This window comes from Streptomyces sp. NPDC028308, assembly GCF_055565855.1.
Window position 1 is genome coordinate 56,492 of the sequence record NZ_JBVHTO010000012.1, and the last position, 226,966, is coordinate 283,457.

At 72.9% G+C, this 226,966-nt stretch carries 191 protein-coding genes, 1 tRNA gene and 4 pseudogenes (1 of these 196 only partly in view); 111 read left to right on the top strand and 85 right to left on the bottom strand.

The genetic code is table 11. The annotated features are described in order from the left end of the window. Positions 1–91 precede the first annotated feature (91 nt). From ACZ4VA_RS27340 to ACZ4VA_RS27360, 5 genes are all read left to right on the top strand, one after another. The gene (locus ACZ4VA_RS27340; protein ID WP_468082809.1) at positions 92–1,084 is read left to right on the top strand and encodes an alpha/beta fold hydrolase; all 993 of its coding nucleotides are present in this window, start codon (positions 92–94) and stop codon (positions 1,082–1,084) included. A 146-nt stretch (positions 1,085–1,230) separates the two neighbouring features. Continuing rightward, positions 1,231–2,076 carry an RNA polymerase sigma factor SigF gene (locus ACZ4VA_RS27345; RefSeq protein ID WP_355786778.1) on the top strand — a complete coding sequence of 282 codons (846 nt, stop codon included), beginning with the start codon at positions 1,231–1,233 and terminating at the stop codon, positions 2,074–2,076. A 143-nt stretch (positions 2,077–2,219) separates the two neighbouring features. After that, positions 2,220–2,594, top strand: coding sequence for a hypothetical protein (locus ACZ4VA_RS27350; RefSeq protein WP_356176073.1), 375 nt, complete (start codon positions 2,220–2,222; stop codon positions 2,592–2,594). A gap of 246 nt (positions 2,595–2,840) precedes the next feature. Then, on the top strand, positions 2,841–3,833 hold the full coding sequence (locus tag ACZ4VA_RS27355; RefSeq protein ID WP_356176070.1) for an ArsR/SmtB family transcription factor: 993 nt from the start codon (positions 2,841–2,843) through the stop codon (positions 3,831–3,833). A 178-nt stretch (positions 3,834–4,011) separates the two neighbouring features. After that, positions 4,012–4,467, top strand: coding sequence for an RICIN domain-containing protein (locus tag ACZ4VA_RS27360; RefSeq protein ID WP_355786772.1), 456 nt, complete (start codon positions 4,012–4,014; stop codon positions 4,465–4,467). 134 nt (positions 4,468–4,601) lie between these two features. Here ACZ4VA_RS27360 and ACZ4VA_RS27365 read toward each other — a convergent pair whose 3' ends face one another. After that, on the bottom strand, positions 4,602–5,471 hold the full coding sequence (locus ACZ4VA_RS27365) for a LysR substrate-binding domain-containing protein (protein WP_356176067.1): 870 nt from the start codon (positions 5,469–5,471) through the stop codon (positions 4,602–4,604). A gap of 161 nt (positions 5,472–5,632) precedes the next feature. Here ACZ4VA_RS27365 and ACZ4VA_RS27370 point away from each other — a divergent pair, with 161 nt between their 5' ends. Further along, complete coding sequence (locus tag ACZ4VA_RS27370) at positions 5,633–6,685, top strand: bile acid:sodium symporter family protein (protein ID WP_468083003.1); 1,053 nt, start codon at positions 5,633–5,635, stop codon at positions 6,683–6,685. Here ACZ4VA_RS27370 and ACZ4VA_RS27375 read toward each other — a convergent pair. Beyond that, positions 6,579–7,814 carry a hypothetical protein gene (locus tag ACZ4VA_RS27375; protein ID WP_356176064.1) on the bottom strand — a complete coding sequence of 412 codons (1,236 nt, stop codon included), beginning with the start codon at positions 7,812–7,814 and terminating at the stop codon, positions 6,579–6,581. The two genes, ACZ4VA_RS27370 and ACZ4VA_RS27375, sit on opposite strands and share 107 nt — an antisense overlap. Positions 7,815–7,824: 10 nt before the next feature. Further along, positions 7,825–9,702, bottom strand: a complete 1,878-nt coding sequence (locus tag ACZ4VA_RS27380) for an exo-alpha-sialidase (RefSeq protein ID WP_468082812.1) — start codon at positions 9,700–9,702, stop codon at positions 7,825–7,827. Between the two features lie 292 nt (positions 9,703–9,994). Here ACZ4VA_RS27380 and ACZ4VA_RS27385 point away from each other — a divergent pair, with 292 nt between their 5' ends. Then, the gene (locus ACZ4VA_RS27385; protein WP_355782754.1) at positions 9,995–10,537 is read left to right on the top strand and encodes an isochorismatase family protein; all 543 of its coding nucleotides are present in this window, start codon (positions 9,995–9,997) and stop codon (positions 10,535–10,537) included. A gap of 115 nt (positions 10,538–10,652) precedes the next feature. Here ACZ4VA_RS27385 and fdhD read toward each other — a convergent pair whose 3' ends face one another. Together fdhD and ACZ4VA_RS27395 are read right to left on the bottom strand one after the other, a co-directional pair. Then, positions 10,653–11,501: a formate dehydrogenase accessory sulfurtransferase FdhD gene (gene fdhD / locus ACZ4VA_RS27390; protein WP_468082814.1), complete on the bottom strand. Its 849-nt coding sequence runs from the start codon at positions 11,499–11,501 to the stop codon at positions 10,653–10,655. Between the two features lie 155 nt (positions 11,502–11,656). After that, a complete protein-coding gene (locus ACZ4VA_RS27395; RefSeq protein WP_355782758.1) occupies positions 11,657–12,628 on the bottom strand; it encodes a 2-dehydropantoate 2-reductase in 972 nt (323 codons plus the stop codon). Positions 12,629–12,935: 307 nt separating this feature from the next. Here ACZ4VA_RS27395 and ACZ4VA_RS27400 point away from each other — a divergent pair, with 307 nt between their 5' ends. The 22 genes and pseudogenes from ACZ4VA_RS27400 (at position 12,936) to ACZ4VA_RS27505 (ending at position 38,402) form a co-directional block, all read left to right on the top strand. Further along, positions 12,936–14,267, top strand: coding sequence for an OFA family MFS transporter (locus ACZ4VA_RS27400; RefSeq protein WP_355782761.1), 1,332 nt, complete (start codon positions 12,936–12,938; stop codon positions 14,265–14,267). After that, on the top strand, positions 14,236–14,370 hold the full coding sequence (locus tag ACZ4VA_RS27405) for an MFS transporter small subunit (RefSeq protein WP_356176056.1): 135 nt from the start codon (positions 14,236–14,238) through the stop codon (positions 14,368–14,370). The genes ACZ4VA_RS27400 and ACZ4VA_RS27405 overlap by 32 nt, the downstream gene beginning before the upstream one ends. 158 nt (positions 14,371–14,528) lie before the next feature. Next, positions 14,529–15,467: a beta-ketoacyl-ACP synthase III gene (locus tag ACZ4VA_RS27410; RefSeq protein ID WP_356176053.1), complete on the top strand. Its 939-nt coding sequence runs from the start codon at positions 14,529–14,531 to the stop codon at positions 15,465–15,467. A gap of 398 nt (positions 15,468–15,865) precedes the next feature. Next, positions 15,866–16,540, top strand: coding sequence for a GntR family transcriptional regulator (locus ACZ4VA_RS27415; RefSeq protein ID WP_355794400.1), 675 nt, complete (start codon positions 15,866–15,868; stop codon positions 16,538–16,540). Between the two features lie 258 nt (positions 16,541–16,798). Continuing rightward, on the top strand, positions 16,799–17,980 hold the full coding sequence (locus ACZ4VA_RS27420; protein WP_356171385.1) for an ROK family transcriptional regulator: 1,182 nt from the start codon (positions 16,799–16,801) through the stop codon (positions 17,978–17,980). 158 nt (positions 17,981–18,138) lie between these two features. Continuing rightward, the gene (locus ACZ4VA_RS27425) at positions 18,139–19,677 is read left to right on the top strand and encodes a sugar ABC transporter ATP-binding protein (RefSeq protein ID WP_355783728.1); all 1,539 of its coding nucleotides are present in this window, start codon (positions 18,139–18,141) and stop codon (positions 19,675–19,677) included. Then, entirely contained in the window at positions 19,674–20,693 is a 1,020-nt protein-coding gene (locus ACZ4VA_RS27430; protein ID WP_355783719.1) for an ABC transporter permease, read from the top strand. The genes ACZ4VA_RS27425 and ACZ4VA_RS27430 overlap by 4 nt, the downstream gene beginning before the upstream one ends. 28 nt (positions 20,694–20,721) lie before the next feature. Then, a complete protein-coding gene (locus ACZ4VA_RS27435; RefSeq protein WP_355783716.1) occupies positions 20,722–21,771 on the top strand; it encodes a substrate-binding domain-containing protein in 1,050 nt (349 codons plus the stop codon). Positions 21,772–21,847: 76 nt separating this feature from the next. Further along, positions 21,848–23,086: a Gfo/Idh/MocA family protein gene (locus tag ACZ4VA_RS27440; protein WP_388902901.1), complete on the top strand. Its 1,239-nt coding sequence runs from the start codon at positions 21,848–21,850 to the stop codon at positions 23,084–23,086. A 31-nt stretch (positions 23,087–23,117) separates the two neighbouring features. Further along, positions 23,118–24,125 (top strand): sugar phosphate isomerase/epimerase family protein, encoded by a 1,008-nt coding sequence (locus ACZ4VA_RS27445; RefSeq protein ID WP_356171394.1) that lies wholly within the window; start codon positions 23,118–23,120, stop codon positions 24,123–24,125. A 128-nt stretch (positions 24,126–24,253) separates the two neighbouring features. Further along, entirely contained in the window at positions 24,254–26,758 is a 2,505-nt protein-coding gene (locus ACZ4VA_RS27450) for a PQQ-dependent sugar dehydrogenase (RefSeq protein WP_468082818.1), read from the top strand. A 16-nt stretch (positions 26,759–26,774) separates the two neighbouring features. Continuing rightward, entirely contained in the window at positions 26,775–28,211 is a 1,437-nt protein-coding gene (locus ACZ4VA_RS27455) for a ThuA domain-containing protein (protein WP_452923379.1), read from the top strand. A gap of 331 nt (positions 28,212–28,542) precedes the next feature. Next, positions 28,543–29,742, top strand: a complete 1,200-nt coding sequence (locus tag ACZ4VA_RS27460; RefSeq protein ID WP_355793976.1) for an inositol-3-phosphate synthase — start codon at positions 28,543–28,545, stop codon at positions 29,740–29,742. Then, complete coding sequence (locus ACZ4VA_RS27465; protein ID WP_468082821.1) at positions 29,739–31,061, top strand: SCO3242 family prenyltransferase; 1,323 nt, start codon at positions 29,739–29,741, stop codon at positions 31,059–31,061. Before ACZ4VA_RS27460 ends, ACZ4VA_RS27465 begins: the two co-directional genes overlap by 4 nt. Then, a complete protein-coding gene (locus ACZ4VA_RS27470) occupies positions 31,058–31,981 on the top strand; it encodes a sugar phosphate isomerase/epimerase family protein (RefSeq protein ID WP_356171412.1) in 924 nt (307 codons plus the stop codon). The genes ACZ4VA_RS27465 and ACZ4VA_RS27470 overlap by 4 nt, the downstream gene beginning before the upstream one ends. A gap of 17 nt (positions 31,982–31,998) precedes the next feature. Continuing rightward, a complete protein-coding gene (locus ACZ4VA_RS27475; protein WP_388903376.1) occupies positions 31,999–32,778 on the top strand; it encodes an EboA domain-containing protein in 780 nt (259 codons plus the stop codon). After that, complete coding sequence (locus ACZ4VA_RS27480; RefSeq protein WP_356171415.1) at positions 32,778–33,677, top strand: TatD family hydrolase; 900 nt, start codon at positions 32,778–32,780, stop codon at positions 33,675–33,677. The genes ACZ4VA_RS27475 and ACZ4VA_RS27480 overlap by 1 nt, the downstream gene beginning before the upstream one ends. 3 nt (positions 33,678–33,680) lie before the next feature. Further along, positions 33,681–34,553, top strand: a pseudogene (gene eboE / locus ACZ4VA_RS27485) (metabolite traffic protein EboE); the annotation flags it as partial. Positions 34,554–34,730: 177 nt separating this feature from the next. After that, a pseudogene (locus ACZ4VA_RS27490) lies at positions 34,731–35,027 on the top strand (metabolite traffic protein EboE); the annotation flags it as partial. Beyond that, positions 35,024–36,433, top strand: coding sequence for an alkaline phosphatase family protein (locus ACZ4VA_RS27495; RefSeq protein ID WP_452923389.1), 1,410 nt, complete (start codon positions 35,024–35,026; stop codon positions 36,431–36,433). The pseudogene ACZ4VA_RS27490 and the gene ACZ4VA_RS27495, both read left to right, overlap by 4 nt. A gap of 171 nt (positions 36,434–36,604) precedes the next feature. Then, positions 36,605–37,768, top strand: coding sequence for a sugar phosphate isomerase/epimerase family protein (locus tag ACZ4VA_RS27500; protein ID WP_468082824.1), 1,164 nt, complete (start codon positions 36,605–36,607; stop codon positions 37,766–37,768). Positions 37,769–37,949: 181 nt separating this feature from the next. Further along, positions 37,950–38,402 (top strand): iron chaperone, encoded by a 453-nt coding sequence (locus ACZ4VA_RS27505; RefSeq protein ID WP_355789768.1) that lies wholly within the window; start codon positions 37,950–37,952, stop codon positions 38,400–38,402. A gap of 96 nt (positions 38,403–38,498) precedes the next feature. Here the strand turns inward: ACZ4VA_RS27505 and ACZ4VA_RS27510 are convergent, their stop codons facing one another. From ACZ4VA_RS27510 to frc (ACZ4VA_RS27525), 4 genes are all read right to left on the bottom strand, one after another. Beyond that, positions 38,499–39,905, bottom strand: a complete 1,407-nt coding sequence (locus tag ACZ4VA_RS27510) for an OFA family MFS transporter (RefSeq protein WP_356171428.1) — start codon at positions 39,903–39,905, stop codon at positions 38,499–38,501. Continuing rightward, the gene (locus tag ACZ4VA_RS27515; protein ID WP_356237876.1) at positions 39,902–41,293 is read right to left on the bottom strand and encodes an OFA family MFS transporter; all 1,392 of its coding nucleotides are present in this window, start codon (positions 41,291–41,293) and stop codon (positions 39,902–39,904) included. Before ACZ4VA_RS27515 ends, ACZ4VA_RS27510 begins: the two co-directional genes overlap by 4 nt. 118 nt (positions 41,294–41,411) lie before the next feature. Next, on the bottom strand, positions 41,412–43,565 hold the full coding sequence (locus ACZ4VA_RS27520; protein WP_468082826.1) for an acetate--CoA ligase family protein: 2,154 nt from the start codon (positions 43,563–43,565) through the stop codon (positions 41,412–41,414). A 1-nt stretch (position 43,566) separates the two neighbouring features. Further along, positions 43,567–44,796 carry a formyl-CoA transferase gene (frc, locus tag ACZ4VA_RS27525; protein WP_355789277.1) on the bottom strand — a complete coding sequence of 410 codons (1,230 nt, stop codon included), beginning with the start codon at positions 44,794–44,796 and terminating at the stop codon, positions 43,567–43,569. Positions 44,797–45,054: 258 nt separating this feature from the next. On the opposite strand from frc (ACZ4VA_RS27525), the gene sucC reads away from it, so the two are divergent. The 3 genes from sucC to ACZ4VA_RS27540 all read left to right on the top strand — a co-directional run bounded on the left by sucC (position 45,055) and on the right by ACZ4VA_RS27540 (position 49,260). Further along, positions 45,055–46,185, top strand: coding sequence for an ADP-forming succinate--CoA ligase subunit beta (gene sucC / locus ACZ4VA_RS27530; protein WP_468082828.1), 1,131 nt, complete (start codon positions 45,055–45,057; stop codon positions 46,183–46,185). A gap of 11 nt (positions 46,186–46,196) precedes the next feature. Further along, on the top strand, positions 46,197–47,129 hold the full coding sequence (gene sucD, locus ACZ4VA_RS27535) for a succinate--CoA ligase subunit alpha (protein WP_355789283.1): 933 nt from the start codon (positions 46,197–46,199) through the stop codon (positions 47,127–47,129). Between the two features lie 568 nt (positions 47,130–47,697). Beyond that, on the top strand, positions 47,698–49,260 hold the full coding sequence (locus ACZ4VA_RS27540; protein ID WP_356171442.1) for an aldehyde dehydrogenase family protein: 1,563 nt from the start codon (positions 47,698–47,700) through the stop codon (positions 49,258–49,260). A 140-nt stretch (positions 49,261–49,400) separates the two neighbouring features. On the opposite strand, the gene ACZ4VA_RS27545 is transcribed toward ACZ4VA_RS27540, so the two are convergent. Further along, on the bottom strand, positions 49,401–50,750 hold the full coding sequence (locus ACZ4VA_RS27545) for a DUF2254 domain-containing protein (protein ID WP_356171445.1): 1,350 nt from the start codon (positions 50,748–50,750) through the stop codon (positions 49,401–49,403). A 144-nt stretch (positions 50,751–50,894) separates the two neighbouring features. Between ACZ4VA_RS27545 and ACZ4VA_RS27550 the strand changes: the two genes are divergently transcribed. Together ACZ4VA_RS27550 and ACZ4VA_RS27555 are read left to right on the top strand one after the other, a co-directional pair. Continuing rightward, positions 50,895–50,979 (top strand) — tRNA-Leu (locus tag ACZ4VA_RS27550). Between the two features lie 294 nt (positions 50,980–51,273). Beyond that, positions 51,274–53,928, top strand: coding sequence for a SpoIIE family protein phosphatase (locus ACZ4VA_RS27555; protein WP_468082831.1), 2,655 nt, complete (start codon positions 51,274–51,276; stop codon positions 53,926–53,928). Between the two features lie 54 nt (positions 53,929–53,982). On the opposite strand, the gene ACZ4VA_RS27560 is transcribed toward ACZ4VA_RS27555, so the two are convergent. The 5 genes from ACZ4VA_RS27560 to ACZ4VA_RS27580 form a co-directional block, all read right to left on the bottom strand. Next, on the bottom strand, positions 53,983–54,861 hold the full coding sequence (locus tag ACZ4VA_RS27560) for an ABC transporter substrate-binding protein (RefSeq protein WP_355790078.1): 879 nt from the start codon (positions 54,859–54,861) through the stop codon (positions 53,983–53,985). 139 nt (positions 54,862–55,000) lie between these two features. Beyond that, entirely contained in the window at positions 55,001–56,929 is a 1,929-nt protein-coding gene (locus tag ACZ4VA_RS27565; RefSeq protein ID WP_468082833.1) for an amylo-alpha-1,6-glucosidase, read from the bottom strand. Continuing rightward, entirely contained in the window at positions 56,926–58,302 is a 1,377-nt protein-coding gene (locus ACZ4VA_RS27570) for an MGH1-like glycoside hydrolase domain-containing protein (RefSeq protein WP_468082835.1), read from the bottom strand. Before ACZ4VA_RS27570 ends, ACZ4VA_RS27565 begins: the two co-directional genes overlap by 4 nt. Next, positions 58,299–59,099: a sugar phosphate isomerase/epimerase family protein gene (locus ACZ4VA_RS27575; protein ID WP_355795777.1), complete on the bottom strand. Its 801-nt coding sequence runs from the start codon at positions 59,097–59,099 to the stop codon at positions 58,299–58,301. The genes ACZ4VA_RS27570 and ACZ4VA_RS27575 overlap by 4 nt, the downstream gene beginning before the upstream one ends. 11 nt (positions 59,100–59,110) lie before the next feature. Then, positions 59,111–60,157: a zinc-dependent alcohol dehydrogenase gene (locus tag ACZ4VA_RS27580; RefSeq protein WP_356171455.1), complete on the bottom strand. Its 1,047-nt coding sequence runs from the start codon at positions 60,155–60,157 to the stop codon at positions 59,111–59,113. A 127-nt stretch (positions 60,158–60,284) separates the two neighbouring features. On the opposite strand from ACZ4VA_RS27580, the gene ACZ4VA_RS27585 reads away from it, so the two are divergent. Genes ACZ4VA_RS27585 through ACZ4VA_RS27605 form a run of 5 tightly spaced genes read left to right on the top strand, consistent with a single transcriptional unit; the run spans position 60,285 to position 65,769 of the window. Next, positions 60,285–61,688 (top strand): ABC transporter substrate-binding protein, encoded by a 1,404-nt coding sequence (locus tag ACZ4VA_RS27585; protein WP_355787161.1) that lies wholly within the window; start codon positions 60,285–60,287, stop codon positions 61,686–61,688. Positions 61,689–61,719: 31 nt separating this feature from the next. Continuing rightward, positions 61,720–62,745 (top strand): carbohydrate ABC transporter permease, encoded by a 1,026-nt coding sequence (locus ACZ4VA_RS27590; protein WP_355787158.1) that lies wholly within the window; start codon positions 61,720–61,722, stop codon positions 62,743–62,745. Further along, the gene (locus ACZ4VA_RS27595; RefSeq protein WP_355787155.1) at positions 62,742–63,626 is read left to right on the top strand and encodes a carbohydrate ABC transporter permease; all 885 of its coding nucleotides are present in this window, start codon (positions 62,742–62,744) and stop codon (positions 63,624–63,626) included. The genes ACZ4VA_RS27590 and ACZ4VA_RS27595 overlap by 4 nt, the downstream gene beginning before the upstream one ends. Before the next feature lie 3 nt (positions 63,627–63,629). Next, positions 63,630–64,844, top strand: coding sequence for an ROK family transcriptional regulator (locus ACZ4VA_RS27600; protein ID WP_388902873.1), 1,215 nt, complete (start codon positions 63,630–63,632; stop codon positions 64,842–64,844). 28 nt (positions 64,845–64,872) lie between these two features. Further along, positions 64,873–65,769 (top strand): Gfo/Idh/MocA family protein, encoded by an 897-nt coding sequence (locus tag ACZ4VA_RS27605; RefSeq protein ID WP_468082838.1) that lies wholly within the window; start codon positions 64,873–64,875, stop codon positions 65,767–65,769. A gap of 104 nt (positions 65,770–65,873) precedes the next feature. On the opposite strand, the gene ACZ4VA_RS27610 is transcribed toward ACZ4VA_RS27605, so the two are convergent. Together ACZ4VA_RS27610 and ACZ4VA_RS27615 are read right to left on the bottom strand one after the other, a co-directional pair. After that, on the bottom strand, positions 65,874–68,252 hold the full coding sequence (locus ACZ4VA_RS27610; RefSeq protein WP_356171460.1) for an FtsX-like permease family protein: 2,379 nt from the start codon (positions 68,250–68,252) through the stop codon (positions 65,874–65,876). Continuing rightward, positions 68,249–68,941, bottom strand: a complete 693-nt coding sequence (locus tag ACZ4VA_RS27615; RefSeq protein ID WP_389391652.1) for an ABC transporter ATP-binding protein — start codon at positions 68,939–68,941, stop codon at positions 68,249–68,251. Before ACZ4VA_RS27615 ends, ACZ4VA_RS27610 begins: the two co-directional genes overlap by 4 nt. A 222-nt stretch (positions 68,942–69,163) precedes the next feature. Here ACZ4VA_RS27615 and ACZ4VA_RS27620 point away from each other — a divergent pair, with 222 nt between their 5' ends. Beyond that, complete coding sequence (locus tag ACZ4VA_RS27620; protein ID WP_468082841.1) at positions 69,164–70,480, top strand: sensor histidine kinase; 1,317 nt, start codon at positions 69,164–69,166, stop codon at positions 70,478–70,480. Further along, entirely contained in the window at positions 70,465–71,166 is a 702-nt protein-coding gene (locus ACZ4VA_RS27625) for a response regulator transcription factor (RefSeq protein WP_356171466.1), read from the top strand. Before ACZ4VA_RS27620 ends, ACZ4VA_RS27625 begins: the two co-directional genes overlap by 16 nt. Positions 71,167–71,184: 18 nt before the next feature. On the opposite strand, the gene ACZ4VA_RS27630 is transcribed toward ACZ4VA_RS27625, so the two are convergent. Both ACZ4VA_RS27630 and ACZ4VA_RS27635 read right to left on the bottom strand, forming a co-directional pair. After that, positions 71,185–72,711, bottom strand: coding sequence for a DEAD/DEAH box helicase (locus tag ACZ4VA_RS27630; protein ID WP_388902862.1), 1,527 nt, complete (start codon positions 72,709–72,711; stop codon positions 71,185–71,187). A gap of 305 nt (positions 72,712–73,016) precedes the next feature. Further along, a complete protein-coding gene (locus ACZ4VA_RS27635) occupies positions 73,017–73,220 on the bottom strand; it encodes a cold-shock protein (RefSeq protein WP_100580096.1) in 204 nt (67 codons plus the stop codon). Positions 73,221–73,668: 448 nt separating this feature from the next. Here ACZ4VA_RS27635 and ACZ4VA_RS27640 point away from each other — a divergent pair, with 448 nt between their 5' ends. From ACZ4VA_RS27640 to ACZ4VA_RS27650, 3 genes are all read left to right on the top strand, one after another. Next, the gene (locus ACZ4VA_RS27640; RefSeq protein WP_356171473.1) at positions 73,669–74,208 is read left to right on the top strand and encodes an EF-hand domain-containing protein; all 540 of its coding nucleotides are present in this window, start codon (positions 73,669–73,671) and stop codon (positions 74,206–74,208) included. A 259-nt stretch (positions 74,209–74,467) separates the two neighbouring features. Then, the gene (locus ACZ4VA_RS27645; RefSeq protein WP_388902859.1) at positions 74,468–75,019 is read left to right on the top strand and encodes a beta-class carbonic anhydrase; all 552 of its coding nucleotides are present in this window, start codon (positions 74,468–74,470) and stop codon (positions 75,017–75,019) included. Between the two features lie 65 nt (positions 75,020–75,084). Then, positions 75,085–75,861, top strand: coding sequence for an acyl-CoA dehydrogenase family protein (locus tag ACZ4VA_RS27650; protein ID WP_468082844.1), 777 nt, complete (start codon positions 75,085–75,087; stop codon positions 75,859–75,861). 10 nt (positions 75,862–75,871) lie between these two features. Here ACZ4VA_RS27650 and ACZ4VA_RS27655 read toward each other — a convergent pair whose 3' ends face one another. Next, positions 75,872–76,561: a GntR family transcriptional regulator gene (locus ACZ4VA_RS27655; protein WP_356171481.1), complete on the bottom strand. Its 690-nt coding sequence runs from the start codon at positions 76,559–76,561 to the stop codon at positions 75,872–75,874. Positions 76,562–76,879: 318 nt separating this feature from the next. Here ACZ4VA_RS27655 and ACZ4VA_RS27660 point away from each other — a divergent pair, with 318 nt between their 5' ends. From ACZ4VA_RS27660 to ACZ4VA_RS27680, 5 genes are all read left to right on the top strand, one after another. After that, positions 76,880–77,359 (top strand): formate dehydrogenase subunit gamma, encoded by a 480-nt coding sequence (locus tag ACZ4VA_RS27660; RefSeq protein WP_355785017.1) that lies wholly within the window; start codon positions 76,880–76,882, stop codon positions 77,357–77,359. Next, the gene (locus tag ACZ4VA_RS27665) at positions 77,356–79,032 is read left to right on the top strand and encodes a formate dehydrogenase beta subunit (RefSeq protein ID WP_356237887.1); all 1,677 of its coding nucleotides are present in this window, start codon (positions 77,356–77,358) and stop codon (positions 79,030–79,032) included. Before ACZ4VA_RS27660 ends, ACZ4VA_RS27665 begins: the two co-directional genes overlap by 4 nt. Continuing rightward, positions 79,029–81,839, top strand: coding sequence for a formate dehydrogenase subunit alpha (gene fdhF, locus ACZ4VA_RS27670; protein WP_389391648.1), 2,811 nt, complete (start codon positions 79,029–79,031; stop codon positions 81,837–81,839). Before ACZ4VA_RS27665 ends, fdhF begins: the two co-directional genes overlap by 4 nt. Before the next feature lie 26 nt (positions 81,840–81,865). Next, a complete protein-coding gene (locus tag ACZ4VA_RS27675) occupies positions 81,866–82,051 on the top strand; it encodes a formate dehydrogenase subunit delta (RefSeq protein ID WP_356171491.1) in 186 nt (61 codons plus the stop codon). 88 nt (positions 82,052–82,139) lie between these two features. Further along, positions 82,140–83,072, top strand: a complete 933-nt coding sequence (locus ACZ4VA_RS27680; protein ID WP_355794333.1) for a LysR family transcriptional regulator — start codon at positions 82,140–82,142, stop codon at positions 83,070–83,072. 10 nt (positions 83,073–83,082) lie between these two features. On the opposite strand, the gene ACZ4VA_RS27685 is transcribed toward ACZ4VA_RS27680, so the two are convergent. Next, entirely contained in the window at positions 83,083–84,675 is a 1,593-nt protein-coding gene (locus ACZ4VA_RS27685) for a FadD7 family fatty acid--CoA ligase (protein ID WP_468082848.1), read from the bottom strand. A gap of 262 nt (positions 84,676–84,937) precedes the next feature. Between ACZ4VA_RS27685 and oxc the strand changes: the two genes are divergently transcribed. Further along, positions 84,938–86,689, top strand: a complete 1,752-nt coding sequence (gene oxc, locus ACZ4VA_RS27690) for an oxalyl-CoA decarboxylase (RefSeq protein WP_356171497.1) — start codon at positions 84,938–84,940, stop codon at positions 86,687–86,689. Positions 86,690–86,761: 72 nt separating this feature from the next. Further along, positions 86,762–88,018, top strand: a complete 1,257-nt coding sequence (gene frc, locus ACZ4VA_RS27695) for a formyl-CoA transferase (protein WP_356171500.1) — start codon at positions 86,762–86,764, stop codon at positions 88,016–88,018. A gap of 111 nt (positions 88,019–88,129) precedes the next feature. Here frc (ACZ4VA_RS27695) and ACZ4VA_RS27700 read toward each other — a convergent pair whose 3' ends face one another. The 5 genes from ACZ4VA_RS27700 to ACZ4VA_RS27720 all read right to left on the bottom strand — a co-directional run bounded on the left by ACZ4VA_RS27700 (position 88,130) and on the right by ACZ4VA_RS27720 (position 91,788). After that, a complete protein-coding gene (locus ACZ4VA_RS27700; RefSeq protein ID WP_356171502.1) occupies positions 88,130–88,573 on the bottom strand; it encodes a PAS domain-containing protein in 444 nt (147 codons plus the stop codon). A gap of 108 nt (positions 88,574–88,681) precedes the next feature. After that, positions 88,682–89,647 (bottom strand): alpha/beta fold hydrolase, encoded by a 966-nt coding sequence (locus ACZ4VA_RS27705; protein ID WP_468082851.1) that lies wholly within the window; start codon positions 89,645–89,647, stop codon positions 88,682–88,684. After that, positions 89,647–89,880, bottom strand: coding sequence for an acyl carrier protein (locus ACZ4VA_RS27710; RefSeq protein WP_355794346.1), 234 nt, complete (start codon positions 89,878–89,880; stop codon positions 89,647–89,649). The genes ACZ4VA_RS27705 and ACZ4VA_RS27710 overlap by 1 nt, the downstream gene beginning before the upstream one ends. 35 nt (positions 89,881–89,915) lie before the next feature. After that, entirely contained in the window at positions 89,916–90,956 is a 1,041-nt protein-coding gene (locus ACZ4VA_RS27715; protein WP_468082853.1) for a beta-ketoacyl-ACP synthase III, read from the bottom strand. 253 nt (positions 90,957–91,209) lie between these two features. After that, positions 91,210–91,788 carry a TetR/AcrR family transcriptional regulator gene (locus ACZ4VA_RS27720; protein WP_356171511.1) on the bottom strand — a complete coding sequence of 193 codons (579 nt, stop codon included), beginning with the start codon at positions 91,786–91,788 and terminating at the stop codon, positions 91,210–91,212. Between the two features lie 386 nt (positions 91,789–92,174). Here ACZ4VA_RS27720 and ACZ4VA_RS27725 point away from each other — a divergent pair, with 386 nt between their 5' ends. Next, on the top strand, positions 92,175–93,620 hold the full coding sequence (locus ACZ4VA_RS27725) for an MFS transporter (protein ID WP_356237891.1): 1,446 nt from the start codon (positions 92,175–92,177) through the stop codon (positions 93,618–93,620). Between the two features lie 89 nt (positions 93,621–93,709). On the opposite strand, the gene ACZ4VA_RS27730 is transcribed toward ACZ4VA_RS27725, so the two are convergent. The 7 genes from ACZ4VA_RS27730 to ACZ4VA_RS27760 form a co-directional block, all read right to left on the bottom strand. Further along, positions 93,710–94,474: a metallophosphoesterase family protein gene (locus ACZ4VA_RS27730; RefSeq protein ID WP_356171517.1), complete on the bottom strand. Its 765-nt coding sequence runs from the start codon at positions 94,472–94,474 to the stop codon at positions 93,710–93,712. Continuing rightward, positions 94,471–94,773, bottom strand: a complete 303-nt coding sequence (locus ACZ4VA_RS27735) for a BON domain-containing protein (protein ID WP_356171519.1) — start codon at positions 94,771–94,773, stop codon at positions 94,471–94,473. Before ACZ4VA_RS27735 ends, ACZ4VA_RS27730 begins: the two co-directional genes overlap by 4 nt. Further along, on the bottom strand, positions 94,770–95,459 hold the full coding sequence (locus tag ACZ4VA_RS27740) for a hypothetical protein (RefSeq protein ID WP_356237892.1): 690 nt from the start codon (positions 95,457–95,459) through the stop codon (positions 94,770–94,772). Before ACZ4VA_RS27740 ends, ACZ4VA_RS27735 begins: the two co-directional genes overlap by 4 nt. Positions 95,460–95,584: 125 nt before the next feature. Next, positions 95,585–96,448, bottom strand: a complete 864-nt coding sequence (locus ACZ4VA_RS27745) for a glycosyltransferase family 2 protein (protein ID WP_356237893.1) — start codon at positions 96,446–96,448, stop codon at positions 95,585–95,587. Then, positions 96,436–97,449 carry a glycosyltransferase gene (locus ACZ4VA_RS27750; RefSeq protein WP_468082856.1) on the bottom strand — a complete coding sequence of 338 codons (1,014 nt, stop codon included), beginning with the start codon at positions 97,447–97,449 and terminating at the stop codon, positions 96,436–96,438. The genes ACZ4VA_RS27745 and ACZ4VA_RS27750 overlap by 13 nt, the downstream gene beginning before the upstream one ends. Beyond that, on the bottom strand, positions 97,446–98,519 hold the full coding sequence (locus ACZ4VA_RS27755; protein ID WP_468082858.1) for a glycosyltransferase family 4 protein: 1,074 nt from the start codon (positions 98,517–98,519) through the stop codon (positions 97,446–97,448). Before ACZ4VA_RS27755 ends, ACZ4VA_RS27750 begins: the two co-directional genes overlap by 4 nt. After that, positions 98,516–99,628, bottom strand: coding sequence for a glycosyltransferase (locus ACZ4VA_RS27760; protein WP_468082860.1), 1,113 nt, complete (start codon positions 99,626–99,628; stop codon positions 98,516–98,518). Before ACZ4VA_RS27760 ends, ACZ4VA_RS27755 begins: the two co-directional genes overlap by 4 nt. Positions 99,629–99,916: 288 nt before the next feature. Between ACZ4VA_RS27760 and ACZ4VA_RS27765 the strand changes: the two genes are divergently transcribed. After that, entirely contained in the window at positions 99,917–100,675 is a 759-nt protein-coding gene (locus ACZ4VA_RS27765; RefSeq protein WP_356237897.1) for an alpha/beta hydrolase, read from the top strand. On the opposite strand, the gene ACZ4VA_RS27770 is transcribed toward ACZ4VA_RS27765, so the two are convergent. Then, positions 100,647–101,447 (bottom strand): CDP-alcohol phosphatidyltransferase family protein, encoded by an 801-nt coding sequence (locus ACZ4VA_RS27770; protein ID WP_355792186.1) that lies wholly within the window; start codon positions 101,445–101,447, stop codon positions 100,647–100,649. The two genes, ACZ4VA_RS27765 and ACZ4VA_RS27770, sit on opposite strands and share 29 nt — an antisense overlap. Positions 101,448–101,555: 108 nt before the next feature. On the opposite strand from ACZ4VA_RS27770, the gene ACZ4VA_RS27775 reads away from it, so the two are divergent. From ACZ4VA_RS27775 to ACZ4VA_RS27795, 5 genes and pseudogenes are all read left to right on the top strand, one after another. Next, a complete protein-coding gene (locus tag ACZ4VA_RS27775) occupies positions 101,556–102,536 on the top strand; it encodes a zinc-dependent alcohol dehydrogenase (RefSeq protein ID WP_356171542.1) in 981 nt (326 codons plus the stop codon). Positions 102,537–102,688: 152 nt separating this feature from the next. Beyond that, the gene (locus tag ACZ4VA_RS27780; protein WP_356171545.1) at positions 102,689–103,087 is read left to right on the top strand and encodes a 6-pyruvoyl trahydropterin synthase family protein; all 399 of its coding nucleotides are present in this window, start codon (positions 102,689–102,691) and stop codon (positions 103,085–103,087) included. After that, on the top strand, positions 103,084–104,274 hold the full coding sequence (locus ACZ4VA_RS27785) for a glycosyltransferase family 4 protein (protein ID WP_356237898.1): 1,191 nt from the start codon (positions 103,084–103,086) through the stop codon (positions 104,272–104,274). The genes ACZ4VA_RS27780 and ACZ4VA_RS27785 overlap by 4 nt, the downstream gene beginning before the upstream one ends. Beyond that, on the top strand, positions 104,271–105,197 hold the full coding sequence (locus ACZ4VA_RS27790) for a class I SAM-dependent methyltransferase (protein ID WP_468082863.1): 927 nt from the start codon (positions 104,271–104,273) through the stop codon (positions 105,195–105,197). Before ACZ4VA_RS27785 ends, ACZ4VA_RS27790 begins: the two co-directional genes overlap by 4 nt. Before the next feature lie 317 nt (positions 105,198–105,514). Continuing rightward, a pseudogene (locus ACZ4VA_RS27795) lies at positions 105,515–106,282 on the top strand (lysylphosphatidylglycerol synthase domain-containing protein); the annotation flags it as partial. Between the two features lie 581 nt (positions 106,283–106,863). On the opposite strand, the gene ACZ4VA_RS27800 reads toward ACZ4VA_RS27795, so the two are convergent. Next, positions 106,864–107,805 carry a creatininase family protein gene (locus ACZ4VA_RS27800; RefSeq protein ID WP_356237900.1) on the bottom strand — a complete coding sequence of 314 codons (942 nt, stop codon included), beginning with the start codon at positions 107,803–107,805 and terminating at the stop codon, positions 106,864–106,866. On the opposite strand from ACZ4VA_RS27800, the gene ribA reads away from it, so the two are divergent. Further along, positions 107,804–108,499 (top strand): GTP cyclohydrolase II, encoded by a 696-nt coding sequence (ribA, locus tag ACZ4VA_RS27805; protein WP_355794089.1) that lies wholly within the window; start codon positions 107,804–107,806, stop codon positions 108,497–108,499. The genes ACZ4VA_RS27800 and ribA overlap by 2 nt on opposite strands. 50 nt (positions 108,500–108,549) lie before the next feature. On the opposite strand, the gene ACZ4VA_RS27810 is transcribed toward ribA, so the two are convergent. The 3 genes from ACZ4VA_RS27810 to ACZ4VA_RS27820 all read right to left on the bottom strand — a co-directional run bounded on the left by ACZ4VA_RS27810 (position 108,550) and on the right by ACZ4VA_RS27820 (position 111,873). Then, complete coding sequence (locus ACZ4VA_RS27810) at positions 108,550–109,776, bottom strand: serine hydrolase domain-containing protein (protein ID WP_356237901.1); 1,227 nt, start codon at positions 109,774–109,776, stop codon at positions 108,550–108,552. Positions 109,777–109,846: 70 nt separating this feature from the next. Continuing rightward, a complete protein-coding gene (locus tag ACZ4VA_RS27815) occupies positions 109,847–111,298 on the bottom strand; it encodes an MFS transporter (RefSeq protein ID WP_468082866.1) in 1,452 nt (483 codons plus the stop codon). Then, positions 111,295–111,873 (bottom strand): TetR/AcrR family transcriptional regulator, encoded by a 579-nt coding sequence (locus ACZ4VA_RS27820; protein ID WP_355793455.1) that lies wholly within the window; start codon positions 111,871–111,873, stop codon positions 111,295–111,297. Before ACZ4VA_RS27820 ends, ACZ4VA_RS27815 begins: the two co-directional genes overlap by 4 nt. 208 nt (positions 111,874–112,081) lie before the next feature. On the opposite strand from ACZ4VA_RS27820, the gene ACZ4VA_RS27825 reads away from it, so the two are divergent. Beyond that, a complete protein-coding gene (locus ACZ4VA_RS27825; protein WP_468082868.1) occupies positions 112,082–112,585 on the top strand; it encodes a TIGR03618 family F420-dependent PPOX class oxidoreductase in 504 nt (167 codons plus the stop codon). On the opposite strand, the gene ACZ4VA_RS27830 is transcribed toward ACZ4VA_RS27825, so the two are convergent. Then, positions 112,538–113,500, bottom strand: a complete 963-nt coding sequence (locus tag ACZ4VA_RS27830) for an NAD(P)-dependent oxidoreductase (protein ID WP_355793459.1) — start codon at positions 113,498–113,500, stop codon at positions 112,538–112,540. The genes ACZ4VA_RS27825 and ACZ4VA_RS27830 overlap by 48 nt on opposite strands. A gap of 199 nt (positions 113,501–113,699) precedes the next feature. Between ACZ4VA_RS27830 and ACZ4VA_RS27835 the strand changes: the two genes are divergently transcribed. Then, entirely contained in the window at positions 113,700–114,296 is a 597-nt protein-coding gene (locus tag ACZ4VA_RS27835) for a TetR/AcrR family transcriptional regulator (protein ID WP_468082871.1), read from the top strand. A 421-nt stretch (positions 114,297–114,717) separates the two neighbouring features. On the opposite strand, the gene ACZ4VA_RS27840 is transcribed toward ACZ4VA_RS27835, so the two are convergent. Together ACZ4VA_RS27840 and ACZ4VA_RS27845 are read right to left on the bottom strand one after the other, a co-directional pair. Then, on the bottom strand, positions 114,718–116,010 hold the full coding sequence (locus ACZ4VA_RS27840) for an MFS transporter (RefSeq protein WP_468083005.1): 1,293 nt from the start codon (positions 116,008–116,010) through the stop codon (positions 114,718–114,720). 367 nt (positions 116,011–116,377) lie between these two features. Further along, positions 116,378–117,043, bottom strand: coding sequence for a TetR/AcrR family transcriptional regulator (locus tag ACZ4VA_RS27845; protein ID WP_355794116.1), 666 nt, complete (start codon positions 117,041–117,043; stop codon positions 116,378–116,380). A 278-nt stretch (positions 117,044–117,321) separates the two neighbouring features. On the opposite strand from ACZ4VA_RS27845, the gene ACZ4VA_RS27850 reads away from it, so the two are divergent. Both ACZ4VA_RS27850 and ACZ4VA_RS27855 read left to right on the top strand, forming a co-directional pair. Beyond that, entirely contained in the window at positions 117,322–118,197 is an 876-nt protein-coding gene (locus ACZ4VA_RS27850) for a shikimate dehydrogenase (protein ID WP_356171569.1), read from the top strand. A gap of 84 nt (positions 118,198–118,281) precedes the next feature. Continuing rightward, positions 118,282–120,099, top strand: a complete 1,818-nt coding sequence (locus ACZ4VA_RS27855) for a bifunctional sugar phosphate isomerase/epimerase/4-hydroxyphenylpyruvate dioxygenase family protein (protein WP_388902816.1) — start codon at positions 118,282–118,284, stop codon at positions 120,097–120,099. Between the two features lie 133 nt (positions 120,100–120,232). On the opposite strand, the gene ACZ4VA_RS27860 is transcribed toward ACZ4VA_RS27855, so the two are convergent. The 8 genes from ACZ4VA_RS27860 to tkt all read right to left on the bottom strand — a co-directional run bounded on the left by ACZ4VA_RS27860 (position 120,233) and on the right by tkt (position 129,819). Further along, a complete protein-coding gene (locus ACZ4VA_RS27860; RefSeq protein WP_355795345.1) occupies positions 120,233–120,688 on the bottom strand; it encodes a tellurite resistance TerB family protein in 456 nt (151 codons plus the stop codon). 81 nt (positions 120,689–120,769) lie between these two features. After that, a complete protein-coding gene (locus ACZ4VA_RS27865; protein ID WP_468082874.1) occupies positions 120,770–121,375 on the bottom strand; it encodes a histidine phosphatase family protein in 606 nt (201 codons plus the stop codon). Positions 121,376–121,380: 5 nt separating this feature from the next. Then, positions 121,381–122,259 (bottom strand): phosphogluconate dehydrogenase (NAD(+)-dependent, decarboxylating), encoded by an 879-nt coding sequence (gene gnd, locus ACZ4VA_RS27870; RefSeq protein WP_356171585.1) that lies wholly within the window; start codon positions 122,257–122,259, stop codon positions 121,381–121,383. A 15-nt stretch (positions 122,260–122,274) separates the two neighbouring features. Then, a complete protein-coding gene (gene pgi, locus ACZ4VA_RS27875; RefSeq protein WP_356237905.1) occupies positions 122,275–123,924 on the bottom strand; it encodes a glucose-6-phosphate isomerase in 1,650 nt (549 codons plus the stop codon). Next, a complete protein-coding gene (gene opcA, locus ACZ4VA_RS27880; protein ID WP_355788698.1) occupies positions 123,917–124,852 on the bottom strand; it encodes a glucose-6-phosphate dehydrogenase assembly protein OpcA in 936 nt (311 codons plus the stop codon). The genes pgi and opcA overlap by 8 nt, the downstream gene beginning before the upstream one ends. After that, positions 124,849–126,582, bottom strand: coding sequence for a glucose-6-phosphate dehydrogenase (gene zwf, locus ACZ4VA_RS27885; protein ID WP_355788695.1), 1,734 nt, complete (start codon positions 126,580–126,582; stop codon positions 124,849–124,851). The genes opcA and zwf overlap by 4 nt, the downstream gene beginning before the upstream one ends. Next, entirely contained in the window at positions 126,579–127,724 is a 1,146-nt protein-coding gene (gene tal, locus ACZ4VA_RS27890) for a transaldolase (RefSeq protein ID WP_468082876.1), read from the bottom strand. The genes zwf and tal overlap by 4 nt, the downstream gene beginning before the upstream one ends. A gap of 19 nt (positions 127,725–127,743) precedes the next feature. After that, positions 127,744–129,819, bottom strand: coding sequence for a transketolase (gene tkt, locus ACZ4VA_RS27895; RefSeq protein WP_468082878.1), 2,076 nt, complete (start codon positions 129,817–129,819; stop codon positions 127,744–127,746). 146 nt (positions 129,820–129,965) lie between these two features. On the opposite strand from tkt, the gene ACZ4VA_RS27900 reads away from it, so the two are divergent. Further along, positions 129,966–130,865, top strand: coding sequence for a helix-turn-helix transcriptional regulator (locus ACZ4VA_RS27900; RefSeq protein ID WP_355794181.1), 900 nt, complete (start codon positions 129,966–129,968; stop codon positions 130,863–130,865). A gap of 51 nt (positions 130,866–130,916) precedes the next feature. Here ACZ4VA_RS27900 and ACZ4VA_RS27905 read toward each other — a convergent pair whose 3' ends face one another. The 3 genes from ACZ4VA_RS27905 to ACZ4VA_RS27915 all read right to left on the bottom strand — a co-directional run bounded on the left by ACZ4VA_RS27905 (position 130,917) and on the right by ACZ4VA_RS27915 (position 135,404). Next, positions 130,917–132,320 (bottom strand): glycoside hydrolase family 16 protein, encoded by a 1,404-nt coding sequence (locus ACZ4VA_RS27905; RefSeq protein ID WP_468082880.1) that lies wholly within the window; start codon positions 132,318–132,320, stop codon positions 130,917–130,919. A 341-nt stretch (positions 132,321–132,661) separates the two neighbouring features. Next, on the bottom strand, positions 132,662–134,482 hold the full coding sequence (locus ACZ4VA_RS27910) for an AMP-dependent synthetase/ligase (RefSeq protein ID WP_468082882.1): 1,821 nt from the start codon (positions 134,480–134,482) through the stop codon (positions 132,662–132,664). A gap of 148 nt (positions 134,483–134,630) precedes the next feature. Continuing rightward, entirely contained in the window at positions 134,631–135,404 is a 774-nt protein-coding gene (locus tag ACZ4VA_RS27915) for an IclR family transcriptional regulator (RefSeq protein ID WP_356166345.1), read from the bottom strand. A gap of 275 nt (positions 135,405–135,679) precedes the next feature. Between ACZ4VA_RS27915 and ACZ4VA_RS27920 the strand changes: the two genes are divergently transcribed. Further along, positions 135,680–135,805: a hypothetical protein gene (locus ACZ4VA_RS27920; protein WP_355784189.1), complete on the top strand. Its 126-nt coding sequence runs from the start codon at positions 135,680–135,682 to the stop codon at positions 135,803–135,805. Positions 135,806–135,839: 34 nt separating this feature from the next. Next, a complete protein-coding gene (locus tag ACZ4VA_RS27925; RefSeq protein WP_468082884.1) occupies positions 135,840–137,177 on the top strand; it encodes a 6-phospho-beta-glucosidase in 1,338 nt (445 codons plus the stop codon). Between the two features lie 106 nt (positions 137,178–137,283). On the opposite strand, the gene ACZ4VA_RS27930 is transcribed toward ACZ4VA_RS27925, so the two are convergent. Together ACZ4VA_RS27930 and ACZ4VA_RS27935 are read right to left on the bottom strand one after the other, a co-directional pair. Then, positions 137,284–138,972 (bottom strand): carbohydrate binding domain-containing protein, encoded by a 1,689-nt coding sequence (locus tag ACZ4VA_RS27930; RefSeq protein ID WP_356166313.1) that lies wholly within the window; start codon positions 138,970–138,972, stop codon positions 137,284–137,286. Positions 138,973–139,173: 201 nt separating this feature from the next. Next, positions 139,174–140,322: an ATP-grasp domain-containing protein gene (locus tag ACZ4VA_RS27935; protein ID WP_356166310.1), complete on the bottom strand. Its 1,149-nt coding sequence runs from the start codon at positions 140,320–140,322 to the stop codon at positions 139,174–139,176. Between the two features lie 285 nt (positions 140,323–140,607). Here ACZ4VA_RS27935 and ACZ4VA_RS27940 point away from each other — a divergent pair, with 285 nt between their 5' ends. Further along, positions 140,608–141,516 carry a metallophosphoesterase family protein gene (locus ACZ4VA_RS27940; RefSeq protein ID WP_355780076.1) on the top strand — a complete coding sequence of 303 codons (909 nt, stop codon included), beginning with the start codon at positions 140,608–140,610 and terminating at the stop codon, positions 141,514–141,516. After that, positions 141,464–142,156, top strand: coding sequence for a 4'-phosphopantetheinyl transferase family protein (locus ACZ4VA_RS27945; RefSeq protein WP_452921953.1), 693 nt, complete (start codon positions 141,464–141,466; stop codon positions 142,154–142,156). The genes ACZ4VA_RS27940 and ACZ4VA_RS27945 overlap by 53 nt, the downstream gene beginning before the upstream one ends. Positions 142,157–142,201: 45 nt before the next feature. Here ACZ4VA_RS27945 and ACZ4VA_RS27950 read toward each other — a convergent pair whose 3' ends face one another. Then, entirely contained in the window at positions 142,202–142,432 is a 231-nt protein-coding gene (locus tag ACZ4VA_RS27950; protein ID WP_356166304.1) for a hypothetical protein, read from the bottom strand. Positions 142,433–142,640: 208 nt separating this feature from the next. Between ACZ4VA_RS27950 and ACZ4VA_RS27955 the strand changes: the two genes are divergently transcribed. Continuing rightward, entirely contained in the window at positions 142,641–143,684 is a 1,044-nt protein-coding gene (locus ACZ4VA_RS27955) for an alpha/beta fold hydrolase (protein WP_468082887.1), read from the top strand. A 36-nt stretch (positions 143,685–143,720) separates the two neighbouring features. On the opposite strand, the gene ACZ4VA_RS27960 is transcribed toward ACZ4VA_RS27955, so the two are convergent. Genes ACZ4VA_RS27960 through ACZ4VA_RS27970 form a run of 3 tightly spaced genes read right to left on the bottom strand, consistent with a single transcriptional unit; the run spans position 143,721 to position 146,167 of the window. Beyond that, entirely contained in the window at positions 143,721–144,923 is a 1,203-nt protein-coding gene (locus tag ACZ4VA_RS27960) for an MAB_1171c family putative transporter (RefSeq protein ID WP_356166298.1), read from the bottom strand. 24 nt (positions 144,924–144,947) lie between these two features. After that, positions 144,948–145,478, bottom strand: a complete 531-nt coding sequence (locus ACZ4VA_RS27965; protein WP_355792809.1) for a toxin-antitoxin system, toxin component — start codon at positions 145,476–145,478, stop codon at positions 144,948–144,950. A gap of 32 nt (positions 145,479–145,510) precedes the next feature. Next, positions 145,511–146,167 carry a helix-turn-helix domain-containing protein gene (locus tag ACZ4VA_RS27970; RefSeq protein ID WP_355792812.1) on the bottom strand — a complete coding sequence of 219 codons (657 nt, stop codon included), beginning with the start codon at positions 146,165–146,167 and terminating at the stop codon, positions 145,511–145,513. 221 nt (positions 146,168–146,388) lie between these two features. Between ACZ4VA_RS27970 and ACZ4VA_RS27975 the strand changes: the two genes are divergently transcribed. The 13 genes from ACZ4VA_RS27975 to ACZ4VA_RS28035 all read left to right on the top strand — a co-directional run bounded on the left by ACZ4VA_RS27975 (position 146,389) and on the right by ACZ4VA_RS28035 (position 162,182). Further along, on the top strand, positions 146,389–147,045 hold the full coding sequence (locus ACZ4VA_RS27975) for an MmyB family transcriptional regulator (RefSeq protein WP_355792815.1): 657 nt from the start codon (positions 146,389–146,391) through the stop codon (positions 147,043–147,045). A gap of 255 nt (positions 147,046–147,300) precedes the next feature. After that, positions 147,301–148,452, top strand: a complete 1,152-nt coding sequence (locus ACZ4VA_RS27980) for an NAD(P)/FAD-dependent oxidoreductase (protein ID WP_356237911.1) — start codon at positions 147,301–147,303, stop codon at positions 148,450–148,452. Then, positions 148,449–148,748: a (2Fe-2S)-binding protein gene (locus ACZ4VA_RS27985; RefSeq protein ID WP_355795876.1), complete on the top strand. Its 300-nt coding sequence runs from the start codon at positions 148,449–148,451 to the stop codon at positions 148,746–148,748. The genes ACZ4VA_RS27980 and ACZ4VA_RS27985 overlap by 4 nt, the downstream gene beginning before the upstream one ends. After that, complete coding sequence (locus ACZ4VA_RS27990) at positions 148,741–150,189, top strand: FAD/NAD(P)-dependent oxidoreductase (protein WP_389391627.1); 1,449 nt, start codon at positions 148,741–148,743, stop codon at positions 150,187–150,189. Before ACZ4VA_RS27985 ends, ACZ4VA_RS27990 begins: the two co-directional genes overlap by 8 nt. Before the next feature lie 77 nt (positions 150,190–150,266). Continuing rightward, the gene (locus ACZ4VA_RS27995; RefSeq protein ID WP_389391626.1) at positions 150,267–151,181 is read left to right on the top strand and encodes a dihydrodipicolinate synthase family protein; all 915 of its coding nucleotides are present in this window, start codon (positions 150,267–150,269) and stop codon (positions 151,179–151,181) included. 54 nt (positions 151,182–151,235) lie between these two features. Next, a complete protein-coding gene (locus ACZ4VA_RS28000) occupies positions 151,236–152,237 on the top strand; it encodes a proline racemase family protein (RefSeq protein ID WP_452921958.1) in 1,002 nt (333 codons plus the stop codon). A 291-nt stretch (positions 152,238–152,528) separates the two neighbouring features. Continuing rightward, positions 152,529–153,251, top strand: a complete 723-nt coding sequence (locus tag ACZ4VA_RS28005) for a GntR family transcriptional regulator (protein ID WP_356166282.1) — start codon at positions 152,529–152,531, stop codon at positions 153,249–153,251. A 147-nt stretch (positions 153,252–153,398) separates the two neighbouring features. Then, a complete protein-coding gene (locus tag ACZ4VA_RS28010; RefSeq protein ID WP_355787902.1) occupies positions 153,399–154,397 on the top strand; it encodes a LacI family DNA-binding transcriptional regulator in 999 nt (332 codons plus the stop codon). Positions 154,398–155,096: 699 nt separating this feature from the next. Then, complete coding sequence (locus ACZ4VA_RS28015; protein WP_355788972.1) at positions 155,097–156,449, top strand: ABC transporter substrate-binding protein; 1,353 nt, start codon at positions 155,097–155,099, stop codon at positions 156,447–156,449. An 8-nt stretch (positions 156,450–156,457) separates the two neighbouring features. Beyond that, positions 156,458–157,426, top strand: a complete 969-nt coding sequence (locus tag ACZ4VA_RS28020) for a carbohydrate ABC transporter permease (RefSeq protein WP_355788969.1) — start codon at positions 156,458–156,460, stop codon at positions 157,424–157,426. Then, positions 157,423–158,298, top strand: a complete 876-nt coding sequence (locus ACZ4VA_RS28025; protein WP_355788966.1) for a carbohydrate ABC transporter permease — start codon at positions 157,423–157,425, stop codon at positions 158,296–158,298. Before ACZ4VA_RS28020 ends, ACZ4VA_RS28025 begins: the two co-directional genes overlap by 4 nt. Before the next feature lie 39 nt (positions 158,299–158,337). After that, entirely contained in the window at positions 158,338–159,948 is a 1,611-nt protein-coding gene (locus ACZ4VA_RS28030; RefSeq protein ID WP_355788963.1) for a glycoside hydrolase family 13 protein, read from the top strand. Positions 159,949–160,013: 65 nt separating this feature from the next. After that, entirely contained in the window at positions 160,014–162,182 is a 2,169-nt protein-coding gene (locus ACZ4VA_RS28035) for a discoidin domain-containing protein (RefSeq protein WP_468082892.1), read from the top strand. A gap of 146 nt (positions 162,183–162,328) precedes the next feature. Here the strand turns inward: ACZ4VA_RS28035 and ACZ4VA_RS28040 are convergent, their stop codons facing one another. Genes ACZ4VA_RS28040 through ACZ4VA_RS28050 form a run of 3 tightly spaced genes read right to left on the bottom strand, consistent with a single transcriptional unit; the run spans position 162,329 to position 164,495 of the window. Then, a complete protein-coding gene (locus ACZ4VA_RS28040) occupies positions 162,329–163,267 on the bottom strand; it encodes a PDR/VanB family oxidoreductase (RefSeq protein WP_356166273.1) in 939 nt (312 codons plus the stop codon). Continuing rightward, on the bottom strand, positions 163,264–163,434 hold the full coding sequence (locus tag ACZ4VA_RS28045) for a hypothetical protein (RefSeq protein WP_468082894.1): 171 nt from the start codon (positions 163,432–163,434) through the stop codon (positions 163,264–163,266). Before ACZ4VA_RS28045 ends, ACZ4VA_RS28040 begins: the two co-directional genes overlap by 4 nt. Then, the gene (locus tag ACZ4VA_RS28050; RefSeq protein ID WP_356166269.1) at positions 163,431–164,495 is read right to left on the bottom strand and encodes an aromatic ring-hydroxylating dioxygenase subunit alpha; all 1,065 of its coding nucleotides are present in this window, start codon (positions 164,493–164,495) and stop codon (positions 163,431–163,433) included. Before ACZ4VA_RS28050 ends, ACZ4VA_RS28045 begins: the two co-directional genes overlap by 4 nt. Before the next feature lie 272 nt (positions 164,496–164,767). Between ACZ4VA_RS28050 and ACZ4VA_RS28055 the strand changes: the two genes are divergently transcribed. From ACZ4VA_RS28055 to ACZ4VA_RS28070, 4 genes are all read left to right on the top strand, one after another. Then, positions 164,768–165,685, top strand: a complete 918-nt coding sequence (locus ACZ4VA_RS28055; RefSeq protein WP_468082896.1) for a DUF6891 domain-containing protein — start codon at positions 164,768–164,770, stop codon at positions 165,683–165,685. Between the two features lie 508 nt (positions 165,686–166,193). After that, entirely contained in the window at positions 166,194–167,177 is a 984-nt protein-coding gene (locus tag ACZ4VA_RS28060) for a pyridoxal-phosphate dependent enzyme (RefSeq protein WP_468082898.1), read from the top strand. A 666-nt stretch (positions 167,178–167,843) separates the two neighbouring features. Beyond that, positions 167,844–169,895, top strand: a complete 2,052-nt coding sequence (locus ACZ4VA_RS28065; RefSeq protein WP_452921973.1) for a phosphocholine-specific phospholipase C — start codon at positions 167,844–167,846, stop codon at positions 169,893–169,895. 52 nt (positions 169,896–169,947) lie between these two features. Further along, positions 169,948–170,883 (top strand): LURP-one-related family protein, encoded by a 936-nt coding sequence (locus ACZ4VA_RS28070; RefSeq protein ID WP_356166261.1) that lies wholly within the window; start codon positions 169,948–169,950, stop codon positions 170,881–170,883. A gap of 132 nt (positions 170,884–171,015) precedes the next feature. Here the strand turns inward: ACZ4VA_RS28070 and ACZ4VA_RS28075 are convergent, their stop codons facing one another. After that, positions 171,016–171,960: a DMT family protein gene (locus tag ACZ4VA_RS28075; RefSeq protein ID WP_356166258.1), complete on the bottom strand. Its 945-nt coding sequence runs from the start codon at positions 171,958–171,960 to the stop codon at positions 171,016–171,018. Continuing rightward, entirely contained in the window at positions 171,957–172,829 is an 873-nt protein-coding gene (locus ACZ4VA_RS28080; RefSeq protein WP_468082900.1) for a phosphatase PAP2 family protein, read from the bottom strand. The genes ACZ4VA_RS28075 and ACZ4VA_RS28080 overlap by 4 nt, the downstream gene beginning before the upstream one ends. A 231-nt stretch (positions 172,830–173,060) precedes the next feature. Here ACZ4VA_RS28080 and ACZ4VA_RS28085 point away from each other — a divergent pair, with 231 nt between their 5' ends. Further along, positions 173,061–173,672: a TetR/AcrR family transcriptional regulator gene (locus ACZ4VA_RS28085; RefSeq protein WP_355785378.1), complete on the top strand. Its 612-nt coding sequence runs from the start codon at positions 173,061–173,063 to the stop codon at positions 173,670–173,672. Positions 173,673–173,828: 156 nt separating this feature from the next. Here the strand turns inward: ACZ4VA_RS28085 and ACZ4VA_RS28090 are convergent, their stop codons facing one another. The 3 genes from ACZ4VA_RS28090 to ACZ4VA_RS28100 form a co-directional block, all read right to left on the bottom strand. Then, positions 173,829–174,773: a DUF2510 domain-containing protein gene (locus ACZ4VA_RS28090; RefSeq protein ID WP_389391616.1), complete on the bottom strand. Its 945-nt coding sequence runs from the start codon at positions 174,771–174,773 to the stop codon at positions 173,829–173,831. A 102-nt stretch (positions 174,774–174,875) separates the two neighbouring features. Then, a complete protein-coding gene (locus tag ACZ4VA_RS28095; RefSeq protein WP_388902707.1) occupies positions 174,876–176,030 on the bottom strand; it encodes an anhydro-N-acetylmuramic acid kinase in 1,155 nt (384 codons plus the stop codon). Between the two features lie 4 nt (positions 176,031–176,034). Beyond that, a complete protein-coding gene (locus ACZ4VA_RS28100) occupies positions 176,035–177,327 on the bottom strand; it encodes an MFS transporter (RefSeq protein ID WP_468082903.1) in 1,293 nt (430 codons plus the stop codon). 260 nt (positions 177,328–177,587) lie between these two features. On the opposite strand from ACZ4VA_RS28100, the gene ACZ4VA_RS28105 reads away from it, so the two are divergent. Then, positions 177,588–180,257, top strand: a complete 2,670-nt coding sequence (locus ACZ4VA_RS28105; protein ID WP_468082905.1) for an ATP-binding protein — start codon at positions 177,588–177,590, stop codon at positions 180,255–180,257. Positions 180,258–180,324: 67 nt separating this feature from the next. Here ACZ4VA_RS28105 and pcaDC read toward each other — a convergent pair whose 3' ends face one another. From pcaDC to ACZ4VA_RS28140, 7 genes are read right to left on the bottom strand one after another with little or no spacing between them, the layout of a single operon-like run. Further along, positions 180,325–181,473: a bifunctional 3-oxoadipate enol-lactonase/4-carboxymuconolactone decarboxylase PcaDC gene (pcaDC, locus tag ACZ4VA_RS28110; protein WP_356166242.1), complete on the bottom strand. Its 1,149-nt coding sequence runs from the start codon at positions 181,471–181,473 to the stop codon at positions 180,325–180,327. Then, the gene (gene pcaB, locus ACZ4VA_RS28115; RefSeq protein ID WP_468082907.1) at positions 181,470–182,843 is read right to left on the bottom strand and encodes a 3-carboxy-cis,cis-muconate cycloisomerase; all 1,374 of its coding nucleotides are present in this window, start codon (positions 182,841–182,843) and stop codon (positions 181,470–181,472) included. The genes pcaDC and pcaB overlap by 4 nt, the downstream gene beginning before the upstream one ends. Then, the gene (gene pcaG / locus ACZ4VA_RS28120; protein WP_355795637.1) at positions 182,840–183,403 is read right to left on the bottom strand and encodes a protocatechuate 3,4-dioxygenase subunit alpha; all 564 of its coding nucleotides are present in this window, start codon (positions 183,401–183,403) and stop codon (positions 182,840–182,842) included. Before pcaG ends, pcaB begins: the two co-directional genes overlap by 4 nt. Positions 183,404–183,408: 5 nt before the next feature. Further along, positions 183,409–184,179: a protocatechuate 3,4-dioxygenase subunit beta gene (gene pcaH, locus ACZ4VA_RS28125; protein ID WP_388902699.1), complete on the bottom strand. Its 771-nt coding sequence runs from the start codon at positions 184,177–184,179 to the stop codon at positions 183,409–183,411. Positions 184,180–184,187: 8 nt separating this feature from the next. Then, a complete protein-coding gene (locus ACZ4VA_RS28130; protein WP_452921980.1) occupies positions 184,188–185,390 on the bottom strand; it encodes a thiolase family protein in 1,203 nt (400 codons plus the stop codon). Then, on the bottom strand, positions 185,387–186,031 hold the full coding sequence (locus tag ACZ4VA_RS28135; protein ID WP_355785671.1) for a CoA transferase subunit B: 645 nt from the start codon (positions 186,029–186,031) through the stop codon (positions 185,387–185,389). The genes ACZ4VA_RS28130 and ACZ4VA_RS28135 overlap by 4 nt, the downstream gene beginning before the upstream one ends. Beyond that, positions 186,031–186,804 (bottom strand): CoA transferase subunit A, encoded by a 774-nt coding sequence (locus ACZ4VA_RS28140; protein WP_355785674.1) that lies wholly within the window; start codon positions 186,802–186,804, stop codon positions 186,031–186,033. Before ACZ4VA_RS28140 ends, ACZ4VA_RS28135 begins: the two co-directional genes overlap by 1 nt. Positions 186,805–187,049: 245 nt before the next feature. On the opposite strand from ACZ4VA_RS28140, the gene ACZ4VA_RS28145 reads away from it, so the two are divergent. Then, entirely contained in the window at positions 187,050–187,517 is a 468-nt protein-coding gene (locus ACZ4VA_RS28145; RefSeq protein ID WP_355785676.1) for a MarR family winged helix-turn-helix transcriptional regulator, read from the top strand. A 30-nt stretch (positions 187,518–187,547) separates the two neighbouring features. On the opposite strand, the gene ACZ4VA_RS28150 is transcribed toward ACZ4VA_RS28145, so the two are convergent. Further along, a complete protein-coding gene (locus tag ACZ4VA_RS28150; protein ID WP_388902691.1) occupies positions 187,548–188,570 on the bottom strand; it encodes a DUF3048 domain-containing protein in 1,023 nt (340 codons plus the stop codon). 106 nt (positions 188,571–188,676) lie between these two features. Continuing rightward, entirely contained in the window at positions 188,677–189,747 is a 1,071-nt protein-coding gene (locus tag ACZ4VA_RS28155) for an ATP-dependent DNA ligase (RefSeq protein ID WP_355785681.1), read from the bottom strand. Positions 189,748–189,821: 74 nt separating this feature from the next. Here ACZ4VA_RS28155 and ligD point away from each other — a divergent pair, with 74 nt between their 5' ends. Together ligD and ACZ4VA_RS28165 are read left to right on the top strand one after the other, a co-directional pair. Beyond that, a complete protein-coding gene (gene ligD, locus ACZ4VA_RS28160) occupies positions 189,822–190,835 on the top strand; it encodes a non-homologous end-joining DNA ligase (RefSeq protein WP_468082911.1) in 1,014 nt (337 codons plus the stop codon). 281 nt (positions 190,836–191,116) lie between these two features. Continuing rightward, a complete protein-coding gene (locus ACZ4VA_RS28165) occupies positions 191,117–192,169 on the top strand; it encodes a LacI family DNA-binding transcriptional regulator (RefSeq protein ID WP_356166225.1) in 1,053 nt (350 codons plus the stop codon). 58 nt (positions 192,170–192,227) lie between these two features. Here ACZ4VA_RS28165 and ACZ4VA_RS28170 read toward each other — a convergent pair whose 3' ends face one another. Beyond that, on the bottom strand, positions 192,228–193,022 hold the full coding sequence (locus tag ACZ4VA_RS28170; RefSeq protein ID WP_468082913.1) for a VOC family protein: 795 nt from the start codon (positions 193,020–193,022) through the stop codon (positions 192,228–192,230). A 289-nt stretch (positions 193,023–193,311) separates the two neighbouring features. On the opposite strand from ACZ4VA_RS28170, the gene ACZ4VA_RS28175 reads away from it, so the two are divergent. Then, on the top strand, positions 193,312–193,557 hold the full coding sequence (locus ACZ4VA_RS28175; protein WP_355787592.1) for a WhiB family transcriptional regulator: 246 nt from the start codon (positions 193,312–193,314) through the stop codon (positions 193,555–193,557). Positions 193,558–193,677: 120 nt separating this feature from the next. Here the strand turns inward: ACZ4VA_RS28175 and ACZ4VA_RS28180 are convergent, their stop codons facing one another. The 3 genes from ACZ4VA_RS28180 to ACZ4VA_RS28190 all read right to left on the bottom strand — a co-directional run bounded on the left by ACZ4VA_RS28180 (position 193,678) and on the right by ACZ4VA_RS28190 (position 197,388). Continuing rightward, a complete protein-coding gene (locus ACZ4VA_RS28180; RefSeq protein WP_356166219.1) occupies positions 193,678–194,655 on the bottom strand; it encodes an acyl-ACP desaturase in 978 nt (325 codons plus the stop codon). A gap of 188 nt (positions 194,656–194,843) precedes the next feature. After that, the gene (ddaH, locus tag ACZ4VA_RS28185) at positions 194,844–195,620 is read right to left on the bottom strand and encodes a dimethylargininase (protein ID WP_468082915.1); all 777 of its coding nucleotides are present in this window, start codon (positions 195,618–195,620) and stop codon (positions 194,844–194,846) included. A 133-nt stretch (positions 195,621–195,753) separates the two neighbouring features. Then, positions 195,754–197,388 (bottom strand): ABC-F family ATP-binding cassette domain-containing protein, encoded by a 1,635-nt coding sequence (locus ACZ4VA_RS28190; protein WP_468082917.1) that lies wholly within the window; start codon positions 197,386–197,388, stop codon positions 195,754–195,756. Positions 197,389–197,741: 353 nt separating this feature from the next. On the opposite strand from ACZ4VA_RS28190, the gene ACZ4VA_RS28195 reads away from it, so the two are divergent. Together ACZ4VA_RS28195 and ACZ4VA_RS28200 are read left to right on the top strand one after the other, a co-directional pair. Next, positions 197,742–198,422, top strand: coding sequence for a GOLPH3/VPS74 family protein (locus ACZ4VA_RS28195; protein WP_355787603.1), 681 nt, complete (start codon positions 197,742–197,744; stop codon positions 198,420–198,422). 132 nt (positions 198,423–198,554) lie between these two features. Further along, positions 198,555–199,397, top strand: a complete 843-nt coding sequence (locus ACZ4VA_RS28200; protein ID WP_356166209.1) for an isocitrate lyase/PEP mutase family protein — start codon at positions 198,555–198,557, stop codon at positions 199,395–199,397. Between the two features lie 79 nt (positions 199,398–199,476). Here ACZ4VA_RS28200 and ssgD read toward each other — a convergent pair whose 3' ends face one another. Beyond that, complete coding sequence (gene ssgD, locus ACZ4VA_RS28205; protein WP_355795810.1) at positions 199,477–199,893, bottom strand: spore wall synthesis regulator SsgD; 417 nt, start codon at positions 199,891–199,893, stop codon at positions 199,477–199,479. Positions 199,894–200,158: 265 nt separating this feature from the next. Between ssgD and ACZ4VA_RS28210 the strand changes: the two genes are divergently transcribed. From ACZ4VA_RS28210 to mmpA, 4 genes are all read left to right on the top strand, one after another. Next, the gene (locus ACZ4VA_RS28210; protein ID WP_356166206.1) at positions 200,159–201,265 is read left to right on the top strand and encodes a WD40/YVTN/BNR-like repeat-containing protein; all 1,107 of its coding nucleotides are present in this window, start codon (positions 200,159–200,161) and stop codon (positions 201,263–201,265) included. 110 nt (positions 201,266–201,375) lie between these two features. Further along, a complete protein-coding gene (locus tag ACZ4VA_RS28215; RefSeq protein WP_356166203.1) occupies positions 201,376–201,699 on the top strand; it encodes a plasmid stabilization protein in 324 nt (107 codons plus the stop codon). 371 nt (positions 201,700–202,070) lie between these two features. After that, positions 202,071–202,769: an endonuclease V gene (locus ACZ4VA_RS28220; protein ID WP_468082921.1), complete on the top strand. Its 699-nt coding sequence runs from the start codon at positions 202,071–202,073 to the stop codon at positions 202,767–202,769. A gap of 129 nt (positions 202,770–202,898) precedes the next feature. Beyond that, positions 202,899–203,054, top strand: coding sequence for a morphogenic membrane protein MmpA (gene mmpA / locus ACZ4VA_RS28225; RefSeq protein WP_355792189.1), 156 nt, complete (start codon positions 202,899–202,901; stop codon positions 203,052–203,054). 102 nt (positions 203,055–203,156) lie between these two features. Here mmpA and ACZ4VA_RS28230 read toward each other — a convergent pair whose 3' ends face one another. Then, positions 203,157–204,335: a saccharopine dehydrogenase family protein gene (locus ACZ4VA_RS28230; protein ID WP_388902676.1), complete on the bottom strand. Its 1,179-nt coding sequence runs from the start codon at positions 204,333–204,335 to the stop codon at positions 203,157–203,159. A gap of 193 nt (positions 204,336–204,528) precedes the next feature. On the opposite strand from ACZ4VA_RS28230, the gene ACZ4VA_RS28235 reads away from it, so the two are divergent. From ACZ4VA_RS28235 to ACZ4VA_RS28260, 6 genes are all read left to right on the top strand, one after another. Next, the gene (locus ACZ4VA_RS28235) at positions 204,529–205,725 is read left to right on the top strand and encodes a CaiB/BaiF CoA transferase family protein (RefSeq protein WP_468082923.1); all 1,197 of its coding nucleotides are present in this window, start codon (positions 204,529–204,531) and stop codon (positions 205,723–205,725) included. After that, positions 205,725–206,738 carry an LLM class F420-dependent oxidoreductase gene (locus ACZ4VA_RS28240; protein WP_389391604.1) on the top strand — a complete coding sequence of 338 codons (1,014 nt, stop codon included), beginning with the start codon at positions 205,725–205,727 and terminating at the stop codon, positions 206,736–206,738. Before ACZ4VA_RS28235 ends, ACZ4VA_RS28240 begins: the two co-directional genes overlap by 1 nt. Before the next feature lie 12 nt (positions 206,739–206,750). Further along, the gene (locus tag ACZ4VA_RS28245) at positions 206,751–207,893 is read left to right on the top strand and encodes an acyl-CoA dehydrogenase family protein (RefSeq protein WP_468082925.1); all 1,143 of its coding nucleotides are present in this window, start codon (positions 206,751–206,753) and stop codon (positions 207,891–207,893) included. Between the two features lie 29 nt (positions 207,894–207,922). Continuing rightward, a complete protein-coding gene (locus ACZ4VA_RS28250) occupies positions 207,923–209,137 on the top strand; it encodes an acetyl-CoA C-acetyltransferase (protein WP_468082926.1) in 1,215 nt (404 codons plus the stop codon). A gap of 41 nt (positions 209,138–209,178) precedes the next feature. Continuing rightward, on the top strand, positions 209,179–211,353 hold the full coding sequence (locus ACZ4VA_RS28255; RefSeq protein WP_388902666.1) for a 3-hydroxyacyl-CoA dehydrogenase NAD-binding domain-containing protein: 2,175 nt from the start codon (positions 209,179–209,181) through the stop codon (positions 211,351–211,353). A 158-nt stretch (positions 211,354–211,511) separates the two neighbouring features. Next, positions 211,512–212,201, top strand: a complete 690-nt coding sequence (locus ACZ4VA_RS28260; protein ID WP_468082929.1) for an SDR family NAD(P)-dependent oxidoreductase — start codon at positions 211,512–211,514, stop codon at positions 212,199–212,201. Positions 212,202–212,210: 9 nt separating this feature from the next. On the opposite strand, the pseudogene ACZ4VA_RS28265 reads toward ACZ4VA_RS28260, so the two are convergent. Continuing rightward, positions 212,211–212,943, bottom strand: a pseudogene (locus ACZ4VA_RS28265) (MerR family transcriptional regulator). A 262-nt stretch (positions 212,944–213,205) separates the two neighbouring features. Between ACZ4VA_RS28265 and ACZ4VA_RS28270 the strand changes: the two are divergent. Together ACZ4VA_RS28270 and ACZ4VA_RS28275 are read left to right on the top strand one after the other, a co-directional pair. Beyond that, positions 213,206–214,678: an amino acid permease gene (locus ACZ4VA_RS28270; RefSeq protein ID WP_468082931.1), complete on the top strand. Its 1,473-nt coding sequence runs from the start codon at positions 213,206–213,208 to the stop codon at positions 214,676–214,678. Between the two features lie 95 nt (positions 214,679–214,773). After that, on the top strand, positions 214,774–215,250 hold the full coding sequence (locus tag ACZ4VA_RS28275) for an ATP synthase F0 subunit B (RefSeq protein ID WP_356166186.1): 477 nt from the start codon (positions 214,774–214,776) through the stop codon (positions 215,248–215,250). A gap of 73 nt (positions 215,251–215,323) precedes the next feature. On the opposite strand, the gene ACZ4VA_RS28280 is transcribed toward ACZ4VA_RS28275, so the two are convergent. Further along, positions 215,324–216,823 carry a M1 family metallopeptidase gene (locus tag ACZ4VA_RS28280; protein WP_468082933.1) on the bottom strand — a complete coding sequence of 500 codons (1,500 nt, stop codon included), beginning with the start codon at positions 216,821–216,823 and terminating at the stop codon, positions 215,324–215,326. 180 nt (positions 216,824–217,003) lie between these two features. Here ACZ4VA_RS28280 and ACZ4VA_RS28285 point away from each other — a divergent pair, with 180 nt between their 5' ends. The 3 genes from ACZ4VA_RS28285 to ACZ4VA_RS28295 all read left to right on the top strand — a co-directional run bounded on the left by ACZ4VA_RS28285 (position 217,004) and on the right by ACZ4VA_RS28295 (position 222,043). Continuing rightward, positions 217,004–218,968: a Xaa-Pro dipeptidyl-peptidase gene (locus ACZ4VA_RS28285; RefSeq protein WP_356237929.1), complete on the top strand. Its 1,965-nt coding sequence runs from the start codon at positions 217,004–217,006 to the stop codon at positions 218,966–218,968. Next, on the top strand, positions 218,965–220,245 hold the full coding sequence (locus ACZ4VA_RS28290) for a M14 family metallopeptidase (RefSeq protein WP_356237930.1): 1,281 nt from the start codon (positions 218,965–218,967) through the stop codon (positions 220,243–220,245). Before ACZ4VA_RS28285 ends, ACZ4VA_RS28290 begins: the two co-directional genes overlap by 4 nt. Before the next feature lie 88 nt (positions 220,246–220,333). After that, on the top strand, positions 220,334–222,043 hold the full coding sequence (locus tag ACZ4VA_RS28295; protein WP_355794331.1) for a BCCT family transporter: 1,710 nt from the start codon (positions 220,334–220,336) through the stop codon (positions 222,041–222,043). 3 nt (positions 222,044–222,046) lie between these two features. On the opposite strand, the gene ACZ4VA_RS28300 is transcribed toward ACZ4VA_RS28295, so the two are convergent. Further along, the gene (locus tag ACZ4VA_RS28300; protein WP_356166172.1) at positions 222,047–222,997 is read right to left on the bottom strand and encodes an FAD-dependent oxidoreductase; all 951 of its coding nucleotides are present in this window, start codon (positions 222,995–222,997) and stop codon (positions 222,047–222,049) included. 66 nt (positions 222,998–223,063) lie between these two features. Between ACZ4VA_RS28300 and ACZ4VA_RS28305 the strand changes: the two genes are divergently transcribed. Beyond that, positions 223,064–224,083, top strand: coding sequence for an oxidoreductase (locus tag ACZ4VA_RS28305; RefSeq protein WP_355792259.1), 1,020 nt, complete (start codon positions 223,064–223,066; stop codon positions 224,081–224,083). A gap of 87 nt (positions 224,084–224,170) precedes the next feature. Then, positions 224,171–225,811: an ABC-F family ATP-binding cassette domain-containing protein gene (locus ACZ4VA_RS28310; RefSeq protein ID WP_468082936.1), complete on the top strand. Its 1,641-nt coding sequence runs from the start codon at positions 224,171–224,173 to the stop codon at positions 225,809–225,811. 90 nt (positions 225,812–225,901) lie between these two features. Here the strand turns inward: ACZ4VA_RS28310 and ACZ4VA_RS28315 are convergent, their stop codons facing one another. Continuing rightward, positions 225,902–226,966, bottom strand: partial view of a Tex family protein gene (locus ACZ4VA_RS28315; protein WP_468082938.1) — the 3' portion only. It continues 1,347 nt past the right edge of the window; the window shows 1,065 of its 2,412 coding nt (coding positions 1,348–2,412); its start codon lies off the right edge, out of view; it ends in the stop codon at positions 225,902–225,904.

The following is a 226,966-nucleotide window of genomic DNA, read 5'->3' on the forward strand; positions in this document are numbered from 1 at the left end:
TTGCCAATCTGACAAGGGTAGTCGCCCTCCCCGGGCGGCGCGACGCATGATCGGTGCGGGGCCGAGGCCACCGCCAGTGCGAGGAGAGAATATGAACGAGCGCCAGCCGTCCGCGACGCCGCGCCACCGCACCATCGAGACATCCGGCGTACGACTGCACCTGGTCGAACAGGGCGCGGGGCCACTGGTCCTGCTCGTCCACGGATTCCCCGGGTCCTGGTACACCTGGCGTCACCAGCTCCCGGCGCTCGCGGCGGCGGGATATCGCGCCGTGGCCCTCGACGTGCGCGGCTACGGCCGCTCCTCCACGCCGTCCGCGACCGATGAGTACCGGATGCGGGCCCTCGTCCAGGACAACGTGGGCCTGGTCCACGCCCTGGGTGAGGAGACGGCCGTGATCGTCGGGCACGACTGGGGCTCGAACATCGCGGCGACCTCGGCCCTGCTCCACCCCGAGGTCTTCCGCGCGGTGGGCCTCATGAGCGTCCCCTACGCCCCGCCCGGAGGCCCCCGGCCCAGTGACGTCTTCGCGGGCATGGGAGGGGACCAGGAGTTCTACGTCTCGTACTTCCAGGAGCCGGGCCGGGCCGAGGCCGAGATCGAACCCGACGTCCGCGGCTGGCTCGCCGGCTTCTACGCGGCCCTGTCCGCCGACACCATGCCGGGGCCGCACGAACCCGACCCGCACTTCGTCGCCGACGGAGGCACGCTGCGCGAACGGTTCCCCCAGGGGCGCCTGCCGTCCTGGCTCACCGAGGCCGATCTCGACTTCTACGCCGGGGAGTTCGAACGTACCGGCATGACCGGAGCGATCAACCGCTACCGCGCCATGGACCGCGACTGGGAGGACCTCAGGCGACTCGACGGCTCGCCGGTCACGCAACCGGCCCTGTTCATCGGCGGAACGCTCGACGCCTCCACGACCTGGATGGCGGACGCCATCGAGGCGTACCCGGTGACGCTGCCCGGCCTGGTCTCCTCCCACCTGCTCGACGGCTGCGGCCACTGGCTCCCCGAGGAGCGCCCCGACGAGGTCAACCGCCTGCTCCTCACCTGGCTCGAAACGGTCTCGGAGGTCGTGTGACCCCGGGCGGCGGCCGCGTGCACGTCACCGACCTCGGGGACGTCGAGGAGATGGCAGGCATGCACGGGGGATGCCGGGGTAGGCGACCTGTCGTCGGCGGCTTCACAGAGGACGGAAGCGGTCGATCGGCTACTGGAGGGAACATCATGGCACTCACGGGCACGGTGACGGCGGACACGCACATAGCCGAGCTACCGGAGGTCGCGGATCCCTGCAAGGTCGCTCCGCGGGACGCCCGCGAGCTGTCCCGCCTCTTCTTCGACCAGCTGGCGCGTCTGGAGGAGGGGACACCCGAGTACAGCTACGCGCGCAACACGCTGATCGAGATGAACATGTCCATGGTCCGTTTCGCGGCGGGACGCTTCCGCAGCCGCGGGCCGCAGGAGATGGAGGACATCGTCCAGGTCGGCATGATCGGGCTGATCAAGGCGATCGACCGGTTCGAGCTGTCCCGCGAAGTGGAGTTCACCACCTTCGCGATTCCCTACATCGTGGGCGAGATGAAGCGGTTCTTCCGCGACACCTCGTGGGCCGTGCACGTGCCGCGGCGGCTGCAGGAGGCCCGGGTCCACCTGGCCCGCGCCACCGAGGAGCTCCGCGGACGCCTGGACCGGGCGCCCACCGTGAAGGAACTCGCCGAGCTGATGTGCCTGACCGAGGAAGAGGTCATCGAGGCGCGGCTCGCGTCGAACGGCTACAACTCCGCCTCTCTCGACGCCGCGATCTCGGGCAGCGAGGACGGCGAGAGCGCGCTGTCGGACTTCATCGGCGCCGACGACGCCGCTCTGGAGCTGGTGGAGGACTTCCACGCGCTGGCGCCGCTGATCGCCGAACTGGGCGAGCGGGACCGGCAGATCATCCACATGCGGTTCGTCGAGGAGCTGACCCAGTCGCAGATCGGTGAACGCCTGGGCGTCTCGCAGATGCACGTCTCCCGGCTGCTGACCCGCACGCTGGCGCGACTGCGCGAGGGCATGCTCACCACCCGCTGACCCCTCGGACGCCGGCGTCGACACGTCCGCCCGGAGCGCAACCGACGCGGGCGCCCCGGCTTCCGGGGCGGGCGGCGGTGGGCGCGGCAGCTGTTGGCACCATGGTGGTGGCAACCGCTCCGGTCCGCAGACGACGAGGTGTCATGGCCAGCCCCGCCCGCCCAGCCGTATGGACGTTCACCCTGGACGAGGACGACGACTGGGTCGCGGCCAGGGAACCCGCCGAAGACGAGAACCTGCGACTCGCGGTGGAGACCCTGGTCATGGGGATCGCCTCGGCCGGAGCCGCGGAGGCGTACCTGGCGGCGTGGTGCGCGGACTCGCGGCGGTGGGGGTCGGGATTCTCCCTGTCGACCATGTCGGCCGGGGTCGAACGCGTCAGCGCCGGGACCGTCGGACTGGTCGACCTCCACGGGCAGTTCGAGGACTGCGAACTCGCGGCCGAGGAGTTCGAGGCGATGCTGCGGGACTACGTGGCGACGGCGCGAGCGGCCGAGGGCAAGACCCCGGGTCCGTGACGTGACCCCCGGGGCCGCGAGGTGTCGGGAGCGGCGGACCGCCCCCCTTCGGACGGGTACGGCATCCTGACCGGCCAGGCACCGAGGGGCTCCCCGGAACCGTGGACGCCCCCCCGTGGCGAAGGTCCGGAAAACGCGTTGTCCGTTGCGCTCGTCCCGGACGACGATGTGTCGGTCGCCACGGGGGCGGCAGCCGGGACCGACCCCGCAGCCGAGGGTGTCCCCGCTCCGTGACGGGGGTGTGTGGTGCTGCGCATTCATTTCACCGCGGAGGATCTCGCCCGCACCCGCGTCGCCGGCACCGTCGGGGCCGCCGCGGAGACGTACTACGGCCTGGAGATGCTGCGCGGGCGTTCCCTCCCGGGACCCTTCCGGCGGTGGCGGGCCTCTGTGGCCGGCCGGCTCGGCGAGGACGCCGGGCCGCTCCTCGCCCTGCTGCCGAGCCGGGGCCCCGGCCTCGATCTGCTGGCGCTCGCCGGCGACTCGCCCGACATCGACCACGCCGTGGAGGCCCTGCTGCGGGCACCGCGCACCCTGCTACGCCGCGAGCTGGAGCCCGTCGGCGTCAGCCCTGCCCACATGCCGTGGGCGAGATGCGTGGCCGACGGGGGCGCCGACGCCCGGCGAGCCCTCGCGGCCGGCCTCGTGGCGTGCCACCGGGTGGCCGTCGCCCCGTACTGGACGGCGCTGCGGTCTCAACTGGACGTCGTCCGCGGGCAGTACGCGAGCACGGTGATGGAGGGCGGCGTCGAAGCCCTGCTGGCCGGACTGAGCCCTCAGCTGGTGTGCTGGCGGCCGCCCGTGCTGGAGCTGCGCCACCCCCGCCCGGTCGAGGTCCACCTGGGCGGCAGAGGGCTGATCCTCGTGCCGACCGTGTTCTCCTGGCGCCGGTTCAGCCTGCTGTACGACCCGTACGACGACGAGGCGGTGCCGCGGCTGACCGTGCCCGCCGTGACCGACCCGGCCGTCGGCGCGGCGCTGTGGCACACCGGCGGCGCGGTCACCGACGATCCCCTGGGCGCCCTGCTCGGACGTACCAGGGCCGCCGCCCTGCGGGTCGCCGCCGGCGGGTGCAGCACCACCGAGCTGGCCGCGCGGCTCGGCGTCTCCGCGCCGGCGGTCAGCCAGCACACCAAGGCGCTGCGCGACGCGCGTCTCATCACCACCAGCCGGCGCGGGAGTTCCGTGCTGCACATGGCCACCGCCCTGGGCCGCGAGCTGCTCGACGGGAACCGGTAGCGCCACCCGGGCACGGCAGTGGCCCCTTAAGCCGTGACTTAAGGGCGTGGCCGCCCGTGTCGGCAGCCCGGAGCATTCATGGCGTCCGGCGCGTCGGGGGAGGCGCCGGACTCCGGACCGCACGGCGATCGTGCCGGGTGCGCCCGTCGAAGAGCCACTGACGAGAAGGAGACCGTTGATGATCAAACGTGCCCTGTCCCGGGCGACAGCACTGGCCGGGGGGACCGCGGCGACCCTCGCCGTGACCGCCCTGCTCGCCGCACCGGCCCAGGCGACGACGACCGTCTGGAACACCTGGGACAACCTGGCGTACGCCAATCAGTGTCTCGACGGGAGTGCGTCCCAAGGGGTCCGGCTCAACACCTGCAACGGGAGCACCTACCAGAAGTGGGACTACTTCTGGGACGCCTCCGCCCAGATCAGGCACTACCAGTCCGGCCGGTGCCTCGACGGGAGCGTCACCCAGGGCGTCCGTCTCGTCGCCTGCAACGGAAGCAGCTATCAGAAGTGGCGTCCCACCGGAACCACCGGTGAGATCAGGCACGTTCAGTCCGGCCGGTGCCTGGACGGGAGCGCCACCCAGGGGGTCCGTCTCGTCGCCTGCAACGGCGGCATCTACCAGCAATGGGTCTAGTCCCGCGGACGTGAACCGCCGGGCGGGAGCGGTCCGGCGCGGACCGTAGGGCGGAGACCCCGGCAAGTCACGGGGGTGGGGGAGTCGTGCCGGGCGGTGTGTCCACGCACCGTCCGGCCGGCCCCGTCGGCCCGCTATCCGCGCCCCCGCTGCAGCCGGTCGCCGCCGCTCAGGATCGCCGCCGCCAGTGCGTCCGCCGCGTCCTGGGCCGCGGGACGGCGCCGGCCGTGGACCAGGACGAAGTCGACCTCGCCCAGCTCGGGCAGTCCCGCCCGCTCCGGCATCCGGACCAGACCCGGCGGGACCAGGCCCCGCGAGTGGGCCATCACGCCGAGTCCGGCGCGGGCCGCGGCGATGAGGCCGTTGAGGCTGCCGCTCGTGCAGACGACGCGCCACGGGCGGCCCTGTCGCTCCAGCGCCTCGAAGGCGAGGGCGCGCGTGATGCCCGGCGGCGGGTACACGATGAGCGGGACCGGGCGGTCCGGCTCCAGCCGCAGCCGCTCGGCGCCGACCCAGACCAGCTCGTCGTGCCAGACCAGCTCGCCGCGCGGGTCCTCGGGACGGCGCTTCGCCAGCACCAGGTCGAGCTTCCCCCCGGCCAGCCGCTCGTGGAGGGTGCCCGACAGCTCCACCGTCAGTTCCAGGTCGACCTCGGGATGGTCATGACGGAAACCTTCGAGGATCTCCGGCAGCCGGGTGAGCACGAAGTCCTCCGACGCGCCGAAGCGCAGCCGGCCGCGCAGCCGCGTCCCGGCGAAGAACGCGCTCGCCTGCTCGTGCACCTCCAGGATCCGCCGCGCGAAGCCGAGCATCGCCTCGCCGTCCTCCGTCAGCTCCACGGAGTGGGTGTCCCGCGTGAAGAGCCTGCGGCCCGCGGCGTCCTCCAGGCGGCGTACGTGCTGGCTCACGGTGGACTGGCGCAGCCCGAGCCTGCGGGCGGCCTGGGTGAAACTCAGTGTCTGAGCCACGGCCAGGAAGGTACGCAGATGAGAGGGGTCGTACACGCCCCCACGCTATCGCGGTACGCGATGACAGTAAGAGCGGTATGACGGATTCCCGATCATGGCCGGGAGAGGACGATGGAGAGGGCACGCCCCGTCCGAGACGAACGACGCACCGAACGAAGCAGTGGAGCACCGTGAAACGCCTGCAGTGGCCGAGCTGGATGCCGATCGACCCGTACATCCTGCTGTTGCTCGGGACGGTGGGCCTGGCGGCCCTCTTCCCGGCGCGGGGTACGGGGGCCGACGTGGCGTCGGGCGCGTCCACGGTCGCGATCGCCTTCCTCTTCTTCCTCTACGGAGCGCGGCTGTCGACCCGCGAGGCGATGGACGGACTGCGCCACTGGCGGCTCCACGTCACCGTCCTGGTCTGCACGTTCGTGGTGTTCCCGCTGCTCGGCCTGGCCGCCCGCGGACTCGTGCCGGTCTTCCTGACCGACCCGCTGTACCAGGGCCTGCTGTTCCTGACACTCGTACCGTCGACCATCCAGTCGTCGATCGCCTTCACCTCCATCGCGCGCGGCAACGTGCCCGCCGCGATCTGCGCGGGCTCCTTCTCCTCCCTCGCCGGCATCGTGCTCACCCCGCTGCTCGCGGCGGCGCTGCTCGGCAACAGCGGCGGCGGCTTCTCCGCCGACTCGCTGGTGAAGATCGTGCTTCAGCTGCTCGTCCCGTTCCTCGCCGGGCAGCTGCTCCGCCGCTGGATCGGCGGGTTCGTCACCCGTCACAAGAAGGTCCTCGGGTACGTCGACCGCGGCTCGATCCTGCTGGTCGTCTACACCGCGTTCAGCGAGGGCATGGTGCAGGGCATCTGGCACCAGGTCAGTGCCGCGCGGCTGGCCGGACTGCTGGTCGTCGAGGCCGTCCTGCTCGCCGTGATGCTGGCACTCACCTGGTACGGCACCAAGGCGCTGCGCTTCGACCGCGAGGACCGCATCGCGATCCAGTTCGCCGGTTCCAAGAAGTCCCTCGCCTCGGGGCTGCCCATGGCCAGCGTCCTGTTCGGCGCCCACGCCTCGCTCGCGGTGCTGCCGCTGATGCTCTTCCACCAGATGCAGCTGATGGTGTGCGCGGTGATCGCCAAGCGCCGCTCCCGCGACCCGCTGCCGGTCAGCGAGGCGGCCCCAGCCGCAGCGTCACGAATCGCGGTCGGTACAGGGACACGTTCCGGCTCAGGTTCGCCTGCGCGGAAACCCCCGTCGGATCCAGCCAGTTGACGTCGTAGCTGAGGACCAGGCGGCCGTCGGCACCGAGCGCCGGATGCGCCTGCGGGTTGTACGCGGCCACCTCGCCGGCGGGCAGCGGGGGGCTGAAACCCCGTGCGGGCCCGCGCCACGGGCCGGTCGGCGAGCACGCCCAGTACGACGTGACCGTGGTCAGGCCCCGGGTGCCGGCGGCCATCGTGAACAGGACGTACGTGCCGCCGTCGCGCACCACCGTGAACGCGCTGCCCACGCCGCGGCGGCGGCCGTCGCCGAGCACCGGGGCCGGGCGGGCCCGCGCCGCCCACTGCGAGCCGTCCCAGTACTCCCAGGCGCCCGGCTCGCCGAGCCGGCCGCGCGGTGCGCGTGCCACGTACGCCGTGGAGGTGGGACGCGCCGTCGCCTGCGCGTCGGTGCCGCCGAAGACGTACGTCCAGTCGCCCTCGTCCAGCGTCGTGGTGCCGAACAGCACGCGCCGGGAGGCGTCCGCGACGGAGCGCTGGTCGAGGACCGTCCGGACGCCTTCGAGCCGCAGTCCGGGCAGTGAGAGGGTGGCCACCTCGGTGGCCGTGGGCACGCCGTAGATCCACGGGGCCGCTCCCGCCGCGCGGGTCCACAGCAGTACGCGGACCACCCGGTCCGGGGAGCCGGGGGAGCGGGGCTCGACCCGGGCCGCCACCGGCCAGCGCCACTGCCCGGCCCCGGGATCGGGGAACAGCGGCGCGGGCAGCGTGCGCTCCAGGCGGCCCGACCGGGACATCAGCACCGCCGAGTTGCGCACGAGCGGTGCGGTCGTGTCGCGCCAGGCGTAGGACTCGCCGACCGGGTTGGGCGGCCCGTGCACCCGGCCGAGGTAGGTGTCGGAGAACAGCCACAGGACCCGGCCGTCCGGCAGCCGCAGCGAGTGGGTGCCGTCGCCGCCGGTCCAGTCGTCGGTGCGCGCCGGGTCGTCGCCGTACCGGGCGAACTCGTCCGTCAGCCTCCCCTCGGTCTTCCAGGACGTGAACGTGCGGGCCGCGCACGCCCCGCCGCCCTCCCGGTCGTGGTCCGGGAGGGCGGTGAGCAGCACGGCCGCGCAGACCAGGGCCAGCAGGACACCGAGGCCGGTTCCCGTCCGTCGTCGTGCTCGTGGGTCGTCGGGCACGGACGGGACGTTAGTGGCCCGCGGTCACCCGGTCCATGGGCAGCCACAGGACGGTGTCCCGGGTCCCGGCGGGCTCGCCCGAGCGGACGGCGGCCAGTTCCTCGTCGCTCAGCGCCCGGTCGTAGACCCTGACCTCGTCGACCGCGCCGGTGAAGTGGGCGCGGCCGTCCATGCGTTGCCCGACGTGCACCCCGAACGGCGAGTTGCGGCTCACCGACCCCGGGACGTCCGCCGTGCCGAGCGCAGCGCCGTCGACGAGGAGGGTGAGCCGTCCGCCGCCGCGGCGCAGCGCGAGATGGTGCCACTCGCCGTCGTTGTACGCGTCGGCGGTGCGCACCGAGGCGGTGGCCGGGGGCGCCGCGCCGTTCCTCGCGGTGATCAGCCCGGTGATCCGGTGGGACGCGGGCTCGCCGCGCAGCCACACCTGCGGCTGGGAGGTGCCGATGCCGCCCATCCACAGCAGCGGCTGCTCGCCGGCGGTGGCGGTGTAGCGGAACCACAGGGAGGCCGTGAAGTCCTTGGTCCCGAGCGGCAGCCGCTCGCTGTACGGCAGCCGTACGGCGTCGTCGGTGCCGTCGAACAGGAGGGCGTTCCCGCTCACGCCCGCCGTGGTGCCGGCGCCGCCGAGGACCAGGGCGCGCCGGGCGTGGGGAGCGCGGTCGGCCGTGGTCGGGTCCGGGCCGCGACGGGGGGCGAGCCAGTCCTCGGTGAACCGGGCGAAGCGGATCTCGTCGCGGGCGTCGACCGCGCCGCCCTCGTACAGCAGCCCCACGCGTTCGCCGTCGACCCGCACCAGGTCGGAGTAGCCGGACCAGTCGGTGGTGACGACCGTCCCGCGGTCCACGCTCTCCCAGGTGCGCCCGCCGTCGTAGGAGGAGCGGATCATCATGGTGCGCCGGCGGTCCGGGTCGCCGGGGCAGGCCAGCAGCAGCCGGCCGCCGAGGCGCAGCACGGAGCCCTGGACCTGGGGGGTGTAGAGGTCGGGGATGTCGCGGAAGGGCGTCACGAAGCTGTCGCCGCCGTCATGGCTGAGGGTCTGGGTGCGGTGGCCGAGGTCGGTGCCGTCCTGTTCGCGGCCGCTGACCAGGAGGGCCCCGTCGGCGCGTTCGGTGAGGGTCATCTCGGAGGGCTTCTGGCGGAAGGTGCCGTCGTCGGCGACCGGCCACGAGTCCGTCGCGCCGATGTCCCAGTGGTCGCCGCCGTCGTCGCTGGTGATCAGCGCGGCGTGGTTGGCGGTGACACGGCTGCCGTTCCAGGTCTCGGTGTTGACGGTGAGGACCAGCCGTCCGGCGTGCTTGCCGCGGGTGAGCTGGACGCCGTGCACGGGACCGGTGGCGTACCAGGAGTTCCAGTGGGCGGGCAGTATCTCGTCGCTCAGGTCACGGGCCCGCGACCAGGTCAGGCCGTCGTCGTCGCTGTACTGCAGGTGCGGGGTCCGGTCGCAGGGCACCGAGCAGCTGCCGCTGTCGGTGCGGCCCGTGTTGTAGGTCTCGGCCAGCAGGATGCGGCCGGTGCGGCGGTCCACGACGGGGGCCGGGTTGCCGTGCGTGTCGCCGCCGCCCTCGTTCACGACCCGCAGCGGGCCCCAGGTGCGTCCGCCGTCCGTGGAGCGCTTGACCACGATGTCTATGTCGGCGGAGTCGCCGCAGTTGAGGACGCGGCCCTCGGCGAAGGCCAGCAGGGTGCCCTCGGTGGTCCGGACGACGGCGGGGATGCGGAAGCAGGCGTAGCCGGGGTCCTGGGAGGCGCGGAAGAGGACCTGCTGCTCGAACTCGCCTGCCGCGGGCGCCTGTTCGGCGCTCGCGGGGCCGGGTAACGCCAGCAGCGCGGCGGTCGTGAGGACGGCGGTGAGAGTGGATCTCAGACGGGTGCGGAGACTCGACGGCATGGTGCGGCCCTGCCCTTCAGGCGTCTGGACATTCTGGACATCCCACGTCCAACGTTCGCGGCACAGACGCTACTTGGGCCTTCCGGGCCCCACAAGAACCGTGCGGCCGGGGATCGGCGCGGCGGCGTCCGGCCCGCGCCCCGATCGCCTGCGGCACGCCGGAAGCACCCTCGCGCGCGATGCCGGGACCGCACCCGGATGGCCCCGCCCCCGGCCGCCGAACGGGAGCAGTTCACACAGCCGTCGATCCGGATTTCCGGTACGGACGGCGGGCGCGGGCTAACGTTCCGTCATGACCGCACCTGAAGCCGAGCCCCGTCTCGCCCTCGACCCCGCACGCTCCGCACTGGTCCTCGTCGACCTGATGGACCGCATCGTCGGGCTGCCCCTGGAGCCGCGGAAGGGTCCCGAAGTCCTCGCGGCCGCCGAGCGGCTGGCCGACGCCTTCCGGGCCGTCGGGGCGCCGGTGGTACTCGTCCGGGTCGAACGGCAGGGCGTCGCCGAACAGCCGCCCGGCAGCGGTCTGGTCGCCGGGCTCGCGGCGGACGGTGACATCGAGATCGTGAAGCGGACGATCGGCGCCTTCCAGGGCACCGGTCTCGACGAGCGCCTGCGCGAGCGCGGGGTCACCACCGTGGTGTTCGGCGGTGTCGCCACCAACCTCGGGGTCGAGTCGAGCGCCCGCGCCGCCGGTGACCTCGGCTACGACCTGGTGTTCGTCGAGGACGCGATGGCCGCGCTGACCGCCCCCGAGCACGAGGCCTCCGTCGGCCTGGACTTCCCGCGCCTCGGTACGGTCGTGCACTCCTCGGAGGTCCGCTTCACCACCGGCTGAGGTCGGGGAAACGGGCCGGCGGGACGGGTACGGGACGGATACGGGCGGGGCCCCGCCGGCGCAGGGGGCGCTCCCCGCCGGTCGGGGCCCCGCCGCCGTGTCGCGGGGGAGCCGGTCAGCCCTGTGCGGCCGCGGCCCGCAGGGCGATGCGGTGCTCACCCGCGTACACGTTCATGGAGGCGCCGCGCAGGAAGCCGACCAGCGTCAGTCCCGTCTCGGCGGCCAGGTCCACCGCCAGCGACGAGGGGGCCGACACCGCCGCCAGCACGGGGATTCCCGCCATCACCGCCTTCTGCGCCAGCTCGAAGGAGGCCCGGCCCGAGACCAGCAGCACCGCCCGCGACAGCGGCAGCGCGCCGCTCTGAAGCGCCCGGCCGACGAGTTTGTCGACGGCGTTGTGCCGGCCCACGTCCTCCCGGATGTCGAGCAGTTCGCCGTCCTCGTCGAACAGGGCCGCCGCGTGCAGGCCCCCGGTCCGGTCGAAGACCCGCTGCGCCTCGCGGAGCCGGTCGGGGAGACCCGCGAGGAGCGCCGGCTCCAGCCGCACCGGGGGAGTGTCGTCGATCGTCCAGCGGGCCGTCGTGCGGACCGCGTCCAGGCTCGCCTTCCCGCACAGACCGCAGGACGAGGTCGTGTACACGTTGCGTTCCAGTGTGATGTCCGGGACGACCACGCCGGGAGCGGTCCGCACGTCGACGATGTTGTACGTGTTCGAGCCGTCCACGGTCGCGCCGGCGCAGTACGCGATGTTCTGCAGCTCGTCCGCCGCGCCGAGCACCCCCTCGCTGACCAGGAAGCCCGCCGCCAGCGCGAAGTCGTCGCCCGGCGTGCGCATGGTGATGGCGAGCGGCTTGCCGTTGAGCCGGATCTCCAGCGGTTCCTCGGCCACCAGCGTGTCGGGGCGGGTGCTCACCACGCCGTCCCGGACGCGGATCACCTTGCGTCGTTCCGTGACTCGTCCCATGTCCTGATCAGCCCCGGTTCTGTACGTGCTGGTGGCCGAGAGCGGCCCTTGCTGCGGAGGTGGCCCGCGGGTCACCGGCCGTCGTGCGGCGAGGTGACCCCCGGCGTCCCATTGTCCCGCACCGGCGGAACGCGGCGGCGGTCCGCCCGGCGCGCTCAGGCGGCAGTCCGCAGCGCGAGCAGGTCCGAGATGGCGTGGACGGTGCGCAGGGTGGGCACCGGGACGCCGGTGATCTCGGCCAGTTCGACGACGGCGGCCAGCAGCACGTCGAGTTCGAGCGGCTTGCCGCGCTCCAGGTCCTGGAGCGTGGAGGTGCGGTGGTCGCCGACGCGCTCGGCGCCCGCGAGCCGCCGCTCGATGGACACCCCGACCTCGCAGCCGAGGGCCTCGGCGACGGCGAGCGTCTCGGTCATCATGATCTCGATGACCTTGCGGGTTCCGCCGTGCAGGCACATCTGCCGCATCGTCGCGCGGGCCAGCGCGCTGATGGGGTTGAAGGAGATGTTGCCGAGGAGCTTGAGCCAGATGTCGTTGCGCAGGTCGGGTTCGACCGGGCACTTGAGGCCGCCCGCCTGCATGGCCTCGCTGAACGCGGTGCAGCGCGGCGACACCGAGCGGTCGGGTTCGCCGACGGAGAAGCGGGTGCCTTCGAGATGGCGGACGACGCCCGGTCCCGCCAGCTCGGTCGCGGCGTACACCACGCAGCCGATCGCCCGTTCCGGCGCGAGCACCGCACTGACCGCGCCGCCGGGGTCCACGCTCTCGACGCGGTGGCCGTCGTGGGGTCCGCCGTGCCGGTGGAAGTACCACCAGGGGATGCCGTTCTGGGCGGCGACGACCGCCGTGGTGTCGTGGAGCAGGGGCTCGATCAGCGGCCCGCACGCCGCGTACGAGTTGGCCTTGAGGCCGAGGAACACGAAGTCGACCGGGCCGATGTCGGCCGGGTCGTCGGTGGCGTGGGCGCGCGCGGTGAAATCACCGCGCGGGCTGAGCACGCGGACGCCGTGCTGCCTCATGGCCGCGAGATGCGGTCCACGGGCGACGAGATGCACGTCGGCGCCCGCACGGTGCAGCGCCGCACCGACGTAGGCGCCGATCGCACCGGCGCCGAGAACTGCGACTTTCACTTGGTGAGCTCCGTCCGGTCGAGGGTACCGAGGAACTGTCGCACTGTGTCGACGAAATATTGTCTACAGGATGGAATGAGAGGCGGCAATACTTCGCGCAGCACGGGCAAACCGCCCCTCCCCGGCCGGCAGGGGACCGAGGCCGCCGCGGGAGGCCGCCGGCCGGACCCGCGGGGGCCATCCGGAAGCCGTTCGTCCGGTCGCACCGACCGTTCGTCGCGCCAGAGGGACCGCTCGTCGCAGACCGCCCGGCCGTCGACGCCGAGCGGGTTCCCAACGGAGCAACCGCTTCCTATCGTTCGGGATCATGAGCCCCCCTGTCGCACCGCCGGGCTGGAGCCGCTGGCTCGTCCCGCCGGCCGCCCTCTCGGTCCACCTCGCCATCGGCCAGGCCTACGCCTGGAGCGTCTTCAAGCCCCCGCTGGAGTCCGCGCTCGGCCTGAGCGGCACCCAGAGCGCCCTGCCCTTCCAGCTCGGCATCGTCATGCTCGGCCTGTCCGCCGCCTTCGGCGGCACGCTCGTGGAGCGCAACGGGCCGCGCTGGGCCATGACGGTCGCCCTCGTCTGCTTCTCCTCCGGATTCCTCATCGCCTCGCTGGGCGCCGCCACCGAGCAGTACTGGCTGATCGTCCTCGGCTACGGCTTCGTCGGCGGGATAGGCCTCGGCATCGGCTACATCTCCCCGGTGTCGACCCTGATCAAGTGGTTCCCCGACCGGCCCGGCATGGCCACCGGAATCGCGATCATGGGGTTCGGCGGCGGCGCGCTCATCGCCTCGCCCTGGTCGGCGCGGATGCTGGAGTCCTACGGCTCCGACTCCACCGGCATCGCCCTCGCCTTCCTGGTGCACGGACTGACGTACGCCGTCTTCATGTCCCTCGGCGTGCTGCTGGTGCGGGTGCCGCGCGGTGAGCGGCCGGTCGCGGCCGGGCCGAGCGCTGTCGATGGCGTCCAGGTGACGGCGAAGAGCGCTGTGCGCACACCCCAGTTCTGGTGCCTGTGGGTCGTGCTCTGCACGAACGTGACCGCGGGCATCGGCATCCTGGAGAAGGCCGCGCCGATGATCACCGACTTCTTCGCCGACAGCTCGACACCGGTGTCCGTCTCCGCCGCCGCCGGGTTCGTCGCGCTGCTCTCGGCGGCCAACATGGCCGGCCGCATCGGCTGGTCCTCGACCTCCGACCTCATCGGCCGCAAGAACGTCTACCGCGTCTACCTCGGCGTGGGCGCCCTGATGTACGCGCTCATCGCCTGGTTCGGGGACTCCTCCAAACCACTGTTCATCGTCTGCGCGCTGGTGATCCTCTCCTTCTACGGCGGCGGCTTCGCGACGATCCCCGCCTATCTGAAGGACCTCTTCGGCACCCACCAGGTCGGCGCGATCCACGGCAGGCTGCTCACCGCCTGGTCCACGGCGGGCGTCCTCGGTCCGCTGATCGTCAACTGGATCGCGGACCGGCAGGAGGACGCCGGCAAGCACGGGGCGTCGCTCTACGGCCTGTCGTTCCTCATCATGATCGGCCTGCTGCTCGTCGGCCTCGTCGCCAACGAGTTCGTACGCCCCGTCCACACCCGTCACCACATCCCCGCGCCGAGGGAGGCCGCCGATGCCGAGCGAGAGCAGTCCGAGTCAGCCTGACCGCCGGTGGCTCGTGGCGCTCGCCTGGGTCTGGGTGGGGGCGCCGCTGTGCTACGGGCTCTACGAGCTCGTACTGAAGGCCAAGCAGCTGTTCACCGGGTGAGGGCGGGCACGCGTACGTAAGGTGTGCCGGCGTCCGACGGCCTGACAGAAGCCGACAAGCATGGCGCCGCAATCCTGTGGCATCACCTGCCGTCGTACCCGCGAGTCACTGATCAGACTGGTGGATCCCGCTACCCAAGGCAACGAGGGGACCCACCCATGAACGGCTCACGGATCGCCGCCGTCGGTCACTACCAGCCCGCCAAGGTGCTCACCAACGAGGACCTGGCGGGCCTGGTCGACACCAGCGACGAGTGGATCAGGAGCCGCGTCGGCATCCGCACCCGCCACGTCGCCGGGCCCGACGAACCGGTGGACGAGCTGGCCGGGCACGCCGCCGCCAAGGCGCTCGCCGCCGCCGGCCTCGGCCCGCGCGACATCGACCTGGTGCTCGTCGCCACCTCCACGGCGATCGACCGCTCACCGAACATGGCGGCCCGGGTCGCCGCCCGCCTCGGCGTCCCCTCCCCGGCCGCGCTCGACGTCAACGTCGTCTGCGCCGGGTTCACCCACGCCCTCGCCCTCGCCGACCACTCGCTGCGGGCCGGGGCGGCGACCCGGGCGCTGGTGATCGGCGCCGACAAGATGACCGAGGTGACCGACTGGACCGACCGCACGACGTGCGTCCTGGTCGGCGACGGCGCGGGGGCCGCCGTGGTCGAGGCGTCGGACGAGCCGGGGATCGGCCCGGTGCTGTGGGGCTCGGTCCCGGAGATGGGCCACGCCGTGCGCATCGAGGGCACCCCGCCCCGGTTCGCGCAGGAGGGCCAGAGCGTCTACCGGTGGGCCACCACCAAGCTGCCCGCCATCGCCCGCCAGGCCTGCGAACGCGCCGGACTCGCCCCCGAGGACCTCGCCGCGGTCGTCCTGCACCAGGCGAACCTGCGCATCATCGAGCCGCTCGCCGGGAAGATCGGCGCCGTGAACGCGGTGGTGGCACGCGACGTGGTCGACTCCGGGAACACCTCCGCGGCCAGCATCCCGCTCGCCCTGTCCAAGCTCGTGGAGCGCGGGGAGATCACTTCGGGCGACCCCGTCCTGCTGTTCGGCTTCGGCGGGAACCTGTCGTACGCGGGACAGGTCGTCCGCTGCCCCTAGGGCCTGTCGTTTGGATCAGGTCGGCCGTGACGGACGGTTCGTCCCGGCCGACCCGAGCGGGGTCTGGTGCGTGCAGCTGCAAGGCGGAGGAGGGAGTCGAAGCGATGGGGGTCCCCCCGCTCGAGCGGAGCCGAGAGTGGGGGAGTCGGCGACCGACGACAACGCCGCAGATGTGCGTGCCAGACCCCGCGACACCGGCCTGATCCAAACGACAGGCCCTAGGTCCCGGAGTCCGAGGGAGTGCCCTCGTCGGGGGCGGTGTGACGAGCGCGACCCCCGCCCGGTCTGGTCATTGTGCGCCGTAGACTGTAGACGAAAGGCAATTCATACTGACTTCACGGAGCCGCGCCGTGACCACTGGTCGCCCGGTGCCGCCGCTGCCCAGAGGGGAGACCGCGATGTTGTCCACCGGACTGCCGCAGGGGGCGGTGCCCAGGCTCGAACGTCCCGGCCCGCTGCGCGACCGCGTCTACGAGGCCCTGCTCGAACTCATCATCACCCGCGCCCTGTTGCCGGGGCAGCACCTGGTGGAGAGCGAGCTCGCCGGACACCTCGGCGTCTCCCGCCAGCCCGTACGCGAGGCACTCCAGCGGCTCAACACCGAGGGCTGGGTCGATCTCCGGCCCGCCCAGGGCGCGTTCGTGCACGAGCCGACCGAGCAGGAGGCCGACCAGCTCCTCACGGTCCGTACGCTCCTGGAGGCCGAGGCGGCCAGGCTCGCCGCCACCTCGGCGGACGACGCGGGCATCGCCGTCCTGGAGGAGCTGTGCGCCGAGGGCGAGCGCGCGGTCGCCGCCGACGACGTGGACACCGCGGTAGCCCTGAACGCCCGCTTCCACACCAAGGTGATGGAACTCGCGGGCAACACGGTCCTCGCGGAACTCGCCGCGCAGGTCGAGCGGCGCGTCCGCTGGTACTACACCCCCGTCGCCCGCCAGCGCGGCCACCGGTCCTGGGAGGAGCACCGCGAGCTGATCGCCGCGATCGCCGACCACGACGAGGAGCGGGCCACGGCGGTGTCCCGCGCCCACACGGAGCACACCCGCAAGACGTACCACGAGCGCGAGCGGTAAGGCCGGCCCGCAGGGCGGGAGCTATTGGCAGGGCGGTGGCCACGACGGCCGCCGCCCTTTTGCGTGCCCCTCAAGAGCCCATCGGGCAAGGGCTGTTGGCCCCGGGGGCCCTCTCCTCGCCCGTCTTTGTCCTGTGAGTGGAGAAAGTCTGCGGCAATTCGTGCGCGACTTCTTCCCACTCCCGGCAGCCGCTGCTACGTTCACCTCGAAAGCCCGACGGAGACGGCCGATTGAGGCGGGGAGGGGCACGTGAGACGCATGACGGCTCGACCCGCGAACGCCCACCAGGCGCGGCTGCTGCGCCTGTTGCGGGACGGCGGCCCCAACTCCCGTGCCCAGCTGGGTGACCAGATCGACCTCTCCCGGTCGAAGCTGGCCGTCGAGGTGGAACGGCTCCTGGAGACCGGCCTCGTGGTCGCCGACGGACTCGCCGCCTCCCGCGGTGGCCGCCGCTCCCACAACATCCGGCTGGCCCCCGCACTGCGCTTCCTCGGCGTCGACATCGGGGCGACCTCGATCGACGTGGCCGTCACCAACGCCGAGCTGGAGGTCCTCGGACACATCAACCAGCCCATGGACGTGCGCGAAGGACCCGTCGCGGTCTTCGAGCAGGTCCTGGCGATGGCGGCGAAACTGAGGGCGTCCGGGCTCGCGGAGGGTTTCGACGGCGCCGGCATCGGCGTCCCGGGGCCGGTCCGCTTCCCCGAGGGCGTCCCGGTCGCGCCGCCGATCATGCCCGGCTGGGACGGCTTCCCGGTCCGCGAGGCCCTCAGCCAGGACCTCGGCTGCCCGGTGATGGTCGACAACGACGTGAACCTGATGGCCATGGGGGAGCAGCACGCGGGCGTAGCGCGCTCCGTGGGCGACTTCCTCTGCGTCAAGATCGGTACCGGCATCGGCTGCGGGATCGTCGTCGGCGGTGAGGTGTACCGCGGTACGACGGGCAGCGCGGGCGACATCGGACACATCCAGGCGGTGCCCGACGGCCGACCCTGCGCCTGCGGGAACCGCGGCTGCCTGGAGGCCCACTTCAGCGGGGCCGCGCTCGCCCGCGACGCGACCGAGGCCGCGCAGCACGGACTCTCGCAGGAACTCGCGGCACGGCTGGAGGCGGTGGGCGCGCTCACCGCCGTCGACGTCGCCGCCGCGGCGGCCGCGGGGGACGCGACCGCCCTCGACCTGATCCGCGAGGGCGGCAACCGGACCGGCCAGGTCCTCGCCGCGCTCGTCAGCTTCTTCAACCCCGGCCTGGTGGTGATCGGCGGTGGGGTGACGGGTCTCGGCCACACCCTGCTCGCCGCGATCCGCACCCAGGTCTACCGCCAGTCGCTCCCCCTGGCGACCGGCAACCTCCCCATCGTCCTGGGCGAGTTGGGCCCCACCGCCGGAGTCATCGGCGCGGCCCGGCTCATCAGCGACCACCTGTTCTCACCCGCGTAGCACCCGCGGCCGACAGGCCCCGGCACATCTCACCCGCACGCCCCGCTGCTTCGCCCTGCCCTGAACACGCCTGTCCCGAACACGCCTGCCCCGAAACCGACTTCGCCGCAAGCGCCCTGCCCTGCAACCGGCCCGCACGCCCGCCGAGGGGAACCGTCATGGCACCCGAACCACCGCTGCTCACCATGTCCGGCATCACCAAGTCGTTCCCCGGAGTCCGCGCCCTGGACGGCGTCGACCTGGAGGTCCAGGCCGGTGAAGTGCACTGCCTCCTCGGCCAGAACGGCGCCGGCAAGTCCACCCTCATCAAGGTCCTGGCCGGCGCCCACCAGCCCGACGACGGCACGATCGGCTGGCGCGGCGAGCCCGTCACGCTCCGGTCCCCGATCGCCGCCATGCGCCTCGGCATCGCCACCATCTACCAGGAACTCGACCTGGTGGAGGGCCTGTCGGTGGCCGAGAACGTCCACCTCGGGCACGAACCCACCACCGCCGGCTTCGTCGTACGGGGCAAGACGGCCCGGGACTCCACCGGCGCGCTGCTCGCACGGCTCGGGCACCCCGAGATCGACCCTGGACGACTGGTCGGAGACCTCTCGGCGGCCCAGCAGCAGATCGTCTCCATGGCCCGGGCGCTCTCCCACGACGTACGCCTCATCGTCATGGACGAACCGTCCGCGGCACTCGACCCCGACGAGGTCGACAACCTCTTCCGCATCGTCGGCGACCTCACCGCGGACGGCGTCGCCGTCGTCTACATCTCCCACCGGCTGGAGGAGATCCGCCGCATCGGGGACCGCGTGACCGTCCTCAAGGACGGGCGCGCCGTGGCGGTCGGGCTGCCTGCGAAGTCCACCCCGACCCGCGAGGTGGTCGCCCTGATGACGGGCCGCAACGTCGAGTACGTGTTCCCGGACCGGCCGGACCGCGAACCCACGTCGGAGCCGGTCCTGGAAGTCCGGGGACTCACCAGGCAGGGGGAGTTCGAACCGCTCGACCTGGAACTGCGCCCCGGCGAGATCGTGGGCCTCGCGGGACTGGTCGGCTCCGGCCGCTCCGAGATCCTGGAGACGATCTACGGCGCGCGCAAGGCGACCGCAGGGCAGGTCGTCGTCGGCGGCACCCCGCTGCGGCCCGGCAGCGTCCGCGCCGCCGTCCGCGCGGGACTGGGACTCGCCCCCGAGGAACGCAAGGCCCAGGGCCTGCTGATGCTGGAGTCCGTCACCCGCAACGTGTCCGTCTCCTCCATGTCCCGCTTCTCGCGCGGCGGTTGGGTGGACCGGCGGGCCGAGCTCGGCGCGGCGCGCGCGGCGACCCGGGAGTTGTCGCTGCGGCCCGACAACCCCTCCGCGCCGGTGCGCACCCTCTCCGGCGGCAACCAGCAGAAGGCCGTCCTCGCGCGCTGGCTGCTGCGCGGCTGCCGGGTGCTGCTGCTCGACGAACCCACGCGCGGCGTCGACGTCGGCGCCCGCGCCGAGCTGTACGCGGTCATCCGCCGGCTCGCCGACGAGGGCCTCGCCGTCCTGCTGGTCTCCAGCGAAGTGCCCGAGGTGCTCGGGCTCGCCGACCGCGTACTCGTACTGCGCGAAGGCCGGGTCGTCCACACGGCGCCCGCCCGCGAACTCGACGAACACCGTGTGCTCGACCTCGTCATGGAAGGCGGCCCGGTGGCCAGTGAAGGGAGCCCGGCGTCATGACGCAGCCCGTATCCCCGCCCAGGGATGACACCCGCAAGGCGGCACCGACCAAGGACCGCACACCGTGGCAGACGCTCGGGGTCCGCGCCGACGTCCGCACCCTTTCCCTCCTCGGCGTGCTCGCCGTCCTGATCCTCATCGGAGGCATCACCAAGCCCGACGAGTTCCTCGACACCCGCAACCTCCAACTCGTCCTCACCCAGGCGTCGGTGATCGGCGTCGTCACCGTCGGCATGACCTTCGTCATCATCTCGGGCGGCATCGACCTGTCCGTCGGCGCCATCGTCGCGCTCGCCTCGGTCTGGGCCACGACGGTCGCCACCCAGGAGTACGGCTTCGCCGGCATCCTCTTCACCGCGGTGATCGTCGGCGTGGGCTGCGGCCTGGTCAACGGCCTCCTCATCGCGTACGGGGCGCTGGTCCCGTTCATCGCGACGCTCGCCATGCTGGCCTCCGCCCGCGGACTCGCCCTCCAGCTCACCGACGGCAAGACGCAGATCGTCACCGTGGACGGGGTCCTGAAGCTCGGCGAGCGCGACTCCTACGTGCTGGGCATCCCGCCGCTGGTCCTCGTCTTCGCCGTCGTCACCGTCATCGGCTGGCTGGTCCTCAACCGCACCACCTTCGGGCGGCGCACGGTCGCCGTCGGCGGCAACGCCGAGGCGGCCCGGCTCGCGGGCATCGACGTACGCAGGCAGCGGCTCTACCTGTACCTGCTCTCCGGACTGTGCTGCGGCATCGCCGCGTTCCTGCTGATCATCCTGTCCGGCTCGGGCCAGAACACCAACGGCAACCTGTACGAACTCGACGCCATCGCGGCCGCCATCATCGGCGGCACGCTCCTCAGCGGAGGCCGCGGCACCATCACCGGGTCCGTGCTCGGCGTCCTGATCTTCACGACGATCACGAACCTCTTCGCGCTCAACAACCTGCAGAGCGACGTCCAGCAGATCGCCAAGGGCGCGATCATCGTCGCCGCCATGCTCGCCCAGCGCCGCACCGCCCACACCACCTGAGCCGCACCGTACGGAAAGGTCCACCGCCATGCCAGAACGCACGAGCCGCACGAGCCGCAGAGGACTGCTCTTCGGGACCGCCGCAGTCTCGGCCGGAGCCTTCCTCACCGCCTGCACCAGCAACGACCCCAAGGAAGACAAGACGGCCGCGAACGACCAGCCGGCCGCCGACGACAAGCCCGGCAAGCAGGTCACCATCGGCTTCGCGGGACCGCAGGCCGACCACGGCTGGCTCAACGCGATCAACGACAACGCGAAGAACCGCGCCAAGAAGTACTCGGACGTCACCCTGGAGATCACCGAGGGCTCCAACGACACCGCCGCGCAGATCGGCCAGATCGAGACGCTGATCAACAAGAAGGTCGACGTCCTCGTGGTGCTGCCCGCCGACGGCAAGGCGCTCACCCAGGTCGGCCTCAAGGCCATGCGGGCCGGCATCCCCGTCATCAACCTGGACCGCATCTTCAACTCCCCGCAGGCGTACCGCTGCTGGATCGGCGGCGACAACTACGGCATGGGTCTCAGCGCCGGCCACTACATCGGCGAGAAGCTCAAGGACAAGAAGAACGCCCGCGTCATCGAACTCGCGGGGCTGGACAACCTGGAACTCACCAAGCAGCGCACCGAGGGCTTCGACGCGGCCCTGAAGAACTACCCGAACATCAAGAAGGTGGCCCGCCAGGCCGCCGAGTTCACCGTCGAGTCCGGCCAGGCGAAGATGTCCCAACTCCTCCAGGCGCAGTCGAAGTTCGACGCCCTGTGGAACCACGACGACGACCAGGGCGTGGGCGCGCTGCGCGCGATCAAGCAGGCCGGACGCGACGACTTCCTGATGGTCGGCGGCGCCGGCGCGCTCTCCGCCTTCCAGGCCATCGAGGCCGACGACAGTGTGCTCAAGGCCACCGTCCTCTACCCGCCGACCATGGCGGCGTCCGCGATCGACCTCGCCCGCGCCCTCGGCCAGAGCAAGGGGGTGGGGGGCCTCGCCGAGTTCGAGATCCCGGCCTCGCTCACGCTCTACTCGGCCGTCGTCGACAAGGAGAACGTCGACCGTTACATGCCCACCGGCTTCAAGTGACGGGACCCGCCCGGCCCCGCTCAGCCGGGCCGGGCCCCACCCCCCACCGCGCCACGACGACGAGGAGGACATCGGCATGGGACAGCCGCACCAGCGCGAGGAAGCCGGGGCCGAGGCCGCGAAGCCGCCCCTGGGCGTGGGCCTGATCGGCTACGCGTTCATGGGCGCCGCCCACTCCCAGGGCTGGCGCACCGTGGGCCACGTCTTCGACCTGCCCCGCCGGCCGGTCCTCGCCGCCGTCTGCGGCCGCGACGCCCAGGCCGTACGGGAGATGGCCGACCGGCACGGCTGGGCCGCGACCGAGACCGACTGGCGTGCCCTCATCGCCCGTGACGACGTCGACCTGGTCGACATCTGCACCCCCGGCGACAGCCACGCCGAGATCGCCGTCGCCGCGCTGGCCGCGGGCAAGCACGTGCTGTGCGAGAAGCCCCTGGCCAACTCGGTCGAGGAGGCGGAGGCGATGACCCGGGCCGCCGAGGAGGCCGCACGACGCGGCCAGCTGGCCATGGTCGGCTTCAACTACCGGCGGGTGCCCGCCACTTCGCTCGCCCGGTCGATGGTCGCCGAGGGCCGCCTCGGAGCCCTGCGGCACGTGCGGGTGACGTACCTCCAGGACTGGCTGGTGGACCGCGACTTCCCGCTGACCTGGCGGCTGCGCAAGGAGCTGGCCGGGTCGGGCGCGCTCGGCGACCTCGGCGCGCACATCGTGGACCTGGCGCAGTACCTGGCGGGGGAGCCGGTCGTCGGCGTCTCGGCGCTCACCGAGACCTTCGTGCGGGAGCGGCCGCTGCCCGCCGGCGCCTCCAGCGGCCTGTCGGCGGCCGGAATCCAGGCCGGGGCCGACGACCCGGCGACCGCGCTCGGCACGGTCACCGTCGACGACGCGGCCCTGTTCACCGGCCGCTTCGCCTCCGGAGCCCTCGCCTCCTTCGAGGCCACCCGCTTCGCGACCGGACGCAAGAACGCCCTGCGCATCGAACTCAACGGCGAACTCGGCTCGCTCGCCTTCGACCTGGAGCGGCTCAACGAGCTCTCCTTCCACGACCACACCGAGCCGGGCACCTACGCGGGCTTCCGCCGCATCCTCGTCACCGAGCCCGACCACCCCTACCTCGACGCCTGGTGGCCGCCGGGCCACGGCCTCGGCTACGAGCACACCTTCACCCACCAGGCCCGCGACCTCGTACGCGCGATCGCCGCGGACCGGGCGCCCGTGCCGTCCTTCGCCGACGGGCTGCAGGTGCAGCGCGTGCTGGCCGCCGTCGAGGAGAGCGCCGCGAAGAACTCCGTCTACACGACCGTCCCGGCCTGACCGTCCCGGCGCCCCGAGGAGGCACCCGAGCATGCCCCGCACCTTCACCCTCTTCACCGGCCAGTGGGCCGACCTGCCGCTCGAGGAGGTCTGCCGGCTCGCCCGCGACTTCGGCTACGACGGACTCGAACTCGCCTGCTGGGGCGACCACTTCGAGGTCGACAAGGCCCTCGCCGACCCCTCGTACGTCGCGTCCCGCCACGAACTCCTCGACAAGTACGGCCTCAAGTGCTGGGCGATCTCCAACCACCTGGTCGGCCAGGCCGTCTGCGACGCGATCATCGACGAACGCCACCAGGCGATCCTGCCCGCCCGGATCTGGGGCGACGGCGAACCCGAGGGCGTACGCCGCCGGGCCGCCGCCGAGATCGCCGACACCGCGCGCGCCGCGAACGCCCTCGGCGTCGACACCGTCATCGGCTTCACCGGCTCCGCGATCTGGCACCTGGTGGCCATGTTCCCGCCCGTCCCCGAGGCGATGATCGAACGCGGCTACGAGGACTTCGCCACCCGCTGGCACCCGATCCTGGACGTCTTCGACGCACAGGGCGTGCGGTTCGCGCACGAGGTCCACCCCAGCGAGATCGCCTACGACTACTGGACGACCCGGCGCGCCCTTGAGGCCGTCGACCACCGTCCCGCCTTCGGCCTCAACTTCGACCCCAGCCACTTCGTCTGGCAGGACCTCGACCCCGTCGGGTTCCTCTACGACTTCCGCGACCGCATCTACCACGTCGACTGCAAAGAGGCCCGCAAGCGGCTCGACGGCCGCAACGGCCGCCTCGGCTCCCACCTGCCCTGGGGCGACCCGCGGCGCGGCTGGGACTTCGTCTCCGCGGGCCACGGCGACGTCCCCTGGGAGGACGTCTTCCGGATGCTGCGCTCCATCGACTACGCCGGTCCGGTGTCCGTCGAATGGGAGGACGCCGGCATGGACCGGCTCCAGGGCGCCCCGGAGGCCCTGGCCCGCCTCAAGGCGTACGACTTCGAACCGCCTTCGGCCTCCTTCGACGCGGCCTTCGGCGGCAACGACCAGTGAGCGCCCGCGGCCAGGGCAGGGCCCGGCCGCGGGACCCCGCAGAGCCACCCACCACACCTCCGGGGTGACGGCGCACCCCGGCGACACCGCACCCGCCCGTACGACCAGCCCCTTCATGGAGGCATTTCGTGCACCCGAACGGCAGGAACAGGAACACCGACAGCCACACCGGACGCCCGAGACTCCGCAGAGCACTCGCCCTGCTGAGCGGCGCGCTGCTCGCGGCCGCGTCCCTCTCCCTGACCGCACCGGCGGCCGGCGCCGCCGTCGCCGACCCCGGTGACGCCCCGGCCGTCGCCGCGGAGGACTTCCAGCAGGTCACCCTCGCCAAGGGCGAGCCCGAGGTCGGCGAGCCCATGTCGCTCGCCGTCCTGCCCGACCGCTCCGTCCTGCACACCTCCCGCGACGGCGAACTCCGCCTGACCGACGCCGCGGGCAACACCAGGATCGCCGGCAAGCTCGACGTGTACACGCACGACGAGGAAGGCCTGCAGGGCGTCGGAGTCGACCCGGACTTCGCCGACAACCGCTTCATCTACCTCTACTACGCGCCGCCCCTCGACACCCCCGCCGGCGACGCCCCCGAGACCGGGACCGCCGCCGACTTCGCCCCCTTCGACGGCGTCAACCGGCTCTCGCGGTTCGTCCTGAAGACCGACGGCACCCTCGACGCGGCGAGCGAGAAGAAGATCCTCGACGTGCGGACGTCCCGCGGTATCTGCTGCCACGTCGGCGGCGACATCGACTTCGACGCGGACGGCAACCTCTACCTGTCGACCGGGGACGACTCCAACCCCTTCCAGTCGGACGGCTTCACCCCCATCGACGAGCGCACCGACCGCAACCCCGCCTTCGACGCCCAGCGGACCTCCGGCAACACCAACGACCTGCGCGGCAAGATCCTGCGCGTCAAGGTGAACGCGGACGGCTCGTACTCGATACCCGAGGGCAACCTCTTCGCCCCGGGCACCGACAAGACCCGGCCCGAGATCTACGCCATGGGCTTCCGCAACCCGTTCCGCTTCAGTGTCGACAAGAAGACCGGCATCCTCTACGTCGGCGACTACGGCCCGGACGCCGGCGCCGCCGACCCCGCGCGCGGCCCCGCCGGCCAGGTCGAGTTCGCCCGCGTCACCCGCCCGGGCAACTTCGGGTGGCCCTACTGCACCGGTGACAACGATGCCTACGTCGACTACGACTTCGGCACCAAGACCTCCGGGTCCGCCTTCGACTGCGCGGCACCGAGGAACGACTCACCGCACAACACCGGACTCACCGACCTGCCCCCGGCGCAGGCCGCCTGGATCCCGTACGACGGCGGTTCCGTCCCCGAGTTCGGCACCGGCTCGGAGTCCCCGATGGGCGGCCCGGTCTACCACTACGACGCCTCGCTCGACTCCCCGGTGAAGTTCCCCGAGGCGTACGACGGGGACTTCTTCGCGGGCGAGTTCGGCCGCCGCTGGATCAAGCGGATCACCTCGGACGACAACGGCACCGTGCAGTCCATCGACGACGTGCCCTGGACCGGCACCCAGGTCATGGACATGGCCTTCGGACCGGACGGGGCGCTGTACGTCCTCGACTACGGCACCGCCTGGTTCGGCGGGGACGAGCACTCGGGCCTGTACCGCATCGAGAACGCCACCGACGGGCACTCACCCGTCGCCCAGGCCGCCGCGAACCGGACCTCGGGACAGGCCCCGCTGCGGGTACGGTTCTCCTCCGCCGGCACGAGCGACGCCGACGGTGACGCCCTCACCTACAGCTGGGACTTCGGCGACGGCGGCACCTCCACGGCCGCGAACCCCACCCACAGGTACCGCACGAACGGCACGTACACCGCGACGCTGACGGCCAAGGACGCGACCGGCCGCACCGGAAGCGCGAGCGTGCAGATCGTCGTCGGCAACACCGCGCCCGAGGTGGTCCTCGAACTCCCCAAGGACGGGCAGCTGTTCAGCTTCGGCGACGCCATACCGTTCAAGGTGCGGGTCACCGACCCGGAGGACGGCGACGCGGTCGACTGCGCCAAGGTGAAGGTCACCTTCGTCCTCGGGCACGACAGCCACGGCCACCCCGTCACCTCGGCCAACGGCTGCTCCGGCACCATCCAGACCAGCGCCGACGGCGGCCACGACGACGACGCCAACATCTTCGGGGTCTTCGACGCCGAGTACACCGACGGCGGGGGCGGCGGCCAGGACCCGCTGACCTCCCACGACCAGAACGTCGTCCAGCCCAAGCACCGCCAGGCCGAGCACTACGGCAAGCAGTCCGGCGTCACGGTCCAGAACAAGGACACCGCGCACGGCGGCAAGACGGTCGGCGACATCCACAACGGGGACTGGATCTCCTTCACGCCCTACGTCCTGAGCAACGCCAGGACGCTTACCGCGCGGGTCTCCTCCGGCGGGGCGGGCGGCACGCTCGAAGTCCGCGCGGGCTCGCCGGCCGGACGGCTGCTGGGCAGCGCGAAGGTCCCGGTGACCGGCGGCTGGGACACCTTCCAGGACGTCAGTGCCCCACTGTCCAAGGCACCCTCGGGCACGACCACGCTCTACCTGGTCTTCAAGGGCGGCGGCACCGGTGCGCTGTACGACGTGGACGACTTCACGTTCACGACGACGGGCTGACAGGAGAGTGGGTGTCATGCGCGCATCGGCGCGAGTGATGACGGCCGCCGCGGCCGCGGCCCTGCTCATCGGCTGCGTGTCGGGCCCGGCCGCCTCCAAGGGGTCCGACGGGACACGGGTGCTGGTCTTCTCCAAGACCGCCGGCTTCCGCCACGACTCGATTCCCGAGGGAGTCGCGGCCGTGCGTGAACTGGGCGCCGAGAACGGTTTCGCGGTGGACGCCACCGAGGACGCGACGGCCTTCACCCCCGCGAACCTCGCGCGGTACGAGGCCGTGGTGTTCCTGTCCACCACGGGCGACGTCCTGGACCCGGCCCAGCAGTCCGCCTTCGAGCGGTACATCGGACGCGGCGGCGGATACGTCGGCGTGCACGCCGCCGCCGACACCGAGTACGACTGGCCCTTCTACGGCGGCCTCGTCGGCGCCTACTTCCGGTCCCACCCGGCGATCCAGCCCGCGAGGGTCCTCGTCGAGGACCGGGGCAACCCGGCGACCTCGCACCTGGAGGCGACCTGGGACCGTACCGACGAGTGGTACGACTACCGCTCGAACCCCCGGGACCGGGTGCACGTCCTGGCCTCGCTCGACGAGTCGTCGTACACCGGCGGTTCGATGGGCGGCGACCATCCGATCGCCTGGTGCCAGACCTACCGGGGCGGCCGCGCCTTCTACACCGGGGGCGGTCACACCAAGGAGTCGTACACCGACCCCGCCTTCCGGCGGCACCTGTCCGGCGGCATCCGGTACGCCGTCGGCGACGCACAGGCGGACTGCCGCCCGGAGAACGGCTACCGGCCGCTCTTCGACGGCACCGCCGCATCGCTGACGGGGTGGAAGCAGGCGGGACCGGGCTCCTTCTCGCTGGACGACGACGGGTCGCTGACGTCGTCGGGCGGGCTGGGCATGCTCTGGTACGCGGGCACGGAAGCCGGCGCGCACTCCGGTTCCGCTTCGGACTCCGGTTCCGGTCCCGGTTCTGGTCCCGGGTCCGGGTCCGGGTCCGGGTCCGGCGGGAGCTTCGGCTCGTACTCGCTGAAGCTGGACTGGCGGACGGCCGGGGACGACAACTCCGGTGTCTTCGTGGGCTTCCCGGCCTCCGACGACCCCTGGTCCGCCGTGGACAACGGCTACGAGATCCAGATCGACGCGACCGACGCCCCCGACCGCACCACCGGGGCCGTGTACAGCTTCCAGTCCGCCGACCTCAAGAAGCGCGACCGCGCGCTGAACCCGCCGGGGGAGTGGAACACGTACGAGATCCGCGTGGAGGGCGAACGGCTCCGCGTCTGGCTCAACGGCGTGAAGATCAACGATTTCACCAACACCGATCCGGCCCGGAGCCTGCGGGACGGCCACGTCGGCATCCAGAACCACGGCCCCGACGACCAGGTGTCCTTCCGGGACATCCGGATCAAGGAACTGCCCGCGCGCCCCGCCGCGCCGGGCGACTGAGCGACGGCGGGCGGGAGACGCCGGACTCCCGCCCGTCGTCCCACCCCTGACCACACCCCCGACTCCGCCCCTGGGACCCGCGTGGCCGGCCGCCGCCGAAGCGCACCGCACCGGCCGCACCGGCCACGCAGGTCCCCGCGCCGCGCCGGCCGTCCGCACCGGGCCGGTCACCGCACCGACCGGCCGGGCACACGCACGTCGGTCACCAGCGCCACACGTCTCACCAGCGCTACGTGCGCCACCTGCGCCACCAGAGTCATCCGCGTCACCGCGTCACCGCGTCACCGCGTCGCGTACGGAAAGTACGGCAAGTACGACAAGGAGGCTGCCCATGTCCGCGTCCCTCTCTGACCCCCGGGTGGGGGTGTGGCTGATCGGGGCCCGCGGCTCCGTCGCCACCACCGTCGTCGCGGGCTGCGCCGCGACGACCGCCGGTCTGCATCCACCGACGGGGATGGTGACGGAGACGGACCTCTTCTCCGGCAGCGGCCTGCCCGCCCTGTCCTCCCTCGTCTTCGGCGGCCACGAGACGGACGACTGTCCCCTCCCCAAGCGGGCGGAGGCGCTGGCCGCCGGGGGAGTGCTGCCACCCGGACTGCCCTCCGCCGTCGGGGCCGAACTCCTCGACGCCGACCGGGAGATCAGGCCGGGCGGTCCTGTCGCGGGGGACACCAGGAGCCCCGGTGAACTGATCGACACCTTCGCCGCCGACATCCGCGACTTCGTACGGCGCAGAGGGCTCGCCCGAGCCGTGGTGGTGAACGTGGCGTCGACGGAGCCCGAACCACCGGGCGCGGCCCCCGGCCCGGCCCAGGCGGTCACGGCTTCGAGCGGCGCCGAGGAGCACGCGGGGAGCGGACGGCCGCTCCCCGCCAGTTCCCTCTACGCGGCGGCGGCCCTGCGCGCGGGCTGCGCCTACGTGAACTTCACCCCGTCGGCGGGCCTGCACCATCCGGCGCTCGCCGCGATGGCCGAGACCTCCCCGCTGCCCTACGCGGGCCGTGACGGCAAGACCGGCCAGACCCTGCTGCGGTCGGTGCTGGGTCCGATGTTCGCGCAACGGGCGCTGCGGGTCCGTGCCTGGTCCGGCACCAACCTCCTCGGCGGCGGCGACGGCGCCTCCCTGGCCGACCCGGCCGCCGCCGCGGCGAAGAACGCGGGCAAGGAACGAGTGCTCGCGGACACCCTGGGCTCGGTGCCGCAGGGCGAGGTGCACATCGACGACGTCCCCGCCCTCGGCGACTGGAAGACCGCCTGGGACCACATCGCGTTCGACGGTTTCCTCGGCACCCGCATGGTCCTGCAGACCACCTGGCAGGGTTGCGACTCCGCGCTCGCCGCACCCCTCGTCCTCGACCTGGCCCGGCTGGCCGCCCGCGCCCACGAGGCGGGCCTCGCCGGTCCGCTCGGTGAACTCGGCTTCTACTTCAAGGACCCCGTGGGCGACGGACCCGCGTCCCTGGGCGAGCAGTACGCGGCCCTCGCGGAGTTCGCCGCACGACTGCGCGCGCTTCCCCGGGCGGCCGGATGAGGCCCCGGCTCGGTACGCGCGCCCGGGCGACGGCACGGGCCTGGGCCGAACTGCTGCGCCTGCCCGCCCTGTTCACCGTCCCCGGCGACGCGCTCACGGGCGCCGCCGCGGCCGGCGCGCGCCCGGGACCGCGCACCCTGCTGGCCATCGGCTCCTCGGTCTGCCTGTACGAGGCGGGCATGGCCCTGAACGACTGGGCCGACCGCGCCGAGGACGCCGTCGAACGCCCGCACCGCCCGCTGCCCTCTGGCCGCGTCCGTCCCGCATCCGCCCTGCTGGCGGCCGGCCTGCTCACGGCGGCGGGGCTCGCCCTGGCCGCCCGTGCGGGCCGCTCCGCCCTGGCGGTCGCGGTGCCCCTCGCGGCCACGGTGTGGGCGTACGACCTCACCCTCAAGCACACCCCCGCCGGTCCGGCGGCCATGGGCGCCGCCCGCGGCCTGGACCTGCTGCTCGGCGCGGCGGCCACCACGGGCGGCACCCGGGGCGCCCTGCCCTCCGCCCTCGCACTGGGCACGCACACCTTCGCGGTGACCACCGTCTCCCGCGGCGAGACCCGAGGCGGCTCGCACCTCGCCCCCCTGGCCGCCCTCGCCACGACAGCCGCGCTCACCTGGGACCTGACGAGATCCCGAGCCGGCGTCCACACGCCCCCGGCCACCCCGGCGGACGCCGCTCGCCAGGGCCCGGCTACCGGTCCTCACGTGTCCGCTGCTGGTGAGGGCAAGCCTGACGGTCCTCACCTGACTGCTGCTCGCCAGGGCCGAACTTCCGTTCCGGGCCCGGGTGTTGCTCGCCGTGGTCGAACTGCCGCTTCCGGAAAGGGCGTTGCTCGCCGGGGGCGAACTGCCGCTCGCGGAGAAGGCGTTGCTGGCAAGGGCGCGGCTCCCGGTCCCGACCCGAGCGTTGCTCTCAAGGGCGGGCCTGCCGCTCCTCACCCGGGCGCCGCTCGCAACGGCGAGCCCGCCGGCCTCGCCCTGACCGTTGCCCGTACGGGCCCGTTCGCCGGTTCCGGTCCGGTGGGCGTCGCTCTTCAAGCGTGGCGTCCGAGACCCGGGCGTTCGCCGTACCCGAGTGCGCACGACGCTTTGCGGGCCGCCCTCACCGTCGGCTACGCCGCGACCGCCGCGCGCCCTCTCCTGCACGCCGCGCTCAATCCGTCACCCCCGCTCACCCAGCGGGCCGTCGGCGGCGGCATCCGCGCGCTCATCCCGCTCCAGGCCGCGCTGACCGCCCGCGCGGGCGCCCCCGCCGTCGCGTTCCTGACGGCGGCGCTGGCCCCGGCGGCACGCACGTTCGCGAGGAAGGTGAGTGTCACATGAGCACCGGCCAGGGCCCGGCCGCGTACGCGCGTCCCGACGCCGCGCCCCACCCGCTCCGCTTCGGCTACGGGACGAACGGACTCACCGACCTCCGGCTGGACGACGCGCTCGGACTGCTCGCCGACCTCGGGTACGACGGCGTGGGCCTGACCCTCGACCACATGCACCTCGATCCGCTGGCCCCCGACCTCGCCGACCGCACCAGGCAGGTGGCCCGGCGCCTCGACGCGCTCGGTCTGGACGTCACCGTCGAGACCGGCGCCCGGTATGTGCTCGACCCGCGCCGCAAGCACGGGCCGTCGCTCCTCGACCCTGACCCCGAGGGCCGCGCGCGCCGCGTGGACCTGCTCGTCCGGGCCGTACGGGTGGCCGCCGACCTGGGAGCCCACGCCCTGCACTGCTTCAGCGGGACCACCCCGCCCGGTACGGACGAGGACACCGCCTGGAGGCGGCTGGCCGAGGCGCTCACCCCGGTCGTGGAGGCCGCGACCGAGGCGGGCGTCCCCCTCGCCGTCGAACCCGAGCCCGGCCACCTGCTCGCCACGCTCGCCGACTTCCACCGGCTGCGCGAGACGCTCGGCGACCCCGGCGTCCTCGGCCTCACCCTGGACATCGGCCACTGCCAGTGCCTCGAACCGCTGCCGCCCGCCGACTGCGTGCGCGCCGCCGCACCCTGGCTGCGCCACGTCCAGATCGAGGACATGCGCAGAGGCGTCCACGAGCACCTCCCGTTCGGGGACGGGGAGATCGACTTCCCGCCCGTACTCGACGCCCTGGCCGCGACCGGCTACCAGGCGCTCACCGTCGTCGAACTGCCCCGCCACTCCCACGCGGGCCCCCACTTCGCCGGCCGATCCCTTCCGTTCCTCCACCGCGCGGCCCGGGCGACCCCCGAGGGCCCCGAAGGGAGAACCCCGTGAACCACACGCACCGCACCCTGCACACCAGGGCGGACGACACCGCCGTCGCCGCCCTGCGCGCCCGCCTGGACGCCCGCCTCGGCGGCGCCGCCCGCGCCTGGCTCGACCAGGCCCTCGACGAGGCCGCCGACCATCCGGGGACCCACGGGCCCATCTCCGTCTGGGAGCTGCGGATCGCCGAGGCGGGCCGCCGGTGCGGGCCCGAGCACGCCGACGCCGTCCGCGTCCTGCTCCTGCACGCGGCCCGGGCCGACACCGGCGCCCTCACCCGCGTCTACCGGCAGGGCACCGCCGCCGAACGCCGGGCCGTCCTCCAGGCCCTCCCGCACCTCGTGCCCGGCCCGGACGCGCTGCCCCTGGTCGAGGACGCGCTGCGCACCAACGACACCCGGCTCGTCGCCGCGGCCGTCGGCCCGTACGCCGCCCGCCACCTCGACGCCCACAACTGGCGTCACGCCGTCCTGAAATGCCTGTTCACCGGCGTCCCGGTCGACGAGGTGAGCGACCTGCCCCGGCGCGCCCACGGCGACCGCGAACTGGCCCGCATGCTCGGCGCCTACGCCGAGGAACGCCTCGCCGCGGGCCGTCCCGTGCCCGAGGACCTGCGCCGCGTCCTGGCGCTGACCGAGTCCCGCGGCCCGGCGGCGGCCCCGCCAGGCACACCCCGTACGGCCGGGGCGTCCGGCAGCCCCGACGACCATCCCGGTCCCGGCGCGCCCGCCCAGCCGGGCGTGCGTCCCCCGTCCGGTACCTCCCCCACGCCCGGCCGCCGCGGCCGGTCCGGCAAGGAGTCCTGATGCGCATCTTCGACCCCCACATCCACATGACGTCACGGACCACCGACGACTACGAGGCGATGTACGCGGCCGGTGTCCGCGCCGTCGTCGAACCGGCCTTCTGGCTGGGCCAGCCCCGCACCTCGCCCGCCTCCTTCCTCGACTACTTCGACTCCCTCCTCGGCTGGGAACCCTTCCGCGCCGCCCAGTACGGCATCGCCCACCACTGCACCCTCGCGCTGAACCCCAAGGAGGCCAACGACCCCCGCTGCCTCCCCGTCCTCGACGAACTCCCGCGGTATCTCCTCAAGGACCAGGTCGTCGCCGTGGGCGAGATCGGGTACGACTCGATGACCCCCGCCGAGGACGCCGCCCTCGCCGCACAGCTGCAGCTCGCCGCCGACCACGGCCTGCCCGCGCTCGTGCACACCCCGCACCGCGACAAGCTCGCCGGGCTCCGCCGCACCGTCGACGCCGTCCGCGCCTCCGCGCTGGCACCGGAACGGGTCCTGCTCGACCACCTCAACGAGACGACCGTCAAGGAGGCCAAGGACAGCGGCAGCTGGCTCGGCTTCTCCGTCTATCCCGACACCAAGATGGACGAGGAGCGCATGGTCGCCGTCCTGAAGGAGTTCGGACCGGAGAAGGTGCTCGTCAACTCCGCGGCGGACTGGGGCAGGAGCGACCCGCTGAAGACCCGCAAGGTCGGTGACGCGATGCTCGCGGCCGGGTTCACCGAGGACGACGTCGAGCGGGTGCTGTGGCACAACCCCGTCGCCTTCTACGGACTCAGCGGACGCCTGGACCTCGACGTCGCCGGCACGGCCGCCACCCACGAGGGCAACTCCATCCTGCGCGGCGCTCCCGGGCCCGGGAGCCCCGAGGAGGCGCCCGACGGCACACCCGCGACGGGGGCGTGAGCGATGCGCTTCCGCCACCCCGACGGCTCCACCGTCCACCTCGCCTACTGCACCAACGTGCACCCGGCCGAGACCCTCGACGGCGTCCTCGCCCAGCTCCGCGACCACTGCGAACCGGTCCGCCGGCGCCTGGGCCGCGACCGCCTCGGCATCGGCCTGTGGCTCGCCAGGGACGCCGCCCGCGCCCTCGTCACCGACCCCGCCGCCCTGCGCGGCCTGCGCACCGAGCTCGAACGCCGCGGCCTGGAGGTCGTCACCCTCAACGGCTTCCCCTACGAGGGCTTCGGCGCCGAGGAGGTCAAGTACCGCGTGTACCGGCCGGACTGGGCCGACCCCGAACGGCTGGACCACACCACCGCCCTGGCCCGCGTCCTCGCCCAGCTCCTCCCCGACGACGTCACCGAGGGCAGCATCTCCACCCTGCCCCTCGCCTGGCGCACCGCCTGTGACGACGGCCGGGCCGCCACCGCACGCGCCGCGCTGACGACGCTCGCCGAACGCCTCGACGCCCTCGCGGAGACGACCGGCCGCTCCATCCGGATCGGCCTCGAACCCGAACCCGGCTGCGTCATCGAGACCACCCACGACGCCCTCGCCCCCCTCACCGCGGTCGGCCACCCCCGCATCGGCGTCTGCGTCGACACCTGCCACCTCGCCACCTCCTTCGAGGACCCGGACACCGCCCTGGACGCACTCGCCCGCGCCGGTGTCCCCGTCGTCAAGTCCCAGCTCTCCGCCGCCCTGCACGCCGAACACCCCCACCTGCCCGAGGTCCGCACGGCCCTCGCCGCCTTCGACGAACCCCGCTTCCTGCACCAGACCCGCACCCGCACCTCCGCCGGCCTGCGCGGCACCGACGACCTGGGGGAGGCCCTCGGTCGCGTCCGCACAGTCCCTCCTGCCCCGCGACGCCTGGCACGCCCTCTCGCCGCACCGGGCACAGCCCCGAGTACGCCCAGTACGAGGGACTGCGCCCGGCACGCCGAGAGCACGCACCAGACGCCGCAGGGCCCGCCCTCCGGGCGTACGAAGGGACTGTGCGGACACGACCCAGGCGGCGACGTCCTGCCCGACGGCTCACCCTGGCGCGCCCACTTCCACGTCCCACTGCACGCGGCCCCCGCCGCGCCCCTCACCTCCACCCTCCCCGTGCTCAAGGCCGCACTGGCCCGGCTCGTCGGCGGCCCCCGGCCCCTCACCCGCCATCTGGAGGTCGAGACCTACACCTGGCAGGCGCTCCCGCCCGAACTGCGCCCCCGCGCCCGCGCCCAGCTCGCGGACGGCATCGCCGCCGAACTCACCCTCGCCCGTGACCTGCTGACGGACCTCGGCCTCAAGGAGCTGCCGTGACCCAGGCCCCACCCGGACACCCCCGGCCCACCCCTCTCCTCGTCCTGGACGTCGTCGGCCTGACCCCCCGCCTCCTCGACCACATGCCCCGCCTCAAGACGCTCGGCCAGGCCGGCTCCCGTGCCCCCCTCGGCACCGTGCTGCCCGCCGTCACCTGCGCCGCGCAGTCCACCTTCCTCACCGGCACCCACCCCGGCGAGCACGGCATCGTCGGCAACGGCTGGTACTTCCGCGAGCTGGGCGACGTACTCCTGTGGCGCCAGCACAACGGCCTGGTGGCCGGCGACAAGCTGTGGGACGCGGCCCGGCGCGCGCACCCCGGCTACACCGTCGCCAACATCTGCTGGTGGTACGCCATGGGCGCCGACACCGACATCACCGTCACACCCCGTCCGGTCTACTACGCCGACGGCCGCAAAGAACCCGACTGCTACACCCGTCCTCCGGCCCTGCACGACGAACTCACCGACAAACTCGGCACGTTCCCCCTCTTCCACTTCTGGGGGCCCGGCGCCGACCTGGTCTCCAGCCAGTGGATCATCGACGCGACCCGGCACGTCAACCGCACCCGCGGACCCGACCTGACGCTCTGCTACCTCCCCCACCTCGACTACGACCTGCAGCGCTTCGGCCCCGACGACCCCCGCTCCCACCAGGCCGCCGCGGACCTCGACGCGGCCCTGGCACCCCTCCTCGACGACGCCGGGGCCGAGGGGCGCACCGTCGTCGCGCTCTCCGAGTACGGCATCACCCGCGCGGACCGCCCCGTCGACATCAACCGCGCGCTGCGCCGCGCGGGCTTCCTCGACGTGCACACGCAGGACGGCATGGAGTACCTCGACCCGATGGCCTCGCGCGCCTTCGCCGTCGCCGACCACCAGATCGCCCATGTCTACGTGCGCCGCCCCGAGGACCTCTCGGCGGTGCGGGCGGTGCTCGCCGAACTGCCCGGCGTCGGGCAACTCCTCGACGACGAGGGCAAGAAGGCCCATCACCTCGACCACCCGCGCTCCGGCGAACTCGTGGCCGTCGCGGAGCCCGACGCCTGGTTCACGTACTACTACTGGCTCGACGACGCGCGCGCTCCCGACTTCGCGCAGCTCGTCGAGATCCACCGCAAACCCGGCTACGACCCGGCCGAACTCTTCATGGACCCCCTCGACCCCTACGTCAAGGTCAAGGCGGCCGGCGCCCTCGCCCGCAAGAAACTCGGCATGCGGTACCGGATGGCGGTCGTGCCGCTCGATCCCTCACCCGTCAGCGGCAGCCACGGCCGCCTCCCCGCGAGCGACGACGAAGGTCCGCTCATCATCTGCTCCACCCCCCACGCCTTCCCCGGCCGCGTCGCGGCCACCGAAGTGAAATCGCTCCTGCTCGCCCTCGCCGGCCTGCCTGACACGGCGTGACGAGCGACTACGGAAAGTGAAACACGCGCCACTGACAACGCGCCCCGCACGCACCCAGGCAGCAGCCCCACCGGCACGCACCCAGGCCGCCACGGCCGTGTCCGCCACACGCCGCTCCATGGCCGCGTCCGCACCCGTCCGAGCCGTACACCGACCCGAAAGAGAGACACCGTGACCGCGTTCAACGACGAATCCGGAGCCGGCGAGGCCCTGCGCCGCACCCTCGGCGTCAACCGCCGCCGTTTCCTGAGCACCTGCACCGCCGCCGCGACCGCGGCGATCGCCGCGCCCGTCCTCGGCGCCTCGCCGGCCCTGGCCCAGGACCGGAGCAGAGGCCACGGACACGGCGGCGACGTCCTGGTCCCCGCGGCCCGGCGCGGCATCATCCTCTACACCGTCCGTGACGCCGTGGGCCGCGACCCGCTCTCCACCGACCTGCCCTCCGGTTTCCGCGAGGTCTTCAAGCAGCTCTCGCGGTACGGGTACCGCCAGGTGGAGTTCGCGGGCTACGGACAGCACGCCAACGCGCCGGGCGGCGCGAACCTCGAATCCGTCGAGGGCGCCCGGCTGCTGCGTTCCTGGCTCGACGACCACGGCCTGCGCGCCCAGGGCAACCACGGCTTCATACCGGGTTCCTGGCCGCTGACGACCCCCGACCTCGACACCTTCAAGAAGCACCTGGAGATCGCCAACATCCTCGGCATGGACCACATGGGCACCGGTGGCGACCCCACCGGCAGCGCCTACCGGGCCGACTGGGACGTGGCCGCGGACAAGTGGAACGCGCTCGGCGCCATCGCCCGCCGCGAGGGCATCAAGCTCTACACCCACAACCACGACGCGGCCTACGGCTTCCTGCTCGACGGAGGTCCGCTCGACGCCGAGGGCCGCCCGACGCGCAGCTCCGGCATCCGCAAGCTGGAGTACTTCCTCCAGGTCACCGACCCGAAGGCGGTGTGGCTGGAGATGGACATCTTCTGGGCCCACGTGGCCCGGTACAAGTTCCACACCTACACCGCCCACGACGGCTCGGTGCGGGAGAAGATCTTCGACCCGGCCGGGCTGGTCGCCTGTCACAACAAGCGCTACCCGCTGTTCCACGCCAAGGACGGCGTCGTCAACACCACCAACGGCATGGGGTACGACATGGTGCCGTTCGGCACCGGTGTCATCGACTACACGACGTTCTTCTCCCGCGTCGGCGACAGGAACTACCACAACCCGATGGTCGAGCAGGACAACGCCCCGAGCGCAACCGATCCCGGCCAGTCGCTGCGCCACGCGAAGACGGGCTACGACAACCTCGCGGCGCTGCGGCGCAGGCACGGCCGGTGAGCACCGCCCTGACGGGCTGAACGGCCCGGTTCGTGCGGCGGTGGTGCGGCGGCGGCCGGACCACCGCCGCACCACCGCGCGGACGCCCTCCGCGCATGGGCCGCCCGCGGTGTCGGTGGCCCGGGATAAAGTCCCTCCCCACGACAGCAGTACCCGGACGCGCACAGGGGGGAGACCTGGCATGAGCGGCGGAGAGAGCGGCACGCACGAGGGGTTCACGGCCGAGGAACGGGCCGCGATGAAGGACCACGCCAAGGAGCTGAAGACCGCGGCCCGCCGTGGTTCGCGCGCGGACAAGGCGGCGGAGGCGGAGCGGGAGGTCCTGGCGAAGATCGCCGAGATGGGGGACTCGGACCGGGTGATGGCCGAGCGCGTCCACGCGGTCGTCAGGGCCGCGGCCCCGTCCCTCGCGCCGAAGCTCTGGTACGGCATGCCCGCCTACGCGCTGGACGGCAAGGTCGTCTGCTTCTTCCAGAGCGCGGCGAAGTTCAAGGCGCGTTACGCGACCCTCGGGTTCAGCGACCTGGCGAAGCTGGACGACGGCCCGATGTGGGCGGCCGGTTTCGCCCTGACCGAGGTCACGCCCGACGTCGAGGCGCGGATCGGCGCGTTGGTGAAGCAGGCGGTGGGCTGAGTCCCGTCGCGCGCCGCGGCGGCCCTCTCCCCGACGTGCGTCGCGGAGAGGGCCGCCCGGTGCGGTGCGGTGCGGTGCGGTGTGCCGGCCGTCCGGTCAGCCCGCGGGCTGCGGGCCCGGAGCCCCGCCGGCCTTCGCGGTGCGTCCCGGCTGCCTGAGCAGCAGGGCGACGGCCGCCGCGGCCATCGAGACACCTCCGGCCAGCGCATAGGCGCCGTCGTAGCCCCAGGCGGCCACCACCATCGAGCCGAGTCCGCCGCCGAAGAGGCCGCTGATCAGCTTGCCGCTGTAGACCAGCCCGTAGTTGGTGGCGTTGTAGTTCTCGCCGAAGTAGTCCGGCGTCAGGGCCGCGAACATCGGGTAGAACGCCCCGCCGCCGAACCCGGAGAGGAAGGCGAAGAACAGGAACAGCCACTCGCTGTGGACGTCACCCGCCCAGATCACGCCGAACTGCGCGAGACCGAGGACGACGATGACGAACACCAGGGTCTCCTTGCGCCCCCAGAGGTCGGAGAGCCAGCCGACCACCCCGCGGCCGACGCCGTTGACGACGGCCATGACCCCCATCGACGACGCCGCCACCAGCGGCCCGAACCCCACCTCCTTGGCGAAGTCGACCTGGAAGGAGATCCCGAAGATCGACACGCCCGCGGACATGACCAGGGCGATCCACATCAGGGGCAGCATCCCCGTCCTGACCGCCTCCTTCGGCGTGTACTGCTTCACCGCCGGAGGGTTCTTGGCCAGGGACGCCGCGCCCTTCTCCGTGCCGCCGTACGTCAGCGGGTCGATGTCCGCCGGCCACCAGTTCTTCGGCGGGTCCTTGAAGAAGAACGCCGAGGACAGCACCACGATCATCACGTAGCAGCCGATGAGGTCCAGGACGCGGTGGTAATTGGCGGTGTCGAAGCCGTAGTTGAAGATGAAGATGAACGGCAGCGAGCCGTACGCGAACCCGCCGTTGACGAACCCGGTCCTGGCCCCCCGGCGTTCGGGGAACCACTTGCCGACCATGTTGATGCAGGTCGCGTAGACCAGCCCGGACCCGATGCCCCCGATGACGCCGAAGCCGAGGATCGCCAGGACCACATCGCTCAGGTGCGAGAGGGCGAGGAACCCGACCAGGCACATGCCCGAGCCGAGGTACATGGCCCGACGGGCGGTCAGCACGCCCCTCTCCCGCAGCCAGCCCGCGGGAAAGGCGATGCCGGCCTGGAAGAAGACCCACACGCTCAGGATCCAGAACGTGTTGCTCTGCGTCCATCCGTGCGCGTGGGACAGCGTGTCCTCGGCCGAACCGTACGCGTACTCGAAGACGCTGATGGCCATCATGGCGATCCACGGCAGATACACCATGAGCTTGCGCGAGTGGCCCAGGATGTCGCGGTCCGTCTCGCCCACGCGGTAGACGCGGCCCCTGGGATCGGTGACTTCACGGTACGAGCGGTGCGCGGCGCCGGGTTCCTCCGGCGCGTCGTTCGCGGCGACGGGTTCCGCCGTCATGCAGCCGCCTCCTCGCCTGTCGGGTGCGGGTTGGGGACGATCTGCCGGGCCTGCGGCCTGCCCGGCGCTTTCAGGAAGAGCGCGAGCACGGCCGACGCCAGCCCGATGGAGCCCGCGATGACGAAGGCGCCCTCGTAGTCCCAGGCGCCGACCACGACGGCGCCCATGCCGGAGCCCACGAGCCCGGAGATGAGCTTCGAGCTGTAGACCATGCCGTAGTTGGAGGCGTTGTGGTTCTCACCGAAGTAGTCCGCCGTCATGGCCGCGAACAGCGGGAAGATCGCGCCGCCGCCGAAGCCGGAGACCATGGAGCAGAACAGGAAGAACGGCATGCTGCCCATCTGGCCGGAGACCAGCACACCGAACTGCGCGGTGCCCAGCACCAGACACACGATGATCAGCGTGTGACGGCGCCCGGCGCGGTCGGATATCCAGCCGATGACACCGCGCCCCGTGCCGTTGACGATGGCCTTCAGGGACATCGCCGTGGCCACGATCCCGCCCGCGAACCCCATGTCCTTGCCGAACGGCACCTGGAAGGCGATGCCGAAGATGTTGATCCCCGCCGTGCACAGCAGGCAGAACCACATCATCCACAGGACGGGCGTGCGGGCGGCCTCCCTCGGGGTGTACTGCTTCACCGCGGGCGGGTTCTTCTCCAGCGCGCGGCGGACCCTCGGGTCGTCGGACACCTTCAGCGGGTCCGCGTGCGCCGGCCACCAGCCCTTCGGCGGGTCCTTGAAGAACCAGCCCGCGAAGGCCACCACGGAGCAGCAGACGAGTCCGACGGCGACCAGGACGGTCTCGTAGTTGCTCAGGTCCATGTACGACGTGAACAGGAAGACGAAGGGCACGGAGCCGTACGCGAAACCGCCGTTGACCAGGCCGGTCTTTCCGCCCTTGCGCTCCGGGTACCACTTGCCCACCATGTTGACGCAGGTGGCGTAGACGAGTCCGGCCCCGATGCCGCTGAACATCCCGAACCCGAGGTACGCGACGATCACGTGCGGCGCGAACGCCAGGGACAGATAGCCCAGGATGGTGCCGAGCGCGCCGAGCATCATGGCGTAGCGCGCGGGCAGCTTCCCGCTCTCCCGCAGCTGCCCGGCCGGGAAGGCGACGGCGGCCTGGAAGAACACCCAGACACCCATCAGCCAGAAGATGTGCCCACTGCTCCACAGGTGGGCATCGTGCAGTGTGTCCTCGGCCGACGTGAACGCGTACTCCGAGGAACTGATGCCCAGCATCCCCATCCAGGGGAAGAGCACCATCGTCCAGCGTGGTCGGCCCATGATGTCCCGATCGGTCTCACCGATGCGGTACAGGCGGCCGTTGACGTCCGTCACCTCTCTGTAGGGGACGGGCGTCGAGAAATCGGTGGTAGTCATCGTGCTCAAGCACCCCTTGCGTCGAAAGATCTGGTCAGCGCCCCCTGCCAAATGCCTTTCGTGCGCCCACGGGTCCCGGGGGCGGCCGACGCGCACCGTCGGCCGCCCCCGTGTGCACTCAGGTCATGGACCCGCCCCCCAACAGCCCTGCCGCACGGGCCCAGCGGTACTTGGCGCCGAGCACGGCCACCGGCAGCTCGGTCGTGTACGGGTACGCCACGACGCCCCGCTCGAAGAGGTACCGGCAGGCCTCCTCGACCTCGACGTCGCCCGCGAGCGACGCGACCACGGGCTTCTCGATCCCGCGCGCGCGGAACTCGGCCACCACGCGCGCGGTGAGCTCGGCGAAGACCATGGGAGGCGTCACGAGGGTGTGCCAGTAGCCGAGGACGAGCGCGTGGACGCGCGGGTCGCTCAGGCCCAGCCGGATCGTCGCCTCGTACGTCGACGGCGGCTCGCCTCCGGTGATGTCCACCGGGTTGCCGGCGGCGCCGAAGGGCGGGATGAACGCCCGGAACGACGCGTCCAGGTCCGGCGGGATCTCCATCAGGGACAGGCCGTTGTCGGTCACCGCGTCGGACAGCAGCACCCCGCTCCCGCCGGCACCGGTGATGATCACGACGTTGTCGCCCCGGGGAGCCGGGAGCACCGGCAACGCGCGCGCGTACTCCAGCATGTCGCCGAGGCCCGGCGCCCGGACGACACCGGCCTGCCGGAGGATGTCGTCGTACACGGCGTCGTCTCCGGCGAGCGCGCCCGTGTGCGAGCCGGCCGCCTTCGCGCCGGCCGCGGTGCGCCCCGCCTTGAGGACCACCACCGGCTTCTTCGGCACCGTCGCGCGGGCCGCCGCCACGAAGGCGCGGCCGTCCTTGAGGTCCTCCAGGTGCATCGCGATGCACTCGGTGCGGGGGTCCTCACCGAACCAGGTGAGCAGGTCGTCCTCGTCCAGGTCCGACTTGTTGCCGAGCCCGACGATCGCGGAGACGCCCGTCCTGGTGGTCCGCGCGAAACCCAGGATGGCCATCCCGATACCGCCGGACTGCGACGTCAGCGCCACCCCGCCCTTGACGTCGTACGGCGTGCAGAAGGTGGCGCACAGGTTCTGCCACGTCGCGTAGTAGCCGTAGATGTTCGGTCCGAGCAGCCGCACGCCGTAGCGCTCGCCGATCGCCACGACCTCGTCCTGCAGGGCGTGTTCACCGGTCTCGGCGAAGCCGGAGGGGATGAGCACGGCGTTGGGGATCCCCTTGCGGCCCACTTCCTCCAGGACGGAGGCGACGGCTTTGGCGGGCACAGCGAAGACCGCCACATCCACCTCACCGGGAACGTTCGTGACACTCTTGTACGCCTTGCGGCCCGCGATGTCACCGCCCTTGGGGTTCACCGGGTGGATCTCCCCGGCGAATCCGCCGTCGACGAGGTTGCGCATGACCGAATTGCCGATCTTGCCCGCCTCGTTGGACGCGCCGATCACCGCCACCGAGGACGGCCGCATCAGCCGGCGCATCGAGGTGAGGATCTCCTCGCGGGTGTAGGTGCGGCGCTCCTTCGGGGCCTCCTCGGCGAGGATCACGCGGATGTCGGCCGCGACCGCGCCCTCCGGGGTGGCGATCACGGGGTTGAGGTCCACCTCCGCGATCTCCGGGAAGTCCGTGACGAGCCGGGAGACCCGGCGGATCTGCTCGGCGAGGGCGGACCGGTCCACGGCGGGCGCGCCGCGCACTCCGCGCAGGACCTCGGCCGCCCGGATCGAGTCCAGCATCGACAGGGCCTCGCCGCCGTCGACGGGGGCGAGCCGGAAGGTGACGTCCTTGAGGACCTCGACGAGGACACCGCCGAGGCCGAAGGCCACGACCTTCCCGAAGGTCGGGTCGGTCACCGCGCCGACGATGACCTCCTGCCCCGAGGGCAGCAACTCCTGTACCTGGACGCCCTCTACGCGCGCCTCGGGATCGTAGGACCCGGCGTTGGCGACGATCTCCGCGAACGCGGCACGCACGTCGCTCTCGCCCTCGACGCCGACGATCACGCCGCCCGCGTCGGTCTTGTGGGTGATGTCGGGGGAGACGATCTTCATCACGACGGGCCCGCCGAAGCGTGCCGCGTGCGCCACCGCCTCGTCGGCGTCCGCCGCCAGCGCCTCGTCCGGTACGGCGATCCCGTACGCGTCGGCGATCACCTTTCCCTCGGGCGCGGTGAGCGTGGTCCGCCCCTCGGCGCGCACGGCGTCGAGCAGCGCGCGCACCCTCGACGCCGGGTCCCGGTCCGTCACGTCAGATCACCCCGCTCGACCTGAGCAGGCGCAGTTCCCCGTCGCCGAGGCCCAGTTCGCCGACGTACACCTCTTCGTTGTGCTCGCCGAGCAGCGGCGAGGTGGTCACGTCCACGGGGGAGTCGGAGAGCTTGAGGGGACTGCCGACGGTCACGAACTCGCCCCGCTCGGGATGCGGCACCTTCACGACCATCTCGTTGGCCGCCAGCGACGCGTCCTCGATGATCTCCCGGGTGGACAGGATCGGGCCGCACGGGATGTTGTGGGCGTTGAGCTTCTCCAGCACCTGCCACTTGGGGAGCGTGCCGGTCCACTCCTCGATCAGCTGGAACATCTTCGTCAGCTTCGGCAGCCGGGCCTCGGGAGTGGCCCACTCCGGGTCCTCGGCGAGCTCGGGCCGGCCGATGAGCTCGGCGACGGGCTTCCAGCCGACGGGCTGCACGATCACGTACACGTAGTCGTTCGGGCCGCCCGGCGCGCACCTGACCGCCCACCCGGGCTGCCCGCCGCCGGACGCGTTCCCGGACCGGGGGACCTCGTCGGCGAAGTCCTCGTTGGGATACTCCGCCAACGGTCCGTGTGCCAGGCGCTGTTGGTCCCGCAGCTTCACCCGGCAGAGGTTGAGCACGGCGTGCTGCATGGCCACGTTGACCCGCTGCCCGCGCCCGGTGTTCTCCCGCTGGAACAGCGCCGCGAGGATGCCCGCCACGGCGTGGATGCCCGTGCCCGAGTCGCCGATCTGCGCCCCGGTGGCCAGCGGCGGCCCGTCCTCGAAGCCGGTGGTCGACATGGAGCCGCCCATGGCCTGCGCGACGACCTCGTACGCCTTGAAGTCGGTGTATGGGCCCTCGCCGAACCCCTTGATGGAGGCGTAGACGATACGGGGGTTGATCTCCCGTATGCGGTCCCAGGTGAAGCCCATCCGGTCCACCGCGCCCGGCCCGAAGTTCTCGACCATCACGTCGGAACGCCGGATCAGCTCGGTGAGGATCTCCTTGCCGCGCTCCGTCTTGGTGTTGAGGGTGATGCTGCGCTTGTTGCAGTTGAGCATCGTGAAGTAGAGGGAGTCGACGTCCGGGAGGTCGCGCAGCTGCCTGCGTGTGATGTCTCCGCTCGGCGCCTCCAGTTTGACGACGTCCGCGCCGAGCCAGGCGAGGAGCTGCGTCGCGGAAGGACCGGACTGTACGTGCGTCATGTCGAGGACGCGGATGCCTTCGAGGGCTTTGGTCATGCCGGGTCACCTCACTGGTGCATCGTCAGGTTCGGGGTTCCGGTGGCCTGTGCGTCCGGTCCGCCCCGGACGGTGATGGCGCCGGTCAGCCGCCTTCACGGGTTCGGAGAAGGGGAGTCGAGAAGTCCCTCCCGTGCTGCCTGGAAGCGGCCGTTGGCACATTGCATACAGTCGACGAATACTGTATGAAGATTGTTATCCCGCATCCGATGGGTGATGTCCAGGGGGCGTGCGCCACTTTCAAGACAGGAGCCGAAGATGGACCTGTACGAACATCAGGCGAGGGCACTCTTCGAGGAACACGGCATCGTCGTGCCCAGGGCCGAGGTCGCCGACTCCCCGCTGAAGGCACGTGAGTCGGCCCGCCGGCTCGGGGGGCGCGTCGTCGTCAAGGCCCAGGTGAAGACCGGCGGACGCGGCAAGGCCGGCGGGGTGCGCCTCGCCGAGGACCCGGCCGCCGCCGAACTGACGGCACGACAGATCCTCGGCATGGACATCAAGGGCCACACGGTCCGCGAGGTGATGCTGGCCCAACCGGTCGACATCGAGAGCGAGTTCTACGTCGGCTACGTCCTCGACCGGGCCGCCGGACGCTTCCTGGCGATCGCCTCCGCAGAGGGCGGCACGGAGATCGAGGAGGTCGCCGCGAGCCGCCCCGAGGCCGTGGCGCGCGTCCACATCGACCCGGCCCGCGGAGTCACCTCGGCGAAGGCGGCCGAGATCGCCGAGGCGGCGGGACTGCCCCCGCAGGCCGTCGACGTCCTGGTGCGGCTGTGGGAGGTGCTGACCCGTGAGGACGCCGTCCTCGTCGAGGTGAACCCCCTGGTCCGCACCGTCCAGGGACAACTCGTCGCCCTGGACGGCAAGGTCACCCTGGACGACAACGCCCGCTTCCGGCAGGCACGTTGGGGCGAGCAGGGGTCCGCCCACGACGACCCGCTGGAGGCGGCCGCCGCCGCCAAGGGCCTCAACTACGTGAAGCTCGACGGCGAGGTCGGCATCATCGGCAACGGCGCGGGACTGGTCATGTCGACCCTCGACGTCGTCGCCGGCTGCGGAGCCCGCCCCGCCAACTTCCTCGACATCGGCGGCGGCGCCTCCGCCCAGATCATGGCCGACGGACTCTCGGTCGTCCTCTCCGACCCCGACGTCAGGTCCGTCCTCGTCAACGTCTTCGGCGGCATCACCGCCTGCGACACGGTCGCCGAGGGGATCGTGCGGGCCCTGGACACCGTCCGGCCGACCAAGCCCCTCGTCGTGCGCCTGGACGGCAACAACGCCGCGCGCGGCCGCGCGGTCCTCGACGCCCACGCGCACCCGATGGTGCGGCAGGCCACCACCATGGACGGCGCCGCACGCCGTGCCGCCGAACTCGCCAACTCCACCTGAAGGAGCGGGACATGGCTGTCTTCCTCACCAAGGACTCCAAGGTCCTCGTCCAGGGCATGACCGGCGCCGAGGGCATGAAGCACACCCGGCGGATGCTCGCGTCCGGCACCGACGTGGTCGGCGGGGTCAACCCGCGCAAGGCCGGCCGCAGCGTCGAGTTCGACCTGGCCGCCGGTCCCGGGGGCCTGACCGGCGCCTCCGTGACCGTGCCCGTCTTCGGCTCGGTACGCGAGGGCGTCGAGGCCACCGGAGCCGACGTCAGCGTGGTCTTCGTGCCGCCCGCCTTCACCAGGGCGGCCGTCATGGAGGCCGCGGACGCCGGGATCGGCCTCGCCGTCGTGATCACCGAGGGCGTCCCCGTCCACGACACCGTCGCCTTCCAGGCGTACGCCGCGCGGCGCGGCACCCGGGTCGTCGGCCCCAACTGCCCGGGACTGATCAGCCCCGGCCGGTCCAACGCCGGCATCATCCCCGCCGACATCACCGGACAGGGCCCGATCGGCCTGGTCTCCAAGTCCGGCACGCTCACCTACCAGCTCATGCACGAGCTGCGCGACATCGGCTTCTCCACCTGCGTGGGCATCGGCGGCGATCCCGTCGTCGGCACCACCCACATCGACTGCCTCGCGGCCTTCGAGGCCGACCCGGAGACCGAACTCGTCGTGCTCATCGGCGAGATCGGCGGCGACGCGGAGGAGCGGGCCGCCGCGTACATCCGCGACCACGTCACCAAGCCCGTCATCGGGTACATCGCCGGGTTCACCGCGCCCGAGGGCAGGACCATGGGCCACGCGGGCGCGATCGTCTCCGGCTCCTCGGGCACCGCGCAGGCGAAGAAGCGGGCCCTGGAGGCGGCCGGGGTACGGGTGGGCGGCACCCCGACCGAGACGGCACGGCTGGTGCTGGACCGCCTGGAGGCGGAGCGTGACGTGGCTCATGGTTGACCCGCGCCGACTGTCGCGGACCGGCCCGCCTCACTACCGTCGTCCGTACGTGCGCGCCGACTTGGGCGCACGGACCGGCGTACGACCACCCTGCGCCACGACCGCGGTCCCGGGCCACCGCCCGCACGGCCGCGCCCACCGCACCCACCCGAGCCGTACGTGCCCACGGCGCGCCCGGCCCGCCGTACCCGACAGCCGCCGAGCGCCGAGCGCGGAACGCCTACGCGACCGGCCCGACCCCCGTCCCCGGACGACCACTGTCCCGGGACGACCAACCGCCGTACCCGACCACCGTCGGGGCGGACAGCCGTACCTGGTCACCGAGCCGGGACGGACAGCCGTACCTGGTCACCGAGTCAGGACGGACAGCCGTACCTGGTCACCGAAGCCGGGACGGACAGCCGTACCCGGTCACCGAGCCGGGACGGACAGCCGTACCCGGGCTCACCGAGCCGGGACGGAGCGCCGTACCGGCCACGGAGCCGGGACGGATAGCCGAGCGATCCGGCTCGGCAGCCGAGCCACGCACCCCCGCCCCCGACTGTGCACCGAGAGCGGAGACATCCGAATGGCAACAACCCCCGACGAGAGTCGCCCCACCCTCACCCTGAAGAAGGGGACGTCCTGGACCGACGCCTGGCAGCGCTGCCTGGCCGTCGCCCCCGAGGCGTTCCGCGACGACCGGGTCCTCAACCTCTGGGGCTCCGAGTGGCGGGCCGACGGCCGCGCGCTGCCCGCCACCAGCCCCGTCGACGCCGGCCCCATCGCGGGCCCGCCGCGCCTGGACGCGGCCACCGCCCAGCAGGCCGTACGCGCCTCGCTCGACCAGCACCGCGCCTGGCGCCACGTCCCCCTCGCCGAGCGCCGGGCCCGCGTGGCGGCGACCCTCGACGCGCTGACCCGGCACCGTGAACTGCTCGCCCTGCTGCTCGTCTGGGAGATCGGCAAGCCCTGGCGCCTCGCGCAGGCCGACGTCGACCGGGCGATCGACGGCGTGCGCTGGTACGTCGACGGCATCGAGCCCATGGTCGAGGGGCGGACGCCGCTCGAAGGACCGGTGTCCAACATCGCCAGCTGGAACTACCCGATGAGCGTGTTGGTCCACGCCATGCTGGTGCAGGCGCTGGCGGGCAACGCGGTCATCGCCAAGACCCCGACCGACGGCGGCGTCGCCTGTCTCACCCTGGCCTGCGCGCTCGCCGCCCGCGAGGGCATCCCCGTCACCCTCGTCAGCGGCAGCGGGGGACAGCTGTCCGAGGCGCTCGTGCGGGCACCGGAGATCGGCTGCGTCTCCTTCGTCGGCGGCCGTGACACCGGCGCCGCGGTGGCCACGGCCGTCGCCGACCTCGGCAAGCGGCACGTCCTGGAACAGGAGGGCCTGAACACCTGGGGCATCTGGAACCACACGGACTGGGACGCGCTGACCGCCGTCATCCCGAAGCTGTTCGACTACGGCAAGCAGCGCTGCACCGCCTATCCGCGCTTCGTCGTCCAGCGCACGCTGTTCGACGAATTCCTCGCCGCGTACCTGCCGGCCGTCCGCACCCTGCGGGTCGGCCACCCCCTCGCGGTCGAGCACCCCGACGACCCCTGTCCGCAACTGGACTTCGGGCCCGTCATCAACGCGGCCAAGGCGAAGGAACTGCACGACCAGGTCGCCGAGGCCATCGACCGCGGCGCCGTCCCGCTGCACCGCGGCAAGCTGTCGGACGCGCGCTTCCTGCCCGGACAGGACACCTCGGCGTATGTCCAGCCGGTCACGATCCTGAACCCGCCGCCGTCCTCACCCCTGCACCACGCGGAGCCCTTCGGTCCGGTCGACACCATCGTCCTGGTCGACACCGAGGCCGAGCTGCTCGCCGCGATGAACGCGTCCAACGGCGCCCTGGTCGCGACGCTGTCCACGGACGACCGGGCCACGTACGACCGGCTGGCGCCGCAGATCCGCGCGTTCAAGGTCGGGCACGGGACGCCGCGTTCCCGCGGTGACCGCGACGAGCTCTTCGGCGGTTTCGGCGCCTCCTGGAGCGGTGCCTTCGTCGGCGGCGAACTGCTGGTCCGCGCGGTGACGCACGGCCCGGCGGGGGAGCGGCTGCCGGGCAACTTCCCGGAGTACCACCTGATGCCGTGAGGTGAGGGCGGCCGGCGTCACCGGGCGCACGCCGCCCGGTGAGGTCCGGTGAAGCGAGCCGTGGTGCGTGGGCCAGCGTCCCGGAGCGCGGCGCCGCTCCTCGTACCGCCCGGCAGGCGGACCACGGGGTGCGGCCCTGGTCACCCGATGCCCTGCCGGTCGGGCGTCAGGGCGAACGCCCGGTCGGCGGCCTCCGGCACCGCGCGCTCCACGGCCTGCGCCAGCAGTTCACGGTGCCGTACGAGGGGCGCGCGCCGTCCGGCCGGCGTGATCCGCAGCAGGTCGTCGAGCCCGGCCGTCATCCGCCGCGTGACCTGGGGGGTGCCGACGGCGCACCCCCGGATCTCGGTGAACGCGAGATCGACCAGCTCCGTCCAGCCCGGCACCGGCTGGACCAGCCGCACCTCTCCCCGCCGGTCGCGGTGCAGCGAGGTGTCGAGCGGCCGCCCCGCCACGGCCGCCAGGAACTGCACGATGCGGTCCAGCGCCTGTACGGCGGTGGTCGGGTCGTTCACGGCGGCGGACAGCGCGCGCAACGCGATGTCGGACAGCTGCCGCAGTCCGAACGAGAGGTCCTGGTGGAAGGTGCGCTCCACCCCCACGGAGACGGTGCCGCGCAGCCGGCGCGGGGCGGGAGCGGCGCCTCCGTGCACCGCCAGTACGGGCGTGCCCGGCACGACGAAGTCACCGATGCGCGGGATCAGCCGCAGTACGACACCCTGCCGCCGGGCGGCGCGGACCAGCCGGGAGACATGCACGTCCCGCAGCACCCCTGCCCTCCCGTGATGGATCACCTGCGCGGTCACGGGCCCGAGCGCGACAGGACCGGCGTCCGGCGCCGGATCACGCCCGGACGCCGGGGCGGTGGTGCGGGCGATGACGCGGAACGCCTCCCGGGTGATCCGGTCGATGACGTGCCCGACCCGCATGAGCCGCAGCATCGCGTTCACGTACATCACGAACAGCAGCAGGCTGAGCCCCACCATCAAGAGCGTCAGGAGCGACTGCACCAGGGGCACGGACACGACGAGCCGGGGGTCGCGCTCCCCGTCGAAGCCGGTCAGCACGAGCAGCGACAGCACGAACGTCGCGAGGAAGACGGCGAAGGTCGCCTTGCTGATCCGGCTCCGTACGAAGATCCGCACCACGCGGGGACTGAACTGGCCGCTCGCCATCTGCAGGGCGACCAGCGAGATGCTGAACACCACGCCGATGAAGGTCATCATCGCGGCGCTGACCGTGGTCACCACGACCCGGGCGTCGTCGGCGAACTTCAGAAGCTCCTTGAGCGACTCGTAGTCGCCGGACTCCCGGAGCGCATCCACGATCCGGGCGTCGGCCTCGGCGGCCGCCGCCCACACGAGGAGGACCAGCAGCATGGCCGCGGTCGGCGCGAACCAGAAGGTGTCGCGCACGTGCTCGCGCAAGGGCGACAGCGCCCGCGGGCGACGCCCCTTCCAGCCGTCCGCCGTAGTCGTCCAGTCACCCATGGTGAGACTGTAGGCGCACCCCCGCGGGGCCCCGCGGCACCGCTCCGGCGGCCCGGAAACGCAGGTGAAAGGCACTCTGAAAGCTTGGTATTGTTGTGCATGTCGCCGCGCGGGGAACACCCCCGCCCTGGCGGCAGACACCTGGTCCGGGTGGCGGAATGGCAGACGCGCTAGCTTGAGGTGCTAGTGCCCTTTATCGGGCGTGGGGGTTCAAGTCCCCCCTCGGACACACAGAAACACAGGAGACGTTCAGGCGATCGTCCCCGTCATGTTCACGAGAAGCCGGTGATTCGGATGAATCACCGGCTTTCGTCGTTCCTGCCGCCCGGGTGGGCCCCGGCGGGACCGGACCGGGCCCTCCGGAGCCGCGCCCGGCGGGCAGGTCACTGATACTGAGAAAATGGGCAAAGTTGGGCAATCCGGGACGGCGATCCTTCGGGGCGACCGCGTGCCGCCGGAGGCCGGGCCGCCGGAAAGGGGCCCGGAGGCCCGTCACCGTGCGGCCGGCCGGCGGGTGCGGGCGTTGCTGAAGCCGCGCAGCGTCGCCGGTCAGGTCTTCCTGCTGCAACTGGTGGTCGTCCTGCTGCTCATCGCCACGGCCGTGGTGGTGCTCGTGCTCCAGGACCGCAACCGTGCGATCCAGGAGGCCGGCGACCGGTCCCTGGTGGCCGCCGAGTCGTTCGCCAACGCCCCCGGCACCGCCTCGGCGATGAAGAGCCGGGACCCCACGGCCGCGCTCCAGCCGCACGCCGAGGCGGTGCGCAAGAAGACCGGCGTCGACTACGTCGTGGCGCTGAGCCCCTACGGCTTCCGGTGGACCCACCCGGACCCGAAGCAGATCGGCAAGCACGTCTCCACCTCCTACGGCGAGGCGCTCGAAGGCGAACCCCACCAGACCACGTTCGACAGCAGCCTGGGGAAGGCGGTCGACTCGACGGTGGCCGTGTTCGACGAGCAGGGCACCGCCGTCGGGCTCATCACCGTGGGGGTCACGGTGGACAAGGTGTCCGGTGTGGTCGACGACCAGCTGCCGGTGATCTTCGCCGCCGGCGGAGTCGCGCTGCTGCTCGCCGCGGGCGGGTCGGCGCTGGTCAGCGGGCGTCTGCGGCGCCAGACCCGGGGCCTTGGCCCGGTGGAGATGACCCGCATGTACGAACACCACGAGGCGGTGCTGCACGCGGTCCGCGAAGGCGTGATCATCCTGGACGGCGACGGACGGCTCCTGCTCGCCAACGACGAGGCACGCCGGCTGCTCGCCCTGCCGCCCGAGGCCGAGGGCAGGGCGGTCGGCGAACTCGGGCTGACCCCGCCCCTGGCCGAGCTGCTGGCGTCGGGCCGGGCCGTCACGGACAAGGTCTTCCCGGCCGGGGACATCCTGCTCGGGGTCAACGTGCGCCCGGTGGGCGCGAAGGGCGGCAGCGTGGCCACCCTGCGGGACACCACGGAACTGCGCGCCCTCGCGGGCCGTGCGGACGTGGCGGCCGTGCGGCTCCAGCTGCTCTACGAGGCCAGCACGCGGATCGGCACCACCCTCGACGTACAGCGCACCGCCGAGGAGCTGACCGAGGTGGCGGTCCCGCGCTTCGCCGACTTCGCCACCATCGAGCTGCTGGAGCCCGTGCTGCGGGGTGGTGAACCGACCGGGGCGAGTACGGAGATGTACCGCGTCGCGTCCCAGGGCATCCGGGACGACGTGCCCCTCTACCCGGTGGGAAGGCGGATGCGTTACGCGCCCGGCAACCCCGTGGCCACCGGTATGGCGACCGGCCGACCGGTCCTGGTGACCGACCTCGCCCTGGCCGAGGGGTGGCGGGTCCAGAACCCGGAGCGGGCCCGGCGGGTCATCGAATACGGTGTCCACTCCATGATCTCGGTGCCGCTGCGGGCCCGGGGCCAGTTGCTCGGGGTCGTGGAGTTCTGGCGCTCGGATCAGGACCCGTTCGAGCCGGACGACGTCTCCCCGGCCGAGGAGCTCGCCGCCCGGGCGGCCGTGTGCATCGACAACGCGCGCCGCTACACCCGCGAGCACATCACCGCCGTCACCCTCCAGCGCAGCCTGCTGCCCGGCGCGCTGCCCGAGCTCTCGGCGCTGGAGGTCGGGCACCGGTACCTGCCCGCCCAGGCGGGGGTGGGCGGCGACTGGTACGACGTCATCCCGCTGCCGGGTGCCCGGGTCGCCCTGGTGGTCGGCGACGTCGTCGGACACGGTCTGCACGCCGCCGCGACGATGGGCCGCCTGAGGACCGCCGTGCACAACTTCGCCGCCCTGGACCTGCCCCCGGACGAGCTCCTCGCGCACCTGGACGAACTGGTCACCCGGCTCGACCAGGGCACCGAGGCCGAGGGCGACACCGAGTCCGTCACCGGCGCCACCTGCCTGTACGCGGTCTACGACCCGGTCTCCGGGCGGTGCGTCGTCGCCCGGGCCGGTCACCCCGGGCCCGCGCTGGTCTCGCCCGACGGCTCCGTGACCTTCCCCGACGTCCCCGTCGCTCCGCCACTCGGCGTGGGAGGGGGCCTGCCGGTCGAGACCGCCGAACTCCGGCTGGCCGCCGACAGCCGGCTGGTCCTCTACACCGACGGTCTCGTCGAGGCCCGCGGCCGTGACATCGACGTCGGGCTCGGCATGCTGAGGGAGGCGCTCGCCGACACGGCCGACGCCACCCCGGACGAGACCTGCCGGGCGGTGCTCGACGTGATGCTGCCCACCGGCTCGGTCGACGACGTGGCCCTGCTCGTCGCACGCACCCGGCTGCTCGACCCGGAGCAGGTCGCGGAGTGGGAGGTGCCGGACGACCCGGCGGCCGTCTCCCGGATCCGGGCCGAGGCCACCCGCAGACTGGAAGCCTGGGGGCTCGGCGAGGCCGCCTTCACGACCGAGCTGATCCTCAGCGAACTGGTGACGAACGCCATCCGGTACGGCGGGAGCCCCATCGGTCTGCGGCTGCTGCGCGACGGCGACAGCCTGATCTGCGAGGTCGCCGACGGCACCAGCACCTCCCCGCACCTCCGCCGGGCGGCCTTCACCGACGAGGGGGGCCGCGGTCTGTTCCTCGTCGCGCAGATGTCCCGCCGCTGGGGGACCCGGTACACCGACCGCGGCAAGATCATCTGGGCTGAGCAGGCGCTCGACGCCGGCCCCGCCTGGGACCTGGGCGATCTCCTGGCCGACCTGTGACGCAGGACGGACTCCGGACCGCCGCGCACCCCGGGGGTGAGGCGTCCGGAGCGCTCAGGAGCCGGCGGCGACCGTGAAGTACGGGATCTTGGCCGGGTCCTGGCCGAACGCGGCCCCCAGGTAGACGACCGACAGTTTGGCGAGCGTCCCGTCGTCGATCAGCTGCTCGATGATCCGGTCCAGTTCGCGCCGGTCGGGTGACCCCTTCGGGTACAGGGCGCCGTAACCCTGGTCGGTGCGGTACTGGCCCACGAGCCGCACCCTGCCCTCCCGCTTCTGGGGATACGCCAGCAGGATGGTCGTGTCGTGGACGACCGCGTCGATCCGGCCCTCCTCCAGCGCCGTCACCATCTCCGGGTCGTTGGCGAAGGCGGTGACGGGTTTGGTCGGCTTGAGCCGGTCCTCGACGAACGCGTCGCCCGTGGTGCCCTCCGCCACTCCGATGCGCACGTCGCGGATGTTGTCCGCGCCGACGTTCTCGTCGTCCCTGATCAGTACTCCCAGGGTCGAGGAGAGGTAGGGCGGGGAGAAGTCGGCGACCCTGCGTCGTTCCGGAGTGATCGTGATCTGCGCCAGGGCGAGGTCGAAGTCGTCGGTCCTGCCGGACACGACCTCCGGGAAGGGGGCGTTCTCCACCTTCACCCGGTCGAGTCCGGACCGGTAGGCGATGTTGGCGGCCATGCAGTACTCGTAGCCGCTCTTGACGGAGTCCGCCGCGTCGCCGTTCCACCAGCCGGGTGCGGGCAGGGTCGTCTTGACCGTGAGCGCGCCCGCCGTCTCGGGCGACAGGTGGAACTCCCCGTACCGCCCCGAGACCTCGCAGTCGCCGTAGTGGGCCTCCGACGCCTCGGACCCGTCCTGGTCGCAAGCCGCTGTCGCGACGACGAGCGCTCCGCTGAGGGCCAGAGAGACGATCGCTGCCGCGGCGCGCATCATTGCACCTCCGGTAGGGGCATTCTCCTTGAGTCACCATAAAACACCCCGAACCTTACGACCGCCGCAGCGACCTGCGAGGACACCGGGGCGCGGGTCGCGGCGTTCGCCGTCCGGCGGTGCCCCACGGAGTCCCCGGTCAGGACGAGCCGGAACCGGCGTCCAGCGCCGTCCGCAGCGCCAGTGGCGTCGCCGCGGCCCACGCCTGGGGCGAGCACGAGTGCGGATAGGGGACCGGGCCCGTGGCGCGGGTGCGGTCGTAGCCCGCCATCACCTCGGGGAGGCGGTGGCCGTGGTGGGCCGCCGCCGAGGTCAGTCCCTCCGCCACCGTGCGCACCTCGTCGTGGAGGCCCGCCCGGGCCAGGCCCAGCGCGATGACCGCGTTGTCGTGCGGCCACGCGCTGCCCCGGTGGTAGGAGAGCGGGTGGTAGGGGCGCTGGCCGGCGGCGAGGGTGCGGATCGCCCAGCCGGAGAAGAAGTCGGGGGCGAGGAGTCTGCGGCCCACCCGGCGGGCGTGCTCCTCGTCCAGGATGCCGGACCACAGCAGGTGCCCGGCGTCCGAGGCCAGGGCGTCCACCTGACGGCCCTCGCCGTCCAGGGCCAGGGCGGGGAAGCCGGCGTCCGGCATCCAGAAGTCCCGGGTGAACCGGGCGCGCAGCCGGTCCGCGTGCCGGTCCAGCTCCTCGGCGTAGGCGTCGTCGTGCCACACCTCCCGGGCCAGGCGGGCGGTGCGCAGCAGGGCGTCGTACGCGTAGCCCTGCGCCTCCGACACGGCGATGGGGCCCTTGGCCTGGGTGCCGTCGGTGAAGCAGATCGCGCCCGCCGAGTCCTTCCAGTTCTGGTTGACCAGGCCGCCCGGGTCGGGGGTGTAGACGAGGTAGCCGTGGCGGGTCAGGCCGCCGTCGTCCAGCATCCAGTCGACCGCGGCGCGGGCGTGCTGTTCGAGGCGGACGGCGAGGGCGGGGTCCTCGGTCGTCTCGTGGTGCGCGTGCAGCAGCACCAGGAAGAGCGGGGTCGCGTCGACCGCCCCGTAGTAGCGGCCGTAGGGGATCTGCCGGAAGTGGGCGAGTTCGCCGTGCCGGATCTCGTGGACGATGCGGCCGGGCTGCTCGCCGCTGAACGGGTCGTGGCGGCGGCCCTGGGTGGCGGCGAGGGCGCTGAGGGTCCCGGCGGCGGCCGAGGGCCGGTAGGGGAGCAGGAAGAAGGACGTCAGCAGGGAGTCCCGGCCGAACAGGGTGAGGAACCACGGGATGCCGGCCGCGGGTACGGCGACGGGTTCGCCGTCGACCCCGGTCGCCGTGACGGTGAGCAGGTCGAGGTCGGCCAGGCCCTGGCGGCACGCCCGGTCCAGGTCGTCGTCTTCGCCCGGCGGCAGGTCGGCGACCGGGCCGGGCGCGGGCGCGACGGGAGTGGCGTCCGGGACCCCGTGCGGGCGGGCCTCGACCGTCAGCCGGAGTTCCGCCTCGCCGTGGGGCGGCAGGGGCAGGTTCCACAGCAGCCGGTGTGCCGTCCCGTCGGCGTCCGCCGGGTCGGCGTGTACGGCGTCGGGGCGCGGGCTGCCCGTGACGGTGGTCCGCGCGTGCCAGTCCGCCCGCCGGTAGTCGAAGTGCGCGCCGTCCGCGGTGGGGTGCGCCTGTCGGACGGAGTCGGGCTTGGGGTAGTGGCGGTCGTCGGCGCGCAGTTCGAACAGGTCGGCGAAGTCGGCGTCGACGGTGACCTCGACCCGCGCGGTCACCGGATCGGGCCGGTTGCTGACCAGCCGCAGGTGCTCGGTGAGCCGGCCCGCGGTGACCTCCTGGCGGCGGAAGACCGTGTACGCGGCCGGTTCGTCGCGGGTGCCGGCCGGGGTCAGGACGCACTCGGCGGTGCCGTCCGGGCGGGCGGCCGAGGGCAGCAGGACGCCGGGGGAGTCCCCGTCGACGGTGAGCCGCCAGCGGCTGAGGTGCCGGGCGTCGCGCAGGAAGAGACCGTCCGGAGCGGCGCCGCGGGAGCCGTTGACGCTCCCGTCGTCGCCGAGGACGGCGAAGGTGGCGTCCCGTACGAGCTGGACGCGGGCGGTGCCGGTCATGACACGGGCTCCTTGTCACCGGCGCCCGGCAGGTCGAGGCCGTCGGCGCGCAGCAGGTCGAGGGTGAGGGCGGCGGTCCAGGAGAAGTCGCGGGTGCCGCGGCCCTCGCCGGTGGCGGAGTCGACGTACTCGGCGAACCGCGAGGCGCCCGCCGTGTCGAGGAAGGCGGCGCGCAGGCGGTCGGCGCGTGCCGTGCGGCCGTGGACGCGCAGCCCGCGCTCGATGAGCCAGGCGGTGTTGAACCAGGCGGGGCCGCGCCAGTACCTGGTGCTGCTGAAGGCGTGGCCCGTCAGGTCGTAGCTGGGCACGAGCGCGCCGGGTCCGGTGTGGAAGTGCGGGCCGTCCAGGGTGCCGGCCAGCCGCTCTACGACGTGGTCCGGCAGCCCGGGGACGAGGAGGGGGACCAGTCCCGACACGCTGCGTTCCGGGACGAGCCGGTCGTCGGCGAGGTCGCGGGCTAGGAACAGCCCGCTCTCCTCGTCCCACAGGCGGCTCACCAGGGCCCGGGTGAGGTCGTCGGCGCGGGTCTCGTGCGGGACGGGGTCGGCGCCGACCTCGCGGGCGATCCGGGCGAGCGCGAGTTCGCTGACGGCCAGCAGCGCGTTGAAGCAGGGGTCCTCGACGGCGAACGTGTGCGGATCCGCGTCGTCGTACCCGGACGCGCGGTAGTCGGCGGCCAGTTGGACGTAGCGGCCGTAGTCGAGGTCCGTGGGCCGGTCGGCGGGATGGCCGTGGTCGAGGTCGGCCCTGCGGTACGTGCCGGGCGCCGCCGGGACGACGCGGGCCAACGGCCGGTCCCAGCAAGGGCTGTTGTCCATGCCCGGCTCCCACGGGTGGACGACCGCCGCGAGGCCGCCGCCCGCCAGATCGCGCCGGGTGAGCAAGTAGTCGTGCCAGGCGGCCAGTTGGGGATACAGGCGGGTGAGGAACTCGCGGCGCCCGGACTCCGCGGGGTCGGCCCGGTGGACGAGCCAGGCCGCTAGGGCGTGGACGGGCGGCTGCACGATGCCCGAGGTCTCCGTCGCCACGGGTGCCCCGGCGTCGCGGCCGGCGCGGGAGGACTGCCAGAAGTCCGGGCTCGGGAAGTACGCGTCGAAGGGCAGGGCCGGGTTGAACACGATGTGCGGGATGCGGCCGTCCGCCCACTGGGCCGCGAGCAGCGCTTCGAGTTCGCGCTGGGCGCGGCGCACGGACAGGTGCCGCAGGCCGATCGCGATGAACGCGGAGTCCCAGCTCCACTGGTGCGGGTAGAGCGTCCGGGAGGGGACGGTCGAGGTGCCGGTCCAGTTGTTGATGAGGACCCGCGCCGCACCGCGCCCCAGGGTCAGGTCTGCGGCGGCGGTGGGCGCGGGCCGGTCGAGAACTCCCCTCACGCGCCGGACCTCTTGAGGAAGGCGGGAACGGAGCGGACGGCGTCGACGGGGTCGCCCGTCAGCCGGCATTCGGCGGCCAGGTAGCCGTCGTAGCCGATGGTGTGCAGGGCGCCCAGCCAGGCGGGCCAGTCGAGGTGTCCGGCGCCCGGCTGGAAGCGGTTGGAGTCCGAGACCTGGGCGTGCCCGATGAACTCGGCGTGGGCCAGGATCGCGGCGGCGGGGTCGCTCTCCTCGATGTTCATGTGGTAGCTGTCGATGCCGATCCTGACCGAGTCCAGGCCCGTCTCGCGGATCAGGTCGGCCGCCTGCTCCAGGCGGTTGACCATGTGGTCCTCGTAGCGGTTGAGCGGTTCGAGGAAGAGGGTGACGCCCTCGGAGCGGGCGTGCTCGCCGAGTTCGGACAGCCCGGCCAGCAGCACCTCGCGGTCCTGCTCCTCGGTGCGGGGCGGCTCGAAGGGGGGCAGTCGGCGGGAGAACATGCCGTAGGAGGCGGGCGTCTGGGCGCCCAGGCCGCCGATCTCCGCGATCACGGTGAGCTGCGACTTCATCTGTACGAGGGCGTCGCGGCGCAGGTCGTCGTCGAAGGCGCCGAAGAAGTGCAGCATGTCGACGCAGACGGTCGGCATGACGACGCCGTCCTTGCGGGCCTGCCTGAGCTCGGGCAGGCGGGAGGCGAAGTGGAGGTCGCCCCGGGCGCGCAGCTCGATGGCGTCGTAGCCGGCGTCCTGCGCGAACTCCCACTTCTCCTGGAGGGTCTCGCCCGGCAGGAGCTGTTCTTGTGCGGCGGTCTTGAGCATCGGGGGGCCTCTCAGAATTCCAGGACGACCTGGAGGGCGTCGGCGGGGCGTTCGTCCAGCAGCACGTACGCGTCGGCCGCGTCGGCGGCCGGTACGACATGGCTGACCAGGGACGCGACGTCGACCTGGCCCTCCGCCACCAGCCGCAGGAAGGTCTGCTGGAGCCGCTCGACCGTCCAGCGTCCGGACAACTGCGGGGGCACGCCGCCGATCTGGGAGCAGATGAGCTGGACGCGGTTGTGGTGGAACTCGTCGCCCAGGCGCAGGCCGATGCCGTCGCCCTGGTAGAAGCCGGACGCCACCACCCGGCCGCCGACGGCGACCGAGCGCAGGGCCTCGTGCAGGGCCGGGTAGGCGCCGCTGATCTCGATGGCGAGGTCGGCCCCCGCGCCGCCGGTGGCCTCGCGGACGCGCTCGGCGACGGAGTCGGCGCGGGCGTTGAGGGTCCGGTGGGCGCCGTACCGCTTCGCCGTCTCCAGCCGTCCGTCGAGGGCGTCGACGGCGGTGACGCGGGCGCCGTTGAGCTGGGCGAGGCGGGTGGTCAGCAGGCCGATGACGCCCTGGCCGAACACGGCGACGTCCTCACCGACGTGGATGTCGCCCGCGAGCACCGCGTTGTAGGCGATGGCGCCGACGCGGGCGAAGGCTCCGGCCAGCGGGTCCAGTCCGGCCGGCAGGGTGTGGCCGATCATGCGCTCGGCGGGGACGACGCCCTCGCTGCGGTGCCCCCAGATGCCCCAGACCAGGTCGCCCGGGGCCGGCAGACCGGGCGTGCCGGACAGCTCGGGGGAGACCTCGGTGACCTCGCCGACCTCGGAGTAGCCCCAGCCCGCGACGGGATAGGCGATGCCGGCCGAGCCGTCGCGGAACAGCCGTGCCCCGGCGTCCCAGGTGCGCGTCAGATAGGGGTTCGTGCCGCGGTACGCCGTGAGTTCGGTGCCGGCGGAGATACCCGAGTAGCGGGTACGCACGCGCAGATGGCCGGGGGGAAGCTCGGCACGGGGGTGCTCGGCCACCTCCACCTGGCGTGGGGCAGTGAATTGGACGACGCGTTCCACGGACGGCTCCGGAAGGGTTGCGGGCTTCGGTTGCGTCGAGAATATCTCGCACTTATGTCTTGTCAACCAGCAAAAGTAGTGCTGAGATGCGTGCTCAGTAGACGTAAGTCGGCGATGAGGACATGCAATGCGCACGAGGACCCGGCGGTCGAGGACGACCGCGGCCGGTGTCACGGCAGCCCTGGCATTCGGACTGCTCACCAGCTGTGCCAACAGCACAGGACCCGGTAGACCGGACCGGGAGATCACCGTCTGGTCCCAGGAGAACCTCCCCGACAGGGTGGCCGCGACCCAGAAGATCGTCGACGGCTTCGAGAAGAAGACCGGGATCAAGGTCCACCTGGTGGGCGTCGACGAAGGCCAGATGCCCCAGCTGATCATGTCCGCCGCGGCCGCCGGGGACCTGCCCGACGTCATCGGCGCGGCCCCCATGGGCCAGACCTGGCAGATGTACACCAACGGGCTGCTCAACACCGACATCCCACGGGAGATCATCGGGGAACTGGGCCGCGGCACCTTCAACGCCAACGCCCTGGACCTGACCTCCGACGGCGGCAAGAGCCTCGGAGTCCCCTCCGACGCCTGGCTCCAGCTGCTGGTCTACCGCAAGGACCAGCTCGACAAGGCCGGCCTCGGCGCCCCCGACACCTACGCGAGCGTCCTGAAGGCGGCGAAGGAGCTCACCACCAAGGGCCACGACGGGATGTCCGCCGCCACGGACCCCAGTGACGTCTTCACCTCGCAGAGCTTCGAGAGCCTCGCCCTCGCCAACGGCTGCCAACTCGTGGACGACCGGCACGAGGTCGCCCTCGACTCACCGCGCTGCGAGGCCGCCTTCGACACCTACGACAAACTCGCCCGCGACTACGGGGCACCCGGCACCCAGACCGTCGACTCCACCCGCGCCACCTACTTCGCGGGCCGCTCCTCGATGGTCATCTGGTCCTCCTTCCTGCTGGACGAGCTGGCGGGACTGCGCAAGGACGCGCTGCCGAGCTGCCCCGAGTGCAAGAAGGACCCCCGCTACCTCTCGGACAACAGCGGGATCGTCACCGCGCTCAAGGGCCCGGGCGCGGCCCGGCCGGCGCAGTTCGGCGAGATCACCTCCTGGGTGACCACCAAGACCGCCGAGACGGCGGCCTCCCGCGAGTTCATCGAGTACATGATGGGCGCCGGCTACGAGTCCTGGTTCGGCATGGCCCCCGAGGGCAAGATCCCCGTCCGCCGTGGCACCGCCGCCCAGCCGGAGAAGTACCTGGACGCCTGGCGCCACAGCGACCTCGGCGTCGACACCCGCAAGCCCCTGGACCAGGTCTACTCCGACCGGCTCCTCACCCAACTCGCCGACGGGGTCACGAACATGCGCCGCTGGGGCATCACCCAGGGCGAAGGAGCCCTCGTCGGGGCCACCAACGGCGAACTGCCCGTCCCCAAGGTCATCGGCGCCATGACCGGCGGCCAGCTCACCCCCACCGAAGCGGCCCGCGAGGCCGACGACGAAGTCGCCGCCCTGAAGAAGTCCCTGCAGTAGCCGTTCGCCGCACGTCACCAGAGGTCTCGTCATGACAACAGCCCCATCGGGCGCGAAGCAGCGCCCCCAGCCCCCGGGTCCGTCCGACAGGAAGCCCGACACCCCCGCGGCTCCCCGCCGGCCGATGACCGCGAGCCGGCGCGCGAACCGCGCGGGACTCGCCTTCGTCTCACCCACCTTCCTCGTCGTGCTCGTCGTGGTGGTCCTGCCCATCCTGTGGACGGTGCTGCTCGCCTTCCAGGACGCCAAGCTCGTCGACATCCAGGGCATGGGCCTGTTCGGCAACTGGTCCCTGGACAACTTCAGCCAGGTCTTCGGCTCCGAGGGTTTCTGGTCGAGCCTGTCCACGACCCTCGTCTACACCGTCGGCGCCACCGGCGGTTCCGTACTGCTCGGACTGATCGCGGCGCTCGCCCTGCGCAAGCCCTTCCGCGGCCGGGGCCTGCTGCGCGCCGCGATGCTCCTGCCCTACGTCGCGCCGGTCGTGGCCGTCGCGTTCGTCTGGGAGGTCGCCCTCAGCCCGCAGTACGGCGTGGTCAACGACTGGGGCCGGCGCCTGTTCGGCTGGGACGACCCCATCGCCTTCCTCTCCACCCGCGAGTACGAAGTCCACCTGCTGGGCCTGCACTTCGACATCCCGCTGGCCCTGCTGACCGTCATCGCCTTCGAGACCTGGCGCTACTTCCCGTTCGCCTTCCTCTTCATCCTGGCCCGGCTCCAGGCGGTGCCCGACGGCCTGGAGGAGGCCGCGCTGGTCGACGGCGCCACCCCCAGCCAGCGCTTCCGGCACATCCTGCTCCCGCAGCTGATGCCCGTGATCGCCCTGCTGTGCGTGCTGCGCTTCATCCTGACGTTCAACAAGTTCGACGACGTCTACCTGCTCACCGGAGGCGGCGCGGGCACCGACGTCGCCGCCGTGCGCGTCTACGACTTCCTCACCGCCCGCTACGACGTGGGAGCGGCGGCGGCCCAGGCCCTCGTCCTGGCCGGCTGCCTGGTGATCCTGCTGGGCCTCTACTTCAAGTTCTTCGGCAACAAGGTCCAGGAGGAAGCGTGACCCGCAAGGCGGCCCTGACCCGGGCCCGATTCGAGGAGCGGTTCTTCGGCGTCCTGCGCTGGTTCGTCATCGCGTTCCTCGTGGTGATCACCGTCCTGCCCTTCTACTACATGGTGCTGCTGTCGCTGAAGCCCATCGACGCGCTCCTGCTCGACCCCGGCTCCCTGTGGGTGTCGGGCAAGGACTTCACCCTCTCCACCTACCAGGACGTCCTGCGCTCCGCCGACGACGGCGGCCAGGGATTCCTGAACTTCCTGCTCAACTCCGCGCTTGTGTCGCTCGGCACCGTGATCCTGACCCTCGTCGCCGCCGTGCCCGGCGCCTACGCCGTCAGCCGGCTGAAGTTCTTCGGCCACCGCCAGATCAGCGCGTTCTTCCTCGCCGTGTACCTGTTCCCGACGACGCTGCTGGCCGTCCCGCTCTTCGTCATCTTCGCCAGGATCGGCCTGTCCTCCAGCCTGGTCGGCCTCGCGATCGTCTACGTCGCCCAGACCGTGCCCGTGACGATCTACATGCTGAAGAACTACCTCGTCACCATCCCCTACTCCATCGAGGAGGCGGCGGCCCTCGACGGAGCCTCCCGGCTCCAGACCATGCGCAAGGTGATCCTGCCGCTCGCCCTGCCGTCCCTGATGGCGACCGGGCTGTACGTCTTCATGATCGCCTGGAACGAGTTCCTGTTCGCCCTGCTGTTCCTCGCCGCCGACCCGGACAAGTGGACCGTGTCCCTCGGCCTCGCCCAGCTGTCCAACGGCATCGAGGTGCCCAAGACGGTCCTCATGGCCGGATCCGTGGTGCTCACCATCCCCGTGGTACTTCTGTTCTTCGCCGCCGAACGCCTGCTCACCGAGGGCCTCACCAGCGGCGCCGACAAGAGCTGAACAATGGGGGAGCACATGATGACGCCGAACCAGGCCAGTCCGGGCGAACTGCTCGACCTGATCCGCAGTGGCCGGGCCAACACCCGGGCCGACCTGCAACGCGTCACGGGCCTGTCCCGCTCCACCGTGGGACAGCGCCTGGACCTCCTGAACCGCGCGGGCTGGCTCCGCCACGCCGAAGGCACCTCCACCGGCGGGCGTCCCTCCCACCGGCTGGTCTTCGACCCGACGCACGCCTCGGTCATCGCCATCGACCTGGAGACCCGCCACGCCCGCGCGGCCGTGCTCGACCTGGCCGGCACGATCCTCGCCGAGCACACCGCCCCGCTGCACATCAGCGACGGCCCCGACCAAGTCCTCGACCGGCTCGCCGGCTGGTTTCCCGACCTGATCGCCGCCGCCGGGACCGACCCCGCGCACATCTGCGGGATCGGGCTGTCCGTCCCCGGCCCGGTCGAGTGGGAGACCGGCCGGGTCGTCCAGCCGCCGATCATGCCGGGCTGGGACCAGTACCCCATCCGCGAGCGCATGCAGGAGGCGTACACCCAGCACGTGGGACGCAGCCTGGAGGACGGGCCCGTGCCCGTCTTCGTCGACAACGACGCCAACCTGATGGCGCTCGCCGAGTACCAGGCGAGCCACCGGGAGTGCTCCGCCTTCGTCCTGGTGAAGGTCTCCACCGGCATCGGCGCCGGAGTCGTCGTCAACGGCGAGGTGTACCGCGGTGTCGACGGCGGCGCCGGCGACATCGGGCACATCCGCCTGCACGACCGCCCGGACGCCCTGTGCATGTGCGGCTCCCACGGCTGCCTGGCCGCCGTGGCCAGCGGGCGCGCACTCGCCCGTGAACTGTCCGAGCTCGGCCTCGACACCGCCTCGGGGTCGGACGTCAGACGGCTGCTCGCCGACGGGCACCCCGACGCCATCCGGCTGGCCCGGGAGGCCGGACGGCGCGCCGGGGAGGTCCTGGTGACCGTCGTGACCCTGCTCAACCCCGGAGTCCTCATGCTCGCCGGCGACCTCTCCGGGGTCCCCTTCATGACCGGCGTCCGCGAACTGCTCTACCAGCGCGCCATGCCGCGCACCACCGCCAATCTCCAGATCGTCACCTCCCGACTCGGCGACCACGCCGGCCTCATCGGGGCCGCCGCCATGGTCGTCGAGTTCCTCTACTCTCCCGAACGCGCCGACGTCCGCCTCACCGCGCACACCGGCTGACGGCGCCCGCACAGACAGGACACCCCCCGTGACCGCCGCACCAGCAGCCTGGACCGACCGCCCGGTCGAGGTCGGCCTCGTCGGAGCCGGGCCGTGGGCCCGCGCCATGCACGCCCGCACGCTCGCCACCGGCCCCGAGACCCGCCTCGCCGCGGTCTGGGCGCGCCGCCCGGACGCCGCACGCGAGACCGCCGCACCGTACGGCGCCCGTGCCGTCGCCACGTTCGAGGAACTGCTCGACAGCTGCGAGGCCGTCGCCTTCGCGGTGCCGCCCGCCGTCCAGGCCGAACTCGCCCCGCGCGCGGCCAAGGCGGGCAAGGCCCTGCTCCTGGAGAAGCCCCTCGGCCCGGACCTCTCCTCCGCCGAGCGGCTGGCCGACGCGGTGGACGAGGCCGGCGTCGTCTCCCAGCTCGTGCTGACCAAGCGGTACCACCCGGTCACCCGTGCCTTCGTCGACGCCGCCCGGCGACTCGACGTCGCCGGGGCACGCTCCTGCTACCTCCACGGCGCCTTCCTGGGCGGCGACTTCGCCACGACCTGGCGCCTTGAGCACGGCGCCCTGCTCGACCTCGGCCCGCACCTCCTGGACCTGCTGGACGCCGCCGTCGGACCCATCGCCCACGTCCGCGGGACGGGGGACCCGCGCCGCTGGATCGAGCTGACCTGCGAACACGTCAACGGCGCGATCAGCCAGGCCTCCCTGTCCGGCTCGGTGAACCTCCCGCACGCCGTCACCCGCGTCGAACTCTTCGGCCCGCACCCCGAACTCGTCTACGACACCGCCGAACTGGACCACGAGGAGTGCTGGCCCGTGCTGCGCCGCGACTTCGCCGTGGCCGTGCGCACCGGCAGGAGCCCGGAACTCGACGCCCGGCGCGGCCTGCACCTCCAGCGGCTCATCGCCCAGGCCACCCCGGCCGCCTGACCCGGGTGCCGAGTGCGACGGCCAAATCTCTGAGCTCGACGGGTAGTTGACGTCGGCACGGACCGGGCGGCACCGCACCGGGCCCCGGCGACCACCGCCCACGCCTACTCCGTGCGCAGTGCCGTCGCCGTACGGGTCCGGGCCGCCCAGCCCGCCGGGAGCAGCGCGCCGAGGAGGGCGATCGCGAGACCGGCCAGGCCCAGCAGGGCCAGGTGCCAGGGCGCGTAGACGTCGAGGACCGACGGCGGGAGTCCGGTGCCCGCGGCGCGTCCCATCACCGGCAGGACATGGCCGTGCAGCGCGAGTCCGGCCGGTACGCCGAGCAGGGCGCCCAGCACGCCGATCACGCCCACCGAGGCGAGGACGAGCCCCACGGTCTGCCGCGGCGACATGCCGAGCGCCTTGCAGACACCGAGGTCGTGGACGCGTTCCCGGGTGTCGATGACGACGGAGTTGAGCACCCCGAGGCCGGCCACCGAGACCAGCATGAGGGTGAGCAGGCCCGCCATCGCCTCCAGGAGCAGGATCATGTTCTCCCGCTCCGAGGGGGTGCCGGCGATCGCGTCGCCGCCCAGCGGACGTACCACCGCGGCCAGCTTCGCGGCGTACTCGGCGGGGACGACGCCCGGCTTCACGTCGACCTGGTACACCTGGGGCTCGGCGCCGGCGAAGTCGGCCATCCGCGCGTGGACGCGCAGACCGCCGTCCGACGTGTCGAAGACCTCGCCGACGATCCGCAGCGCCCGCGTCCGCCCGGCGTACGTCACCCGCACCGAGTCACCGACTGCGGTCGCGGTCTTCTCCAGGAAACGCGTGGGCACGACGATCTGCCCGGCGCGCTCGATCCAGTGCCCGGAGATCATCTCGTAGCCCGCGTCCCCGGAGTCGCCCTCGTAGAGGGTGGCCCGCGTCGGGCCGGCGAGACCGGTCGCGCTCACGTCCACCTCGCTCGTGCCGTACGCGGAGGCCGTGCCGGGCTGCGCCTCGACGGCGGCACGTACCCGCGCCGGGTCCGCGGCCGGCCCCGGCGTCCCGTCCTTCTCCCTGCGGACGGGCCCACTCCCGTCGCGGGGCGCGCCGCCGCCGGTGATCACGGTGACCGCGACCCGGTCCTCGGGGTCCTGCGCGTCGCCGACCGCGTTGAGCGACGCGGTGAGTCCGACCGCGAACGTCGCGGCGACCGTCCCGAAGGACACCGCCAGCAGCAGCGCCGCCGCGCGGACCGGGTGCGTGAAGGGGGCGGCGAGACCGTAGGTCACGGCCCGCGGCAACGGGAGCCGCCCCGCCGCCCGGTGGGCCCACCGGCCGCGTCCGGTCCTGGGCGCCCGGCCGACCGCGATGGCCTCGACCGTCCGCAGCCGCCCGGCCCGCAGCGCCGGCACCAGCGCCGCGAGCGCGACGACCAGCAGCGCCGCCGCCGGAACCACGACGTCCACCCACCACGCCACCGACAGCGAGGCGCCGCCGTACGCCTGCTCGGTGTCCTGAAGCAGCGGCACGGCCAGCAGGTTGCCCAGCACCACCCCGAGGGCGATACCCGCGCTCGCCGGGATCAGCGCCTGCGCGACATAGGCGCGCACCACCTCGCGCGGTGTGAAACCGATCGCCTTGAGGATGCCGATCCTGCGCAGGCCGGTGCCGACGGCGCCGCCGATGACACTGCCGACGATGATCACCGACATGACGATGCCGAGTACACCGAAGGCGACGAGGAAGGGGATGGTCGGCGCCGCGCCCCGGTCGCTCTCCCGCTTGGTGTCCAGGTAGGACTGGCTGCCCAGCAGCGCCCCGGACGGCACGGCGGCGGCGATCCGCTTCAGCCCGGCGGTGAGGTCCGCGCTCGTGCCCGCGGAGTCCAGCCGGTAGAGCATCTGACGGGTGAGCGGGTTGTCCGCCGAGGCAAGTGCCTCGACCTGAGCGGGAGTTGCCCAGGCGTCGGCGGTCCTGCTCGTCGACACGGCAAGGCCGACGACGGTCAGCGCCCTGCCGTCCGCCGCGTCCGAGGCGCGCAGCACGGTGCCGAGTCTGAAGGCGGGGCCGGCGAAGGACGCGGAGAGCACGATCTCGCCGGGCCCGGCCGCCCAGCGGCCCGACGTCAGGTCCAGATCGTCCACGTCGGCGTGCGGCGCGGACCGCCCGACCAGGGTGAGGCGCGGCAGATGACCGCCGCCCTCGTCCACCGGGCTGACCGTCGTGGCGGGGTACGGTCCCGCGCTCGCGCCGACGCCCTCCTGCCGTGCGGTGGCCGCTACCCGGTCCGCGCTCGCCTTCCCCGGGTCGAAATGCGCGGTCAGGTGTGCGCCGTGCTGTCGGGCGAAGGCCCGGTCGAAGGGCGCGTGGGCGGCGACCATGAGCGAGCCGGCGACCACGGCCGAGGCCACCGCCATCATCGTGGCGACCGCGACGACCACCGTCTGCACGCGCCGCCGGCCCACGCCGGACCGTACGACGCGGCCGAGCGCGCCGGTGCCGAGGGGGCTCAACGGACCGCCTCCGCCCGCGAGTCGAGGGCGAGGTGCCCGTCGACCAGGTGGATCGTGCGGCTCGCGCAGGCCTCGGCGAGCGCGAGGTCGTGCGTGACCAGGACGACGGTCTGGCCGCCTCGGTGCAGGTCCACCAGCAGGTCCCGTACGTCCTGTCCCGAGGCGGTGTCCAGCGCGCCGGTCGGCTCGTCGGCGAGGAGCAGCGCGGGCCGGTTCACCAGTGCCCGGGCCACCGCGACCCGCTGGCGCTCGCCGCCGGAGAGCCGTCCCGGGTAGGCGCGGGCGTGCTGGTGGATGTGGAGCAGCTCCATGAGTTCCGCGGCCCGGGCCGCCGCCGTCCGCCGGGAGGTTCCGGTGAGCTGGGCGGGAAGCTGGATGTTGTCGGCGACGGTGAGGTCGTCGAGGAGGTTGAAGAACTGGAAGACCATGCCGACGTGTTCGCGCCGGAAGCGGGCCAGCGCGTGCTCGCCGAGCCCGTCGATCCGCCGCCCGGCCACGGTCACCGTGCCCGCGGTCGGCTGGTCCAGGCCCGCGACGAGGTTCAGCAGCGTGGACTTGCCGCTGCCGGAGGGGCCGGTCACGGCGAGTGCCTCGCCCCGGTCCACGGAGAGCGTGAGCGGGCCGAGCACGGGTGCGCCGGCGCTGTCGTAGCGCTTGGCGGCGCCCTCCAGCTGGATCACCTGGGTCATGGGAGTGGTCCGTCCTTCGGATCGGTCGGTTCGGGACGTGCGGTGCCGGCCAGGCGAACGTAGGGGCCGGACGGCCGGGGGCGCGTCGGCCGCGGCACCGACATCCGGCCCTCCCCGCGGAGGACCCGGCGCGGGGTCCTCCCTGCGGCGTACTCCCCGGGTACGGAGGTCCGGTCGCACAGGCGGACGCGGCGCCGGGGGAGCGGGCTCCACAATGACCGGATGGAGACGGACGGCCGGCGGGCGTGGCGGCGACGACTGCGGGACGCGCTCGCACCGGAGGGGCAGCCGCCCCCGCCGCCGAGGCGCGCCGTCTACGCGGACGTGGCGCTGGCGGTCGTACTGACCGTCATCGCCCTGTACGTGGCGGCGCGTTACCCCGGCGACGGACCGGTACGGGTCGGGCCTGGCGGCGCTTACGGCCCGATGCCTCCGGTCCCTCCTGAGCCGGCCCTGCCCCCGGCCCCCGGAGGGCCGCTGCTGGAGGAGCGGCCCCCCACCGCGCACTGGGCGCTGGTCGTGCTGTCGGCGCTGCCGCTGGCGGCGATGCGCCGCCGTCCGCTGGCCGTGTTCGCGGTGGTGCTCGGCGCCGCGCTGGTCATCGGGGACGACGCCTCCTGGATCAACGTGCTGACCTGCGTCATCGCGGCCTACGGCGCGGTCGTCCACAGCCGCCACCGGGCGCGCGCGACGGTCGGGCTGATCGTGGCCGCCGTCCTCGCGGCCTTCGCGTTCCGGGAGACGGAACCCATGCTTCCGGGATGGTCGAGCCCCGCGGTCGTGCTGCTGGTCGCGGGGGTGCTGGCCGGTCTGGTCCGCTTCTGGCAGAGCCGGCTCGCCGCCAGCCGGGAACGCTTCACCGCGTTGCAGCAGGGACAGGAGGAGGCCATGCGCCGGGCGGTGGAGGAGGAACGCGCCCGGATCGCCGCCGAACTCCACGACGTCGTCACCCACAATGTGAGCGTGATGGTCATTCAGGCGGGCGCGGCCCGTACGGTGATGGACGCCGCGCCGGAGCGCTCGAAGGAGGCGCTGCTGGCGGTCGAGGCCGGCGGCCGGGCCGCCATGGCGGAACTGCGGCACGTGATGGGCCTGCTCGCCGGACCCGACGCGGGCCGCGCCGAGACCCCCGCCGACGGCCTCGAACCGCAGCCCGGTCTGGCCCGGCTCGACGCCCTGGTCGTGCGGGTCCGCGCGGCCGGGACACCGGTCGGCGTCGCGGTCTCGCTGCCCCCGGACCCCCTGCCGCCCGGCGTGGACCTCACGGCGTACCGGGTGGTGCAGGAGGCGCTGACGAACACGCTCAAGCACGCGGCGGGCGCCGAGGCGTCGGTCGTGATCGGCTACACCGACGACCGCCTGGAGATCGAGGTCGTCGACACCGGCGGGGCACACGACCGTCCGCCGGTGGACGGCAACGGCCGCGGGCTGATCGGACTGCGTGAGCGCCTGGCGGTCTACGGCGGCGACCTCACCGCCGGCCCGACCCTCGCCGGCGGCTACCGGATCAAGGCCCGGGTGCCGTGGCGGACCGCGTGAACGAGCCGGCGCTGCGCGCGGTCATCGCGGACGACCAGGCCCTGGTCCGCACGGGCTTCGGGATGATCCTGGCCGCCGACGGCATCGAGGTGACGGCCGAGGCGGCGGACGGGGCCGAGGCCGTCGCCGCCGTCCGCCGCACCCGGCCCGACGTCGTCCTCATGGACATCCGGATGCCGAACATGGACGGCATCGAGGCCACCCGGCACATCCTGGGCGACGCGGGCCTGGCGGGGACCCGGGTCGTCATCCTCACCACGTACGACCTGGACCACTACGTCTACGCGGCGCTGACCGCGGGCGCGAGCGGGTTCCTGCTCAAGGACGTCACCCCGGAGCATCTGGTGGCCGCCGTACGCCTGGTGCGGTCCGGGGACGCCCTGCTCGCGCCCGCCATCACCCGCCGGCTCATCGAACGCTTCGCCCACCGGGAGGAGGCGCCGACGCCCGGCGTCCACAGCGACCTGTCCGAACTGACCCCGCGCGAACTGGAGGTGCTGCGCCTGCTGGCGACGGGGCTGAGCAACGCGGAGCTCGCGGAGCGGCTGTTCCTCAGCCCGACGACGGTCAAGACACACGTGGGCCGCATCCTGTCCAAGCTCGGCCTCCGCGACCGCGTCCAGGCCGTCGTCCTCGCCTACGAGACGGGGCTGATCTCCCCGGGCGGTCCCGCGGGGCCCGCCTGACGCGCCACCCCGCGGCGGCTAGACGCCCCGGCGGATCCGGGCGGCCTTGCGGGCCTCGGCGGTCTGGCGGGCCTCGGTGGCCCGGCGGGACTCGCCGCCGACGCGGCCCGGGCGGGTGCCCATGCCGCGGAACGGGGTGCCGCCCCGCTTCGGACGCTCGATGACCGGGGCGCCGCCGACCGGCACCCCGGACGGCGTCTGCGCCCCGGTGATCCGGCTCAACTCGGCCTCGCCTGACCGCACTTGGGTGACCTGCGGCCGGATGCCCGCCACGGACATCAGGCGGCTCATGTCACGGCGCTGGTTGGGCGTCACCAGCGTGACGACGCTGCCGGACTCCCCGGCGCGGGCGGTACGGCCGCCGCGGTGCAGGTAGTCCTTGTGGTCGGCCGGCGGGTCCACGTTCACCACGAGGTCGAGGTCGTCGACGTGGATGCCGCGCGCCGCGACGTTGGTCGCGACCAGCACCGAGACGCCACCGGACTTGAACTGGGCGAGCGTACGGGTGCGTTGGGGCTGCGACTTGCCGCCGTGCAGCGCCGCGGCCTTCACCCCGCTGCTCAGCAGGTGCCGGGTGAACTGGTCGACCGCGTGCTTGGTGTCGAGGAACATGAGGACGCGCCCGTCACGGGCGGCGATCTCGGTGGCCGTGGCGTACTTGTCGGTGCCGTGCACGTGCAGCACGTGGTGCTCCATCGTGGTGACCGCGCCCGCCGACGGGTCGACCGAGTGGACGACCGGGTCGTTCAGGTAGCGACGGACCAGCAGGTCGATGTTGCGGTCCAGCGTCGCGGAGAACAGCATGCGCTGGCCGTCCGGGCGGACCTGGTCGAGCAGCTCGGTGACCTGCGGCATGAAGCCCATGTCGGCCATCTGGTCCGCCTCGTCCAGGACGGTGATGCTCACCCGGTCCAGACGGCAGTCCTTGCGCTCGATGAGGTCGGTGAGGCGGCCGGGGGTCGCGACGACGACCTCGGCGCCCGAGCGCAGCGCACTGGCCTGGCGTCCGATCGACATCCCGCCGACGACGGTGGTGAGCCGCAGCTTCAGCAGCCGGGCGAAGGGCGTGAGCGCGTCGGTGACCTGCTGGGCCAGCTCGCGCGTGGGGACGAGCACGAGGGCCAGCGGCTTGCGGGCCTCGGCGCGCTGACCGGCCGTACGGGCGAGGAGGGCGAGGCCGAACGCGAGCGTCTTGCCGGACCCGGTGCGCCCGCGGCCGAGCACGTCACGGCCCGCGAGGGAGTTCGGCAGCGTGGCGGCCTGGATGGGGAACGGCTCGTGCATGCCCAGCTCGGTGAGCTTCCCGAGCAGCTCGGCGGGAAGATCGAGTTCCCCGAACGCCGTGACGGCGGGGAGAGCGGGCGTGACGGTTACCGGCGGCGCGAACTCACCCTGCGGTGCGGAGGGGCGGCGCCCGGAGCCGTCCGGACGGGTGACGGGACGCCCCTGGCCCTGCGGGCGGAAGCGGGCACCCCGGTCGGAACCGGCGAAGCCGTCTTTACGCTTTCCGGAGTAACGGTCGTTCGTGCGAGCTGAACGGTTCATGGAGAACCTTCCTCGATATGGCACGTATCGAGGAATTCTCGGCAGCCGTGGGCCGAACGAATTGCAAGAACGAGCCGAATGCAAATAAAACCCGGCCGGTCGCCCGGCGCGGGAAGACGGAGGGGCCGGCGGAAGAGGGCCGGAAATCCACTGGAATGGACGACCGGCCCGCGTCCGCGGCCCCGTGCCCGGGGCCCGGAGGTACGCGGTTCACCCTGCGTACATCGGCGGGACACCCGGGAAAGCGACAAGCTGGGGCCCGCACCGCGAGGTGCGGGCCCCAGCTGTCTAGTGCGCTGTCAGCGTCAGGCGGGAGTGATGTTCTCCGCCTGGGGGCCCTTCTGGCCCTGCGTGACGTCGAAGTTCACCTTCTGGCCTTCCTGGAGCTCGCGGAAGCCCTGGGCGGCGATGTTCGAGTAGTGGGCGAAGACGTCCGGGCCGCCACCCTCCTGCTCGATGAAGCCGAAGCCCTTTTCCGCGTTGAACCACTTAACGGTGCCAGTAGCCATGTCTAATTCTCCTTCGGGGCTGTGCCCAGGGGCCCGCACTGTGTGGACCCCGGCGTCGCCGTAATGAACCCCGTCCGGAAAAACAGCACCGGAAATACAAAAGTGCCCGACGACGATATGTCGTCCAAGGCACTTGAAGTTTACGGGAACCACAACTGCAACTGAGATTGAGCCTAGCATGATGTGCGCTTGGGGGCGCGGCAAGTACGACTTTCGGAGCGTCGTGTCGTGCCCTGGGGCCGTATTTCTCACTTCGGCGGCGCATATTTCCTGCGCTGCCGGTGCGGCGGGCGCGATGGATCTCCGCGACGGGCAGGCCGAGGTGACCTTTCGCGCAGATGTGCCCGAGGTGGCCGAGGCGCGCTGTGGGGGCGGCTGGGGAAGGCACACGGCGGCGGCCGCGGCAGGCGGATCCGCCGTCCGGTCCGGTGTCGAGGGGAGGCCGCTCATGGCCAGTACGTTCCAGGAGCGCAAGTTGCGGGGGATGTTCGCGGCGTTCGACGCGGACGGTGACGGCTTTCTGCGCGAGGGCGATTTCACGGAGCTGGTCGCCCGCTGGAGCCGACTGCCGGGGGTGGAGCCCGGCACGCAGCTGCGCGGCCGGGTGGAGACGCTGCTCATGGGCTGGTGGGCGGCGCTCCTGATGGCCGGGGACGCCAACGGGGACGGCTCCGTCGATCTCGGCGAGATGCTCGCCCTCGTCGACCGGCTGCCGGCCATGGCCGACGCCGTCACGGCGACCGCCGACACCCTCTTCGATGTCGTGGACGCCGACGGTGACGGCCGTATCTCCCCCCAGGAGCACCGCGCGCTGGTCGAGACCTGGACGGGGCGGCCCATGGACCTGACCGGCGTCTTCGACCTGCTCGATCCGCAGGGCGAGGGCCACCTCGGCCGCGAGCGGTTCGCGTCGCTGTGGCGCCAGTACTGGATCAGCGACGAGCCGACGGAACCCGGCAACTATCTCTGCGGCCGGTTCCCCGCCTAGGGAGTACTCGTCGCCCCGTCGGCGTCGTCCGCCGGAAGGCCGCCCGCGCCGGGCGGCCTTCCGGTCTGTGCGGGGGCTGAAGCGCCCTCGGGGCGCCCGCGTCGCACCGCCCGCTCGCCCGCGCCCGCGGAAACCGCGGCGGACCTCTGGACAACACCGCCCACCCGCTCCAGAATACTGACTACTCCATACTGTATGCAGTTTGCTCTCCGTTCGACGGTGACGCGGTTCCGATCCGACCCGAGTGAGGTAACCCACCATGTCGACTTCAGCGCACCGCCCCACGCGAACCGCCGGGACCGCCGTCGACGACGTGCCGGTCACGGAGCGGCTCGTGGAGGCCAACAGGGTCTACGCCGCGAGCTTCGCCGACCCCGGCATGGGCGCCCGGCCGGTGCTGGGCGTGGCCGTGGTGGCCTGCATGGACGCCCGCCTCGACCTGCACGCCGCGCTCGGCCTGGAACTGGGCGACTGCCACACGATCCGCAACGCGGGCGGAGTGGTCACCGACGACGTGATCCGCTCCCTCACGATCAGCCAGCGCGCCCTCGGCACCCGGGCGGTCGTCCTCATCCACCACACGGGCTGCGGTCTGGAGTCCCTCACCGAGGGCTTCCGGCACGACCTGGAGCTGGAGGTCGGCCAGCGCCCCGCCTGGGCGGTGGAGGCCTTCGCCGACGTCGAGCAGGACGTACGGCAGTCCATGCAGCGCGTGCGCACCTCACCGTTCCTGCCGCACACCGAGGACGTACGCGGCTTCGTCTTCGACGTCAGGACGGGCCTGCTGAAAGAGGTCGACCCTCGGGTCTGACGCCTCGCCCGACCGGGCCGCCGTCCGACGGCGGACCCGCACACCACTCCCGAGGGGGTCGCCCCGTGTCGTACCGCACCACGCTCACCCACGTCCTCAGCACCGTCATAGCGCCCGGTGCCGCCCGGACCGGAGCCGAGGGGAGGTTCCCCCGCGGCGCCGTGACGGAACTGGGGCGGGCCGGGCTGCTCGGCCTCACCGTCTCCGCCGAGTCGGGCGGCGGCGGGCGCGGGCTGCCGGAGGCCGCCGAGGTGGTGGCCGAGGTCGCGCGCGTCTGCCCGGCGACCGCCGCCGTGCTGCGGTCCCACTACGCGGCCGTCGCGGTCGTCGAGGCGTACGGCAGCCCGTGGCTCCGCCGTGAGATCGCCGCCGGACGCCACCTCAGCAGCCTCGCCCTGGCCGAGGTCGGGGACGAACAGCCGACTGCGCGGGGCGAGTCGCGGTCCGGTGGCTCCACGGCCGTCCGCACCGGCGAGGTCGTCGCCCTGCGCGCGCACAAGCGGCGGGTGGTCGCGGCGGGCGAGGCCGACAGCTACGTGTGGTCGTCCCTGCCGCTGGCCGCGCCGGACGGCCTGACCCTGTGGACCGTCCCGGCCCACGCCCCCGACCTGTTCGTCCCCGCCCGGCCCGGCGGGCCGGGGCCCCGCGGCAGCGCGACCTCGACCGTGTGCGCCGATCCGGTCCTCGTCCCCGCCGACGCGATGCTCGGGCCGGACGGCGGTGGGCTGGACATCGTGGTGCGCACGGTCACGCCCTGGCTGCTCGAACTGCGCACCGCCGCCGACGACCACGCGGTGGCCGACACCCGCACTCCGGCCGTCGGCACTCTCGCGCCGTCCTGAGGACGCGCGGTCAGTCCTGCTCCGGGCCGGCGGCGATCTGCTTGCGGTAGAAGTCGGTGGTGCGCTGGGTGTGCCTGCGCATGATCTCGCTAGCCCGGTCCGCGTCACCCTTGGCGATGGCCTTGATGAGCTGGGCGTGCTCGTTCCACGCCTCCTTGCCGCGGGGCCGCGCGATGGGCGTGTAGTACCAGCGCACCTTCTGGCCCACCTGGGAGATCAGGTCGGCCAGTACGGCGTTGTCGGCGACCGCGGTGAGGCAGGCGTGCAGCGCGGTGTTGGCGGCGACCAGCCGGTCGACGTCCCCGGCGGCGAGCGCGTCGACGCCCTCCTGGTGGAGCTCCCACAGGCGCTCGACGTCCTCGGGCTTCGCGTTCTCGGCGGCGAGCTGGGCCGAGTACGTCTCCAGCACGGCGCGTACGCCGAGGAGTTGGGCCGCCTCCTCCTCGGTGGGGGAGTGCACGAAGGCGCCCTGGGAGGGGCGCAGATCGACCCAGCCGTTGGTCTGGAGGCGTTGCAGCGCCTCGCGCACCGGCTGGCGGCTGACGCCGAGGTGCTCGGCCAGCTCGGCCTCGACCAGGTGCTGGCCGGGCTTGAGGGAGCCGTTGACGATCAGCTCGGTCAGGGCGTCGTAGACGGCCTGACGCAGCGGTGCCGGGCGGGCGACGCGGCGGGACGCCGCAGCCGACAGGGCCTCGCGCATGGTTCCCCGTTCCGCCGACGGCCGGTGGGCCGGCGGCTCTGCCAGAGGTGGCCGCCCGTGCGCTCACGGTCGGCGGGCAGGGCGAGCATACAGGTTTTCGTATGCAAGATGGCGAGTGCCTTGAGCGGCGCTCAAGGCCGGGGAGTGGAGCCACATCGGCCCCTGGAGGCTCTGGGTGAACCTTCTTCGTCGGGCTTCTGTATACAGAAGTCTGTATGGGGTATGGTCGCGATGTCCCGCCAGCATCGCTGGGAAGAGCGGCTCTGTTCGTCGGTCACGGACCCCGCGGATCCGCAGGAGACGGAAGGCGAAGCGATCATGACGACCAGCGGGAGTGATGTGACGGTCGAGAGCGTGGTCCGCAGACTCGTGGCCGGTCACCGGGATCAGCGCGGTTCGCTGCTGCCCGTACTGCACGCCGTACAGGCCGAGTTGGGGCATGTGCCGCAGGAGGCGGTCCCCGTCCTCGCCGAGGAACTCAACCTCTCCCGGGCGGACGTCCACGGGGTGGTGACCTTCTACCACGACTTCCGCCGCGAGCCGGCGGGCCGCACGACGGTCCGCATCTGCCGCGCCGAGGCGTGCCAGGCCCTGGGCGCCGACCGCCTGGTGGGCTACGTCCGCGAGGCCGGACTGGCCCTGGGGGAGACGGCCGCGGACGGCTCGGTCACCGTCGAGCAGGTCTTCTGCCTCGGCAACTGCGCGCTGGGGCCCGCCGTGGAGGTCGACGGACGGCTGCACGGCCGCGTGGGCACGGCCCGGCTCGGCTCGATCCTCAAGGGGGCGGTCTCATCATGAAGGACTCGACGGGCGGCGGGACGACGGGCTCCACGGACCCTGTCACCCAGGACACCGCCACGCGCGGCGAACGGCGCCCGGCCGTGACGGTCTACGTCCCCCGCGACTCGGCGGCCAGGTCCGTCGGCGCGGACGAGGTCGCCGACGCCCTGCGGCAGGCCGCCCCGGACGGCGGGCCGGACATCGACGTCGTACGCAACGGATCACGCGGCATGCTCTGGCTGGAGCCCCTCGTCGAGGTGGCGACCCCGGACGGCCGGGTCGGCTACGGGCCGGTGGCCCCCGAGGACGTGGCGGACCTGCTCGCCGCCGGTCTGCTGGACGGCGCGGACCACCCGCTGCGGCTCGGCGTCGTGGACGAACTGCCCTGGCTGGCCCGCCAGACACGGGTCACCTTCGCCCGGGTCGGCGTGACCGACCCGCTGTCCACGCGCGACTACCTGGACCACGGCGGCCTCGCCGGACTGCGCGCGGCGCTGGCACTCGCCCCCGCCGACGTCGTCGCCGAGGTGACCCGCTCCGGACTGCGCGGCCGGGGCGGCGCCGGCTTCCCGGCCGGGATCAAGTGGAAGACCGTGCTGGAGTGCGCCGACGAGCTGAAGTTCGTCTGCTGCAACGCCGACGAAGGGGACAGCGGCACCTTCGCCGACCGCATGGTCATGGAGGGCGACCCCTTCATGCTCATCGAGGGCATGACGATCGCCGCCCACGCGGTCGGCGCGAGCGAGGGCTACCTCTACATCCGCTCCGAGTATCCCGACGCCGTGGCCACGATGCGCGCCGCGATCGGTATCGCGCGCGAGCACGGCTGGCTCGGGCGAGGCATCCTCGGCTCCGCGCTTGACTTCGACCTGCACGTCCGCGTCGGCGCCGGCGCGTACATCTGCGGCGAGGAGACCTCCATGCTGGAGAGCCTGGAGGGCAAGCGCGGCACCGTCCGCGCGAAACCCCCGATCCCGGCCGTCGAGGGGCTGTTCGGGAAACCGACCGTGGTGAACAACGTGCTCACCCTCGCCACCGTGCCCGTCGTCCTCGCCGAGGGCGCCGACGCCTACCAGGACCTCGGCGTGGAACGCTCGCGCGGCACCCAGGTCTTCCAGCTCGGCGGCAACGTCGCGCACGGCGGCATCGTCGAGACGGCGTTCGGCGTCACCCTGCGCGAACTCGTCGAGGACTACGGCGGCGGCACCTTCTCCGGGCGCCCCGTGCGCACCGTGCAGGTCGGCGGGCCGCTCGGCGCGTACCTGCCGACGTCGATGTTCGACCTCCCGATGGACTACGAGGCGTTCGCCGCCGCCGGGGCCATGGTCGGCCACGGCGGCATCGTGGTCTTCGACGACTCCGTCGACATGGCGGCCCAGGCGCGGTTCGCGATGGAGTTCTGCGCCGAGGAGTCGTGCGGCAAGTGCACGCCCTGCCGCGTCGGTTCGGTCCGCGGCGTCGAGGTGATCGACAGGATCGTGGCCGGGCAGCACCGGGAGGAGAACCTGGCGCTGCTGGAGGACCTCTGCGACCTGATGACCGAGGGCTCGCTGTGCGCCATGGGCGGACTGACGCCGATGCCCGTGCGCAGCGCCCTCGCGCACTTCCCCGACGATTTCCTCGCTCGCCGCCGAGTCCTGGAGATCCGACCCGTACACACGACCGGCGCCAGGACGGAGGGCACGGCATGACACTGCTCAAGGAACCCGACTTCGGCACCCCGGAGAAGCCCGGGGCGGCCACGGTCTCGGTGGAGGTGGACGGCCTGCCCGTCACCGTCCCCGAGGGCACCTCGGTGATGCGCGCCGCCGCGCTCGCCGGCATCGACATACCCAAGCTGTGCGCCACCGACAGCCTGGAGCCGTTCGGTTCCTGCCGGCTGTGCGTGGTGGAGATCGACGGCCGGCGCGGCACCCCGGCGTCCTGCACCACGCCGGTCGCGGACGGGATGCGGGTCAGCACGCAGACGCCCAAGGTGGAGAAGCTGCGCCAGGGCGTCATGGAGCTGTACATCTCCGACCATCCGCTGGACTGCCTCACCTGCCCCGCCAACGGCGACTGCGAACTGCAGGACATGGCGGGCGTGGTGGGACTGCGGCAGGTCAGGTACGGCTACGAGGGCGAGAACCACCTCGACGCCGAGAAGGACACGTCCAACCCCTACTTCGACTTCGACCCGGCCAAGTGCATCGCGTGCTCCCGCTGCGTACGCGCCTGCGGCGAGGTGCAGGGCACGTTCGCGCTGACCATCGAGGGGCGCGGCTTCGAGTCCAAGGTGGCGGCGGGCGCCGGCGAGAGCTTCATGGACTCCGAGTGCGTCTCCTGCGGGGCCTGCGTCCAGGCCTGCCCGACGTCCACCCTCCAGGAGAAGTCGGTCGTCGAACTCGGCATGCCGACCCGGTCCGTGGTGACCACCTGCGCCTACTGCGGGGTCGGCTGCTCCTTCAAGGCCGAGCTGCGCGGCGACGAACTCGTGCGCATGGTGCCGCACAAGGACGGCGGCGCCAACGAGGGCCACTCCTGTGTGAAGGGCCGCTTCGCGTTCGGCTACGCCACGCACCCCGACCGGGTGCTCAAGCCCATGGTGCGGGAGCGCATCACCGACCCCTGGCGCGAGGTCGAGTGGGACGAGGCGATCGGCACGGTCGCCCGCAGGATGCGCGAGCTCCAGGCGGCGTACGGGCCGAACTCGGTCGGCGCCATCACCTCCTCGCGGTGCACCAACGAGGAGGTCTACGTCGTCCAGAAGATGGTCCGCGCGGCCTTCGGCAACAACAACGTGGACACCTGCGCCCGGGTATGCCACTCCCCGACGGGCTACGGGCTCAAGCAGACCTTCGGCGAGTCCGCCGGCACCCAGGACTTCCGTTCCGTGGCCCAGGCCGACGTCATCATGGTGATCGGGGCCAACCCCACCGACGGGCACCCGGTGTTCGCCTCGCGGATGAAGCGGCGCCTGCGCGACGGGGCGGAACTCGTCGTCGTCGACCCCCGCCGGATCGACCTGGTGCGCTCGCCGCACATCGAGGCGCGCCACCACCTCCAGCTGCGGCCGAGCACCAATGTCGCCGTGGTGAACGCCATGGCGCACGTCGTGGTCACCGAGGGGCTGGTCGACCGGGACTTCGTGGACCGCCGCTGCGAAGGCTTCGACGAGTGGGCCGAGTTCATCGCGCTGCCGGAGAACAGCCCCGAGGCCGTGGAGCCGGTCACCGGCGTCCCGGCCGGTGAACTGCGGGCCGCCGCCCGGCTGTACGCCCAGGCGCCCAACGGGGCGATCTACTACGGCCTCGGTGTCACCGAGCACAGCCAGGGCTCCACCATGGTCATGGGAATGGCCAACCTCGCGATGGCGTGCGGCAACATCGGCCGCGACGGCGTCGGCGTGAACCCGCTGCGCGGCCAGAACAACGTGCAGGGCTCGTGCGACATGGGCTCCTTCCCGCACGAACTGCCCGGCTACCGACACGTCTCCGACGACGCCGTACGCACCGTCTTCGAGAACCTGTGGGGTGGCACGATCCTGGCCGAACCGGGGCTGCGCATCCCCAACATGTTCGACGCCGCGATCGACGGGACGTTCCGGGGGCTCTTCGTCCACGGCGAGGACATCGCCCAGTCCGACCCGAACCTCAAGCACGTCACCGCCGCGTTGCGGGCGATGGAACTGGTCGTCGTCCAGGATCTGTTCCTCAACGAGACGGCCAAGTTCGCGCACGTCTTCCTGCCCGGCGCCTCCTTCCTGGAGAAGGACGGCACGTTCACCAACGCCGAGCGCCGGATCAACCGGGTGCGCGCGGTGATGAAGCCGAAGACCGGCAAGCACGAGTGGCAGATCGTCAGCGAGATCGCCACGGCGATGGGCCACCCCATGTCCTACGACCACCCGGGCCGGATCATGGACGAGATCGCCTCGGTCACGCCCACCTTCACCGGCGTCTCCTTCGAGGTGCTCGACAAGCTCGGCAGCGTGCAGTGGCCGTGCAACGAGTCGGCGCCCGAGGGGACTCCCGTCATGCACGTGGACGAGTTCGTGCGCGGCAAGGGCAGGTTCGTCGTCACCTCCTTCGTCCCGACGAACGAGCGCAGCACCCGGCGCTTCCCGCTGGTCCTGACCACGGGCCGCATCCTCAGCCAGTACAACGTCGGCGCCCAGACCCGCCGGACCGCGAACGTCGCCTGGCATCCCGAGGACGTACTCGAACTGCACCCGCACGACGCGGAGGTGCGGGGCATCAACGACGGCGACATGGTGACGCTCGCCAGCCGCGTCGGACGGACGACGCTGCGCGCGGAGATCTCCGACCGGATGCCCACCGGCGTCGTCTACACCACGTTCCACCACCCCGTGACCGGGGCCAACGTGGTGACCACCGAGAACTCCGACTGGGCGACCAACTGCCCGGAGTACAAGGTGACCGCGGTGCAGGTGGGCCTCGCGCCGCGCGGCGCGGAGCCCGCCGGGGACGGCGTGCCTGCCGCGGCGGTGGACCGGTGACCGCCGGCGTCCCGCCGGAGCGCCGGATGGCCAACGACATCGCGGCGAACCTCCGGCACCTGCCGGGGGAGGAGGCCGCGAGGGCGGTCGCCGGGCACATCGACCGGTTCTGGGACCCGCGCATGCGCAGCCGGCTCCACGCGTTCGTCGACGCCGGGGCGGACGGCCTCGACCCCCTCGTCGTCGCGGCGGTGGGGCTCCTGCGCCCCTGACGCCAGGCCCCCGGCCCGCGGTACTCGCGCGGGCCGGGGGCGGCGCGCGCTGGGTAGGCTGGGCCGGCCCCGGTGAGAGGAGTCGTGCATGCTGTTCCGCCAGCTGGAGTACTTCGTGGCGGTGGCCAGGGAGAGGCACTTCGCCCGGGCGGCGGAGGCCTGCTACGTGTCGCAGCCCGCGCTCTCGGCGGCGATCGCCAAGCTGGAGCGGGAACTGAACGTCACGCTGATCAACCGCGGCCACAACTACCAGGGCCTCACTCCCGAGGGCGAGCGGCTCGTCGTGTGGGCCAAGCGGATCCTCGCCGAACAGGACGCGTTCAAGGCCGAGGTGGCCGCCGTCCAGTCCGGGATCACCGGGACACTGCGGCTGGGCACCGACCCCACCGCCTCCACGACCCTCGCGCTGCCCGTCGCCGCGTTCTGCGCCGCCCACCCGCTGGCCAAGGTGCAGGTCCGCTCGCGGCTGTCCACCAAGGAGCTGCACCGCCAGCTGCGCGACTACGAACTGGACGTGGCCATCGCCCAGTTCGATCCCGGCGACCAGGAGGGCCTCCAGGTCGTCCCGCTGTACGAGGAGAGGTACACGCTGCTGGTCTCCGGCGACCAGCTGACCTCCCAGGCCTCGGTGATGACATGGGCGGAGGCCGCGCAGCTGCCGCTGGCGCTGCTGACCCCCGACATGCGTATCCGGCAGATCATCGACTCGGTCTTCGCGGCCCAGGGGTTCGTGGTGACCCCGCAGGTCGAGACGGACTCGATCGCCTCCCTCTACGCGCACGTCGGCGTCGGCGACTGGGCGAGCATCGTGCCCCACACCTGGCTGCGGGCGATGCCGGTGGTCGGCAGGACGCGGGCGCTGCGGCTGGTCGAACCGGCCGCGGGCGCCCAGGTCTCGGTGGCCATCCACGCGGCGACCCCCGGTTCGGTCGCCGCCCGCGCCTTCGTCAACGCGGCGACAAGCCTGTCGCTGGACGACTTCTTCGACCAGCCGCTGCCGCCGGAGCACCGCGTACGGTGACCGCCCGGGCTCACCCCGCGTACCGGGCCGCCACCGCGCCCCGGTCCAGGGCGCCCTTGGCGGTGTGCGGCAGCGTGGCGACGACGTGCAGCCGCTCGGGCACCTCGAAGGACGCCAGCCGGCCGCGCGCGTACTCCAGGATGTGCGCGGACTCCAGGCACTCGCCCTCGCGTACGACCACGGCGGCGCCCACCCGCTGCCCGTACCTGGCGTCGGGCACCGCGAACACCGCCGCCTCCACGACCCCCGGGCATCCGGCGAGGACGTCCTCCACGTACTCGGGGGAGATCTTCTCGCCCCCGCGCACGATGAGGTTCTTGATGCGCCCGGTCAGGGTCAGGCAGCCGTCCTCGTCCAGCAGCCCCAGGTCGCCCGTGTGGAACCAGCCGTCGGTGAAGCACCGCGCGGTCTCCGCCGGGTCGCCGAGATAGCCGCGGGCGACGGTCGGTCCCCGCACCCACACCTCACCCTCCGTGCCGGCCCGCCGGGTCCGCCCGTCGGGGGCGACGACCCGGACGTCCACGCCGGTCGGCCGGCCCACCGTGCCCTGCCGCAACGACCCGTGCTGGGGCAGGGATTCGCTCGTCGCCTGGTGCGTGGACTCCGTCATCCCGTACGCGGACAGCAGCGGCACCCCGAGCGTTCGCTCCAGCGCCCGCTGCGTCGCGGCGTTCAGGGGCGCGCTGCAACTGCGGACGAACCGCATGGGCGGCGCCTGCGGGACCGGGAACCCGTCCGCCGACCGGTCCAGGAGGATCTCGTGGACCGTCGGGACCGCGGTGAACCAGGTGGCGCCCGCCGCCCGTACGTCGTCCCAGAACGTCCGGGCCGAGAACCGGCCCCGCTCCGGCAGCAGCACGCAGCCCCCGGCGGCCAGCGACGACACGAGCGCGGCGAACAGCCCGTGCCCGTGGAAGAACGGCATCACCGCGACCGTCGCGTCGGCGGGCCCCAGCGCGTAGGCCTCGCAGATGTTGCGCACCGACGCCGCCACGTTCGCGTGGGTCAGCGGGACCATCCTGGCCCGGTCGGTGGTGCCCGCGGTGAACAGGACCAGGGCGTCCCCGTCCGTCAGCTCGTGCGCCGCGCCCCCGGCGTGGGGCAGCGGGCGCGCGCCGGTGTCGAGCGCGACCGTGGCCGCCCCGCCCGGGGCGACGTCCACCCGCAGCGGCCAGACCGGGACACCGGCCCGCGCCACCGCCGGCGCGCCCGACGCGGGCGGTCCCACCAGGGCGGCCCGCGCGCCCATGGCCTCCAGACGGGCCGACAGCCGCGGTCCGGGCAGCGCGGGGTCGACCGGCGCGGCCACGAGACCGGCCCGCGCCGCGCCCAGCAGCGCGACGACGAACTCCGCCGTGTCGGCGCAGACCAGGCCGACCGCGTCGCCGCGCCGCAGCCGCGTGCCGCCGAGCCGCGCCGCCACCTCGTCGGCGAGCGCGTCCAGGGTCCGGTACGACAGCCGCACCCGCTCCCCGGTGACGATCAGCGCCCCGGCGTGCGGACGCTCGCGCACATGCCGGTCTAGGAGGTCGGTGAGCCCGGTGACGGAGGGCGGCCGGTACCGGTCGGCGCCGCGCTCGAAAGCCGCTGCCGGAACGGCCATGACCCCATCTCCCCGCGCTCGGTGAAGCAGTCCTCTGCGAGCCTGCGGCGGTGCGCGGCGCGCGTCCAATACCCACTGGCGAACGGCCGATAGCGGCCGTCTATCAAGGGAGTTGCGGGGCCTGGCGGCGGCGCGCCACCTGCCGTCGATAGACGCTGTTTATCGGCTGGTCGCCGATGGGTCTTGGACGCGGACGCGCGCGCTGCCGAAGGTGAGAGCAGTAGCCGCACCGGCAGGACCTGCCCAAGGAGGACCTCCGATCATGACCGCCCCCTCGTCCATGGAGACCGCGGCAGCAGCCGACGTTCCGACCGAGCTCACCGACGGGTACCACCTGGTCGTCGACGCGCTCAAGATGAACGACGTCGACACCGTCTACGGGGTGGTCGGCATCCCGATCACCGACCTGGCCCGCCTCGCCCAGGCCCAGGGCATCCGCTACCTCGGCTTCCGCCACGAGAGCAACGCGGGACACGCGGCGGCGGCCGCCGGCTTCCTCACCAAGAAGCCCGGGGTGGCCCTGACGGTGTCCGCGCCGGGCTTCCTCAACGGCCTCGTCGCGCTGGCCAACGCCACCACCAACTGCTTCCCGATGGTGCAGATCTCGGGCTCCAGCGAACGGCACCTAGTGGACCTCAGGCAGGGCGACTACGAGGAGATGGACCAGCTCGCCGCCGCGCAGCCGTTCGTCAAGGCCGCGTACCGGATCAGCCGCGTGGAGGACATCGGCCGCGGGATCGCCCGTGCGCTGCGCACCGCGATATCGGGCCGCCCCGGCGGCGTCTACCTGGACATCCCGGCCGCGGTGCTCGGCTCGGTCATGGACGCGCGGGAGGGCGCGAGGACGCTGAGCCGGCTCGTCGACCCCGCGCCCCGCCAGCTGCCCGCGCCCGAGGCGGTGGACCGCGCGATCGAGCTGCTCGCCGGCGCCGAGCGGCCGCTGGTGGTGCTCGGCAAGGGCGCCGCGTACGCCAGGGCGGACGAGCGGATCCGCGAGTTCGTCGAGTCCACGGGCGTGCCCTACGTACCGATGTCGATGGCCAAGGGGCTGCTGCCCGACGACCACCCGCAGTCGGCGGCCACCGCCCGCTCGCTGGCGCTGAAGAAGGCCGACGTCGTGATGCTCGTCGGCGCCCGCCTCAACTGGCTGCTCGGTCACGGCGAGGCACCGCAGTGGAACCCGGACGCCCGGTTCATCCAGGTGGACATCGAGCCCCGGGAGATGGACAGCAACCAGCCCATCGCCGCCCCGCTCGTCGGCGACATCGAGTCGGTCTTCGACGCGCTCGCCGAACGCACCAAGCCCGGCCGGATCGCGGCCCCGGCGGCCTGGCGGGAGGAGCTGGCGGCCCGCTCGGCGCAGAACGTCGCCAAGATGGCGAAGCGCCTGGCGGCCGACCCCAGCCCGATGCAGTTCATGGGCGCGCTGAAGGCGGTCCGCGACGTCCTCCGCGAGCGCCCTGAGACCTACCTCGTCAACGAGGGCGCCAACGCGCTGGACATCGCGCGCAACGTGATCGACATGCACGTACCGCGGCACCGCCTCGACAGCGGCACCTGGGGCGTCATGGGCATCGGCATGGGCTATGCGATCGCCGCCGCCGTCGAGAGCGGCGCGCCGGTCGTGGCCGTGGAGGGCGACAGCGCCCTCGGCTTCAGCGGCATGGAGCTGGAGACCGTCTGCCGCTACGGACTCCCCGTCGTGACGGTCGTCATGAACAACGGCGGCGTCTACCGCGGCGACGACGTGAACCCCCTCGGTGACGCCCCCTCTCCCACGACCCTGATGGCCGCGGCACGCCACGACCTGATGATCGAGGCGTTCGGCGGCAAGGGCTACCGCGCCACCACGCCCGCCGAGGTCACCGCGGCCCTCACCGAGGCGCTGGCCTCGGGCGGCCCCGCCCTCATCGACTGTGTCATCGACCCCTCGGCCGGCACCGAGAGCGGGCACATCTCGCACCTCAACCCGAAGGGCATCACCGTCGGCAACATCACGCCGCCGAAGAAGTGAGCGCCCCGGACCCTCGCAGCCCTTCCCGCACCGCACGCCCTCGCACGAGACCTCCACGAGAAGGAAGCCACGATGAGTGAAAAGCCGCTCGCCGGAATCAAGGTGATCGACTTCACCGGGGTCCAGGCCGGTCCCGCATGCACCCAGATGCTCGCCTGGTTCGGCGCCGACGTCATCAAGGTCGAGCGCATCGACGGCGGCGACGTGACGCGCCGTCAGCTGCGTGACATCCCCGACCTGGACGCCCTCTACTTCACCATGCTGAACAGCAACAAGCGCTCGCTGGCCATCAACACCAAGTCCCCCGAGGGCAAGGAGGTCATGGAGAAGCTGATCCGCGAGGCGGACATCCTGGTGGAGAACTTCGCGCCGGGTGCCATGGACCGCATGGGGCTCGGCTGGGACCGCCTCCACGAGCTGAACCCGCGGCTCATCTTCGGCTCCGTCAAGGGCTTCAACGACGACTCCAAGTGGAACGACCTCAAGGTCTACGAGAACGTCGCCCAGGCCGCCGGCGGCGCCGCGTCCACCACCGGCTTCTGGGACGGTCCGCCCACCATCAGCGGCTCGGCCCTCGGCGACAGCAACAGCGGTATGCACCTGATGATCGGGCTGCTGACCGCGATCATCCAGCGCGAGGCGACCGGCCTCGGCCAGAAGGTCTCCGTGTCCATGCAGGACGCCGTCCTCAACCTGACCCGGGTCAAGCTGCGCGACCAGCAGCGCCTGGAGAAGGTCGGCTACCTGGAGGAGTACCCGCAGTACCCGAACGGCGAGTTCGGCGACGCGGTGCCGCGCGGCGGCAACGCGGGCGGCGGCGGGCAGCCGGGCTGGATCCTGAAGTGCAAGGGCTGGGAGACCGACCCCAACGCCTACATCTACTTCACCGTCCAGGAGCAGAACTGGGCGCGCACCTGCGAGGCCATCGGCAGGCCCGAGTGGGCCGAGGACCCGGAGTACAGCACCGCCCTGGCGCGCCAGCCGCACATCATGGACATCTTCGGCGAGATCGAGAAGTGGCTGGCCGACAAGACCAAGTACGAGGCGGTGGACATCCTGCGCACGTTCGAGGTGCCCTGCGCCCCTGTGCTCAGCATGAAGGAACTCGCCGAGGACCCCGACATGCGCAAGAGCGGCACGATCGTCGAGGTCGAGCAGAAGGAGCGCGGCACCTACCTGACGGTGGGCAGCCCGATCAAGTTCTCGGACTTCAAGCCCGAGATCCTCGGGGCGCCGCTGCTGGGCGAGCACACGGACGAGGTGCTGGCGGACCTCGGCTACGACGCGGACGACATCCGCAAGCTGCACGCCGGCAGGGTCGTCGCCTGACCCGTACCGCTCCGATGCCCCGCGCGCGTGCCGTGCGCGGGGCATCGGCGTGCGCACACGACTCGGCCGGCGCCTCCCGTGAGGAGTGCGCCGGCCGAGTCGTGCGCGCCGTCAGACCGGGGTGCTGTCCGCCGCCCGCTCCTGGCGCCGGCGCATCGCCTCCCGCTCGCGGGCCCGCCGCGCGGTCACATCCCGGACGACCGCCCCCACGTGGCCGGGGCCGCCGCCGGGATCGGCCAGCAGCACCACGCTGAACTCGATGGAGAGGGTCTTGCCGTCCGCGTCCACGGCGGGCACCGACAGCAGGTCGCTCTCCCCGTACTTGGTGGCGCCCTCGGCCATGGCCGTGTGGAAGCCGTCCCAGTGCCGCTGCCGGTGCCGCTCGGGGATGATGACGTCCAGGCTGCGGCCCGCGACGTCGGCCGCCGGGAACCCGAAGATGCGCTCTGCGCCCCGGTTCCAGTACCGGATCAGTCCTTCATGGTCGATGATCACTATGCCGTCGGGTGCGTGGGCCGCCATGCCCAGCACCACCTCGGGACTCAGATCTTCCATGGTTCCTCCGCGCAGGGGCTCGCCGGACTGAGGTCGTATACAGAATACAGTCTTCCGGCGTCCGGGGAAGGTGTGCGGAGGGGGATCGGGACGGGGGGAGCGGGCGCGTCAGTCCGCGGGGTCCGGCGCTCCCGGGTGCTCCGGCGCCGTGCCGTAGGGCAGGCCGTCGAGGGGACGGTCCGTCAGGAAACGGAGCAGCAGATCCGCGTACTCCGCCTCCCGTTCGAGATGCACCATGTGGTCGGCGTCCCGTACGAGGAGGAAGGTCGACCCGGTGATCGAGGCCGCCACGGCACGGTTCTCCTCGGGCGTACTGGTGTGGTCGTGCTCGCCGGTGAACACCAGTGCCGGGACGGAGTCGATGCGCTCGCTCGGGATGGGGTCCGCCGCGACCAGCCGCTCGTGGCAGACGGCGTGACGCCGCGCCTCGGCCGGGGTGATCCCCGCGAACTGCCGCCGCAGCAGCCGGGCCACGGCCGGCGCCTGCGCCACCCGGTCGGCGCGGGCCGTGTTGAGCAGCCCCGCGACGGCTCGTTCCACCGCGGCCTCCGCGTCGGCGTCCTCCCGGCCGAGGACGGCGCCGACACCCCGCATGTCCTCGCACAGCGCCCGCAGCCGGGGGTTCATCCCGCGGGCCGCGCCGACCAGCACGAGCCGGGCCACGCGGTCGGGCCGGCGCAGCGCCGCGCGGTAGGCGATCGGTGCGCCGTAGGAGGCGCCGAGGAGGTTGACGCGGTCGTGGCCGAGGCGGTCCGCGAGGTGCAGGGCGGCGTCGGCGAGGACGTCGAAGCCCTCCTCGGCGGGCAGGTCGTCCGCGGTGCCGGTGCCGGGCAGGTCGACCAGCACCAGCGAGGTGTGCCCGGTGAGCCTGCGCTCCAGCCGGGGCCAGGCGTACATGTCCTGCAGCGCGCCGCCGAGCAGCACCAGGGGCTCGGTGACCGGGGCCGCGTCGGAGGTGACGACGCGGCAGGTGTAGCGCAGACCGCGCCAGTTCAGCCGTACGACCTCTTCGCGCGTGTGTTCCGGAGGGATCCAGGGCGGTGCGGTCCAGGGGGCGGTGGTGGTGGGGGACATCACGAGGTCTCCGCGGCCCGCCCGGCGATGAGGTCCGCCAGGGCGCTGACCGTGGGGACCCCGGCGAGTTCCTTCTCCGGGATCACCAGTCCCATCCGGTCCTCCAGATGCATGGACAGCACGGTCACCGCCATGGAGTCGATGCCCGCGCGGGCCAGCGTCGCGTCCGGGGTGATCGGGCCGGCGGGCAGGCCCGCCTGGGTGGTCAGGATTCCCTTGAGTTCTTCCAGCAACGTGTGCGTCTCCTTGTGTACCGAGCGGACGGGTCTCACAGCTCCGCGGTGATCCCCGGGGGCCAGACCAGCGTCGTGGCGGCCCAGGCCAGACCGCTGCCGAAGGCGACCACCAGCACGCGGTGCCCCGGCTTCAGCCGGCCCTCGTCCGCGGCGTGGGCGAGCAGCAGGGGCACCGACGCGGCCGCGGTGTTGCCGACCCGGTCGATGTTGGACGGGGTGCGCTCGGCGGGGATGCCGAGCGCGTCGGCGACGCAGGCGCCGATGCGCCCGTTGGCCTGGTGGACGACGAGCCGGTCCACCTCGTCGAGGGTCCAGCCGGCCGCCGCGACCGCGTCCCGGGCCGCCTGGGTCATCCGGCGCACGGCGTGCCGGAAGACCTCGTTCCCGCGCATGTGAACGAAGAAGTCGGCCGGGGGAGCGGAGTGACGCCGGTGCCGCTCGCGGGCGCCGCCGGCCGGGATCTCGATGGCGTCGCCGAGCGAACCGTCGCTGCCCCAGGCGAACGGGCCGAGGGTGCCGTCGCCGCCGGGGGTGCCGGCCTCCAGGACCACGGCTCCCGCCCCGTCGCCGAAGAGGGGGGCCGTCGCGCGGTCGTCGGGGTCGATGATGGCGGACATCGTCTCGGCGCCCACGACGAGGACCCGGCGGGCGCTGCCGGCCGCGATCAGCCCGGCGGCGACGGCCGCGGCGTGCACGAACCCGGCACAGCCCGCGGTGATGTCGAAGGCGACCGCGCCGGACAGACCGAGCCGGTGCGCCACGGCAGGCGCGGTGGCGGGGCAGTGGTGGTCGGGGGTGGTGGTGGCGAGGACCACGGCGTCGACGGTGTCCACCCCGGCCGAGCGCATCGCCCGGCGCCCGGCCTCCACCGACATGTCGCCGGTGGACACGGCCTCGTCCGCCCGACGGCGCTCGTGGATGCCGATCCGCTCCCGGATCCACTGGTCGCTGCTGTCCAGCCGCGTGCACAGCTCCTCGTTCGTGACCCGGCGGGGCGGGAGCCAGGAGCCCACGCCGGTCAGGACCGCGGCGGCGCCAGGACCGGGGGCAGGCGGTGTAGTTGGGGCACTCATATACGCAACGTACATGAGCGGCAACGGAAAGTTGTCAACGGGCTGATCGCGGGGCCGCGCACGCGGTGCGGGGCCGGCACTCGTGGAGCGGATGGTCCGGCCGGGCCACCGGCGTCCGGCGCGGGTCGCGCAACTGCCGGTCGGTGTGCGGCCGTTCCGGTGACCGGGGGCGCCCGGGTGCGGTCGGCCACCGGCGGCTCCGGTGCTCGCGTGCCGGTCCCGCCGGCCCCTCGGGGCCGCGCCGGCGGGCGGGTCAGTGGTGGGTGCGGACGCCGTCGAGGGCGACGGCGAGCACGCGGTCGCGCTGGGCGTCGTCGAGGAAGTTCGTCGCGGTGATCCCGGCGACCATCCGCAGCAGGTCGTCGAAGTCGATGTCCGCGCGCGCCTCGCCGGCCTGCTGGGCGCGCGTGAAGAGCGGGCCGCCCGCCTGGTACATCGAGTCGCGGCAGGCGAGGGAGACGTCCGACTCGCTGCTGAGGGCCTCGCGGACGGCGCGCTTGGTCACGGTGTAGTCCACGAACCGGCGCAGCCAGGCCGCCAGCGCCTGCCACGGCTCCAGCGCGGCGACGTCCAGTGCCGTGCGGCACAGCTCGTTCACCTCGTCGGCGTAGACGCTCTCGAAGAGGTGGCGGCGGGTCGGGAAGTTCCGGTACAGCGTGCCGATGCCCACGCCCGCGCGGCGGGCGATGTCCTCCAGCGAGGCCTCCGCGCCGTTCTCGGCGAACGCCTCGCGGGCGGCGGCCAGCAGGGCGTCGTAGTTGCGGGCCGCGTCCTTGCGGTGCGGGCGCTGCGACGCGACGATCTCGCCGACCGGGAACCGCTGAGCCGTCACTGCTGCCTCCAAGCCGGGAAGGTGGTTGAAGCGGAGGGGTGCCTCCGCTACAGTGGAGGCGTACCTCCACTTTAACAGTCGGGGCGGTTCTCCGACGCTGCGTACGGCCGTACGCACCGCCGGCCCCGCTCGTACGACGGCCCGTCGACAGCCGCGTACCGAGCGCCCCGCCCCCTCCACGCCTCCCTCGCGACCGCACCCGTGGCCGCACATCCCTCGACGGCCCGCACCGACGTGGCCGTACCCCTGCACCCCCGACCCCGGCGCCCCGTACAACCGCCCCGCGCGGTCCCCGGCGCCGCTCCCCGGGCTGCCCGCAGCCCGTCCGGTCCGTACGACCGCGGCCGGCCTTCTTCCGGCCGCACCCTGTTCGGAGAGGCTCCTCCATGCCCCGCAAGTCCACCCGCCTCACCTTCGCGGTCCTCGCGACCGGTGCGGGCGTCTTCTCCATGCTCCAGTCGCTGATCGCGCCGGCCCTGCCGACCGTCCAGCACGCCCTGCACACCTCGCAGTCCACCGCGACCTGGGTGATGACGGCCTATCTGCTGTCCGCCTCGGTCTTCACCCCGATCCTCGGCCGCGTCGGCGACCTCGTCGGCAGGAAACGCACCCTCGTCGCCGTCCTGGTGACCGTCACCGCCGGCTGTCTGCTGGCCGCGCTCGCCCCGACCATCGGTGTCCTGATCGTCGCCCGCGTCGTCCAGGGCATCGGCGGCGCGCTGTTCCCGCTGTCCTTCGGCATCATCCGGGACGAGTTCGCCGCCGCCGAGGTGAGCCCCGCCATCAGCAACCTGTCCGCCGTGATCGCCGCGGGCGGCGGCGTGGGCATCGTGGCCGCCGGCCCCATCGTGACCGCGCTCGACTACCGCTGGCTGTTCTGGCTCCCCGTCGGCGTCGTCGCGCTCACCACCCTGATCGCCCTGCGCTACGTCCCGGAGTCGCCCGGCCGGGCCGAGGGGCGCGTCAACTGGCTCGGCGCGGTCCTGCTGTCCGGATGGCTGGTGGCGCTGCTGCTGCCGCTCAGCCAGGCGACCCGCTGGGGCTGGGGATCGGCCCGCGTCGTCGCCCTCTTCGCCGCCGCCGTCGTCCTCTTCGCCCTGTGGCTCCTCGCCGAGGCCCGCTCGCGCAGCCCGCTGATCGACCTGCGCGTCATGCGGCTGCCCGCCGTGTGGACCACCAACACCGCCGCCCTTCTCTTCGGCGCGGGCATGTACGCGATCTGGTCCTTCCTGCCCGCCTTCGTGCAGACCCCGCGCTCCGCGGGATACGGCTTCGGCGCGAGCGTCACCACGGCCGGACTGCTCATGCTGCCGATGCTGGTCGCCATGTTCTGCTCCGGCGTGCTCAGCGGACGCCTGGAGCCCGTGCTCGGCGCCAAGAAACTGCTGGTCGCCGGGGCCGCGCTCGGTGCGGTCGCCTGCGCCTTCCTCGCCCTGTGGCACGACCGGCCGTGGCAGGCCGCGTTCGCCGCGGGCGTGTTCGGCCTCGGCATCGGACTGGCCTTCGCCTCGATGGCCAACCTCATCGTCGGCAGCGTCCCGGCCGCCCAGACCGGTGCCGCGACCGGCATGAACGCCAACATCAGGACCATCGGCGGATCGATCGGCGCGGCGGTCACCAGCGTGCTGGTGACCGGCCGGCTCCAGCCCTCCGGCCTGCCCTACGCCTCCGGCTACACCCACGCGTTCGCCCTGCTCGCCCTGCTCTGCCTCGGCGCGGCCCTCGCCGCGCTGCTCGTCCCGGTCCAGCGCGCCCGCCGCGTCACCGGCACGCCCCGGGCCGGCGCCCCGGCGGGCACCGCGGCGGCCCCGGCACCGGCCGTACGCGGCTGAACCGCGCCCGGCACGACAGCGTCCGCCGCCGGGACCCTCGTGACAGAGGGCCCGGCGGCGGACGCGGTGGTACGCGCGGGAGCCGGGGCTCAGACGGACGTCCCGGTCGGGACACCCTCCCCGGCCCGGCGGTGGGCGTGGAGCTCGTACACGCTGAAGGCGCGCCGGATGACCGGCTGCGCCACGTTGCGCACCCGGACCCCGCCGCTGGTCATCCCGTGCTCGGTGCCCGCGTGCGCGTGCCCGTGCACGGCGAGGTCCGCGCCGGCCGTGTCGACGGCCTCGGCGAGGAGGTAGCTGCCGAGGAAGGGGTAGATCTCCAGCGGCTCGCCCGCCAGCGTGTCCGGCACGGGGGAGAAGTGCGTCAGCGCGATCCGCACGTCGCAGTCCTCCCGGGCCAGTGACTCCAGCGAGGTCCGCAGACCGTCCGCGCAGCGCCGGCTGTAGCGGACGAACTCCTTCATCAGCGGCTCGCCGAACTCCCCGGCGTTGCGGCCGACGAAGCCGCCGCCGAACCCCTTGGTGCCGGCGACACCGACGCGCCCGGAGCCGGTCTCCACGACGCTCGCTTCGCCCTCCAGCACCTCGACACCCGCGTCCTTGAGGATCGCGGTGACCTCCTCCGGCCGTTCGTCGTGGTGGTCGTGGTTGCCCAGGACGGCCACCACGGGCACGCCGAGCCCCCGGACCTCGTCGGCCACCACGCGCGCCTCCTCGGGCGTGCCGTGCCGGGTGAGGTCACCCGCCAGCAGCAGGATGTCCGCGCATTCGGGCAGGGTGTCGAAAGCCGGCCGGAGCAGGCCCCGACTGTCGTGCCCCATGTGGATGTCCCCGACGGCTGCGACCCGGATCATGCCAGTTCCTCCGTGTGGTCGGGGGCGTTGGTCTCGGCCACCACGATGTCGCAGTGCACCGTCAGACCCGCCAGCTCGTCCTGTGCGATCCGCAGGATCTCGTCCCGGCAGTGCGAGGAGGGGACGGTGCCCGTGAGCATGACCGCCCCGGACCGCACCTCGGCCCGGACGCCCAGTTCCCCCAGGTCGTCGGCCGCCAGCCGGTCGCGCAGGTGCGCCACCCGGTACTCGACGTTCTGCCCGGCGCCGCCCGGGGCGGCCGGGTCCCGGCTCGCGTGGTCCGCTGTGTGCTCGCTCATCGTCCATCCTTCTGCGGTGCGATGACTTCCAGGCGTTCCAGCAGGTAGAGGAACGCGTCCGGCATCGGCGCGTTCCCGCAGGTCTCGCGCACCTGCCCCCAGTCGACCTTCTCGCGCAGCGCCCGCGCGATGGGCAGCACCGCGCCGAAGTCGCAGTGGTGCTCGGAGAAGGCGGACAGCAGACTCCGCATCAGGTCGGTCGGTGCCAGGACCGGCATCTGCACCGAGTCGACGGACAGGGTGTCCGCCCGGTGCAGCAGGTCGCTGTCCACCGGCTGGTGCGCCAGTTCGAAGATCAGGTCGATGTCCTGCCCGAGGCACTTGGCCTTCAGCAGCCAGTCCTCCGGGGGCGCGAACACCTCGAGACCGGACGCGCGCAGGGTGTCCGCGACCGGCCCCGCGTCCTCGGGTTTGATGCAGAAGTCCGCGTCGTGCTGGAGGTTCCCGGTGCCGCCGTGCGCGTACACGGCGACGCTGCCGGCCAGGGCGAACTCGTATTCGTTCCGCTTCAGGATCGCGCCGACCTGCTTGGCCGCCTCCAGGATCGCCTGATTGCGGTCGCGGGGCAGATCCAGCTCGTGCGGGTCGAGCAGCCGGCCGGCCTCCTTGGGGCGTACCGCCGCCAGTCGCAGTTCAGGAGAGATCTGCCGCTGGTCGAGAGCGGCGTCGTCCGCGTTCTGCGTCATTGCTGCTCCGTTTCCGTGTCCCGAGACCGGTTTGGACACTTGGGTACCCGTTCCGGTACCCGGCTCGCCCGTTTCGACACGGCGGCCTCCCCCGGCCCCCGGACCCCACCGGACCGGGTACGGGCTCAGGGCATGCCCGCCGGGTCCGCCCGCCGTGGCGCGGCCGCCGTCCTGACCCAGCCGTCGCTGCGCGGGTCGTGCCGGACGAGACCCAGCCGGGCGAAGTCCTCCAGCCATCCCCGCATCGGCCAGTGGCCCCATCGCCGGTTGAACAGGGCGCCGTTGCGCAGGATGTCGTCCAGGTGTTCGACGGGCGGACGGCTCACGGCGTGATGCTGGTGGTAGGCCGGGGCGCCGCCGAGCCACGCGACGCCGACGCCCGCCTCCGCGGCCAGCAGCGCGAAGTCCGTGTCCTCGCCGCCGTACCCGGTGTACTCCTCGCAGAAGCCGCCGATGCGCTCCCAGGCCGTCGCCGTCGTGGCGAAGGACAGCGACCAGAAGAGGGCCGGGTCCGCCTCGGGGACGATCTCGCCCGGGCCGGGTACGGGCCGGGCGGGGTGCGGCTCGGCCATGGCGGGCAGGTCGTCGAGCCGGTAGCCGCCGGGCGGCGGCGGGGGCAGGTAGCTGACCGTGCCGCACAGGATGCCGTCGTCGCGGGCGAGTTCGGCGTAGCGGGCGATCGTCTCCGGGCCGGGCACGCAGTCCACGTCGAGGAAGACGAGACAGTCGGCGCCTCGCTCCAGTGCCCGCCGGGCCCCGGCGTTGCGGGCCGCGGCGAGCGGCAGTCCGGGCGCGTCCGGGCGCCGCTCCACGGCGACGGCGTCCCCGGGGGGTTCCCGGCGGGCCACCAGCTCTCCCGCGACCGGGTCGTCCATGGTCACCACGACGTAGTGGTCCGGGCGACGGCTGCCGACGGCCAGCGCCCGCTGCTGGAGCAGCAGGTGCTCGTGCCGCCCGGACACCGGGGTGATCACGGCTACGCGACGCACGACGCCTCCTCCAGGGCCGGACCGGCCAGGCGGTCCAGGAACGAGGCGGCGCGCCGGGCGCCGTCGCCGTGGGACCAGCGGGCCCAGCCGGCGCCGCCGAGCCGGACCGCCTCGGACAGGACCCCGGGCCACAGCGGACCGGCGGGCCAGTCCGGCCGGACCAACGCGACACCGCCCTCGGCCAGCGCGCGGCCGGTGGCCCGCTGCTCGCCGAAGGGCCGGTCCTGCGGGATCACGACGGCCGGCCGGCGCGCCGCCGCGCACTCGGCCAGGGTGTTCTGGCCGGCGTGGGTGACGACGACGTCCGCGGCGCAGAGCAGCGGCCATGGGTCCGCGGACCAGCCGGCGCTCCCGCCGAGGACGGTCCACTCCCAGTCCGGTGCCGAGCGCCGGGCCTCCGCCAGCCGGGCCTCGTCGACGTCGTCGCCCCCGGCGCCCAGCATCACCAGCACCCGGCGCCGTCCGTCGGAGCGGGGCGCTCCGGTGAGCCGCGGCCGGTCGTCGTGGCGGGAGAAGGCCCCGGCGTGCAGGGTCTTGGCGTACCAGTGCTCGGGCCAGCCCGGTTCCGGCAGGGCGGCGGGCCAGGGGGCGAGCAGTCCGAGGGCGAGGTCGTACGCGAGGACGTGGGCGGGGTCCAGGCGCTCGCCGCGCATCGCGGCGACGACGACGGGCACGCCCATCAGCCTGCCGAGCCCGGCGATCTCCACGGACACGTCGCTGACCAGCAGCGAGGGCCGCTCGCGCGTGATCCACTCGGCGACCATGCCCATCCGGTTCCGGTAGCCGTCGTGGCCCACGGGCGCCCAGTGCAGCCGGCCGCCCGCCTCGACGTCACGCGGGGTGCCGCCGGTGTCGAGGGGCAGCCGCACCCAGGGCCCCCGCCAGTCCGCCGGGCGGGGCAGGCTGGACAGTCCGGTCACCGGCTGCGCGGTGTGCCGGGCGACGCAGCCGGCCCGGTGCAGATGACCGCGCCCCTGGTGGTGGACGTAGTAGCCGATCATGCCGCCATCAGCTCCTCGTACAGCAGCTCGTACCGGTCGGTCATGGCCTCCAGCGAGCAGTGCCGTACGGCGCGCTCCCGGCAGGCCGCCCGGTCGAGCGTCAGCGTCTCCCCGATCGCCTCGGCCAGCGCCGACGTGTCCGGCCAGGGGACGAGCCGGCCGCACTCGGGGGTGAGGATCTCCCGCAGCGCGCCCCGGTCGAAGCCGCACACCGGGGTGCCGCAGGCCAGGGCCTCCGCCACCACCAGTCCGTACGGCTCGTCCCAGCAGGGCGTGGCCAGGGCCGCCCCGGCACGGCCGACCAGGGCGATCAGCTCGTCCCGGGTGAGGTGCCCCTCGTAGGAGACGCCGTCGCCCAGCCGGGGGGCGATCCGGCGGTCGAAGTAGGCGCGGTCCGGTGTCGGGCCGGCCAACCGCAGCGGCAGTCCGGCCTCGCGCGCCGCCTCGATCGCCAGGTGCGGGCCCTTCTCGGGCACGAGCCGCCCGAACCAGACCAGGTCCGTGCCGCCGGGGCCCGGACGCCAGTGCCGGGTGTCGACGCCGTTGTGGATCACGCGCGCGGAGGGGATGAGCGGCGCCCAGGCCCGTGCCGTGTGGCCGCTCACCGCCGTGAAGTTCCCGCGGTACCCGGGGCTCGTCTGGACGGCCGACTCCAGCCACGGCGTGGGCGGGGTGTGCAGCGTGGTCACCACCGGCGTGCGCAGGGCCGGCGCCATGGCCACCGGCAGATAGTGGAGGCTGTTGTTGTGGATGACGTCGTAGGGCGAGCCGCCGTCCTGGCACAGGTCGACCATCAGCCGCAGGTAGGCGTGGTGCTCGGCGAGCGACGAGGGGTCCGTCATGGACAGGTCCGCCCGCGCCGCGTCGCTGAACACGGCACGGTGGACCGGCAGTTCGTGGACGCCGAGGGCCGGATCGGAGCCCGCTCCGGCGAAGAGGGTGACATGGTGCCCGCGTTCGCCGAGTTCCCGGGCCAGCGACCATGTGTGGGCCTCCAGACCGCCGGCGAACGGCTCGCGGATGGGATGGCGCGCGGACGCGATGAGCGCGATCTTGAGGCGGGCGCTCATCGCAGCAGGTCCTCGTAGAGCGCCCGGTGCGCGGCGGCCACGGCACGCCGTTCCGCCCCGCGGGCGGCGGGGTCGGCCCGGGGCGCGGGACGCCCCCGGTAGGCGGCCTCGACGGCGGCGCGCAGCGAGACGGGGTCGGGCCCCTCGTCGGTCATGCGGTACGTGTGGCAGGGGCGCTGCTCGGCGTAGTGGCCGCGGTCGGAGACCGCGACGGCCGTCCCCAGGTCGTGGCAGGCCTCCAGCCACCCCGAGTGCGTGCCGAACGCGTACGGCAGGACCGACAGGTCCAGGGAGCGCAGATAGCGCCACAGCTCGGCGTCGTCGAAGTAGTCGTGGACGTGCAGGTCGACGCGGCCGGCGTCGGCCAGGGAACGCAGGGCGGTCAGGGTCTCGGGCGCGTAGGCGTGGGCGCCGGGGTCGGCGGTCTCCTTGTGGATGTCGACCCGCAGTCTCGCCCCGGGCAGGTCCGCCACCAGGTCGGCGAGGGCGCGGATCACCGGCAGCGGGCGCATGTTCGGGCGGATGCTCTTGGCGTGCACGCCGATCACGAAGCCGGGGTGCGAGGGGCGCGGCGCCGACAGCTCCGGCTCCTCCACCACGTGCGGGTGGGGGAGCACCCGGGCCGTGCGCCCCCAGTGCCGTTCGATCTGGTCGGCCGCGCCCTGGGTGAGCGTGATCAGCCGGTCGGCCGCCGGGATCAGCACGTCGAGCGCGGCCCGGTGCGGGCGCGGGTCGGGCTGGTGCGGGTTGCGCAGGTCGTGCACCGTCTGCACGAACGGCTTGCCGTGCCGGCGCAGCGCCGCCACCAGCGCCCGCAGCTCGTCCGGCGACTGCGCGTCGAAGCCGAAGTGCAGGTGGTAGACGTCGAAGTCCCCGTGGTGCGCCTCGACCCAGCCCGGGTCGAGCATGACGGGCGGCCACCAGCGCTGGGAGGTGCTGGGGGCACCGTTGGGGCGCGGATCGGCCAGCAGGTCCACCACACCGTTCCCGTCGGGTGACAGGAGGTGCGCCACGTACACGTGCCCGGCCGGTACGGACGCGACGCGGACCCGGCGCTCGGGCCGTGCCGTCCGCGGCGTCGCCGGCGTGGGGTCCACGAGGGTCTTCACGGATGTCTCCCTGTGGGTCGGCCGCTACGGAGCGGCGTGATGTGAGTGGCACCGGAGTACCCACGCCCACAAAAGGGATGTACGTGACGGGAAACAAAAAATGTGATCAGTGGGAAAGTCGTGGCGGAAGTGACAGGCGCCCGGAGGGGCGCACGACGGCTGTGCGCCCCTCCGGGCGCCCCCTCGCACGACAGGGCCGCCCCCTTCGCGGCGGCGGGCCCGTCCATTCCGTTGACGCGGTCCCGCCCGGCCGTTAGCTTGCGGCGAGTTTCCTGCGGGGGGAGAGACATGAAGCGACCGGTCCTGGCCGCCGTCACGGCGGTCTGCGCGGCGGCGCTCGCGCTGTCGGGCTGCGACGACGGGGGCGGGGGCACCGACGACCGCACCGGCCGCGAACCGGCGACGGCGACTTCGACGGCCGAGGACGCGGCCGACGACTTCGGGTGCCTGACCGGCAAGCAGCTCAAGAGATCGGTGACGTTCGAGGACACCGAGGGCAACGAGGTCGGCGGCTACGCCACGGGCAGCGGTGCCGCCGGCGTCGTCCTGTCCCACCAGTCGAACAACAACGTCTGTTCCTGGGTCCCGGCCGCCGACGAGCTGGCCGGGGACGGGTACCGCGTGCTCGCCGTCGACAGCAGCGGGTCGGAGGTGCCGGAACTCGTGGCCGCCGCCGCCCGGCTGCGGCACGAGGGGGCCGAGAAGATCATCCTGATGGGGGCCTCCAAGGGCGGTACCGCCTCGCTGGTCGCCGCCGCGGAGATCGAGCCCGAGGTGGCCGCGGTCGTCTCGCTCTCCGGCCCCGGCTTCTACCACGGCCTCGACGCCACGGAGGCGGTGCCCGGGCTGACCATGCCCCTCTACCTGGTGGCGGCGCGCGGCGACGGGACGTTCGGCGAGGACGCCGAGGAACTGCACGGGCTGGCGAAGAGGTCGCGGGGCGGGAGACTCCGGCTGGTGCCGGGAGCCGCCCACGGGAACGACATCCTCACCCAGCAGCCGGACGTGTGGAAGCAGGTCAAGACCTTCCTCGCCCGGCAGCGCTGACCTCGGCCGCGCGAACCGGCGACGGCACCGCGGCCCCGTACCCGGCACTCCCGGCCCGGCGGGCCGCCGTCCGCCACAGCCACGCGATGTCCCTCCCGAAGGACCAGCTCAGCAGGGCCAGCGCCAGCAGGACCAGCGCGAACGTCAGCGGGCGGGCCAGCACGCCCGCCGCCGCGACCAGCAGCACGACACCCTGGAGCGCCGCCACGGTCTTGCGCGCCATGCTCGGCGGCAGCGCGCCGTTCAGCCACGGCAGGACCCGCGCCGCCGCCACGAACACGTACCGCATCGTGCCGATCAGCAGCACCCACGGCCCCAGCGCCATGGCGACGTACACGCTCAGCACGAGGATCAGGAACGCGTCGACCTCCATGTCGAAGCGGGCGCCCAGCGCGGACGAGGTGCCGGTCCGGCGGGCCACCTTGCCGTCCACACCGTCCAGGATGAGCGCCACCGCCGTCAGACCGACGAACAGCGTCAGCGGCGGCGAACTCTCGAAGGAGTCGGCGACCAGCGCGGTCACACCACCGACCAGGATCGCCCGGCCGAGGGTGACGCGGTTCGCCGGCCCGAAGGGCAGCGGCTGCGAACGGCGCAGGGCCCGGTTCAGGACGGCCCAGGTCGCGATCCCGAAGGCCAGGCCCGTGAGCCAGCCCGCGGGTCCCAGCCCGATCGCCGCCCCCAGGAACGCGAGGAGCAGCAGCTGCGCGCCGGCTCCCACCGCCGTCTCCTGCTGCGCGAGCCTCGCGTCGTACGTGTTGTTCAGGGCCACCGCTCACCCTCCGGCCGAGTGACAGATTCGATCAACGCCGCGTACGTTGTCCGCGACTTCTCACAGCTGCGTACGTGGGGAGTCGGCCGATCGTTCAGGAGGACGCACATGCAACCCACGGCCCGCGCCTTCTGGCTCAGGTCCCCGGGACACGGCGAGATCAGGGAGTCGGCCCTGTCCGCGCCCACCGGCGAGGAGGTCCTGGTGCGGTCGCTGTACTCCGGGGTCAGCCGGGGCACGGAGACCCTCGTCTTCCGCGGCGGGGTGCCGGAGAGCCAGTACGGCGCCATGCGGGCGCCGTTCCAGGAAGGCGACTTCCCCGGCCCGGTGAAATACGGCTACCTGAGCGTCGGGGAGGTGGAGGAGGGCCCGGCCGACCTGCTCGGCAGGACCGTCTTCTGCCTCGCTCCGCACCAGACCCGCTACGTCGTCCCCGCGAGCTCCGTCACCGTCGTCCCCGACGACGTCCCGGCCGGCCGGGCGATCCTCGCCGGGACCGTCGAGACCGCCGTGAACGCCCTCTGGGACGCGGCCCCCCTCATCGGCGACCGCATCGCCGTGGTCGGCGGCGGCATGGTCGGCTCCTCGGTCGCGGCGCTGCTCGCGCGGTTCCCCGGCGTACGCGTCCAGCTCGTCGACGCGAACCCCGCGCGCGCGGAGGTCGCCCGGGCGATCGGTGCCGACTTCGCCCTGCCCGAGGACGCGGCGGGCGACCGCGACCTCGTCGTCCACGCCAGCGCCACCGACGCCGGCCTCGCCCGGTCGCTCGAACTCGCCGTCACCGAGGGGACCGTGCTCGAACTGAGCTGGTACGGCGACCGCAGGGTCGGGGTGCCGCTCGGCGAGGCGTTCCACTCCCGCCGGCTCGTCCTGCGCAGCAGCCAGGTCGGCTCCGTCTCCCCGGCCCGGCGCGGCAGCCGCGGCTACGCCGACCGGCTCGCCCTCGCCCTCGAACTGCTCGCCGATCCCGCCTTCGACGCGCTGATCACCGGCGAGTGCGCCTTCGAGGAGCTGCCCGACGTCCTGCCCCGGCTCGCCTCCGGTGAGATCCCGGGGCTGTGCCACCGAGTCCGTTACCGAGCCGGCTGATTCCCCGCACGGCCGCCTGACCTCATGGGAAACCCCGCGAGGGCCCCGGAAAGAAGGAGAACGGGCGGCTGAACAACGCGAACGGGCCAGCCGTACTACACGGCATGGCCCCCGGCAGGGGATCAGACGCACCGCACCTGGAGGGTCGTCCGTTGTTCAGTATCACCGTCCGCGATCACCTCATGATCGCCCACAGCTTCCAGGGCGAGGTCTTCGGACCCGCCCAGCGCCTGCACGGTGCGACGTTCCTCGTGGACGCCACCTTCCGGCGCGCCGAGCTGGACGACGACAACATCGTCGTCGACATCGGACTGGCCACACAGGAGCTCGGCGCCGTGGTGAGCGAGCTGAACTACCGCAACCTCGACAACGAGCCCGACTTCGCCGGTACCAACACCTCGACGGAGTTCCTCGCCAAGGTGATCGCCGACCGCCTCGCCGACCGCGTGCACGCCGGGGCGCTCGGCGAGGGCGCCCGCGGCCTCGCCGGCATCACCGTCACGCTGCACGAGTCGCACATCGCGTGGGCGAGTTACGAGCGTGGCCTGTGACCGACGTGACCCTGGAACAGGCCGCCGAGGGCCGCCTCGACTACGTGCCCGTACAGCACGCGGCCCTGAAGAACGCCGAGATCATCCCCATGTCCCTCAGCTCCGTGCACTTCGTGATGCCCGGCGGCGTCGACGACCCCACCGCGCCGAGCGGCGGCAACGCCTACGACCGGCGGGTCTGTCTCGACCTGCCCGGCTTCGGCTGGCAGGTCCGCCGGCACGCCGTCGCGGGCTCCTGGCCCCGGCCGGAGCCCGCGGCCCGCGCCGAACTGGCGCGCACCCTCGCGGAGTTGCCCGACGGCACCGTCGTCCTGCTGGACGGCCTCGTCGCCTGCGGCGTCCCCGAGGTCGTCGTCCCCGAGGCCGGGCGGCTGCGGCTGGCCGTCCTCGTGCACCTGCCGCTCGGCGACGAACGCGGACTGGCTCCCGCCGTCGCGGCGGAGCTGGACGCGCTGGAACGCACCACGCTGCGGGCCGTGTCCGCGGTCGTGGCCACCAGCGACTGGGCCGTCCGCCGGCTCGTCGCCCACCACGGACTCGCCCCCGAGCGCGTCCATGTCGCCGTCCCCGGCGCCGACATCGCCCCCCTCGCGGCCGGCACCGACGGCGTCTCCCAACTGCTGTGCGTCGCCGCGGTCACCCCCCGCAAGGGCCAGCACCGGCTGGTCGAGGCCCTCGCGACCGTCACCGACCTGCCCTGGAACTGCGTCTGCGTCGGCCCGCTCGGCCACGACCCGGAGTACGTCACCCAACTCCGCTCCCTCATCGCGAAGTTCGGACTCGAGGACCGGCTGCGCCTCGCGGGACCGCAGGCCGGCGCGGAACTCGACGCGAGCTACGCCGCCGCCGACCTGATGGTCCTCACCTCCTACGCCGAGACGTACGGCATGGCGGTCACCGAGGCCCTCGCGCGCGGAATCCCCGTGCTGGCCACCGACGTCGGCGGAGTCCCGGAAGCGGTGGGCCGCGCCCCGGACGGCGGGGTGCCCGGCATCCTCGTACCGCCTGAGGACCCGGCCGCCCTGGCCGCCGAACTGCGCGGCTGGTTCGGCGAGGCCGACGTGCGGCGCCGGCTGAAGTCGGCCGCACGGGGACGCCGGGCCGCTCTCGGCGGCTGGGCGGCGACGGCACGGAGCCTCGCGGGCGTCCTCAAACACCTCGGGCAGGAACCGCGGAGGGCGGCATGAACGTGACGACTCCGTCAGGATCACCGGAACGGACGCGGGCGGCCGACGCGCACGGGGACGACACGGACTCCGCGGGTCAGGAATCCGTCGAGGTCCCCCGGTTCGCGCCCCGCTGGCTGGAGTTGCGGGAGGCCGCGGACGCCGCCGCCCGGGCGCACGACCTGCTCGGCCCGCTGCGGACGCGGCTCGCCGACCTGTCGCGCGGGGGCAACGGCCTGGTCGTCCACGACCTCGGCTGCGGGACCGGCTCCATGGGCCGCTGGCTCGCGCCACTGCTCGACGGCCCCCAGCACTGGGTCCTGCACGACCGCGACCCCTACCTGCTGCACTTCGCCAGCGTGCGGGCACCCCGCGCCGCCGCCGACGGCAGCCCGGTCACCGTCACCACGCAGCGCGGCGACATCGGACGGCTCACCGCGGACGGGCTGGCCGGCGCGTCCCTGGTGACGGCGTCCGCCCTGCTGGACGTGCTCACCCGCGACGAGGTGGAGGTGCTCGCCGCGGCCTGCGTCGACGCGGGCTGCCCGGCGCTGCTCACCCTGTCCGTCGCGGGCCGTGTGCGGCTCACCCCGGCCGACCCGCTGGACGACGAGATCGCCGACGCCTTCAACGCGCACCAGCGGCGCGGCGGACTCCTCGGACCCGACGCCGTCAGCGTCGCCCGCGAGACCTTCGTCCGGCACGGCGCGACGGTACGCGAGCACGCGAGCCCCTGGCGGCTCGGCGCCGCGCACGCCGCGCTGACCGCCGAGTGGCTGCGCGGCTGGGTGGCGGCGGCCGTCGAGCAGCGGCCCGAGCTGGCCGACGCCGCCGAGGCGTTTCTGCGCCGCCGTCTCGCCGCGTGCGAGGCGGGCGAGCTGCTGGTCGACGTCCAGCACACCGACCTCCTGGCACTGCCGGGACCGGAGGGCGGCCACTCATGAACACACGGGGGGCGCGGACGGGAGCGGGAGCGCCCGAGGTGGCGGAGACGCTCCGGCCGTCGGTGAGCGGGCCCGGGTCCGTCGGGCTGCTGGACTCCGACGCCGGTCCGACGGGGGCCGGGCACCGCTCCCGCGGGACGGCCGGCCTCGGGAAGGCGCGGCCCGAGGACCTGGCGGACGGCACGGGTGCGCCCGACGCCGGGACAGGTCCGCAGGCGCGGGCGTCGCGGGGCCGGACCGGTGCGCCGGGCGGCCGCGGGCGGGCGGGCCTCCGGCTCGTGCGGGCCCATCTCGGCACGGTCGCCGGAACCGCCATCATGGCCGTGCTGCTGTGGCGGCTCGGCACCGGTGTCTTCCTGGACGGCCTGCGGCGCGTCGACGGGCCGGCGCTCCTCCTGGGGCTCGGCCTCGGCCTGCTCACCACCGTGTTCAGCGCCTGGCGCTGGCGCCTGGTCGCCCGCGGCCTCGGCCTCCGGCTTCCGCTCGGCGCGGCCGTCGCCGACTACTACCGGGCCCTGTTCCTGAATGCCGCACTGCCCGGCGGCGTCCTCGGCGACGTCCACCGCGCGGTACGGCACGGGCAGAGCGCCGGCGACCTCGGCCGCGGCGTCCGCGCGGTGGTCCTCGAACGGACGGCGGGCCAGGCGGTCCTGGTCGTCTTCGGCGCGGCGGTCCTGCTCACCCAGCCCTCGCCGGTGCTGGAGCAGGCCCGTCACCTCACGGGGCTGCTCGCGCCGGCCGCGCTGGGCGCCCTCGCGGTGCTGGCGGCGGTCCGGATGGGCCGCACTCCCGGCTCCTCCTCGCGTCGCCGCGCGGTACGGGCCGCCCTCGCCGAGGCCCGTCAGGCGCTCCTCGGCCGCGGCAGCCGGTCCGGCGTGCTGGTGTCCTCGACGGTGGTGCTGGCGGGCCACCTCGCCATGTTCCTGCTCGCCGCCCGGGTCGCCGGATCCACCGCGTCCGCCGCCGAGCTGCTGCCCCTCGCCCTGCTGGCGCTGCTCGCCATGGGCCTGCCGCTCAACATCGGCGGCTGGGGTCCCCGGGAGGGCGTCACCGCCTGGGCCTTCGGCGCGGCGGGCCTCGGAGCGAGCACGGGACTGACCGTCGCCGTCGTGTACGGCGTGCTCAGCTTCGTGGCGGCCCTGCCGGGCGTCCTCGTGCTGGTCGTCCGCTGGTACGCCGGAGTCCGGCGCCCCGGCGGGCACTCTTTCGCCTCCCGGGCGGCCACCGTGGCCCCGGCCCGCCCGCTCGCGGAGCCCCACCCGTCCCCCGCCGTCACCGGGACGAGCACCGGTCCGGAGTCCGTTCCGCCGCTCGCGGGGGTGAGCGCCGTCCTCGTGGGCGAGCCGGTTCCCGCCGGGGCGCGCTCCGCCCGGGAGGCCGGCCCGGTCCGCGTCGCCAGTGCCGTGCCGGACCTCGTCCCGCCCGGTGTCCAGGACGCGGGGTCCGGTGCGACGGCGGTCCGTCCCGCCCCGGTCACCGGACCCGCGCGGCCCGTCCCGTCGTACGAGCCGACCGGCCCATCGCGTACGCCGGGGGCCGTTCCCGCCACCGCCGTGCGCGGGGCCGTCCCGGTGGCCGTGCCCGGTGCCGGGCACCTGCGCGGCCACCCCGTGTCTCCCGCGCCCTTCCCGCGCTCACCTCCCGCCCGGCCGAAGCCGGCGGCGCGTCACGGCCGGCGACGGTCGGCGGCCGTGTCCCCGGGGAGCACCGCGTCCGAGGTGAGCAGGGAGAAATACGCGTCGAAGGAGTCGGCCAGCTCCGCCAGCAGTGCCTTTCCCTTTTCGGCGGAGGCCAGCGAGGGCCGCCCGATGACACCGGACTCGGTATAGGCCGCCATGCCGGTGGTGAGGAGATGCCGCCGGTCGTCGGCGAGGAAATCGGTGGTCTCGTAACCCGGCCGCACCGACTCCGGATGAGTGTGCAGAAGGATGGAGGTCTCGATTTCCCCGGCGTGCATATCGCTGAGCAGGGAGGTCTGTACACCGGCCGCGACGCGCGCCGCCTCCCAGTCCTCGGGGGCGGGGAAAAGCGCCATACGCGTCCCGCTGCCGACGGATTCCTGAACGACATTGCCCAGCACGTAATTTCCGCCGTGGCCGTTGACCAGGACCAGGGCGTCGACCCCGGACCGGCGCAGGGATTCGGCGATGTCCCGTACTACCGCGTGCAGGGTGACGGAGGAGATGCTGACGGTCCCCGGCCATCCGGCGTGCTCGTGGGAGCAGGAGATGGTCACCGGAGGGAGGAGGTGGACGGGATGGGCAGCGGCTATCTCACGGGCGATCGCGCAGGCCACCAAGGTGTCGGTCGCCAGCGGCAGATGGGCGCCGTGCTGCTCGAAGCTGCCGACCGGCAGGACGGCGACCTCGCGGCGCACACCGTCCCGGCGATTGCGTACGTCTTCCGAAGTGTCCGACGGGGCCAGGGAGTTGGGCAGGGGTGTCGGGAAGTCGCGACCGGGGAAAGGCTGGTTTCCGGCGGGCGACGCGGAATTCCCCGCCGGTACCGTCCCGGCCTCCGTCGGCTCGATGCCCGAAGTGCTCATGTTGTCCCGGCCTTTCGTCTCGTACCGCCCGCGTTCGCGCTCGGCAGATAGGAAACAGATCATGACAGAGAACGTCGGCGTGCTCGGCGGAAATGCCCACTCCACGGGTGTCACCCGAGTCGTGACCGCCCCCTTGCCCACGGTGTACGGGGATTTCCAGGCCGTCGGTTATCTCGATCACCACCGCGGCGAGGAACAGATGGTCCTGGTGTACGGGGACATCGGTGAGGAGGAGGTCCTCACCCGGCTGCATTCCGAGTGCCTGACCGGGGACGCGTTCGGCTCCACCCACTGCGAATGCGGTCCCCAACTCGTCACGGCGCTGCGGGAGATCGTCGCGGAGGGCCGCGGGGTCCTCGTCTACCTCCGCGGCCACGAGGGCCGGGGGATAGGTCTGCTCGGCAAGCTGCGGGCGATGAAGCTCCAGGCGGAGGGCCTCGACACCGTCGAGGCGAACCTCGCCCTCGGGCTTCCGGTGGACGCCCGCGACTACCGGGTGGCGGCGGACATGCTGCACGACCTCGGGGTGCGGTCGGTGCGGCTGCTGTCGAACAACCCGCGCAAGCGCGAGGCGCTGCTGCGGCACGGCATCAGGGTCACCGAGCAGGTCCCGCTGCTGATCCCGCCCTGCGAGGAGAACCTCGCCTACCTGCTCACCAAGCGCGAGCGCCTCGACCACTACCTGCCCCACCTGGACGGTGCCCGGCAGGAGGCGGTCTTCTGCGGTTCGGCGAAGGCGGGCGCCGCCGAGGAGTGACGGGGGCGCCCCGGACCCCGGCCCCGTGTCCCGGGCGGCGGGCAGGCTTCTCAGTCGACGACCGCCTCGTGCACCAGGCGCCGGACGTCGGGGAAGACCGTGTGCGACCCGGTGGGACGCAGCTGGGTCATGAACTGCACGGTCAGGTCCCGGCCCGGGTCGACCAGGAACGTCGTGCTGGCCACGCCGTTCCAGCCGTACGTGCCCGGGCCCGCCGGGGCCGCGGTGACGGCGGGGTCGGTCACGACCGAGACCCCGAGGCCGAAGCCGAGGCCCGCGTTGCCGGGCTCGTCGTGGCCGGGGCTGCCGTGGGTGCGGATGTCGACGCCGCCCGGGAGGTGGTTGGAGGTCATCAGGTCCACGGTCCCGGGGGTCAGCAGCCGGACGCCGTCGAGTTCGCCCCGGCGGCGCAGGAACTCCATGAAGCGGTGGTAGTCGCGGGCGGTGGCCACCAGGCCGCCGCTCCCGGACAGCAGCCGCGGCCGGCCGTGCAGGGGCAGGCCCGGGATCGGCGTGATGCCGCCCTCGCCGTCCTCTCCGTACAGCTCGGCGAGCCGTCCGGACTGCTCCTCGTCCACGTGGAACCCGGCGTCGGTCATCCCGAGCGGGCCGAAGATCCGCTCGGCGAAGAACGCGTCGAGGGGCCGCCCCGAGACCACCTCGACCAGGTGGCCGAGGACGTTCGTCGCGACGGAGTAGTTCCACCGGGTGCCCGGCTCGAACTGCAGCGGCAGACTCGCGTAGACCTCGCAGGTCGCGGCGAGGTCCGTGCCCTCGACCACCGACGTCCGCACTCCGGCCGCCCGGTAGAGCGCGTCGACGGGATGCGTGCGGTAGAAGCCGAAGGTCAGACCGGCGGTGTGCGTCAGCAGGTGCCGGACCAGCAGGGGCCGGGCGGCAGGCCGGGTTATGACCCCGGTTCCTTCGCCCGCCACGTAGACCCGCGGGTCGGCGAAGGCGGGGAGGTGGCGGCCGACCGGGTCGTCCAGAGCGATTCGTCCCTCCTCCAGCAGCATCAGCGCGGCCACCGAGGTGACGGGCTTGGTCATCGAGTAGATCCGCCACAGCGTGTCGGTGGTGACCGGCAGGTGCGCCGCGAGGTCGCGGTGGCCGTACGCCGTCAGATGCGCGACGCGGCCGTGCCGGGACACGGACACCAGGTACCCGGGCAGGCGGCCCGAGTCGACGAGGTGGGCGAAGTGCTCGTCCAGCCGGACGAGCGCCTTGGGATCGAGTCCGGCCTCGCCGGGCTCGACCTCCTGCTGCAGGGCTCCCATGGCATTCCTCCGGGCTGCGGCTCGTGGACTGGCTGACCTTGATGGTCCTGTACCCAGAGATCACCGGGTCCTACGGGGCTTCCCCCACGCGCGGTGGCGGATGCGCCCCCGGGGCGACGGCCGCCGTCGCCGCGGCGGTGACGGCGGGCCGTCCCGGCAGGGCGCGGGAGAGCGGGAGCCCCAGGGCGGAGACCGCGGCGAGGACGGTCAGCGCGGGGCCCATCTCGACGCCGGTATGCGTCATCAGCGTGGTCGCGACGGCCACCCCGACCGTGGGTCCGACGTTCATCGCCGTCTGCTGGAGCCCGCCCGCGACACCGGCCGACCCCGGGGACACCTGCCGCACGACGACGGCCGTCGCCGTGACCATCACCGTCCCGAAGCCGGCGCCGAGCAGCAGGAAGCCGAACCCGATCTGCGGGGCGCCCGAACCCGGTCCGAGCCGGGACAGCGCGAGGATGCCGACGGTGAGGAGCGCCGTCCCGGCGAGGGCCGTCCGCCGGGGTCCGAAGCGCCGCATCACGACCGCGGCGACCGGTGCGCCCAGGATCATCATCACGGGTCCGGGAAGGGCGCGCAGGCTGCTCTGGAGCGGGTCGAGCCCGAGGACGTCCTGGAGGAAGTAGGTCCCGACGAAGAGGGCGCCGAGCATCGCCGCCGACGCGGTGACCAGGATGCCGAGCGCCGCGCCGATGGTCGCCGAACCGACGATCTCGGCGGGCAGCAGCGGGCCTTCGGTGCGCCGTTCGTGGCGGACGAACCCGGCTGCCAGCACCAGGACCGCGAGCAGTCCGAGCACGGTGCCCGTCGCGCCGCTCCCCGTCGAGGTGCCGACGAGCGTGTGCACCAGGAGGGCGAGCGCGGTGGCGAGCAGACAGGCGCCGGGCACGTCGAGCGGGGTGGGTTCCGTCCCCGCGCCGGGCGCGCCACCCGCGCCTTCCGCGTCGCCGGGCGCGGAAACGGCCGGGGCGGGGGCGCGGACGACGAGGGCCAGCGCGCCGAGCACCAGGGCCGGCACGACGTTGAGGAAGAAGACCGCGCGCCAGCCCAGGTGGGTGACCAGCACCCCGCCGACGAGAGGACCGGCCGCCGCCGCCACGCCGATGGCGCTGGTGCGCAGCGCGACGGGCATGCCGAGCCGGTCCGGCGGGAACGCCGCCCGGAGCATCCCGAGCGTGGCCGGCTGGAGCAGCGCGCCGAAGACGCCCTGGGCCACACGCAGCCCGATCACCCAGCCGATGCCCGACGAGAGGCCGATCCCGGCCGAGGCCGCGCCGAAGCCGAGGACTCCGGTGGCGAAGACCCGCTGGTGCCCGTAGCGGTCGCCGAGCCGTCCGGAGAACACCAGCAGCGCGGCCACCGCGATGAGATAGCCGGTGCTGGTCCACTGGACCTGGGCGAAGGAGGCGTGCAGCTCCCGGCGGAGCGTGGGCTGCGCGATGGTCAGCACGGTGCCGTCCAGGGCGACGATCGCCGCGCCGGCGACGCTGCTCGTGAGGACGAGCAGGCGGTGCGGGGTCATCGGGCCTCCGCCCCGAGATACGCGTCCAGCGCCGCCCGCAGCAGAGGTGTGAAGTCGTCGCTCCCCGTGGCCAGTTGCAGACTGCCCCAGCTCCACAGCTGGGCGATGCCGTGCAGGTTGGCCCACAACGCGCCCGCCACGAGCGGCGCGTCGGCCCGCGGGCACGCCTCCCCGACCAGGTCCACCCAGACGCCGAACAGGGGCAGGCTCGTCTCACGCAGCCCCAGTTGGTCACTGCGCAGCAGGTCGTGACGGAACATCAACTCGTACATGCCGGGGTTGTCGAAGGCGAAGTCCAGATAGACGCGCCCCAGCGTCATCAGGCGGGTGCGCGGGTCCGTCCCGCCGTCGCCGAGCGCCTGTGCCGCGCGGGCGCCCAGGTCCTCGAAGCCGCGGCGCGCGATCGCCGACAGGAGGGCGAGGTGCGTCGGGAAGTGGCGCCGCGGGGCGCCGTGCGAGACGCCCGCGCGCCGGGCGATCTCCCGCAGGGACAGGGCCTGCGCTCCCTCGGTGGTGACCAGGTCGACCCCGACCTGGATCAGACGGGCCCGCAGCCCCGGTTCCGGCTCATGCATAAACACTGTCTACCAGGCCGAGTAGACAGTGTCTACGGATGTGGCGGGATCGAGTGGACACTGTCTACTCCGCCGCCGGTCCCATGGGAAGCGGCGCGGCGACCGGGCGGTTGACGCCGTTCGGTGCCTGGGCCGGGCGGGAGGGCGCCCTGTCGGACCGGCCTCGCCCGCGCGGAATGCCCCACGCGCGGCGCGGCGTTGAGCAGGCATGACCCACGAAGCGCACGACGACGTGAACGACGTGACCACCCCGCTCCGGACCGGGGCGGGCGGGCGGCCCGACGACGCGCAGGACGCCCTGCTCGCTCTGCTCGCCGAGCACGACGGGGGAGTGCTGGTCACCCTCAAGCGCGACGGCAGGCCCCAGCTGTCGAACGTGAACCACGCGTACTACCCGGACGAGCGGACCGTCCGGGTCTCGCTCACCGACGACCGCGCCAAGACCCGGAACCTGCGCCGGGACCCGCGGGCGTCGTACCACGTGACCAGCGACGACCGGTGGGCGTACACGGTGGCCGAGGGCACGGCGGACCTCACGCCCGTGGCGCGGGACCCGCACGACGAGACCGTCGAGGAACTGATCCGGCTCTACCGGGACGTCCAGGGCGAGCACCCGGACTGGGACGACTACCGCGCCGCGATGGTCCGCGACCGCCGTCTCGTCCTACGGCTGCGGGTGGAGCGCGCGTACGGCATCCCGCGCGAGCGCTGACCCGGAGCCGGGCGAGGCGTCCCGGCCGTCGTCGGACCTCGCGCCGGCGTCGGTCCGGGCCTCGATCGCGCGCAGGACGGCGATCATGTCCGCGCCCCCGTGCCCCTGCGACACGGCCTCGCCGAACAGGGCGTGGCAGACGTCCAGGAGGGGCGAGGCGAGCCCCGCCCGGCGGGCGGCCCCGGCGATCAGCTGGTTGTTCATCAGTACGTCCTGGACGGCCGCCTGGACCGAGAAGTCCCCGGTCAGCAGCTTGGGCGCCTTCATCCGGGAGACCCCGCTCGCCATCGGGCCCGCGTCGAGCACGTCGAGGAACAACTTCCGGTCCAGGCCCTGCCGTTCGGCGAAGTGGAAGGCCTCGCCGAGACCGGTGACGAGCGTGATCAGGAACAGGTTCACCGAGAGCTTCATCAGCAGGGCGTTCGGCACCGGACCGCAGTCGAACGTCTCGTGGCACATCGGGGCGAGGAGCGGGCGTACGGCCGCCGCGGTCGCCTCGTCCCCGGCCAGCATCGCCACGAGCCGTCCCTCCTGGGCGGGCACCCGGGAACCCGACACGGGCGCCTCCGCGTAACGGCCGCCCGCCGCCAGCACGTCGGCTCCGAGTTCCCGCGAGTACTCCGGTGACGTCGTGCCCATGTGCACGAGGGTGCGCCCCTCGACGCGGGCCGCGAAGCCGGGGGTGCCGCGGCCGAGGACCTCGTCGGTGGCCGTCTCGTGGGCCAGCATCAGGAACGTGACGTCCGCGCGGGCCAGGACCTCGGCGGGACCGGCGGCGACGTCGGCACCCGCGGCGCGCAGGGGCTCCGCCCTGGCGGCGGTGCGGTTCCACACGATCAGGGGCGTACCGGCCCGGGCCAGATTGAGGGCCATCGGCTGCCCCATGACCCCGAGACCGAGGAATCCCACCCGCACGACGCACCGCCTTCTCCGGCCGGCCCGTGGGCCACCGCTCGCCGACTATGACAGCTGTCATAGTAGCCAGCTTCATGACAGCTGTCATAGTGGGAGTGGACGTTTCCCGCCGGGCCGCCCGGCGGCCCGTGCCCGGGGGCTTCCACGGACGCCCGGTCCGGCCGGGCGAGAGTGACGCGGGCGCGACGGGAGGTCGGACATGAAGGATTCCGAGCGGGGGCCGCGCGAGCGGATGGTCTTCAGCGCGGCCCAGCTCATCCGCCGCCAGGGCGTCACCGCCACCGGGATGCGGGACGTCGCCGCGCACGCGGGCGCGCCACGCGGATCGCTCCAGCACTACTTCCCGGGCGGCAAGGAGCAGTTGGTCAACGAGGCGGTCGGCTGGGCGGGGCGCTACGCCGGACGGCGCGTCGCGCGTTTCCTCGTCGAACTGGACGAACCGAGCCCGAGTGGGCTGTTCGCCGCGATGGTGCGGCAGTGGACCGACGAGTACGGCTCGCTCGGCTTCGCGTCGGGCTGCCCGGTGGCCGCCGCGACGGTGGACTGCGTGGGATCCACCGAGTCCACCCGCACCGCCGCCGCCGCCGCGTTCGCGTCCTGGACCGGGCCGGTGGCGGGGGCGTTGACGGACATGGGCGTACCGGCCGACCGGGCCGAGCCCCTCGCGACGCTCATGATCAGCGCGCTGGAGGGCGCTTTGCTGATCGCCAGGACCGAACAGGACGTACGCGCCCTGACGACCGTGGCCCGTGAGCTGGGCCCCTTGCTGGACGCGAGTGTCGACCGCGGGGCGTGACCGCTGCCAAGTGGCTCTCGCCGCGCTGGAGTTCGCCGGCAGCTCCGCGCGCTCTCGTGTGAGCGGGCCGGGGGAGCCGTGGTGCCGAGTGTCGTTCGCCGCCCTCACCGTGGGGCGGCGCGCTCCGCGCACACCGGCCGTCCCTGAACCCGGCCGGTGTGCGCGAAGTCGAACTCTACGACGCCGGGCGTGCGGTGTCCGCCCGTAGCGGCGCCTTGATCGCTCCGGTGTGAGGGATTCGGTGCCCGGGCGGACCACCTGAGCGACGGTCCGTGCCGGGCGACGGGGGCGACGGACGAAGGGTGTCGGATGTCGCCGGCGTCCTGAACAACCGTACAGGAGACGGGACTTGAGGGGTCCGTCGTCGCGCCCGGTCCCCAACTGCCGTGTGCGGTCGGGGGACCGGGCGGCCTCGGGACGGTCAGGCGGGGACGGACTCCTGTCGGGAGGCCGTGCGCGGCGTCCGCACGCCGAGTTCCTCGGTCGGCACCTTGTGCGTCTCGCGGGCGGTGACGGCGGCGATGACCGGCGGGACGCACAGGGCCGCCGTGAACAGGGCCACGGCGGACCAGTCGCCGTCCGGGCCGGCGATCCGCGCCGCGAACGTGACGGCGAACCCGGCCACGGCGAAGCCGATCTGGGTGCCGATGGCCATGCCGGACAGCCGCACCCGGGTGGAGAACATCTCGCCGTAGAAGGCGGGCCACACGCCGTTCGCGGCGCTGTAGACGACACCGAAGGCGACGATGCCCAGCACGAGCACCAGCGGGTAGGAGCCCGTCGAGATGGCCCACAGGTAACCGAACATGGCGACCGCGCTGCCGACGGCGCCGACGAGGAAGACCGGACGCCGGCCGATGCGGTCGGAGAGCGTCGCCCACAGCGGGATGGCGCCGAGGGCGACGACGTTGGCGAGCGCGCCCACCCACAGCATCCCGGAGCGGGACATGCCGACCGCGTCGCTGGTCGCGTACGCCAGTGCCCACACCGTGAAGATCGTGCTCACGGAGGCGATGACGGCGCCCGCGACGACCCGGAGCACGTCCGCGCGGTGGTCGCGCAGCAGCACGGCCAGCGGCAGCCGGACCACGCCTTCCGTGGCGGCCTGCTGCGTGAAGGCCGGGGTCTCCTGGAGCGTGCGGCGGATGACGAAGCCGACGACGGCGACCGCGACGCTCAGCCAGAACGGGACGCGCCAGCCCCACGACAGGAGCTGGTCCTCGGGGAGCGCGGCGATCGGCAGGAAGACCAGGGTCGCCAGGAGCTGCCCGCCCTGGGTGCCGCTGAGGGTGAAGCTGGTGAAGAAGCCGCGCCGGTCCGCCGGAGCGTGTTCCAGGGACATGGAGTTGGCGCTGGCCTGCTCGCCGGCCGCGGAGATGCCCTGGAGCACCCGGCACAGCACGAGCAGGACCGGCGCGAGGTCGCCCACCTGGCTCCGGGTCGGCAGACAGCCGATGAGGAACGTGGAGAGGCCCATCAGCATCAGTGTGAAGACCATGATCCGTTTGCGGCCGACGCGGTCGCCGAAGTGCCCGAGGAACAGCGCGCCGACCGGGCGCGCGGCGTAGGCGACACCGAACGTGGCCAGCGACAGCAGCGTCGCGGTGGCCGGGTCCGACTCGTCGAAGAAGACCTTGGGGAAGATCAGCGCGGCGGCGCTGCCGTAGATGAAGAAATCGTAGTACTCCAGGGCGCTGCCGATCCAGGCGGCCATGGCGGCCTTCCGGGGCTGGCCGGGAGGGGCGTCGAGCGGTGTGGCGGGGGCAGGCACGGCGTGCTCCTTCGAGGGAACTCCGGGGACGGGAGTGACGGAGGGGGAGGAGCCGGATCCCTGGGGTGTGCGGGTCGGCTGCGCCGGGTGCGCGCCCCGGCTAATTAACCCACTGGATAGTTAGTAGCGGATTGGCTACGGATGTTGCGCCCGCGTTTCCGTCCTGTCAAGAGGTCGCGCCGGGGGACCTCGGGGCCCATGCCGGCCCCCGGCCCGCGGTCCGCTGATCGCCCCTCGGCTGACGACCGGCGGCGAAAGCGCAGCTCGGGCGCGCTGTTGATGGTGGGTCGGTGGCCGGGCGGCGGCGAGCTCAGTCCGCGGAGCGGTCGGCCGTCAGATAGGCGATGACCATGTCGCCGAGCATGGTGCGGTAGTGCTCGCGCCGGCCGGAGGCGACCAGGTCACGGCCGAACAGGGCGCCGAAGGTATGCCTGTTGGCGACCCGGAAGAAGCAGAACGCGCTGATCATCGCGTGCAGGTCCACGGCGTCGACGTCGGCCGTGAACAGGCCCGAGCTGCGGCCCGCCTCCAGGATGCGGCGGATCACGTCCAGTGCGGGCGAGCCGATCCTGCCCAGCTCCTCGGACGCGGCGATGTGCTCGGCGCCGTGGATGTTCTCGATGCTCACCAGGCGGATGAAGTCGGGATGCCTCTCGTGGTGGTCGAACGTGACCTCGGCGAGGCGGCGGATGGCCGCGACCGGGTCCAGGTGCTCGACGTCCAACTCCTGCTCGGCCTGCCGGATCACGGAGTACGCCCGCTCCAGGACGGCCGTGAACAACTGCTCCTTGCCGCCGAAGTAGTAGTAGATCATCCGCTTCGTGGTGCGGGTGCGGGCGGCGATCTCGTCCACGCGGGCGCCCGTGTAGCCGGCGCGCGCGAACTCCTCGGTGGCCACGTCGAGGATCTCGGCCCTGGTACGCGCGGCGTCGCGAATACGGCCGTTGGGTCGTGCCGGTTCTTCGACGCTGGTCATCGGGTTCCTTCGGGCGGGGGCCAGTGCTCGCGATTGTAGAAGCAGGCCGCCGCCCCGTGGCCGCCGGTCTCGGAGGGTGGAGGGGCCGGGGCGGGACGCGTCGAGCGGTACCCGGGGGGTGCCCTCCGTCCGGGCCGGCTGCCGGACGAGGCTCGGGTGGGGGTTCCCGCCGCCACGAGATCCTGCTATTACTAACGTACTAGTTCGTACATTAGCGGCGGGCGCGGACCCGACGCGCACCGTCGTACGCCAGGCAAGGCATCGCTCAGGAGGCCGCCGTGACCCAGGACTCGTATCTCGTCGGCCTCGTCGGTTCCGGCATCGGACCCTCCCTCAGCCCCGGGCTGCACGAGCGGGAGGCCGACCGGCAGGGGCTGCGCTACCTGTACCGGCTCATCGACGTCGACCGGTTCGACGGGGGACCGGAGGCGGTGGGCGACCTCGTGCGGAGCGCCCGCGCCCTCGGCTTCGACGGGCTCAACGTCACCCATCCCTGCAAGCAGCTCGTCATCCCCCACCTCGACGCACTCTCCCCGCAGGCCGAGGCGCTCGGCGCGGTGAACACCGTGGTCTTCGAGGACGGCCGCGCGGTCGGACACAACACGGACGTCACCGGATTCGCCGCCTCCTTCGCCCGAGGACTGCCCGACGCCCCGCTGGAGCGCGTCGTGCAGCTCGGGGCCGGAGGCGCGGGCGCTGCCGTCGCCCACGCCCTGCTCACGCTGGGCGCGGGGCACGTGAGCGTCGTCGACGCACTCGGTGACCGTGCCGCCGGGCTCGCCGCCGCGCTCAACGGCCACTTCGGCGAGGGGCGCGCCGGGGCCGCGACGCCGGACGCGCTGGCCCCGCTGCTGACCCGGGCCGACGGGGTCGTGCACGCCACCCCCACCGGGATGGCCGCACACCCGGGCCTTCCCCTGCCTGCCGGGCTGCTGCGCCCCGAACTGTGGGTCGCCGAGGTGGTCTACCGGCCGCTGGACACCGAACTGCTGCGCGCCGCCCGCGCGATCGGCTGCGCGACCCTCGACGGCGGCGGCATGGCCGTCTTCCAGGCGGCGGACGCTTTCCGGCTGTTCACGGGGCGAGAACCCGACACCGCCCGGATGCTGGCGGACATCGCCGAACTGGCGGACGGGGCGGGAGCCCGGCGCTGACCGCGCGGGCAGGGCCCGCACGCGCCCCCCGGTGTCGGACCCCCGTCCGGCCGGACCGAATCACCAGCGACGAAGGAGCAGCCCGTGCGTACGTCCATCGCCACCGTCTCGCTCAGCGGATCCCTGACCGAGAAGCTCACGGCCGCGGCCCGGGCGGGCTTCGACGGCGTCGAGATCTTCGAGAACGACCTGCTCGCGAGCCCGCTGACCCCCGAGGAGATCCGCGCCCGCACGGCCGACCTCGGTCTGGGCATCGACCTCTACCAGCCGATGCGCGACATCGAGGCGGTGCCGGAGGACGAGTTCGAGCGGAATCTGCGCCGGGCGCGGCACAAGTTCGCGCTCATGGAGCGGCTCGGCGCCGACACCGTCCTGGTGTGCTCCAGCGTCTCCCCCCTGGCCGTCGACGACGACGCGCTCGCCGCCGGGCAGCTGAGCGCTCTGGCCGACGTGGCACGGGACTTCGGCATCCGCGTGGCGTACGAGGCCCTCGCGTGGGGCCGTCACGTGAACACCTACGACCACGCGTGGCGCATCGTCGAGGCGGCCGGCCACCCCGCCCTCGGCACCTGCCTGGACAGCTTCCACATCCTCGCCCGGGGCTCCGACCCGAAGGGCATCGAGGACATCCCCGGCGAGAAGATCTTCTTCCTCCAGCTGGCCGACGCCCCCCTGATGGCCATGGACGTCCTGCAGTGGAGCCGCCACTACCGCTGCTTCCCCGGCCAGGGCGGCTTCGACCTGGCCGGACTGCTGGGCCACGTGATGCGCGCCGGATACCGGGGTCCGCTCTCCCTGGAGGTGTTCAACGACGTCTTCCGCCAGGCGGAGGCCGGGCCGACCGCCGTCGACGCCCAGCGCTCCCTGCTCGTCCTCCAGGAGGCGGCCGGTCTCGCCGCGCCGCCGGCACCCGTCGTGCCCACCGGCGTGGCCTTCGCCGAACTCGTCACCCCCGACGCCGAACCCGTCTCGGCGGTCCTGGGCGCCCTCGGCTTCACCCGCACCGCCCGGCACCGCAGCAAGCCTGTCGACCTCTGGCAGCAGGGCGAGGCCCGTGTCCTGCTCAACACGGGACCGCAGGCCCGCCGTGACGGCACCGCTCTCGCCGCCGTCGGCCTGGAGTCGCCCGACCCCGCGGGAGCCGCCCGTCGCGCCGAGGCCCTCCTCGCGCCGGTCCTGCCCCGCCGCCGGGCTCCCGAGGACGCGCCGCTCGACGCGGTGTCCGCCCCCGACGGCACCGAACTCTTCTTCTGTGCCACCAACCGCCCTGAACTCCCCAGCTGGACGCAGGACTTCGAGCGGACGGACGAGCGACCGGGCCCGTCCGGCGCTACCGGTGGTTCGGCGCCGGGGCCCGTCGAGCGCATCGACCACCTGGCGCTCACCCAGCCCTGGCACCAGTTCGACGAGGCCGCCCTCTTCCACCGCAGCGTGCTCGGACTCGCCGCGCAGGAGAGCGTCGACGTGGCGGACCCCTACGGCCTGCACCGCAGCCGCGCCGTCACCGACGCCGGCGGCAGCGTCCGCATCGCCCTGGGAGTGGGCCCCGGCCCCGCCGACGACGGCGCCCGCTCCCAGCACATCGCGCTGGCCACGGCGGACGTGGTGGCCGCCGCCCGCCGCTTCCGGGCCGCGGGCGGGCGCCTGCTGCCGATCCCGGCGAACTACTACGACGACCTGGCGGCCCGGTACGAGTTCACGGACGGCGAGCTGGCGACGTACCGCGAACTCGGCATCCTCTACGACCGTGACGCGGAAGGGGAGTTCCGCCACTGCTGGACCGAGACCGTCGGCCGCGTCTTCTTCGAACTCGTCCAGCGCGACGGCGGCTACCGCGGCTACGGAGCGGTGAACGCCCCGGTGCGGCTCGCGGCGCAGCACGCCTCGCGTCCCGTCCGCTGACCAGGACGCCGGAGGCCGGGACGGCGCGTTTGGCAGCGCAGAGGCCCGGGACACCGCGCGCTGCGGTGACCCGGGCCGGGAACTGCGGCCGCTCCCTCGGCGGACGGGGCCGGGGCGGGCGGCGTAGGTACGGCTACAGGTCGAACTCGTGCGGCGGCAGGTCCAGCGTGAAGCAGGCCTCGCGCACGATGGCCTGCTCGTCCTTGTCGAAGTCGCCGTCGGCTCCGCCGATGACGATGCCGATCTGGATCACGGCGCGGGCCTCGGCGGGCTTCTTCTTGGCCTTGGCGATCTCCTGGAGGACGCTGACCTTGCCCAGGGCGAAGTCGGCCGTCAGCTTGTTCAGGTTGTCGTCGAAGCGCCGCTGGAGGTCGGCGGCGTCGAAGTTCCTCAGCACCTCGTTCGTGGCGATCAGCTGGCTCACCCGCTGCCGCTCGGAGGCGTCGATCGAGCCGTCGGCGGCGGCGACGAGCGCGCACATCGCCATGCTCGCGTCGCGGAAGGCACCGCTCGTGAGGTCGTTCTTCTTCGCCACGAGCTGGGTCTGCATCGTCGACGCGGACTCCTTGATGCGGTCCCACAGGGCCATGAGAACTCCATACGTTGTCGAGGGCCGGCCCGCCGGGAGGGGCGGGCCGGGACCTCTTCGGTTGCTACAGCACCGTGGGAACTAGTGGACCGGCACAGAAGTTCCTGGGCTGTTCCATTCGGCCACGACCGGGCGCTCGTGCTCGGTGGAGAGCCGCCCGACCGTGCCCGTCGCGAGCTGGAAGAGCCGCCCGTGGGAGGCCGGAAGCCCCAGGTAGCGGGCGGTGAGCACACGCAGGAAGTGTCCGTGGGCGACCAGCACCACGTCCCCGTCCCCGAGGGCGGGCGCCACCCGGGCCAGCACGCGGTCGGCCCGTCGTCCCACCTCCTCGGGGGACTCGCCGGGATGACCGTCGGGACCGGGCGGCACCCCGTCGTCCCAGAGGAACCAGTCGGGCCGGGTCCGGTGGATCTCGACGGTCGTGACGCCCTCGTACGCGCCGTAGTCCCACTCGTGCAGGTCCGGGTCCGGTACGGCCCCGGACAGGCCCGCGAGTTCCGCCGTGCGGAGCGCGCGGGCCAGCGGGCTGGTGAGCGCGAGGGCGAAGGTCCGGCCGGCGAGCAGCGGGGCGAGGGACGCGGCCTGTTCCTCGCCGTGCCGCGTCAGGGGCAGGTCGGTCCAGCTGGTGTGCTGCCCCGACACGCTCCACTCGGTCTCGCCGTGGCGGACCAGCAGCAGGTCGCCCATGACGCCTACTTCGCCGATTCGACGGCGTGGCCGCCGAACTGGTTGCGCAGGGCGGCGATCATCTTCATCTGCGGCGAGTCGTCCTGCCGGGAGGCGAAGCGGGCGAAGAGCGACGCGGTGATCGCGGGCAGCGGGACGGCGTTGTCGATGGCCGCCTCGACGGTCCAGCGGCCCTCGCCGGAGTCCTCCGCGTAGCCGCGCAGCTTGTTCAGGTGCTCGTCGTCGTCCAGGGCGTTGACGGCGAGGTCGAGCAGCCAGGAGCGGATGACCGTGCCCTCCTGCCAGGACCGGAAGACCTCGCGCACGTCGGTGACGGAGTCGACCTTCTCCAGCAGCTCCCAGCCCTCGGCGTAGGCCTGCATCATGGCGTACTCGATGCCGTTGTGGACCATCTTGGAGAAGTGGCCGGCGCCGACCTTGCCCGCGTGCACGAACCCGAAGTCGCCCTCGGGCTTGAGCGCGTCGAAGATCGGCTGCACCTTGGCGACGTTCTCCGCGTCGCCGCCGACCATGAGGGCGTAGCCGTTCTCCAGGCCCCACACGCCGCCCGAGACGCCCGCGTCGACGAAGCCGATGCCCTTGGCCGCCAGCTGCTCGGCGTGCTTCTCGTCGTCGGTCCAGCGGGAGTTGCCGCCGTCCACGATGGTGTCGCCGGCCTCCAGCAGATCGCCGAGTTCGTCGACGACGGACTGGGTCGGACCGCCCGCGGGCACCATCACCCACACCACACGCGGGCCTTCGAGCTTCTCGACGAGTTCGGCGAGGCTGTTCACGTCGGCGAGGTCGGGATTGCGGTCGTAGCCGATGACGGTGTGGCCGGCGCGGCGTATCCGCTCGCGCATGTTGCCGCCCATCCTGCCGAGGCCGATGAGTCCGAGCTGCATCGTGGTCATGTCAGTTCACTTCTTCCTGAGAGTGCGGTAGGCGGCCACGAGGGCGGCGGTGGAGGGGTCGAGCCCGGGCACGTCGGCGCCCTCGGTGAGCGCGGGTTCGACGCGCTTGGCGAGGACCTTGCCGAGTTCGACGCCCCACTGGTCGAAGGAGTCGATGTTCCAGATCGCGCCCTGGACGAACACCTTGTGCTCGTAGAGCGCGATCAGCTGGCCGAGGACCGAGGGGCTCAGCTCGGTCGCCAGGACGGTGGTCGTCGGGTGGTCGCCGCGGAACGTGCGGTGCGGGACCTGCTCCTCGGGCACCCCCTCGGCGCGCACCTCGTCCGGCGTCTTGCCGAAGGCCAGCGCCTGGCCCTGCGCGAAGAGGTTGGCCATCAACAGGTCGTGCTGCGCCTTGAGTTCGTCGCTCAGTTCGTCGACCGGGTTGACGAACCCGATCAGGTCCGCCGGGATCAACTTGGTGCCCTGGTGCAGCAACTGGTAGTAGGCGTGCTGGCCGTTGGTGCCGGGGGTGCCCCAGACGACCGGGCCGGTCTGCCACTCCACGGGGCGTCCCTCGCGGTCCACCGACTTGCCGTTGGACTCCATGTCGAGCTGCTGGAGGTACGCGGTGAACCTGGACAGGTAGTGCGAGTACGGCAGCACCGCGTGCGACTGGGCGTCGAAGAAGTTCCCGTACCAGACGCCCAACAGGCCCAGCAGCAGCGGGGCGTTGGACTCGGCGGGCGCGGTGCGGAAGTGCTCGTCCACGGTCCTGAACCCGTCGAGCAGTTCGCGGAAGCGGTCGGGGCCGATCGCGATCATCAGGGACAGGCCGATCGCGGAGTCGAAGGAGTACCGGCCGCCGACCCAGTCCCAGAACTCGAACATGTTGGCCGTGTCGATGCCGAAGTCCGCGACCTTGCCGGCGTTCGTCGACAACGCCACGAAGTGCTTCGCGACCGCCTTCTCGTCGCCGTCGAACCCGGCGAGCAGCCAGGTCCGCGCCGAGGTGGCGTTGGTGATCGTCTCGATCGTGGTGAAGGTCTTCGAGGCGATGACGAACAGCGTCTCCGCCGGGTCCAGGTCGCGGACGGCCTCGTGCAGGTCGGCGCCGTCCACGTTCGACACGAACCGCACCGTCAGCGAGCGGTCGGCGAACGCCCGCAGCGCGTCGTAGGCCATCGCCGGACCGAGGTCCGAGCCGCCGATGCCGATGTTGACGACGTTCCTGATGCGCCTGCCGGTGTGCCCGGTCCACTCACCCGAGCGGACGCGCCCGGCGAAGTCGGCCATCCGGTCGAGCACGGCGTGCACACCCGGCACGACGTTCTCCCCGTCGACCTCGACCACCGCGTCGCGCGGGGCGCGCAGCGCCGTGTGCAGCACGGCCCGGTCCTCGGTGACGTTGATCCTCTCGCCGCGGAACATGGCGTCCCGCTGCCCGAACACGCCGGTGGCCGTGGCCAGTTCCTGGAGCAGCGCCAGGGTCTCGTCCGTGATCAGGTGCTTGGAGTAGTCGATGCGCAGATCGCCGACGCGCACGGTGTAGCGGTCCGCGCGCCCGGGGTCCGCGGCGAACAGCTCACGCAGCCGCGGGTGCAGCATCTCCTGCGCGCGGTGGTCCTCCAGCGCCGTCCACTCGGGACGGTGCGTGAGCTTGGGGGTGTCAGACATCGGTGGGAATCTCCTTGGTGCCCTCGCCCCGCAGGGCGACGGCGTACATCTCGTCCGCGTCGAGGCGCCGCAGCTCCTCGGCGATCAGCTCGGAGGTGCTGCGCACCTTCAGAGCCAGGGTGCGCGAGGGCTGGCCCGGCAGGGCCAGGGTGGCCAGCGGCCCCTCGGGGCGGTCGATGCGGATCTCGCCGTTCTCGGTGCCCAGCCGGACGGCGGTGACGACGGGACCCGCGGTGACGACCCGCTCGACGGCGACCCCGAGGCGGGCCTCCAGCCAGCGGGCCAGCAGCTCGGCGCTCGGGTTCTCGGCCTCGCTCTCCACGGCGGCCGAGATCACCTTCGTCCGGGCCTGGTCGAGCGCGGCGGCCAGCATCGAGCGCCACGGCGTCAGCCGGGTCCACGCCAGGTCGGTGTCACCGGGCGCGTACGCGGCGGCGCGGGCCTCCAGCGCGGCGAGCGGCGTCTCGACCGCGTACATGTCGGTGATACGGCGCGCGGCGAGGGCGCCCAGCGGGTCCTTGACCGGGATCTGCGGCGCGTCCACCGGCCACCAGACGACGACCGGCGCGTCGGGCAGCAGCAGCGGCAGGACGACGGAGTCGGCGTGGTCGGACACCTCGCCGTACATGCGCAGCACGATGGTCTCGCCGGTGCCGGCGTCGGCGCCCACCCGGACCTCGGCGTCCAGACGCGAGTTGGTGCGGTCGCGCGGGGTCCTGGCGTGGCGCTTGATGACGACCAGGGTGCGCGAGGGGTGCTCGCGCGACGCCTCCTCGGCCGCCTTGATGGAGTCGTAGGCGTTCTCCTCGTCGGTCACGATGACCATCGTGAGGACCATGCCCACGGCCGGCGTGCCGATGGCCCGGCGGCCCTTCACAAGAGCCTTGTTGATCTTGCTTGCCGTGGTGTCGGTCAGGTCGATCTTCATGGCCTGCGCCAGCTCCGTCCGTCTCGTGCGAGCATCTCGTCGGCTTCCTTGGGGCCCCAGGTGCCCGAGGCGTACTGCGCGGGCTTGCCGTGGGTGTCCCAGTGGACCTCGATCGGGTCGAGGATCTTCCAGGACTCTTCCACCTCCTGATGACGGGGGAAGAGATTGGCGTCGCCGAGCAGCACGTCCAGGATCAGCCGTTCGTACGCCTCCGGGCTGGACTCCGTGAACGACTCGCCGTACGCGAAGTCCATCGACACGTCCCGGATCTCCATCGACGTACCCGGCACCTTCGATCCGAAGCGCACGGTCATGCCCTCGTCGGGCTGGACGCGGATGACGATCGCGTTCGAGCCGAGCTCCTCCGTCGCCGTGTGGTCGAAGGGGGAGTGCGGGGCGCGCTGGAAGACGACCGCGATCTCCGTCACCCGCCGGCCGAGCCGCTTGCCCGTACGCAGGTAGAAGGGGACGCCCGCCCAACGGCGGTTGTCGATCTGCAGTTTGACGGCGGCGAAGGTGTCGGTCTTCGACTTCGCGTCGATACCGTCCTCCTGGAGGTAGCCGACGACCTTCTCGCCGCCCTGCCACCCCGCCGCGTACTGGCCGCGCACGGTGTGCTCGCCCAGGTTCTCCGGCAGCTTCACCGCCCTGAGGACCTTCAGCTTCTCGGTGAGCAGCGATTCGGCGTCGAAGGCGGCCGGCTCCTCCATGGCCGTCAGGGCCATCAGCTGGAGCAGGTGGTTCTGGATGACGTCACGGGCGGAACCGATGCCGTCGTAGTAGCCGGCCCGGCCACCGATGCCGATGTCCTCGGCCATCGTGATCTGCACGTGGTCCACGTACGACCGGTTCCAGATCGGCTCGTACATCTGGTTGGCGAAGCGGAGCGCCAGGATGTTCTGGACGGTCTCCTTGCCGAGGTAGTGGTCGATGCGGAACACCTGGTCCGGGTCGAACACCTCGTGCACGATCGCGTTCAGCTCGCGCGCGCTCGCCAGGTCGTGGCCGAACGGCTTCTCGATGACCGCGCGCCGCCAGGAACCCTCGGGCGCGTCCGCGAGCCCGTGCCGCTTGAGCTGCTGCACGACCTTCGGGAAGAACTTCGGCGGTACGGAGAGGTAGAAGGCGTAGTTGCCGCTGGTGCCGCGCGAGGCGTCCAGCTCCTCGACGGCCGCGCGCAGCTGCTTGAACGCCGTGTCGTCGTCGAAGTCGCCCGGGACGAACCGCATGCCCTCGGCGAGCTGCTGCCAGACCTCCTCGCGGAACTCGGTGCGGGCGTGCTCACGCACGGAGTCGTGCACCACCTGCGCGAAGTCCTGGTCCTCCCACTCGCGCCGGGCGAACCCGAGGAGCGAGAAGCCCGGCGGCAGCAGACCGCGGTTGGCGAGGTCGTAGACGGCCGGCATCAGCTTCTTGCGGGAGAGGTCACCGGTGACGCCGAAGATGACGAGCCCGGAGGGGCCCGCGATCCGGGGCAGCCTGCGGTCCTGGGGATGGCGCAGGGGGTTCCGCCAGTCGGCGTCGGCGCCGGTCACGCCGAGGGCCTTCGCCACGTCCGCGGGGACGTCCTCGGCCGCGGCCCCGGTGGTGTCCGCCTCCGGCTTCGCCGCCTCGGCCTTCGCCCGCTTCGGGGCCGCCTTCGCCGCGCTGTTCCTCGATTCCCCGGCGGGGGACGCCGGCGTCCCGCCGGCCTCCCGCCCCGCCGTGTCCTCGGTGGGTGTCCCGCTCATGCCCCCTCAACTCCCTTGTGCTCCAGCGACGTCGCCACGGCCTCCAGCAGGTCCTGCCAGGCGGCCTCGAACTTCGCCACGCCCTCGTCCTCCAGCTGCGCGACGACCTCGTCGTAGGAGATGCCGAGGCCCTCGACGGCCGCCAGGTCGGCGCGCGCCTGCGCGTAGCCGCCGGTCACCGTGTCGCCGCGGATGTCTCCGTGGTCTCCGGTGGCCCTGAGGGTGGCCTCCGGCATCGTGTTGACCGTGCCCGGCGCGACCAGCTCGTCGACGTACAGCGTGTCCTTGTACGACGGGTCCTTGACGCCGGTCGAGGCCCACAGGGGGCGCTGCCGGTTGGCACGGGCAGCGCCGAGGGCGGCCCAGCGGTCACCGCCGAACACCTCCTCGTACGCCTCGTAGGCCAGGCGCGCGTTGGCGAGCGCGGCGCGGCCCCTGAGCGCGAGCGCCTCGTCGGTGCCCACCTTCGCCAGCCGCTTGTCGATCTCGCTGTCGACGCGGGAGACGAAGAAGGAGGCGACGGAGTGGATGCCGGACAGGTCGATGCCCGCGGCCCCGGCCTTCTCCAGACCGGCCAGGTAGGCGTCCATCACGGCGCGGTAGCGCTCCAGCGAGAAGATCAGCGTGACGTTCACGCTGATGCCGAGGCCGATGACCTCGGTGATCGCCGGGAGGCCCGCCTCGGTGGCCGGGATCTTGATCATGACGTTCGGCCGGTCCACCAGCCAGGCGAGCTGCTTGGCCTCGGCGACCGTCGCGTCGGTGCGGTGCGCCAGACGCGGGTCGACCTCGATGGACACCCGTCCGTCGCGGCCGTCCGTCGCCTCGTACACGGGCCGCAGCACGTCGGCGGCGGCGCGGACGTCCTGCGTGGTCATCATGCGCACGGCCTCTTCGACCGTGACGCCGCGTACGGCGAGGTCGGCGAGCTGCTCCTCGTAGCCCTCGCCGGAGCCGATGGCGGCCTGGAAGATCGAGGGGTTGGTGGTGACGCCCACCACGTGCTGGTGCTCGACGAGTCCGGCGAGGTTGCCGGACGTGATCCGCTTGCGCGACAGGTCGTCCAGCCAGATGGAGACGCCTTCGTCGGAGAGGCGCTTCAGGGCTCCCGCGGCTGCGGTTGCTTCGGTCACAGTGATCATCTTCTTTCTGGCGACGGGATCAACCACGCGCGGCGGCGAGTGATTCCCGCGCGGCGGAGGCGACGTTCTCGGCGGTGAAGCCGTATTCGGCGAAGAGGGTCTTGGCGTCGGCGGAGGCGCCGAAGTGCTCCAGGGAGACGATGCGTCCGGCGTCACCCGCATACCGGTACCAAGTCAGGCCGATGCCGGCCTCGACCGCCACGCGGGCCTTCACCGAGGGCGGAAGGACGCTCTCGCGGTACTCCGCGGACTGCTCCTCGAACCACTCCACCGACGGCATCGACACCACCCGGGTGCCGACCCCCTCGGCTTCGAGCCGCTCGCGCGCCTCGACGGCCACATGCACCTCGGAGCCCGTGGCGACGAGGATCACGTCGGGCGTGCCGATGGAGGACTCCCGCAGCACGTAGCCGCCCTTGGCCGCGTCCTCGTTCGGCGCGTACACCGGGACACCCTGGCGGGTGAGCGCGAGGCCGTGCGGGGCGGGGGCGGCGGCGTGCCGGCGGAGGATCTCGCGCCAGGCGATCGCGGTCTCGTTGGCGTCGGCCGGGCGGACGACGTTGAGGCCGGGGATGGCGCGCAGCGAGGCGAGGTGCTCGACGGGCTGGTGGGTGGGGCCGTCCTCGCCGAGGCCGATGGAGTCGTGCGTCCACACGTACGTCACCGGGAGCTGCATGAGGGCGGAGAGGCGGACGGCGTTGCGCATGTAGTCGGAGAACACCAGGAAGGTGCCGCCGTAGACGCGGGTGTTGCCGTGCAGGGCGATGCCGTTCATCTCCGCGGCCATGGAGTGCTCGCGGATGCCGAAGTGGACCGTGCGGCCGTACGGGTCGGCCTCGGGCAGCGGGTTGCCCTTCGGCAGGAAGGAGCTGGTCTTGTCGATCGTGGTGTTGTTCGAGCCGGCGAGGTCGGCGGAGCCGCCCCACAGCTCGGGGATGACACCGCCGAGGGCCTGGAGCACCTTGCCGGAGGCGGCACGCGTGGCCACCGAGGTGCCCTCCTCGAAGACCGGCAGCGCGCTCTCCCAGCCCTCGGGGAGCTGCCCCGCCACGACGCGGTCGAAGAGCTTCGCGCGCTCGGGCTGCGCGAGGCGCCACTCCGCGATCCGCTTGTCCCAGGCGGCGTGCGCCTCGGCGCCCCGGTCCAGGGCCTCGCGGGCGTGGGAGAGGACCTCCGGCTCCACCTGGAAGGTGCGCTCGGGGTCGAAGCCGAGGACGCGCTTGGTGGCCGCGACCTCGTCCGCGCCGAGCGCCGAGCCGTGCGCGGCCTCCGTGTTCTGGGCGTTCGGCGCGGGCCAGGCGATGATCGTGCGCATCGCGATGATCGAGGGGCGCCCGGTCTCGGCCTGTGCCTGCCGGAGCGCCGTGTGCAGCGCGTGCACGTCGATGTCGCCGTCGGCGCCGGGCTCGATCCGCTGGACGTGCCAGCCGTAGGCCTCGTAGCGCTTCAGGACGTCCTCGGAGAAGGCGGTCGCGGTGTCGCCCTCGATCGAGATGTGGTTGTCGTCGTAGACGAAGACGAGGTTGCCGAGCTTCTGGTGGCCCGCCAGGGAGGACGCCTCGGCGGAGATGCCTTCCTGGAGGTCGCCGTCCGAGACGATCGCCCAGACGGTGTGGTCGAAGGGGGACTCGCCCTCCGGGGCCTCGGGGTCGAACAGGCCGCGCTCGTAGCGGGCGGCCATCGCCATGCCGACGGCGTTCGCGACACCCTGGCCGAGCGGTCCGGTGGTGGTCTCGACGCCCGCGGTGTGCCCGTACTCGGGGTGACCGGGCGTCTTCGAGCCGTGCGTGCGGAACGCCTTCAGGTCGTCGAGCCCGAGTTCGTAGCCCGACAGGAAGAGCTGGGTGTAGAGGGTCAGCGAGGTGTGGCCGGGGGACAGCACGAAGCGGTCGCGGCCCGTCCACTCCGGGTCGGCGGGGTCGTGTCGCATCACCTTCTGAAAGAGGGTGTACGCCGCCGGGGCGAGCGCCATCGCGGTGCCCGGGTGTCCGTTTCCGACCTGCTGCACGGCATCGGCCGCCAGAAGGCGGGCGGTGTCGACGGCACGCCGGTCGAGATCGGTCCATTCGAAGCCGTCGAAGGTCTGCGTGCTCATCTTCAAGAAGTCCTCTGCGAGAGCGGGATTACTGCTCGGACGTGTTCAAACTTAAAAGTCTGACTTTTGCCGGGGAAGGTGCCCTTGTGTCAGCCTTCGGTGAAAGTGGGACAGCGAGTGCGGGACCGAGCCGACGCGAGAAGGACATGGCGGACAGAACAACCCGAGACGGCAGCCGGGAGCAGGACGGGATCAAGACCTTTCCCTTCCCCGTCGACCTGAGCGTCTCCGGTGTCGGTATGCAGGTCGGGCCCATGGGCACCGGCCGCGCCTGGCACGCGGACGCACCCCTGGACCGCGTGCACCGCATCGACTTCCACGTCGTCATGCTGTTCCACGAGGGCCCCGTCCGGCACATGATCGACTTCGCCGAGTACGAGGCCGCCGCGGGAGAGCTGCTCTGGATCCGTCCCGGCCAGGTCCACCGCTTCTCCCGTACGAACGGGTACCGCGGGACCGCCCTCACCATGCAACCGGGTTTCCTGCCGCGCGCCACCGTCGAGGCGACCGGGCTCTACCGCTACGACCAGCCGCCGCTGCTGCGGCCCGACGCGGCACAACTCGCGGCCCTGCGGCACTCCCTGGACCAGCTGGAGCGCGAGTACGTCGACACCGCCACGCTGCCGCTCAGCCTGCACACCTCGGTGCTGCGGCACTCGCTGACCGCGTTCCTGCTCAGGCTGGCCCATCTGGCGGCCAGTTCCGCCGAGGCGGCGCAGGGGCGGAGCGACACCACCTTCACCCGGTTCCGGGACGCGGTCGAGGAGGGCTTCGCCACCAACCACAGCGTCAGCGCCTACGCCGACGCCCTCGGTTACTCCCGCCGGACCCTGGTCCGCGCGGTGCGCGCGGCGACCGGGGAGACACCCAAGGGCTTCATCGACAAGCGGGTCACGCTGGAGGCCAAGCGGCTCCTCGCGCACACGGAGATGCCCATCGGCCGGGTCGGCGCGGCCGTCGGCTTCCCCGACGCCGCCAATTTCTCCAAGTTCTTCCAGCAGCACACGGAACAGACCCCGGCGCAGTTCCGGCTGGAGCTGCGCTGAAGGGGCGGGCCGCGTGGCCCGCCCCTCCCGTGTGCCCGTGCCGCTTCGCCGTCAGTGGCCGAAGTCGAACCAGTTGACGTTCACGAAGTCGGCCGGCTGGCCGCTGCTGAAGGTCAGATAGACGTCGTGCGTGCCGGTGACGCCGGTGATGTTCGCCGGGACCGTCTTCCAGCTCTGCCAGCCGCCGGTGTTGCCCACGGCGAAGCTGCCGACCGGCGTGCTCGTACGGCTGTCCAGGCGGACCTCGACCAGACCGCTGACGCCGCCCGCCGCGCCGCTGGCGACGCGGCCGTAGAACTGCCTGGCCGCCGTGGACCCGAAGTTGACGCCCTTGAAGAGCGCCCAGTCGCCGTTGCCGATCGCGCTGATGTTCTGGCCGCCGCCGGAGTCGGTGGTCGTCTCGGTGCTCACGCCGCCCTGGCCGTCGAACGACTCGGCCTGGATCGCGCTGTACGCGTCCCGGTTGCCGGACGGGGGCGGGGTGGTGCCGCCGCCGCCGCCGGCGGCCTGCAGCACCTGCACGTAGTCGACGACCATCGGGTGGCCCGGTTCGGTGCCGCTGTCGGGGCCGCCGCCGAACGCGTCCGGGAAGCCGCCGCCCATCGCCACGTTCAGGATGATGAAGTAGCCGTGGTTCGTGGCGTTCGTCCACGTGGTCGCGTCGACCTGGTTGGCCCTGACCGTGTGGAAGTTGACGCCGTCGAGGTAGAAGCGCATCTCCTCCACGCTCGTGGACTTGTCCCACTCCACGGCGTACGTGTGGAACCCGGCCTGGCAGGTCGTGCCCGTACAGGGGGTGTTGCCGCCGATGCCCGACGTCTCGTTGCACGGGCCGCCCGGGGAGGTGCCGCAGTGCATCGTGGCCCACTCGGTGTTGAGGCCCTGGACGTTCTCCATGATGTCCAGCTCGCCGATGCCCGGCCAGTTCCAGTAGTTGCCCCGGAAGGGCGCGCCGAGCATCCAGAACGCGGGCCAGTAGCCCTTGGCGGCGGGGCCGGTCACGTTCGGCATCTGGATACGGGCCTCGACGCGCAGCTTGCCGCCCGACGGGGGCTGGAAGTAGGTGCGCCGGGTCTCGATGCGGCCGGAGGTCCACTTGCCCGAGGAGTCGCGGCGCGGGGTGATCCGCAGGTTGCCGGAACCGTCGAGGGAGACGTTGTCGGTGCTGCTCGTCATCGTCTCGATCTCGCCGGTACCGAAGTTGGCGGGACCTCCGGGGTAGCTGGTGCCGGTCGTGTACTGCCAGTTGGTGGTGTTGACGCCCGTGCCGGCGGCGCCGGTGAAGTCGTCGACGAAGACCTGGGACCAGCCGGAGGGGGGCGGGGGAGCGGAGGCGTTGGCGGGGAGGGTGGCGGCCGTGGCTGCCGCCGCCGCCAGGCTGAGCGTGCTGAACACGGCGATGAGCACGCGCCGCAGTGGGGCGCGTCTGCCGGGTGTGCCGGACGTTTCACTCATGGGGGTGCCCTCTTCAGGTACGGAGTGAGGTGCGCGGGTGTTTTTGAGAGCGCTCTCAAGGAGCTGCGCGGCCAATGTGCTCTCCGGTGGTCCAACCGTCAAGAGGTCAAGCCGAGAAAACCCTTACGGGGAGCGGGAGTTCAAGGTGTGAAGGCGGGACGCGGGCCGGAACGCGCGGTCGCCTCCCGTGAGTTGGGCCGGGCTCCGCACCTGAACCGGCCTCCGTTTCCCGCGCCGGAGTCCTCCGTTTCCGGGTCGGGCGGCGGGCTGGCGGCCAAGCGGGCGGGTGGGCGGCATGGTGGCGGGCGGCCGGTCCGGTGCGGCCGCCCGCGTCGGCCGGGTCAGTCCTCGTACAGGCCCGCCAGCGCTGCGGCGTACTTCTCGCGGATGACACGGCGCCGCATCTTCAGCGACGGGGTCAGCTCACCGGTGGCCGGGCCCCACTCCTCGGCCAGCAGCTCGTACCGCTTGACCTGCTCGGTCCTGTTCAGGCGGGAGTTGGCGGCGGCGACCGCCCGGTCCGCCTCGGCCCGCACGACGGGATGCCGCGCCAGGGCGTCCGGCCCGAGCCCCGCCTCGACGCCGTGCGCCGCCGCCCACGCGGGAGCCGTCTCCGGGTCCAGCACGAGCAGGGCGACCAGGTACGAGTGGTGATCGCCGTGCACGAGGGCCTGCCCGATCAGCGGATGCTCCTTGAGGGCGTTCTCCACCAGCGCCGGGGAGACGTTCTTGCCCGTCGAGGTGATGATCAACTCTTTCTTGCGGTCCGTGATCCAGACGAAGCCGTCCTCGTCGACCCGGCCGACGTCACCGGTGCGCAGCCAGCCCTCCTCGTCCACGGCGGGCACCACCTCGCCGTCCTCCCGGAGGTAACCGGCGAAGACCGACTCGCCGCGCACCTCCAGCTCGCCGTCCTCGGCGACCCGGATCTCCACCGACGGCACGGGACGCCCCACGGAGCCCAGCCGGAACCCGCTGCGCGGACTGTTCGCCGTGGCCACACCGGCGGTCTCCGTCATCCCCCAGGCGTCCATGACGACGATCCCGAAGCCTGCCCAGAAACGCACCACGTCGATCGGCATGGGCGCCGAGGCGCTGGCCGCCCAGGTGACCCGGTCGAGCCCCCCGACGGCCAGCAGCGGTACCATGACCCGCTCCCGCGCACGGTCGTAGGCCGCGGCGACGTCGGGCGGCGGCTCCGCGCCGCGCTCCAGGAAGCCGACGTACTCCCGTGCCACCCGGGTGGCCTCCTCGACGGCCTCCCGCTGTTCCGCGGGCAGGGCGGCGAGTCCGGTCCGCACGGTCGCGGCCAGCTTCTCCCAGATCCTCGGCACCCCGAAGAACTGGGCGGGGCGCACCGTCCGCACGGCCCCGGCGACACGCTGCGGGTCCGGGCAGAGGTACACGTGGGCGAGGCGCAGGCAGGGCACATAGATGCTCAGCATCCGCTCCGCGATGTGGGCGAACGGCAGATAACTGATGTGCTCGGTCTGCGGGGGGAGTTCGACGATACCCTCGATGGCGCGGGCGTTCGCCAGCACCTGCCGGTGGGTGAGCACCACGCCCTTGGGCTCGCCGGTGGTGCCGGAGGTGTACACGACGGTGACCGGGTCGTCGGGGCGGGACGCGTCCAGCGACTTGCCGAACTCCTCCGGTACCGGTTCGTTCAGCAGGGCGGCGTACGGCAGGTGGGTGCCCTCGCTCCCGGGTTCCACCACGACGAGCCGGGTGAGCGGGGTGCCCGCGTCGTCCAGCAACGCCGTCCACCGGTCCACCTCGGCGGCGCCCTCCACCACGGCCACGCCGGCACGGCAGTTGCGGGCGATGTGCGTCATCTGCGGCACCGCGGAGGTCCCGTACACGCTGACCGGCACCGCGCCCAGCCGGACCAGCGCGAGGTCGCAGAGCCAGTGCTCGGGCCGGTTGGCCATCATGAGCAGCACGTGGTCGCCCCGGCCGACGCCGAGTGCCGCGAACCCGGCCGCCAGCCGCGTCGTGCGCTCCCGTACCCCGGCCCAGTCCAGGGTGCTCCACTCCTCGGTGCCGGGCTCCTGCCAGGACAGCGCGGGCCGGTCGGCGTGGAGGCGGGCGTTGCGCTCCACGAGCTCGGGCACGGTCCACGGCTCGGACGGGTCTTCGGCGATGCGCGGGGCTTGCGTCATGTCGGCCTCCTGGCGGGCTGCGGCGGGGTCGTCGGCAGGCTGGTCGGCGCTCGCTCGGACAGTAGGAGCGGCGTCCGGGCCGGTCAACGCCCGGCACCGCACCGGCCGAACTCCGTTTTCAGGCTGGCTCGTTCGGGACTCCTCGCCGTCACTCCGAGGTCCGGTCCGCCGTGTCCGGGGTGGGCTGCCAGCCCAGGGCCCGGGAGATGCCGCGCGCGGCCAGCCGTACCGCCGGGATCAACGCCGCCACCTGCGCGTCCTGTTGGGGCACCACCACCGACACCGCCGCCGTGACCGCCCCGCCAGGGCCGCGCACCGGAGCGGCCACCGACAACGCGTCCTCGGTGACCTGACGGCTGCTCACCGCAACGCCCGTGCGCCGCACTTCGGCCAGCATCCGGCGCAGCCGCTCGGCGTCGGTGAGGGTGTACGGCGTGAAAGAGGCGAGCGGACCCGCGCAGTACGCCTCCTGGGACGCGCTGTCCCCGTGGGCGAGCAGCACGAGGCCCACCCCTGTCGCGTGCAGGGGCCAGCGGGCGCCCACCTGGATGCGGACCCCGACCGCGGAACGCCCCGAGAGCCACTCGGTGTAGACGACCTCGGAGCCGTCCCGGACCGCCAACTGGACGTTTTCGTGCGTCGCTTCGTACAGGTCCTCCAGGTACGGCAGCGCGATCTGCCGCAGCGCCGGTCCGCGCGGCGCGAGGGCGGCGAGTTCCCACAGCCGCAGGCCCACGTGGTAGACGCCGCCCGGGTCGCGTTCCAGGGCGCCCCACTCGGTGAGGGCGCCCACGAGCCGGTGCGTCGTGGTGAGGGTCAGCCCGGCCCGCCGGCTGATGTCCGAGAGGCTCAGCGCCGGGTGCTCGCGGTCGAAGGCGGCCAGCACGGCGAGGAGGCGTCCGGGCGCGGACGCGGGCGGCACGGCGTCGGCGGTCACGGCGTCGGGTCAGCCGAGTCCGGTCCCCGCGACCCGCCGCGACGGCGTGTGCTCGCGGCGGGGCACGGCCCCGACTCCCGGAGAAAGCACGGCTCGGGGGTCGACGGGAACAAAGTTCGTCGGCTGCGGCTGCGGCTGGCGGGCGATGGCGGGCTCCCTGGTCATGGCCCGGGCGGCTTCGCGTGACCCGGGACCGGGGCGGTCGTGCGGACGCGTACCCCTGCCGGACGGGCACGCGGCGGTACGTGTACGGACCCAGCATGACGCACTCTCCCGCGGCCGTTCCGGCGCAGGTCTGCGGCGTCGGAGGGCTCGACGTGGTAGAGACGGACACGGCGATCGACGCGCCGACGCGGTTCCCCTCCGCGGAACGGGCGTACGGGTGATCGTGGCGGGAGAGCCGGGAAAGGCGGGCGTGGTGTGAAGCTGACGATTCTGGGAGGCGGCGGATTCCGGGTGCCGCTCGTGTACGGGGCGCTCCTGGGCGACCGGGCCGCGGGCCGGGTCACCCATGTGGTGCTGCACGACCTGGACGCGGAGCGGCTGTCGGCCGTCGCCCGGGTCCTGGCCGAGCAGGCGGCCGGACGCGCGGACGCCCCCGTGGTGACGGTCACCACCGATCTCGACGACGCGCTGCGCGGTGCCGACTTCGTGTTCTCCGCGATCCGCGTCGGCGGTCTCGAAGGGCGCGCGGCGGACGAGCGGGTCGCCCTCACGGAGGACGTCCTCGGCCAGGAGACCGTGGGCGCCGGCGGCATCGCGTACGGGCTGCGGACCGTGCCGGTCGCCGTGGACATCGCGCGCCGCGTGGCCCGGCTCGCCCCCGACGCCTGGGTCATCAACTTCACCAACCCCGCCGGCCTGGTCACCGAGGCCATGTCACGGCACCTCGGCGACCGGGTGATCGGCATCTGCGACTCCCCGGTGGGCCTCGGCCGCCGCATCGCGCGCGTGCTGGGCGCGAACCCGGGGGAGGCCTGGATCGACTACGTCGGCCTCAACCACCTGGGCTGGGTACGGGGTCTGCGCGTCGGGGGCCGGGACGAACTGCCGCGCCTGCTCGCCGATCCGGGGCTGCTCGGCTCCTTCGAGGAGGGCAAGCTCTTCGGCGTGGACTGGCTCCGGTCCCTGGGCGCGATCCCGAACGAGTACCTGCACTACTACTACTTCAACCGCGAGACCGTACGGGCCTACCAGCAGGCGAAGAAGACCCGCGGCGCCTTCCTGCGCGACCAGCAGGCGGCGTTCTACGAGGAGATGCGGCGCCCGCAGGCCTCGGCGCTGGCGGCCTGGGACCGTACGCGGGCCGAGCGCGAGGCCACGTACATGGCCGAGAACCGGGACGCGGCGGGCGCCGGCGAGCGCGACGCCGACGACCTGTCGGGCGGCTACGAGAAGGTCGCCCTCGCCCTGATGCGGGCCATCGCCCGCGACGAGCGGACCACGCTGATCCTCAACGTCCGCAACCGCGGCACCCTCGCCGTCCTCGACGCGGAGGCCGCCGTCGAGGTGCCGTGCCTGGTCGACGCCAACGGGGCGCACCCGGTGGCCGTCGACCCGCTGCCGGACCACGCCACGGGTCTGGTCTGCTCGGTCAAGGCGGTCGAGCGGGAGGTCCTCGCCGCGGCCGAGTCCGGCTCGCGCGCCACCGCCGTCAAGGCCTTCGCCCTGCACCCCCTGGTGGACTCAGTCAACGTGGCCCACCGCCTCGTCGACGGCTACACGAAGGCACATCCGGGCCTGGCCTACCTGAAGTAGCCGCGGTCCGAGCCGCCGCGGTATCCGGGTCACCGGTGGCGCGGACACGCGTGTGGGGGCACCCGGCCGCCGGCCGGATGCCCCCACGTCCCGCGTGTCCCGTGCGTCAGCCGGTGAACCCGGCCGTGATGGAGGTGAACTGCCAGTTGCTCTGGCTGATGCCGGAGCAGTTGCTGGTCACGCCGCCGCCGGGGCAGGGGCGGTCACGGTTGACCGACCAGAACGCGAGGCGGGCGATGTGGTGCGAGTTCGCCCAGTCGCGGATCTGGGTCCAGATCGCCGGAGTCGTGTTCTCCTGCTGGTCGCTCAGGCCGTTCATGCCCGAGATGCCGATGTGGGAGTACGCCGTGGCGTCGTCCCACCCGAAGGTCGACTTGAGCTTGGTCTTCAGGCCCTCGGTGGCGCCGACCGTGTTGCCGTACATGTCGGAACCGCCGCCGAAGTCGAACGGCATGATCGTGAAGACGTCGATGCCGGCGTTGAGCGCCTGCGCCTGCTCGATGAGCCGGTTGCCCCAGTACGTGGGACCGGTCGTCGTCGTACCGAACGTGACGATCGTGCGCAGGCCCGGGTTGTTGGCCTTGACGGTCTTCAGCGCGGTCAGGATGCGGTCCTGGACGGCGGCGTTCTCGAACTCGTCGGTGTTCTCGATGTCCATGTCGATCGCCTTGAGGCTGTAGGCGTCGATCACCTTCTGCAGTGCCGCGGCCAGCGCGCTCGCGGAGGAGCAGTTGGCGCCGAGCTTGCTGCCCGACCAGCCGCCGAAGGAGGGGACGATGTCACCGCCCGCGGAGCGGATGGAGTTGATGACGCTCTGGTCGTTGCCGCCGGTCAGCGGTCGGCTGCCGTCCCAGGCGGGGTTGCAGCCGCCCTGGTCGAGCATGAACGCCATCGTGTACCACTTGACGCCGGTCGAGCTCATCACGGACGTCGCGCTGGGCGGGTCGCCCCAGCCGAGGTAGAGGTAGGGCGCCGCCTGCTTGAAGCCGGTGCCACCGCCGCCGCCCGCGTCGGTCGTCACGCTCACCGCGTTGGAGGCGCCCGAGGTGTTCCCGGCCGCGTCGCGTGCCTTGACGGTGAAGGTGTAGGCCGTGCTGGGCGACAGCCCGCTGACCGTGGCGCTCGTACCGGAGACGGTCAGCACCTGGTTCGAGCCGCTGTAGACGTCGTATCCGCTGACGCCGACGTTGTCCGTCGACGCGTTCCACGCGAGGGACACGCTCGACGAGGTCTTCGCGGTGGAGCGCAGGCTCGCCGGGGCCGTCGGCGCCTGCGTGTCCGAGCCACCGCCGCCGCCGGGACCGTCCAGGCTGACGTCGTCGGCGTAGTAGGTGCCCTGGCCGTACCAGCCGTGGGTGTAGACCTTGGCGCTGGTCTGCGAGGCTCCGGTGGTGAAGGTCAGGGTGAGCTGGCTGTAGGCGGAGGTGGAGGTCGTCCACGTCGAGGCGCCGCCGTCGACCCCGAGGTAGACGTAGCTGCCGCGCACCCAGGCCGAGAGGGTGTACGTGGTGTTCGGCTGGACGGAGACGCTCTGGGTGCACTTGGCGTTGTCGCTCGAACTGGCGGCCCCGGCAAGGGCCTTGGAGCCGCCGTGCACGGGACTGGAGACGACCGAGCCGAGGTTGCCGGTGCAGGACCAGGGGGAGAGAGCGCCCGACTCGAAGCCGGGGTTGGTGAGGATGTTGGCCGCCTGGGCCGTACCGGGCAGGGCGACCGCTCCGGTGAAGGCCAGGGCGGCGGTGCCCAGCAGGGCGAGGAGGCGACGTCTGGAACGTCCGAACAGGTGGATGCGCACGCGATCTCCCTGGGGAAATGGGGGTGTTCGGGAGTGCAGGGAAGTGCAGGGGAGTGCGCAACCAAGTTGGTATGGACCAATGCGGCTGTCAAGGGTTCGGTGCGAATTGGTCCAGACCGGTGTGTCCGGCCGACGCGGCACAGGGCGGGCCGGAACGGAGGGAATCGGTGTTCTCGAGGCAGGGCGGAGAAGCCGTGTGAGCTAGGCGGGCGCGTTGGCCGCCGTCGCCACGCCGCTGGTGGTTTCCTCGACGGCCGCCGGTGACGCCGGCGAGGGCACCGCGGGCAGCGCCGTGGCCGGGATCTCCGTACGCTGCGACGGCAGGGAGACCGGGCGCAGCGGACGCGGCCCCGCGACCACGGTGTAGTCCTGGCCCAGCCGTGCGGGAACCAACTCACCCGGCTCCTCGCCGAGCGCCAACTGCACCGCCGCGTAAGGCGCGTTGACACCGCACAGGGCGAGCTGGTGCAGCCCGCCCGCCGGGCGCGTGTTGACGTCCATCAGGACGGGCTCGTCCCTCAGCATCCGGAACTGAATGTTCGTCAGGTAGTGAAGATCGAACGCCTCCGCGATGCGCCGCGCCGGCTCGATCCACGACGGGTGGAGCGTGAAGCCGCGACGCCGGCCGTTCTTGGTACGGCCCACCGCCATCCGCACCCGGCCGTCGGGACCGGTGAGGCAGTCCACGGACACCTCTGGCTGCTCCAGGACCGGCATCACCAGCCAGTCGACGGGCTCCTCGGCCCGCCGTACCGCCTCCACGGCCATGTCGAGCGGCACGTACGGGCTGGGGAACCCCGCGAGGTGCGTCAGTGAGAAAGGCGCGCGCGTGATCTTGCGGAAGCCCACCCCGCCGGCGCCGGAAGCGGGCTTGAAGCACGCCTCGTGGCCGTCGGCCTCCAGCGACTCGACCGCCGCGAGCAGTTCCTCCGCCGTCCGCACCCGGCACCACGGCGGCACCGGCACGCCCTGCTCCCGCAGCGCCTCGTACGCCGTCACCTTGTCGTGGAAGACGGCCACGGCCTCGCCCGGCGGCGCGAGCAGAGCCGTACCGAGCGCGGCGAACTCCGCGCGGTGCGCCACGATCGCCGCCTGGTGCAGCACGGGCACGAAGACGTCGATGCCGTGCCGCGCGCACTGGTCCAGCGCGTACTCGACGTACGCGGCCCGGGAGAGGCCCTCCGGTTCCAGGGCCGCGGTGTCGGCCGCCGCCAGCACGGGCGAGTCGGCGTCACCGTGCGTGGCATGGATCTCGACCGGCCGGTCGTGCGGATTGGACCGCAGCTGATCCATGAAGAACACGTTCTCCGCGTACGTGCGGTTGAGCCAGACGCGTACGCGAGAGACCATGCAGGCCACCTTTTCACGGTTCGCGGGCACGGCGAAGCAGGCCGTGCCCGGCCAGGGGGGAGGGAGGTACACCGAGCCGCCGTACGCCGAAGAAGGTTCGTGACAGCCGTGTTGGCCCGATCATAGGGGGCGCGCGACCCTTGTGACGCTACGAGCGTGTTACGGATTGACCCGGCGCCCGCGCGGAGCCGCCCGGCGCCGCACTCGTGACCTGGTCGAGCCGCCTTGTCGCTGCCCGGGAGCGTGTGTTCTTGTGTTCCCATTCGGTTCGCGGAGGGAGCGGGTGTGGAGTCGACGGACGGCCGTCCGGGGCACCTGCTGGCCATCAGCGACCTGCACGTCGGCTACAGCGAGAACCGCGCCCTGATCGACGGACTGCGCCCCACCACCGACGACGACTGGCTGCTGGTGGCCGGAGACGTCGCGGAGACCGTGGCCGACATCCGCTGGGCCCTCGAAACCCTCGCCGGACGCTTCCGCAAGGTGATCTGGACCCCCGGCAACCACGAGCTGTGGACCCACCCGAAGGACACCGTCACCCTGCGGGGCGTGGCCCGCTACGAGCACCTCGTCGCCCTCTGCCGCGAACTCGGCGTCGTCACCCCCGAGGACCCCTACCCGGTTTGGGAGGGCCGGGGCGGGCCCGCGGTCGTCGCGCCGCTCTTCCTGCTCTACGACTACTCGTTCCTGCCGCCGGGCTGCGCGACCAAGGCTGAGGGCATGGCCTACGCCGAATCGACCGGCATCGTCTGCACCGACGAGTACGTCCTGCACCCCGACCCGTACCCGAGCGCCGACGCCTGGTGCCGGGCCCGCGTCGCCGAGACCGAGCGCAGACTCGCGGAACTGCCCGGGGACCTGCCGACGGTGCTGGTCAACCACTACCCGCTGGACCGGCACCCGACCGACATCCTCCACTACCCCGAGTTCGCGATGTGGTGCGGCACCCGGCTGACCGCCGACTGGCACCACAGATACCGCACGACCGTCATGGTCTACGGCCACCTGCACATCCCGCGGACCACCTGGCACCAGGGCGTCCGCTTCGAGGAGGTGTCGGTGGGCTACCCCCGCGAGTGGAGCAAGCGCCAGGGACCCCCGGCCACGCTCCGCCGCATTCTGCCGATGGAGGTCGGAGCAGGTGATCGAGGAGCTGCTCCCGGAGTCGGTCGTGGCCGTGGAGGCACACGGTGACGACGGGTCCGGGCACACGGCGCTGTACACCGGGGAAGAGGCGCTGATAGCGCGCGCGGTGCCCAAGCGGCGCCGCGAGTTCACCGCCGTACGCGCCTGCGCCCGCCGAGCCATGGCCAAACTCGGGGTGCCCCCGCAGGCCGTCCTGACCGGCGAGCGCGGAGCCCCCCGCTGGCCGGAAGGACTCACCGGCAGCATGACGCACTGCGAGGACTACTGCGCCGCCGCGCTGGTCCGCGTCACCGACCTGGCCTCCCTCGGCATCGACGCCGAACCCCATCTGGAGCTGCCCGAGGGCGTCCTCGGCGCCGTCGCCCTGCCCGCGGAGCTGGAGCGGCTGAGCCGGCTGGCGTCGGCCGGCCCCGCCGTCCACTGGGACCGCCTGCTGTTCAGCGCCAAGGAGTCCGTCTACAAGGCGTGGTTCCCCCTGACCGGCCGGTGGCTGGACTTCTCCGGGGCGGACATCGACATCCGCCCGGATCCGGGCGTCCCCGTGACGGAGGCCCGCTCCGGCCGTCTGCGCGCCGAACTCCTCGTGCCCGGCCCGCTCGTGGGCGGTGTACGCGTCGGCGCCTTCGAGGGGCGCTGGACGGTCCAGGGGGGCCATCTGGCGACGTCGTTCACCGTGCCGCACCCGTAGCGTCCCCGGCCGTATCGGTACTCGACTCCTGAGCTGGGCCGGTCCTCAGCCGGGCTCCGGGCACCAGCTGTGCAGCAGACGGAAGAACTCCTCCTCGTTGCCCGCGAGTCCGGCCGCCGCCAGCGCGCGCTCCGCCTCGGCGAGCGCGGACGGCGGCACCACGGGTGGCCGCCGTCCGCTCGACGGGCCGTCGAACGCGGCGCGTACGGTCTGGAGGAGGCGCAGATAGGCCTGCACGGCGGCACGCTCGTGGTCGGTCAGTACGGCGGTCGGCATCGGACGGCTCTCCCCGGGTCGGCTTGTCGAAGCGGTACGTGACTCAAGCTTGCCGTCCACCACTGACAATCCCGTCTCGGTCCGCGGGGGTTCGCCCGCTTAGCCGAGGTGAAACCTGCCCGAAACCCCTTGTCGGACAAGGGCCCTAGGCTGGAGGACGGAGCTCGGGGCCGCCTGCCGGACGGCCCCGGAGAACGGGAGGCGAGCCGTGGCCGACGTACCGCCCCGGCGCCCGCGCCGCAGCCACCGGCTGCGCTCGGTGGGCGACGCGGACCTGCGACTGCGCCACAAGGTCGTGCACGGCTACCGCCGCGCCTACCGGATGGCCGGCCAGGGCCCGGCGCTCGTCCTGATCCACGGCATCGGCGACTCGTCGGCGACCTGGGCGGAGCTGATCCCCGACCTCGCGCGCACCCACACCGTCGTCGCACCCGACCTGCTGGGCCACGGCTCCTCGGACAAGCCGCGGGCCGACTACTCGGTGGCCGCCTACGCGAACGGCGTACGGGATCTGCTCACCTCCCTCGACATCGAGTCCGCCACGCTGATGGGGCACTCGCTGGGCGGCGGGGTCGCCATGCAGTTCGCCTACCAGTTCCCCGAGCGCACCGAACGGCTGATCCTGGTCAGCGCGGGCGGGGTCGGCCGGGAGGTGAACCCCGTGCTGCGGGCGGTCTCGCTGCCGGGCGCCCATCTCGCGCTCGCCGCGCTGCGGCTGCCCGGCATGCGGCTCCAAGTGGGTCTGTTCGCACAGCTGATGAAGCTGCTCGACACCGATCTGGGCCAGGACGCGCCCGAGTTGCTGACGCTCGTCGACGCGCTCCCCGACGCTACCTCCCGCAGCGCCTTCATCCGCACGCTGCGCGCCGTGGTCGACTGGCGCGGGCAGGCGGTCACCATGCTCGACCGCTGCTATCTGACCGAGGGCATGCCGACGATGCTGCTGTGGGGCGACCGGGACAGCGTGGTGCCGGTGCGGCACGCGTACGGCGCGCACGAGGCGATGCCGGGCAGCCGGCTGGAGATCTTCGAGGGCGCCGGCCACTTCCCCTACCACAGCGATCCGGCCCGCTTCGTCGCCCTCGTCGAGGAGTTCACCGGCACGACCCGCCCGGCCGACTGGAGCCGTGAGCACTGGCGGGAGCTGCTGCGCGCGGGGCGTCCCGGCACCGCCGCGGGCCACCCCGACACCGCCCGCAACCGCATGGTGGAACGCGGCCTCAAGGACGCGAGCGAACGCAGCGCGACCTGAACCCCGTCGCCGGTTCCGCACGAACCGGGAGTCCTGCTAGGCCGTGTCCGGCTCCCGTCTCGCCGCGGCCCGCTCCCGGGCGGCCGCGACGACGGGGGAGCGGCGCAGCGCGACGGACATCCGCACCAGGTCGCGGGGACCCTCGGTCCCCGCGGCCGTCGGCTCGCCGTCAGAGGCCGCGGCCGAGCTGATCACCCTGCCCTCGGGGTCGGCCGCCCGGGCCCGGACGGCCGCCGTCACCATCGCCGCGTCGGCCTCGGCCCGCGCCTGCGCGGGCTCCGCGCCCGCCGCCAGGGCAGCCGCGTAGGCGGAGGAACGCACCTCGGGGTCGAAGTAGGGGTACAGCCCGAGCATGCCGTCGTGGATGTCCGACTCCCGCTGCGTGACCTGGAGTTCGGCGGGGGACCACCAGGCGATCCGCACCGAGCGGTCCCCGTGCGCCGCCACCGAGTTCAGCTCGCGCCACAGCGGCCCGAGCCGCCGGTACGTCGACCAGGTGCTCCACATGTCCCCGACGCGCCGTCCGGCCAGCGGCAGGCAGAAGCCGACCGCGCTCAGCTGCGCCCCGAAGGAGGCCAGCACCGGCGCCACGTACGTGCTCAGGGAGTCCAGGTCGCCGCCGTTCCAGCGGGCGATCACGGCGGTCAGCTTGGCGGCCGCGTACGGCACGTTGCACAGGAACCCGGCGGCGATCGTGAGCAGTCCGGCCCGCAGCCAGCCGTGCACCTGGAGCGCCCAGCGCCAGCACATGACGTTCATCGCGACGCCCGCGACGGTCAGCGCCACCAGGTAGAGCACGATCATCTCGCGGGCGAAGGGCGTGTTCGCGTAGTGGGTGTCGAAGTCCCGCAGCCGCTCCTCGGGGGTGTCCCCGAGCGCGAACAGGACGACGAGGGCGACGCTCACCACCGTGTAGCCGCCGGTCCAGCGCCGGGAGACACGGCGGGTCGCTTCGGCGGGCCCGCCACGCCAGTTGACGATCAGCACGAGGCAGGAGGCGCTGAACGCGCTCAGCAGGCAGTAGACGAGCGGCGCCGAGATGTTCGGCACGCCGGTGATCTCGTTGACCTCGGCGATGGTCGGCGGCGCGGCGAAGAGGAAGACCAGGGAGGCCAGGGCGAGGAGCACGCCCACCGACCGCAGCAGCGGGTCGCGCCAGCCCCGCAGCAGCGCGGGCGCCTTCACGGCGAGGGCGATGCCCATGGCGACGGCCGGGATGTAGTAGCTGGTTCCGTCCATGGTCGTCGGCGGCTTCCGGCGCGGTCAGCCCTGTGGCCCGCGATAGCCGAGCGAGGCTTCGATCCGGCCCGCCAGGTCGTCGCGCCGCACTGGGCCGCGCAGGGACGAACCGGCCAGCCAGCGGCGGCACTTGCTGGCGAGCAGCAGGCCGAAGCTCTCGGCGTCCTTCTCGTCGCCGAGGTCGAACCGCGTGCGGGCGGCCACCTTGAGCACCGTGTCCTGGAGGTCCGCGTCGTCCGAGAGCAGCCGGGCGGCGACGGCGGCACCCTCGACGTGGTGACTGCAGTGCCCGGCCTTCATGTGCCACAGCTCGTGTCCGAGGATGACCAACTGGTGGTCGGGTGCCGTGCGTTGCTCGATGACGACGAGGTCCTGGTCGGCCATGTCGAGCCACAGTCCGCTGGCGGTGCCGGGCGGGAAGGCGGCCGTGCGGTACTGGACGGGCCGGCCGCGGCGCCGGCTCATCGCGTCGCACAGGGCGGCGTACAGATCGGCGGGCTCCGCCGGGGCCGGGAGCGAGAGTTCCGCGACCAGCTCGCCGCACAGGCGGCGCATCTCCCTGCCAATGCCCACTCTCGTCCCCCGGATCACGACTCGGGCCGCTTGACGCTTTCCAGGAGCATGTCCAGCCATTCCGCGACCTTGTCCCGGTGCTGGTCCGTGGGCAGCTGCGCGGCCCGCCAGGCGATCCCGCGGACGCCGTGGTCCTGCAGCAGACGCTCCAGCGGGTCGTGGGCCGCGAGGGCCGCCGCGCGCTCCCGATCGGCCAACTGCTGGAGGAGTTCCTGCTCACAGCGCTGCAGGGCGCTCGCGAGCGCCTCGGGGTCCTCGGCCGTCAGGAAGCCGGCGTGCACGCGGAAGAAGCGCTGGATCGCGTCGCAGTGCTCCATGGTGGGGCGCCGGTCGCCGTTGATCAGGGCTCCCGCCTGCTGGCGCGACATCCCGGCGCCGTCGGCGATCTCCTGCTGGGTGTACTTGCGTCCGTTGGGCTTGAGGCGGGTGCGGCGCAGCAGGTCGAAGCGCTGGAGGAAACGCGTCTGCAGATCGGGCTCCCCGGCGGGCCGGCCGCTCAGCAGCGCCTTGACCACCGGTTCGGAGACGCCGGACTCGGCCGACAGACGGCGCACGTCGAAGATCTCGCCGTGCGGCACCCCGAGCCGGTCGGCGAGTGCGGTGACCCTGGCCACGACGGCCGGCAGCAGAACCGTCGCCGTGGCGCCCGGAACCTCGAAGCCATCCGTCACCGACAGATCTCCTACGTCTCTCTCAGGTCGTTCACAAGATACTCAGGAACCAACCGGAGAGTAGCCGCTTGTTCGAACCCGCATCCAGGTCTCGCCACAACTGTGGCGAGATTCAGCCGTCAACAGGCGCCAAATGCCACGATAGTTGACACGACTCCGCTCCGGGCAGCAGGATCAGGGCGCCGCGTGAAGGCCGCATAGGCAAGAGGGGTGACCTCCCGATGGCGTACCAGGCAGGAGGGCAGCGGTCACAGCCGCGGCCCGTCCCCGAGAGTCTCGAGGCTCAGGCATATCTCCAGGACTACGCGACGCTGCTCGAGGCGCTCCCCTTCCCGTCGGTCGTGTTCGACCACCGGTGGGACGTCGTCCTGTCCAACGCCGCGTTCGAGACACTTTTCAACGAGGTCGGCCCGCATCCGACGGCCATGCCGGGTGACAACTTCCTGCGGTTCGTCCTGTTCCACCCCGACGCGGGCGCGGTGCTCGGCGAGCACGAGTCGAGCTGGTGCCTGCCGATGCTGGCGCACTTCGCGTCCGCCGTGGAGCAGCACGGGCAGGACCGCGGTCTCCAGTCGATCCGCAGGGACATCGCCCAGGACCCCATCATGGAGGCCGCCTACCGGCAGGGGCTGCCGCACTGGATCCGCGCGGTGGGCCCGGAGGGCGTGGAGCAGGACGGTGCCGTGCGTCCGCTCGTGCACCCCGACCCGCGCTGGGGCCGTACGGACTGCCGGATCATCGGCGAGACCCCCAAGACCCTTCAGGACATGGGCTACACGCGTATGACCCTCGTCCTGCGCGAGACGCGCCGCCCGCCGGTGGCCCCGCGCAGGACCCGCCAGGCCCGCCACGGAGCCGCACACCTGCGGGTCGTCTAGCGGCACCCGTCCCCGCCGGGCGAGGCGTGCCCGTTCCGCGATGGTCGAGGTGCCCGTGACGTCGGCCGCCTCGTACTCGGGTGGACCGTCGGGACGCCCGACCCGTAGACCTGCGCCCAGTCGGATCGGCCGCGGACGTGCCGTGTCCCGGCACCCTTTTCTCGGTAGCGGCACGGCTCTTGTGTGGTCCGCCCGTTGAATCCGGCGTCCGCACGCCCCATTCCGCGCGAGTGCGCCATGTGACATAGTACTGGCGTGAGTGAGCGACTGACCTGCGATGTCGTGGTCGTCGGGGCCGGAATGGTCGGTGCCGCCTGCGCCCTCTACGCCGCGCGGGCCGGGCTGGACGTCGTCGTGGTGGACCGGGGTCCGGTCGGCGGCGGCACCACCGGCGCGGGCGAGGGCAACCTGCTCGTCTCCGACAAGGAACCGGGCCCGGAACTCGAACTCGCCCTGCTGTCCCGGCGTTTGTGGGCCGAGCTGGCCGACGAGCTGGGACCGGCGATCGAGTACGAGGCCAAGGGCGGCCTGGTCGTCGCCGGTACCCCCGAGGCGCTGAGCGCCCTGCACGCCTTCGCGGCGGCCCAGCGAGCCGCCGGCGTCACCGCCGCTCCCGTCGGTGAGGACGAACTCCCGTCGCTGGAACCGTACTTGGCGCCAGGCATGGCGGGCGGTGTGCACTACCCCGGGGACGCCCAGGTGATGCCAGCCCTGGCCGCCGCACACCTGCTGCGGGCGTCGGGGGCCCGGCTCCGCACCGGGCACACCGTGACCGGGGTACTCCGCACGCCGGACGGCGCCGTGCGGGGCGTACGCACCGACCACGGTGACATCCACGCGCCGGCGGTGGTGAACGCCGCCGGGACCTGGGGCGCCGACGTGGCAGCGCTGGCGGGCGTCACCCTGCCCGTCCTGCCCCGGCGCGGCTTCGTCCTGGTGACCGAGCCGCTGCCGCGCCGCGTCCGGCACAAGGTGTACGCGGCGGACTACGTCGCCGACGTGGCCAGCGACACGGCCGGACTGCGGACCTCACCGGTCGTCGAGGGTACGGCCGCCGGACCCGTCCTCATCGGCGCGAGCCGTGAACGCGTCGGCTTCGACCGCTCCTTCTCGCTCCCGGCCGTACGCGCCCTCGCCGCGGGCGCCGTCCGGCTCTTCCCCTTCCTGTCGGACGTACGGGCCCTGCGCGCCTACCAGGGCTTCCGCCCGTACCTGCCCGACCACCTGCCCGCGATCGGCCCCGACGCCCGCGTTCCCGGTCTCCTGCACGCCTGCGGGCACGAGGGCGCGGGCATCGGACTGGCCACCGGCACCGGGCAGTTGATCGCTCGGGTCCTCACCGGAGAGGCACCCGGACCGCGTCTGGATCCCTTCCGGCCCGACCGCTTTCCCGAGGAGGCCGCGTGAATCCCGTGGACCCGGCCGAGGCCCGGCCCGGACCCCCGTTCACCGTCGACCTGGACGGCCGCGGGATCGAGGCGCGGCCCGGCCAGACGGTCGCCGCCGCCTTGTGGAACGCGGGCGTCACCTCCTGGCGCGGCACCCGCGGGCGCGGCCGGCCGCGCGGTGTCTTCTGCGGCATCGGCGTCTGCTTCGACTGCCTGGTGACCGTCAACGGCCGCCCCAACCAACGCGCGTGTCTCCTGCCGGTCCGGCCGGGCGACAGCATCCGCACCCAGGAAGGGACGGGCCACGATGACTGAGCGACCGCGGCTCGCGGTGATCGGCGCGGGTCCGGCCGGTCTGGCCGCCGCGCTCGCCGCGGCGGCGCACGGCGTCGACGTGACCCTCGTGGACTCGGCGCGGGAGGCGGGCGGCCAGTTCTTCCGCCGGCCGGAGCCGGGCCTGGAAGCGCACCGCTCCGGGGCACCGCGGCAGCACCGGCGCACCTGGCGGAGACTGGCGCGGGGACTCGCCGCGCACCAGAGGACGGGCGCGATCACGTTCCTGCGGGACCACCACGTATGGCTGGTCGAGCGGGCCGTGCCCGGCGGGACGGGGAGGCCCGGTGTGCGCCGCCCGCGGTCCTTCCGCGTCCACGCCCTGCTCGGCCCCGGCCAGGAGGAGTCCGTCGCCGTGCGCGCCGACGCCGTCCTGCTCGCCACGGGCGGGTACGAGAGGGTGCTGCCGTTCCCGGGCTGGACACTGCCCGGTGTGGTGACCGCGGGCGGGGCGCAGGCCATGCTCAAGGGCGCTCTCGTGGTGCCGGGCAGGACCGCCGTGGTCGCCGGTACCGGCCCGCTGCTGCTGCCCGTGGCCACCGGGCTCGCCGCGGCGGGGGTCGGTGTCGCCGCGCTCGTCGAGTCCGCCGGTCCCGGCGCGTTCGCCCGGCGGGCACGCGCGTTCGCCGCGCACCCGGCCAAGCTCGCCGAGGGCGCCGGGCACGCCGTTCGGCTGCTGCGGCACCGCACGCCCCTGCTCACCCGGCACACCGTCGTCGAGGCGCACGGCGCCGACCGGCTCGCCGCGGTGACGGTCGCGGCCCTCGACGCCGACGGCCGTGTACGGCCCGGCAGCGGACGGCGCATCCTGTGCGACACCCTCGCCGTCGGGCACGGCATGCTCCCGCACACCGACCTGGCCGAGGCGCTCGGCTGCCGCTGCGACGCCACGCGGGTCCATGTCGACGACGAGCAGCGCACGGACGTGCCCGGCGTCTGGGCGGCGGGGGAGAGCACCGGAATCGGCGGCGCGGCACTCGCGCTGGCCGAGGGCCACATCGCCGGACGCTCCGCCGCCGCCCGCCTCACCGGACGCGAACCCGATCCGCGACTGTGGCGGGCGGCCGCCAAGTCCCGTACCGCACAACGGGAGTTCTTCACCGCGCTCGACTCCGTCTGCGCGCCGCCCGCGCACTGGCCGGACCTCGTCACGGACGACACGGTCGTCTGCCGCTGCGAGGAGGTCACCGGCGGCGCGATCCGGGAAGCGGTCGACGGGCTCGGCGCCGGCGACGTCCGGACCGTCAAGCTCCTCACCCGCGCCGGGATGGGCTGGTGCCAGGGCCGGATGTGCGGTCCGGCGGTGGCGGGCCTCGCCGGCTGCGAACTCACGCCGTCCCGCGCGTCGTTCGCCCGGCCCGTGCCACTCGGCGTCCTCGCCCGTGCCGGGGAACCGGGGGAGGCCGGCCCGGACCCGACCTGACCTTCCGGAGACGGCGGCCGTACGGAGGCCGCCCGCGTCCGCCAGTGAAATGTCACACCGTATCGAGAGGGGCTGCCATGACCACCGCGACCGCCACCACCTCCACCGGGGACCGGCCCTGGCGCGGCGTCCTCGTCGCCACCGCACTCCCGCTGCACGACGATCTGTCCGTCGATTACGACGCGTACGCCGAGCACTGCGCCTGGCTCGTGGAGAACGGCTGCGACGGCGTCGTGCCCAACGGCTCGCTTGGTGAGTACCAGGTCCTCACGCCCGAGGAGCGCGCCAAGGTCGTGGAGACGGCCGTCGCCGCCGTGGGCGGCTCCCGGGTGATGCCGGGCGTCGCCGCGTACGGCTCCGCCGAGGCCCGCCGCTGGGCCGAGCAGGCGCGTGACGCGGGCTGCCGGGCGGTGATGCTGCTGCCCCCGAACGCCTATCGTGCCGACGAGCGTTCCGTCCTCGCCCACTACGCGGCGGTCGCCGAGGCGGGCGTCCCGGTCGTCGCGTACAACAACCCCGTCGACACCAAGGTCGACCTGGTGCCCGAACTGCTGGCGAAGCTGCACGCCGAGGGGTTCGTCCACGCCGTCAAGGAGTTCTCGGGCGACGTGCGGCGGGCCTACCGGATCGCCGAACTCGCACCGGAACTGGACCTGTTGGCCGGCGCCGACGACGTCCTGCTGGAGCTCGCCGTGGCCGGCGCGAAGGGCTGGGTGGCGGGTTACCCGAACGCACTGCCCGCCGCGAGCGTGCGGCTGTACCGCGCCGCCCTCGCCGGTGACCTCGACACGGCGGGCCGGCTCTACCGGCAACTGCATCCGCTGCTGCGCTGGGACTCCCGGGTCGAGTTCGTGCAGGCGATCAAACTGTCGATGGACGTCGTCGGGCGCCACGGCGGTCCGGTCCGGCCACCGCGCGTACCGCTGCTGCCCGAGCAGGAGGCCGCGGTGCGCACCGCCACCGAGGAGGCCGTGGCGGCCGGCCTGACCTGACGCGCCGTCACCACCACCGTGTTTCCCGCAGTTTCGCCGACCGTCAGGAGTCCCATGCGCAGCACACTCGTCCTGCACGCCGTCGACTCGCACACCGAGGGCATGCCCACCCGCGTGATCACCGGCGGGATCGGCACCCTCCCCGGCGCCACCATGAACGAGCGCCGGCTGTACTTCCGGGAGCACCGGGACGACATCAGACAGCTGTTGATGAACGAACCGCGCGGTCACGCGGCGATGAGCGGGGCCGTCCTCCAGCCGCCGACGCGCCCCGACTGCGACTACGGGGTCGTCTACATCGAGGTCTCCGGCTACCTCCCGATGTGCGGGCACGGCACGATCGGCGTCGCGACCGTGCTCGTGGAGACGGGCATGGTCGAGGTCGTCGAACCCGTCACCACAATCCGGCTCGACACCCCCGCCGGAGTAGTCGTCGCCGAGGTCGCGGTCGAGGACGGCGCCGCGAGGTCGGTGACCCTGCGGAACGTGCCCTCCTTCACCGTCGGCCTGGACCGCACCGTCACGCTCCCCGACGGGAGGACGGTGACGTACGACCTCGCCTACGGCGGCAACTTCTACGCCATCCTCCCGTTGGCGGAGCTCGGCCTGCCCTTCGACCGGGCCCGCAAGGGCGACATCGTCGCGGCCGGACTGTCCCTCATGGAGGCGATCAACGCCGAGGGGGAGCCGGTGCACCCCGAGGACCCGTCGATCCGCGGCTGCCACCACGTCCACCTGTACGCGCCGGACGCCACCGCCCGCAGCTCCCGGCACGCCATGGTGATCCACCCCGGCTGGTTCGACCGCTCGCCCTGTGGCACGGGCACCAGCGCGCGGATGGCCCAGCTGCACACGCGCGGTGAACTCCCGCTCCACACCGAGTTCGTGAACGAGTCGTTCATCGGGACACGGTTCACGGGACGGCTGCTCGGCACCACCGAGGTCGCCGGGATCCCGGCCGTGCTGCCGAGCTTCACGGGCCGCGCCTGGGTGACCGGCACCGCGCAGTACCTGCTCGACCCCTCGGACCCGTTCCCGGCCGGCTTCGTCCTGTAGCGGCGGGCCGTCGTCGGTGGCCGGGTGCGCGGCGTTCGGCGGTCCTGCCGCGGCCGGCGGAACGGGGGAGGAGCCGTGCACGGGCCGGGGTGAGTCGCGTCGCGGCTCCGGCGGTTCCGGAGCGGGTCCGGGGCCGTGGATACTGGTGGCACGTGACATTGCACCCCGTGTGGCAGCGCACCGCACGTGGCCGCACACGGCACGAGACCCCGCCGCGAACGCGGCCTCGCACCGCGCGTGGCCGCACCCCACGTGGCAGCGCACCGAGCCCGTCGTACGAGGAGACCTTCCATGGCCGCCCAGCGCAGCAGCGCACCCTCCGCCGCTCCCGCCCTGCCGACGCTCGGCGGGAAGAAGAGCAGCTACCGCGAGCGGGTGGCCGACGCGCTGCGGGCCGCGCTGATCGCCGGAGAACTGCGGGCGGGCCAGGTCTACTCCGCGCCGACGCTCGCCGCCCGCTTCGGCGTCTCGGCGACCCCGGTCCGTGAGGCCATGCTCGACCTGGCCAAGGAAGGGCTGGTCGACACGGTGCCGAACAAGGGCTTCCGGGTCACCGCCGTGTCCGAGCGGCAGCTGGACGAGTACACCCACATCCGTTCGCTGATCGAGATCCCGACCGTGGTGGAGCTGGCCGGCGCGGCGGACGCCGTCTCGCTGGAGGCGCTGCGTCCGGCCGCCCGCGAGATCGTGACGGCGGCGCGGGCCGGCGACCTCATCGCGTACGTCGAGGCGGACATCCGCTTCCATCTGGGCCTGCTCGCCCTGGCCGGGAACGCGCATCTGGTCGAGGTCGTCGGCGACCTGCGCAAGCGCTCCCGGCTCTACGGACTCCACGCCCTCGTCGAGGCGGGCCGGCTGGAGGAGTCGGCCCAGGAGCACCTGGAACTGCTCGACGCGCTCCTCGCCCGCGACGAGACGGCCGTCCGCGCGGTGATGACCCGTCACCTCGGACACGTACGGGGGCTGTGGGCCGAGCCCGGAGCCGAGGCGGGCGCGCGGCCCTCCCGCCGGTGACCGCCCGCTCGTGAGCGGTGCCGGACCGGCGTCCCTGCCGGCCCGACGCAAACCGTCCGGCGGGGCGGGACCGGCACCGCGGCCGGGCCGCGACGACTTCGCCGAGTAACGCAAGTCGTTTGCATAACTTGCGCTATTCTTGCGCGCATGACGCGACGACTTGCTCAGGTGGCGAAGAAGGTCGGGGTCAGCGAGGCGACGGTCAGCCGGGTGCTCAACGGCAAGCCGGGTGTCTCCGACGCCACCCGGCAGGCGGTGCTCTCCGCGCTCGACGTGCTCGGCTACGAGAGGCCCACGCAGCTGCGCGGGGAACGGGCGCGACTGGTGGGCCTCGTCCTGCCCGAACTCCAGAACCCGATCTTCCCGGCCTTCGCCGAGGTCATCGGCGGGGCACTCGCGCAGCTCGGCCTGACCCCGGTGCTGTGCACGCAGACCAAGGGCGGCGTCTCCGAGGCCGACTACGTCGAGTTGCTGCTCCAGCAACAGGTGTCCGGCGTGGTCTTCGCGGGCGGTCTCTACGCGCAGGCGGACGCGCCGCACGACCACTACCGGCGGCTCGCGGACCGCAAGATCCCCGTCGTCCTGGTCAACGCGTCCATCGAGCACCTCGGTTTCCCCGGCGTCTCCTGCGACGACGCCGTCGCCACCGAGCAGGCCTGGCGCCACCTGGCCTCACTGGGGCACGAGCGGATCGGCCTGGTGCTGGGCCCCGCCGACCACATGCCCTCGCAGCGCAAGCTGGCGGCGGCCCGGGCGTTCGGCGCCGACCTGCCCGACGAGCACATCGCCCGCGCCATGTTCTCCCTGGAGGGCGGACAGGCGGCGGCCGCGAGGCTGCTGGACCGCGGGGTCACCGGCATCATCTGCGCCAGCGACCCGCTCGCGCTGGGAGCCGTGCGGGCGGCGCGCCGCAAGGGACTCGCCGTCCCCTCGCAGGTCTCGGTGGTCGGCTACGACGACTCCGCGTTCATGAACTGCACGGAGCCGCCGCTGACCACCGTGCGCCAGCCCATCGAGGCCATGGGACGAGCGGCCGTAGAGCTGCTGAACGCCCAGATCGGCGGCAGTTCCGTCCCCGCCGAAGAGCTGCTGTTCGAACCGGAGTTGGTGGTCCGCGGCTCGACCGCGCAGCCGCCGCGCGACTGACGGGGAGACACGCGGGCCGAGCGTGAGGCTGACCGCGAGGCCCGCGCAGGCCCACGGTGCGCCCCGCTCGCGACGGACGCGACGCCCCGCCGTGCGTTCGACCTGCGAGCCACCGACCGTCGATGTGGGGTCTCCGCGCAAGTGACCTGGAGGCCGGCACGCGGCTGACCCGGGAGTGGCGGGAAGGCCGGCGTCCGGCTTCCTCGGGAGTGGCCAGGAGGCCGGCGTCGGCTTCTTTGGGAGTGGCCGGGGCCTACGTCCCGCTTCCCAGGAAGTGACCGAGGGTTCGCCGTGTGGCCGCCCCGCGGCTGACGAGCCGATCCGCAGGCCGGTCGCGCAGCCGACCGCGACCGGAGTCGGCACTCGCGGCCACACACCACCACCGTCGCGGTGCGCGCATGCCGGCCCGCCCACGGGTCGGCCGGTGTCCCGCGCCCACGGCCGCGCCCGCAGCCGTGGCGCTTTGCGGCGCCCGGCAGCGCGGGTGCGCGCGCCGCGCAAACGCCGTACCGGCCTGGGCGTCCTACGTGCAAGCGGAACGCCGTGGAGATCCACGCCGCTGTCAAATAATTACGGATTCTGCGCGAGATATTGCGGACCGATGTCGGTGGTGCTTGAGTTTGCGGCGCCAGACACGGCCGCACACCGCCCGGTGTGCCGCCGTGGGCCTTCCACGCGCCTGCCCAAAGGGGTCCACCGATGAGAAGCACCGGGTTCCGCCGTACCTGTACCGCACTCGTGGCCTCGGCCCTCACGCTCACCGCCGTGAGCGCCTGCGGTTCCGACGACGACAACGCCGCGGGCGGCAAGACCCGCATCACCGTCAACTGCATGCCGCCCAAGAGCGCCAAGGTCGACCGCTCGTTCTTCGAGGCCGACATCAAGGCCTTCGAGAAGCAGAACCCGGACATCGACGTCGTCGCCCACGACGCCTTCCCGTGCCAGGACCCCAAGACCTTCGACGCCAAGCTCGCCGGCGGTCAGATGGAGGACGTCTTCTACACGTACTTCACCGACGCCCGGCACGTCGTCGACATCAACCAGGCCGCCGACCTGACGCCGTACGTGAAGGACCTCAAGAGCTACGACACCATCCAGCAGCAGCTGCGCGACATCTACACCGTCGACGGCAAGGTCTACGGCATCCCGCGCACCGGCTACTCGATGGGCCTCATCTACAACAGGAAGCTCTTCGAGAAGGCGGGCCTCGACCCCGACAAGCCCCCGGCGACCTGGGAGGAGCTGCGCGCCGCCGCCAAGAAGATAGCCGGGCTCGGCGACGGCACCGTGGGCTACGCCGACTACAGCGCCCAGAACCAGGGCGGCTGGCACTTCACCGCCGAGATGTACTCCCAGGGCGGGAACGTGGTCAGCGAGGACGGCAAGAAGGCCACCGTCGACACCCCCGAGGGCAAGGCCGTCCTGCAGAACCTCAAGGACATGCGCTGGTCCGACAACTCGATGGGCAGCAAGCAGCTCCTCGTCATCAACGACGTGCAGCAGCTGATGGGTTCGGGCAAGCTCGGCATGTACCTCTCCGCGCCGGACAACATCCCGATCCTGGTGAAGGAGAAGGGCGGCAACTACAAGGACCTGGCGCTCGCCCCGATGCCCGGCGGCAAGGGCACGCTCATCGGTGGCGACGGCTACATGTTCAACAAGAAGGACACCCCGGCGCAGATCAAGGCCGGCCTCAAGTGGCTCGACCACATGTTCCTGACGCCCGGAGACGGCTTCCTCGGCGACTACGCCCGCGCCAAGAAGAACGACGCCCCGGTCGGCCTGCCCGAGCCGCGGCTGTTCACCGGCGCCGCCGACGCCAAGGACCAGGAGGTCAAGAAGGCCAACGCCAACGTGCCGGTGGAGAACTACCAGGCCTTCCTCGACGGCAACCAGAGCCTGGAGATGAAGATCGAGCCGCCGCAGGCCCAGCAGATCTACTCCGTCCTGGACGGCGCCGTCTCCGCGGTGCTCACCAAGAAGGACGCCGACGTCGACAAGCTGCTGAAGGACGCCTCCGGCAAGATCGACTCCATTCTGGCCCGAGGCTGACACCGTTCATGAAGACCGCATCGAAGCCCCCCGTCTCACCTCCGGCCGCCCTCGGCGTGCCGGAGGTGGCGCGGCCGGCCGGGCGCCGGACGGGGAGTCCGTGGCGCCGGCGCCTGGCCGACCAGTCGCGCGCGTACGCCTTCCTGATCGGCGGGCTGCTCTGCTTCGCGCTGTTCTCCTGGTACCCGGCGATCCGCGCCGTCGTGATCGCCTTCCAGAAGTACACGCCGGGAACAGGCGCGGAGTGGGTCGGCACCGCCAACTTCACCCGGGTTTTCCACGACCCCGAGTTCTCGGCCGCCTGGCGCAACACCCTCACCTTCACCCTGCTCGCCCTCCTCGTCGGCTTCGCCGTCCCCTTCGTGATGGCACTCGTCCTGAACGAACTCCGGCACGCCAAGGCCTTCTTCAGAGTCGTCGTCTACCTGCCGGTGATGATCCCGCCGGTGGTCAGCGCGCTGCTGTGGAAGTGGTTCTACGATCCCGGAGCGGGCCTCGCCAACGAGGCGCTGCGCTTCCTGCACCTGCCGACCTCGAACTGGTCCAACGGCGCCGACACCGCGCTCGTCTCCCTCGTGATCGTCGCCACCTGGGCCAACATGGGCGGCACCGTCCTGATCTACCTGGCCGCGCTCCAGGGCATCCCGGGAGAGCTGTACGAGGCCGCCGAACTGGACGGCGCGAGCCTGCTCCAGCGCATTCGGCACGTGACGATCCCGCAGACCCGCTTCATCATCCTCATGCTGATGCTGCTTCAGATCATCGCCACGATGCAGGTCTTCACCGAACCCTTCGTGATCACGGGCGGCGGCCCCGAGAACGCCACCGTCACCGTGCTGTACCTGATCTACAAGTACGCGTTCCTCTACAACGACTTCGGCGGCGCCTGCGCGCTCAGCGTCATGCTGCTCGTGCTGCTCAGCGTGTTCTCCGCCGGGTACCTGAGGCTGACCCGCTCGGGAGGCGACGACTCATGAGCACCCGCACACTGGTCTCGCCCCTCACCCTCGCCCGCCCCCGCGGCCGGGCCGTCTACTGGACCGTCTTCACCGGCGTGGTCCTGCTGTTCGCGCTCGCCTTCCTCTTCCCCGTCTACTGGATGGTCTCCGGCGCGATGAAGTCGCCGGACGAGGTGGTGCGCACCCCGCCCACCCTCGTGCCCGAGCACTGGAGCCTGAGCGGCTACACCGACGCCTGGGACCTGATGGACCTGCCCACACACCTGTGGAACACGGTCGTCCAGGCCACCGGCGCCTGGATCCTGCAACTCGTGTTCTGCACGGCCGCCGCCTACGCGCTGTCCAAACTGAAGCCGGCGTTCGGCAACGTGATCCTCGGCGGCATGCTGGCCACCCTGATGGTCCCGGCCCAGGCCCTGGTCGTTCCGAAGTACCTCACGGTCGCCGACCTGCCGCTGATCCACACCAGCCTGCTCAACGACCCGCTCGGCATCTGGCTGCCCGCCGTGGCCAACGCCTTCAACCTCTACCTCCTCAAGCGCTTCTTCGACCAGATCCCGCGCGACGTCCTGGAGGCCGCCGAGATCGACGGCGCCGGCCGGCTGCGCACCCTGTGGTCGATCGTGCTGCCCATGTCCCGGCCGGTGCTGGGAGTCGTGTCGATCTTCGCGCTCGTGGCGGTCTGGCAGGACTTCCTCTGGCCGCTGATGGTCTTCTCCGACACCGACAAGCAGCCCATCAGCGTGGCCCTCGTCCAGCTGTCGCAGAACATCCCGCTGACCGTGCTCATCGCCTCCATGGTGATCGCCAGCATCCCCATGGTCCTGATGTTTCTGGTGTTCCAGCGGCACATCATCGCCGGTATCAGCGCGGGCAGCACCAAGGGCTGACGCCACCCCCCTGAACGGCTTCACAGAAAGGTAGGCACAGTGGGACAGCCTTCCCCTGCCCGCACGCAGGACGAGTGGTGGCGCTCCGCCGTCATCTACCAGGTGTACGTCCGCAGCTTCGCGGACGGCGACGGCGACGGCACCGGCGACCTCGCGGGCGTCCGCGCCAGACTCCCGTACCTCGCGGAACTCGGCGTGGACGCCCTGTGGTTCAACCCCTGGTACCTGTCACCCCTGGCCGACGGCGGCTACGACGTCGCCGACTACCGGGTCATCGACCCCGCCTTCGGCACCCTCGCCGAGGCGGAGAAACTCATCGCCGAGGCACGCGAACTGGGCATCCGCACCCTCGTCGACATCGTGCCCAACCACGTCTCCGACCAGCACCCCTGGTTCCGCGCCGCCCTCGCGGCGGGCCCCGGCAGCCCGGAGCGGGAGCTGTTCCACTTCCGGCCCGGACGCGGCGAGCACGGCGAACTCCCGCCCAACGACTGGCCGTCGCAGTTCGCGGGCTCGGCCGAACCCGTGTGGACCAGGCTGCCCGACGGCGACTGGTACCTCCACCTGTTCACCCCCGAGCAGCCCGACCTCAACTGGGCGCACCCGGCCGTCCGGCAGGAGCACGAGGACGTGCTGCGCTTCTGGTTCGAGCGCGGTGTGGCCGGCGTCCGCATCGACTCCGCGGCGCTGCTCGCCAAGGACCCGGAGCTGCCCGACTTCGTCGAGGGCCAGGGCCCCCACCCGTACGTCGACCGCGACGAACTCCACGACATCTACCGCTCCTGGCGGGCCGTCGCCGACGCCTACGACGGCATCTTCGTCGGCGAGGTGTGGCTGCCCGACACCGAGCGCTTCGCCCGCTACCTGCGCCCCGACGAACTGCACACCGCCTTCAACTTCTCCTTCCTGTCCTGCCCCTGGGACGCGGCCCGGCTGCGCACCTCCATCGACGAGACGCTCGCCGAGCACGCCCCGGTCGGCGCACCCGCCACCTGGGTGCTGTGCAACCACGACGTGACCCGCACGGTGACCCGCTACGGCCGCGCGGACACCGGCTTCGACTTCACGGCCAAGGCCTTCGGCACGCCCACCGACCTCGCCCTCGGCAGCCGGCGCGCCCGCGCCGCCGCCCTGCTCTCGCTGGCCCTGCCCGGCGCCGTCTACGTCTACCAGGGAGAGGAACTCGGCCTGCCCGAGGCGGAGATACCGCGGGAGCACATCCAGGACCCGATGCACCACCGCTCCGGCGGGACCGACCCGGGCCGCGACGGCTGCCGGGTACCGCTGCCCTGGCAGGCCGACGCGCCGTACGCGGGATTCGGCGGCGAGCCCTGGCTCCCGCAGCCCGCGGACTGGCCCGCGTACGCGGCCGACCGCCAGGCCCAGGACCCGGACTCGATGCTGAGTCTGTACCGCGAGGCGCTCCGCGTCCGCCGCACCCGGCCCGGCTTCGGTGACGGCCCGCTCACCTGGCTGCCCGCACCCGACGGCGTCCTCGCCTTCGCCCGCGGGGACGACACGCTCTGCGTGGTCAACCTCTCGGACCAGCCGGCCCGACTCCCCCCGCACAGCGAGCTGCTGCTCGCCAGCGACGCCCTGGACCCCGAAGGGCGCCTGCCCCGCGACACGGCGGCCTGGCTGCGCGCCTGACACCGCAGCCCGGCCGCCGCACCACCCCGCTATCCCGGCACCCCCACCACGAAAGGGATCAGCACATGTCCAGATCCGTCAGGCGCATGTCGACCACGGCGGCCGTCGCCGTCGCCCTCGCCGCCGGCATGCTCGGCGCCGGCCCGGCGCACCCGGCAGCCTCCGCCGCTGGGGCCGACCTGCCCTTCACCTCGGTGGAGGCCGAGTCCGCCGCCTCCACCGGCACCCGCATCGGCCCCGACTACACGCAGGGCACCCTCGCCTCCGAGGCGTCCGGGCGCCAGGCTGTCCGGCTGGCCGCGGGGCAGCGCGTCGAGTTCACCGTGCCGCGCGCGGCCAACGCCGTCAACGTCGCGTACAGCGTGCCCGACGGCCAGTCCGGCACCCTCGACGTCTACGTGAACGGCACCAAGCTCGCCAAGCCGCTCACCGTCACCTCCAAGTACTCCTACGTCGACACGTCCTGGATCGCGGGCGCCAAGACCCACCACTTCTACGACAACGCCCGGATGCTCCTCGGGCGCAGCGTGGCCGCCGGTGACAAGATCGCCTTCCAGGCCGTCTCCACGCAGGTCACCGTCGACGTCGCCGACTTCGAGCAGGTGGCCGCGGCGGGCGGCAGACCCGCCGGATCGGTGTCCGTCACCGACAAGGGCGCCGACCCCAGCGGCCAGGGCGACTCGACCCAGGCCTTCCGGGACGCGATCTCCGCCGCCCGGGGCGGAGTCGTCTGGATCCCGCCGGGCGACTACCGGATCACGTCCTCCCTCAGCGGCGTCGCGAACGTCACCCTCCAGGGGGCGGGCAACTGGCACTCGATCGTGCACACCTCCCGCTTCATCGACCAGACGAGCTCCTCCGGAGGCGTCCGCCTCAAGGACTTCGCCGTCGTCGGCGAGGTCACCGAACGCGTCGACTCCAACCCGGACAACTTCGTCAACGGCTCCCTCGGGCCGAACTCCAGCGTCTCCGGGATGTGGATCCAGCACCTCAAGGTCGGGCTCTGGCTGACCGGCAACAACGACAACCTCGTCGTCGAGAACAACCGCATCCTCGACACCACGGCCGACGGCCTCAACCTCAACGGGAACGCCCGCGGCGTCCGCGTCCGCAACAACTTCCTGCGCAACAACGGCGACGACGCGCTCGCCATGTGGTCCCTCTACGCGCCGGAGACCGACAGCAGCTTCGAGAACAACACCATCACCCAACCGAACCTCGCCAACGGCATCGCCGTCTACGGCGGCACCGACATCGCCGTCAAGAACAACCTGGTCGCCGACACCAACGCCCTCGGCAGCGGTATCGCGATCTCCAACCAGAAGTTCCTCGACCCCTTCTCCCCGCTCGCCGGAACCATCACCGTCTCCGGGAACACCCTCGTGCGCACCGGGGCGATGAACCCCAACTGGGGCCACCCGATGGGTGCGCTGCGCGTCGACTCCTACGACAGCGCGATCGAGGCGAACGTCAACATCACGGGGACCACCGTCACCGACAGCCCCTACAGCGCCTTCGAGTTCGTGTCGGGCGGCGGCCGGGGTCTCGCCACCAGGAACATCACGGTCGACGGCGCCACCGTGAACAAGGTCGGCACGGTGGTGGTCCAGGCGGAGACACCCGGCGCGGCCAGGTTCAGCAACGTGCAGGCTTCCGGGGTCGGTGCGGCGGGCGTCTACAACTGCCCCTACCCGAGCGGCTCGGGCACGTTCACCCTCACCGACGGCGGCGGCAACTCCGGCTGGAGCAGCACCTGGTCGAACTGCTCCGCCTGGCCGCAGCCCGGTTCCGGGAACCCGGACCCCGACCCGGCCCGCAACCTCGCCAAGGGGCGCCCGGCCACCGCCAGCGGCTCCCAGGACGTCTACACACCCGGCAAGGCCGTCGACGGTGACGCCACCACCTACTGGGAGTCCGCCAACAACGCCTTCCCGCAGGACTGGACGGTCGACCTCGGCTCGGCGCAGCCCGCCCGCCGGGTGGTGCTGAAGCTGCCGCCGGCCGCGGCCTGGCAGGCGCGGACCCAGACCCTCTCCGTCCAGGGCAGCACCGACGGCTCCGCCTACTCGACCGTGGTCGCGTCCAAGGACTACCGCTTCGACCCCGCGAGCGGGAACACGGTGACCGTGAGCCTGCCGAGCGGCACGAACCTGCGGTACCTGCGGCTGCACGTCACCGCCAACACCGGCTGGCCCGCCGCCCAGTTCAGTGAGGTGGAGGCGTACCTGTCATGACCGTCGCGGTCGCCCCGCGCTTCGCCACCCGGATCCGCTCGTACACCCGGGTCCGCGGCTCGGCGAAGCGCGGGGCGCCCGTGGCGGCACCGGGGGTACGCCGCCGTCGACCGGGAACTGTGGCCGGGTGGCGGCGGACCCGCACGTCACAGGTCGAGGACGAGCCGCTTCCCGCGACACCGGGACACGCAGATGAGCATGGTCTCGCCCGCCGCCCGCTCCTCCTCCGTGAGAACCGAGTCGCGGTGGTCGGGGACGCCCTCCAGGACGTCCGTCTCGCAGGTCCCGCAGGTGCCCTCGGCGCAGGAGTAGAGCACCTCGACCCCGGCGGCCCGCACGGTGTCCAGGACGGAGACGCCCGCGGCGACGGTCAGGGTACGGCCGCTGCGCTCCAGGACGACCTCGAACGGACCGTCCTCGCCCGCCACTTCCGGGGTTTTGGGGCTGAAGCGTTCCACGCGCAGTCGCTCGGCCGGGCACAGCTCCTCGACCGCGTCCAGCAGCGGACCCGGCCCGCAGCAGTAGACGAGGGTCCCGTCGGGCGGACCGGCGAGCCCGCCGGCGAGGTCGAGCAGCCCCGACTCGTCCTGCGGGACGATCCGGACCCGGTCCCCGTACCGGGCCAGTTCCCCGGTGAACGCCATGGAGGCGTGCGTGCGGCCGCCGTACAGCAGGGTCCATTCGGCGCCCGCCCTCTCGGCGGCGGCCAGCATCGGGAGGATCGGGGTGATGCCGATGCCGCCGGCGACGAAGCGGTAGCGGGGCGCCGGTTCGAGGGGGAAGTGGTTGCGCGGGCCGCGTACCCGCACCCCGTCCCCCTCGCCGAGCCGGGCGTGCACATGGTCGGAGCCGCCGCGCCCGGCCGGCTCACGCAGCACCGCGATCCGCCAGCCGTGCCGGTCCGCCGGATCGCCGCACAGCGAGTACTGCCGCTCCAGCCCGGGGCCGAGCACCACGTCGATGTGGGCGCCCGGCTCCCAGGCGGGGAGTTCCGCGCCGTCCGGCCGGCGCAGGGTCAGGGCGAGGACGCCGTCGGCCACGGACTCCCGCCGGGCGACGACGACTTCGGTCTCGTACGGGGTCATCGGCCGTTTCCTCGGGGCGCGTGTCCTTCGGGGTGGGAGAGCATCCACTCCCACATCTCGACGGGGTCCTGGGAGGTGTGCCCGGCGCCGCAGTGGCAGGTGCCGTGCAGCAGGTCGGTGCCGGGAAGCCAGTCGACGCGGTAGACCTCGCCGGCCGGGGACGTCACTGGACCCTCTCCACGGGCTTGTCGCCCTCCTCGGCCAGCCGGGCGAGGATACGGCGGGCGGCGAGACCGCCGGTGTCGATGTTGATGCTGAGTTCCTGGTAGCCCGCGCGCTCCGAACCCAGCGCCTTCTGCAGCAGGTTGAGCGCGTCCACGTCCTGCATGACGACCTTGTGGTTGAAGTCCCGCAGGAACACGCTGACTTCGTCGTCGTCGCGCGCGAAGTCCCGGGACACCGCCCAGAAGTCGTAGACGTGTCCGTCGCCCGACGGCGTGATCGCGTACGTGATCTCTGTGTGGAAGCCGTTCGGGTCGCTGCCGTCCGCCTCGGGCAGCACCCCGACCGGCGCGATCCGGCTGTGCAGCAGATACAGGCAGGGCGCGTGGTACTCGATGTCCTGCCAGCGGGTGATCCGGCCCTCGATACCGGTCGAGCGGGCGTAGAACGGCGGGCACTCGGCGTCGTCCATGTGCCGGCTGACCCGGACGATCCCGGCGCCCTCGTCGACCTCGGTGGTGATGGGCGTCTCCGCGACCTCGGGGGTGCCGATGTAGCCGCCGTGCAGATAGGTCTCGTGGGAGAGGTCGAGCAGGTTGTCGACGAGGAGGCCGTAGTCGGCGTCGATCGGCTCCATGCCGCGGACGGTGACCCAGCCCGGGTCGGCGAGATGCGTCGCCCGGGGGATCGTGAGCGGGTCGGCGAGGGCCGGGTCGCCGATCCAGACCCACACCAGGGAATCCTGCTCGACCAGCGGGTAGGCGGCGACCCGGGCGGTGCGAGGGATGCGTTTCTGCCCCGGCACGTACACGCAGGCGCCCGTCGTGTCGTAGGTGAAGCCGTGGTAGCCGCACACGATCCTGTCGCCGTCGAGGCGGCTCTCCGAGAGCGGGAAGCGGCGGTGCACGCACCGGTCGGCCAGCGCGACGGCCGTCCGCTCGTCCTCGGTGCGGTAGAGGACGAGCGGCTCGCCCAGGACCGTCCGCCCGAGCAACTCCCGCCCGACCTCCTCGGAGTAGGCGGCGACGTACCACTGGTTCCTGGCGAAGGCGGTCATGTGCGGCATGGATGCGGCTCCCGTCTCTCGTGGTGGTGGCATCGTCGGGGAGCGCGTCGCGGGGCCGCAACGGCGCTTCCGTCTCGCGGAAGGCGTTCCGGGGACCGATTGGTCAGGGCGTGCGCGAGCCCGGTGCGGGGCGCGTTTCGCCCGGCGGCCCAGAAGGGCCGTGTGCCCGAGGCCCGGGGCGCGCTGCGTCTCCCCGCAGCCGCAGCCGCCGCGACTGGCGTGTGCCGGATGCCGGGAGTCCGGTTGTCAGTGCGGTGTGCCAGAGTCTGGGCATGCTCGAGATCGTGGTGAGGACGGAGGGCGCGCGGCGGCATGTCCGCGTGTCCGCGGAGGAACTGACCGGACTCGTCCGGCGCATCGGCGGGGGCGGCGACCGGTTCCTGGTGCTCCAGCGCATACCCGACCTGCCGGACGTCTTCGCCCAGGTCTGGCACGAGGACGGCGGCGACTACACGGTCGAGCACCGCGACGGCGCCGCCGACCGGCACTTCCAGGCGGCCGTCGGCCGTCGGGAGGACGTGATCGCGGTGCTGACCGGCTGGGCCCGGCAGGAGCCCGGATGGGACGCCGGTCCGGCGTGGTCGCCGCTGGACATGGGACCCGTCCGCGAGGTGCCGCCGCTCGACCTGGACACGGACGAGCGCGCGGAACTGGAGCGGCGCGTCCGCGAGGTGCTGGTCGGCGGCTACGCCACCCGCGCCGAGGTGGCGGAGACCGCCGAGGAGTACCTGGCCGGCGCCGACCGCCGGCCCGTGTCGCGCGTGCAGGCCGAGGCGCTGGCCGACCGGATGTGGCTGGAGCGGGTGGCCGAGCAGGCGGCCTGGGAAGGGGAGACCGACCCCGAGCGGCTCACACGTGCCTTCGGCGCCCTCCAGGACGCCGGCATCACCGCCCGCGAGAACTTCACGTGCTGCCGCACCTGCGGCCAGTCCGAGATCGGTGCCGAGGGCCCGGGCGACGCCCGTGGGTTCGTCTACTTCCACTCCCAGTGCACGGACTCCGCGGCGGCCGGCCAGGGCCTGATGCTCCTCTACGGCGGCTTCGACGGATCGCCGGAGACCACCCGGGCCGTCGGCCACGAGATCGTGGCGGCCCTGGAGTCCGTGGGTCTGCGCACCGACTGGGACCGTGACCCGAGCCGCGCCGTCACCGTCACGCCCCTCGACTGGCGCCGCCGTCTGGTCGGTTGACGCCTTTCGCCCCGGGCGGTCCGGCGCGTGCCGGTCACCCGGGTCCGGGACCTGTCCCGACACCGCTCCCGGTCCGGCGGTGTCCGGGTGGCACGGGACGGCGCTGCTTTCGCGGAGTGGAAGGGCGGAGCGGCATGATGGGGCGGTGTCCCGATCTTCCCCGCCGCGAGGCCGCACCGGCCGGCCACCCGCGGGTGCGTGCGCGCGGGGCCTGACGGCGGCCTCGCCGGGGCGTCGAGCGGCACGGCCGCCGGAAGCCGCCGATGCTTGGGTCCATCGCGAAGACCCGCGCCGGTACGTCGGTTCGTCGCGAAGACCCGCCATCGGCCCGTCCCGCTCCCTGGGCCCCGGGCCGCCGGCGACCGCAGGCCGCGCGGGACACGCGCTCCCGGGACTCCGGCCCACGTCGGCGACCTGCTCGCCGGGCCGTGTCGGCGGCTTGCTCAACCGGGACCCAAATCCCGACCTCAGACGGCCTGTTGAGGCCAAGCACAGTGAAAGGCCGGCCATGACCGCCAACGACAGTGGACCGATCACCGCTCCCCGGGTGCTTCTCGGCACCTGGCCGACCCCCTTGGAGGCGGCACCGCGACTGGCCGCGCACCTCGGGCTCGGTCCCGAGGACCTCTGGCTCAAGCGCGACGACCTCAGCGGACTGGGGGGCGGTGGCAACAAGGTGCGCAAGCTGGAGTTCAGCTGCGGCCAGGCCGTCGACCGCGGGGCGACCGTCCTCGTGGCGAGCGGCGGCGCGCAGAGCAACTACGCGCGGCTGACGGCGGCGGCGAGCAGCCGGCTGGGGCTGAAGGCGGTGCTGGTCCTGCGGGGGAACGGCCCCCAGGGCAGGACCGGGAACCTCAGCCTCGAAGGTCTGCTGGGCGCACGGGTCGTGTGGGCCGGTGACGTCGACGCCGCCGGCCTGGACCGGGCCGTGGCCGAGACCGCCGCCGAACTGACCGCACAGGGCGAGCGGGTCGAGGTGCTGCCCTTCGGCGGGAGCGACCGGAACGGGGCGCTCGGCTACCTCGAAGGCGGACGTGAGCTGCGCGGGCAACTGCCGGACGTGGAACACGTGGTCGTCGCGGGCGGCTCCGGCGGCACCATGGCCGGGCTGGTCGCCGCACTGGGCGCGGACCGGGTCCTCGGTGTGGACGTCGGCGCCGTCCAGGACCTCGGCGCGCGCGTCGCCGCCCTGGTGGGCGAGGTGTCGGACGGCGCCGTCGGACCGTCGGCGCTGCGCGTGCGCCACGACCAGGTCGGCGACGGATACGGGGTTCTCACTCCCGCGGCCTCGTCCGCGCTGGAGGCGGCGGCGCGGAGCGAGGGGGTCATCCTGGACCCGGTCTACACGGCCAAGGCCATGGCCGGTCTCGCGGCTGCCGTCGCGGACGGCGACATCCGGCCGGGCCGGCGCACCGTGTTCGTGCACACCGGGGGACTGCCGGGCCTGTTCGGGCACGACATCGCCGCGGAGCTGGCGCACCGGACGGCATGACCGACGCCGGCGGCACACGCGGCACGGCGGGCGAGCCCGCCACCCCGTCATCCAGGCGACCCGGCTGACCGAGCGGCCGTACCCAGGGCCCGCACGCGCACGTCGGCGCCGGGACGGCCGACACCGCGGCGATCGTGCGGCGTCGACGTGTGAGGGGGCGGTGACCTCGCCGGTCGAGACGTGGTCACCGGGACCGTCCCGGCCAGCCGGCTCGGTGGGCCGGCGGTCGGTCGCTTCGCGAGTCCAGGCGCTCCGGAGGGGACCCCTCCGACCCCGGCGTTGCAGTCGTCGCCCACCTCGCCGCCCCCGGCGTTCCAGCGGCAACTCACCGCGCCCGGCAGGGTGTGTGAGGCGTCGGCCACCCCGCCGACCCCGGCGTCTCAGTGGCCCGCCACTTCGGCCGCGTCGGCGTTCCTGCGGTCGGTCACCTCGGGCCTCCCGAAGGGCTCGCGGCACGCCCCAGGGGACGCTCACGGCGTCCGGAGTGACCCCCGTGCGCGGCCCCCAGCCACGGTGGCCGAAAGCGTTGGCCGCACGTACCGCTGTCTTTCACATGGATGCCACGCGACCCTTCCCTGACGTTTGGTGCTCTTGGAACACTCCATTCGCGCACGTTCCCTCAGCATCCGGCCATCCGCGCCCCGTCAGGACAGAGGTCACCCACACATGCCCCCAGTGAACCGGCGTCGCTTTCTTCAACTCGCGGGCGGCACAGCGGCGTTCACCGCGTTGTCCGACAGCATCGCCAAGGCCGCCTCGATACCCGCCGGGCATCGCAGCGGCACGATCGCCGACGTCGAGCACATCGTCGTGCTGATGCAGGAGAACCGTTCCTTCGACCACTACTTCGGCTCGCTGCGAGGGGTCCGCGGCTTCGGGGACCCGCGGGTGGCCACCACGTCGGGCAAGAAGCCGGTCTGGTACCAGTCGGACGGCACCAAGGACGTCCTGCCCTTCCGCCCTGACGCCGACGACCTGGGCCTCCAGTTCATCCAGGACCTCCCGCACGGCTGGAACGACGGACAAGCCGCCTTCAACAAGGGCAAGTACGACAAATGGGTGCCCAACAAGTCGTCCACGACGATGGCGTACCTGACGCGTGAGGACATCCCGTTCCACTACGCCCTCGCCGACTCCTTCACCGTCTGCGACGCGTACCACTGCTCGTTCATCGGCTCCACCGACCCGAACCGCTACTACATGTGGACGGGTTACACCGGCAACGACGGGAAGGGCGGCGGCCCGGTCCTCGGCAACGACGAGGTCGGCTACGACTGGACGACGTACCCCGAACGCCTGGAGAAGGCCGGGGTCTCCTGGAAGATCTACCAGGACGTCGGCGACGGACTGGACGCGAACGGTTCCTGGGGCTGGATCCAGGACGCGTACCGCGGTAACTACGGTGACAACTCGCTGCTGTACTTCAACCAGTACCGCAACGCCCGGCCCGGCGACCCGCTCTACGACAAGGCCCGTACCGGCACCGACGCCCGCAAGGGCGAGGGGTTCTTCGACCAGCTGAAGGCGGACGTCAAGGGCGGCAAACTGCCCCAGATCTCCTGGATCGTGGCGCCGGAGGCGTTCACCGAACACCCCAACTGGCCCGCGAACTACGGCGCCTGGTACATCTCCCAGGTCCTCGACGCGCTCACCTCCGACCCCGAGGTGTGGAGCAGGACCGCGCTGTTCATCACGTACGACGAGAACGACGGCTTCTTCGACCACGTCGTGCCGCCGTTCCCGCCGCAGAACGCCGACCAGGGCAAGTCCACGGTCGACGTCGGCCCGGACCTCTACCAGGGGGACGCGCGCCGTCCCGCGGGACCGTACGGGCTCGGCCAGCGCGTGCCGATGATCGTCGTCTCGCCCTGGAGCAAGGGCGGTTACGTCTGCTCCGAGACCCTCGACCACACGTCGATCATCCGCTTTATGGAGCGCCGCTTCGGGGTGCACGAGCCGAACATCTCGCCCTGGCGGCGCACCGTCTGCGGCGACCTCAGCTCGGCGTTCGACTTCTCCCGCAAGGACGCCCGCCCGGTCGCGCTGCCGGACACCGACGGCTACGAGCCGCCGGACCACGAGCGCCACCCCGACTACGTGCCGACCCCGCCCGCCAACCCCGTCCTGCCGAAGCAGGAGCGCGGTTCCCGGCCGGCGCGCCCGCTCAAGTACGCCCCGCTGGTGGACGGTTCGCTGGACGCGGCCACCGGCAGGTTCACCCTCGCCTTCGCCTCGGGCGCCAAGGCGGGCGCCGCCTTCCTCGTCACCTCGGGCAACCGCACCGACGGGCCGTGGAGTTACACCACCGAGGCCGGCAAGACCGTCGCGGACACCTGGAACTCGGCGTACTCCGGCGGTTCCTACGACCTCACCGTCCACGGGCCGAACGGCTTCCTGCGCACCTTCCGGGGGCCCGGCAAGGGCGCGGGACCCGAGGTGACCGCGCGGCACGCGGGCGACGACCTGGAGCTCACCTTCACCAACAAGGGCTCCAAGGCGGTGACTCTGCGGCTGGGCGACGGCTACGGCGGGCGGGCGCGGACGTTCCACGTGCGAGCCGGCGCGACCGTGAGGCACACCGTCGACCTGCGGGCGAGCAGGCGCTGGTACGACCTGAGCGTCACGTCCGAGGCGGATCCGGCGTATCTGCGCCGGTTCGCCGGACATGTCGAGAACGGTCGGCCGGGCGTCAGCGACCCAGCCCTGGTGACCGCCTGATGGTTACCCGGCCGCCCGTCCCCTTCCGTGCCGAGCGAGGTAGTGTGCCCCGGTGACCACGCATTCGAACACTCCTGCAGGTTGGTACCCGGACCCCCAAGGGGCGGCCCAGACGCTGCGTTACTGGGACGGCTCCCAGTGGACCCAGCACACCAACACCGACCAGCAGGGTCAGAGCACGCCGCAGGTTCCGCAGCAGGCGCAGGCGGCTCCGCAGCAGCAGGCGTACGGCGGTCAGCCGGCCCAGCAGCCGCAGCCCGCCTACGGCGGCCCGGTCCAGCAGCAGGGGTACGGGCAGCCGGCCCAGCAGCCCGCCGCGGGTCCCGACCCGCGTGTGCAGCGCCAGGTGCAGCAGCAGGCCGGGGTGGCCGGCGGCGCCGCCGGGGGCGGCACCCTGTTCACCGAGCCGGTCCTGGTGGTGAACCAGAAGGCCAAGCTGATCGAGCTGACCAACGAGTACAAGGTCATGGACCAGCAGGGCAACCAGCTCGGCTCGGTCGTGCAGGTCGGCCAGAACATGCTGAAGAAGATCCTCCGGTTCGTCTCCAGCCTCGACCAGTTCATGACGCACAAGCTGGAGATCCGCGACGCGTACGGTCAGCCGCAGCTGCTGCTGACCCGGCCCCGCAAGTTCCTGAAGTCGCGGGTCCTGGTGGCGCGTCCGGACGGGCAGCCCGTCGGCGAGATCGTGCAGCAGAACATGATCGGGAAGATCAACTTCGCGATCAACGCCAACGGTCAGCAGATCGGCGCCATCAAGGCGGAGAACTGGCGCGCCTGGAACTTCGCGATCGTCGACCACGCGGACAACGAGGTCGCCCGGATCACCAAGACCTGGGAGGGCCTCGCGAAGACCATGTTCACGACGGCCGACAACTACGTCCTGCAGATCCACTACCAGCTCCCCGAGCCCCTGCTGAGCCTCGTCGTGGCGACCGCCCTGACGGTCGACACGGCCCTGAAGCAGGACTCCCGCGGACTGGGATGACCCGCACGACACCCGCGACGGCGGCTGCGTGGACGCGAATGCGTCCGGCAGCCGCCGTCCGGCGTCTCGGTCCCGCGCCGACTCGGTCGTGTCCGCGAACTCCTGGTGGCCGGAGGGCTGTGCGGGCGCGGCCTACAGCCGGGTGAGGTGGCGCCTCGTGCGACGGGGCGGCTGGGGCACGAACGCGGGCTCGTACGCCGCCGACCCGGGCTCCAGCGCCAGCACCGCGGCGACGGGATGGTCGTCCGCGGGGACCGGCTCGGGTGCCGAACGCGACAGCGTCACCACGCCCCAGGCCGCGATCGCGGCGCCCGCCCCGGCCAACAGCACACCGACCGCGCCGTACTGGAGCCGCTCGCCCAGCAGGGAGAGGCCGATCGCCGCCGCGGCGACCGGGTTGGCCAGCGTCACCACGGCGAGCGGCGCCCCGAGTCCGCCCCGGTAGGCGGTCTGCGACAGCAGCAGGCCGCCGGTGGCGAACGCGGCGACCAGCAGCGCCACCACGACGACCTCGACGCTGAGCAGCGGTCCCGTGCGGTCCGTCGCGGCGACGGTGACGGTCTGGGTGAGGGCGGACGCGACGCCCGAGGCGAAGCCGGACGCGCCCGCGTGCCGCAGACCGGGCCGGGCGCCCGGCCGGGACAGGGCACCGATGACCACCGCCGTCGTGGCGGCCACGCCCAGCGCCTGGGGCACGCTCAGGATGTCGTCCGGCGCGGGGCCGGAGGCCGTGACGAGCAGGGCCGCGAGGCCGAGCAGGGTGAGCGCGGTGCCGCGCCACTCGACCGCGCTGACCCGGCGTCCGGCCACCCGCGCGCCGAGCGGCACCGCCGCGACGAGGGTGAGCGCGCCGAGCGGCTGCACCAGCGTGAGCGGCCCGTACTTGAGGGCCGCGACGTGCAGCAGGGCGGCGGACGCGTTCAGCGTCACGGACCACCACCAGGCGCTGTTGCCGAACAGGCGCAGGACGCCGGTGCCGGCGGCCTTGGCGGCGAGGCGCTCCTGGGCCACCGCCGCCGCGGCGTAGGCGACCGCGGAGAACAGCGACAGGACGACGGCGACGAGAGTGGCGCTCATCGTCCGGCCCCCACGAGTTCCGGCACGGAGTCCGTCTTCTCGGGGCCGCCGAGGTGGCGGGAGCGGCCGGCGGTCGTCACCGTCCGGTGCGGGAGGTGGATCACGGCGAGGGCGACGCCGAGCAGGGCGGTGGCCACGATCGCGTCGAGCCAGTAGTGGTTCGCCGTGCCGACGATGACCAGCAGCGTGAACAGCGGGTGCAGCAGCCACAGCCAGCGCCACCGTGACCTGGTGGCCACGATCAGGCCGACCGCCACCATCAGCGCCCAGCCGAAGTGCAGCGAGGGCATCGCCGCGAACTGGTTCGCCACCGAGTCGGTCGCGGGCCGCGCCCCGTACACCGTCGGCCCGTACACCTGCCCGGTGTCGACGAGCCGCGCCGCGCCGAGCATCCGGGGCGGGGCGAGCGGGAACGTGAGGTGCAGCACGAGGGCGGCGGCGGTGACCGCGGCGAGGACCCGGCGGGCCCACACGTAGTGCGCCGGGCGCCGCAGGTACAGCCAGGCCAGGAAGGCCACCGTGGCGGGGAAGTGCACGGTCGCGTAGTAGGTGTTCGCGACGTGCACGAGCGCGTCCCCGTGCAGCAGGGCGCGCTGCACGGTGCCCTCGCCCGGCAGGTGCGCGGCCCGCTCCCAGTCCCAGACGTGGCGGGCGTTGCGGAAGGCCTCGGCGGTGTGGCCGGTCGCCAGTTGCCGGCCGGCCTTGTAGACGACGAAGAGTCCGACGACGAGCAGCAGCTCGCGGACGAGCGGCGGGCGCGCGGAGGTGTCCCGCCGGGCGGGCTGTGCGGGGGTGGGCGCCGGACGCGGGTGCGTCCGGCGTACGGCCGCGTCGGGCGGCCGGTCTGCAGGCTCGGTCTGGGAATCCATCCCCCGGCCCCTTTGCTGACGGTCTTGCGTGGGGTGGTGCGTGGTGAGCCCAGGACAAGGCCCACTCCGGGGAGTGGGTCCTGTCCAGGACTCATCGATACGCCAGTGTACCGATACGACACTGTACCGATACGCCAGTGTACCGATACGTCTGCGTACCGGTACACTGGCGTCTCGATACACTGGACGAGCAGGTGCAGCGGACCCCCGACACGAGCGAGGAGAAGAGCCATGACGTCGCAGGCAGCGGAGGGACCGGAGACGGTCGTCGCCTCGCGCCGCTCCAAGATCACGCCGGAGCGTGAGCAGGAGTTCTACGACGCCGTGCTCGCCCAGATCCGCGAATGCGGGTACGAGGCGCTGACCATGGAGGGCGTGGCCGCCAGCGCGCGCTGCAGCAAGTCCACGCTCTACCGCCAGTGGAAGACCAAGCCCCAGTTCGTGGCGGCGGCGCTGCGGGCCAGCCGCTGTCCGCGGTTCCGCGGGATCGACACCGGCTCGCTCGCCGGGGACCTGCGCGCGGCGGCGCGCACCGCGGGGGACCGCTCGGGCGACACCCAGCTGCTCCAGGCGCTCGGCCACGCCGTGATGCAGGACGAGGAGCTCCAGAAGGCGCTGCGCGACGCGCTCGTCGAGCCCGAGGTGGCCGAGCTGAAGGAGATGATCGCCCGCGCCGTCGAGCGCGGCGAGATCGCCGCCGACCACCCGGCGCTGGAGTACATCCCGGCGCAGCTGCTGGGCGTCCTGCGGGTCCGTCCCGTCCTTGAGGGGCGGTACGCGGACGGGGACTACCTGGAGGGCTTCGTGGAGGCGGTCGTGATCCCGGCCCTCGGCCTGACCTGAGACTCAGGCCGCCGTCCGCGGGATGACCGGACGTCGGCCTGACCGCGCCGCACCGTGGGGACGGGGGCGGCGCGCACCCCGGCCGGGTGGGGTTCCTCTTGAGCGGAGGGGAGCCCCACCCGGCCGACTCATGTGCGGGCGGATCCGGCGCCCCGCCTACACCTTCTCGCCGTCGCCGCCGCCCGCCGCCTGCTTGATGCCCTTGGTGATCTCGTCGATGACGGTCGCCTTCGTACTGACGTCGACGCCGAAGCGCACGACGACCAGCTGCCCGGAGGCCGCCGGGGAGGGGAAGGCCAAGGACTGGACGTAGCCGTCGTCGCCCTTGCTCGTCACGACCTTCCAGCGGACCAGGTAGCCCTTCTGCCCGGCCACGGTCACCGCCTCGGAGGCCAGCTCCCGGTGCGAGGTGATCTTGCCGTAGGACGCGCCTCCGTAGGACTCCTCGGCGTTCTTGGAGATGTCCTCCTTGGCCGCGGCCTCGGGCTTGGTGGCCTTGAGCTTCAGGGCGAGCGCGGGCGCCGAGTACGCCCCGCCCTTGGTGCACACCTTCGAGGTGTCACCCGGGCACTTGTAGGAGTCGTCCGAGGTCACCGCGGCGCTCATCCCGCTCTGTCCGGTCCAGCCGTCGGGGACCGGGATCGCGATGCCGTTCAGCGCGTCGGTGGCGAATCCGTCCTCCGTGGGCGGCCTGCCCGACGCGTCCGGCGACGGTGTCCGGCCGTCCGGGCCGCCGGGAGGGCCGTCCTCGGAGCCGCCGTTGCCGCCCCGGTCGTCCTTCCCGCCCGGCGCCCGGGAGGCGGCGCTGGTGGTGCCGCCGTCGCCGTCGTCCTTCGTCAGCGCGTAGACGCCGCCGCCTATGCCGGCGAGCACCGCGACGGCGACGGCGACGGCTATGCCCGTGCGCAGCCGGCGCCGGGCCGGTGCGCCCGGCGGGGCCCCGGCCCCGGGCGGATAGGCCGGGGGACCCCAGTGCGGGGCCGACCCGGCGGCGCGGGTCTGGTCCGTCCATGCGTTGCCGTCCCACCAGCGCTCGGTGGGCGGACCGTCACTTGTCTGTCCCGGGTCGGGATACCAGCCGGGAGGAGTCGCCTGCGTCATGGTGCCCACCGTATGAGCCCCGGGTGAAAGGCGGATGAGAGGGCTCCCGAAGTGGGGCCCCGCAACTCCAGGTCCGTCGTCGCACGCGGCGCCGGGGGCGGGTCAGCGCACGACGAGCCGCACCGGTGCCCGGTCCGGACGCGCCGGCAGCCGCAGGCCCTCCGGTCCCGGGGTGAGCGAACCGAGCACCCGGGGATGCCGCGCCCCGGTGGCGGCCGGGTCGTTGCCGGGGAGCCCGTGCACCGTCAGGAAGCCCAGGACGGCGAAGGCGTACGCCTCCTTCGCGGCCGACGGCAGGCCCAGCTCACCGGAGCCGCGCAGCGTCACCCCCGGCAACTCGGCGGCCAGCCACGCCATCAGCACCGGATTGCGGGTGCCGCCGCCGGACGCGATCACCTCCGTGGCCCGCACCGAGCGCACCGCGTCCGCGATCGTCCGGGCCGTCAGCCGGGTCAGCGTCGCGATGACGTCCTCGGCGGTCAGCGTCCCGAAACCCGCCAGCGCGTCCCGCAGATAGCCGGGATGGAACAGCTCCTTGCCCGTCGTCTTGGGTGCGGGCAGGGCGTAGTACGGATCGTCGAGCAGCCGGCGCAGCAGCGCTTCGTGCACCGTGCCCCGCCGGGCGAGGGCGCCGTCCACGTCGTGGTCGAGGCGGCCGCCGCTCAGGCCCCGCGCGGCGGCGTCCAGGAGCGCGCAGCCGGGCCCGGTGTCGAAGGCGGTCCCGTCGGGTGCGGTGAGGTTCGCGATGCCGCCGATGTTCAGCGCGACCGGCGTGCCGGGACGGCCGCGCAGCCACCACCGGTCGACCAGGCTCACCAGCGGCGCCCCCTGGCCGCCGGCGGCGATGTCCCGGGGCCGGAAGTCGGCGGCCACCGGCAGGCCGGTCGCCTCGGCGATCCACGCGGGCTGCCCGAGCTGGAGGGTGCCGTGCACCTGGCCGTCCCGGACCCAGTGGTAGACGGTCTGGCCGTGCGAGGCGACCAACTCGGCCGCGCCGTCGCACAGTTCACGGTTCGCGTGCACGGCGGCCGCCGCGAAGGCCCGCCCGATCCGCGTGTCCAGTGCGCAGACCTCGGCCAGGCCGGTGGCCGCGGGCGGCAGCGCCCTCTCCAGCGCCGCCCGCAGGCCGTCGTCGTACCTCTCGCTCACCAGCCCGAGCGGGCGCAGCGTGAGGCCGTCCCCGTCGAGCGTCAGGTCGGCCGCCGCCGCGTCGATCGCGTCGTACGACGTGCCGGACATCAGGCCGATCACCCGCATCCGCTCAACTCCCCTTCTCGTCACGGAGGGTGGCCAGCGCGAGGGCGCTGACCGCGCAGGCCGCCGCCGCGTAGTAGGCGGGGACGTCCACGCTCCCGGTCCGCTCGATCGTCTTGGTGATGATGAGGCCCGCGCAGCCCGAGAACACCGCGTTGGACAGGGAGTAGGCGAGTCCCAGGCCCGTGTAGCGCACGCTCGTGGGGAACATCTCGGAGAGCATCGCCGGCCCGGGCCCGGCCATCAGCCCGACGACCGCGCCCGCCGCGCACACCGCGGCGCCCTTCACCGCGTTGGAGGTACCGCCGTCCTGGAGCAGGTCGAGGAGCGGGATCGCCAGGACCGCGACCAGGACCGCGCCCGTCAGCATCACCGGGCGCCGCCCGACGCGGTCGCTGAGCAGGCCCGCCGGGACGATCGTGGCCGCGAAGCCGAGGTTGGCGAGGACCGTGGCGAGCAGCGCCTGCCGGAACGTGGCGTCGAGCGAGTTCTGCAGATAGGAGGGCAGCACCACGAGGAACGCGTAGCCGGCCGCCGCCCACCCCATGATCCGGGCGGCCCCGAGCGCGATCGCCCGGGCGACCTCGCCGCCCGGCGGCCGCCGCGGCTCCCGCTCCCGCTCCTCGCGGAAGGACGGCGTCTCGTCGAGCCGCAGTCGCAGCCACAGGGCGCCCAGGCCCAGCGGCAGCGTCAGCAGGAACGGCACCCGCCAGCCCCAGTCGGCCAGTTGGGAGGCGGTGAGCACGGTGGCGAGCACCGCCGCCACCGCGGCCCCGGCGAGGAGCCCCAGCGCGACGGTGAACGACTGCCACGACCCGTAGAGGCCCCGCCGGCCCGGTGGCGCGAACTCGGTCATGACCGACACCGCACCGCCGAACTCCCCGCCCGCGGACAGGCCCTGGAGCACCCGGAGGAAGGTGAGCAGCCACGGCGCGAGCGCCCCCGCCGTGTCGTACGTGGGCAGCGCGCCGATCAGCGTCGTCGCCGCCGTCATCAGGACGATCACCGTGACGAGGACCGGGCGTCGGCCGATCCGGTCGCCGAGCCGACCGAACAGGGCGGCGCCCACGGGCCGGAAGAAGAACGCGAGCGCGAAGGACGCGTACGTCCTGACCAGCGCCTCCGCCTCGCCGTCGCCCTCGGGAGTGAAGAACCGCGCCGCGATGACCGTGGCGAGGTAGCCGTACACCCCGAACTCGTACCACTCGATGAAGTTGCCCACCGAACCCGCGAACAGGGCTCTGCGGGAGTGCTCGGGCCGGACGGCGTGTGACGGTGTGCCCCGCACGGGGACGGTCATGTCGGTTCCTCCCGCGGCCGGTGGGGACCGGCGCCGGCGAAGCGGTCCGGTCGCGTCCATGTCGGAAAGTTACCGTCAGTTTCACCGGTGTTGACTGACGACAACTTTCACGGCGGCAGGTCGGAGCCCCGCGGCGTCGTCCTCGGGCACCCGCCGTCACCCTCGAAGGCAACAGGTGCCCGGTCCCGCCTCCACTTCGGCCCCCGGACGGCTAGGCTCGATACCTGTACGTCGTTTGGGCGACCTGGGGAGGTAGCGGGATGACGGAGGCACGGCCCCAGGTGGCCGCCTCGGCCTCCCTGTGGGAGCGCGACGAGGAAGTCGCCACGGTCCGGCGGGCGATCACCGCCCTGCGCGCGGACTCGGCGTCCTCGGGAAGCCTGCTGGTGGTCACCGGCGAGGCGGGCCTCGGCAAGACCGCCCTCCTCGCCGAGGCGCGCCGCATCGCGGAGGACAGCGGCTGCACGGTGTGGTCGGCACGCGGCGGCGAGACCGTCACGTCCGTCCCCTTCAACGTCGTACGCCAGTTGCTGCAACCCGCCCTCGTCTCGCTGATGCCGGAGGAGGCGCGCGAGTACCTGGGCGACTGGTACGACATCGCCGGACCCGCGCTCGGTGTGGCCGAGCCCGGCGACCGCCAGCCCGACCCGCAGGGCGTGTGCGACGGACTGGTCGCCGCGGTACGGCGGCTGGCCAAGCGCGAGTGGCCGCTCGTGCTGCTCGTGGACGACGCGCACTGGGCCGACCAGGAGACGCTGCGCTGGCTCGCCGCGTTCGCCGAGCGGCTCGACGACCTGTCCGTCCTGGTCGTGGTCGCCCGCCGCCCCGGCGACGTGCACGGCGAGAGCGCCCGCCTCCTCGACATGGTCGCCGCCGCGGCCCGTCCCGTCACCCGGCTGAGCGCGCTGACCCCCGACGCGACGGCCGGGATCACCCGCGCCACGCTGGGCGAGCACGCCGACGCGCCGTTCTGCCGCGAGGTGTGGGCGGTCACCGGCGGCAACCCGTACGAGACCGTGGAACTCCTCGCCAAGGTGCAGGACAGCGACCTGGAACCGGTCGAGGCGTCCGCCGCCGAACTGCGCGCCCTCAACCGCTCGGCGCGCGGCCGCGGTCTCGTCGCCCGCCTCGAAGGGCTCGGCATCGACGCCACCCGCTTCGCGTGGGCGGCCGCGATCCTCGGCACCCAGATCTCCCTCGACCTCGCCGCCCAGCTCGCCGGGATGCCGAGCGAGGAGGCCGTGCGCTGCGCCGAACTACTCACCGCCTCACGCATCCTGACGACCACTCAGGACGCCTCCGGGCAGACCGTCGAGGGCGAGCTGGAGTTCGTGCACCCGCTCATCGCCAGCGCCGTCTACCGCTCCATCCCGGACGCCCTGCGCACGGCGATGCACGGCCAGGCCGCGTGGGCGGTCACGGACTCCGGACGCGGCGCCGCGGCCGCCTCCCGCCACCTCCTCGAAGTGCACCCGGACGACGACCCCGAGCTGGTCGACCAGTTGCGCGAGGCCGCCCGGGAACACCTCGCGGTCGGCGCGCCGGACGCGGCCCGCCGCTGCCTGGAGCGCGCCCTCAAGGAACCCCCGCTGCCCGACACCCACGCCCGCGTGCTGTACGAACTGGGCTGCGCCACCCTGCTGACGGCACCCGCCAGGACCATCGGCCACCTGCGCGCCGCACTGGAGATGCACGGCCTCGAAGGCGAGGAGCGCGTCGACGCCGTCTACCGCCTCTCCCAGGCGCTGCTGCACAACGACCAGTTGGAGGAGGCCGTCCGCACGGTCGACGCCGAGGTCGCCCGGCTCGAACCGGGGCCGGCCCGGATGCGGCTGCAGGCCGTGCACTACATGTGGGAGGGCCTGCACGCCGGGGAGGACGGATCCTCGGGAGGCTCGCACGGCCTCGCCGAACTCGTGAAGACCTGCACCGGACGGGACAACTCCGAGCGGGCGCTGCTCATCCTGCGCGGCTTCGACGCGATGATGCACGGGGAGAACGCCGAAGAGGTCGCGGAACTCTGCGACCGCGCCCTCGTCAACGGCCGCCTCGCACCCGGACTCGGCTGGACCGACACCGAGTGGGGCATCGAACTCCTCATGATGCTGAGCAGTTCGTACGCCTACGCGGACCGGCTCGACCGCGCGGAGAGCCTGTTCAGCGAAGCCCTGCGCGCCTACGAGTCGGCGGGCTGGAGCGGCGGCCACCTCGCCCTGGCGCACGCCTACCTCGGTCTCGCGCACCGCAGGCGCGGCCGTCTCGTCGACGCCGAGGCCTCCCAGCGCGAGCCCCTGCGCCTCGCCGAGCGGGTCGGCCGCGGACTGCCCCTGTACTGGTCGGCGACCTGCGGACTCATCGACACGCTGCTCGCCCGCGGTCACGTCGACGAGGCCGAGGAGATCGCCGAGCGCTACGGATTCGCGCCGCCGTACCCGTCCACGATCGTGCTGCCGGACACCCGGTCGGTACGCGGCCGGCTGCTGCTGGCCGTCGGCCGGACGAAGGAAGGCATCAACGAACTGGAGGCCGCGGAGAAGGCCGCGACCTCCCGCGGGCACCACAACACGGTGCTGGCGCCGTGGGCCGTCGACCTCGCCCGGGCGCTGGCCACCGACGACCCGGTACGCGCCGCCGCCCTGGCCGCCGAGGCCCGCCGCCAGGCGGAGCGCTTCGGTACGGACACCGCCATCGGGGAGGCGCTGCGCTGTGCGGCGGCCCTGGAGTCGGGGCAGCGCGCGGTACGGCTGGCCGGGCAGGCCGTCACCTACCTCGAAGCCTCGCCCTGCCAGTACGAACACGCGGCGGCCCGCGTCGAGTACGGCATCGCCTCCCGCTCGGCCGCCGAACTCGACAAGGGCCTGACGCTGGCCCGTTCGTGCGGCGCGGACGGCCTGGTGACCAAGGCCGAACTGGCTCTCCGGGGCCTCTGACCGCTCCGGGCAGGACCCCGCAGGCGGCGGACCGCCGACCCGGCCCGGCGCGGCCGCCGCCGGCGCGTCAGCGGGGTCGGCCGCGGTCCTCGTCGTCCTCCGCGAGCACCCGCTGGGCCACGGCGAAGGCCGAGTTGGCGGCCGGGACACCGCAGTACACCGCGGTCTGCAGCAGCACCGCCCCGATCTCCTCCGGCGTGAGTCCGTTGCGCCGGGCGGCGCGGACGTGCATCGCCAGTTCGTCGTGGTGCCCGTGCGCGACCAGGGCGGTCAGCGTGATCAGGCTGCGCTCGCGGCGGCTCAGCGTCGGGTCGGTCCAGATCTCGCCCCACGCGTAGCGCGAGATGAAGTCCTGGAACCGAGCGGTGAAGGGGGTCTGCCGGGACTGGGCGCGGTCCACGTGCGCGTCGCCGAGGACCTCACGGCGTACGGCCGTCCCACTGGCGGCGTAGCCCCCGAAGTGCCCGCGCAGCGCCGCGAGCACGGCCTCCGGGCGCTCCGCGGGCGCCAGATGCGAGGCGCCCGCGATCTCGGTGAGCGAGGAGCCCGGCACCGCGTCCGCGATCTCCCGCAGATGCGCGGGCGGTGTCGCCGGATCCTCGCGGCCCGCGACCAGCAGCGTCGGGACGGTGATCGACGCCAGCCGGTCACGCAGGTCGAAGGCCGCCAGCGCGTCGCAGCAGGCGGCGTACGCCCGAGGGTCCGCGTTCCGGTGGTCCTCGACGAGCCGCGGCACCGTGAACCCCGGCGTGAACCAACGGGCGTCGGCGGTCGCCGCGAGGCGCTCCAAGCCGTCCCGCCGGACGAGTTCGGCCCGCTCCCGCCACGGCCGGGCGCCGCCGAAGTGGGCCGAGGAGCAGATGACGGCGAGGGACGACACCCGCTCGGGGTGGTGTGCGGCCAGGTGCAGCCCGACCGCGCCGCCCAGGGACACCCCGGCGTACGCGAACCGCTCGACGCCGAGGGCGTCGGCGAGCGCCAGGACGAGCCCCGCCAGGTCGGCGACCGTCGCGCCCGGGCCGATCAGGTCCGCGGGCGAACCTCCGTGCCCTGGCAGGTCCCAGCGGACCACCCGGTGGGTGACCGACAGTTCGGGCGCGACCGCGTCCCACAGCGCGGTGGACGTGCCGAGCGACGGACCGAGGAGCAGCGGGGGAGCGGTGGCGGCCCCCTCGGCGCGGTGGTGCGGCAGCTTGCCGGACGGCTCGGTGGTCACGATCGCTCCAGGGCACGGTCGGTGAGGGCTCCGGCGGAGCCGAGATAGCGGGTGGGGTCGGTGAGTTCCGCGAGGTCGAGCTCCGCGAGCCGCGGCTCCTCGCGGAGCACGTCGGCGAGGGGCCGGTCCTCCGCGACGGCCCGCCCGGCGGCCCGCGTCAGCAGGTCCTTGGCGCGGGCCCGGCCGAGGACGGGGGCGAGTTCGGCGGCGAGCCGCTCGGAGACGATCAGCCCGTGGGTGAGCCCGAGGTGGGCGCGCATGGCGTCCGCGTCGACCCGCAGGCCCTCGGCGAGTTCCGCGGCGTCGCGGGCCGCGCCGCCGGCCAGCCGCAGCAGATCGCGCAGCGGCTCCCACTCGGCGTGCCAGGCACCGGCGGGGCGCTCGTCCTCGGCGGCCATCGACGCGTAGAGGCCGGCCGCGAGGTGCGGTGCCCGCCGGGCCGCCGCGGCGATCAGCGTCGCCCGGACCGGATTGGCCTTGTGCGGCATCGCCGAGGACCCGCCGCCCGTGCCCTCCGCCAGCTCGCCGATCTCGGTACGCGAGAGGGTGAGTACGTCCACGGCCGCTTTGCCGAGCGCGCCCGCCGTGAAGGCCAGCGCCCCGGCCAGGTCCGCGACGGGCGTACGCAGGGTGTGCCAGGGCAACAGCGGTGCGGCGAGCCCGAGTTCACGGGCGTACGCCACCGTCAGCGCGTGCGTGTCGACGGGTGCACGGGGTGCCGTCACGTCCGCCGCGTCCGCTCCGAACACCGTGAAGGCGGCCAGCGTCCCCGCCGCGCCCCCGAGCTGAACGGGCAGTGCGTCCCGTACGGCCGCAAGGCGGTCCCTGGCGTCCAGCACCAGCGACCGCCATCCCGCCGCCTTCAGACCGAAGGTCGTGGGCACCGCGTGCTGCGTGAGCGTCCGCCCCGGCATCGCGGTGTCCCGGTGGCGTACTGCGAGCCGGGCCAGCGCCGACTGGGTGCGGTCGAGGTCGGCCAGGAGCGGGTCCAGCGTGCGCGCGGCCACCAGCATGGCGGCCGTGTCGAGGATGTCCTGGCTGGTGGCTCCCCGGTGGACGTACGGCCCGAACTCCTCGCCTACCGCCGCCGTCAGCTCTCCGACCAGCGGGATCACCGGGTTGCCGCCCGCCCGGGCGCGCAGCGCGATCGCCCCGGCGTCGTAGCGCGCGGCGTCGGCCGCCGCGTCCACCGCGTCGGCCGCCGCCGCGGGAGCCAGCCCGAGCGACACCTGGGCCCGCGTCAGCGCGGCCTCCGCGTCGAGCAGTGCCCGCAGATACGCGGTGTCGCCGGTCGCGGCCGCCGCGGGCGAGCCCGCCCAGCCGGGGGCCAGCAGGCCGGTGTCGGAGCCGAGGGGGTCGACAGCTGTCACTGGAACTCCAGGAAGACCGTTTCGCCTTCGCCCTGAAGGCGGATGTCGAAACGGTACGTCCGGTGCTCCCCCTCGGCCGCGAGCAGCGTGGCGCGCCGGTCGGCCGGGAGCGAGTCGAGCAGCGGATCCGCGCCGTCCGCCAGGTACGCGCGGGTGAACAGGTGGTGCAGCAGGCCGCGGGCGAACACGCACACGCTGATGTACGGCAGCCCGGTGTTGCCCGGCGGCAGCGTGTGCAGGGCGTAGTGCCCGTCGGCGTCCGTGGCGACGCGCCCGAAGCCCGTGAAGTCGGTGCCGTTGCGGCCGAGGTGGCCGCCGGTCACCGGGTCGCGGCGCAGGGAGCCGGGGGCGCCCTTCAGCGATCCGTCCGGGGCCGCCTGCCAGAACTCCAGGAGGGCGTCGGGGACCGGGTCGCCGGCGCCGTCGAGCACGTGTCCGTGCAGAGTGATCGTGTCGGGGTGCCCCTTGGGCGCCACCTGCCCGCCGTCCGGGAACGGCAGCGCGTACCCGTAGAACGGGCCGACGGTGTGCGAGGGGGTGGGGAGCGGCTTGTCGCTCATGGCGGTCAACGGCCTTCCTCGATCCAGGTGGCGGAGGGACCGTCCAGCACGATGTCCCACTCGTAGCCGAGCGAGAACTCGGGTTGGGACAGGTCGTGGTTGTACGTCGCGACCAGCCGCGCGCGGGCGGCCTCGTCGGTCACGGACCGCAGGATCGGGTCGTAGCGGAACAGCGGGTCGTTCGGGAAGTACATCTGCGTCACGAGCCGCTGGGTGAACGCCGTGCCGAACAGCGAGAAGTGGATGTGCGCGGGCCGCCAGGCGTTGGTGTGGTTGCGCCACGGGTACGCGCCCGGCTTGATCGTGGTGAAGGAGTACCGCCCCTGATGATCCGTCAGAGTCCGTCCCACGCCGGTGAAGTTGGGGTCGAGCGGCGCCGGGTGCTGGTCGCGCAGATGGGCGTAGCGGCCCGAGGCGTTGGCCTGCCAGATCTCGACGAGCTGTCCGCGTACGGGACGGCCGTGGCTGTCGAGGAGGCGCCCGGAGACGGTGATGCGCTCGCCGAGCGGCTCGCCCTGGTGCCGGCGCGTGAGGTCGTTGTCGGTCTCGGTGGTGTCGGTGGCGCCGAAGACCGGTCCGGACAGCTCGACCGTCTCCGGGTCGCCGCCGTTCACGGCGACCAGCGGCTGCTTGGGGTGGCGCAGCACCGAGCTGCGGTACGGCGCGTATCCGCGCGGCGGGTGGTGGCGGACCGGCGCACCGCCGGCCACGGCCGTGTCGTAGGCGTTCTGGAGGTCGTCGACCTCGGTGTCGATGTCCGACTGGGTGTGAGCCATGGGACTTCCTAGCGTTCGAGGACGAGGGCGAGGCCCTGGCCCACGCCGATGCAGAGGGTGGCGACGCCGGTGCCGGATCCGGCGGCCTTGAGCTGGTGGGCGACGGTGCCCGCGAGGCGGGCGCCGGACGCGCCGAGCGGGTGGCCGATCGCGATCGCGCCGCCCCGCGGGTTGAGGATCGCGGGGTCGAACCCGGGCCATTCGGCGACGCAGCCGAGCACCTGGGCGGCGAAGGCCTCGTTGAGCTCCAGTGTCGTCAGGTCGCCGAAGCCCTTGCCCGCCTTGGCGAGTGCCCGCTCGACGGCCTCGACGGGGGCGAGCCCGAAGTAGTGCGGGTCGGTCGCGCTGACGCCGGACGGGCCGACCCGGGCGAGTGGTTCGCGGCCGGTGGCCCGCAGTCCTTCCTCGTCGGTGAGGAGCAGTGCGGCGGCCCCGTCGTTGAGCGGCGAGGCGTTGCCCGCCGTGACGGTCCCGTGCTCCGTGCGGAAGGACGGCTTCAGCCGGGCCATCGCCTCCAGGGACGCGTCCGCGCGCACGGACTCGTCCGCGGTGACGAGGACCGGGTCGCCTGTGCGGCGGGGGACGGGCACGGGCACGATCTCGGCGTCGAACAGTCCCGCCGCCTGCGCCTCGGCAGCCTTGCGGTGGCTGGCGAGCGCGTACTCGTCCTGCCGCTCGCGGGTGATCCCGTGCTTCTCGGCGATCAGTTCGGCCGACTCGCCGAGCGGGACGGTCCACTGGGGTGCCATCCGCGGGTTGACCATGCGCCAGCCCAGGGTGGTCGAGTACAGCTCGGTGTGGGCCGCCGGGAACGGCTTGTCGTTCTTGGGCAGCACGTAGGGGGCGCGGGTCATCGACTCGACGCCGCCGGCCAGCGCGATGGAGGCGTCGCCGACCGCGATGGCCCGGGCGGCCTGGAGGACGGCTTCGAGCCCCGAGGCGCACAGGCGGTTGACGGTGACGCCGGGCACGGAGGTGGGCAGTCCGGCGAGCAGGGCGGCCATGCGGCCGACGTTGCGGTTCTCCTCGCCCGCGCCGTTGGCGTTGCCGAAGTACACGTCCTCGATCCGCGCCGGGTCCAGGTCGGGTGTGCGGGCGAGGAGTCCACGGATGGCGTGGGCGGCCAGGTCGTCGGGGCGGACGCCGGCCAGGGCGCCGTTGTACCTGCCGACCGGCGTGCGGACCGCGTCGACGATGTAGACGTCCTTCATGAGATCTCCTCGGGCACGTGCACCTCGGCGGCGGTCCTTGCGGTGATCTCCTCGGCGGTGACGCCCGGCGCGGTCTCCACGAGCACCAGCCCGGCCGGCGTGACGTCCAGGACGCCGAGGTCGGTGATGATCCGGTCGACGCAGGCCTTGCCGGTGAGCGGCAGCGCGCACTCCCTGAGGATCTTGGGGGAGCCGTCCTTGGCGGTGTGGGTCATCACGACGACGACGGTGCGGGCGCCGTGTACCAGGTCCATGGCCCCGCCGATGCCGGTGATCAGCTTGCCGGGGACCGCCCAGTTGGCCAGGTCGCCGCCCGCGGAGACCTGCATGGCGCCGAGCACCGCGACGTCGATGTGGCCGCCCCGGATCATGCCGAAGGACAGGGCCGAGTCGAAGTAGGAGGCGCCGGGCAGGACCGTCACGGTCTCCTTGCCGGCGTTGATCAGATCGGGGTCGACCTGGTCCTCGGTGGGGTAGGGGCCGGTGCCCAGGATGCCGTTCTCCGACTCCAGGACCACCTCCACGCCCGGCGGGAGGTGGTTGGGGATCAGCGTCGGCAGGCCGATGCCGAGGTTCACGTACTGCCCGTCCCGCAGCTCGCGCGCCGCCCGGGCGGCCATCTGCTCCCTGCTCCAGGCCATCACACGCCTTCCGTTCCGCCGGCCGTGACCGTCCGCTTCTCGATCCGCTTGGCGCTCGCCTGCTCCGGGGTCAGCGCGACGACGCGCTGCACGAAGACACCCGGGAGGTGGACCGCGTCGGGGTCGATGGCGCCCGGCTCCACCAGCTCCTCCACCTCGGCGATCGTGATCCGTCCGGCCATCGCCGCGAGCGGGTTGAAGTTCCGCGCGGACTTGTTGAAGACGAGGTTGCCGTGCCGGTCGCCCTTCGCGGCCCGCACCAGCGCGAAGTCGGTGCGGATGCCGCGCTCCAGTACGTACTCGGTGCCGTCGAACTCCCGCACCTCCTTGGGTGGCGAGGCCAGCGCGACGCCGCCGGAGCCGTCGTAGCGCCAGGGCAGTCCGCCGTCCGCGACCTGGGTGCCCACCCCGGCCGGGGTGTAGAAGGCGGGGATCCCGGCGCCGCCGGCCCGCAGCCGCTCGGCGAGCGTCCCCTGCGGGATCATCTCGACCTCCAGCTCACCGGCCAGGTACTGGCGGGCGAACTCCTTGTTCGCGCCGATGTAGGAGCCGGTGACGCGGGCGATGCGGCCCGCCGCGAGCAGGACCGCGAGGCCGGACTCCATCGCGCCGCAGTTGTTGGACACCACGCCCAGGCCGGACACGCCGCGCTCGTACAGCGCGTCGATCAGTGCCGTCGGCACCCCGCTGAGGCCGAATCCTCCGACCGCCAGTGTCGCGCCGTCCGGTACATCGGCCACCGCCCCGAGGGCCGTGGCGACCACCTTGTCCATCCGTGAAGCCCCATCTCTCCCGAGCGACCAGTGCCGCAGTTAGTCAGGGCACTGAGTATCTATCCGAGGTGGCCCACACGCTGCCACTCGCGCCCCGGACAGTCAAGGCCCTCTGCTGGCAAGCCATTGAGAGGGACGACGCGCCCGAGACAGGTGACGGGTGGCCCGGTATCGTTCAGTGCACCAACGAAAAACCGACCTGGTACGTCGCGGGAGCCCGCGGGTACGCGGACCAAGGAGCGCACATGGCCGCGGTGGACCTCTCCACCCACCCCGGGCACCTCGCCCGGCGACTCCAGCAGGCGCACTACCTGCTGTGGAACACGATGGTGTCCGAGGAGATCACCTCACCGCAGTTCGCGGTCCTGAACGCGCTCGTCGCCGAACCGGGGCTGGACCAGCGCACGGTGGGGGAGCGGGTGGGCCTGGACCGGTCCACGATCGCCGAGGTCATCAGCCGGCTCGGCCGCCGCGGTCTGCTGGACAAGGTGCGCGACCCGCAGGACGGCCGCCGCTTCCTGCTCCGCCTCACCGACGAGGGGACGCGCACCCACCGCAAGCTGACCGTGCGCACGGCGCGGATGAACCAGGTCTTCCTCGGCCCGCTGTCCGCCGAGGAGCAGACGCTGTTCCTCGACCTCATCCAGCGGGTCGCGGACGCCGCCGAGAGCCTGCGCAACCCCGGGGAGCCCCTCGCGGCCGGCACGGCCTGACCCCGCCTCCGGACGGACGGCCCGCCCGCGTCAGGATTTGGTGAAGACCACCCACACCTGGCCCTCGGCGAAGTTCATCCGCTTGCCGTCCGCCGTCGTGAACTCCGTGCCGTCCGCCGCCGATCCGCGGTGCCACTCGGCGTCGAACACCCGCCCGTCGCGCAGCACTTCGGCCTTGCCCGACCCGACGGTCTGCGTGTACGGCGTGTAGTTCCCCAGTACGTCGTGGAACCGGGACGTCCGCACCGTCACGTGCTGCACGACCACGGTCGCCGGGGCCGCCCGCCCGGCGTCCGTCGTCACCGTCGGCCTGCCGTCCATCGCCACCAGCCAGCGCTCCCGCTCCGCGGACCAGGTGAAGGTGAAGCGGGCCGCGGGGAAGCGGACCGTGCGCTCGGCCTGCGGAGTGCCGCCCGCGGGCGCCGCCCCGAAGCGGAAACCCGTCGTCAGCGCGTCCGCGCCCGGCGCCGCGTCCATCAGCTTCCGAGGACGGAGGTAGAGGTTGTGCGGGGCGGCCCTGTCGGTGCCGCGGAAGTACGCGGCGGAGTTCTCCTCGGGACGGACCGGGTCCAGCGGCGCCTTGTCGATCAGCGGCAGCAGCTTGTGCTGCGCGCCCGAGAAGGCGAGCGTCGGCTCGTGGAACTGGCGCAGGAGTTCCAGGTCCGACTCGCGGGCGCTGCGCACCGGGCCCACCGTCTCGGGCAGCCGGGTCGCGTACACCGCCATCAGCCGGCTCAGCCCGCCCTCGACCTGCTCCGCGTACACGACGTCCGCGGCGTTCAGCCCCGTCTGGGGCCGGGCGGCGCTCGCGTTGTCGATCTTCACGGCCAGCACCGGGTCCGCGGGTCTCCCGGCGGAGTCCGTGGGGGCCGGCTCGTCGTGCCGTCCGCGCCCGTCGTCGCCCGGGCCGCCGCCGGACGTGCAGCCCGTCACCAGGGAGCCCGTCACCGCGGCGGCCAGCAGCGCCGCCGTCGTCACGCCGCGCCGCATCCGTGTCATCCGTCCCATGCCCACCGTGGCCACCATGTCCTGTGCTGTCGATTGTGCGCTCATATGTTCATCGGTGGCCATACCCGATCTCTTCCGATTGTGCGCGTCGCCTGGGCCGAACGGCTCAGCGAGAGACGGGGGGAGACGCCGTCCCTCGCTGCGGACCCGGTCAGGCGGGCGGTCCGAGGATCTCCGCGAGGTCGTAGCGCACCGGCTCCTCCAGCTGCCCGTAGGTGCAGCTCTCGGCCGTACGGTCCGGGCGCCAGCGGCGGAAGCGGGCCGTGTGCCGGAACCGGGCCCCGTTCTCCATGTGGTCGTACGCCACCTCCGCCACCCGTTCGGGCCGCAGCGGCACCCAGGAGAGGTCCTTCTTCGACGACCAGCGGCTCGGCGCTCCGGGCAGCCGGGCCGACTCGTGGGCGGCCTCCTCGGCCCACGCGGCCCACGGATGGCTCCCGACGTCCGGCATCCGCAGCGGCTCCAGCTCCTCCACCAGTTCCGCGCGGCGCTTCATGGTGAAGGCCGCGGACACCCCGACGTGCTGGAGCGCGCCCCGGTCGTCGTACAGGCCGAGCAGCAGCGAGCCGACGACGGGTCCGCTCTTGTGGAAGCGGTAGCCCGCGACCACGACGTCCGCGGTGCGCTCGTGCTTGATCTTGAACATGGCGCGCTCGTCCTGCCGGTAGGGGACCGTCGGTGGCTTGGCGATCACCCCGTCCAGACCCGCTCCCTCGTACTGCTCGAACCACTGCCGGGCCACCTCGATGTCCGTCGTCGCCGGAGCGACGTGCACCGGGGCGCCGACCCCGGCCAGGGCGCTCGTCAGCAGGGCGCGCCGGTCGGTGAGCGGCACGTCGAGCAGCGACTCGTCCGCCAGTGCCAGCAGGTCGAAGACCACCAGGGAGGACGGGGTCCGCTCCGCCAGCGTCCTTACGCGTGAGGCCGCCGGATGGATGCGCTCCGTCAGCGCGTCGAAGTCGAGCCGCCCGTCCCGGGCGATCACGATCTCCCCGTCCATCACGCAGCGCTCCGGCAGCCGCTCCCGAAGGGCCTCCACCAGCTCGGGGAAATACCTGGTCAACGGCTTGCCGGTACGGCTGCCCAGCTCGATCTCGGCGCCGTCGCGGAACACGATCGCCCGGAACCCGTCCCACTTCGCCTCGTACTGCATGCCCGGCGGGATCTTCGCCACGGACTTGGCGAGCATCGGCTTCACGGGCGGCATCACCGGCAGATCCATGCTCCGATTCTGCGGGCTTCCCGGGCGGTTCGCCCGGTGTGCGAGGTATGTGCACGGCGCCTACCGTGGCTCGCATGGGCGATGCGGTGGAACTCGAGGCGGCGGGCAGGACGGTGCGGCTGTCCAGCCCGGACAAGATCTTCTTCCCGGAGCGCGGATTCACGAAGCTGGACCTGGCCCGGTACTACCTCGCCGTGGGCGACGGCATCCTGCGCGCGCTGCGCGACCGCCCCACCACCCTGGAGCGCTACCCGGAGGGCGTGACCGGCGAGTCGTTCTTCCAGAAGCGGGCCCCCAAGAACATGCCCGACTGGATCCCGACCGCCCACATCGCCTTCCCCAGCGGCCGCACCGCCGACGAGATGTGCCCCGCCGAGGTGGGCGCCGTCGTCTGGGCCGCGCAGTTCGGCACGCTCACCTTCCACCCCTGGCCGGTGCGCGGGGGCGACGTCGACCACCCCGACGAACTCCGGCTCGACCTCGACCCGCAGCCCGGCACCGACTACGCCGACGCGGTGCGCGCCGCCCACGAACTGCGCGAGGTGCTCCACGAGTACGGCGGACTGCGCGGCTGGCCCAAGACGTCCGGCGGCCGGGGACTGCACGTCTTCGTGCCGATCGAGCCGCGTTGGACCTTCACCCAGGTGCGCCGCGCCGCCATCGCCGCCGGGCGCGAGCTGGAACGCCGCATGCCCGAGCAGGTGACCACCGCCTGGTGGAAGGAGCAGCGCGGCGAGAAGATCTTCGTCGACTACAACCAGACCGCGCGGGACCGCACCATCGCCTCCGCCTACTCCGTGCGCCCCCGCCCGCACGCCCCCGTGTCCGCGCCGCTGCGCTGGGACGAGGTGGGCGTCGCCGTGCCCCGGGACTTCGACCTGGCGACCATGCCGGCGCGCTTCGCCGAACTGGGCGACGTGCACGCCGACATGGACGACCACGCCTTCTCGCTGGAGGCCCTGCTCGAACTCGCCAGCCGCGACGAGCACGACCACGGCCTCGGTGACCTGCCGTACCCGCCGGAGTACCCGAAGATGCCGGGCGAACCGAAGCGCGTCCAGCCGAGCCGCGCCAGGCGTACGCCCTGACACCCTGACGGGGCGGCGGAACCGCACGAGCGGAGGACGCGCCGCCTCTCGCCTCCGCGCCGGCACCCCTCACCCGACGCCGACGTCGAGCACCGCCCACCGCGTCCAGGGCTTCTGCTGGACGTTCAGACGCGAGCCCCGGCAGACCACGCGACGCCTCCGACGTCCGAGATCGGCACGCACGACCGCCGGCCGCCCTACGGTCGCCGGGCGTGAAGCCCCCGTACGCGGTGTCGCCCCCGCGGCTATCCTGATCCGCAACCGCGAGGAGGAGCCCTGAGGTGACCGAGCCGACGACAGAGTCGCGCCCCACGCTGGAGGCCGTGGCCGCGCGGGCCGGGGTCTCCCGGGCCACCGTGTCGCGTGTCGTCAACGGCGGCGACGGGGTGCGCGAACCGCTGGTCGAGCGGGTCAGACGGGCCGTCGAGGAACTCGGGTACGTGCCGAACCAGGCCGCCCGCAGCCTCGTCACCCGGCGCCACGACGCCGTGGCGGTGGTCATCGCGGAACCGGAGACCCGGGTCTTCGCCGACCCCTTCTTCGGCCTCCAACTCCGGGGCATCAGCAAGGAACTGACGGCGCATGACACCCAGCTCGTGCTGCTGCTGACCGAGGGACGCGACGACCACACCCGCGTCGGCCGCTATCTCGCCGGCGGCCATGTCGACGGCGCGCTCGTGTTCTCGCTGCACCTGGACGACCCGCTGCCCGAACTGATCCTCGGCGCCGGCGTCCCGACCGTCTTCGGCGGCCGGCCCGGCTGGGGCGACGGAGCGCCCGGTTCCGCGTCCCCGGCGTACGTCGACAGCGACAACCGCGGCGGCGCCCGGGAGGCCGTACGTCATCTGGTGGGGCTCGGACGCACCCGGATCGCGCACATCACCGGGCCCCTCGACCAGACCTCGGCGGTGGACCGGCTCGACGGGTTCCGGGACGGGCGGGTCGACGCCGACCCGAGCCTGATCGCGGAGGGCGACTTCACCTCCGGGGGCGGCGAGCGGGCGATGCGGGAGCTTCTGGAGCGCTGTCCCGACGTGGACGCCGTGTTCGCCGCCAACGACCTGACGGCCTCGGGGGCGTTGCGGATCCTGCGTGAACACGGGCGGCGCGTGCCCGAGGACGTCGCCGTGATCGGCTTCGACGACATGCAGCCGGTCGCCGAGCAGACCGACCCGCCGCTCACGACGGTCCGTCAGGACATAGAGGAGATGGGCCGGTTGATGGCACGGATGCTGCTGCGGGACCTCGACCGCAGCGGCGCCAAGGAGTCCCCGGCGGGCGAGCCGTCGGGCGTGGTCCTGCCGACCACGCTGGTGCGCCGGGCCTCCGCCTGAGATCAGGCCGGCGGAGCAGGCGGCGAGCCGCCCGGACGCGGACCGGCCCCGGCTCGCCTCAGCCCTGCTGCCGCGGCGCGCTCCTGATCACCGCGAAGCGCGCCCCGTAGGGGTCGGCGAGCTTGGCGATACGGCCCACGTCCGGCAGGTCCGTGGCGGGCATGCGCACCGTGCCGCCCAGCTCCTGGGCCAGCGAGACGGTGGCGTCGGTGTCCGTGACCTCGAAATACGGCAGCCAGTACGCGCCGCTCCCCGCCTCGGTGGGGTCGCCGGCCAGCGGGACGAGCCCGCCGAACATGCCCTCGGCCTCGGTGCCCGCCGGGTTGACGCAGGTATAGGTGCCGCCCGGGAAGGGCAACGCCGACGTCTCCCAGCCGAACACGGCGTGGTAGAACGCGGCGGCCGCCGGGACGTCCTGGGTGTAGAGCTCGATCCAGCGCAGGGAGCCGGGGTCGCCCGCCACGTCCAGCCCCTTGATCCGGGCCGGCTGCCAGACGCCGAAGGGCACTCCCGCCTTGTCCGCGAGGACGGCCATGTGACCCTCGCCCATCACGTCCATGGGCGGCATGAGGACGGTGCCCCGGGCCTGCTCGACCGCCTTGGCGGTGGCCTGCGCGTCGGGGCTCTGGAAGTACACGGACCAGGACGGCGGGCCCTGCTCCGGGGTGGTCTGCATACCGCCGGCGGCGGTCCTCCCGTCGAGCTGGAAGAAGCCGTAGCCGCCCGACTGGGACCCCGCCGACTGGAACCGCCAGCCGAAGAGGCTCCCGTAGAAGGACGTGGCGCCGTCGATGTCGGACGTGCCGACGTCGACCCAGTTCGGAGCGCCGTCGACGAAGCGGGTGGTGAGCATGATGTGCCCTCCTCCGGTGAGGGGTCCCGTTGCCTGCTCTGCCGAGTCTGGCACCGCCCGCCGACAACCGCCGCCGGGCGTGCGGACGGGCCCCGGTGTCCGTCCGTGGCAGAGCGGCGCGGGGGCCGGGACCGGGCCTGACGGAGTTCCGGAATCCGTTCGCCCGTTCCGCGCGCCGCCGTGCGCCGGCCGGTCGGGCGGGGCCATAGTCGGGGTCCGCGAGGGGTTCGCGCCGAGTCGTTGATCCGGCGTTGATCGAACGTTTTTCGCCGCGCGGGACGATCCCGTCATGCACATCGACACGATCATCGAGCCCGACCTGGCGTGGCGGGAGCAGGCACTCTGCGCGCAGACCGGAGCCGACTTCTTCTTTCCCGAGCCGGGCAGCTCGGTGCGCGAGGCGAAGCGCATCTGCGGCATGTGCGAGATGCGCACCGCGTGCCTGGAGTACGCGCTGAACAACGACGAGCGCTTCGGCGTCTGGGGCGGCCTCTCCGAGAAGGAGCGGCTCGGCCTGCGGCGGGCCCAGGAGTGACCGCGGGCCGGCGGGCGGGCACACACACGCGTACGGCCGGTCCCGGGGGGAACCGGCCGTACGTGTCGAACGGGGTGAAGCAGGCGGGGCGGGCGGGGTGAGACGGCCGGGGCGGGCGGGTCAGCCGGCCGCGCGGGCCGCCATCCGCGCCTTGCGGGCCGCGAGCTTCTCGTCGAACTTGGAGGCCTCCGAGTCCAGGCCGCGCATGTAGAGACCGAGCTCCTCCTGCGCGCGCAGACCCTCCGGGCCGAGACCGTCCATCTCCAGGACCCTGAGGTGGCGCAGCACCGGCTGGAGCACGTCGTCGTGGTGGATGCGCATGTTGTAGACCTCGCCGATCGCCATCTGCGCGGCGGCACGCTCGAACCCGGGCATCCCGTGACCGGGCATCCGGAAGTTCACGACGACGTCGCGGACGGCCTGCATGGTCAGGTCGGGGGCGAGCTCGAAGGCGGCCTTCAGCAGGTTCCGGTAGAAGACCATGTGCAGGTTCTCGTCGGTCGCGATGCGCGCCAGCATGCGGTCGCAGACGGGGTCGCCCGACTGGTGCCCGGTGTTGCGGTGGGAGATGCGGGTGGCCAGCTCCTGGAAGGCGACGTACGCCACGGAGTGCAGCATCGAGTGGCGGTTGTCCGACTCGAAGCCCTCGCTCATGTGCACCATGCGGAAAGCTTCGAGCTTGTCGGGGTCGACCGCGCGCGAGGCGAGCAGGTAGTCGCGCATCACGATGCCGTGCCGGCCCTCTTCGGCGGTCCAGCGGTGCACCCAGGTGCCCCAGGCGCCGTCCCGGCCGAACAGGGAGGCGATCTCGTGGTGGTAGCTGGGCAGGTTGTCCTCGGTCAGCAGGTTCACGACGAGCGCGATCCGGCCGATCTCGGTGACCTTGGACTGCTCCTTGTCCCAGGCCTCGCCGTCCTCGAACAGCCCGGGGAAGTTGCGGGCGTCGCTCCACGGCACGTACTCGTGCGGCATCCAGTCCTTCGCCACCTTGAGGTGGCGGTTGAGTTCCGTCTCGACCACTTCCTCCAGGGCGTACAGCAGTCGAGCGTCGGTCCAGACGTTGGACGGGCTGCCGAGTTGGGGAGTGGTCGTCGTCACAGAAGCTCCAGGGGGACGTGCGAGCGGAGAGCGGAATTAACCTACGGCATCGTAGGCTACGTACCCGTAGGTTACGAGACCGTAGGTTAAGAACGCCGTAAAGGACGCTGATCAGCGGGTTCCCGCCTTCGGGCCGCACATGCGCGGACACGCAGGCCAAAGCACCGATCGGGTGAGGCCGGGCAGGTTCAGACGGACAGCTCTCGCAGCCGTACCGAGAGGCAGGTCACACAGCCTTCCAGCTTCTCGAACTCGCTGATGTCCACCGGCACCGGCTCGTACCCGAGGTCCGCGAGCAGCTCGGCGGTCTTCGGCGCGCTCGCCGCCATCAGCAGCTTTCCGCCGCCCAGCAGGACCACGTGCGCGCCGGACTCCTCCGGCACCGGCAGGAAGCGGGGGAACAGCGACGGCGTGTCCACCAGCGGGACGTGCCCGAGGACGGTGCCGTCGGGCAGCGCGGTGACCGCCGACTTCAGATGCAGCACCCTGCTCACCGGCACGGAGACGACCCGCGCCCCGAGCGGCTCGAAGGCCGCGCGCAACTGCTGCACCCCGGCAGCGTTGGTCCGCCCGCCGCGCCCCACGTACACGGTGTCGCCGATCTTGAGGACGTCCCCGCCGTCGAGGGTGCCCGGATCCCAGATCCAGTTCACCGAGCAGCCGAGGCGGGCCACGGCCTCCTCCACACCGGCGGTCTCGCCGCGCCGGGACTCGGCCCCCGGACGCGTGATCAGCGCGACGTTGCGGAAGACGACCACCGTGTCCTCGACGAACACCGCGTCCGGGAAGTCGTCGGCGGGGTCCACCTCCACCGTCTCCCAGCCGTGCGTGCGCAGCGCCTCCGTGTACCGCTCCCACTGCGCGGCAGCGAGGTCGACGTCGACCTCCGCGCGCTCCAGGTGCGTCACCAGGCCCTCCGCGAGGCGGGGGCCGGGGCGGCGGACGAGGGCCTTCTTGCTGGGCACGTACGGATCTCCGAATCGGCAGGGGTGTGGCGCACATCATGCAGGCTGACCCGCCCGCACAAAAGCCCCCGCGGCCGGCGGGGGCGGGTCGGACCCGGTGAGGGCGCCGTGGCGCCCCCACCGGTGCGCCGGCTCAGGCGGGACGCGCGACCGCCTCCGCCGTCGTCTCGGTCAGTTCGCCCCCCTCCAGCAGCAGCCAGCGCGTGATGCCGACCGACTCCAGGAACGGCACGTCGTGGGCGGCCACGATCAGCGCCCCCTCGTACGACTCCAGGGCCGCGGTGAGCTGCCGGACGCTCGCCATGTCGAGATTGTTCGTGGGTTCGTCGAGCATCAGGAGCTGCGGCGCGGGCTCCGCCAGCATCAGCGCGGCCAGCGTGGCCCGGAACCGCTCGCCGCCGGACAGGGTCGCCACCCGCTGGTCGGCCCGCTCGCCCCGGAACAGGAAGCGGGCCAGCCGCGCCCGGATCCGGTTGTTCGTGGCGCCCGGCGCGAACCGGGCCACGTTCTCGGCGACCGTCAGCTCCTCGTCGAGGACGTCGAGCCGCTGCGGCAGAAACCGCGTCGGCACCTCGGTCCGCGCCTCCCCGGACACCGGCGCCAGCTCCCCGGCGATCGTCCGCAGCAGCGTGGTCTTGCCCGCGCCGTTGCGCCCGACCAGCGCGACCCGCTCGGGCCCGCGGAGGTCGAAGCCCCCCTGGACCCGGGCGCCGTACCGCAGTTCCAGGTCGCGCAGCGTGAGCACGGTGCGGCCCGGCGGCACTGCCGTGTGCGGCAGGTCGACGCGGATCTCGTCGTCGTCCCGTACGGCGAGGGCGGCCTCGTCGAAACGCTCCCTGGCCTCGACGAGCCTCTCCTCGTGCAGGATCCGGTGCTTGCCCGCGGACTCCTGCGCCGCCCGCCTGCGCGCTCCCATGACGATCTTGGGCTCGCGCTTCTGCTCGTACATCTTCTGCCCATAGCGTCTGCGACGGGCCAACTTGACCTGTGCGTCCGCCAGTTCGCGTTTCTGTCTGCGCAGGTCGGACTCGGCGACCCGCATCATGCGCTCCGCCGCCTCCTGTTCGCCGGCGAGCGCTTCCTCGTACGCCGAGAAGTTGCCGCCGTACCAGGAGACCTCCCCGGAGTGCAGTTCGGCGATCTGGTCGACCAGGTCCAGCAGTTCACGGTCGTGGCTGACCACCACCATGACCCCGGACCACGCCTCGACCGCCGCGTACAGCCGTCGGCGCGCGTACAGGTCGAGGTTGTTCGTCGGTTCGTCGAGCAGGAGGACGTCGGGGCGGCGCAGCAGCAGCGCGGCCAGCCGCAGCAGCACCGACTCGCCGCCCGAGAGCTCCCCGACGGTGCGGTCGAGACCGATACCGCCGAGACCGAGTTCGCCGAGGACCGCCTCCGCGCGCTCCTCGACGTCCCAGTCGTCGCCGACGGCCGCGAAGTGCTCCTCGGCCGCGTCGCCGGCCTCGATCGCGTGCAGGGCCGCGCGGGCGGCCGAGACACCGAGCACCTCGTCGACCCGCAGGGCGGTGTCGAGCGTGACGTTCTGCGGCAGGTAGGCGACCTCGCCCGTGACGTGCACCGTGCCGTCGCCCGGGGCGAGTTCGCCCGCGAGCAGTTTCAGCAGCGTCGACTTGCCGGCGCCGTTGGCACCGACGAGGCCGGTTCTTCCGGGGCCGAAGGAGACCTGGAGGTCCTGGAGGACGGGAGTGCCGTCCGGCCAGGCGAAGGACAGGGACGTACAGGTGACGGACGTGGGGAAGGTGGACATGACGCCTCGCGGTTGCCTGGTGCGGTCGGGGGAACGCGTTCGGGACACCGCGAGGTGACGACAGTCCGGGAGGGGCGGTGGAGAAGGGGCCCGTGCCGGGAGGACGGCTCATACGCCGAGGTCGCACGCTGCGCACACCGGTGCCGGACGGACCGGCTGTGTGTGACGCGGTGTCTCAGGACCTCAGACGAGCAACGTCCTTCTCCAATCGGCGGCAACAGGACCTTTCCACCGTAGGAAGGGGCTCCGGGGCTGTCAACGGGATTAAGAGGGGCGGCGGGGCGAGCCGACGCGCCGCCCGGCCCCTACCGCCTACGGTGGGCTCCGCCCCCCGACCACGTGAAGGAGACTCCGTGCCCGACGGCTCGCTCTCGCTGCCCGCCCGGCTCTACCTGCTGGCCTGGGACACCACGAAACTCAAGGTCAGCGGGGCGACCCACCTCCACCACCTGGTCCGCGCCGGCGCCCTCACCGAGCTGGCCCAGCGCGGGCTGCTCGCCGACGTCGACGGCATCGCCACCCCGGCCGACGCGGACGGCCGCACCGGCGATCTCGTCCTCGACGGCCTGCTGGAACTCGTGGAGGAGTCCCGCCCGCGGAAGTGGAAGACGTGGGTGACGCTGCGGGCCCGGGTCACCCTCGACGCCCTGCGCGCGCAGCTCGCCGCCGACGGCTATCTGCTGGCGCGCAAGAAGCGGGTGCTCGGGATCTTCCCCTCCGTGGAGTACGAGCTGGCGCGGGTGCCGGTGGTGGCGGCGCTGCGCGAGGAGGCGCGGCAGGTGCTGGAAGGGCCGCGGCCCGTCGCCGAGATCTCCGACCGTGACGCGGCGCTCGTCGCGCTGGCCGCGGCGGCGGAACTGCGCCCGTTCGTGTCGGGCAGGGACCGCAAGCAGCACAGGGCGCGCATCGAGGAACTCACCGAGCGCAGCGGCGCGGCGGCCCCCGCGCTGAAGAAGGTCATCCAGGAGGTGCGCACGGCGATGATCGTCGCGGTGACGGCCGCGTCGACCGCCGGGGCGGGGACGGGCGGCTGAGCGAGGCACGGGGCCGGCCGCCCGAGCGGGTGGCCGACGTCGGGCGGGGCCCTTCGGCCGGGCGGCGCCGCCTCACGCACATGTCGGATTCTCGCCAGCCGGCCCTGGGGGAGGGGTGGTTGGCTCCTGTCCATGACGCATCACGACACCTCCGCCCTGCACGCCTCCGCCGTCGCCTTCCGCGCCCTGCACGTCCCGGGCCGCCCGCTCGTGCTCCCCAACGCCTGGGACACGGTGAGCGCGCTGCTCGTCGAGGATGCGGGCGCGGCCGCGCTGGCCACCACCAGCGCGGGAATCGCCTGGGAATTGGGCGCTGCCGACGGGAACCGCCTCGACCGGGGGCAGGCCCTCGCCGCCGTCGAGCGGATCGCCGCCCGGGTGCGCATCCCGGTCACGGCGGACATCGAGAGCGGCTACGCGGACGACGCCGAGGGCGTCAAGGACACCGTCCGGGCGGTACTCGCGGCCGGAGCCGTGGGCGTGAACATCGAGGACGCGCTGCACGACGGCGAGGGCCGGCTCCGTCCGGTGGACGAGCAGGCGGGGCGCATCGCGGCGGCCCGCGCGGCGGCGGACGAGGCGGGCGTGCCGCTCTTCGTCAACGCGCGCACCGACACCTTCCTGAGCGGCGGCGGCAGCGTCGAGGAGACCCTGGAGCGGGCGGCCGTCTTCGTCGCCGCCGGAGCGGACGGCGTCTTCGTCCCCGGTGCCGCGGACCCGGCGGTCGTCAAGGCGCTCGTCGAGGGCATCGACGCGCCGCTGAACGTGATGGTCGGCCCCTGGATGCCGGCCGGCGTCCCCGAACTGGCCGCGCTCGGCGTCGCCCGGGTCAGCGCCGGGGCGGCCGTCGCACAGGCGGCGCACGCCCTGGTCCGTCGCGCGGCGCGGGAGCTGCTGGGCACGGGGACCTACGAGACGCTGGCGGACGGGCTCGACTACGGAGAGCTCAACAGCCTGATCGGCGGCGGCCGTTAGGACGGATCCGCGGTCACCGTCGCGGTCGTACGCGGTCGGCACGCGTTGTCGGCGCGTGTCCCGCGTCGGCTCCGTGAGGTCAGCACGCGTCCCGGATCAGCTCGGCGAGGTCGTGGTCCAGATCGAGGTGGAGGTGCTCCAGACCGAAGGGCACCAGCTCCGTCGTACGCTCCAGGAAGCCGCGCACCTCGCCCGACCGGACGTGCACCACGGCGGTGCCCTCGGGCGCGTGGAACTCCAGGACGGTGCGGTCGTACCCGTACGGCCGCACCCGTACGTCGCCGTCACCCTCGGGGCCGTCGAGCCCGTCCACGAGCAGCTCCCGGGCGAAGGTCCAGCAGACCTCGACGCCTTCGAGCGTGGCCGGGGCGGGGAACGTCATGCGGACGGCGAACGGGTCGCGCCGGTCGTAGTGGAGCGTTGCGGGAATGCTCGGCATCCGCGGCGCGGCGGCGACGAGTCGGGCCTCTACGGGCTGCTCGATGACGATGGACAACGCCTTGCTCCCTTGTGACGGCTGGACGGACTCCGGACGGACGAGATCTGGCACTTGAAGAGACGATGGAATGAGCCAATCCGTGCACATGAAAGTCGAGTGACCTCTGTCACCGAGTTCATTCGGAGTGACGAACGTTCCGTTTGGTGATCCATTTCTCACCCCGTCGCCGACTGACACCCAGGAGGACACCCGCTCGTGGCCCGCGGGTTCCCGCCGGAGGCCATCTGGACGGCACCGGGACAGTGGGCTAGCTTCGCCCGCCATGAAGGGCTTGGGGAAGACGAGACGTACGCGCCGGACGGTCACCGTGGGACTCTGCGCGGCGGCCCTCGCCGCCGCGCTGACGGCACCCGCGCAGGCGGAACAGGCACGGAGCGGGACGCGAGGGGGCGGGGCCGGACCGCACTGGGCCCTCAAGGACACCGGCACGGACGTACGGTTCCGCGGGCTGTCCGCCGTCGGCCGGGACACCGCCTGGGTGGCCGGCTCCAAGGGCACCGTGCTGCGCACCACGGACGGCGGCACCCACTGGCGGAACGTCTCGCCGCCCGGCGCCGCCGACCTCGAACTCCGCGACGTCGAGGCGTTCGACGGGCGCCGCGCCGTCGTCCTGGCGATCGGCGAGGGCGAGGCGTCCCGCGTGCTGCGCACCGACGACGGGGGCGCGACCTGGACCGAGTCCTTCCGCAACACCGACGCCAAGGCGTTCTACGACTGCGTCACGTTCTTCGACCACCGCCACGGGCTCGCGATGAGCGACCCGGTGGACGGCAGGTTCCGCATCCTGTCGACCGACGACGCCGGCCGCTCCTGGAAGGTGCTGCCGAGCGCCGGGATGCCCGCGGCACTGGAGGGCGAGGCCGGCTTCGCGGCGAGCGGTCAGTGCCTGGTGACCTCCGGTCCCCGTGACGTCTGGCTCGCCACCGGCGGGGCCGCACGCGCGCGTGTGCTGCACTCCGCGGACCGCGGCCTGACCTGGACGGCCGCCGACTCCCCGATCCCGGCGGGTGATCCCGCCCGCGGCGTCTTCGCCCTCGCCTTCCGCGACCGGGCCCACGGCCTCGCCGTCGGCGGCGACTACCGCGCCGACCAGCCTTCGCCGCGGGCCGCCGCCGTCACGCGCGACGGGGGACGCGACTGGACGCCCGCCGCCCGGCCCCCGTCCGCCTACCGCTCCGGCGTCACCTGGCTCCCGCACAGCCGCTCCCGCGCGCTCGCCGTCGGTCCCACGGGCACCGACCTGACCACGGACGGCGGCCGCACCTGGCGCACGGTGGACACCGGTTCGTACGACACCGTGGACTGCGCGCCGGACCTGGGCTGTTGGGCGTCGGGCGAGAAGGGCCGGGCGGCACGGCTGGAACGCTGACGCCCGCTCGCCGTGCGGCGCGCCAGGGGCCGTGTTTGCGTGGGGACTCGGGGTACCCGCCCGGACGGAAAGGGCGGTACCCGTCCCACGACGAAAGGAAGTGAGCCGTCATGCCCCGAGGCTCGAGTCCCAAGCGGGAACGCCAGTACGAGCACATCAAGGAGAGCGCGCAGGACCGCGGAGAGAGCAAGGGCCGCGCCGAGGAGATCGCGGCGCGCACCGTGAACAAGGAGCGCGCCCGCGCCGGCGAGTCCAAGACCGCGAGCCGCACGTCCACGAAGGACATGTCGTCCGGCGAGCGCGGTGGCCGGCGCTCGCACCAGGGCTCGCAGGGCCCGACGTACGACCAGCTGTACGAGGAGGCCAAGCGGCGCAAGATCCAGGGCCGCTCGGACATGAACAAGCAGCAGTTGCAGCGCGCGCTCGGCAAGTGACGGACCCCTTCGGCCGGGGCGCCCCGCAGCCCCCGTCCGAGCGGGCACGGTCCCCCGTGACGGCGAGGAGGATGCCGCCGTCACGGGGGACCTCCGTCTGAAGACCGGCGGTGCCCGGCGCCACCGGCGGTACCGGGCAACGCCGGCGGGACGGTCGTGCCCCCGTCCTCGACGGTCACGAGCGGCCGACGGCAGCGCGCCGACCCGGCGACCGGCCACCGGTACCGCGCCGGCCCGGGTGTCCGGGCCACCCAACTCGCCGACCCAGGCCTCGCGTTGATGGCATCCTCAGCAGCCGGCCCGTCCCGGCCGGGCGCCCGCCCCGTCCGGCGGAGAGGCGAGGCGATCGGCCCCGTACGCTCGTCACCACCATGACGACCGTACCCATCCCGGCGGGCTGGCCCGCCACCGAAGAGCAAGCGCGCGCCACGCAGGACGAGTTGCGGGCGCGGGTCGTGCGCGACGAGCCCGGACCGCCGCCCGGCAGCGGCCACGTGACCGGCGTCGACGTCGCGTACGACGACGAGCGGGACGTCGTCGTGGCCGCCGCCGTCGTGCTGGACGCGGCGACCCTCGACGTCGTCGCCGAGGCCACCGCCGTCGGCCAGGTCTCCTTCCCGTACGTGCCCGGGCTGCTCGCCTTCCGCGAGATCCCGACCGTCATGGCCGCGCTGGACGCCCTGCCCCTCGCCCCCGGTCTCGTCGTCTGCGACGGTTACGGACTGGCGCACCCGCGCCGCTTCGGCCTCGCCAGCCACCTCGGCGTCCTCACCGGGCTGCCCACGATCGGCGTCGCCAAGAACCCGTTCACCTTCACGTACGAGGAGCCGGGCGCCCGGCGCGGCAGCGCGTCCCCGCTCCTCGCGGACGGGGAGGAGGTCGGCCGGGCGTTGCGCACCCGGGACGCCGTGAAGCCGGTGTTCGTCTCCGTGGGCCACCGGGTCGACCTCGACACCGCGTGCGCACACACCCTCGCGCTCACACCGGGGTACCGGCTCCCGGAGTCCACCCGCAGAGCGGACGCCCTGTGCCGGCGCGCCCTGAAGGAAGCGACGGGCGGAGTGGCGTGAAGTGGCCGTCGCAGGACGGTCGTCGGCGTGGCGGCACCCTCGCCTCTGAGTACCCGGTGCCGTCGGCCGCCGGGAACTGAGTAGCTGTACGGATGCCGTCACCCCGGCGGCGTCGGCAGGCTGGCCCGCATGACGACGCACCGGTCCCACAGAGCCCCCACTCCGCCCCTGCACCCCGGCCGCCCCGTGGAACGCGCGGTGACGGTCGCCCTCGTGCTCGCCGTGATCGCGGCGCTGGGCTGGACGGCCGGCATGGTCTACACGGTCCTGGGATGGCCGCTGTAGGCGAGGCGGCCGCCGGGGAGCGGCTCCCGCGAGGAAGCCGCCCCGCCCGCCCCTGCGGTCATCGCGTGGCCGCGACCCGTAAGGCGACCCCTGGCCCTGCGGTCACCGCGTGGCCGCGACCCGGAAGACGATCCCCGCCCGGCGGAGGCGTTCCGTCAGGGCGTCGCCCATCGCCTGCACCGTCGTGACCTGCCCGGCGGTCGCGGGGAGTTCGTCGAACGCGAGCGACAGCGCGCCCTCTGCGAGGATCTTCGCGGTCTCGCCGTAGCCCGGGTCACCGCCCGAGACCTCCGTGTAGACGCGGCGCCCACCGCCCTCGCCGACGAACCGCACCGAGAACCAGCTCCTCGCCCGCTTCTCCTCGCCGGGCCCTTCCCCGGGCCTGACCCGGCCGGACAGCCAGCGCCGGGCGGGCGGCACCTGGGCCGCCGCGAAGAGGGCGCTCACGGCGGCGACCCCGCCCAGGGCGACCGGCAGGTGCTCGACGGCCGCGTAGTGCCGGTAGCGGAAGTCGGGCCCATACCGTTCGAGGGCCCGCGCCGAGCGCTGCACGACCTGGGGGTCGATCGTGGGCAGCGGCAGCGCCCACGCGCCGACCTCCTTGGCGAACCGCGGCGCGCTCGGCGGCGCGTACGCCCGCCGGCCCACCAGACGCGGCTCGTGCCGCCGGCGGTCCCGTGCCGCGGCCAGGACGTGCCGGCCGCGCGCGAACTGGTTGAGCGCGGAGGCGAACGTGCCGCCGGAGAACATCCCCTGCACACGGACGAACCCGTCCACGGTCAGCGGCACCCCCTCGGGCAGCTGCCGCACCGTGAAGTACGCCCCGAGGTCGTGCGGGACGGAGTCGAAACCGCAGGCGTGCACCAGCCGCGCCCCGGTCTCCCGCGCGCGTGCGTCGTGCCGGACGTACATCAGGTCCACGAACTCCGGCTCGCCGGTGAGGTCGACGTAGTCGGTGCCGGCGTCCGCGCAGGCGGCCACCAGTTCCTCGCCGTACGTCAGATAGGGCCCCACGGTGGTGGCGACCACGCGCGCGCTGCGGGCGAGTTCGCGCAGCGAGTCCGGATCGGACACGTCGGCCCGGAGCACCCCGACCTCCGAGGTGGCCCCGAGACTCTTCCGGAGCCGTTCGAGCTTCTCGGTGCTGCGCCCGGCGATCGCCCAGCGCAGCCCCTCCGGCGCGTGCGCCGCGAGGTACTCCGCGGTGAGTGCGCCGACGAAGCCGGTGGCCCCGAAGAGCACGATGTCGTACGCCCGCCCCGCCCTGTCCTGCATGGTCATGACACCTCTCAGCAGTCCGTCCCGCGCCATTGCCGGTGGCTGAGGCTAGCGTGAGGTGCGGCGGGCCGAACGGCGAGGGGCCGAGACGGCCGGAAATTGACTAAGCGCTTGCTCGTCAGGGGCTTGTCCGGTGTGGAACACGTCTTTAACATCGCTGATGTCACATCAGTGGTGTCACAGTGCTGGGGGCCCGATGGCAGCGGCAGGGACGGCAGGGCACGGTCCGCTCGCCGGGGTGCGCGTGGTGGAGCTGGCGGGCATCGGGCCCGGCCCGTTCGCCACCATGCTCCTCGCCGACCTCGGCGCTGACGTCGTGCGCGTGGACCGGCCGGGCGGCGCGGGCCTCGCGATCGACCCGGCGTACGACGTCACCAACCGGAACAAGCGGTCGGTGGTCGTCGATCTGAAGGCGGAGGACGGAGCGGAGCGCGTCCTGGACCTGGCGCGGCGCGCGGACGTCCTGATCGAGGGCTACCGCCCCGGCGTCGCCGAGCGCCTCGGCGTCGGTCCCGGGGCCTGCCACGCCCGCAACCCGGCGCTCGTCTACGGGCGCATGACCGGCTGGGGCCAGGAGGGACCGCTCGCCGCGCGCGCCGGCCACGACATCGGGTACATCGCCCTGACCGGCACCCTCGGCATGATCGGCGACCCGCAGAGCCCGCCGCCGGCCCCCGCGAACCTCCTCGGCGACTACGCGGGCGGCTCGCTCTACCTCGTCGTCGGCGTCCTCGCCGCCCTCCACCACGCCCGCGCGACCGGCGCCGGACAGGTGGTGGACGCGGCCATCGTCGACGGCACCGCGCACCTCTCCGCGATGATCCACGGCATGCTGGCCGCGGGCGCCTGGCAGGACCGGCGCGCGGCCAACCTGCTCGACGGCGGCGCCCCCTTCTACGGGACCTACGAGACGGCCGACGGGAAGTACATGGCCGTGGGCGCCCTGGAGCAGCGGTTCCACGACGAGTTCACGGAGCTGCTCGGCCTCCCCGCCGACGCCCCCGCCCGGCAGGACGTGTCCCGCTGGGGCGAACTGCGCGAGAGTGTGGCGGCCCGCTTCCTGACCCGTACCAGGGACGAGTGGACGGCCGTCTTCGAGAACTCCGACGCGTGCGTGGCACCGGTCCTCTCGCTGCGCGAGGCCCCGGCCCACCCGCACCTCGCCGCACGCGGCACCTTCAGCGACCACGGCGGCATCACCCAGCCCGCCCCCGCACCCCGCTTCTCCGCCACCCCCACCTCCGTCCGCCGCGGGCCCGCCCTCCCGGGCGCCGACACCGCCGACGTGGCCCGCGACTGGGGCCTGCCCCGTCTCGCGGAGCCCGGCGACCCGCGGCACAGCGATCCGAAGGACGACGACATGCACGGCAGCGACACCGAGGACGGCCACTGATGGAGCTCTCCGTCCCGCTCGACTACGCGGGCGACCCCCGGCAGGCCGCCGACGAGGTGGCCGCCCTGGAGTCCGCCGGTCTGGACGCCGTCTGGGTGGCCGAGGCCTACGGCTTCGACTCGCCCACGATCATGGGCTACCTGGCCGCCCGCACCGAGCGCATGAGGATCGGCGCCGCGATCCTGAACGTCTACTCCCGCACCCCCGCCCTCATCGCCCAGACGGCCGCCGGACTCGACGCCGTCTCCGGCGGCCGCGCCCTCATCGGCCTCGGCGCCTCGGGCCCCCAGGTCGTCGAGGGCTGGCACGGAAAGGCGTACGACAAACCGCTGGGCCGCACCCGCGAGGCCGTCGAGCTGACCCGCCGCATCCTGCGCCGCGAGATCATCGACCACCACGGCATCACCGACATGCCGAGGCCCGGCGGCCTCGGTAAGCCGCTGAAGATCCTCACCAGGCCGGTGCGCCCCGAAGTACCGCTGTACATCGCCTCGCTCGGCCCCGCCAACGTGCGCCTGACCGCCGAGATCGCCGACGGCTGGCTGCCGACCCTCTTCATCCCGGAGAAGGCGCACCAGGTGTGGGGCACCGCCCTCGCGGAGGGGACGGCCCGCCGGGACCCGGCCCTCGGACCGTTGCAGACCGTCGCCGGCGGCGTGCTCGCCATCGGCGAGGACGCGTCCGCCCTGCGCGACCTCGCCCGCCCGCGGATCGCGCTCTACGTGGGCGGCATGGGCGCGCCCGGCAAGAACTTCTACAACGACCTCGCCGTGGCGTACGGCTACGAGAAGGAGGCCGCCCTCATCCAGGAGCTCTACCTCTCCGGGAGGAAGCGGGAGGCCGAGGCGGCCGTGCCCGACGAGTTCTGCGAGCTGATGTCGCTCTGCGGACCCGAGAGCTATGTGCGTGAGCGCGTCGAGGCCTTCCGCGAGGCGGGCGTCACCATGCTGAACGTCACGCCCGTCGGCGAGGAGCCGGCGAAGTTGGTCGAGACCGTCAAGAACTGGCTCTAGGGGGCCCCGGCAATGAAACGGCAGATCTTCTCCGCCGAGCACGACGCGTTCCGCGAGACCGTCCGCACCTTCCTGGCCAAGGAGGTGCTGCCCCACTACGAGCAGTGGGAGAAGGACGGCATCGTCTCGCGCGAGGCCTGGCGGGCGGCCGGGAAGCAGGGCCTCCTCGGGCTAGCCGTGCCCGATGAGTACGGGGGCGGCGGCAACAGCGACTTCCGCTACAGCGCCGTACTCGCCGAGGAGTTCACGCGCGCCGGGGTCTCCGGCCTCGCCCTCGGCCTGCACAACGACATCATCGGGCCCTATCTGACCGGCCTGGCCACCGAGGAGCAGAAGCGGCGCTGGCTGCCCGGGTTCTGCGACGGCTCGCTGATCACGGCGATCGCGATGACCGAACCGGGCGCGGGCTCCGACCTCCAGGGCATCAGGACGCACGCCGAGGACCGGGGCGACCACTGGCTGCTCAACGGCTCCAAGACGTTCATCTCCAACGGCATCCTCGCCGACCTGGTGATCGTGGTCGCGCGGACGACTCCCGAGGGCGGGGCCAAGGGGCTGTCGCTGCTGGTAGTCGAGCGGGGCACGGAGGGCTTCGAGCGCGGCCGGAACCTGGACAAGATCGGCCAGAAGTCGCAGGACACCGCCGAGTTGTTCTTCCACGACGTCCGCGTGCCCAAGGAGAACCTCCTCGGCGAGCGCGACGGCGCCTTCGTCCACCTGATGACGAACCTGGCGCAGGAGCGCATGGGCATCGCCGTCGCCGGGATCGCCGCGGCCGAGCACCTGCTGGAGATCACCACCGCGTACGTCAAGGAGCGCGAGGCCTTCGGCCGGCCGCTGTCCCAGCTCCAGCACATCCGCTTCGAGATAGCCGAGATGGCGACCGAGTGCGCCGTCACCCGCACCTTCCTCGACCGCTGCATCGTCGACCACGCGAACGGCGAACTCGACGCGGTGCACGCCTCGATGGCCAAGTGGTGGGCCACCGAGCTGCAGAAGCGGGTCGCCGACCGCTGCCTCCAACTGCACGGCGGCTACGGCTACATGACGGAGTACCGCGTCGCCAGGGCCTTCACCGACGGACGCATCCAGACCATCTACGGCGGGACCACCGAGATCATGAAGGAGATCATCGGCCGTTCCCTGCTCGGCTAACCCTCCTGCCCTTCCCGAAAGGCCTCATCGTGAGCACCGAAGCGTACGTGTACGACACGATCCGCACCCCGCGCGGCCGCGGCAAGGCGAACGGCGCCCTGCACGGCACCAAGCCCATCGACCTGGTCGTCGGACTCATCCACGAGATCCGCGACCGCTTCCCGGGCCTCGACCCGGCCGCCATCGACGACATCGTCCTCGGTGTCGTCGGCCCGGTCGGCGACCAGGGCTCCGACATCGCGCGCATCGCCGCGATCGCCGCCGGACTGCCCGACACCGTCGCCGGCGTCCAGGAGAACCGCTTCTGTGCCTCGGGCCTGGAGGCCGTCAACCTGGCCGCGATGAAGGTCCGTTCGGGCTGGGAGGACCTGGTCCTCGCGGGCGGCGTCGAGTCGATGTCCCGGGTGCCGATGGCCTCGGACGGCGGCGCCTGGTTCGCCGACCCGATGACCAACATGAACACCAACTTCGTGCCACAGGGCATCGGCGCCGACCTCATCGCCACCATCGAGGGCTTCACCCGCCGCGACGTCGACGAGTACGCGGCGCTCTCCCAGGAGCGCGCCGCCGCGGCCTGGAAGGACGGCCGCTTCGAGCGGTCCGTCGTGCCGGTCAGGGACCGCAGCGGCCTGGTCGTCCTCGACCACGACGAGCACCTGCGCCCCGGCACCACCGCCGACTCGCTCGGCAAACTCAAGCCCTCCTTCGCCGACATCGGCGAGCTGGGCGGCTTCGACGCCGTGGCCCTGCAGAAGTACCACTGGGTCGAGGAGATCGACCACGTGCACCACGCGGGCAACTCCTCCGGCATCGTCGACGGCGCCTCCCTCGTCGCCGTCGGCTCGCGCGAGGTCGGCGAGCGCTACGGCCTCACCCCGCGCGCCCGGATCGTCTCCGCCGCCGTCTCCGGTTCCGAGCCGACCATCATGCTCACCGGCCCCGCGCCCGCCACCCGCAAGGCGCTCGCCAAGGCCGGCCTGACCATCGACGACATCGACCTGGTCGAGATCAACGAGGCGTTCGCGGCGGTCGTGCTGCGGTTCGTGAAGGACATGGGCCTGTCCCTCGACAAGGTCAACGTCAACGGCGGCGCCATCGCGCTGGGCCACCCGCTCGGCGCCACCGGCGCGATGATCCTCGGCACCCTCGTCGACGAACTGGAGCGCCAGGACAAGCGCTACGGCCTCGCCACGCTGTGCGTCGGCGGCGGCATGGGCATCGCCACGATCATCGAGCGCCTGTAACTCCCCAGCGGCTTACGAGACCTACACGGAGAGACCTCCTCATGACCGAGAGCACCACCATCCGCTGGGAACAGGACGAGACCGGCGTCGTCACCCTCGTCCTCGACGACCCGAACCAGTCCGCCAACACGATGAACCAGGCCTTCCGGGACTCCATCGCGGCGGTCGCCGAGCGCGCCGAGTCCGAGAAGGACTCCATCCGCGGCATCATCTACACCTCCGCCAAGAAGACCTTCTTCGCGGGCGGCGACCTCAAGGACATGATGCGGGTCGGCCCCGAGGACGCCCGGCGCGCGTTCGAGGCCGGCACGGCGATCAAGTCCTCGCTGCGCCGCATCGAGACCCTCGGCAAGCCGGTCGTCGCCGCCCTCAACGGCGCGGCCCTCGGCGGCGGTTACGAGATCGCCCTCGCCTCCCACCACCGCGTCGCCCTGGACGCCCCCGGATCCAAGATCGGCCTGCCCGAGGTCACCCTCGGCCTGCTGCCCGCGGGCGGCGGCGTCACCCGCACCGTACGCCTCATGGGCATCGCCGACGCACTGCTGAAGGTGCTGCTCCAGGGCACCCAGTACTCGCCGCGGCGCGCCCTGGACAACGGCCTCGTCCACGAACTGGCCGCCACGCCCGAGGAGATGCTCGCCAAGGCGCGCGCTTTCATCGACGCCAACCCCGAGTCCCAGCAGCCCTGGGACAAGCCGGGCTACAAGATCCCGGGCGGTACGCCGTCGAACCCCAGGTTCGCCGCCAACCTGCCCGCCTTCCCCGCCAACCTGAGGAAGCAGCTGAACGGCGCCCCCTACCCGGCGCCGCGCAACATCCTCGCGGCCGCCGTCGAGGGCTCGCAGGTCGACTTCGAGACCGCGCTGACCATCGAAGCCCGGTACTTCACCGAGCTGGTCACCGGGCAGACCGCCAAGAACATGATCCAGGCGTTCTTCTTCGACCTCCAGGCGGTCAACTCCGGCGCCAACCGGCCGGACGGCATCGAGCCGCGCCCGGTCCGCCGGGTCGCCGTCCTCGGCGCCGGCATGATGGGCGCGGGCATCGCCTACTCGTGCGCGCGGGCCGGCATCGACGTCGTTCTGAAGGACGTGTCCGCCGAGGCCGCGGCCAAGGGCAAGAACTACTCGGAGAAGCTCTGCGCCAAGGCCGTCTCCCGGGGCCGCACGACCCAGGAGAAGGCGGACGCGCTGCTGGCCCGCATCACCCCGACCGCCGACCCACAGGACCTGGCCGGCTGCGACGCCGTGATCGAGGCCGTCTTCGAGGACACCTCGCTCAAGCACAAGGTGTTCCAGGAGATCGAGCACATCGTCGAGCCCGACGCGCTGCTGTGCTCCAACACCTCGACGCTGCCCATCACCGCCCTCGCCGAAGGTGTGGAGCGCCAGGACGACTTCATCGGGCTGCACTTCTTCTCGCCCGTCGACAAGATGCCGCTGGTGGAGATCATCAAGGGGGAGCGGACCGGCGACGAGGCGCTGGCGCGGGCGTTCGACCTGGTCCGCCAGATCAACAAGACCCCGATCGTGGTGAACGACTCCCGCGGTTTCTTCACCTCGCGCGTCATCGGCCACTTCATCAACGAGGGCGTCGCGATGGTCGGCGAGGGCATCGAGCCCGCGTCCGTCGAGCAGGCCGCGGCACAGGCCGGCTATCCGGCCAAGGTCCTCTCGCTCATGGACGAGCTGACCCTCACCCTGCCGCGCAAGATCCGTGCGGAGTCCCGGCGCGCCGTCGAGGAGGCGGGCGGCACCTGGGCGACCCACCCGGCCGAGGCGGTCATCGACCGGATGGTCGACGACTTCGGCCGCACCGGGCGCAGCGGGGGAGCGGGCTTCTACGAGTACGGGGAGGACGGCAGGCGCGGCAGGCTCTGGCCCGGACTGCGCGAGCACTTCACGAAGCCGGGCCACCGCATCCCGTTCGAGGACATGCAGGAGCGGATGCTCTTCTCGGAGGCGCTGGACACGGTCCGGCTCCTCGAAGAGGGCGTCCTGACCTCCGTGGCCGACGCCAACATCGGCTCGATCCTCGGCATCGGCTTCCCCGGCTGGACGGGCGGTGTGCTCCAGTACATCAACGGGTACGAGGGCGGCCCCGCCGGCTTCGTCACGCGCGCCCGTGAGCTGGCCGAGCGCTACGGCGAGCGGTTCACGCCCCCGGCCCTGCTCGTGGAGAAGGCGGAGAAGGGCGAGAAGTTCAGCGACAAGTAGGGTCGGTCCAGGTCGCGAAGGGTGACTGTCCGTCATAAAGGCGCTCTGTGAGCCTCTTGACGGGCAGTCACCTCGGTCCTTGTGTTCCGCGGACGGTCCTCCCCGGTGGTCCGAACGCGCTCTTGTCCGCCGCCTGACGGGTCGTCACACTCGGGCCCATGGAGACGCGTACCGCCCTGGTGACCGGAGCGGCTCAGGGCCTCGGGCAGGAGTTCGCCGTCGCGCTCGCCGGGCGCGGCTACCGGGTCGCCGGTCTCGACACCGTCCCGCAGCCGCAAACGGCCGGACGCGTCCTCGACTACGTCGAGCTGGTCGCGGACGTCACCGACGGGGTGCATGTACGGCGGTCGCTGGAGCGCGTCATCGAACGGTTCGGCACCCTGCACGTCCTCGTCACCGTCGCGAGGGCGTTCCCGGAGGCGGACTTCGAGGACCTCACCCCGGGGGAGTGGCGGCGTGTCATGGGCGCCGGCCTCGACGTGCCCTTTCTCCTGGCCCGCGCCGTGCTGCCGTACCTCAAGGCCGCGGGCTGGGGACGGATCGTGAACGTCGTGCCGCCGGCCGTCCGCCCGCCGGGAGTCGCGCGCGTCGCCGCCCAGGCCGGGCTGAGCGGCTTCACCCGGTCGCTGGCCGCCGCGCTGCGCCCGTACGGCATCACCGTGAACGCCCTCGTCCCGGGCGCCGTGCGCACAGGGGCCGGGCGAACCGCCGACGCGGACGGCGGCCGGGTTCGGGTCGCGCCGCGCACGCGGGAGCGGTCCGGCCTCGTCTCCTCGCTGCTGCACCTCGTCGACGAGGGCGGCGGCTCCGTCACCGGCCAGACCCTGGAGGTGAGTGGCGGCGCGTGACAGCCCGGTTCAGGACTCCTTCAGCCACTCGCGCAGCTCCACCTTGAGGGAGCGCTGGAAGGTGGTCAGCAGCGCCTGCACCACGAGCGGCTGCATGTGCGCGGACAGGGACTTCACCGCGGCGACGGACTCGCTCTCACCCACCGCCTCCCGCAGCAGCGTGGACAGCTCGTGCGCCGCCGCCCGCGAGTGCTCCAGCAGGACGGTGCGCGCCGCGAGGACCGCCTCGTGCGCGATCGGCAGGCCGAGGAGCTGCACGCCGAGCCGGAGCAGCCCCGTGTCCACGCCGAAGCCGCCGGGGGTGCGCACGATCAGGCCCATCGCGGTGAGCCGGTCCAGCTCCTCCTCGTCCAGCGGCCGGCCCGCCCGCCGCTCCAGCTCCTCCCGCGACACCTCCTGCGCCGTGTCCGGCGCCCACGAGGCGACCACCGCGCGGTGGACGGCGAGGTCCCCGGCGCTCAGGTCCGGGGGCAGCTGCCCGAGGTAGCGCTCGATCGCGGCCAGCGTCATGCCCTGGCGCTGGAGCTCCTCGATGAGCGCGAGCCGGCCCAGGTGCAGGGGGCCGTAGTGCCCGACGCGCCGGGGGCCGATCACGGGCGGCGGGAGCAGGCCCCTGCTGCTGTAGAAGCGGACCGTGCGGACCGTGACGCCCGCCCGCGCGGCCAGTTCGTCGACCGTGAGCGTCGGCTCCTCGGTGTCCGTCGTCATGGCAGCCCCTCGCCTGTCCGGGTGATGCGGTCATCCGGTGCAACAGTATTGCTGTCTCACCGGTGCTGTGAAAGCGCGCGCCGGGTCCCACTGGCACCGTCCGCCCCTGTGGGGGAGCCGTGAAGTCCATGATCGCCGTGTGAGACGTGCCGCCGTGTGACGTGAAGCACCGCATGCGAGGTGATCTCCGGGGCAGGTGCCGCCTTGGTCTGTGCCCCGACAGGGACGGCGCGGGCCAGACACATCCGGACACCCGCGTACGCCGTACGCCGGGGCACCAGAGAGTTGATCCACCCGTGAGCAAGGACGCCGTAGACACAGCCGGAGACGCATCCCGCGTCGAGGGCCACCCCACCCCCGCGGACGCGGGAGACGCCGGCTACAGCAAGGACCTCAAGCCCCGCCACGTCAACATGATCGCGATCGGCGGCGCGATCGGCACCGGACTCTTCCTCGGAGCCGGCGGCCGGCTCCACGACGCGGGGCCCGCGCTGGCCCTGGCCTACCTCGTCTGCGGCGTCTTCGCGTTCTTCGTCGTCCGCGCCCTCGGCGAGCTGGTCCTCTACCGGCCCTCCTCCGGGTCCTTCGTGTCGTACGCGCGGGAGTTCCTCGGCGAGAAGGGCGCGTACGTCGCCGGGTGGATGTACTTCCTCAACTGGTCCACGACCGGGATCGCCGACATCACCGCGATCGCGCTCTACACGCACTACTGGAGTCTGTTCACCGACATCCCGCAGTGGGTGCTCGCCCTGGTCGCGCTGGCGGTGGTGCTGGCCGTGAACCTGATCTCGGTCAAGATCTTCGGCGAGATGGAGTTCTGGTTCGCGATCGTCAAGGTCGCCACCCTCGTCGCGTTCATGCTCATCGGCATCTTCCTGCTGGTCACCGGACGCGACGTGGGCGGGAGCACCCCGGGCGTGGGCGTCATCACGGACCACGGAGGATTCCTGCCGCACGGGGTCATGCCGGTCGTCCTGGTGATGCAGGGCGTGATCTTCGCGTACGCCGCGCTGGAGCTGGTCGGCGTCGCCGCGGGCGAGACCGCCGAGCCCGAGAAGGTCGTCCCGCGCGCGGTGAACTCGATCATGTGGCGGGTCGCCGTCTTCTACGTCGGCTCGGTGGTCCTGCTCGCCCTGCTGCTGCCCGGCTCGGTCTACTCCGCGGGCGAGAGCCCCTTCGTCACGGTGCTGTCGAAGATCGGCGTGCCCGCCGCCGGCGACGTCATGAACCTGGTGGTCCTCACCGCGGCCATGTCGTCCCTGAACTCCGGCCTGTACTCCACCGGCCGCATCCTGCGCTCCATGGCGATGGCCGGCTCCGCCCCGCGGTTCACCGCCCGGATGAACCGCAGCCAGGTGCCGTACGGCGGCATCCTGCTGACCTGCGCGGTGTGCGTGCTCGGTGTCGTCCTGAACTACCTGGTGCCGAGCCAGGCGTTCGAGATCGTCCTCAACGTCGCCTCCCTCGGCATCATCAGCACCTGGGTGATCATCATGATCTGCCACCTGGTGTTCGTCCGCCGCGCCCGGGAGGGCCTGCTGACGCGGCCGTCCTTCCGGCTCCCCGGCAGCCCCGTCACCGAGATCGCGACGATCGTCTTCCTCGTCGCCGTGCTGTGCCTGATGGGCGACGACCCGGAGGTCGGCCGCAAGACGCTGCTCCTCGTCCCGCTCGTCGCGGTGCTGCTGGTCGGCGGCTGGTTCGCCGTCCGGCGCCGCGTCTCGCAGGCCGCGGACCGGGAACTGACCGGGCTGACCGAGCGGCCGTGACGGGCGGACAGTGCCCTGCGGGCGAGGGTGACTTTCGGTCAACTATGGCGCGGACGCGCGTAGGTTGTACACACGTGAACGGGTAGGCCACGGGTATGGATCTCCTTCCGTACCCGGTCGGTCCGCTCAACCCCGAGGTCACCGACCTCGTCTTCGCGCTGCCGCTGCTCGCCGTGGTGTACCTGTGCCTCGCCCGGACGCTGCGGCGGCTGGGCCGGGCCCGGGCGGCCCGGCGCGACGCGACCGAGGGCACCGCGCGGCGGGCCGCCGCCGTACGGGCCGCCGCGGAGGCGGACCGCGCCCGGACGGAGCGGCTCCTGGCCGACGCGCACCACGACGCCGTCCTCACCCGGCAGCGGGCCCGCGAGGAGGGTGCCGCCCGGCTCGCCGCGGCCCGCGAGGACGGCCGGCGCGAGCAGGACGCCCTCGTCGCGCGGGCACGGGACCGCGTCGCGTCCGAGCGGGCCACCGCCGACGCCGAACTCCGCATGACAGTCTCGGAGCTGGCCTCGGAACTCGCGAGCCGCATCGTCGGCGAACCGGCCGACGCCCGCACCGAGCCCGGGAGCTGACGGGACCGCCCGTCCGCCCCGGGAGGGGACGGACGGGCGGCGGACGTCGCGCTCCCCGGCCGGGGGACCAGCGTCAGTGGACGGAGTCGGTCGCGGCGATCTTCTTCCAGGACCGGGGCCGCTCGGGCGCACCCTTCGCACCCGCCGCCTGCTCGCGCGCGATCGACGCGTCCCGCGCCGCGGGCGCGCCCGGCTTCGACGGCTGGTACAGCCAGGTGTCGAAGAGCGGGGCGAGCGACGCTCCGGACACCTTCTCCGCGTACTTCGTGAAGTCCTCCACGGACGCGTTCCCGTACGCGTGCTCCTTCGGCCAGCCCTTCAGGACGGCGAAGAACGCGTCGTCGCCGATCTCGTTGCGCAGCGCCTGCACCGCGAGCGCGCCCCGGTCGTAGACGGCGATGTCGAACTGGTGCTCAGGACCGGGGTCGCCGGGCGCGACCGTCCAGAAGGGGTCGTCCGCCGGGTGCGACGCGTAGACGTAGTCGGCGAGTTCCTGCGTGGTGCCCTCGTCCTCGTGCTCCGACCACAGCCACTGCGCGTACCGCGCGAAGCCCTCGTTGATCCAGATGTCCTTCCAGGCGGAGAGGGACACGTCGTCGCCGTACCACTGGTGGGCCAACTCGTGCACGACGACGGAGGTGTTGGACCCGTTCGCGAACTGGCGCGGGCTGTAGAACACCCGCGTCTGGGTCTCCAGCGCGTACCCGGTGGTGGTGTTCGGGACGTAGCCGCCGACCGAGTTGAAGGGGTACGGGCCGAAGTAGCCCGTCAGCCAGTCGGTGATCTCCGCGGTCCGCTCCACGCTCGCGCGGGCGGCCCCGTCGTTGCTCCCGAGGTCCTTGCTGTAGGCGTTGACGACGGGGACGCCGTCGGAGGTCGTCCCCGTGGTGATGTCGAACTTCCCGACCGCCAGCGTGGTCAGGTACGTGGCCTGCGGTTTGTCGGACCGCCAGTTGTAGCGGGTCCAGCCGAGCCGTGAACTGGTCGACTGGAGCGTGCCGTTGGAGATGGCCTGGGTGCCGTCCGGCACCGCCACCGACACGTCGTACGTGGCCTTGTCGCGCGGGTGGTCGTTGCTCGGGTACCACCACCACGCCGCCTCGGGCTCGTCCGCGGCGACGGCCCCGTCGGGGGTGCGGTGCCAGGTCGAGAAGCCGTAGGCGGTCTTGGTGGACGGCACCCCGCTGTAGCGCACGACGACCGTGACCGGCGTGCCCTTCGCGAGGGGCCGGGCCGGGGTGATCTCCAGCTCGTGCTCGCCCGAGGCCGTGAACGACGCCTTCGCGCCGTTGACCCGCACCTCGCTCACGTCGAGCAGGAAGTCCAGGTCGAACCGCGACAGGTCCTGCGTCGTCGTGGCCAGGAGGGTCGCCGTCCCCTCCAGTTCGTCCGTCCGGGGCTGGTACTTCAGCCGCAGGTCGTAGTGCGATACGTCGTATCCGCCGTTGCCGTAGGCCGGGTAGTAGGGGTCGCCGATGCCCGGCGCACCGGGCAGCTGGCCGGCCGCCGACGCCGGGATCGCCAGCAGGAGGGAGGCCGCGAGCGCGCCCGGGGCGATGAGTCTGCGGTGCACAGGAGCTCCAAGTCGTAGGGTCACGGAGTCTGTTCGGAGACTATTCAGCCGCCGCGGCTTCGTCGTGTCCACGGCACCTCCCGTCACACGATCGCCATTCGGCCGACATGCGCCACCCCGACGTACACACCTTGCAAGAGCCCCCTTTTGCACGGGAGTTGACCGGGGTACCTTCCGCGCATGCCGATTCGAGCGCGCCGTGCGCGCCCCACCACCTGGAGATCGCTCGCGACGGCGGCCATCGCCGCCCTGCTGGCTGCCCTCGTGTCCCCCGCCGTCGCCCACAGCGCGCCCCGGGAGAGCACACCCGTCTACTCCTACGAGAACGCCATCCGCGAATCCGTATGGGTCGACACCGGGCTGGACGGCGACGCCGACGGGAGGACGGACCGCGTGGCCGTCGACATCGTCCGCCCCCGCGAACCCGCCCAGCGGGGCCGCAAGGTACCCGTGATCATGGACGCCAGCCCGTACTACTCCTGCTGCGGACGCGGCAACGAGAGCCAGAGGAAGACGTACGACGCCAACGGCGACGTCGTCCAGATGCCGCTCTTCTACGACAACTACTTCGTGCCGCGCGGCTACGCGTTCGTCGGCGTCGACCTGGCCGGCACCAACCGCTCCGACGGCTGCGTGGACGTCGGCGGCCGCTCCGACGTCCGGTCCGCGAAGGCGGTGGTCGACTGGCTGAACGGCCGGGCCAAGGGCTACACCAGCCGCACCGGCGCCGACCGGGCCAGGGCGGGCTGGACCAACGGCAGGACCGGCATGATCGGCAAGAGCTACGACGGCACGATCGCCAACGGCGTGGCCGCCACCGGCGTCGAGGGACTGGAGACCATCGTCCCGATCGCCGCCATCTCCTCCTGGTACGACTACTACTTCGCCGAGGGCGCCCCGCTCTACGACTCCGGCCCCGAATGGCTGTCCGACTACGTGGAGAGCCCGGACGCCCGCGCCCGCTGCACCGCCGTGCAGCAGAAGCTCGTCGACCAGGCCCCGCGCACCGGTGACTGGACCCGGCTGTGGACCGAACGCGACTACGTGCGCCACGCGGACCGCGTGAAGGCCAGCGTCTTCGTCGTCCACGGCATGCAGGACCTCAACGTCCGGACCAAGCACTTCGGCCAGTGGTGGAGCGCGCTGGCCGCCCACGGTGTCGAGCGCAAGATCTGGCTCTCGCAGACCGGGCACGTCGACCCCTTCGACTTCCGCCGCGGCGCCTGGGTCGACACGCTGCACCGCTGGTTCGACCACGAACTCCTCGGCTACGACAACGGAGTCGACGACGAGCCGATGGCCGACATCGAGCGGCACCCCGACACCTGGACCACCTCCCGTGTCTGGCCGCCGCGCGGTACGGACACCGTCCGCCTGCACCCCGGCAAGGGCACACAGGCGGGCGTCGGCACCCTCGGCCTGAAGACGCGGTCCGGAGCCGAGACCTTCACCGACGACCCGCGCCTCAGCGAGAGCGACTGGGCCGCCCACATCGACGCGCCGACCCCGGAGAAGGCCGGATTCGTCACCCCGGGGCTGACGCGCGACCTGCGGCTGTCGGGCTCGTCCGAGGTGACCGTGACCGCCACGCCGACCACCTCGACCGCGCACCTCTCGGCGGTCCTGGTCGACCTCGGCCCCGACACCATCCGCGACTACGCCGCCTCGGGCGAGGGCATCACGACGCTCACCGACCGCACCTGCTGGGGCCCGAGCACGGCGGGCGACAGCTCCTGCTTCAAGGAGACCGCGGCGAAGAACGCGGACGTCGACTACACGGTGGTCAGCCGCGGCTGGGCCGACCTCGGCAACCACGCCTCCGCCACGAAGGGCGTCCCGCTCACCCCGGGCCGGGCCTACACCATCACGCTCGACCTGGCCGCCACCGACCACGTCGTGCCGAAGGGCCACCGCCTCGCCCTCATCGTCGCGGGCACCGACAAGGACCTCATCGACCCGCCGTCCAGCACGCCCACGCTGACCATCGACCTGGCCCGGACCTCGGCCCGGGTGCCGCTGGTCGGCGGCACCGGCGCCTTCGCCGCGGCGACGGCGCACTCCACCGCGCTCAGGCACCCGTCGGTCCTGGACGGCGTACGCGACCCCGTCGCACCCCGCCGGGTCCCCGGGGCCGGCACCCGATGAGGACGCGCGCCCGTGCCCTGGCCGTGGCGGTCACCGCCACGGCCCTGGCCGCGCCCCTCCTGGCGGCCCCCGCGCACGCCGGTACGGCCCCGCCGCGCACCGGCTTCGAGCTGACCGACGGAGCACGCTGGACCACCCAGCCCGAGGAACAGGACTTCCTCGCGGCCCTCGACCGGGCGAGCGAGCGGGTCTCCGTCTCCCGGATCGGCACCACCGCCGAGGGACGCCCGCTCCGACTGGTCCGCGTCGGCGCCCGGCACGCCGCGACGACCGTGCTCCTGGTGTGCAGCCAGCACGGCGACGAGCCCTCGGGCCGCGAGGCGTGCCTCACCACCGTCCGCGACCTCGCGTACGCCGAGGACGCGCCGACCCGGCGGCTCCTGCGAAGCACGACCGTGCTCGTGGTGCCGACCGCCAACCCCGACGGCCGAGCCGCCGACACCCGCGGGAACGGCGACGGCGTCGACGTCAACCGCGACCACCTCGCCCTGCGGACGGCCGAGGCCCGCGCCATGGCCGCGGTGCTGCGCGACCGCCGGCCCGACCTCGTCTACGACCTGCACGAGTACGGGGCCACACCCCCGTACTACGACAAGGATCTGTTCGACCTCTGGCCGCGCAACCTCAACACCGACCCGGCCGTGCACGACGAGGCGCACACCCTGTCGCTGGACCACGTCCGCCCCGCGGCCCACCGGGCGGGCCACTCGACCGGGACGTACGGCATCTGGACCGATCCCGTGACCGGCGACCCGGTCAAGCAGACCGCCGGTGACGGGCAGGAGCGCATCCTGCGGAACATGTCGGGCGTCAAGCACGCCGCGGGACTGCTCATCGAGAGCCGCGTGGACGCCCTCACCGAGGCCGAGCAGGCGGATCCGTCGCTGAACAGGCGGCGCCGCGTGCACTCCCAGCTCGCGGCGCTCGGCGGCCTGTTCGGCTACGCGGGCGAGCACGGCAGGCGCCTGGCGTCCGCCACGGCCGCGGCACGGCTCGCCGGCTACCGGGACACCGGCCCGGTCTACCTGGGCGGCGCCGACAACGACCCGGCCGAACCGGCCGAGGTGCTCCAGGACCCGCCCTGCGGTTACCGGCTCACCGCCGAGCAGTACGCCGGTCTGCGCGACGAACTCGCCCTGCACGGCCTGCGCGCCGAGCGCCACGGCGACGGTGTCCTGGTACGGCTCCGCGGCCCCTTGCGGGCGCTCGTCCCGCTGCTGCTCGACGGACGGGCGCCCTACCACCTCACCGCCGGGGAGCCCGACACCGACTGCTGAACCCCTTTCCCCGCCGGTACCTGTGATACGTCGTATGGGCGTAATGAGGCGATAACGCCCATACGACTTCCAGGGGAAGGTGCTGCGGATGACAGAGGACCTGAAGGAACGGGGAGGCCGGGGAGATCCGTCGGACGTCCCCGGCGGCCCGGGCCGGCACACCGACCGGGTGGTGTTCGGCGTCACCGCCGCACTGACCCTGGCCTTCGTGGTCTGGGGGTCGGTAGCCACCGACTCCCTGGAGAGCGTCTCCACCACGATGCTCGACGGCCTGATCCACAACGGCGGCTGGGCCTTCATGCTGGCCGCCTCCTGCTTCGTGGTCTTCGCCCTCTGGCTCGCGGTCAGCCGCTACGGCCGCATCCACCTCGGCGCCGAGGGCGAGCAGCCCGAGTTCCGCACCGTGTCCTGGGTCGCCATGATGTTCAGCGCCGGCATGGGCATCGGCCTGATGTTCTACGGCGTGAGTGAACCGCTGTCGCACTACACGACGCCCCCGCCGGGCACCACGCCCGCCGACTCCGGCGAACGCATGGAGACGGCGATGGCCACCACCCTCTTCCACTGGACCCTGCACCCGTGGGCGATCTACGCGGTGGTCGGCCTCGGCATCGCCTACAGCACCTTCCGCAAGCGCCGGCGCCAGACCGTCAGCGCGGTCTTCACCCCGCTCATCGGCGAACGGCACGCCAACGGCACCGCGGGCCGGGTGATCGACATCCTGGCGATCATCGCCACCGTCTTCGGCTCCGCCGCCTCGCTCGGCCTCGGCGCGCTGCAGATCGGCTCCGGCTTCCAGGAACTGGACTGGATGGACAAGGTGAGCACGGGACTGCTTGTCGCCATCATCGCCGTCCTGACCGTCGCGTTCGTCGCCTCGGCGGTGTCCGGCGTCGAGAAGGGCATCCAGTGGCTGTCCAACATCAACATGGTGCTCGCGCTGGTGCTCGCCGTGTTCGTGTTCGTCGCGGGGCCCACCATCATCGTCCTCGACCTGCTGCCCACCTCGATCTTCGCCTATCTCGGCGACCTGCCCCAGCTCGCCGGGCGCACCGAGGCGAGCGGCGGCGAGGGCGTCGCGGACTGGCTGAGCAGCTGGACGGTCTTCTACTGGGCGTGGTGGATCTCCTGGACGCCGTTCGTCGGCATGTTCATCGCCCGCATCAGCCGCGGCCGCACCATCCGCCAGTTCGTCGGCGGTGTCATCCTCGTCCCCAGCAGCGTCAGCCTGGTCTGGTTCGCCGTCTTCGGCGGTACGGCGATGAAGCTGAAGGAGGGCGGCGCGCTCCGCGGCGAGACCACGCCGGAGGGCCAACTCTTCGGCGTACTCCAGGAGTTCCCGATCGCGACCGCGTCCAGTCTGCTCGTGATGATCCTGGTCGGCATCTTCTTCGTCTCCGGGGCCGACGCCGCGTCCATCGTGATGGGCACGCTCTCGCAGCGGGGCGCGCTCGAACCGGCGCGCCCGGTCGTGGTGTTCTGGGGCGTGGTGACCGGTGCCGTCGCCGCCATCATGCTGCTCGTCGGCAGCGGCCAGGGCGACGCGCTCACCGGGCTGCAGAACCTCACGATCCTCGCCGCGGCGCCCTTCGTCCTCGTCATGATCGGCATGTGCGTCGCGCTCATGCGGGACCTGCGCAGGGACCCGGTCGTCGTGCGCCGCGAGATGGGCGCCGAGGCGGTCCAACTCGCCGTGATCGAGGGGCACAAGAAGTACGACGGCGACTTCGAGATCCGGGTGGGACCCGGGGCCGGCACGGAGACGGAGGGGGACCCGATCGGCCGGGACCACGGCTGAGGGTCAGCGGGAGGCGAGCCGGGCCGCTTCCCGCGCGCACCCCCACGCCACGGTGACCCCCGCGCCCCCGTGACCGTAGTTGTGCACCAGCAGCCGCCCGCCGGACAGCTTTTCGCGCTCCAGCCGGACGGAGTCGCGCGCCGGACGCAGCCCCACCCGGTGGCCGAGGACACGCGCCCCGGCGATCTCCGGACGCAGCCGCGTGCACCGCTCGACGATCCGCTCGGCCACCGCCGGCTCGGGCGTCGTCGACCAGTCGTCCTCGTCGGCCGTACCGCCGAGGACCAGCCGGTCCGGCTGCGGGAACAGGTACGTGGTCGTCCCGGTGGCCGCGTCGGCCGAGACGACGTACGTGCGAAGCCCCGGGTTCTCCACGATCACCAGCTGCCCGCGCACCGGCCGCAGCGAGGGGTCGCGCACGAGCTCGCGGGCCCCGAGCCCCGTGCAGTTGACGACGACCGGAGCCGGCACCTCCGCGAGGTCCGCCACCGCGCGCACCTCGACCGTCCCGCCCGCCCGCAGCAGGCGCTCGCGCAGCCACCGCAGGTGCACCGGCATGTCGATCAGCGGCAGCCGCGCCCACAGCGCGGGCCCCGGGTGCTCCTCGGGAGTCGCCGTCCGCAGCCCCGGCACCCGGGCGGTCCAGGGGTCCCGCGCGTCCAGTCGCGTCTCGCCCTGTACACCCTCGACCATGCGTACGCCGGTCTCCTCCGCGCGCGCCGCCAGTTCCGTGTACACCGCGAGCGAGTGCAGGGCCCATTCCCGGGCGGAGGTGAGCGGCTCGATCCGGTAGGGCCACCACAGCGCGCCCGCAACCGCCGAGGTGGTCAGCTCGGCGGGCTCGCGGGTCCACACCCGCACCCGGCTGCCGCCCTCCGCCAGCAGCACGGCCGTCGTCAGTCCTATGACGCCGCTGCCGACCACGATCACGTCACCGTCCGGAGCTGTCTGCACGCCCGGACGGTAGCGGAATATGTCATGCCGTGCGCACCCCTCGGCAGGTCTGGGGATACTCACAGCATGTCTGCCGAGTACGCGACCTTCGGCCTGGCACCGGCGATGCGCGCCGGTGGAGTCCTCGCAGGCGGTGACGTGCGGGTCCACCGCGACTTCGTCGACTTCATCGTCGACGGGCGTCCGCTGATGTTCCGGCTCACCGACCTCGACGCCGTCTCCCCGCTCGCCTCCGACGTGCCGCCCGCGCTCTTCGGCGCCCAGGTGCGCGGCCTCCTGCTGGAGGGCGAGGCACCGCTGGACGACGGCCGCCACATCATCTACGGCTGCCCGGAGTGCCGCGGCATCGAGTGCGGCGCCGTCACCGCGGTCATCGAGCGGGCGGGCGACGACTACGTGTGGCGCGACTTCGCCTGGCAGACCGACGGCCACGCGGACCTGGAGCGCAACGGCTACCACGGCATCGGCCCCTTCCGTTTCCACGGCGCCGAGTACCGCGACGCCTTGACCGCCCTGCTGGAAGGGGAGACCGCGGAGGGCCCCCGGGTCCTGCTGATCGGCGCCCGCGTCGCCGTCCTCGCCAAGCTGGCCGCCGCCCTGCGCACCATCGACATCGGTGCCGACATCACGCAGGACGCCGCCGACGTCCCCGACGAGGAGCTGCGCCGCTACGGGGCGGTGGCCTTCGGGCGCGCCGTCGGCGAGGAGGAGCGCGCCGCCGTACGCCGGTCCTTCGAGCGTGCGGAGGCCGACGTGGTGTTCGTGGACGGCCTGGCGCCGATCGTCCCGCTCCTCGTCGCCCAGATCGAGAACGCCCTGGACCGCAGCCCGCCGGGCAGCCGCCGCCTCGCGGGCCTGGCCGCGGCCGGCGGTGAGGCGGCCGTCGAGGTGACGGCCGCCTGCCGGGTCCGGCTCACCGCCTACCGGCTGGACCGGCTGTACCGCGGCCACGCGCACGAGGTGTTCGAGGGCGTCCTGGAGGCCGGCCGCCACCGGTTCCCGCTGGACGCCAAGGCCGTACGGGGCCGGTCCTTCCTCGTGGCGCGGACCTCGGGAAGCGTGCTGGTGGAGACGGTGGCCCCCTGAGCGGGCGCGCCGCACGGCCGCCGTCCGCCCGTGCCCGCAAACCGGGCGGGGGCCGGGAGGGGCGGGGCCGTTAGGATCGGCGTCCTGATGACTGCCACCCTCGTCGCCAAGAATCTCGCCGCCGGACACGGCGACCGCTCGCTCTTCTCCGGACTCGACCTCGTCGTCGCGCCCGGTGACGTGATCGGTCTCGTCGGTGCCAACGGCGCCGGCAAATCGACCCTGCTGCGGCTCCTCGCCGGACTGCTCACCCCGGAGGAGGGGGAGCTGCGGCTGTCCCCGCCGACCGCGTCCGTCGGCCACCTGCCGCAGGAGCCCGAGCGGCGGCCCGGCGAGAGCGTGCGGGACTTCCTGGCCCGCCGCACCGGAGTGGCCGAGGCCCAGCGTGCGATGGACGAGGCCACCCAGGCGCTCGTGGACGGCGCGCCGGGCGCGGACGACGCGTACGCCGAGAGCCTGGAGCGCTGGCTCGGCCTCGGCGGCGCCGACCTCGACGAGCGGGCGGAGGAGGTCGCCGACACCCTCGGGCTCGGCGTCGGCCTCGACCAGCCGATGACGTCCCTGTCCGGCGGCCAGGCCGCCCGCGCGGGCCTCGCCTCGCTGCTCCTCTCCCGGTACGACGTGTTCCTGCTCGACGAGCCCACGAACGACCTGGACCTGGACGGCCTGGACCGGCTCGAACGCTTCGTGAGCGGCCTGCGCGCGGGCACCGTCGTCGTCAGCCACGACCGCGAGTTCCTCACCCGCACCGTCACCAAGGTGCTCGAACTCGACCTCGCGCAGCAGGAGATCACCCTCTACGGCGGCGGCTACGAGGCCTACCTGGAGGAGCGCGAGACCTCCCGCCGGCACGCCCGCGAGGACTACGAGGAGTACGCGGACAAGCGGTCCGCGCTGGAGGGCCGCGCCCAGATGCAGCGCTCCTGGATGGACAAGGGCGTCAAGAACGCCCGCCGCAAGGCGAACAACGACAACGACAAGATCGGCCGCAAGTTCCGCAGCGAGGCCAGCGAGAAGCAGGCCGCGAAGGCCCGTCAGACGCAGCGCATGATCGAGCGGCTGGACACCGTCGACGAGCCCCGCAAGGAGTGGGAGCTGCGCATGGAGATCGCGGCGGCACCCCGCTCCGGCGCCGTGGTCGCCACGTTGCGGGACGCCGAAGTGCGGCGCGGGGACTTCACGTTCGGGCCCGCGACGCTCCAGATCGACTGGGCGGACCGGGTCGCGGTCACCGGTGCCAACGGCGCGGGCAAGTCGACGCTGCTCGGCGCGCTGCTGGGCCGCGTCCCGCTGGACGCGGGGCACGCCATGCTCGGCTCCGGCGTGGTCGTCGGCGAGGTCGACCAGGCCCGCAAGCTGTTCCACGGCTCCGAGTCGCTGCTGGACGCCTTCTGCGCGGCCGTCCCGGACACCGAACCGGCCGAAGTGCGCACCCTGCTCGCCAAGTTCGGCCTCAAGGCGCACCACGTCCTGCGCCCCGCGGCGTCACTGTCCCCGGGGGAGCGCACCCGCTCGGCGCTGGCCCTGCTCCAGGGGCGCGGCGTGAACCTCCTGGTCCTGGACGAGCCGACGAACCACCTCGACCTGCCGGCCATCGAGCAGCTGGAGTCCGCCCTGGAGACGTACGAGGGCACGCTGCTCCTGGTCACCCACGACCGCCGCATGCTGGACGCGGTCAGCACGACCCGCCGTCTCGAAGTCGCCGACGGCAAGGTCACCGAGCGCTGAGGAGGCCCCTGCCCGGAAAGCCGGGCAGGGGCCCCGAGAAGTCCCGTTCCGTGCCGGGCCGTCCGCCTCCGGACGGCCCGGCACCGGACGTCAGCGGCCCCGCTTGGGGTCGACCAGTCCCGCCCGCCGCAGGGCGTCCGCCATCGCGCTGTTGCCGGGTGCGGGCGCCTGACGCGCACCGCCGCCTCCGCCGCCCTGACGCGCGCCGCCGCCCTGGCCGCCCCCGCGGCCCTGCCGCGCCTGCTGCTGCCGCTGCTGGGGCGGACGGCCCGCACGCTGCGGACGCCCGCCCTCCTGCGGCTGTCCCTGGGGCGCCGCCTCGTCGTCCAGTCGCAGCGTCAGCGCGATCCGCTTGCGGGGGAGGTCGACGTCGAGCACCTTCACCTTGACGATGTCTCCCGGCTTCACCACGTCCCGGGGGTCCTTGACGAACGTCTTCGACATCGCCGAGACGTGCACCAGGCCGTCCTGGTGGACACCCACGTCCACGAAGGCGCCGAAGGCCGCGACGTTCGTGACGACCCCCTCCAGCACCATGCCCGAGGACAGGTCGGAGATCTTCTCGACGCCCTCCTTGAAGGTCGCCGTGCGGAACGCGGGCCGCGGGTCGCGCCCGGGCTTCTCCAGCTCCCGGAGGATGTCCGTCACGGTCGGCAGACCGAACTTGTCGTCCACGAAGTCGGCCGGCTTCAGCGAACGCAGCACGCCCGTGTTGCCGATCAGCGACGCGACGCCGTCGCCCGCCGTCCTGCCCATGCGCCGGACCACCGGATACGCCTCCGGGTGCACGCTGGACGCGTCCAGCGGGTCCTCCCCGCCGCGGATCCGCAGGAAGCCCGCGCACTGCTCGTACGCCTTGGGGCCGAGCCGGGCCACGCTCTTGAGCGCCGTACGGGAGCGGAAGGGGCCGTTCGCGTCGCGGTGGGCCACGATGTTCTCCGCGAGGCCCGAGGTGATGCCGGAGACGCGGGCGAGCAGGGGCGCCGAGGCGGTGTTCACGTCGACGCCCACGCCGTTCACGCAGTCCTCGACCACCGCGTCGAGCGAGCGCGAGAGCTTCACCTCGGAGAGGTCGTGCTGGTACTGCCCGACACCGATGGACTTGGGGTCGATCTTCACCAGCTCGGCCAGCGGGTCCTGGAGCCGGCGGGCGAT

What these genes read in the sequence shown, in the direction of transcription:
- ACZ4VA_RS27340 (WP_468082809.1), top strand. Translation starts at nt 92, where the DNA reads ATGAACGAGCGCCAGCCGTCCGCGACGCCGCGCCACCGCACCATCGAG.
- ACZ4VA_RS27345 (WP_355786778.1), top strand. Translation starts at nt 1,231, where the DNA reads ATGGCACTCACGGGCACGGTGACGGCGGACACGCACATAGCCGAGCTA.
- ACZ4VA_RS27350 (WP_356176073.1), top strand. Translation starts at nt 2,220, where the DNA reads ATGGCCAGCCCCGCCCGCCCAGCCGTATGGACGTTCACCCTGGACGAG.
- ACZ4VA_RS27360 (WP_355786772.1), top strand. Translation starts at nt 4,012, where the DNA reads ATGATCAAACGTGCCCTGTCCCGGGCGACAGCACTGGCCGGGGGGACC.
- ACZ4VA_RS27370 (WP_468083003.1), top strand. Translation starts at nt 5,633, where the DNA reads ATGCCGATCGACCCGTACATCCTGCTGTTGCTCGGGACGGTGGGCCTG.
- ACZ4VA_RS27380 (WP_468082812.1), bottom strand. Translation starts at nt 9,702, where the DNA reads ATGCCGTCGAGTCTCCGCACCCGTCTGAGATCCACTCTCACCGCCGTC.
- ACZ4VA_RS27385 (WP_355782754.1), top strand. Translation starts at nt 9,995, where the DNA reads ATGACCGCACCTGAAGCCGAGCCCCGTCTCGCCCTCGACCCCGCACGC.
- fdhD (WP_468082814.1), bottom strand. Translation starts at nt 11,501, where the DNA reads ATGGGACGAGTCACGGAACGACGCAAGGTGATCCGCGTCCGGGACGGC.
- ACZ4VA_RS27400 (WP_355782761.1), top strand. Translation starts at nt 12,936, where the DNA reads ATGAGCCCCCCTGTCGCACCGCCGGGCTGGAGCCGCTGGCTCGTCCCG.
- ACZ4VA_RS27405 (WP_356176056.1), top strand. Translation starts at nt 14,236, where the DNA reads ATGCCGAGCGAGAGCAGTCCGAGTCAGCCTGACCGCCGGTGGCTCGTG.
- ACZ4VA_RS27410 (WP_356176053.1), top strand. Translation starts at nt 14,529, where the DNA reads ATGAACGGCTCACGGATCGCCGCCGTCGGTCACTACCAGCCCGCCAAG.
- ACZ4VA_RS27415 (WP_355794400.1), top strand. Translation starts at nt 15,866, where the DNA reads ATGTTGTCCACCGGACTGCCGCAGGGGGCGGTGCCCAGGCTCGAACGT.
- ACZ4VA_RS27420 (WP_356171385.1), top strand. Translation starts at nt 16,799, where the DNA reads ATGACGGCTCGACCCGCGAACGCCCACCAGGCGCGGCTGCTGCGCCTG.
- ACZ4VA_RS27425 (WP_355783728.1), top strand. Translation starts at nt 18,139, where the DNA reads ATGGCACCCGAACCACCGCTGCTCACCATGTCCGGCATCACCAAGTCG.
- ACZ4VA_RS27430 (WP_355783719.1), top strand. Translation starts at nt 19,674, where the DNA reads ATGACGCAGCCCGTATCCCCGCCCAGGGATGACACCCGCAAGGCGGCA.
- ACZ4VA_RS27435 (WP_355783716.1), top strand. Translation starts at nt 20,722, where the DNA reads ATGCCAGAACGCACGAGCCGCACGAGCCGCAGAGGACTGCTCTTCGGG.
- ACZ4VA_RS27440 (WP_388902901.1), top strand. Translation starts at nt 21,848, where the DNA reads ATGGGACAGCCGCACCAGCGCGAGGAAGCCGGGGCCGAGGCCGCGAAG.
- ACZ4VA_RS27445 (WP_356171394.1), top strand. Translation starts at nt 23,118, where the DNA reads ATGCCCCGCACCTTCACCCTCTTCACCGGCCAGTGGGCCGACCTGCCG.
- ACZ4VA_RS27455 (WP_452923379.1), top strand. Translation starts at nt 26,775, where the DNA reads ATGCGCGCATCGGCGCGAGTGATGACGGCCGCCGCGGCCGCGGCCCTG.
- ACZ4VA_RS27460 (WP_355793976.1), top strand. Translation starts at nt 28,543, where the DNA reads ATGTCCGCGTCCCTCTCTGACCCCCGGGTGGGGGTGTGGCTGATCGGG.
- ACZ4VA_RS27465 (WP_468082821.1), top strand. Translation starts at nt 29,739, where the DNA reads ATGAGGCCCCGGCTCGGTACGCGCGCCCGGGCGACGGCACGGGCCTGG.
- ACZ4VA_RS27470 (WP_356171412.1), top strand. Translation starts at nt 31,058, where the DNA reads ATGAGCACCGGCCAGGGCCCGGCCGCGTACGCGCGTCCCGACGCCGCG.
- ACZ4VA_RS27480 (WP_356171415.1), top strand. Translation starts at nt 32,778, where the DNA reads ATGCGCATCTTCGACCCCCACATCCACATGACGTCACGGACCACCGAC.
- ACZ4VA_RS27505 (WP_355789768.1), top strand. Translation starts at nt 37,950, where the DNA reads ATGAGCGGCGGAGAGAGCGGCACGCACGAGGGGTTCACGGCCGAGGAA.
- ACZ4VA_RS27510 (WP_356171428.1), bottom strand. Translation starts at nt 39,905, where the DNA reads ATGACGGCGGAACCCGTCGCCGCGAACGACGCGCCGGAGGAACCCGGC.
- ACZ4VA_RS27515 (WP_356237876.1), bottom strand. Translation starts at nt 41,293, where the DNA reads ATGACTACCACCGATTTCTCGACGCCCGTCCCCTACAGAGAGGTGACG.
- frc (WP_355789277.1), bottom strand. Translation starts at nt 44,796, where the DNA reads ATGACCAAAGCCCTCGAAGGCATCCGCGTCCTCGACATGACGCACGTA.
- sucC (WP_468082828.1), top strand. Translation starts at nt 45,055, where the DNA reads ATGGACCTGTACGAACATCAGGCGAGGGCACTCTTCGAGGAACACGGC.
- sucD (WP_355789283.1), top strand. Translation starts at nt 46,197, where the DNA reads ATGGCTGTCTTCCTCACCAAGGACTCCAAGGTCCTCGTCCAGGGCATG.
- ACZ4VA_RS27540 (WP_356171442.1), top strand. Translation starts at nt 47,698, where the DNA reads ATGGCAACAACCCCCGACGAGAGTCGCCCCACCCTCACCCTGAAGAAG.
- ACZ4VA_RS27545 (WP_356171445.1), bottom strand. Translation starts at nt 50,750, where the DNA reads ATGGGTGACTGGACGACTACGGCGGACGGCTGGAAGGGGCGTCGCCCG.
- ACZ4VA_RS27560 (WP_355790078.1), bottom strand. Translation starts at nt 54,861, where the DNA reads ATGCGCGCCGCGGCAGCGATCGTCTCTCTGGCCCTCAGCGGAGCGCTC.
- ACZ4VA_RS27565 (WP_468082833.1), bottom strand. Translation starts at nt 56,929, where the DNA reads ATGACCGGCACCGCCCGCGTCCAGCTCGTACGGGACGCCACCTTCGCC.
- ACZ4VA_RS27575 (WP_355795777.1), bottom strand. Translation starts at nt 59,099, where the DNA reads ATGCTCAAGACCGCCGCACAAGAACAGCTCCTGCCGGGCGAGACCCTC.
- ACZ4VA_RS27585 (WP_355787161.1), top strand. Translation starts at nt 60,285, where the DNA reads ATGCGCACGAGGACCCGGCGGTCGAGGACGACCGCGGCCGGTGTCACG.
- ACZ4VA_RS27590 (WP_355787158.1), top strand. Translation starts at nt 61,720, where the DNA reads ATGACAACAGCCCCATCGGGCGCGAAGCAGCGCCCCCAGCCCCCGGGT.
- ACZ4VA_RS27600 (WP_388902873.1), top strand. Translation starts at nt 63,630, where the DNA reads ATGGGGGAGCACATGATGACGCCGAACCAGGCCAGTCCGGGCGAACTG.
- ACZ4VA_RS27615 (WP_389391652.1), bottom strand. Translation starts at nt 68,941, where the DNA reads ATGACCCAGGTGATCCAGCTGGAGGGCGCCGCCAAGCGCTACGACAGC.
- ACZ4VA_RS27620 (WP_468082841.1), top strand. Translation starts at nt 69,164, where the DNA reads ATGGAGACGGACGGCCGGCGGGCGTGGCGGCGACGACTGCGGGACGCG.
- ACZ4VA_RS27630 (WP_388902862.1), bottom strand. Translation starts at nt 72,711, where the DNA reads ATGAACCGTTCAGCTCGCACGAACGACCGTTACTCCGGAAAGCGTAAA.
- ACZ4VA_RS27635 (WP_100580096.1), bottom strand. Translation starts at nt 73,220, where the DNA reads ATGGCTACTGGCACCGTTAAGTGGTTCAACGCGGAAAAGGGCTTCGGC.
- ACZ4VA_RS27640 (WP_356171473.1), top strand. Translation starts at nt 73,669, where the DNA reads ATGGCCAGTACGTTCCAGGAGCGCAAGTTGCGGGGGATGTTCGCGGCG.
- ACZ4VA_RS27645 (WP_388902859.1), top strand. Translation starts at nt 74,468, where the DNA reads ATGTCGACTTCAGCGCACCGCCCCACGCGAACCGCCGGGACCGCCGTC.
- ACZ4VA_RS27655 (WP_356171481.1), bottom strand. Translation starts at nt 76,561, where the DNA reads ATGCGCGAGGCCCTGTCGGCTGCGGCGTCCCGCCGCGTCGCCCGCCCG.
- ACZ4VA_RS27660 (WP_355785017.1), top strand. Translation starts at nt 76,880, where the DNA reads ATGACGACCAGCGGGAGTGATGTGACGGTCGAGAGCGTGGTCCGCAGA.
- ACZ4VA_RS27665 (WP_356237887.1), top strand. Translation starts at nt 77,356, where the DNA reads ATGAAGGACTCGACGGGCGGCGGGACGACGGGCTCCACGGACCCTGTC.
- fdhF (WP_389391648.1), top strand. Translation starts at nt 79,029, where the DNA reads ATGACACTGCTCAAGGAACCCGACTTCGGCACCCCGGAGAAGCCCGGG.
- ACZ4VA_RS27675 (WP_356171491.1), top strand. Translation starts at nt 81,866, where the DNA reads ATGGCCAACGACATCGCGGCGAACCTCCGGCACCTGCCGGGGGAGGAG.
- ACZ4VA_RS27680 (WP_355794333.1), top strand. Translation starts at nt 82,140, where the DNA reads ATGCTGTTCCGCCAGCTGGAGTACTTCGTGGCGGTGGCCAGGGAGAGG.
- ACZ4VA_RS27685 (WP_468082848.1), bottom strand. Translation starts at nt 84,675, where the DNA reads ATGGCCGTTCCGGCAGCGGCTTTCGAGCGCGGCGCCGACCGGTACCGG.
- oxc (WP_356171497.1), top strand. Translation starts at nt 84,938, where the DNA reads ATGACCGCCCCCTCGTCCATGGAGACCGCGGCAGCAGCCGACGTTCCG.
- frc (WP_356171500.1), top strand. Translation starts at nt 86,762, where the DNA reads ATGAGTGAAAAGCCGCTCGCCGGAATCAAGGTGATCGACTTCACCGGG.
- ACZ4VA_RS27700 (WP_356171502.1), bottom strand. Translation starts at nt 88,573, where the DNA reads ATGGAAGATCTGAGTCCCGAGGTGGTGCTGGGCATGGCGGCCCACGCA.
- ACZ4VA_RS27705 (WP_468082851.1), bottom strand. Translation starts at nt 89,647, where the DNA reads ATGTCCCCCACCACCACCGCCCCCTGGACCGCACCGCCCTGGATCCCT.
- ACZ4VA_RS27715 (WP_468082853.1), bottom strand. Translation starts at nt 90,956, where the DNA reads ATGAGTGCCCCAACTACACCGCCTGCCCCCGGTCCTGGCGCCGCCGCG.
- ACZ4VA_RS27725 (WP_356237891.1), top strand. Translation starts at nt 92,175, where the DNA reads ATGCCCCGCAAGTCCACCCGCCTCACCTTCGCGGTCCTCGCGACCGGT.
- ACZ4VA_RS27730 (WP_356171517.1), bottom strand. Translation starts at nt 94,474, where the DNA reads ATGATCCGGGTCGCAGCCGTCGGGGACATCCACATGGGGCACGACAGT.
- ACZ4VA_RS27735 (WP_356171519.1), bottom strand. Translation starts at nt 94,773, where the DNA reads ATGAGCGAGCACACAGCGGACCACGCGAGCCGGGACCCGGCCGCCCCG.
- ACZ4VA_RS27740 (WP_356237892.1), bottom strand. Translation starts at nt 95,459, where the DNA reads ATGACGCAGAACGCGGACGACGCCGCTCTCGACCAGCGGCAGATCTCT.
- ACZ4VA_RS27750 (WP_468082856.1), bottom strand. Translation starts at nt 97,449, where the DNA reads ATGATCGGCTACTACGTCCACCACCAGGGGCGCGGTCATCTGCACCGG.
- ACZ4VA_RS27755 (WP_468082858.1), bottom strand. Translation starts at nt 98,519, where the DNA reads ATGAGCGCCCGCCTCAAGATCGCGCTCATCGCGTCCGCGCGCCATCCC.
- ACZ4VA_RS27765 (WP_356237897.1), top strand. Translation starts at nt 99,917, where the DNA reads ATGAAGCGACCGGTCCTGGCCGCCGTCACGGCGGTCTGCGCGGCGGCG.
- ACZ4VA_RS27775 (WP_356171542.1), top strand. Translation starts at nt 101,556, where the DNA reads ATGCAACCCACGGCCCGCGCCTTCTGGCTCAGGTCCCCGGGACACGGC.
- ACZ4VA_RS27790 (WP_468082863.1), top strand. Translation starts at nt 104,271, where the DNA reads ATGAACGTGACGACTCCGTCAGGATCACCGGAACGGACGCGGGCGGCC.
- ribA (WP_355794089.1), top strand. Translation starts at nt 107,804, where the DNA reads ATGACAGAGAACGTCGGCGTGCTCGGCGGAAATGCCCACTCCACGGGT.
- ACZ4VA_RS27800 (WP_356237900.1), bottom strand. Translation starts at nt 107,805, where the DNA reads ATGATCTGTTTCCTATCTGCCGAGCGCGAACGCGGGCGGTACGAGACG.
- ACZ4VA_RS27810 (WP_356237901.1), bottom strand. Translation starts at nt 109,776, where the DNA reads ATGGGAGCCCTGCAGCAGGAGGTCGAGCCCGGCGAGGCCGGACTCGAT.
- ACZ4VA_RS27815 (WP_468082866.1), bottom strand. Translation starts at nt 111,298, where the DNA reads ATGACCCCGCACCGCCTGCTCGTCCTCACGAGCAGCGTCGCCGGCGCG.
- ACZ4VA_RS27820 (WP_355793455.1), bottom strand. Translation starts at nt 111,873, where the DNA reads ATGCATGAGCCGGAACCGGGGCTGCGGGCCCGTCTGATCCAGGTCGGG.
- ACZ4VA_RS27825 (WP_468082868.1), top strand. Translation starts at nt 112,082, where the DNA reads ATGACCCACGAAGCGCACGACGACGTGAACGACGTGACCACCCCGCTC.
- ACZ4VA_RS27835 (WP_468082871.1), top strand. Translation starts at nt 113,700, where the DNA reads ATGAAGGATTCCGAGCGGGGGCCGCGCGAGCGGATGGTCTTCAGCGCG.
- ACZ4VA_RS27840 (WP_468083005.1), bottom strand. Translation starts at nt 116,010, where the DNA reads ATGGCCGCCTGGATCGGCAGCGCCCTGGAGTACTACGATTTCTTCATC.
- ACZ4VA_RS27845 (WP_355794116.1), bottom strand. Translation starts at nt 117,043, where the DNA reads ATGACCAGCGTCGAAGAACCGGCACGACCCAACGGCCGTATTCGCGAC.
- ACZ4VA_RS27860 (WP_355795345.1), bottom strand. Translation starts at nt 120,688, where the DNA reads ATGGCCCTGTGGGACCGCATCAAGGAGTCCGCGTCGACGATGCAGACC.
- ACZ4VA_RS27865 (WP_468082874.1), bottom strand. Translation starts at nt 121,375, where the DNA reads ATGGGCGACCTGCTGCTGGTCCGCCACGGCGAGACCGAGTGGAGCGTG.
- gnd (WP_356171585.1), bottom strand. Translation starts at nt 122,259, where the DNA reads ATGCAGCTCGGACTCATCGGCCTCGGCAGGATGGGCGGCAACATGCGC.
- pgi (WP_356237905.1), bottom strand. Translation starts at nt 123,924, where the DNA reads ATGTCTGACACCCCCAAGCTCACGCACCGTCCCGAGTGGACGGCGCTG.
- opcA (WP_355788698.1), bottom strand. Translation starts at nt 124,852, where the DNA reads ATGAAGATCGACCTGACCGACACCACGGCAAGCAAGATCAACAAGGCT.
- zwf (WP_355788695.1), bottom strand. Translation starts at nt 126,582, where the DNA reads ATGAGCGGGACACCCACCGAGGACACGGCGGGGCGGGAGGCCGGCGGG.
- tal (WP_468082876.1), bottom strand. Translation starts at nt 127,724, where the DNA reads ATGATCACTGTGACCGAAGCAACCGCAGCCGCGGGAGCCCTGAAGCGC.
- tkt (WP_468082878.1), bottom strand. Translation starts at nt 129,819, where the DNA reads ATGAGCACGCAGACCTTCGACGGCTTCGAATGGACCGATCTCGACCGG.
- ACZ4VA_RS27900 (WP_355794181.1), top strand. Translation starts at nt 129,966, where the DNA reads ATGGCGGACAGAACAACCCGAGACGGCAGCCGGGAGCAGGACGGGATC.
- ACZ4VA_RS27905 (WP_468082880.1), bottom strand. Translation starts at nt 132,320, where the DNA reads ATGAGTGAAACGTCCGGCACACCCGGCAGACGCGCCCCACTGCGGCGC.
- ACZ4VA_RS27910 (WP_468082882.1), bottom strand. Translation starts at nt 134,482, where the DNA reads ATGACGCAAGCCCCGCGCATCGCCGAAGACCCGTCCGAGCCGTGGACC.
- ACZ4VA_RS27920 (WP_355784189.1), top strand. Translation starts at nt 135,680, where the DNA reads ATGACGCACTCTCCCGCGGCCGTTCCGGCGCAGGTCTGCGGCGTCGGA.
- ACZ4VA_RS27935 (WP_356166310.1), bottom strand. Translation starts at nt 140,322, where the DNA reads ATGGTCTCTCGCGTACGCGTCTGGCTCAACCGCACGTACGCGGAGAAC.
- ACZ4VA_RS27950 (WP_356166304.1), bottom strand. Translation starts at nt 142,432, where the DNA reads ATGCCGACCGCCGTACTGACCGACCACGAGCGTGCCGCCGTGCAGGCC.
- ACZ4VA_RS27960 (WP_356166298.1), bottom strand. Translation starts at nt 144,923, where the DNA reads ATGGACGGAACCAGCTACTACATCCCGGCCGTCGCCATGGGCATCGCC.
- ACZ4VA_RS27965 (WP_355792809.1), bottom strand. Translation starts at nt 145,478, where the DNA reads ATGCGCCGCCTGTGCGGCGAGCTGGTCGCGGAACTCTCGCTCCCGGCC.
- ACZ4VA_RS27975 (WP_355792815.1), top strand. Translation starts at nt 146,389, where the DNA reads ATGGCGTACCAGGCAGGAGGGCAGCGGTCACAGCCGCGGCCCGTCCCC.
- ACZ4VA_RS27990 (WP_389391627.1), top strand. Translation starts at nt 148,741, where the DNA reads ATGACTGAGCGACCGCGGCTCGCGGTGATCGGCGCGGGTCCGGCCGGT.
- ACZ4VA_RS27995 (WP_389391626.1), top strand. Translation starts at nt 150,267, where the DNA reads ATGACCACCGCGACCGCCACCACCTCCACCGGGGACCGGCCCTGGCGC.
- ACZ4VA_RS28000 (WP_452921958.1), top strand. Translation starts at nt 151,236, where the DNA reads ATGCGCAGCACACTCGTCCTGCACGCCGTCGACTCGCACACCGAGGGC.
- ACZ4VA_RS28005 (WP_356166282.1), top strand. Translation starts at nt 152,529, where the DNA reads ATGGCCGCCCAGCGCAGCAGCGCACCCTCCGCCGCTCCCGCCCTGCCG.
- ACZ4VA_RS28010 (WP_355787902.1), top strand. Translation starts at nt 153,399, where the DNA reads ATGACGCGACGACTTGCTCAGGTGGCGAAGAAGGTCGGGGTCAGCGAG.
- ACZ4VA_RS28015 (WP_355788972.1), top strand. Translation starts at nt 155,097, where the DNA reads ATGAGAAGCACCGGGTTCCGCCGTACCTGTACCGCACTCGTGGCCTCG.
- ACZ4VA_RS28020 (WP_355788969.1), top strand. Translation starts at nt 156,458, where the DNA reads ATGAAGACCGCATCGAAGCCCCCCGTCTCACCTCCGGCCGCCCTCGGC.
- ACZ4VA_RS28025 (WP_355788966.1), top strand. Translation starts at nt 157,423, where the DNA reads ATGAGCACCCGCACACTGGTCTCGCCCCTCACCCTCGCCCGCCCCCGC.
- ACZ4VA_RS28035 (WP_468082892.1), top strand. Translation starts at nt 160,014, where the DNA reads ATGTCCAGATCCGTCAGGCGCATGTCGACCACGGCGGCCGTCGCCGTC.
- ACZ4VA_RS28040 (WP_356166273.1), bottom strand. Translation starts at nt 163,267, where the DNA reads ATGACCCCGTACGAGACCGAAGTCGTCGTCGCCCGGCGGGAGTCCGTG.
- ACZ4VA_RS28050 (WP_356166269.1), bottom strand. Translation starts at nt 164,495, where the DNA reads ATGCCGCACATGACCGCCTTCGCCAGGAACCAGTGGTACGTCGCCGCC.
- ACZ4VA_RS28055 (WP_468082896.1), top strand. Translation starts at nt 164,768, where the DNA reads ATGCTCGAGATCGTGGTGAGGACGGAGGGCGCGCGGCGGCATGTCCGC.
- ACZ4VA_RS28060 (WP_468082898.1), top strand. Translation starts at nt 166,194, where the DNA reads ATGACCGCCAACGACAGTGGACCGATCACCGCTCCCCGGGTGCTTCTC.
- ACZ4VA_RS28065 (WP_452921973.1), top strand. Translation starts at nt 167,844, where the DNA reads ATGCCCCCAGTGAACCGGCGTCGCTTTCTTCAACTCGCGGGCGGCACA.
- ACZ4VA_RS28075 (WP_356166258.1), bottom strand. Translation starts at nt 171,960, where the DNA reads ATGAGCGCCACTCTCGTCGCCGTCGTCCTGTCGCTGTTCTCCGCGGTC.
- ACZ4VA_RS28080 (WP_468082900.1), bottom strand. Translation starts at nt 172,829, where the DNA reads ATGGATTCCCAGACCGAGCCTGCAGACCGGCCGCCCGACGCGGCCGTA.
- ACZ4VA_RS28085 (WP_355785378.1), top strand. Translation starts at nt 173,061, where the DNA reads ATGACGTCGCAGGCAGCGGAGGGACCGGAGACGGTCGTCGCCTCGCGC.
- ACZ4VA_RS28090 (WP_389391616.1), bottom strand. Translation starts at nt 174,773, where the DNA reads ATGACGCAGGCGACTCCTCCCGGCTGGTATCCCGACCCGGGACAGACA.
- ACZ4VA_RS28095 (WP_388902707.1), bottom strand. Translation starts at nt 176,030, where the DNA reads ATGCGGGTGATCGGCCTGATGTCCGGCACGTCGTACGACGCGATCGAC.
- ACZ4VA_RS28100 (WP_468082903.1), bottom strand. Translation starts at nt 177,327, where the DNA reads ATGACCGTCCCCGTGCGGGGCACACCGTCACACGCCGTCCGGCCCGAG.
- ACZ4VA_RS28105 (WP_468082905.1), top strand. Translation starts at nt 177,588, where the DNA reads ATGACGGAGGCACGGCCCCAGGTGGCCGCCTCGGCCTCCCTGTGGGAG.
- pcaG (WP_355795637.1), bottom strand. Translation starts at nt 183,403, where the DNA reads ATGAGCGACAAGCCGCTCCCCACCCCCTCGCACACCGTCGGCCCGTTC.
- pcaH (WP_388902699.1), bottom strand. Translation starts at nt 184,179, where the DNA reads ATGGCTCACACCCAGTCGGACATCGACACCGAGGTCGACGACCTCCAG.
- ACZ4VA_RS28130 (WP_452921980.1), bottom strand. Translation starts at nt 185,390, where the DNA reads ATGAAGGACGTCTACATCGTCGACGCGGTCCGCACGCCGGTCGGCAGG.
- ACZ4VA_RS28135 (WP_355785671.1), bottom strand. Translation starts at nt 186,031, where the DNA reads ATGGCCTGGAGCAGGGAGCAGATGGCCGCCCGGGCGGCGCGCGAGCTG.
- ACZ4VA_RS28140 (WP_355785674.1), bottom strand. Translation starts at nt 186,804, where the DNA reads ATGGACAAGGTGGTCGCCACGGCCCTCGGGGCGGTGGCCGATGTACCG.
- ACZ4VA_RS28145 (WP_355785676.1), top strand. Translation starts at nt 187,050, where the DNA reads ATGGCCGCGGTGGACCTCTCCACCCACCCCGGGCACCTCGCCCGGCGA.
- ACZ4VA_RS28150 (WP_388902691.1), bottom strand. Translation starts at nt 188,570, where the DNA reads ATGAGCGCACAATCGACAGCACAGGACATGGTGGCCACGGTGGGCATG.
- ACZ4VA_RS28155 (WP_355785681.1), bottom strand. Translation starts at nt 189,747, where the DNA reads ATGGATCTGCCGGTGATGCCGCCCGTGAAGCCGATGCTCGCCAAGTCC.
- ligD (WP_468082911.1), top strand. Translation starts at nt 189,822, where the DNA reads ATGGGCGATGCGGTGGAACTCGAGGCGGCGGGCAGGACGGTGCGGCTG.
- ACZ4VA_RS28170 (WP_468082913.1), bottom strand. Translation starts at nt 193,022, where the DNA reads ATGCTCACCACCCGCTTCGTCGACGGCGCTCCGAACTGGGTCGACGTC.
- ACZ4VA_RS28175 (WP_355787592.1), top strand. Translation starts at nt 193,312, where the DNA reads ATGCACATCGACACGATCATCGAGCCCGACCTGGCGTGGCGGGAGCAG.
- ACZ4VA_RS28190 (WP_468082917.1), bottom strand. Translation starts at nt 197,388, where the DNA reads ATGTCCACCTTCCCCACGTCCGTCACCTGTACGTCCCTGTCCTTCGCC.
- ACZ4VA_RS28200 (WP_356166209.1), top strand. Translation starts at nt 198,555, where the DNA reads ATGACGCATCACGACACCTCCGCCCTGCACGCCTCCGCCGTCGCCTTC.
- ACZ4VA_RS28210 (WP_356166206.1), top strand. Translation starts at nt 200,159, where the DNA reads ATGAAGGGCTTGGGGAAGACGAGACGTACGCGCCGGACGGTCACCGTG.
- ACZ4VA_RS28215 (WP_356166203.1), top strand. Translation starts at nt 201,376, where the DNA reads ATGCCCCGAGGCTCGAGTCCCAAGCGGGAACGCCAGTACGAGCACATC.
- ACZ4VA_RS28220 (WP_468082921.1), top strand. Translation starts at nt 202,071, where the DNA reads ATGACGACCGTACCCATCCCGGCGGGCTGGCCCGCCACCGAAGAGCAA.
- mmpA (WP_355792189.1), top strand. Translation starts at nt 202,899, where the DNA reads ATGACGACGCACCGGTCCCACAGAGCCCCCACTCCGCCCCTGCACCCC.
- ACZ4VA_RS28230 (WP_388902676.1), bottom strand. Translation starts at nt 204,335, where the DNA reads ATGACCATGCAGGACAGGGCGGGGCGGGCGTACGACATCGTGCTCTTC.
- ACZ4VA_RS28235 (WP_468082923.1), top strand. Translation starts at nt 204,529, where the DNA reads ATGGCAGCGGCAGGGACGGCAGGGCACGGTCCGCTCGCCGGGGTGCGC.
- ACZ4VA_RS28240 (WP_389391604.1), top strand. Translation starts at nt 205,725, where the DNA reads ATGGAGCTCTCCGTCCCGCTCGACTACGCGGGCGACCCCCGGCAGGCC.
- ACZ4VA_RS28245 (WP_468082925.1), top strand. Translation starts at nt 206,751, where the DNA reads ATGAAACGGCAGATCTTCTCCGCCGAGCACGACGCGTTCCGCGAGACC.
- ACZ4VA_RS28255 (WP_388902666.1), top strand. Translation starts at nt 209,179, where the DNA reads ATGACCGAGAGCACCACCATCCGCTGGGAACAGGACGAGACCGGCGTC.
- ACZ4VA_RS28260 (WP_468082929.1), top strand. Translation starts at nt 211,512, where the DNA reads ATGGAGACGCGTACCGCCCTGGTGACCGGAGCGGCTCAGGGCCTCGGG.
- ACZ4VA_RS28275 (WP_356166186.1), top strand. Translation starts at nt 214,774, where the DNA reads ATGGATCTCCTTCCGTACCCGGTCGGTCCGCTCAACCCCGAGGTCACC.
- ACZ4VA_RS28285 (WP_356237929.1), top strand. Translation starts at nt 217,004, where the DNA reads ATGCCGATTCGAGCGCGCCGTGCGCGCCCCACCACCTGGAGATCGCTC.
- ACZ4VA_RS28290 (WP_356237930.1), top strand. Translation starts at nt 218,965, where the DNA reads ATGAGGACGCGCGCCCGTGCCCTGGCCGTGGCGGTCACCGCCACGGCC.
- ACZ4VA_RS28295 (WP_355794331.1), top strand. Translation starts at nt 220,334, where the DNA reads ATGACAGAGGACCTGAAGGAACGGGGAGGCCGGGGAGATCCGTCGGAC.
- ACZ4VA_RS28305 (WP_355792259.1), top strand. Translation starts at nt 223,064, where the DNA reads ATGTCTGCCGAGTACGCGACCTTCGGCCTGGCACCGGCGATGCGCGCC.
- ACZ4VA_RS28310 (WP_468082936.1), top strand. Translation starts at nt 224,171, where the DNA reads ATGACTGCCACCCTCGTCGCCAAGAATCTCGCCGCCGGACACGGCGAC.